Raw genomic sequence first — 230,686 nt, forward strand, 5'->3', positions numbered from 1 at the left:
AAGGAGTTTGGACCACAGGGCGGTGTGGTGAGTGCAGATAGTGACGGACAGCATCTACCGCATGATATTAAGCGTATCTTCGAAGCGCTACTCGCACAGACGACACCAGGAATTGTACTCGGCAGCCGTCGCTTCAGTGGTAAAATTCCAGCACGTAGCCGGTTTGGCAATACAGTTACAAGGGCGGTCTTTTCCCTCACAACAGGTACCCAGGTATATGATACACAGACGGGTCTACGCGGTTTTCCATACTCCATGCTGGACTGGCTGAAGCAGATTCCCGGGGATCGGTTTGAATACGAGATGAACATGCTTTTAACGGCACACAAGGAAGGGTATGAGATTACGGAGGAGTTTATTGATACGGTGTATCTGGATCACAATGAGTCCTCCCATTTCCGCCCGCTGGTTGATTCATTCCGAATCTATATGCCAATCCTGATGTTCAGCACATCATCGGTGCTCTCCGCTCTGATTGATTTTGGATTACTGTTCGTCATCCAGTATTTTACGCATAATCTGTTTCTGTCGGTTGTCGCAGCAAGGCTATGCAGCTCAATATTCAACTATACGATTAATCGAAAGTACGTATTTACCGCTGGACGAACCTCTAAGGTTCGGCAGTCATTGCCCAGATACTTCTCACTTGTCCTACTAGTGCTGTTATTAAACTACGGTTTATTGTATTTTTATAATGAAAAATTAATTATCCCGCTGCTCACAGCTAAGCTGCTGACCGAGGTATCCATCTTCCTGTTCAGCTATTGGGCACAGCGCAGATTTGTCTATTAACTCTGAAGAGAGAGTAAGCCTATGGCTTGCTCTTTTTTGGTTGAAACGGTTTCAAAAGTACCCCGAAATAGGTTACGATGGAGTGGGAAAGAAGGAGCCTTATTTTAGGTGAAATGGATGTGGGCTGATGTTGAATCGTGTGCGCAAGGACTTGCGTTATTACCTTCAGGAGCATCAGGATCGGAAAAACCGCATTTTGCATTACTTCGCGTTTTTGTCGGCGTTTGTGGCATGGATTTTTTTGTTTATTGATATCAAAGTCACGCTCCTACTCGCTGTCATCCATTACGCTTTATCCTGGATGGGGCACTTCTATTATGAAGGCAATAAACCCGCAGCTTTTCGTTATCCTCATAATTGTAAATATTCTTTAGTTGAACTTATATAAAATAAATATGGGAGGATGATTATGTATCTTCGAAGTGTGGAACTCCTGTCGGCCAAGATCGAGAATCGGAACCAATATCCTTTTGACATCCCCGCGATCCGGTCCTTGGAACGATTGGAGCTCACGAATAACGTTACTTTTTTTGTAGGTGAAAATGGTTCAGGGAAATCTACGCTGCTCGAAGGCATCGCTCATCAATGTGGATTCAATACCGCAGGGGGCGGCAGGAATAATACCTATGAGACACATGCTTCAGAATCCTCGCTCGGGAATTATCTCAGGCTGGCATGGTTACCCAAAATAACGAATGGCTTCTTCATGCGCTCTGAATCGTTCTATCAATTCGCATCACATGTCGATGAGATGCCGGCGTCGCTTCAATATTATGGCGGGCGTTCTTTACATGAACAATCACATGGGGAGTCTTTTCTCAGTCTGTTCGTCAATCGCTTCAGTTCCAAAGGCATCTATCTGCTTGACGAGCCCGAAGCCGCTTTGTCTCCAGCTAGGCAGCTCTCCTTATTGCGTATCCTTCATGATCTGTCAGGCACTTCACAATTCATTATTGCGACGCATTCACCCATTTTACTGGGGTATCCGGGGGCAGAGATTTTAAGTTTTGACGATAGCCATATTCAAGAGGTAGCCTATGAGGAGACCGATCATTATCAGATTACTCGCAGCTTTCTGGAGAACCGCGACCGGATGCTGAATGAATTATTTAAAGATTAAGTTCTCAGTTTAACAAGGGAAGTTACTCAACCATGGGCGTGAAATTTATTTATGAGGAGAGATTGGATGAAAGTAGGTTTGCTTATTGTTGATATGCAGGAGAGTATTGTGCGGAAAAAGATGGACCAGACTTCGATAGACCATGCCTGTGAGTACATTAACCATGTGGCTAATGTGCTGCGCTCGAATGATCATACGGTCGTTCACTTGCAGGATGTGGAGGGCATGGAGGGGGCAGCGTCAGATGAGTATCGCATCATTCCCGAGGTGGATGTGAATGAGAAGGATCTCACCGTTACCAAGGAAGCCTCCAATGCCTTCTGGCAAACTGACTTGGAGCAGGTGTTGAAGAGTCATGGAGTTGAATTGGTGATCATCGCCGGTTTTGCCGCAGAGGAATGTGTTCTATTCACCTACAACGGAGCGATGGAGCGAGGTTTCCGGCCGGTGATGTTGCAAAATGGAATTCTTAGCACAAATCCCGAAGCAGTGACTTCAACGTACAGAGATCGCAATGTGATCTCATATCCTGTGGTTGATTATCTGATTCAATAAGTGTTGGCTACATGCCAGTGGAGGTGATGGTTATGAACGAGCTTAACGTTGCTTTTGTCCTATTGATCTCATTGGCAGGAGTTGTTTTCGGTTTTCAGGGGTTGAAGAAAAAATCTCCAGTCATGATGTATATCAGTGTAATATTTATTTTCGTTCCTATACTTCTTTTCATGGATTGGTTGACGTTCTTACCTTTTATCGCTCCCGCAGCGCTTGCCAGTGGATATTTGGTGAAAAATAAAGACAAGACCAATAATCGGACTCTTTAGGAAGTCTTTTTTTGTCCAAATGTTCATGTCCACTGTGAAAGTAAGGTTACTCCATGGTTTAAACCAAACTTTGCCTATATCTGCTGTGGTTGAAAGAATATATTGAGAACAGGGCACAGCAAACTCGTTGTGGACATCGGTAATGTCATGTATGGACCACTAGCGACTTATTAACTAAGGGAGATGTGCAATGAAAATGAATGTACAAATTACGAGTATTTTGGCAGAACAAAAGGAATTGTTCCTCAACCTGTACAACTTGTACTTATATGATCTGTCCGAATTTTCTGGCGAGGATCTACTTGAAGAGGGGAAATATGATCCAACGAACACCTATCTATATCTGGAACGCGATGAATTACATCCGTTTTTGATTCAGTATGAAGGAAAGGTTATTGGATTCGTACTGGTCTGCTCACCTCCATATGTGCCGGAAGGTGTGGATTATACCGTGCAAGAGCTGTTCTTGGTCAAAAAATATCGCGGACAGGGGCTGGCAGCCCAAGCGGTTGACTTGGTTTTTGCTCAATTTGAGGGTGCATTCAAAGTGGAACAGCTTGCTAACAATGCGACAGCAGTTTCATTCTGGAAAAAATATTATGAGCAACATCAGATTGAATACACTGAGTCTGAATATAACATTGAGATTGACAACATCGCTGGTAGCCACCGGATTTTGTCCCAGACTTTTGTGCGTGAAAGAGAGAAATAATATTTAAATTAGAAGGTGATTAGTTTGTTCATTATCGTAGCAACCAAGGGGAGTTTGAAGTGGGTCTCAGGTGTATTTCAGGCAGAAGATGTAGCTAGACAGTACATGGATCTCATACCTGATGAGCTTAAGGCGTACCAGGAATTCATTCAAATAGAGAATATCACATATCCATTTTATATTATAGAGCGTCAGGAATCTCCATTTAGGTTTCTCGGTAAAGATGAAGTGATTGCACTTTTTGATAAAACAGATGTGTCAGAGGATGAAGATGAGGTGCACTTCAATATCTACACGATTGATTCAGATTATAGATCGAACAAACCTGGAACAGATTATATGGGAGCACTGAGGCATGATCATGTGACCAATGAATCTATAGAGATGTACCGAGAAGAAGGAACAGCGTTTCTGAGTAGACGAAGGATTTTATGAATGTGAGAATTGAGGAAACTAGTGATTCAGCATTTTAGTTTATTACCTAATTTAATAAACGAGGATACCTATGGATACGACAACGAGGTGTCCTTTTTTTGTTATATTTCAGTTCTGATGTGATAGGGAGGAGTAGAAAAAATGTATACTGTATGCACCGAAAGTTGGGCTCTAAACTCTTTAACAGACTGGGTTTTGTAGCCATATTTCATGGTCAGTATTTTATGTATACTATTGCTGATCTTTGTGATAAGTTGAGCGAGTAAGATCCAGTAATCATACTATGAGTGAGAGGACTAATATCATGAATTGTGCTAAAAAGCTTGTGACCACTCTATTGATTACAGTTATGTTGTTTTCATCGTTTAATGTAGTATTGGGTGCCGCCGAATCTTCCGCATCAGACATTGAGGGAAACTGGGCAGAAAGCCAAATTACGAAATGGATCGACAAAGGTTTTATTCATGGTTATGAAGACGGCAGCTTTAAACCGAACAATACTATAACAAGAGCAGAATTTTTCTCATTGGTTAATCGTTCATATGGATTTACTGAAACAGCATCTGTATCGTTCAAGGATGTTACTTCATCTAACTGGGCATATGCTGAGGTTTCCAAAGCTGTAAAAGCTGGATACATAAAGGGTTATAGGGACGGTACTATCGGTGCCAATAAACCCATTAGTAGACAAGAAGTTGCAGTTATTATCAGTGATCTTCTTGATCTATCGAATGAAGCTAGTACTGGAAATCACTTTACGGATTCGAATACGATAGCCTCATGGGCTAAAAATTCGGTAGATGCTATAGTGGCTAAAGGGATTTTACAGGGCTACGATAATAACTTCAATCCGAATAAACCGATCACTCGTGCTGAAGCAGTCGTTGCGCTGGATCGTTCAGTGAATGCAAGAGCAACGGATTACAGCTTAGCTGGAACATATGGCCCTGAGGCGGGGATTCAGACCATTGATGGGGATGTGCTCATTAGCACGGCTGGGGTTACATTGAAGAATATGATCATCAAAGGAAACCTATTATTTAGTGAAGGTATCCAAGAAGGAGATGTGCACCTTTCGAATGTTACGATTAAAGGTGTGACACGGGTAGAAGGTGGGGGCGTTAGTACCATCTATTTAAAAAATACCGTAGCATCTACCCTTATTGTTGATAAGAAAAAAGGACCCGTTCTCATTATTGTAGAAGGTTCAACGACAGTTGGAGAAGTAACCATTCACTCCCCTGCTACGCTACAAGAATCGGATACTACGGGGAATGGCTTCGGCAAGATTACATTATCCGAGCGGTTACCTGCGGGTTCAAAAGTAGGTTTGAAAGGAACATTTGATTCCTTAATCATTAAAGGCAGTGGGGTTCAGGTGGATATTCCTGAAGGCCGTATTAAGGACGTTATTGTAGCAGTTACAGCAACGGGGACGACTCTTAACTTAGGCACGGATGCAACGATTGTAAACCTTTTCTTAGATGCAGTCGCTAAAATTCTAGGCACGGGTACTATTGAAAAGGTGACGCTGAGTTCCGTTGCTAAAGGTGGTACGACTTTTGAAACTACAATTCGACTGTTGGATAAAGTCATAAATACAGTGACTCCAGCTACTCCAACTGCTCCTGTGACTTCACCTTCCACTGGAGGAACGGATACAATCGCTCCTACTCTGTCCAATGTAACGAGTGGTCATATTGCAGGTGGAGATCCTGTGGTAGGTAGAAGCAATGAAAGTGGATATGTGTATCTGGTTCCTTCCGCAACACCAAAAACAATCACGAGTCTAAACCAATCTGTTGCAGGGTTGTTTGGCAAGAAACAGTCGGTGACAGCAAACGTAGATGCCACAATTAATACAGTGGGATTAGCGTCAGGTACGTATGTCGTATATGCCGTTGATCTCGCGAATAATATATCGATGGCTTCGGCAGAGATCATTATTGGTACAAATCAGTTAATCGTTTCGACTCCAGTACTCTCAACCGAGAAAATGTATGATGGAACGTCCTCGGCTACAGTAATAGCAGATTCACTAACCGGAGTTGCTACTGGAGATCATGTAACCGTGAGTGCAGCAGCCACCTACAATGATGCAATAATAGGCACAGGTAAAACAATAACTGTAGTTTATACGTTGGGCGGAGCAGATGCGGCCAAGTATATTGCGCCTTCAAACTATACAACCCAGACAGGGGCCATTACAGCCGCACAGTTGACGATCGGGGAGCCGATGTTGACTCTTGATGAGATAAATGGAGATTCATCCGTAGTCGTATCTGCAGGTTCCTTAGTTGGAGTTGTTCCAGGTGAGGATGTGACCGTGAGTGCAGATGCGGTATATGATACAACTTCCCGGCCTAATTCGGCGCTTGTAACTGTGGCTTACACAATAGCTGGTACGGATAGTGGCAAATATATTGCTCCAGCTAATAATACGAACTACACTGTTTATGTACAATTCAGTGAGGATACAGGTGTTATCATAGATCTGATAACAACTTCCAAAGTGTATGATGGAAATTTTGCAACAACTGCATTAGCCGGTTCTAGGAATGGATCTTGTGCAGGAATAGGTAAACAAGGTATTTGTCCTGGGGATGACGTAACGGTAAGTGCTTCAGGAGTCTATGATAATGAAAATGTAGGAACAAATAAGAAGATAACTATATCGTATACTCTATTGGGTAGTGGTGCAGGAAATTATTTACCGCCAACCAGTATCGAAGTGAATACAGGTGTAATAACTAGAAAGCAATTGATGATCACGTCTCCGACATTAATACTCTCCAAAGTGTATGACGGAACTCTTATTGCAAATGTAACACCAGGTGCATTATCTAACATTATCCCTGGGGATGACGTACAGGTAATCGCCGTAGCCACTTACAACAATGCAGCTGTAGGAACCAATAAAGTAATAACGATTAATTACACTCTTACAGGAAATGATGCAGGAAATTATGTTGCCCCAGCAATGCAGATAGTTGGTACAGGGGAGATTACTGCTACACCGTGATGTTTATGTTTGAAGACCATTTTCATTAGTGACTTTTCTGATGAAAGTGTAGAAGCAAATAGAGTCTCCACTGTCGAATAAGACTGTGGAGGCTTTTTGATTTTTAGATTCAAAACAACTTCGCATTTACCAATACATGGGTTATGATGAATTAAGAGGATTGAACAGATATTGAAGCATGGGGAAGTGTAACGGAGGTGCGGGTATGTCGAAGCATCATTTTGTTATTGAAAACAAATCGCAAGTAAACGAATATATCTATACTTCCTACTCTTGGGACTCTAACGGCGTGATACATGGGAGTGGATTAACCACAAAGAATCATGCGACCTTGGAAGACGAATTCATTGCGTACATCTATGATTCCCTTTGCTGGTTGGATACATGGAATCCATCTACCTGTATGAGATGTAGTGGACTGAACAACTATGGAATAACCGTTATTAAAGAGCAGGATGTTTTGTTGAAGTTTCATCAACTAATTCGGGCCTGGATGGATCTATTCAGCCATGCGACTGATCCGATTGTTCTAACAGGGAGTTACTGTGTTGATGGGTAAGAACAGAAGGGCAGTTACGAGAAACTCGTGTACAACAAAGTTGAATTATTCAACGAATTACATAAGCTTGCGAACATGGCAAAGTATGCTGAGATAAATGGGAAATGCATTGTGCATTTCGGGATATGAAATTTAACTCTTTTAAGACCAATTGACTAAAGAAGGGAGTTTTTGTATTGCCTTGGCCTATGGTACATTTTGCAATTGCATCCGAATTGATATCCGAACCATTCCCTGAATTGTTATTGGGGAGCCTTGCTCCTGATTCGATCCATGTAAGAACTAATCTTCGTACAGAAAAGGCGAAAACCCACCTCATGCCAGAGGCAGGAAGATTCGCAACAGACGAAGAACTTAAAGGATTTTTTGAATCCAACAAGAAATTAGCTTATAGTGATCCCAAATTCCTGCAATATCTGTGCGGTTACATCGCCCATATCTATACGGATCGCGCGTGGACATTCGATATCTATCCTGCATATGAAGTCCATCCCAACGGAAGAAGTGTGTATACACAGGATGTCACAAAGCTGGAGTTTATGATTTTACGGAATTGGAACAGGGCCAACGATTGGTTAAATGAGCTGAATGTGGGAAGAGCATTTGATTTAGGCGGATTGCTGGAATCTGAGGTGTACCAGTATAGAGAAGAGAAACTTGAGTTTTTAGTTAACCCTGACAACGAACCTTTGGGTGATTTAAATATGTTATCCATGGAAGCTATGGAAGAGTTCATACATAAAACGGCGTTAGCGCTAAAAGAATTGTATACAAGTTGGAATGTGTATGAAGATTTACGCAGCAATGAAGGCACTGCACAAATGCGTTTGTGAGTTGCATCCCAAGATTAATGAGATTATTTTAGCTGTAAATGAAGGGAATATTGCGGCACAGCGGTTATATCTGAAAATGGGTTTCCAGTTATTCTGCTTCACAGAATTGCATAAAGGAGGATGACTATGGACATCGTTATGACACTTGAACCGCACGGATGGCTGGATATTCTTGTTCAACCCGATCATGGAGAACAGATTGAGATTCCGGTTTCTTTTTTGTCGGATGCGGTGGATGAGATAGCATGTCAATTCGTTGCATTGCACAAAGGAGCGACGGAGGTAACCATGACCATGCAGACCGAACCTGGAGAATATCGCTTCTGGATCAAGAAACGTTCGCAGATAATCGTTCAATTCATGGTGTATGAGATGAGTGATAACTTTAGCACGGAAGCCGTTACAGAGGGGCGATTGCTTATGTCTGAGGAGTTATCCTTGGTCAAGTTGACTAAGCTATTTTACAGAGAATTAAGCAAATTGAAGGAAATGGGACCGGAGGAATATCACAAACGGTGGAGTTTTGAATTTCCCCTGAATGCCTATGAGCGGATAGGCAGGGTCGTCCAGATCCGATGAAATCGAATGTGTTTGACGAGAAGGAGGGGTGACATGGTGAACATACATAAGGGAAGATACTCCGCTCAGATTGAGGGAGAATTTGTTGTTTTTATTATCGGAATGAGGATCAATCGTCTGTGGGCTATACACAAATGGTTGCCTGTCTTTAAGTCCATGGGACCGATGATTAAAGAACTGTATATGAATCCGGAGACTGGATTTCTGAGTACAGAGTATTTTATAAGTTGGCGTGGGGTGACGCTACTACAATACTGGCGCTCTTACGATGAATTGGAGAAATACGCACGAGGCGGATTACATTTGGAAGCTTGGAAAAAATTCAACCGATCCATTGGTACTGACGGAACAGTAGGGATATATCATGAAACATACAAGGCTCAGTCGGGTTCCTTCGAGACCATATACGCCAACATGCCCAAATTCGGATTAGCTAAAGCTTCTGACCATGTGCCTTCGACAGGGAAAATGGAGACATCCAGACGCAGAATGGGCGGAGAGAATGACCCGGCCGTGGAAGTACCAGAGAATCCTTAAATAGGTAAAAAGAAAGGGGCATGTTATGAAGGCTAAACTTCGACCAGAAGATATATATTCAAAGCAACTTAGCTGGCTGTGTATTGAACCAATGCTTGTTTCGGTACGGGGCAGAGATATGGCAGCCAAAACAGAGATATACCGAATGTTACACGAAGGGCAACAAGCTTTATTTCTGTTCTATTCCTATCACAATCACACGAAAAGTCTGGCAGAATTTTATTGGTTTTCGGCATATAACATCATTGAGATCAAAAGCTGGAATGGAATAAAAAATGGGATGCACTTTTTTCATTTAGATGAGATGGTTAATGTACTTGAACAGATTGAAAGTCTCATTACGGACAAAAATAAAGTGGGTGAAGAGTGGCTTGAGGTGCTGGCAACAGATCTGGATAAGGACCCAATCTTGCTTCAGAGAACAGAGGTGTTATATGACACCTATCAGACCGTGGCGCAAGCAGCTATTACACATATGAATGAGATGATCCTGCAAAATCGGGATATGTATCTGGAGATTGAGTAAGGTTAACGTAGCACCTCCTTATATTAAAAGAACTGCTCCCATGGAGTGGTTCTTTTTAGTATTTATGCAGTACCGATGCAACAAACTTGCAAAATCATGCAACAAAACGCAATACAGTGGGATTGCCGTAACTATGCTTGTAATATGAGTTGTGAGAGGAGGGGCAAACACATGAAAGTCATTTTTGAAGAGGACACGACAGTTGAAAAAAGGTTAGCCAAGGTCATAACCCATCCTGCGGAGAAGTCGAAGTGGGACCGTATTCAGAAGGCAATCTGTGAATCGGAAACTCAATTAACGGTCATCCATGCCAAGAATAATCGCAATATACAGATCCAGTTGAGCTCGGTGGTTGCCTTTGAATCAGAGGATCGGATGTGCTGTGTCCGGGTGATCTCAGGTGAGAGGTACTTGCTTCATAAACGTCTGAAATTTGTAGAAGAGGATCTGGATGACCTTCATTTTGTAAAAATAAATAATCAAACGATCATCAATACGCGGTACATCACCGCATTCTCTGCAACAGACCAAGCTCGAATTAAGGTAGACCTGAGCGATAGCTCCAGTTACTTCGTCAGCCGATTTTATATTAAAAACTTTAGGGGGAAATTATCATGATTACTCAACTTAGAAATTCTTTTTTTCAAGTATTCACTATAATGACGCTATGGATCACACTCTTGGCTACAATATTCTTTGGTGATCTGCCCATTCAGATGTCCTATTTAAGGAACATAGCGGGTATTGCTTTTATTGCAGCTTTGTTGTTTGGAATGATGTATAACATACTGTGGAACTATTTTACGTTAAAACCGGTATGGAATATCGTCATTTCTTCCACATTCAATATTGCAGGAGGTATGGCGATGATATGGTTATTCTCGGTAGACATGTTCCAATTCATCGCTCCCTGGTTCCCCGGCATGTGGTTATTATCTATCGTGCTACACGTCATCGCTTTTTATTTTTATGCTAGAATAGATAGCAGGAAAAAAGCGGAAGAGTTAAATAACATTCTCAAGTAGGTAGGGAGTACACGTATGAACGAGGAAGAACTGTTGCAGTTGTACGGATTGGAACCTGATGAGGTAAACCGGGAGGCCATCCGACAGCTGCTTCAGCAAGAGATTGAGAACCGGAAGTCAGAGGATAACGAGGTTCTGAGACTGTTGTGCATCATGTTATTCTGTATTGGAAATGTGGAGGACACCAGGCTGATCTGGCAAGCCAAACGAAAGAATCAGGATACGGGCAGTTATATTGATGTGCAATTATTATGTGGTGCAGGGTATGAGGAGACATTGTTTTACCTGGAAAATAATATGGACGGGGAACAGGCGCACAAGGAGTTACTTTACCTTAAACAGTGCGAGCCGTATGACTTTGTTGATTTCTCCAACGCGGAATGGGTCTCAAACTATAAACAATATTATGGTGTTTAATATATGAACATACGGGATGAGGTAATTCATAGGCATGGAATAAACGAGCAAACAGACATACTGGAAGGAGGGGGGCTATGCCAAGTTTGCATGACAACATCATATTAAGCTACGAAGTTGATTTAGAGAACAAAAGGATCAGGATGCGTACTCGTTCAAGTCATGATGTGCCGAAAAATATGGATGTTTTATTCTCTGGTGTTATGGCTCATATGTTTGATACACCGCTGCATGGCAGCATTATTTTGGATCTGGATGAGTGGGATATAGAGCATTTTATCCATTATAATCGAGAGTTGTTAGAATCGGGGATGGGTCAAGGGTGGCCTGTCAGTTATGATTCCTATGATGAATTGCAAATCCACCTGATCGAGGAGAAATACAAGTACATGGTGATCTCATCCTCGTATGGATTGAGTGGTTGGGTTTTGGCGAAGAACGTAGAGATTTCTATTCAAGAAACGGGGTGAACGGGATGGAGCGTGAATACACACAGCATGGTGGCAAGAAGGGCGCAGGACTAAGAACGGGCATTGTTGTTCTTGTTGTTCTGCTCGTTATTCTAGTAATGACCAATCCAAACGAAGAAGATTTTGTTGCGTGGCTCGCAAGTGAACATGACATCCATGCTTCGTATGATGTGAATGATGGCAGGACGTTTACGCAGACGATCGACGGTGAGGAAAAGAAGCTTCACTATAAAGGCGGACATATAGGGCATATAGGGATTTTTTCAACATACAGTTACCGTTTTGCGGATAATGAAGAAAAAGAGATCCAGATTGAAGCGGTCGGTATAATGAATATGTTATTTGATAGATAGGTAGATTGATTGTGGACAGTTACAAAAGTTGAGTGAAAGTTCTGCTGATAACCACGCGCTTTGCATGATGTAACTCGTGCAGAGAAGCGTGTTTTTTTGCGTATAAAGCGATAGAAACAGAGATGGTTAACTTCGTTTATTCGCAAATTCCACATTATGGGTTATGATGTACCTTGAGAGAAAATTTTACATACATAGGAAGTCTCTATTTTAAATAAAAGTCATTTAAGGTCTTTACCAGGGGAGTGTTATCCATGACTAAATGGAGGGCTGATTATGAAAAAGTTAACCGTAGTTTCATTATTATTTCTACTTCTAGTGGCCTGTCAGAACCAGGAAAACACTGAAGATGCACAACAATCATTAGATTCCTCGACTCGAAGTGTCACAGAAATAGAGGCACAACAGGATGAAGAAAAATCGACATCCCAAGAGAATGAAGACATCCCACCAGAGTATCTTGATGAAACAAACTATACCGGTGACAAATTGGAAATCGTCAAACTTATGAATGCTCGTATGCGTTATTTATACGAAGAGGATGAAAAGCGATATATGAATCTTTTTGATCCAAAATCTCCTATATCAGGTATGGGAAGATACAAAGTTCTCAAGGTTACTCCCATGAGCGACATAACTATACAGGAGCAAAGGAAGCTCTACCAGGCAGTGGTGACGGTTAACGAGTTAAAAGAGAACAATGAAGAGTCTAACAATACGATGGTGTTTTGGAAAAAGAAAGAAGATGGCGATAACGCGCAATGGGTTATTGCAGATATTGATTAATAACATAGTGTCTGACACATGGAAGATCCATATCTTCACACAAAATAAAGGGTGATGTAATGATGGATAGGCGATTAATACTCATTGAAGGGTTACCGGGTTCAGGCAAGTCGACGGTTGCCAATATGGTATCCGAAATTTTGATAGAACAAGGCAAGACGGTACAACTATTTCAAGAAGGGGACTTGGATCACCCTGCTGATTACGAAGGCGTATCTTTTTATTATGCTGGAGACTTCGAGGCTTTATTGAAAACACATGAAGAATACAGAGAGATTTTGAAAAGCAATGCGATTGTCCATGATCAAGGTTTCCTGATTCCTTATCGTAAGATGAAAGAACAGTGGGGAATAGATTTGCCCGATCACATTGTACAGGATATTTTCAGCCGAGATATTTACGAAATTCCTTTTGAGCAAAATGTTAAGCTGATCACCGAGAAGTGGCAAGATTTCGCCCAAAACGTGTTAAGCACGAATGATGACTGCATCACGATATTTGAGTGTTGTTTTATCCAGAATCCACTAACTATGGGTCTTGTAAAATGCAATCAATCCAAAGAGCAGAACGTGCAGTATGTATTGGAACTGGGGCGTATCATTCATGATCTGAATCCGCTTCTCATCTATATCGACCAGAAAGATATATCCTATACATTTGATAAGGCAGTTAGTGAAAGACCAAAAGAATGGTCAGAAGGTTTTATTGACTACTATACGAATCAGGGTCTTGGGCAAGCACAGGGTTATAAGGGTATTGAAGGTACGGTACAGGTTTTGCAGGAAAGAAAGAATTTAGAGTCCAAAATCTATGGGTTACTTCAGATGGATAAGGTCTGGCTGGATAATTCGGATTATGACCGCGAGGCTTGTAGGCGCAAACTAGAAAAGATTTTGCAGTAACCTTAATGAAATACGAATACATACCGGAGGTCAGTTTTATGACATTTTATGGAGTAGCCTTAATTGCAACAACCGCAATCTTAATTATTATAGGTGTTCGAAGCAAACGGAAAGTAATTCTTAGATGGGGCATAGCCAGTTTAATTTTATTGCTCGTACTCATCATTCCCTCATTCATCATGGGATTCATGGACGGATTTGCTGATGGATGGTCAGCGAGATGACCACTGCAGATAACAATAATGTATCGTATGAACAAAATAACAACAAATTCAACTTTCGTGTGGCAGGTATTGTGATGGATGCGGGAAGAGTTCTTTTGCATACGACTGAACAGGATGATTTCTGGAATCTGCCCGGAGGTCGGGTGAAATTAAACGAGACAACAGAAGCGGCTATTGTGCGAGAGATGATGGAGGAACTGGGTGTTCATGTAGAAGCGCAAAGGCTCGCATATGTTAGTGAAGATTTCTTTGAATATGATGGCCTGAAGTATCATGAAGTTGGCTTTTATTATCTCATCAAATTGCCGGAAGCCCATAAGCTATATAGTGAAACTGAATTCAAAGGTTTAGAAGATAACGGTAAGTTAACTTTCCAATGGTTTTCCTTGGACGAACTGGAGCGGATGGAAGTATATCCTGTGTTTTTGAAAGAGGAACTGACTAACCTTCTTGATGCAAAAGGCATCAAACACTTCATTCAGAAATAGAGGAATAGGTGCCTATGGACATTACATTTATTCGTCATGGTCATGGCGAACACTTGATGGATTATCCAAACCAATTAAATTGTCTGCATCCGGGCCTCACTGAATTGGGAGAAAGTCAAGTCATAGCGTTGCGTAAACAAGTGGTTTTTGCGCCTGAAGACGTCATTTTGGTTAGTCCAACGAAACGTACTATTGAAACAGCACAACTCCTAACCACTAACAAAAATCTTGTATTCTTCAGCCCGCTGGTTGGCCCAAGAATGTTTCCTCAGAATCCAGAGTTTGTTCCTTTCATCTGTGATCAGATCTATTCCAAGGAAGAGCTCAGTCGTCAGTATACTGACATAAGAATGCTTAATTTGGGGTTGGATTGTTGGGAAGAAAGTATTAATCAGATGGATGCAGATCGGTTCCAGATATTAGCTGAACAGCTTCTTGAGTGGTGCAGGCAACAGAGCGGCAATACGTTTATCATTTCACATGATGGTACGATATCGAACTACAGGATGTTACTCGGAGAAAAAGAGTTAACCAAAAGTGATTTTCTTGGTGAAGCAGAGCAGTACACGATCAGGAACTTTTAACGATCTAAGGAGATTCCGTCAATCTCTTTTACTACACATTAGACAAGGAATCTGCTTTATAAGCGACTATAACTGCACTTAGGGGGATTTTCAATGAAGTTATCGGATTATGAGTATCTGACTTTGGCTCTGGAAGAAGCAGAACAATCATTTACTGAAGGAACGTATCCGATTGGTGCGATAATCGTGGATGTGGATGGGATTGTCGTGAGTAAAGGCCGGAACCGAGTCTTCTCGGATTGCGACCCCACCGCACATGCTGAGGTGGATGCCATTCGTCGGGCAGGAAAACATTTGCTGGATGTAGAGAAGAAGAAATTCTCGAAGAAGAAAGACTTGACGCTTTATACTACCTGTGAACCTTGTCCCATGTGTTCGTGCACCATATTAATGTCGGGGATTAAGAAGATTGTATGGGCAGCAGATGATGAAGAATATGGCGGGCTTCGACGTTTCAAGGAAGGGCCTCATTTTATCCATATGTTTGACACATTATCCTGCGTTGCAGCACCATACCTTGATCTGGAAAATAAACAGAGAGCATTGCTCGCCAAATGGAATATTGGTAGAGGATTGCTTAATACAGAATGGGAGATTCCTAAGCAATGAAATCTATCCCGTTCTCTATACTTATAGCCAGTGTCATTTTAGGTATCTCGTTTATTATTGGCTGTATATTGCTAACGACTCAGGAGAGAAATAGTGAACTGACTCAGGTAGCAGAGCAAGAAGTACCTATTGATAAAGCATTAATGACGATTCAAGAAACTGCCGAGTATCTGAGTATGACTGAAGAACAGGTGATGAGTATTATTAAGGCTGAGCAAGGGAGTTTTACTGTGTCAGGTTTCTTTGATGGGAGAATGTTTCCGTTCATTAAGGTTCAGGATGAATTTTTTGTTAGTAGAGTGGAGTTGGATTTGTGGGTTCAGGAAGCATCTGCAAGTCACAGAAGATATATTAATGGGCAAATGCAGTAGTCCTATGGGGACGTTGCGTAATCCAAAGGAGATGAATCCACATGGAATTCTTGGGACAGAAAATTAAAATAACAACAGTCACAGAACAGGACCTCAACTTCATATGTCAACTTGAATGTGACACAAATATATGGAGCTTTGAGGAAACTGTTGAAACGGATGAGGAAAAGGTCCGTGAGAAATATCGCAGCCATTTTGCTGTCGCAGATGAGAAACCGTATGCCTATGATTTCGTTATACGCCGCTTGAATGATCCAGAAGATACCCCCATTGGTATCGTTCAGATGTGGAGTTATGTGGATTACCGAAAAAGCTGGGAGATTGGATACGGTGTACTTTCAGAATACGCAGGCAACGGATATGGGAGCGAGGCTACACGTCTTTTGTTACAATTTGCGTTTCAAGAGTTACAAGCTCATAAGGTTGTCGGCATGTGTAATTCAGAAAACGTTCGCTCAGCAGCATTGATGCAGCATGTGGGTATGACACGGGAGGCCGTCTACCAGGAAGAACTATGGTGGAACAATCAGTGGACAGACCAGTATTTTTACTCCATTTTGGATAGAGAGTTTAAGCCAGTCTAATAGGTACGGGAGGAAATAAGATGACTACGTTGGTTCTGCTAAGTGGTTTGGTTTTCGAATCTAACGATAAATTGGATCAGAGAATACTACGCTTATTTAACAGTGAACAGCCTTCCATCGGATATATCCCTTCGTGCTCCGACCCGGAGCGGAAGTATTTTGAACATACTAAACGTTATTATAATCAAATAGGAATAGATAACATTCAATATTACGATCTTGATCTGGAGTATGAGGAGAGCACATTTGGCTCTATTTTCGAATGTGATGCGATTCATCTATCCGGCGGAAATACGTTTTATTTTCTAAGTTTATTACAGAAGAGAAATGTGCTTGGTTTGCTGCGTTCCTATGTGAAGAGTGGCGGCATTCTGATTGGGGTTAGCGCAGGAAGTATTCTGACTACACCTACGATAAAGATAGCTGGGTATGGGGAAGATGCAGATGAGAACGAAGTGGGTTTGAATGATATGAAAGCACTGGAGCTTGTTGATTTTGAATTTGCACCGCACTGGGATGGTTCGGAAGAGACTCTGGATTCATTAAGAGAGTATAGCCGTGTTAATCGTACGGCTGTTTATGTGTGCCAAGATGGTGGCGGGCTTGTAATGGATGGTGAAAGCGTAGAGTTATATGGAAATGTGAGTCTCGTAGATTACAGAGAGAGTGGGTCTGGTGATGAGTAATATTACGGTCTATCATTATGATGCTTTCTCTACCGTTCCCGGTCAAGGTAACCCGGCAGGAGTGGTTTTTGATGCTGATCATTTCAGTGAGACGGAGATGCAGCAGATCGCTTATAAGGTTGGTTTTAATGAGACGGTATTTGTGTTGAACTCTGAAGTAGCTGACGTCAGACTACGTTATTTTACACCGGGGCATGAGATTAATCTGTGTGGTCATGCCACAATGGCATCACTGTATGGTTTGAAGACGCGTGGGATGTTAAGTGACAAAGAGTTGATCACAATTGAAACCAATGTAGGTACATTACCCATACGATTTGAGCGCAATGCCGACACCATTTACATGGAAATGAAACAGGATCAGCCGCAGTTTATACCATTCCAGGGGGATATCGAGAAGCTGGTAAGCGCCATCAATCTCACTCTGGATGATGTTGACCTTTCTACGCCAATCGTTTATGGAAGTACAGGAGCCTGGACGTTATTAATCCCGATTCGTGAACTGAACTCCTTTATGAAAATGAAACCGGATTCTTCCCTGTTCCCAGGAATTTTAATTGATAATCCCAAAGCTTCCCTGCATCCCTTTTGTTTCGAAACCCGTGATTCGGATGCGATGATGCATGCCAGACATTTTTCATCACCATACTCTGGTACGACGGAAGATCCTGTGACTGGAACAGCCTCCGGGGTGATGGGTGCTTATTATTTAACCTATGTGAAACCAGAGATTGATGAGGTACAGTTTGTGGTAGAGCAAGGGCATGAGATTGGAAGAGATGGAAAGGTTCAAGTGAGTGTGATTCGGGATGGTGAGGATATGGATGTCAGAATGAAGGGGACAGCTGTATTTGTGCGTGAACTAAACGTTGAATTGGACACCTGATCATATACATGAAGGAGAGAGTCTTGTTGAATGAAAAGACTGTTTTAGATAGCGTTACTTGTGTCTTGAAAGAAGAATTAACGGACGCCTCGGTGGGGATCTATCTACACGGTTCTATGGCCATGGGATGCTTTCATCCAAATCAGAGTGATATCGATATATTGGTCGTTAGCCGGGAAAAGCGATCTGCTGACACCTATCGAAGGATAGCAAAAAAGCTAATGCATATTGAAGATGAGATGCACATTACGAAAGGTTTTGAACTCAGTATTGTACTGGAATCTACGATTGTAAGTATGGCATACCCTACTCCTTTCGAATTTCATTATTCTGCCTATCACCGGGAGAAATATCGAACGGATGAGCAATATCTCTGTGGCGGATATGAAGATCCGGATCTGGTAGCACATATGGCGGTCATCTATGATCGAGGTATTGTGCTGGATGGTAAACCCATTAAGGATCTGTTCCAACCGGAAAATCGTGAACATATGATTGCCTCAATCACATCGGACGTGAGTTCAGCTATGGAAGAAATTGTGGACAACCCAGTCTACTATGTATTGAATCTGTCCCGGGTTCTCTTGTATGTGGAAGATTCAGTCATTCACTCTAAGCGAGAAGCAGGAGAATGGGCTCTCACAGAGCTTCCCGCTAAATACACGGACGTCATCTCACAATGTCTTGCAAAGTACAATGGTGAACTGGAGAATGTGAATTTGAGTGAAGCCTTACTTCTGGATTATGCGGAATATATGTTGAATCAGATCCAAGTGAAGGGAGATTAACATTTTGCAAATTTTTGATATTCGGCAGAAGCCGGACGTGCTGCAAGAAGCAGTACAGTATTTCTGGAAACAATGGGGCTCGGAATCAAGCTTCCATTTCTATCGGGATTGTATAGAGCGTTCTGTGGATACAGAGAGTGATGTACCAAGATTTTATGTGATGTTGGACGGAGACCGAATTATCGGTGGGTGCGCTTTGTTGCGAAGTGATCTGAATAGCAGGCAGGATCTTTTTCCCTGGTTTGCGTGTCTTCATGTTGATCCAGAATATCGGGGCCAGAATCTGGGTGGACAACTTCAGACCCATGCGATGAATGAGGTGAAAGCAAAAGGGTATGACAAGCTGTATTTGTGTACTGATCTGACTGATTATTATGAAAAAAATAACTGGGCCTATATCGGTAAAGGATATTTGCTTGATGATGAAGAGACAAGAATCTATGAATATAAGATTTAATGAAATCATTTCTCATTATTTCGAAAATATCGAGTATACCTTGAGAGCCGTTCCATTTGGCTTGACGAATACGACCAAAATCCTTGAAATACAAGAACAGAGGTTTATCGTTCGTATCTATAACAGACATCTCAAAACGATCGATGGTATTGAACTTGAATGTAAAGTGACAGCTTTCCTTGAAAGTACTCATTCTTCGTTTCAGATCCCAATCTTTCATAGTGCTATAGATGGCCAACACTATTTATTATTAGAAAATGGGACGCTTGCGGCTATTACTACCTTTCTAGAAGGTACTGTACCCCAATTGTCTAGCGTAGACAAATCTAAGAAGTTTGGGCAGCTGGTGGGTGAGTTTTCGACACGAATGCAAGGGTTCCCAATAGGCAAGCAAGTTTACAGGGGAATTTCATTTACTAAAGTGTACGAAATTCATCCGTTAGCTAATCGTCAATCGATTAAAGTTTTTTATGAAAATCTACCTTTTGAATTATCAGTTTCAAAGGTTATCTTTTATCAGAAAATGATCAAAGAAATTAAGAGTTCTAATCTGCAGTTAGAGATATTACCACAACAGTTGGTTCATCATGATTTGTTGATTTATAATTTGCTGGCTCAGAATGAAGAAATCACTGGTGTACTGGATTTTGATATTATTGGTATGGATGCTGCGTTTATGGAATTCACAATTAGCTTTAACCATGTGGTTCAGGAATCCCAAGGATCAATGGAAATGATTGAGTCCTTTATTCAGGGGTATGGTCGTGAACGCAAGCATTCAGTGCTTGAGTTCGGTTATCTCCCTTTACTTACAAAAATCTATTATATAGCAGTACTTCATTTTTATATTGGTCAGCATTATGCCGGAGCAACGATTGAGCACAACTTCACGTTTATGATTGAACAGTTTGAGAGAAACATGAATTGGCTGGAAAAGCATAATCTTAAGATTCAAGAGTTGCTTAATAGATACTTGGTTTGATTACACGCTTGATGTAATAATTCCTGAGCTGTCGTTATAGGAGGAATGAACCTATGATTACCGAGATTAATAAACATGATTTCCACAAAGTAAAACATCTCACGGACTCGTGTCAGAATATTGAAGTCAAGGCGGTGGCGTCTGGCTTGAATCCGGGACGGATCTATGTTGATGATGAAGAGAATATCACTGCCGCACTAATTTGGATACATGGACAATCTGGTTTTCAGTTGATTGGAGACTCTCGAAGTGCGCCCTTTCTGAATGAATTGAAAGAGTACATGCGAGAAAGGATTGAACCTGAGTTATCGAACTTACATATGCATGGTGTTGAAATTGGTGTGGTGGACGAGTCCTGGGAAGATGTTCTCCAGCATGTCTCCGGGAAAAGAGAGATCTCCAGTGATATTCAGCATGTATTCAAATTGAATCCAGATTCGATAAGTCATCAAGTACCTCTCGACATATGTGCTTCACAGGACGAGGAAGTCAGAATTCTCAGGATAGATGAAGTACTATTAGGAGAGAGAAGATATAACAATTCTCAATTCCTGAAGGATAAAATCTCTTACTTCTGGACGACAATAGATGATTTTTTACAACATGGCTTTGGCTATATTGCAGTGCATAACGATGATATCGCGAGTGTTTGCTTTTCGGCATTTATCGCAGATCAGACACATGCGGTTGATATTGAAACGCTTGAAGTCTACAGAAGAAGGAATTATGGTGCGATGGTGGCAAAAGCTTTTGTGGAAGAATGCAGTCGTGTAGGTATACATCCGTATTGGGATTGTTCACCGGACAATGCAGGCTCAATTCGTCTGGCACAAGATGTGGGGATGTCACTCGATTTTAACTATAGAGTTTACTGGTATGATCTATCCACATAGATGGGTATGAAGGAGGATGTGCTGTGAGCGAATCATTACAGGATCAGATTCACTTTCTCATTGAGATTGATAAACTCAAAACGATTGAACGAAAGACAAGAATTATGCACGGTGAGAGACTTGAAAATGATGCGGAGCATTCCTGGCATCTGGCGATGATGGCCTTGGTTTTGCAGAGTCATGCCAACAAGGATGTGGATATCCTCAAAGTCATTAAGATGCTTCTCGTTCATGATCTGGTCGAGATTGATGCCGGAGATACGTTCGCTTATGATACGGTGGGACACACAGATAAATATGATCGTGAACTCAAAGCAGCTCATCGGCTGTTTGGTATATTGCCTAAGGAACAGGCGGAAGAACTACTCTATTTATGGTTAGAGTTTGAAGCAAAGCAGACGCCTGAAGCACAATTTGCCTCATCTCTGGATCGGTTGCAGCCTCTGATCCATAATCATCAGAATGAGGGAGATACGTGGCAGAAATATAACATTACAAGTGATCAGGTATTAAACAGAAACCGTGAGATTGCGAACGGTTCCGAAACATTGTGGGAGTATGCGCAGCAGCTTATTCAGAAATCCGTAGATCAGGGAATCTTGACCAAATCATAAGGGTAGGTTTCACGTATGCACTTTGAAGATGGGGGAGAAGCATGAATGGGGTATATCATGGAGCTAAGAAAACTGGTGGGCCCGCGTCCTCTAATTATGGCGGGCTCATGTGTACTCGTGTTCAACGAGGAAGGTCACCTGTTGCTACAAAAACGTACAGATAGCTTGGATTGGGGGACACTTGGGGGATCCATGGAACCCGGGGAGTCTTTGGAGGAAACAGCTGCGCGGGAATTGTATGAAGAGGCCGGACTGAGAGCGGAATCATTCAAACTCATTAGCATTTTTTCAGGTGAGGACATGTACTATCAGTACCCACATGGTGATGAAGTTTACAACGTCATGGCTGTTTATGAAGCTTCAGGTATCAAGGGCAGCCCAACCATTTTGGATGATGAAGGGCTGGAACTCCGATATTTTGATCTGAATCAGCCGATCCCTGAGATCAATCCGTTTACGGAATATGTGTTGAAGAAGGCAGGATATATTAGAACTAACTAGTAAGAGGAGGGTATGTTATGACGCAGGACTTCTATTGTGATGAGGTGCTGAGTGGTAAAACGCAAGTCAAAGTTGTCATGGAAACAAATAACGTTATGGCTTATCACCATACCCGACCATACTACGAACACCATATCGTGGTGATTCCCAAGATTCATATTCAGTCCTTCATTTCAGAAGAGGAAGAGAATAATGATGAACTACTCTTAGAAATGATGCGTGTCATTAAAAAGATTGCTGCTGACTTGTTAGCTCAGACAGGCTCGTCGAAGATTATAACTAACTTGGGCAGTTATCAAGACTCGAAGCATCAGCATTGGCATATAGTCAGTGGTGAGCGAACTTAGGAAACTGTATACCGGATTACAAAACTTCCACCTTTCACATACGGATGTGGAAGTTTTTTCGTTTTGAACCACTAAACATACCAAACAACTCTTACATCTACCCAAAAATGAACTAAGGAAAAATATGCTAGAATAGGGAGTGAACATTTAAAAGGGTCAATTAGGAGGAATAATAATGATGGTTGGTTCTATAGTTACGATATTTGCAATGTTGATTAATGTGTTGTTATATGGACTGGGCGTGTATGCGCTGATCCTGTTTATTAAGCTAGCCCGACGTGGGATTCAGGCACTGGATATCTACCTGTATGAGAAACGGGGAGAGCGTTTTTAACGTTCACCATCTCACACTCGAACAGAATTATCATTTTTCTCTCAGTGTTTTATCTTTCCTGATCTAGTATGATTAACGCATCAATCCAGTAAAGAGAGGGTTAATGACATGGATGCTTTTTTAGAGCAAATTAACGAGTTAAACGAGCTTCAGAAAGACTTGGTTAGCCTACATCCTTTGTTTGCAGAACATTATCCAGTGGTTGTAGCCTATGAAGCTTTATTATATATCTATGATTATTCGTCCAAAACGCAGCAATATGAGTGGGTGAAGACGGTACCGGACGATTTATATATTCCAGATGAATGCCTTGCTGCGATGCCGGTGCATCATATGAACGGACGAATGTGTGCGATTGTAACGGATACAGCGTTCAAAGATCTGGAGCAGAAAGTTTATCTGTTCCACGAATATGTTCATTGTTATGTATATGAGAAATATGATGAACGGATCGTGAACCGTCTTCAGATTAAACATAAAATGGACCAACTGAAGCGTGTGACATGGGAACTGGATTATGAATTTCCGTATGAAGATGAAATCGTTGTGGAACGGATTAACTCATTGTTGTCTGCTTTGAAGAGTAAAGACCTGACACAAGTACAGACAGCTAGAAAGGCGTTGTTCACTTCATTAAATGAAGAACAAGCCGAGTACTGGAGCTGGTTAGAGTGGAACGAGGGTTACGCGCGTTATATTGAGAATCTGATTCGGGCAAAATTCGGGCAGGAGAGCAATCATTTTGGAGATACAGCTCCGTTTAATCGTCTAGTATTCTATGAATGTGGGTCGGAATACATTATTCTGCTTGTGAAGGAGCACCCGGAGTACCATACGGATCTGGAGCAGCTGTTTGACCGCATGCAAGTGGAGAGAATTCAGGGATAATCACGCATCTACGGTGAAAAAAGGTGGAACATCGAAGTCTCACTATTCCAGTGATCTGCGTTGCACCAGTAGGTTATATCGTTTCTTTTTACTAAGTATAGTAGAATACTTCCCGATAAAAGGAGATTAACTCTATGCCTTTACCTATGGTTCATCTCAATATTGCTAATCGAATTGCAGACTCGCTGCAAATGCAGGCTGATCGAGGTTCATTCTATCTGGGGAATATCGCCCCAGATTCCATACATATGCGCGAAGGTACAACTAGAGATGATAAGGAATACACCCATTTTAACCCGAAAGATGATGGAGATCACGTTGGTGAACTGAAGGATCTTTACTCATTCTATATGCAACAACTTACCGATGAAGGATGGAAGTGGTTTGTGCGAGGATACTTTATGCATGTGCTGACAGACTATTACTGGTTCCGTAGTGTGCATCCCGAATTCGTGGAACGGGTCAACAAGGTAGATCAACATACAGGCAGTAGCAGATCGAAGGATGAACTAGCGCGTTTATATTATCAGGAGACGGACCAGATCGATTTCAATCTCTATCAAGGTTCAAGGTGGAGCGAAGAGGTATGGCAGGTGCTCAACAGCTCACCGGGTTATGACATGACGGATCGTTTAACTGCTGATGAGATTGTACGCTGGCGGGACCACACGTTTTCTTTTCTTAATGGGGAAGAACCGGGAATTACTCCTGAGTTCATCACGGGTGAGAGAGTTCAGGTATTCGTGGAAGAGACCGTAGAGCGACTGATCTCTATGTTGTCTTCATGGGACCCGGAGTTACGTAACTTGATATGAATATAGATAGTTAGTGCAGTTGAGTTATTCATTATATACTGTATTTATTACTTCTCTACTCATTACTAGTTTATTTAATACTAAGTCAGGGAGGCACGCAGGTATGGTGAGATATGTAGGAGTGTTGCTCATAGTCGTCATTGCCACGTTCATTGCAGGGTGTAGCAAACCGAATGAATCGAACGCGGAAGAAGGGCTTCCTGTACTGATCACTTTAACGTGTAATCCCAACCTTGCCTTGGAACCATGCCAAGATGTTGTGTTTGATCGATCTGACGAGATTCGAATCATGATGGAGGCCATACATAAGGCAGAGCGTATGCCGGGTATTATTGATTATGGTACGCAGTACAAGATGAGCATAACAAATGCGGACAGCTCGATAACACGGTATGATTTTTCACTAGGAATGGATCCCAAGATGCAAGGCTTGTTAGTAAACGAGGAAGACACGCATACTGGATATAGCATTCCTCTTGAGGATGCGAATCAACTAAGAAGACTGATTCAGCGACGTATAGATTAAGAAGGTATATGGGACGGAGAAGAACCTGTGGATGACAAAATTACCATTGAACCTTTGACGCGATCGGATGCAGATGGAGTGTATCAGGTGTTCGAGACAACCATTCCCGCAGCATTTGATCAGGAGGGAATAGGCTCGCTTCTGGATGATATTCAGGATGAAATAACGAAGAAAAAAGCGATGATTCACAAGGCATTGCAAGCAAAGGACAACATCAAAGCAAGTGTGTTTTTCCTCGTCGCCAAAATGGGGGATGTTATTGTAGGCACAATCTCGTATGGACCGTGTGGTAAGGAGATTCGAGAATGTACAGAGGGCCGGCTGAACGGTATCGGAGAACTGGGTAGCCTGTATGTGTTGCCCGAGGTTCAAGGACAGGGGGTTGGTTCGGCGCTCATTCTTGCACTGGTTACTGAACTGCAACGGCTGGGAATTCAGCAATTCTGCCTGGATAGCGGTTACCAGATCGCACAGAAGAAGTGGCAACGCAAATTCGGTGAACCCTATGTGGTGGCGAACAACTATTGGGGAGAAGGAACAGATCATATGGTTTGGCTGTGTGAAGTACAGGATTTTATAGTAAAATGAAATGAACAAAAGAGATGACGACCTGTATTGTATAGGGGTCATCTCTTTATCTTTTTGCATCGATCGTGGACGATTGTTCGTACAGTGTACCATGTGTGTTTTTATGTACCCGAGGAAAAAAGGAGTGAACATATGTCAATACAGTGGAATACACCCGAGCAACGGCTGTCCCCTCATGCGGTAAACTTGTGGAGAATTAGCGCCATCATATGGAATGTAATAGGCTTTCTGATCCTTGCCGTACTGTTAATACTGGACTCCATCTATGGATGGAAGACGTGGATTGGTTGGATTTTGTGGGGCGTTACGGCCATATCGGTGCTCTATGCGGTGTGGGATATTTTCATCCAGCCGTCATGGTTATACAAGCATTGGTACTATGATGTGAATGAGGAGTTCCTGCAACTGAAGCGTGGGGCGCTAACCAAGGTACATCAGATCATCCCCATGGCGAAAGTGCAATCGGTTACAACAAATCAGGGACCTTTAATGCGAAAATACGGACTCTATTCCATATCGGTTGGCACGATGGGTTCATCGCATGAAATCCCGGCATTGCCAGAGGAAGTTGCACTTGCACTCCGTCATCAGATTGCGTCCTATGCGCGAATTAATGAGGTGGATGAATGATCGATATGAAGCGACATCATCCATTAACCATGCTGTGGAGCTTGTGGAAACGGGTAAAGAATTGGTTTGCCATCGTCCTTTTTTTGTTTGTTTTCCGTCAGGGCTCGGAGTCCCAATGGATATTCTATGGAAGAATCGCTTTTTATGTAGGTGTCTCCCTTAGCATCCTGTCCATGATCCTGAAGTGGTTCACCTCGCGTTATGCAGCAGACGATACAGCCTTTCATATCTATAGTGGTGTGTTTAACCGTACTCGAAGAACGATACCTTATACGAAGGTCCAGAATGTGAATCGTCATACAACGTTGTTTCATCGGTTATTCAGGGTGACGTCGATTCGATTCGAGACCGGAATTAAGGGAGAAGATGCTACCTTTCAGTTACACGTTGTTTCACTTTCCGAAGCGGAACAGCTGGAGAAGATTGTAGCAGGTCATATGGCTGAAGAAGCAGAAACAGCAGGAGCAACAGAGGAACATGATACGTTGGATGCAGTTCAGGTTATGGAAGAGGGAGAGGCGCAATCCGAACCTGTTATAACGGATGAAGTCATGTCTCTACCTGCAAAAGAAAAACAGGAACGGGTTGTTCATTATCATTCCACCCGCAAGGACATATTCAAAGCATCCTTTACCTCGCTTAGTTTTCTCGTACTGATTCCGGTCCTGGCTACGCTCTATTCCTGGGTGAAGGACTTCTTCCCTGATGAAGAAGTAACGGAAAGTTTGTTATTAACCTGGCTTGATTCCTGGTGGATTGCCGGTTTGATGATTTTAGTTTTATTGATTATATCTATTGCTCTGGGCATAGTCAGAACCTTTGTAAAGTATGGTAATTTCCAGATCACCTCGGATGCCAAACGGATCTATATCTCGAAGGGCATGATGGAGCAAACGTCATTTTCAATCTTGAAAGAGCGAGTCCAGGCCGTGAAAATTACACAGTCACCGATGAAAAGGCTGCTTGGATTAGCGGAAGTAGAACTGACCACTGCAGGTAGTCTGGGGGAATCCGAGCAGGAGGTGAACTCGCTCTATCCTTTCTTGCCTGTGAAGCAAGCCTATACCCTGATTGAGGAGATCCTGCCATCCTATCGGGTTACGCAGGAGATGGAAAAACTTCCACGAATATCACTATGGCTGCGCCTGCTCAAACCAAGCTGGGGGTGGATCATAATTACGGGTTTATTGTGGTACTTCAAACCATTGGTGTTTGGGCAGAAACATGCCTGGTGGATGATTTCCGCGATTCTGCTCGTGTGGATTGCAACATGCAGAGTGATGGACTTTTTCCATACCCGATACATTCTGCATCAGAATTTCATTCAACTTCGAACCGGGGCGCTCACTTCAACCCTCTTCATCTCCAAACGTGAGAAAGTCATCGAAGTGCAGATCACCCGTAATGTGTTACAGCGTTGGTTCGGTGTGGCTTCCATTCATACGGTAAACCGCGCCAAGCCAGTACTGCATCATCGGGCACATGACATTTCCCTGGATACGGCCAAATCATTTCAATCATGGTACATGGGTCGTACCCAAGATGTTCAGACCCGTTAATTGCAAGAGCAAGTGCAGGAAGACCACACAAGGTTATTCTGTGCTTGCTCTTTTTAATTGAAGACAGAGGAGGAAGTACATTTTGATTAGAGCTGTATTCTTTGATGTGGACGGTACGTTGCTGAGCGAAATAGATCGGAGTTTATCACCGCGTACAGCTGAGTCGATCCGGGAATTGATTCGTAAAGGCGTTCAAGTTGTACTCGTCACAGGCAGGCCCTATAATTTATGCGAAGAATTCAGAAATCTCGGAATCGATACGATCATTTCGGCTAATGGGGCATTGATCAAAGCAGGTGATGAAGTGATACATAAGTCTGTACTTTCAGCACAGATGGTTAGAGCATTCAGTGAGTTTGCCGAGTTGCATGGGCACAGTATTTCATATTTTACAGAGTCATTTGAGACGAACGGGTTGTGTACAACAGATGGTCGTGTTACTGACGCTTTAAGAGATACGCTTGGACTTATGGATTCCCCACAGAAAATCAGCACGTTGGAACAGGACGTATATTGCATTTGCTTATATGCGGATGAAGCGGAGACGGAGAAATTCCAGTCCAGATTTCCTTCCTTACGATTCGTGAGATTTCATCCGTATGTAGTGAATGTGCTGGAAGCGAGCGAAGTCAGCAAATCTATAGCCGCAGAGAAAGTTCTCGACTACCTGAAGATATCCAGAGAGGATACAATGGCCTTTGGCGATGGGGAGAATGACGTGGATCTGCTAGTGTATGCGGGAATCGGAATTGCGATGGGAAATGGCGGAGAACGGATTAAACAAAGCGCTGATTATGTCACCCTGCGGGCAAGTGAAGATGGAGTCACCCATGCATTAAAGCAATTTAAGATTTTATGAGAATGGATCGGCTAAAAAGATGAAGGATATCCAAATTGTGGATTTTCATGTAGAATGATATAGCACGTATTAAGCCCTAAAGCATAGGGTGTTGATCGAAGGGTGACTTATGAAAAAGGTTGTTATCGTAATCCTGTCTCTTGTCGTACTTGTTGGTGTATCCTCTTCCGCTTATGCTCATCCAGGCAGACTGGACAAGAACGGTGGACATAACTGTTCAGCCAAATCCAAACAAAAGGGTCTGTGCACAGGTTATCACTATCACAAAAAGAAAAAATGAGAATGAGCTGTACAAGATAAACCCGGCCATCGTTCAATGTATGGTTGGGTTTGCATGTGTACCATTGATTTAAAATGATGGAGGCGGTTACACCATGCAGATACAGGAGATATCGGTGTGGAATCATGACGATTTAGTGGCGATGCTGGTTGAAAGCTCCAGTGAGGGGTTCGGACATATCGAGCGATTAATCCATGAATATGAGACAGGAATCAATACATTCGAGCAAGAAGATGAAGCGCTTTTTGAATGCAGAATGGACGATAAGGTGGTTGGGATCTGCGGTCTGAACAGAGATCCTTATTCTGAAGTGACTGATACAGGAAGAATTCGCAGGCTTTATGTGATGAGAGAATTTCGAAGACATGGGGTTGGGCGCAGCCTGATGGATGCGGTTATTCAAAAAGCGGAAAATCATTACGCTCGACTGGTTCTGTACACGGATCAACCGGTTGCTGGATCTTTTTATCGCGACTTGGGATTTAGAGAAGTGACGAGTATGGAGAAGATAACGCATGTACTGGAATTGGGGGAGAAGGAAGATGGATCATATTAAAGCGGTTATTTTTGATTTGGACAATACAATTCTGAACAGAACAATGACCTTTGACGGCTTCACGCAGAGTTTGATTAAAACCTATTTTGGTCACCTTGAGTCAACCGAAGATATAAGCAAACGAATTATTGAACTCGACCAGGATGGTTATAAGGACAAACCCTTTCTGTTCAACGAGTTGTTGCATGAACTGCCCTGGGCAGAGCATCCGCCACATGCAGAACTGATGGAGTTCTATGGCAGAGAGTATGTGCGAAGTTCAGTTCTGATGGAACAGGCGCGAGAAGTCGTTCAGCATCTTCGGGGGAAATATCAAACCGGGTTAATTACCAATGGGCAGACCGATATTCAGTATGGGAAGATCGATCAACTCGGTATCCGGGATGATTACGACCATATTATTGTTTCAGAAGAGGCTGGAGTCAAAAAGCCCGATCCACGCATATTTCAGCTTGCGCTCGATCATTTCGGTCTAAAACCAGAGCAATGCATTTACATTGGTGATCATCCCGTGAACGATATTGAAGGAGCAGCAAGCGTAGGCATGAGCACCATCTGGATGAAGGTCAACCAGCCGTGGCAGGACAGAATTACGACTAGTCCTTTACATACGATTGAGCATCTAAGTGAGCTGAAGAAACTGCTTTAGAAGACGGTTATATAAATTGAATTCCTATAATCCCAGTTTGGAAAGCGAGGAACATATGGAAATTAGACAGATGGCTACAGCGTTTTTGAGCAATGGCTCAGAGATGCTGATGATGAAGAAGGCGGGTAGCAGATTGTTTGATTTTGAATTCTGGGGTGGCATTGGCGGACATCTGGAACAAGGGGAACTGAACGTACCCATGAGCGCCAGCTATCGGGAGATTGAAGAAGAGACCGGGTTCACGCAAGAGGATGTCGAACACTTTCGGCTTCGATATATTCTGTTGGAAGTTAACGGTGGTGAGATTTGGCAGCAGTTTGTATATTTCGGAGAGACTAGGCATCGACATTTTGTGCCCTCGGATGAAGGCGAGTTATTCTGGATACCGCTGGATGAGGTGCTGGACTTACATTCGTCTATTCTGATCAAAGCAACGCTTAGGCACTATTTACAACACCCAGGAGCAGAAGACATCTGGATTGGCAACGTTCAGAGCGGAACAGACCTAAAGAACACTCCACAGGTAATATGGAACAGAATGCAGGAAACGATATCGTTTGAGCCAAAGGGGGTAAATCGATAATGTTGAAATATAGAATGGAAAGAAAAAAATTGAGATGGATAAATTACCTGTTGATCACTGTACTGATTGCTATCATTCTTCCGAGTAGTCATGTAGAGGCAGGCAGCACGATTACAGTGAAAACGAAGGTCCAATATTACAAAGGACAGCCATACATACATCTAACAGGTGGAAATAAATCTGTGACGGATAAGCTGAACAAGACATTTAAACTCCACACAGTGAAAGCAGCTCGCCTGGACAAAGAAGAAAAGAAATCAAACAAAAAATATTTCTACATCACCATGGCCAGTGTAAAATACAATGCAAAAGAAAAGTTATCTGTGGTATATGAAGATCATGTGTACACTGGCGGAGCACATGGAATGGATGCGACAAAATCATATAACTATGATTTAAGAACGGGAAAAGAACTGAAGCTAAGCGAGTATGTCAAAGACGATACTCAGATGGAGAAGGTAGAGAAATCAATCTCCAACAGTCTATTAGCCATGTATAATGCAGGAGTTTCTATTTTTGAAGAAAATATTTATGATTTTCAGCTTGATCAAACATCTGAATTCTTTTTATATGACAAAGGTATCGTCATCCGATTCCACCCTTATGAGGTTGCACCCTACGCTAAAGGGTTTGTAGATATCAAAGTCCCGTTCAGTAAATTCAACCAATAGATTGTTTGTAATAAAAGGCATGATCCAGTTCAATGAGGTCATGTCTTTTTCTATATATACAATCATTCAAAATACTCTAAATAATTTCAATAACTTCGGCTTCTATGTTTCTACATACCGTGTAAATAGCTTAACCCATTCCAAGAAGGAGGTTTTGTTATGAAACGTATGGAAACATGTTTCAGGCTGACCGTAGCAGAGTGTAAATGCTATGGCAGCCTGAACGAGCGAACCGGTTTAATTTAGCATAGGGCAGAGGCGGTAGTTATGGGTTGGTAGAAGAAACTGATTTCATAAAACTACGCTGTAATAATTCGATCTTTCGTTTTTCTGTTCCGATGTTCTATAGCTTCCTCATAATCCCCGATTAGTGTATCAAAAATATGCTCCCACGACCGCTGCTCAGCCAGCTTTCTGCCTTCCAATCCCATCATCCGCAATTGGTCCCCGTGATTTCCCCAGAGACATATCTCCCGAATCAGTGCATCAGCCTGACCTGGCTCGAATAATACACCATTGCGGTGGTGGGATATCAGATCCTTTACACCTCCGGCATTGGCCGCCACTACAGGGAGTCCTGAAGCCATCGCTTCCAGTACCACATTGCCAAATGTCTCCGTAGAGGAAGGAAACACAAACAGATCTGCCGAAGCATACATAACAGCAAGTTCTTCGCCATGCATATAACCTGTAAAGGTGACATTGGGTGGGGATTGCAGACGCATTTTCGGGAGAGATGGGCCGTCGCCAACGATGATCCAGTGTACACGGGACTGCATTTCCTGGGGCAACTGCTGCATGGTAGTCGTGAGTGTAGCGATATCTTTTTCCGGGGCAATGCGTCCAACGTAGAGTAGAATAAGGGGAGCGGTGATGTGGTATCGTTCACGGATATCCGAGCTGCGTTTATCAGGGGAGTACAGGTTGCAATCAATCCCGCGAGACCAAAGTTTCAGACGCTGAATGCCTTGGGTTTGCAGGGTGTTTAACGTTTCCTGCGATGGAGTTAGGGTTGCATCACAGGCACGGTGGAACCACTGGATATACTTCCAGTAGAGAGGAATCATACTTTTCAACCGGTAGTATTCGAGATAACGATCGAAGTGGGTATGGTAGGAGACAACATGGGGAAGATGGTGTTTGAGGGCATACCTCAGACCAAGCAACCCCATATTAAAAGGTGTGGCGATATGCAGCAGATCGGGTTGAAAGGTTTGTAGCTGCTTGTGCGTGTCTGCTCTGTTGGGTAGAGCAATGCGGCATTCGGGATACAGAAAAAAAGGGATGTTGGCAACCGATCGGACTTGAGTCTCATGGCTTCCTTCAATGACGGAGTTCGGAGTAAACAGCAGATGTTCAATTCTTCTGCGGTTCAGATGGTTACTCAAGCGGTGGAGCGTGCCAGCAACACCATTGGTTTCCGGAAGATAGGTGTCTGTGAACAAGGCCAGGCGCATCATTACCCCTCCCAAGACTCGTGATGTCAAGATCATAACAGCGGAACATTTTCCAGAGGTCAAGTGCACGTTAACTTGACGATATTCCCTGTAAATTGTTAAAGGATATACTATACCAACTTCCATAAGTTCAACTTATATAGCGTATTCTGATATGATGTAATAACGTGTCGGCGTAGTTGAACTTGAAATTTACACGATAACGGAGAGGGCAGAAAAAAACTGAAGAAGCGGAGCGTTCGCCTTTATCACCGGATTTTACCCTTTAATAAAGGGATTGAAAAAATCTGGGGATAACAGCGATCGGAAGTTTATTCTGACTGCGTAGTGGTCCAGTGTAAAAAACACGTTCAAACTATTTAGACAGAGAGATACAGGAGGCAGAGAAAGATGAACAAGTTACAAGAAGAATTGCAGGAGTTGTTACCACTTGATCAGCTTGAAGAGATCTCAGGTGAAGAAGTGGTGGGGAGTGTTGCCATGGACCTTTATCGGGCTGAATTTTCGACGATTCGAGAAAGTGGGCCGGAACTTCCGCAAGTATTGAGAGATATCATTCTAATCATTGATCTGGATACCGAGCTGTCCATGAACGGGATGACCGGTTTCCTTGAGAATTCCAGCGGACAGTATCTGGGTGAGACGATAACAGCTATGGAGCGGATTGGCAATGATGCAGATGCCGTGATCCTGAAGAAGATAGAGCAGATGTTGTCCAAAAGCGGTGTAACGCACGGGCAATTACGAGATAATGTGAATGGCCTGTCCGAAGATGACATCACGACAAGCCTGCAAACACACGGGGAACAGATTCATGAGGTATTACAGCAGATTGAACTGGAAGCCGCGAATTTGAGCATGCAATCGGATAACGAAGAAAGCTTTGACCTGCTGTATCAATATGTGGACGAAAATAAAGAACGTTTGAAACAGGAGATGCAACACGTTTTGTCTAATTGAGTGGGAAGAGGAGGCAAAATGACAATCATGAACAAACGATTAGCGCTGGAATCCTTTTTGGTTACCTTGTTATTCATCATCGGTTTTGTAGCTTGGAATGTCGTTCAAGGCATGATCATGACCATGAATTATGTACCTGATCTTACAAACACCGCTTCTTCTGTTACCCCATTGCAATCCAAGATTGCTTTTGGAAGCCGTGTTCAATGGGATACAACATCCATGATTATGGCTGTTGTCGGATTTATTTTGCTAGCCGCCGCATATTACGGTCTTCGATCAGGAATGCAGCGTTGGACACAGCGTTCTTGATGTTTTATCCGCTTAGAGTCCAAGTTCTGTACTTACTTACGCTGCCTTTGCAGCATATCAATTGAAATTCATTTACAACTGCCCTGAGTCCATTAGACTCAGGGTTTTTACTATGGCTAATGTTTTTCCGCTTCGAAGGGGAAATTTTCTAGATCCAAGGTCAAGGAAGAATCCGTTACAATGATCTTGTAAGCGCTTATCGTTTTGGATAGAGAGAGGAGGAGAGACAGAGATCATGATTACAACCAATCAGATTTATCTCGATCAGACATTGCATAGCAAAGAGGATGTATTTGATTTTATATCTGCGGAGGCAGAGCGTTACAGCATCACTACAAACCGTGCACAACTTGCGGCTGATCTGTGGGAACGCGAACGTGTCTACTCCACCGGACTTCAGGATCACTTTGCAATTCCCCATACCCAGAGTGAAGTTGTAACACGTCCGGCAGTGATGGTCATTCGATTGCGGGAGCCCATTGATTGGGAATCTCATGACGGCAAGCCGGTAAAATATATTTTTGCCATCCTTGTGCCTAAAGGTCATGTAGACGTATCCCATCTGCAAATTATCTCTTCACTTGCCACCTTATTGCTGGAAGATTCATTCAAAGAGGCCATCGCGGAAGCGGTGCATCCGGAAGATGTATATGCGTTGCTTCATCAATATACGGAAGGACTGGTGTCATAATGAAAATCGTAGGTGTAACGTCATGTATCGCAGGTCTCGCCCATACCCCGATGGCCGCCAAAGCATTGGAGAAAGCAGCTCAGCAACTGGGATATGAGATCAAAGTGGAACAGCAGGGAGCCATGGGACAAGTCAATAAGCTGACGGAAGAAGATATTGCTGCAGCGAATTTTGTACTGATTGCAGCGGATCAAACGGTGAAGGACATGGATCGGTTTGGCGATAAAAAAATCGTACGTGTCAAAATCGGTCATGCCGTAAGTCAGGCAGAAGCGGTACTAACCAAAGCCGTCGAGGCTGTGAACGCACAAGCTTAACCCCACCTTCCACATGAGGAGAGAGTACGATGAGAAAATGGTTTGGTGAAGCAAAAACACATCTAATGACAGGTATCTCCTATCTGCTGCCGGTCATTATCGCGGGTTCCCTGGTCGTTGCCATCTGCAAAATTATCGCACTATCAATGGGTATTACTGATCTTGATCCGTACAAAGATGGAAGCGGATTCTTGCATATTTTATATCTCGTGCAAAATGTAGGATGGAGCGGCATCGGATTATTGACGATTGTCCTGTCCGGTTACATTGCCTACTCCATTGCTGACAAACCTGCGCTGGCCGCAGGTCTGATCGGCGGGGTGCTGGCACAGCAGACCAACGCTGGTTTCTTGGGCGCATTAATCTCCGGTTTTTTTGCCGGATACATCACCTTGTGGGTCAAAAACAAAGTTAAGATTACAGGTCCGGCCGCTGGCTCGGTACCGTTAATCATTTTACCGCTGATTACCGTAGGTTTAACCGGATTTCTGATGGCAGTCATTCTGGGTGGCCCGCTGGGCGCGCTGAATGAGTATCTCATTGCTTGGGTTCAAAACATGAGCCAGAGCGGAACCAATACCGTTGTGCTTGCCATTATTCTGGGGGCAATGATTGGATTCGATCTCGGCGGACCCGTCAACAAAGCGGCATGGATGGCAGGCAATGCCCTGTTCCTGTCCGGTGTCTATCTGCCGAATATTTTCATTAATATTGCCATCTGCATTCCGCCGCTTGGTTATGGTTTGGCAACATTGCTAATGAAGAAACGTTTTTCCAAAACCTATCAGGAAGCGGGAAAAGGTGCAGTGATTATGGGCGTGATCGGCATCACGGAGGGTGCAATTCCGTTCACACTGCGTAACCCTGCCAAGATGATTCTGGTCAACATGTTTGCCTGTGCAACGGGCGCTGCCTTGACTGCACTGCTGGGAGCACATATCATCATGCCACCAATTGGCGGCTTATATGGAGCTGTGTCAGTAGGTACCCCAATCGCGTACCTTGCCGGAGGCATTGTCGGCGCACTGATCGTGGCGGGTGGCACCATGTTGGTGAACTTCCGTGATGAAGAAGAGAAACAGCCTGCCAAGACTCAGGAAGCTTCAGTGAAGAAAAACGGGGAAGAAATCGAACTCGTTTTTGACTAAAAGTACATGTTCAAAAAGATCGGTTTTCAGTATCTTGAACAACCTTTAAAAAGCATCTGGAGGGATATAGAGATATGAGTGAGAGAAATCGTACCAAAGTACATGTGATTCCACATACGCACTGGGACCGGGAATGGTATTTTACGACCTCCCGTTCCAAAGTGTATCTTGTCAAACACGTCAAGGAAGTATTGGGTGCACTAGAGAATATCGATGGATTCCATTATTACCTGCTGGATGCACAAGGCTCGCTGCTGGATGATTACATCCGCTGGTGTCCCGAAGATGAGGAACGGATCCGCCAACTGGTTACAGCCAAACGACTGATGACTGGACCCTGGTATACACAGACGGATCAATTGGTGATTTCCAGTGAATCCATGGTCCGAAACCTGCATTATGGTATGAAAACAGCACAAAAGTACGGACATGCGATGAAGGTTGGTTATGTTCCGGATGCATTTGGACAATCGGCACAGATGCCGCAGATCTATCGGGAGTTTGGCATTGAACGTTTCCTGTTCTGGCGTGGTGTCTCGGATAATACGAATCCACATACCGAGTTTACGTGGGAAGGGTCGGATGGCAGTCGTGTATTTGCTGTACAGATGCCATTCGGGTATTACTACGGTGGTAACATTCCGGAAAATGAAGAAGATCTGATCCCTTATCTGGAGAAACAGATTGGTGCGCTGGAACGCAAAGCCTCCACCAAACATATCTATTTCCCCAATGGGTTTGATCAGGCGCCTGTGCGATTGAATCTGCCGGAGTTGATTGAACGCTTCAATGCACTGGATACAGAACGCGAATATGTGATGAATGAACCGGAACGTTTTCTGGCGGAGATCGAAGCGGATAGTCAGGATCTGCCTCTACTTCGGGGTGAATTAATGGAAGCCAAGCACATGCGGATTCACAAGTCCATTTTTTCCACCCGTGCAGATCTCAAGCAACAGAATAACCGAATTGAGAATCTGATTGCTAACACGCTCGAACCTGTACTTGCCATTAGCCATTCTCTCGGGCATGATTACCCGCATCGTATTGTGGAGGATATCTGGAAGCTGTTGTTTGAGAATGCGGCACATGACAGCATCGGTGGTTGTAACAGTGATACAACCAATCAGGACGTTGCGTTTCGTTACAAACAGGCCTATGATATCGCACTCAATCTGCTCGACCTGCATATGCGGATGATTGCTTCAACGATACAGCAGGAGGAGACATTTGCGTTCACCCTGTTCAACACGCTACCGTATGTGCGAGGCGGGGTTACTGAGATTGAAGCTTATATTCCGGAAGAATCCTTTGTCATTCGGGATACGAAGGGACGCGAGCTGGATTACACCATTGTAGAAAAAGCAGATCAGACCGATTATGTGCTTGGACAACACATTGACCTGAATCCAAGTCGCAAAGTGCATCTGCCAGAACGCGTATATCGCGCGAAGCTGCTGGTGGAATTGCAAGAAGTTCCGGCTATGGGCTACACCCAGATTGTTTTTGATTTCAGTCAGGGCGCTGCACCTGTTATTGAGCGGCGTAACGGAGACACAATTGAAAATGAACATTTCAGCATTGCGCTACAAGCAAACGGCACCTTGCAAATTACAGATAAGCGATCTGGTCAAGTGTATGCGGATCAAATGGTCTTCGAAGATAACGGGGATGACGGAGATTCCTACAACTATTCTCCACCCGAGCGGGATCTAATTGTTTCTTCGGCAGCCAGCCAGATGAGTGCGACTACTACCCAAACGTCCGTTTCCCAGACACTATCCCTGCGTTTCACGCTGGATGTTCCCTACGATCTGGAAGAACGCGCCGCAGGCATCACGTCGGGAGCATTGCCAATGCAGGTGCAGATATCTCTTCGCAAAGGAGAGAAGCTGATCCGCTTCCACGTTCAGGTGCAAAATGAGGTGTTCAGCCACCGTCTGCGTGTCCTTTTTGATACAGGAATTGCTTCATCCCTATCCATTGCAGATCAACCGTTTGGAGTCATTGCTCGTCCAACCTCATTGCCAGAAGTGGAAGTATGGGAGCGCGAACAATGGCAGGAGAAACCGCTCACTATTGAAGCGATGCAGAGTTATGCTGGGTTGAACAACGGTTCCCATGGTATGGCTGTGTTGACGGAAGGTGTACGTGAATACGAGATTATTGGCGAGCAAATGGATACCATTGCCCTGACCTTGTTCCGTACTTTCGGTTTCATGGGTAAGGAAAATCTCTTGTATCGTCCCGGACGGGCCTCCGGTGAGAAAATTGTGACAACACCTGACGCGCAATTGCTCGGCGAGCTCTCCTTTACCTTTGGCCTGCATATCCAGGTTTCCGGGTTCGACGAAGCGAATGTAGCTCGGACTGCACGTGAATATTTGACACCGATCAGCAGTTATCAGCAATGCGACTTTTTGAATGGACGTCTGATCTTTGCTTTCCGCGATGAGGAACGTGTTCTTGATACAGACTACAGCCTGATGTCGTTCAGCGACGATTCCAACGTGGTGTTAAGCAGTTTTAAGAAAGCAGAGCAGAGTGAGGGTTACATTGTACGTGTCTTCAATCCATATTTGGCGCAGTCTGCAAACGTGAACATACACTTTAATCAACCTGTACATGCAGAGCGTGTATCTCTTGGTGAACAACCCCTGGAGCCTCAGCAGAGGTTAACCGATGGAGAAAAGGTCGTTCGTTTGCCGGAACTCGAACATTGCAAATTAATGACGGTACTTGTATCCATATAAGCTGAACTTTAGTTTGACACAATCCTGATCAGAAGGGAGGTCGGATATCGGTATGATTTTTCCAACTAAACGGTTGAAAAAGCTGTTCCACCTCATTCATGGTGAAGGGCAGGAACAGGCTTGGACGAGCCAAGCACTTGCAGACAGACTAGAGGTTACGGTGCGTACCATTCGGGATGATCTGAAAAAGTTGGATCATATCCTTGCTGGGCATGGTGGGAGCCTGGAATCCAAGCGTGGGCGGGGTTATTCCATTCGTGTGCATGATGCGAAGCGGTATACTGAGCTGTTGGAGGAACAGAAGGATGATCGGGAAAAAGGTGCGCCAGTACCTGGATCGCCTGATGAGCGTATCCGGTATGAATTGTTCAAGCTGCTTGGTGAACCGGGTCATATCAAGATGGAAGACCTCGCTGATCAGCTGTTTATAAGCCGTGCAACAATGAACAATGATCTGAAAATCATTCGTCAGATTCTGGAGAACTACCAGCTTCAGCTTCAGATCAAGCCAGGACATGGTGTGAAAGTTGTCGGGGACGAGCACAGGTTCCGCTATTGCCTTGCCGAGTACGCCGATTCGCGAGATGAAGAACTGGGCCCCGAAGGAATGACCGTGGCACAGGAACGTTTGTTGTATCCAATCGAACCCGCGCACATCCGCGAGATCGTCATTCGCCATGTAGGCCAACAGGATGTTCGTATTGCAGATGTGGCACTGAAAGATCTGATTACGCATCTGGCTGTTATGGTATTACGTATTAAGCAGGGGCATGAACTGGAGCGATTCGAGAAAGTGGAGGCGAATGTTCAGGATCAGCAACTTGCACAGCAGATTATTCAGGATCTGGAGTTGTTATATTCCATTCACTGTCCAGTTGGAGAGCGAGATTATCTGCTGTTGCATATTGTTAGCAAAAAAATGACCACTACCGATTGGAATGGACTTCGAAGTGACCCGTTATATGTTGCTGTACAGCAGATGCTGGGTCATATCTATGATCGGTACACCTATGATCTGCGTGATGATGAACGATTGCCAAATGATCTGTATGCCCATCTGAAGCCCATGATTACTCGCCTGGAACATGGCATGAATATGCGGAATCCACTGCTGGGACATATACGTAAATATTATCCACTCGCCTATGAGATTACGATAAGTGCAGTGAAACAGCTACAGACATACGTACCTCATGAGATCAATGACAGTGAGATTGGTTACCTGGCTCTTCATATTGGTGCAGCATTGGAACGTAAATACCAGATTCCTCATCGCAAACGGAAATCCGTATTACTCGTCTGTGGGTCAGGATACGGCACAGCCCGTATTCTTGAATCGAGATTGCGTTCGTTATTTGCCGAGCTGGAGGTCTCTCGTGTGGTTTCGCTACGGGAGTATGAGGAGATGGGGAGTGTACCCGAAGATTTGGTTATTTCCACGATCCGGTTACGTGAGTCCAAAGGCAAACCGTCGGCTGTCATTGCTGCGATTCCATCGGAACGCGACATGGCAACGATCACTCATCTGGTGCGAACCAGTGATGAGCAGGAGGAAATGACGCTACTGCGTTACTTTGATCCAGCGTTGTTCATGTTTCGGTCCGATCAGCCTGACAAAATGACACTTATGGCTGAGATGAGCGGAGCACTGTTAGAGAAGGGAATCGTGACGGAGCAGTTCTGGCCCGCTGTGCAGGAACGGGAAAAGATGGCTTCAACGGCGCTTGGAAGAGGCATGGCGATTCCGCATCCCATGGAGCTGAGTTCAACTCGTACGACCGTATCGGTATGTCTGCTCGAGAAGCCGATTCCGTGGGATGAGGAGAATGAAGTACATGCTGTATTTATGTTATCTATCTGCAAAGAGGATTACGAACAGGCGATGGGGATCTATGATCTGTTTGTAGAATTGATCCGGCAGGAGGAGAAGTTGGAAAGCCTGCGCTCCTGTGGCAGCTTCGATGCCTTTGCCCAACTTGTATGTGAAACGTTGAGTCTAAAAAGTACCGAAGCGTATTAATATATAAGTTCACTAAGGATAATTCGACTGACACTCCGATGACAGAATAACCTTCCGATCGCTGTTAACCCCAGATTTTTCTGATCCCCTTTTCGAAAGGGAAAAACCGTCCTTCATCAGATTTGTCTGATAAAGGACGGTTTATTTCGTTTACACAAACTATAGATTAAATATGTTTGGAAATGATTTCTTCCAGTCCTTGAGCGACAGAATGCGCACCCCGCTCCAGATGTCTTTCATACAGATGCAGGCGGACGAAGCTCTCATCCGTTCCCATCGCTTCGGAGAATATTCCACTGAGTCCACGAGCGCGGCGGTCGATCTGTAATAGCAGCTCCAGCGAATCGCCCATCGGATAGAACAGCACTTCCAACTCATCCAGATGCCCACGGAATTTGTTTGTTGGTACAAATTCAAATTCCTGCACAAATGGCAGATTGCCACCCAGCTTTGGTGCATAGTCATTGGTCACTTCACGCAGTTTGAAACCAAGGATATCAATTGCATCGAGCACGGTGTTCATGTCTTTGCTGGGAACAACCTGCAGTCTGTCCCGGTCTGAAGGGTCTACGGCACTTGGAATATCGAGGCCCGTCTCTACCCATACCTCTGCACGATGTAGTGTAATTGGCAGATTTTCTGGCAGGTCAAATGAAAAGTCTTTCTCCAATTTGGCTCCAGGCTGTAATGTAAAACCTTCGGTGAGTAGATATTTGGCTATAACGGCTGTTTCTTTTACTTTACGATCATCGTGCTCCCGTATGTAATGGGTTTTGATTGAAAGATAGATTCGATCTACGTTCTGTTCCACATCTCCACCTTCAATGTACACAACCCCCGAGATGATTCCTCCAGGCGTGACCTCTGGTGTATGCAATTCCGTATTTACTTTGGCTGCTCCAACACCTACACTGGCTAACATTTTCTTGAAAAATGACATGCGCTCGACCTCCAGATTAGATGGTTTATTATATGGGATACATACGGCTTCGACCTTAATACGGAAGCTGGAAGAGAAGCGTTTCATATTTTAGAAAAGATATATCGTATATCCAAACAGGAGAATCGACGTACCCATGTCGAATGTTTAAATAAAGGGAATTTTTGTCAGGAGGTGAAGTCGATTGAACACAGAATTTTCAGAACAGAAATATGGTGAAACGGGTGTTAAAACCAGCTTTGAGCAGATGGCGAACGGGGAACAGAAATATAAAATGATAACAGAAGATGGCAGTTACTATTGTAGAACCGTTGCATCTTCCCACGGAGCATGGCAAAACAGTCATGTACATATCAATCTAACGGAGTTTTATGTGGTGCAAACCGGATGGATTGCGTATGCCAGTTATGGAGACGATCAGATGTTTTCGATTCGAGTGATACGTGCGGGAGAGCACATCATTGTCCAACCTGGAATCCATCATAATATATACATGTCTGCACATAGCGCGATACATACCATCAAGCATGGATTGAACACCTCCAGTGATTGGACGGCATCCCCTGAGTTGGATAGGTTAACTCAATCTTTAACAGAGAAGGAGCTACTCCAGAAGTATGATTAATTAGACGGGAGGATCAGACAGATGCGTAAAAGTACAATATTTTGGATTACGGGAGTAACGATAATTCTCTTGGTGACTCTGCTCATATACAGCTATGTTATTCCAAGTGTGAGTGCCCAGGATGTTGTGATGGCAGGCACAATCAGGCAGATTGATACGGATGTAGTTGAGGTAGAGTTAGAGATAACGCGAAAAAGAGAAGACAAGGATCAACATATGGTGTATCCCGTTGTCCCTGGATGGGAAGGGGTCACATTCACTGAAGAACAAGGTGATGCGTGGTACATGCCTTCGTCTGTTGGCAGCTCCTATCTTGATCAAGTCATTCTGGAAAAGTATCTGAAGGCGCAGGGGAAAACCATGAAATCAGCTGATAATCTGATAGGATTTGCGATACCTGATGAGATAGGGAGCTACAAGTTGCGGTTAACGCTCAGATCTTTGGATGGAACGACTCAGCCGCTTGAGAATCCCGTGGTGTATTATGTTCACAACGAGCATTTGTTAGGGAAGGATCTGAGTTGGGTTACGAGTGAGAATCTGGAGATCAATAAGGAGTAATCAGAATGATGAATGTATATGAATCGAATGAAATCACTGTACGTTTCTTGGACACAGAAGATGAACAACATCTGGTGAAGTGGCTGTCAGACCCGGAAGTTCTTCAATACTATGAAGGGCGTGATCGGCCGCATGATCTGGAACAGGTGAGAGAGCATTTTTACAATCAGAAAGATGGTGCTACTCGTTGTATCGTTGAGTATGGAGGACATCCGATTGGATACATTCAGTTCTATGAGCTTGAGGAAGAAGAACGAACGGAGTATGGTTATGGAGACACGGATGAGATCATCTATGGAACGGATCAGTTTATTGGTGAGGTAGAATACTGGAATAAAGGCATTGGTACACAGTTGATGCAATCCATGCTGGCTTATCTGATTAATGAAAAACAAGCCCGTAAAGTGGTTATGGACCCTCAATCCTGGAACTTGCGAGCGATATCCTGTTATGAGAAATGTGGTTTCCAAAAGATTAAGCTGTTGGAGAAACATGAGCAGCACGAAGGACAGATGCGAGACTGTTGGCTTATGGAATATGCCCTGTAGATCCTGCTTAAAGTTATTTAAATCATGTAAACAAGGAGGAATAATGGATGGATGAAAGATTTCCGATAGGACCATTTGTACACACGGGTGAAGTTACTTTGGCACAACGGGAGAAGTGGATTCAGGACATTGCTGAGTTGCCTGAACGCGCACGAGAAGCGGTAAAGGGACTGAGTGAAGAGCAATTAAGTCTGCCGTATCGAGAAGGTGGATGGATGCTCAAACAGGTTATTCACCACATGGCAGACAGCCATATGAACAGTATGATTCGTTTCAAGTTGGCACTGACAGAGGATACACCAACGATTCGGCCTTATTATGAAGAGCGCTGGGCTGAACTGAGTGATTCACGAGACCTGGATGTCGAATTCTCGCTTCAGATTCTGGATGCCCTCCATCGTCGTTGGGTGTTTCTGTTAAACGCGCTGACAGATGCAGATTATGCCAAACAGTTTTATCATCCCTCATCGGAAGAAACGACAAGACTGGATTACAATCTGGGCATGTATGCTTGGCATGGCAAACACCATGTTGCTCACATCACATCGCTTCGGGATAGATTGGGAATATAGCTATTAGAAATATCTTTTAAGGAGGATTCATCAATGAGTGTACATATCAGACTATTAAATGAGAACGATCCTGTAATCATATCAAAGGCGTTTCAGGAGCAGGGTTGGGGGAGATCCCCTGAGCAGTATCTTCATTACTTGGCTGAACAACAGAATGGGGAACGCGTAACCTTGGTAGCCGAGTTGAATGGAGAATTTGCCGGATACGTGAATGTATTGTGGAATTCCAGCTACCCGTCTTTCAGGGAACAAGGCATTCCCGAAATTAACGATTTTAATGTACTAATGAAGTTCCAGCGCCAAGGTATTGGTTCACGGTTGATGGACCGAGCAGAGGAAGTTATTCTGGAACGAACGGATGTAGCAGGCATTGGTGTAGGTGTGTTTTCCGATTATGGCAAAGCGCAAGTTCTATATGCCCATCGCGGGTACATACCAGACGGTCACGGTGTATACAAACATGATCATTACATTCAGCCGGGTGAAGAAACGATTATGGACGACGATGTTGTACTTTATCTTACGAAGAAGTTAAAAGCCACGCAATAATTTCATAATATATACAATATGAAAGATGTCATGTATATTAGTTGTAAATATCTGTTATGTGTGACTGGCGTAAACGTGGAGTGAACCACGAGGGAGCACATATATTATATGCCGTACGCCTGGGCAAAGTGTTTGATCTTTTGATCAAACACTTTATTTATTATTCAGGGAACGAAAGGACTGGTGGCGGCAATGAAAATGGCGTTTGTTTTATTTGATGGAATGACAAGCATGGATTTAGCTGGATTTTATGAAGCTGTGACTTGGCTAGCGATTCTGAAAGCAAAGGAAAACGTATCATGGACATTCTGCGCAGATAAGGAGGAAATTTCGGATGATCGTGGGCTGAAAATGAAATCCGATGCAGTATTACCTCATCTAGGGGATTTTGACCTAGTATTTTTTCCTGGTGGATTATCAACTAGAACGCTTCGATTTGATGAGGATTTTATGCGATGGGTCCGAACGGCAGAAAATGTCACATATAAAATATCTATTTGTACCGGGGCTTTACTGTTGGGGGCAGCAGGTTTCCTGAATGGAAAAAGGGCTACTACCAACTCATCTGCTTATGATTTATTGAATCCTTATTGTGCAGAAGTGATCTCAGCGCGTGTAGTGCGTGATGGTAATACGATAACGGGTGCGGGGGTTACGGCTTCCATTGACCTGGGACTATACTTGGTCGAAATGTTAACGTCTACGGAGATCGTCCTTCAAGTTCAACAAAAACTAGAGTATCCATATTATGAAGCTGGTAACTTAAAAGATGTCTACATGCACACTAAGGGTAGGGGATAAAAAGATGACTATTCGCCTTTTTCAAGCGATTGATCAGCCAGCAGTGCTGAAAATGATGACGGATCATGATTTTCAATTCCCTTCGTTTATACGCGATCAGTATCCTGCGCGCTGGGATTTATTTTTAAAAATGACGGATGAACGTATCAGTGCTTATTATGTCATGGTTGACGAAGCAGATGTTGTCATAGGTCATGCTGGTTATATCTTTCATCCTACTGTTAACCGATATGAAATCGTTGGCGTTGTTACATGCAAATCACACCTTCGACAGGGAGTAGCACGTGGACTAATTACAAAAATATGTATAAAAATAGCTGAATTCGGCAGTGGTGATGTCATGCTTTACACACTTGATCATGAAGAAAATGAAGCAGCGCTCGTATTTTATGAACGAATGAATTTTCAAAAAGAAGGTGTTGATATGAACTATTATACCTCGGGGTTTCATAGACTTTCACTTGTTAAAACATTATAAGGAAACTTCAAAAAACTAATTGAAGTGGAAGCATAAAAGTGTACTTCAGTTTAAGTTGCATGGACTTGCAAAGAAAGATGATCAAAAAGCTGTCCTGCATGTTATACTCTATTGGAATTTGAGGAATGATAAGCAGGATGTTAAGAGATTAGATGATCAGAGGAGTGAATGATGCATGTTTAGCAAAGTCGGCCAGATTATGTTGTATGTCAACAATCAGGATGAATCACTGGCATTTTGGACGGAAGTTGCAGGATTCCACATTGTGGATGAAGTAAACCTTGACGAGGGCATGAGATGGATTGAGATTGCGCCTACCGCAGACTCGCAGACAAGCATTATACTCCATGACAAAGAGTTCGTTGAACGGATGTCGGCGGGTGTAAATCTGGGCACACCTTCGTTAATGTTCTTCACCGAAAATCTGGATCAGTTATATGCCGACTTGGCTGGTAAACATGTAACGGTCGGAGAGATTGTCGAGATGCCAACGGGGCGTGTCTTCAACTTTGCTGATAACGAAGGGAATTACTTTGCAGTTTTGGAACGGGCGAAGTAAGTTACAACACAAAACCCCAACAAAAAAACGATCGACATTCATGTCGGTCGTTTTTTTGTTGGGAAAAAGCTTATGTTTTGGAGTAGAAAAACGCAAGAAAAATAGAGAACTATTGGGTAAAAATGTTATAATAGAGTGTGGCTGATTTAACGAAAATGCCGAGGAATGAATAGTCGAAAATGAAGGTTTGAATGGAGCATTTAAGGAGGAATGTGGTTGTGGAAAAGACGATTAAAAGTGTACAGGATCTATATGATATGCTCGATGCGGATTTCAGATCTGCCAAGCAGTTTTGGGAACCTTTCTATGAGGATCGGAACAGACCAATCCCCTTTTTCCCAAACAAACCGGATGAGAATCTGGTAGAACATGTGAACGCAGGTCTGCTGAGCGGCGGCAAGGCACTGGAACTGGGGTGTGGCCCGGGCAGAAATGCGTTGTATTTAACCCGCCAAGGATATCAGGTAGATGCTTATGATTTTTCGGAGACAGCTATTGCCTGGGCTAAGGAGAGGGCGGCAGAAGAGCAACTGGACGTGCATTTTGAATGTCGATCTGTGTTCGAATTGTCCCCAGAGCAAGAATATGATCTTGTCTACGACTCGGGTTGTCTGCACCATCTGTTGCCACATCAGCGCATTCCATACATAGAAATGATCCATAATGCACTCCGGCCTGGAGGATACTTTGGAATGACTTGTTTTGCTCCTGGTTATAGCGATATTGGTGGGCCAGAGATCGTTATGACTGATTGGCAGGTGTATCAAGAGAAGTCGATGCGAGGTGGTCTTGCATTCACGGAGGAGAAGCTTCGTTACATGCTGGAAGATGGCTTTGAGTGTGTCGAGTTCCGTGCGATGAAGGCGATGGAGCAGCATGAACCATGTTTTGGTGTACCTTTTCTGTGGGCCACGTTGTGGAGAAAGAAAAACTCGTAAGAGTAGGGTAATGATATGCTTTTAAAATTGAGGAGGAGTGGTATCGAAATGGGAACAGAAACAGGAAAAAGACACTTTATCATTACAGGCACATCCAAAGGGATCGGTTTACAACTTGCAGAGTTATTATTGGCTAAGGGGGATTACGTTTATGGTATTTCACGCGGGGGTTCGGATCTGTTGGAATCAGGCGAGGAATGGAGCGGGCGTTACCACCATGTTCAGTATGATCTTGCCGACCTGAATGGGATCGATGATTTGATTACACGCATATTGGACCAAATACCTTCTCAGGAAGCTGAATTCATTGGACTCATTAATAATGCAGCGATGCTGGAGCCTCTAAAACTTATCGATCAATGCAGTGCGGCAGAGATAAGTCAGAGTCTTAACATCAGCCTCGCAGCACCAATGATATTAAGTTCCTCTTTTATTCAACAAACAAATCATCTGTCCGCCAGACGTAAAATTGTCAATCTCTCATCGGGTTCGGGAAGTTATCCCGCGCCTTCAATGGCAGTGTACTGTACATCCAAGGCAGGGATGAACATGTTCACCCAATGCGTATCATTGGAACAAACGGGTCAACAGAACCCTGTTGAGATTATTGCTTTTGATCCGGGGATGGTCGATACGGAATTGCAGGCTGTTGCACGAGGCAAAAGTGCAGAGGAGTTCGCTCTTGCAGGTATGTTCAATCAAGTATATGAAGCAGGACAATTAAGATCGCCACGAGACGTAGCGATGCAGTTGATCGAGCGGATGGACGAAAACAGTGATGCAAGCCATGGTATACACACTGTTGAGAGCTAATAGGATATACGTATTTCGGCTTGTTATCTTTACGAAGTATGGATACCTTTTGATATAAGCCCAACTTCCCTGTACACTGGAATCAGCGATCGGAAGAACGATTCGTAACGGTAAAGGTGATCCTGCAACAACGGAGTCTAATTACCTTATTCAACCTTAGAAGATCAGAAACGTGGTGAAGTCTCTTGTTTAAAATTATGCTCATTGAAGACGACGAGTCGTTATTCAGTGAAATCAAGGAACGATTGTCCCAATGGTCGTATGACGTGTATGGTGTGCAGGATTTTGGAAAGGTATTGCAGGAGTACAGCGTAATTCAGCCGCAACTGGTCATTATAGATATTCAGTTACCCCAATATGACGGGTTCCATTGGTGCCGGATCATTCGTTCGCACTCCAATGTGCCGATTATCTTTTTGTCCTCACGGGATCATCCTGCGGATATGGTTATGTCCATGCATTTGGGGGCAGACGATTTTATCCAGAAGCCTTTTCATTTCGATGTATTGATTGCCAAGATCCAAGCGACTTTGCGGAGGGTGTATAACTATAATACAGAGCATATTGAACTTCGAACCTGGCGCGGTGCCACTATTGAGTATGTGAAAAATACACTGACCTGCGGGGATGAATCTGTCCTGTTGACCAAAAATGAGATGTTCATTCTTAAAGTGCTGGTGGAGCACAAAAATCAGATTGTTACCCGTGAGGATCTCATCCGGAGCTTGTGGGATCATGAGCATTTCGTGAGTGACAATACGCTGACGGTTAACGTTAATCGGTTACGGAAGAAACTTGAACCCATCGGCTTGGAGCGGTACATTGAAACCAAAGTAGGTCAGGGGTACATGGCAACGGAAGAGGCAGAAGCATGATCGGAAAGTACATACGAGAAAGGGCTAGTTGGTTATGGCTACTGGTAAGCATGCAACTTATTATTTTATTGGTGGCCTACCTGGACTCGTCCATTCCATTCCAATCTGTGGTGTATATCGTAGGACTGAATGTAGTGGTATGCCTTGTTTTTATCTGGGCGAGATACCTGAAAGAGACCCGTTTCTATAAAAAGTTGAGCATCTGGGATCATACCTATGATCTGGGAGAACTTGATATCGCCGAAAGTCCATATGAGCAGCTTGTACATGAGGCCGTCAGTTCCCAGACACAGCGGTATCGTAAGGAGTCGTCACATCATTTTATCGCTCTGGAACAGGAGAAGGACGAGATGTTGTCCTGGATTCATGAGGTGAAGACCCCACTGACTGCGTTGCAACTGATGATCGAGCGCTTGCCAGATGACAAGTTACAGAGCCAAATGACATATGAATGGTTACGAATTCATCAGTTGCTGGATCAGCAGCTTCATCAGAAGCGTATTCCGTTTATGCATAATGATCTGTTCATCGAAGAGACGGAACTTGAACCAGTATTGAATAGCGAGATACGAGCGTTGAAATCGTGGTGCATTTCCAAAGGCATTGGCTTTGATGTGTCTTTAATGGTATCGCGCGTGCTCACAGACAGCAAATGGTTAGGCTTCATCCTCCGGCAGTTGTTGAGTAATGCGGTGAAATATAGCGATTCATCGGACATCCTCATTGAAAGTTGGGAACAGGATGGACACATCATACTCATGATTCAGGATCACGGGCGAGGGATTGAGACTCAAGATCTGCCGCGTATATTTGATAAAGGATTTACGTCCACCCGAGGCAGAATGGATGGGGCGGCTACCGGGATGGGGCTGTATCTGGTTCGTCAGGTGGTCCAGACGCTTCATGTGAACATTCATGTAGAATCTTCTCTTGGCGAGGGCACAACCGTCACACTTACTTTTCCGCGAAAAAACGACATGGTGCATCTTGCAGGCGTGTGACAACAATGTCACATGCTTTTTGGTTTTGTTCGGTGAATCACACGATAACACTGCACATTCCGCCTATGATATAGACACGAGCATTTTGCAGAAGATCTAAGAGGAGTGAGCGGGAAATGTGGATACTGGAAGCCAAAAAAATTCATAAAGTCTATGGTAATAAATTAAATAAACAGGAAGTGCTGAAGGGAATTGATCTTGGGGTAAGCAAGGGAGAGTTTGTTGGTATTATGGGGCCTTCGGGTTCGGGTAAAACAACGCTGCTTAATGTACTTTCCTCCATTGATCGGGTGAGCCAGGGCACGATTGATATTGAGGGCAAGGAATTCACCGGAATGAAGGAGAAACAGCTGGCTGAGTTCCGCAAACATCATTTGGGCTTTATTTTTCAGGAATATAATCTGCTGGATACCCTTACGGTGAAGGAAAATGTATTATTACCGCTCTCGATTACGAGCATTCCAAAGCAGGAGGCACACCAGAAGTTTGAACAGATCGCACGTGAACTGGGAATCTACGAATTGAAAGACAAGTATCCATCTGAGATTTCAGGGGGTCAGAAGCAGCGGACTTCGGCAGCACGAGCATTTGTTCACGAGCCGAGTATCATTTTTGCGGATGAGCCGACAGGAGCGCTGGATTCCAAGTCCGCTTCGGATCTTCTCGGCAAGTTAAGTGATATGAACAGCGCACGAAAAGCGACTATTATTATGGTTACCCATGATCCGGTTGCCGCAAGTTATTGCAGCAGAGTGATCTTTATTCGAGACGGTCAGATCTACACCCAGTTGAATAAAGGAGACGAGTCACGGCAATCGTTCTTCAACGATATTATCAAAACCCAGGGCGTATTGGGTGGTGTGCAGCAATGAGCTTGAATTATATTATCTTCCGCAATCTCAGGAAAAATCTGAAGAATTATTATCTCTATGTATTTGCGCTTGTGTTCAGTGTGGCCTTGTATTTTTCCTTTGTGACGTTACAGTATGATCCTTCCATGGATGAGGTGGCTGCTTCAACAAAAGGTGCGGCGGCTATAGGCGCATCTTCGGTATTATTAATCTTTATTGTCGGCATTTTTTTGCTCTATGCCAATACGATCTTTATCAAGCGGCGTAGCAAAGAAATTGGATTATTTCAATTGATCGGACTGACAAAAGGCAGAATTTTTGGTATTTTGAGTGCGGAGAACAGTATCCTTTATTTTGGCTCCATGGCTATTGGTGTGTTAATTGGGTTTCTTGCGTCCAAGCTGGTATTGATGATATTGTTCAAAATTCTCGGTGTGGATGCGATTACGAAACTGTATTTCTCTCCGATGGCACTGATGCAAACGGTGATTGTCTTTACGATAATGTATTTGCTCATCATGCTGATGAACTACATCTTTATCAAGGGGCAGAGTATTCTCTCACTCTTTCGGGTGTCTGCCACTTCGGAGCAGCAGGTGCAGAAGATGTCTGTCGGACAGATGATTGTTGGCGTCTTGGGCATTGCTCTGATTGTGTATGGATACTTCATGTCTGCACGGCTGTTCAGCGGTGAGGCAATGGATATGCAGCAGTTGATGTATACGATGATCCTGATTCTCTTCTCGGTCATACTGGGGACATACCTGTTCTATAAGGGTTCGGTAAGTTTTATCTTTAATCTGATTCGCAAAAGTAAAAACGGATACCTATCCATTCATGAGGTGTTGTCTTTATCTTTAATCATGTTCCGCATGAAATCTAATGCATTGCTGCTTACAATTATTACAACCGTGTCAGCGCTTGCTATTGGCATGCTGTCACTCAGTTACATTTCGTATTATTCCGCAGAAACTCAGGCGAGAGAAAGCTTGCCGGAGGATTTCTCTTTTGCTCAGGTTGAGGTGAAAAATCGCTTTGTAACGGATTTGGAACACAAACAGATTCCATATGAAGAGAAGCATAGACAGCCCATTTATATTGAAATTGATGCTCATAAAGTGATGGATGAGTCCATGACGGAAAAGTACCTGTTCAGTAGTGTGTTGAGTGACAAGATGGTAGATAACATTGATCTGCAACCAGGCGAAGCGGTCTTCATGGGATACGGAAAAGCCATTCAGCAGTTGATTTCCATTCAGGAGACAGGTCCAATTGTCTTGCATGGATTGAAGCGAACGCTAGACCAACAACTGATCGGAACCACCCAAAAGGTGGTTCTTCCTGGATACTATTCTGGGGGCACGCCTGTAGCGGTAGTAGATGAAACGGTATACCAGCAGTTGCGGCAGGATCTCGATCCCGAGCTGCAAAAATCCGAGTGGGCGGATTACTATGGTGTACGTATTCTGAATGAGGGGCAGGCTGAAGAGGCATATGCCGTATATAAGGAGCTACAGTTGGAAGCACCGAGCTTCTCCCAGATTGAGTTCAGAAATAACCAACGTAATAATATGGGCTTAATTATGTTCATTGTTGGTTTCCTTGGTTTGACGTTCTTGATTACATCGGGATGTATCCTGTACTTTAAACAAATGAACGAGAGTGAAGAGGAGAAGGACAATTATACCATTCTGCGAAAACTCGGATTTACACAAGGCAATCTGTTGCGTGGAATTCAGATCAAGCAGTTGTTTAACTTTGGTATTCCGCTTATGGTGGGGCTGAGTCATAGTTACTTTGCCGTGAAATCAGGTTGGTTTTTCTTTGGTACGGAGCTGGCGACACCTACGGTCATTGTCATGATAGTCTATACATTGTTATATTCGATCTTTGGTCTGTTGTCTGTGTGGTACTATAAACGGGTGATTAAGGAAGCTTTGTAGAATTGGGATCACGAGTATGCTGATATAGCAAAATAGGTTGAGTAAAGGGCAGCTGTATTGTTTACAGACTGCCCTTTTTCTTGCAGAAATAAATATAGCTTTATGAAAAAAAGGATGATTATGGAATTGAGTCGAAATGATGATAGAGTCCATGCTTCTGATTCATGTATAACGGTGAAACGAGGAGGAGTGGAGTAGCGTGCCTGGAGTTCTATATGCCTCGAAGAAAGAGTTAAGTGAGACGATTCGACGCACCTATGAATTGTTTGAGGGTGAGTTCAATGACATCCATAACAGCGACAAAGATAAGTGGGTTGAAGGTGTGGACAAGACGCCTGCCCAGATGATCGCCTACCAGTTAGGATGGATGAACCTGGTGATGGAGTGGGAGAGAAATGAACAGTTGGGACATGAATGTCATATGCCTGCACCAGGGTATAAATGGAACCAACTGGGGCAATTAAATGAATCATTTTACGAAAAGTATTCAGGCTATACGCTGGAGGAGTTACGCTCATTGTTTCGGGAGACAGAACAACAATGGCAGAACTGGATTGCCTCGCTGAGCGAAGAGGAATTATTTGTACAAGGGATAAGACAGTGGACGGGGACTAAGCCCGGATGGGCTATGGTGAAGTGGATCCAGATTAATTCGGTAGCTCCTTTTAAATCCTTTCGGACCCGATTACGTAAATGGAAAAAAGGTCACTTAGCCAACATGGATGAGGGGAGAATAGATGTCTAATGAATCTGGCAAATAAAATCACGTTGGCTAGAATCGCGTTGATTCCATTGTTTATGATCTGTTTTCTCAATCAGCAAAGCGTGATGATTGCACTAATTATATTTGCAGTAGCGGCAGGTACGGATAAATTGGATGGATATGTGGCGAGGAAATATAACCAAATCACGAATCTGGGAAAGTTGCTTGATCCACTGGCGGATAAACTGTTGATTGCGGTAGCGCTGGTCATGATGGTTCAGGAGAATATGATCAGTTCATGGATTGCTGTAATCATTATAGGACGTGAAATTGTCATTACTGCATTGCGAATGGTAGCCACAGAACAGGGTATTGCTCTTGCAGCGGATCGATATGGTAAGATCAAAATGGTGCTTCAGGTGGCAGCGATCATTGCCATTTTGTTGAATAATGTTCCGTTTAGTTTGTTGACTGATATCAGAGTGGATGTGGCATTACTATGGGTTGCAACAGGCGTTACTCTCTTATCCGGAATGAATTACATTATCGTAAATTATAAACTGTTGAGATAAAAGGAGTAATTAGGAGATGTCTAAAGGAAATATAATCCCAAGTACCGAGCAAGATTCAGAGTATGTTCGCGAGCAACTTATCGCATTTAATGCTGCACATGTGAGTGAGGAATTAAGGCATCGGTACGAAGAACTGAATTTCAATATCAAAAATGAGACTGGCGAGATTGTTGCAGGTGTGCTTAGCACACTTTGCTGGAACTGGCTGGAGGTTGATATTCTTTGGGTGGATTCTGAACAACGGCATCGAGGATATGGTTCACAGTTGTTGCTTGAAGTTGAGCGAATTGCGCGAGAGAAATCTTGTGATTTTGTCATGTTGAACACCTTCTCCTATCAAGCACCGGAATTTTACAAGAAACATGGCTACCAATTGATCACAACGATCGAGAATGCACCGACTGGACACAGTCATTATTATTTTAAAAAGGACCTCACTTAAGACAGACAAAGCATGCGAAATAGGAAAAATCAGGAGGGTTATGATGGTTACCATTAAAGGAATCGAACTTGAAGATTTACCGGCACTAAGCCAGCTATACCATGAGTTGATGGGAATGCCTACCAATGAACAGCAGATGAAAAAGATGTTTCATTACATACAGCAGAATGGCCATTATCATGTGCTTGGGGCATTTTACAATGGCAAACTGGTTGGGTCCGTTATGGGGGTTGAGTGTATGGATCTGGTAGGGCCATGCAAACCGTTCATGGTTGTGGAGAATGTGATTGTATCGGATCAGGTACGCAGGCAGGGCATTGGGCAGAGGTTAATGCTCCAGATTGAGCGGATTGCAAAAGATATGGGTTGTGGTTACATGATTCTGGTGTCTGGCGATCAGCGTAAGGAAGCACATATATTTTATGAGAAGTTAGGTTTCAAGGATGAGAAGGTTCAGGGTTACCGAAAGCATCTTTAACAGACAGTTCAAGTGAAAATTTCTTACACAAGTGGAAGGATTACTTAAGGAACATGGCGAATAAGGCATAGTCTTAACAAAAGAAACGAATAAGAGGGAGGCACTCTCGTGTTCAAAAAATGGGCTAATGTTTTCATGATTCTGAGCCTGGTATTCGCCGTATGTTCCCCAACCTCCTATGCTGCCGCCAAAACGGTTAAGGTAACCGTTACGCTGGTGAGCGCAGAGCTTGTCGAGAATAACTCTGTCGGTAATGAGTGGGCCATCGGAGCAAGTGTGAACGGCAAAGATCTGGAAGAGGGTTCGTCAGTCACTTTAAACCTGAAATCCACGGGTACATTGAAACTGGAGGCCATCGCCGAAGAACAGGACAAAATTCCCGATTACGGGGATAAAGGCGCCAACGTCAAACTATCTTCGTTCTCCAAATCAACCAACAAGACACTTTCCGTGGTGGTGACCGAGAACAGAGGCCGATATTCTGGTAACACAGCGACTTGGGCGTTCAAGTTTAAGATTAGCAAGAAGTGAATAGGAACCAACCGTGAGAAAAAAAGGGAGCTGAGCTCTCTTTTTTTATGCGTAAATAATTGGTGATCTAAAGGAAGACGACGTTTCGAGCCACGCTGATCTTTGTTAAACTAATGAGAACAACAGTATAGAAATAAAAGATGTATTTTCAAAAAAAAGTACATAGGAGGTTAACACAATTATGCGTATCGTAGATAACATTAAAGTCTGGGGGGAGCCGCTGGAGAACGCCGTAAGTCAGGCGGTGACTTGCTCGCAATATGGAGATGTATTGGGTGTGGCTCTGATGGCCGACCATCACAAAGGTTACTCGCAACCCATCGGTGGTGTTGTCGCTTATCGGAATATGATCAGTCCGTCAGGTGTCGGATATGATATTGCCTGTGGCAACAAGGCTGTGCGCACAAATCTGATGTGGGATGAGATTCGGGATCAGATTGTAACGATCATGGATGACATCAATTCGACCATTTCTTTCGGCGTGGGTCGTAACAATCCAACACCCGTGGATCATGAGCTGTTCGACGACGCGAGCTGGAAGCTGTTTGATACCATTGAACCGGGATTACAACATAAGCTGAAGACACTTGCACGCAACCAACTCGGAACCGTAGGTAGTGGCAATCATTTCGTGGATATTTTTGTAGAAGAGGCAACGGGAAAGGTGTGGATCGCGAATCATTTTGGCAGCCGCGGGTTCGGTCATAAAGTGGCGAGTGGATTCCTTAACCTTGCGGCAGGACGTCAGTTCAGTGGCAAAGCTCCTGGCGAATCGATGGATCAACCGCCTACGTTGTTTGACCTGAACAGCGAAATGGGTGATATGTATTGGGATGGAATGATTCTGGCGGGCCGATACGCCTATGCAGGACGTGACTATGTTATTGAACAGGTGCTCGGAATTCTGGGGGCAAGTGCTGAATATGCCGTTCATAACCATCACAACTTTGCCTGGAAGGAACAACACATGGGTGAAGAGGTAGTTGTGGTCCGCAAAGGTGCAACGCCACTGGCACCCGGGCAACTCGGTTTTGTTGGAGGCAGCATGGGTGATATCTCGGTAATTGTGGAGGGGATCCACAGCGAGGAGAACACCGAGTCATTCCGCAGCACCGTACATGGGGCAGGGCGCACGATGAGTCGAACCCAGGCGGCTGGCAAAATGAATTACAAGTTGCGCACACGCATGGGCGGTGAGATTAGCGAAGCACAGATGCATGAGGCGATTCGTGCCTATGGTGTCGAACTGCGGGGAGCGGGCACAGACGAAAGTCCGTTTGTGTACAAGAAACTGCAAGACGTACTGAACGCACATGCGAATACGTTGAAGATCAACCATGTGTTGCGTCCCGTTGGTGTCGCCATGGCCGGAGGTAATGAATTCGATCCGTATAAGGATTAGTTAGAAAAGAGGGTGAACTTCATGAGGAATTGTGCGATATATAGCTCTCAGTTTGACCTGGATCAGCTGTTTGAATTGATTCAATCCATTTATCCTGAGGGTACGATTGAACGCCGGGAAGACAAGACCCATATTCAAGTGACTCAGAAAAAATGGCTCAGTAAGAAAACCAAAGGCTTTAATATCATGACCAGCCAGACACATCCTGAGGAATTTACGACAATGATTCAGGGGATGCTTGGATTTTTGAGTCAGATTGAAGGGCGCAATGCTTCGCTCCAGGAAAAGGTATTGATCAAATGTTCCACATTGAACATGGTGGTTGGTATTGAGACGGAAGAGGATATCTCGGAAGAATTCTTCGGCGAGTTATTACGGTTGGCTGATGCGCTGGATGCTGTTATCTTCTGGGGAGGTGGATCTCTGCTGAATGCACAAGGTCAGCTATTGCTGGATGTGAATGGAGAATCTGAGGTGGAGGATTACACGGTGACAGCGCACACCAGTTTCCTTGACGGTAACAGACCGCAGTCGGAGTCGGGCATTCAACGTAAAGCGCGGTCAGAGCAACTGTTGACTGAACAAGGCATTCCGTATAATGCGAACTTGCCCGTAAGGGCCGGAGACGAGCACAACACGATTCGGAGTAAAGAGGAAGTCGCGCGTCGTGCGGTTGCCCTATGTCTTGCCGCGCTTAAGGGTGAGTGTCTGGGAGCCGGCGAAAGTGCGGATGATACCGCAGCACTGGTTCAGGAAGTGATCGACAAGTATGAGGCTGAATCCTTTTTCTCACCCGCAGAGAAGAGGTTTATCGACCAGCAGGGAGCAGAGCAGCAGGAGATCATCTCCTTCTCTTGGGGATATGAAGCGTACCACGTAATGTTGTGGGCGCTTGGTTATGTGAAGGAACTAGGTGCACCAACGGAGTTAGGTAACGTAGGGAAGGATGTCGGTTATTTGCAGCAGAAGGATAGTTTTACCGACTTTCTCTCCGATGCATCTCTGCGTAACAAAAGAGAGATTCTGGATGAAGCAGATCTTATCTACCGTTATAACTGGGTGTGCGTGGATAGTCGGGTGAATGACAAAACACCTCCCGCTGGCCTGAATGGTGGAGTGGCTTATGAACGTCACCGTGCATTGAACTGGCTGATCTGTTATCTGGATCTGGCGTGGGATGATGTGCGTACAGATACGTAGAACGGGATGATGTGACGGCCTATTGTAAATAAACAAAACATAACACAACATACAACAATGCAAATACCCCTTTAGCCGCACAAATACGGTTAAAGGGGTATTTGATATTCTGCCATATTACCCACTATGTCTGCCAAACTGTTCACGAATAATGACATCAGCAAGAATCAACTTTTTCTCGACATTGCTCTCTGGATTCGCAATGCGCCATAACATCTGATCCACTGCACGCGCACCGAGTAACTCCTTGTTCACATTAACTGTGGCAAGTAATGGGATATTGTCGTATAGATTATCAAATCCCGTGACAACACACTGATCGGGTACACGAATACCCATACTCTCAAGGGCTTCTATGGTGTATAGCCCATAGAAATCATTCGCACATACAAACACTTCAGGCAGGTTATCCTCACTGATCACCGAAGTGAACGTCTGGCGGAACTCATCCAATGCCTGATTACTCAGCTCGGGAATCTGATGTATTTCCATCCCATGACCCATAAGCACAGAAGTGTATGCAATCCAGCGTTCATAGAAGCTATGAGCATCCCCGATATTGCCAACGAACTGGAATGTTTTGAAACCCTTGCGGAGCAAATAGAGCATGATCTCCCGCATGGATGCGAAGTTATCGGTGAATATGCTGTCACTGTGAAAAACAGGGTCCAGATGATCCACCATTACAACCGGAATACTAAGACGCTTGATTTCAAGCAGAATCGGGGTCGAGATAGAGCCAACGGTAATGATCCCTCGAATGGCATCCGGGTTGAGTAGGGTAAATAGCTGATCTGCTGAGGGTTCCGTTAAGGTCAGAATATTAATCCCTTTTTGGTTCAGCTTGGAAGAGATCCCGTTAAAGACGGGTCCCCAGTATACGGAGTCTTGATTTTGGTACCGAACATTGGGGAACAAAATCAAGATCGTTCCGCTTGAACGTGTGTTCTTTGGTTCCTGAAGTTCATGGCTGTTATACAGTTCACCAGACAACATGCTGTTATCTTTGAAATATCCAAGTTTGCCAGCGGCCTTGAGAATGACATCCCTCGTTTGATCGCTAACTCCCGATTTTCCAGACAAAGCTCGTGACACCGCGAATTTCGACAAACCCGTAAAATGTGCAATCTCCTGAATTGTTACCTTTGTCTTCATCATACCATCCTTACACTCGTAGTTCTGCCGTATTCCTTATTTGGAGCGATATCCAACTGATCCCGGGGCGTATCTTATAACTCCGAAAGGAGCAGATTTTGCCGAATTTTCGTTCCAGGCCAGGAACTTTTTCGCAGGCGTACCGGGGTACGTCAAGAGAAAGTGACGCAGCAGGGGGCGAAAAGGCGGTGAAAGATGCCCTTAAGTGAGATTTAAGACACGCCCTAGTATAACATGATGTATTTCTCTTAATCTAATAACGGACAGAGAATTCAAAATGTTAGTGATGCACAGTATTTTAGGATGAACGTTCAACGTGACGGTAAGCATATTTTCAGATAGTATGACGAAATTTGTCTGCTTAATTATTATTTTGTTATTTTATAAAAATAACAAAATAAACAAAGTTAGAATCATGGTTTAATATGTTTGTACTTAGAGTCCAGGATATTGAATAAGCTGTGATACAGGCATGTTACAGCTTAATCAGCATTTTATCAGAGTAATTAGAAAATGTTAACAACAAAAATGTTGACGCTTACATTTTGCTGTGTTAAATTTTGTTTGTCTAAAGCAAACAAAGAAATAACAAATGGTGGTGGTTGTTTATTTTCGATTGGTTGATGAATGGGGTTAACGATTTAGGGTGAACCATGATTGGTATACACATTCGGGGAGGTTGTTAAAATCATGATGAGAAGATGGAATGTTCTACCTCTGATGTTATTGGCCGTGATGCTTTTTGTATCCGCTTGCAGTGGTGGGGGGACAGCGCAGACGGGGACCGAAGCAGAAGGAACAACGAACTCAGGTAACAGCACCGAAGTCGCTGAGACAGAGAAAGAGGGCGGAGCGGAAGAAGCTGTGGTTAATGTTCCTGATCTGGGTGGACGTGTCATCAAGGTCGCGGCCTGGTGGGACTTGAAACCGGCGGGAGAGACGGCCTCCGATAAGGCCAGACTTGATAAAATTGCAGAGGTTGAGAAGAAATACAACGTGAAACTGGAGTTTGTTAACGTACCTTTTGAAGAATACATGAACAAATTCACAACGTCTGCACTGGCTGGCGAACCGTTCGCCGACATCGTTCAGATGGAGTACAAATCCGCACTACCCGCCATCCTCAAAGGGCAACTATTGCCCATCTCCGAATTCACTACACCTGAGAATAACATCAACCAAGAGGCTAACCTGATTGCAAAATTTCCTGCCATTGCAGGCAACGAATATGCCTTCGAATCTCCAACCAGCATTGGTCTGGGACTTCACTATAACCGTGACTTGTTCAAAAAATTATCTTTGCCTGATCCTCAAGAACTGTATAACCAAGGCAAATGGGATTGGGACAAATTCATGGAACTTGCCAAACAGGCAACCAAAGATACCAATAACGACGGCAAAACTGACGTATACGGATTTTCTGGCTGGGCGCTTGATGTCGTTCGTCATTTTACCGCAGCCAATGGTGGAACGATCGTGGATGATACCAATAGCAAAGAAGGATTGTCCGATCCGAAAACGATTGAAGCTGCCGAATTCGTCAAACGCCTGTATAACGTGGAAAATGTCGTGAAGGTCAAAACCGGCGACAAAACCAATTGGGAGGAAAGCAATACGTTCAAAGATGGAGATGTAGCTCTGTTCACCGCTGCTGAATGGCAGTTGGGCGATCTCACCTTTGCTGTTGGTGTTGTGCCGATTCCGAACGGGCCACAGGGTAGCAAAGAGGTAACGTATGCAAACAATGCAGCATCAGCGAAGTTCATTCCAAAAGGTGTGGAAGATCCAAAGATCGTCTACCAAATCTATGAAGAGACCTTCGACATCCCGCAGATTGAAGAGTATCCAGGTCAAGATTATCTGGAGAGTCGTTATACCGACGAGAAGGATATTGCGATCATTCGCGAGCACATCGCTGGAACCGGCCGCATCTTGCTGGATGATGCCTACACAGGATACCCTTTCGGGGATTATGTGAACGATATCATCAAAAACAATGCTTCCGTGACAGCAACAGCCGAGAAATACAAGGCACAGGCACAAGCTGCAATTGATAAACTCGGCAAACAATAACAACACTTATCACCAGCAAACGATTCAGGCAGGGGGGCTCGTGTCGGCAATGTTGCACGGAGCCCCTTTTCCTGAACCACCAAATCGGCATTGCTGGCATCAGCCTTGATGAGGAGGACTCGTAGGATGGCTGGAATTCTACAACGTAAGACATGGATATTGTCCACAGTATTCATCGTGGCGGCAGCCTGCATCATTCTATATGTAACTTCCGGCGCTGATGGAAAGAGTGCAAACATTCCACCTGGCAGTCTGCCTGCCATTGAAGTGGATGCAGTCTTGCAGCAGACCCGGCAGAAAAAGGGATACGAACAGTATCGATCCGGAACGGATCAGGCTACACAGCCGAATGTGGACATCACCATTGAAGCAGGAGATTACATAAAAGCCGAAGGTGAAGACGTCCGCAAACTGACTAATTATGAAGGAATGGATGGTGTATCTCTCCATACCGGAGAGACCGGACAAGTCGATTGGACGATTAATGTGCCGGAGACCGGGCTGTATAACCTGTCCGCAATCTATTTTCCCGTAGAAGGCAAGAGTTCGGCCATTGAGCGTGCATTGTACATTGATGGTGAACTTCCTTTTGCGGAAGCCGCCTATTTGCAGTTTGACCGGGTATGGGCGAATGAGAAAGATGTCGTTGAACAGGATAACCAAGGCAATGACCTTCGCCCGAGACAAGTGGAGCAACCACGCTGGCTGGAAGAAACGTTTCAGGACTCCGACGGGTACGAACAGACTCCATTCAAGTTTTATTTGGAAAAAGGGGAACACACGCTAACGCTAAAATCATCGCGTGAACCCATGGTGATTCGGTCCATTCGTCTTTTCAATGAGAAGACAGCTGTTCCTTACACAGAGACTGCAGGGGCACAACAATCGGACTCCTCTGGGCAGCCGAAGGATGTACTGATTCGCATTGAAGGAGAAGCCGCGATTGCCAAATCTTCACCTACGTTATACCCGACCAGCGAAAGGTCAAGTTCTGCTGTATCTCCTTATAGCGCTTCCCAGGTACGCATCAATACGATTGGCGGCTTTAACTGGCGTCTGCCAGGACAATGGATTGAATGGGAAGTGGATGTGCCGGAGAGTGGACTGTATCATATCGGTTTTACCGCTCAGCAGAATTTTGTCAAAGGCATCTATTCTACACGCAAACTGACCATCGATGGTGAAGTTCCGTTTGCAGAGATGGCGAAAGCACCTTTCCGTTATCAAAGTGACTATCGTATTGACGTGATGGGCGGCAAGGAAGCATACAAGTTTCACATGGAAAAAGGAAAACATGTGCTACGGCTGGAGAACAGCCTTGGGGATTTTGCACCGCTTATCCGCAATGTGGAGGACAGTCTGTACAACTTGAACTCCATGTACCGACGTATTCTGATGATTACAGGCACCAAGCCTGATGAATTCCGTGATTACCGGGTGGAAAAACAGATTCCGAACCTGCTGGAAGTATTCAGCGGAGAAAGTAAACGTCTCAAGGACGTGGCCGCACAGCTTCGTCTTCTGTCAGGACAGTCCAGCGATCAGGAAGCACTGATTAAGACGATGGCGTTGCAACTGGACGAGATGATTGACAAGCCAGATACCATTCCAAGACGGCTTGCGGCTTATAAAACCAATACAGGCGGTCTCGGCACATGGGTGCAGCAGGCACGAGAGCAGCCCCTTGAAATCGATGCACTGTACGTCACTTCGATTGACCGCGATATTCCTGGAACAGGTATGGGGCCACTTGCCAAGCTTGGTCATGAAGCGAAGATATTCTATCATTCGTTCTTCATTGATTATAACCAGATTGGTAATGTAGCTACATCTGAAGATCAGCGTACGGTAACCGTCTGGATTGGTAGCGGACGTGATCAGGCGAATACAATGAAAGCGATGATTGACAAGACCTTCACACCAGACAGTGGTATCAATGTCAATCTGAAGCTGGTGAATATGGGAACCTTGCTGCCAGCGACTTTGTCCGGTGAAGGACCAGATGTAGCGATGCAGATCGGCAATGATCTGCCGGTGAACTTTGCGATGCGGAACTCGGCTGTAGATCTGACGCAATTCAGTGATTATAGCACCGTGGAACAGGAGTTCAGGGAAAGTGCAATCGTGCCGTATGCCTATGATTCAGGCGTATATGCCCTGCCGGAAACGCAAACTTTTAACATGCTGTTTTATCGTAAAGACGTGCTCGAAGAACTCGGACTTGAAGTGCCTCAGAACTGGGAAGATGTCGAAGCTCTGCTCGCGATTCTGAGCAAAAATCATATGGAATTTGGTATGCCGATTGTGACCCAAGCGAATATGCAGGGTGTCAATATTCCGCCGAACTCTCAGTATGCTACGATGCTGCTTCAGAACGGCGGCGCCTTCTATCGTAACGATGACAAGGAGTCGGATCTGGATTCAAGGATCGGAATTGAGACGTTCAAGCAGTGGACGGAGTTCTATACCGATTACAAGTTAGAGCGGGAATATGATTTTGCCAACCGTTTCCGGACAGGACAGATGCCTATCGGACTAACGGATTACACCATGTACAACCAATTGTCCGTATTTGCACCGGAGATTCGCGGACTATGGGGATTCGTTCCTGTCCCGGGAACCGTTCAAGCAGATGGTACCTTGAATCGGGACGTACCGGGTGGAGGTAGCGCAGTCATGATGCTGGAGGGTGCCAAGGACCAGGATGCGGCGTGGGAGTTCATGAAGTGGTGGACCAGTACACCGATTCAAGCTGAATTCGGGCGGGAGATGGAAGGGCTGATGGGTGCCGCTGCCCGGTATCCAACGGCCAACATCAAGGCGCTGGATTCCCTGCCGTGGCCTGCGGAGGATTACGCCAATCTCAAGGCACAATTCGAAACGGTGAAGGGCATTCCTGAAGTACCCGGTGGTTATTTTACAGGCCGCCATCTGTTCAATGCATTTTACAAAACCGTTGTTGGCCAAGTGGAAGCCAGGGAATCCATCATGGATTATACCCAATATATTCAGGACGAGATTCGAGTCAAACGTAATGAATTTGGTCTTCCGTAAGCAGAGGGAGGGTTAATCGTGCCACAAATATCACTCCGAGACGGACAAAACAGTCCTCCTGAGAAAGCGTCAAGGATGGGCATGAAATCGTGGTGGAGCTGGAAGCTCCAGGAAATGAAGGCCAGCAAACATTCCTATGTTCTGCTTGCACCTTATATGCTCCTGTTCCTCATGTTTACCGTGATTCCGGTTGTCATCTCGATCATACTCAGCTTCACCTACTTTAACATGCTGGAATTCCCGCGTTTTATTGGCTGGCAGAACTATACTCGCCTGTTTCTGGAGGATGATGTATTCCTGATTGCAATCAAGAATACGTTGCTGTTTGCCATCATTACCGGGCCGATCAGTTATATTGCTTGTTTTGTCTTCGCGTGGATCATTAATGAGTTAACACCGAAATGGAGAGCGTTCATGACGCTGATCTTCTACGCGCCCTCCATCTCGGGCAATGTGTATTTTATCTGGCTGATGATTTTCTCGGGAGATCGTTATGGTATTGCCAATGGGCTGTTGATCAAATGGGGTTTTCTGCTGGAGCCAATCCAATGGCTGAAGACGGAAGCCTACATTATGCCTATTCTCATTCTCGTGCAGCTATGGCTGAGTCTCGGAACCGGATTTCTTGCGTTTATCGCTGGTTTGCAGACGGTGGACCGGACATTGTACGAAGCGGGAGCGGTGGATGGGATCAAAAATCGCTGGCAGGAACTATGGTACATTACCCTGCCTTCGATGCGTCCACAGTTGATGTTCGGCGCAGTCATTCAGCTGACAACCTCGTTTGCCGTGGCCGATGTGTCGATCGCGCTGGCCGGGTTCCCAAGTGTGAACTATGCGGCAGAGACTGTGGTGACCCATTTGATCGACTTTGGTACTACGCGGTTTGAGATGGGATATGCATCGGCGATTGCCACCGTGCTGTTCATGATTATGGTGGGCACCAACTTGCTGGTACAGAAACTGCTTCGAAGGGTGGGAGAATAGCTATGGCTGCAATTGCGACAGGCAAAAAACGCGTGAATCGTTCGCTATCGGGAAGCCTCTCCCTGTTTGCCCTTCTGCTCGTTTTTGGTGCCTTCATGGTGCTGCCGTTGATCTATGCGATCAACAATGCATTTAAACCATTGGATGAGATTTTTACCTTTCCACCAACGCTGTTTGTCAAAAATCCGACGTTCAGCAACTTTACAGATCTGCTGAATCTGCTGAGTGACTCGTGGGTGCCTTTCTCACGTTATATATTCAACACGGTATTTATTACAGGCATCGGTATCGTAGGCCATGTACTGCTAGCTTCCGCAGCGGCGTACCCACTTGCCAAACACAAGTTTCCGGGCAAAGTATTCATGTTCCAAGTGGTCGTACTGTCACTGATGTTCACACCTGCGGTAACGGCAATTCCAAACTATATGATCATGTCATGGCTCGGATGGATCGACACGTACTGGGCTGTTATTATTCCGGCATTTGCCTATTCACTCGGGTTGTATCTGATGAAACAGTTTATGGAGCAGATCCCGGATGCACTGCTGGAAGCAGCCAAGATTGACGGTGCCAGTGAATACCGAATCTTCTGGTCCATTGTCATGCCCAATGTGAAACCAGCCTGGATTACATTGATCATACTGCTGTTCCAGATGTTATGGGGCAGTGATGGCAATGGGTACATCTACAGCGAGCAGCTCAAGACCCTGCATTATGCAGCAGGTCAGATTATTCAGGGCGGAATATCCCGGGCAGGAGCGGGTGCTGCGGTAGCACTGATTTTGATGAGTGTGCCGATCACGCTATTTATTTTCTCTCAGAGCCGAATCATTGAGACGATGGCGAGCTCGGGCATGAAGGATTAAGGGGGAACGATATGGCACGCACAGTGAAAAGATGGCTTGTTCTCCTGGCGGCAGTATCTCTGCTGCTGGTGAATGCCGTGCCTGCGGCGGCCTCCCCGGCGCCGTATGAGAGTTATAACTACAACTACTGGAAAGAGGCTGTACCTTCACCAGATGCCTATCTGCCCGAGCGTACCATATCAGGCCGTGATCTCGGCATTAGTGAGTTTAAAGACCCTGGTGATGTGAATGTTTCACCTTCCGGGTTGATCTATATTTTGGATAGTGGCAACAGCCGAATTGTTGTATTAAACCCAGACTTTAAGCTGCTGCGCGTCATTGATGGATTCATGATGGATGGTAGCAAGGAGACCTTTAACCTTCCGGGCGGATTATTCGTGGATGAGCAAGAACGCATATACGTCGCCGATACGGGCAACGGTCGTGTGGTTGTCCTGGATGGAGAGGGGACGCTGATTCAAACCATCACGAAGCCCGAGTCGGATATCCTATCGACCCAATTCCAGTTTCAGCCCTTGAAGCTGACGGTTGACCATGTAGGCCGAGTGTACGTTGTGGCGCAAGGGGTCTACGAAGGTATCATGCAGTTTGACGAGAGTGGGAAATTTATCGGATACGTCGGTACGAACAAAGTGGAGCGGGACTACGGCGAATATATCTGGCGCATGTTATCCACCAAAGCCCAGCGTGCACAGATGGTCCTGTTTGTCCCAACGGAGTTCTCCAATGCGGATATCGACCACAAAGGATTTGTGTATGCAACGAATATTGATCCCGGCTCGAATGAACCGATTAAGCGGCTTAACCCGTCTGGTGAAGATGTACTGAAACGGTTTGGTTATTACGATGTCAAAGGCGATATCCGGTTCCGCAACAATCCGGGTCCATCCAAACTGATCGATGTGAAAGTGCTGGGCGACGGCATGTACAGTGTATTGGATGCGACACAGAACCGGGTGTTCACGTACGACGATGAAGGTCATCTGCTCTACATATACGGTGGCAAAGGAAATCAGGTGGGCACGCTCAAAACACCTGTCGCGATTGAACAATCGGGTGAGCATCACTTGGTTCTGGATCGGGGCAAGAACAACCTTGTCGTTTATGCGCCAACCCGTTTTGGTGCCCGTGTGAATGAAGCGGTGGTACTCCACTATCGGGGCGAGGACACGGAGGCCGTGAATATATGGAGAGAAGTGCTGAAGCTGAATGCCAACTATGACATCGCTTATATCGGTATCGGCAAGTCCTTATTAATGGAGAAGAAAAACGAGGAAGCGCTAGGTTACTTCGAACTTGGAATGGACCGCAAGAGTTATTCTGTCGCGTTCAAGAGGCATCGGCGGGAGATGATGAAAGAACATTTTGGTACATTCCTGACCGTTGCAATCGCGCTGATTGTCATTCTGATTCTGACCCGGGTGACGGTTAAATGGAGACGGAGGAGGCAGGTTGATCGTGAAGCAGGATTTCATTAAGTTTCCGCTGCATCTCATTTTTCACCCCATTGATGCATTCTGGGACCTCAAGTCAGATAACCGGGGACGGCTGTTTGTTGCTTTTGCAGCATTGGCGCTTACCATTGTTATGATGATTTTGCAAAAGCAGTACGCAGGATTTCTCGTTAATTACATCGATCCTCGTACGATTAACAGCATCATCGAAATCGCCACGGTTGCAGTACCTTTCTTTCTATGGTGCATGGCCAACTGGGCGGTAACAACTTTGATGGAAGGGGAAGGCAAGTTCAAGGAAATCGTTCTGGCGACAGGTTACTCGCTCATTCCGGTTATTCTGATCTATGCCCCAATGATCGTGATCAGCCGTTTTATGGTGCAGGAGGAGACTGCTTTTTATTATCTGTTCAATAGTATTGCGTTTTTCTGGTTTGTACTGCTTCTGTTCATTGGCATGATGACGGTACACCAGTACACGGTGATTAGAACAATCATTACGATGGTGCTGACGCTCATTGTGATGGGCATTATCGTATTCCTTGGCGCGCTGGTCTTCAGCATGTTGCAACAGTTGTACGAATTCGGTTATAACATTTACCGCGAGTTGATTTTTCGGACCTAAAGGAGGCGGCATCCGTGAACAAAAGGCAACGATTATATACGGTGCTGGCTGGTGGTACAGCTGTAATCATGATTGCAGCCGGGCTGCTGTATATAAACAACAGGGGAGTTCCTGCCGTAGAAGCCGCGGCTTATCTGGATACGACAACCAAAGCCATGCCCGTCACGGAAGAACCGTTACAGTTCCTTAGTGACTCCTCGCAGGGTGTGTCTGGTATGCAACTGGTCGCTGAAGATCAGAGACTCGCCCTGTATTATAACGAGGAGACCACGGAAATTGCAGTACGTGACGCGAAAAGTGGAGAGGTTTGGTACAGCAATCCGAAAGAACGGGCTGAGGATGGTCTTGCTTCCGCGTATGAAAAAGAGGTGCTGTCCTCCCAGTTGAACGTGTCTTTCCGGGATTCGATGGGCACACTGGAGAACTTTCCAAATTTCAGTTCCAGTATTAGCAACAAACAATTCACAGTGGGTCAGATCGATCAAGGGATTCGGGTTAACTATACACTTGGTGATACATCACTTGGTATTGATGCACTGCCGAAGTTGATTAGCAAGCAGCGACTGGAAGAGAAGGTTCTTTCCAAGCTGGATGCTACTGTCGCTAGATACACGTCTGCCCGATATTATCCAACCAAGAGCAATCCGGATATTTTGGAACGGCTGGATGGACAGATTTCGAAGCAGCTAGTACTGAACAAGATGCTGGGTGCTTTTGAGACGGCGGGTTATACCGCGGACGATTTGGCTTTTGACAATCAGGAGAACGGGGTTGAAGGTGGGGGCGTATCCGATAAGCCCAGCTTTGTCATTTCAGTGGAATACCGACTGGAGCAGGGAGCACTTGTTGTGACCGTGCCTCTGAGCCAGATAGAGGAAAGTGGGCAATACCGCATTCGGAATATTGATTTGCTCGCTTATTTTGGTGCTGCGGATACAAAGGGTGAGGGTTATATGCTCGTGCCTGATGGTTCCGGTAGCCTGATCCATCTGAACAACGGGAAAACCCAGGAAGAGCAGTATGTACAGCGCGTATACGGCACAGACCCAAATGATAATTCACTCAGTCGTCCTCAGGTTAGTGAATCCGCGTATATGCCTGTGTTTGGTCTGAAGAACGGGGAGAATGCCTGGTTTGCGGTGATTGAAAAAGGGGACGGGATTGCCAGTATCTCCGCAGATATTGGAGGCAGGCAGAACAGTTACAACCACGTGCATGCAACCTTCTCCCTGCGGGGTGAGGATGAACTGGAGATGTACACCTCGCAGAAAATGCAGGAGATTCAGCTGCTTAGCGAAGAGCCTTACCGTGGGGATATTCAGGTCCGTTATCATTTTCTTCATGGAGAAGATGCCAGTTACTCAGGTATGGCCAGCCTGTATCAACAGCAGTTAATAGAGCAGGATGTACTGAAGCCGCTCGCAGAACAGACGGAGTTGCCGTTCTATGTAGATGTGCTTGGTGCAGTGGACAAAAAGGCTTCGTTCCTGAGTGTGCCCTATCGGACCACCTTAGCCATGACGACGTACGAACAGGCCACCGAAATGGCGGCGAAGTTACAGCAGGCAGGTGTGAACCGCGTACAAATGCGGTATCAGGGATGGTTCGGTGGTGGCTTCAGCCATCATACGCCAACCCGGGTGAAATTGGATAGTGAAGTAGGTAGTCGTTCCGAGATACAAGCATTGTCAGCTAAGCTGGAGCAGTCGGGTGGAGCTCTATTCCCGGATGTGGCTTTCCAGCACATGTATCACGATGATTTGCGCTTTGCTCCTTCCTCGGATGCAGCTCGGTTTGTAACGAAGGAGACAGCGGAACTGTATCCATACAATCCTGCCCTTAATCGCATGGATCAGAGTAAGGACAGCTATTATTTGCTCTCAGCGGCCAAGCTTCCTTATGTGGTGAGTGAGTTTGCTGACAAATTCAATCAACTGGGCCTTGGTGGATTATCCCTTCGTGATCTCGGGCAGGTCCTGACTTCAGATTATCGGGATAGTCGGGTGATTCATCGGGAGACGGCGAAGAACATTGTGAAGGAGCAGCTGGGCAAGCTGGAACAGTCCTATCCGAACCTGATGGTATCCGCAGCAAATAGCTACGCTTGGGGAAGTGCACAACATGTTGTGAATGCACCCGCAGGGTCGAGTCGGTTCAATATTACCGATGAAGAAGTTCCTTTTTATGCGATGGTCATTCATGGATACATGAACTATGCGGCATCTCCAATGAACACGTCGGGGGATCAGGATCTCCGCAAACAGTTGCTGCGCAGCCTGGAGCTTGGGGCAGCTCCATATTTTCAATGGACCTATGAACCATCATCCAGGCTGAAGCTGACGAATTATGATTCGGCATACGCAACGGAGTACAGCTATTGGGTGGAAGAAGCCGTTACCTTGTATAAGCAGGCCAATGAAGTGCTGGGAAATCTGGCGAATGAGCAGATTCTCAAGCATGAACGCATCCAGGATGGCGTGGTCCGGATCACCTATACTGGCGGTACATCCATCCTTGTGAATTACAATGCGGATGCAGTAAACGTGGATGGAACAACGGTTGGCGGGACGGACTATGTGGTGGAGGGAGTGAGCCGATGAGAACCATTCGATTATCGCTGAAGTCACGGAGAGCGTTGCTTGGACTTGCATTTATTTCTCCGTGGCTGGTCGGCTTCATCTTCCTCTTTGCCACACCGCTCCTGCAATCGATTCGATTCAGTCTGAGTAATCTGTCCGTTGCTCCGGGCGGGTACGTTCTGGAATACGTTGGATTTAAAAACTTCAAGGATGCGCTTCTGGTTGACGCTACATTCAACCGGATTCTGGTGGATTCAGTTGGAGCGATGGTACTGAACGTGCCGATGATTTTGTTCTTCAGTTTGTTCACGGCCACACTGCTTAACCAGAAGTTCAGAGGCAGAACGATGGCACGTGCAATCTTTTTCCTGCCGGTTATTCTGGCTTCGAGTGCAGTCGCAGCAGCTGAGTCTGCGGGATTAATCAATCTGATGGGGGATGCGAGTGCGGTGGATGCATCAGCCGATGGCGGTGCTTCGTTCAACGTGGTATCCATTGTGCGGATGCTGGCGGATGTGGGATTACCGATGGCCTATGTGGATTACATTGTAGAAGCCATCATGCGGATATATGAGATTATTAGTAGCTCAGGTGTTCAGATTCTGATCTTCCTCGCCGCGCTGCAATCGGTACCGGGATCGATGTATGAGGTTGCGAAGATCGAAGGGGCGACAGCTTATGAATCATTCTGGAAAATTACATTTCCCATGGTCAGTCCGTTGATTCTGACAAATGTCATCTATACGATCATTGATTCATTTGCCGGGAGTCCAGTCACACAGGCCATCTACCAAACCGCATTCAAAACGCAGAACTTTGGCTTAAGCTCGGCGATGTCCTGGCTGTACACACTGGTGATTGGCCTTGTACTGATCGTAGTGGGCTGGGTATTGTCACGGCGGGTTCACTACAACTGACGGTTAACATTAAGGGAGGCTTCAGATTATGGCTGCATCAGGGACAGATCGCATGGTGGTAGTTCCGAAGCAGAAGTATCACATGCATCGGGTGCGAAACAAAACATCGGACCTTCTCTATTCCATATTCAGATATGCACTGGTCATCGGCATTTCATTTATTATTTTGTACCCGTTATTTCTCAAAGTGTCAGTTGCGTTTAAGGATAAACAGGATATCTACAATCCAACGATCTATATGATTCCCCAGCACTTTACATTGGATAATATCCGGCTAGCGGCGCAAGTGATGGATTACCTGCCTCTGCTGGCGAACACGTTATTGTTTGTTACCATCACAACGCTTCTGACAGCGATATCCTGTGCACTTGCCGGATATGGCTTCGCCCGGTTTTCGTTTCCGGGTAGTAATGTACTCTTCATCCTTGTGATTCTGACGATTCTGGTGCCGACAAGCACACTTATGGTGCCGATGTATCTGCATTTCCGCAGCTTTGACTTTCTGGGCATCATCCAGTTGTTCACTGGAACGAATGGCATCAATCTGCTGAATACGTATTGGCCTTCCATGATCACGGCTGCTACAGCGGGAGGGCTGAAGGCGGGGCTGTTCATCTATATTTTCCGTCAGTTCTTCAAGGGCATGCCAAAGGAAATCGAGGAGGCTGCATTGATTGACGGCGCAGGTGGATTCAAAACGTTTGCTCGAATCATGCTGCCCAATGCAATCTCGCCGCTGATTACGGTCATTTTGTTCTCGTTTGTATGGCAGTATAACGATACCTTTTATTCGGCATTATTCATGAGTGAAAGTCCACTGATCTCGCTGAAAGTGGCTTCCTTACCTGCTCAGGCGAACCAGTTGATTCCGCAGCTGATGGGCTTTGGCTCGAACTCGGGCATCAAGGCCGATCCAAACTATGTGGCGATGATTGTGGATACAGGCATTTTGCTGGCTATTGCACCCCTGATTATTTTGTATCTGTTTGTGCAACGTTATTTCGTGGAGAGTATTGAACGTTCTGGTGTAGTGGGTTAACATGTTAAATCCAATTGGAGGTGTAGAGATGACAGTGCGTGAGATCAGCAGAGTTCCGGTGAATAAAGCAGCGACTCCCAAAGCAAAAGAACTGATGGCGTTCCTGGTAGAGCGTTATCAAAAAGGGATGTTGTCAGGCCAGCAGGATTATAGCAATCTAAACTGGATTAATGAAAATACAGGCCGGAAACCAGCTGTGATTGGCTTTGATCTCATGGAATATTCGCCATCAAGAACAGAGCGCGGTGCGGTCTCCCAGGAGATTCGGGATGCGGTAGACTGGCACAAACAAGGCGGGATCGTGACGCTATGCTGGCACTGGAACGCACCGACGGATCTGATCGATGAACCGGGTAAAGAGTGGTGGCGGGGGTTCTATACGGATGCGACAACCTATAATCTTGCCTCTGCGCTAGCTGATACTGAATCGGAAGCATTTCAGTTATTGATCCGGGATATCGATGCGATTGCATTTCACTTGCAAGAGTTGAAGGATGCTGGTGTGCCTGTATTATTCCGACCACTTCATGAAGCAGAAGGTGGGTGGTTCTGGTGGGGAGCGAAAGGCCCCGAACCTGCCAAACAGTTATATCGTTTGTTGTATGATCGATTGGTTCAAGAACATCAGCTGCACAACCTTATCTGGGTCTGGAACTCGGAAAAACCGGAATGGTACCCGGGTGATGATATCGTGGATATTGTCAGTGTGGATGTGTACCCTGAAGCAGGAGACCACAGCCCGCTGGCTGCACGTTACACCAACCTGCGAGAGCTTGTACAGAACGGCAAAATCATCGCACTGGCCGAGAACGGTTCCATCCCTGACCCTAAGCAGATGAAGGAACAGGATGTGCACTGGAGTTGGTTCTGTACCTGGACAGGTGGATTCCTGAGAGACGGGACGCATAATGAACTAACGTTTTTGAAGGAATTGTACCATAGCAAAGAGGTCATTACGCTCGATCAGTTACCGAAGTGGAGTTGGCTATAAGAACCCCACTTCCAACGTGAATTGGAATCAATGAAGCGTTAGTATTCGCTGTAAGAATTCATGCGAATATTAACGCTTCATTTGTTGGTAGCGCACATATGTTAATGGAACCCAACATCCCTGAAACATGAGAAGTTGAACAATCATTTAGTTTGACGGGTGTAACATAGCTTGGATATTGGTATGTAAAGTCACGCTGGAAGTGAATAAAATATACGATTGATTAACCGTACGGATCAGAATTCTCTCGCTTGTGCCATTGACTGGACCGATCCGAAGGGCAGATGGTTCACTTCCACCGTACGTATCATCCAGGGTGACCGATGTGATATGTGCAATGGGAATTTCAATTTTGGAAAACTGCCACCGGATGACCAGTTGATCTTCTACTTTTTTCACGTTAACACCAAACATAGGATGACCTCCTGTTGTGATTCAAATTATTGAAGTAATCTCGTATGTCCAGTTTATCATATTTTGGATAAAATTACCTTATTAATAATAAAGAGTGATGGTTTCTATCAACTGATTTCGAAAGTCCAATTCTATCCTGTGCAAAGGAGGAGAATGTATGAACGACTGGAATGCCTATCATTATTTTGAACAAAGTCTTGGTCCTTTCAGAAATCTCTCCAGCCTGTCTGCGGATGAAGCAGAAACAGTTACCCAGAAGATTCGTCTTCAGGGACGGAACTTTGCAAGTCGGCGACCCGCAGATTACATGACAATTCGCAGAACACTTGAACAAAGGGCTTATGAGCAGTTTGTTGCCAAAGGTGGGAAGCCGGTACAATCATATCCCCATTATATGACGCTCGGTGCATGCGAGTGGCTGTTGTCCTGGTATTCAGAACCCGATCATGTAATCATTCCATGGGGTGACCTTCCAGTTGAAGTTGTGAGTTTTACCTACGGGGACTTGTTTCCAACAATGAGGTTTGACGATGCTAAACCTTATCGTAAGCAGATCTATACCAAGGATGAAATCATGGAAGTTATTCAGTTCTATGGTTGGCCTCAGGAATGGAACCGTAAAGGTGATAAGGGGCCGGAACGATATATTGAGGTACAAGTCTGGGACGAACGTATTATCCAACCTTCCACACGTGACTGAGCTCGTTATGAAGATTTTTGATTTTATTATCGATCGCAAGAAGTGATCATGCGGAGATATCAGTGTACGATATCGAGGGTGGGATATTTGAGTAAAACATACAGGATTAACCATGATATATATCGAATACAAATAGAGAAATTAGAGAACTTATACTCCAACACAAAGGGTGTGCCACATGACGAATCTATTCGAACATTGTTCAGGTCAAACATTATCTGCCAACCTGGGATGGCTGAACGAGCCAACAGATTGGTCCATTGAAGACGGCAAAGTAACGATAACCGTTTCACCAATCAGTGACTTTTTCATTGATCCGGGAGGTGAGCCGGTGAAAGCTTCAGCTCCATTTTTACATACGATAGTCAAGGGAGATTTCAGCATCACGACTCAAGTACAGGTGGATATGAAAGAACAGTATGACTCCGGCTGCCTGATGGTGAGGGTGGACGATACGAATTGGGCTAAAGTCTGCTTTGAGTATTTTGAGGAACAGCCGTCTATTCTTAGTGTTGTTACTCGTGGTAACTCGGATGATTGTGTATCAGCACCTGTAGACGTCAACAAGCCTTATTTACGTGTAGCCCGGGCAGGCAACAGCTTTGCTTTCCATTATTCTCAAGATGGAGAGAAGTGGAAGCTCGTTCGTTATTTCGGACTCGACTGCCCGGAAGAGATCAAAGTTGGCATTGTGGCCCAATCCCCGATTGGGCAAGGGACCACGGTTACTTTTACAGACGTACAGCTTCAACATGGAGTGACCGGAAGTGTTCGCCGGGTAAAATGACAGCGATCAGAAGGTTGTTCTGTCATTTATTTCACCCGAATTAACATTCCGAACAGACCGAGTATAGCAAAGGCCAGAAATGCCGTTGTATTGGAAAACACTTCGATCGTATAACCTGCCATAGATGATCCAAGGAATTGCCCAACACCCAGCGCGAGAAAGGCAAGGCTAATTCCGATGGACACATTTGGACTGAATAGTCTCGTCGCCCAAACGATAAATACACTGGTCAGGAAAATATACGTGCTGCCAAATATGATCGCAGAGATGAGACTGGCAGTCATTGAAGGCAGAAGGATAACCCCAAGCGAAATAGCCAATAAAAGTATGCCTATTCGGTAGGACCACCCAATCTCGAACCGTTCAATAATGCGACCAGCGCATCCACCGAGTATCCCCATAACCCCCATCACAATCCAGAACAACACGGCTTCCGAATCGGAGGCCCCTTTCTCGTCTGTGAGGAAGTTCCGGGCAAAGGTCCAGTAGATTGCAGAACTGAAACCTGTCAACAGACAAGCCATGAGCAGAGCAGACCCTGGTCTGGTAGGTTTCATACATGTCCAGAGAGACTTGGTACAAGGCAGTGTCTTGGTTGCCGGAATAACACGTCTGTTCCACAAAAGAACCACAACACCGATTACAGCAAACAGGATGTAGGTTAGACGCCAGTAATCCGTGAACAGCCAGTAGAGTGGACCTGATATTACAATTCCGAAGCTCGTCCCTGTGTTAATCCAGCTGTTGCCTCTTGCTTGTAGCTCGGGAGCAAGCTCCGCATTAACCGTGTTACCGAGGGCTGGAGAGGCCCAGCCTGTACTCAAACCGGCTAGAAATATACTAAATGTAAGAACCCATGCATTCTGAGCCAAGGCGATGCCGGTTAATCCGAGCACTGCGCTGATCCCTGCCAATTGAATGACATAATGATGTCCCTTGCGATTAATCAACAGTGGTGCAGTTAGAAGGGACAGACAGTAGGCAATATACGTTCCTGAGTTAATCGCGCCAGAGGCTACATCATTTAATTGTAAGGCTTCCGAAATTTCCGGCATAAACAATCCATAACTGAATCGCCCGAATGCATAACATACAGCGATAAGTGCAATGCCTGGAAAGATAATTTTTTTCATTAAATCCACCGCCTTTTAGATAGAACGATCATTATATTTCTTATTAAATAATAAAGTGAGTTGAAATATTAACTCACCCGGAATAGCTTTATTTGAAACTGGTCTGCGTCATATGGATCAGTTCAAGGCAGACGTCATTTACATTTTCTGTCTCAGCAAGTGCCGTGGAACCCTCCAGCAGCAGGGAGAATCGTAATAGATCTCGATCACTTGCAACAGGCGCCAATGTTTGGATTAAAGTTCGCATATGTCTTTTGTGCGCATTTACTGTCTGCACGATGATATGGTCTGCATGACCTCCGAATTCTTCTTTGGCGCGTAAAAATAAGCAACCTCTTGATTCGTGTTCCTTCAACCAGGTTGCATGTCCTTCAGCCAGATTGAGGAACATAGGTTGTGCTTTATTGTCTGCATATTGCCTGAGCTGTTCTAAATAACGCTGTTCGCGTCGCAAGAGTACCTGGACAATGAGATCATCCTTGGACTCAAAGTGATTGTATAGCGTCATAATCGCGATCCCGGCATCCGTAATAATCCGCTTCAAGCCAATGGAATGGAAGCCATGAAGGTAGAACAATTCTTCAGCCACGTTCAAAAGCATTTCCTTTTTGCTGCTCATGATCAGTGATACTCTCCCTTCAAAATAAGATAGAACGATCATTATACTTGTAGGCTATAATATATCTTTTACATTGTCAAATGTTGTGACTCCTCTTGTCTTTGGTTAGTTCAAAGCCTGGGCAGGGCGTTATATGAACAACGTCGTTGCACATTAACCGGACGTATGAGAGCACAACATGACAGGTTTTTGGGTGGTTTATCCGTTATATTAGACATCAAGGAGTGATTATTACATGAACTGGATCAACGCATTACAGGTCGCTATTCAATATATGGAAGACCACTTGCTCGAAAATATGACGATGGAGCAGATTGCAGCGCAGGCCCATATCTCTCCTTTTCATTTTCAGCGTACCTTTGCCTTATTAACAGATGTTACTGTAGGCGAATACATAAGACGAAGACGATTGACACTGGCGGCACATGAGTTGCTTCAAAGTGATCACAAAATCATTGATCTGGCATTTAAATACGGTTACGACACACCGGAATCTTTCTCCAAAGCATTTCGTAGACAACATGGGATCGCACCCAGTGAGGCTCGAAAGAATAGTAACGCTGTCCAATCGTATAATCGTCTGGTGATTCAAGTGAGTCTAAAAGGAGCAGAGCCGATGAAATATAAAATTGTTGAACATCCCGAATTTACGTTGGTCGGAGTAAAGCAAACTTTCTCATATGCAGATGGAGAACATCTGCAAGGCATCGGGAAGATGTGGCAGGAAGCGTGGACAAGCGGTACAGAGGATCGTTTGTTTGAACTGAACAACGGGGATATTCCAGGTTTACTCGGTGTCGTTGTGGATCAGAGCGAAATTCAGGAGAAACAGATGCAATACTGGATTGCTACGACTTACGATGGTAAAGTACCGGAAGGATTATCAAGCTTTACCATGCCTGCTTCCAAATGGAGTGTATTTGAGGTAGAAGGCCCGATGCCGGAGAGCATGCAGCTTCTGTGGAAACGGATTATTTCGGAATGGTTTCCATCCAACCCTTATGAGCACGCATATATGCCGGAGCTGGAAGTATACCCGGGGCCCAATCAACCGCCACAAATCTGGATACCGATTAAATAAATTTTAACCGTTTCAAACTCGATCATTGTCGCCCATAAACATTCGGATAACCGAAGCTGTTTATGGGTTATTTGGTTGTGGTTAATCAGAGTTCGAAGTTGTACAGAGGATGTTCAAGCGTTGTTCATTTTATTGCAGCCAGGTAAACATGATATATTGGAACGAAGGTTAACAGCTATAAGAGGACAATGAGGTAAACCGCAGGAGGCAGATATGTTATATGAGGACCCATTCATTCAGACGATCATCCAACACGAGCAATTAATGCATGACCTGCGGAGAGTTCGTAGTCTCCATTTGCCTCAAAGTTACATAGGTGCAGGATATATTCGTAATTATTGAATAATAAGTGATTTGCGGAATAGCGGGTACAAGAAGGAGTGTCTAGGGATTTGATAAAAAAGTTCTTACAAAAAAATGGACTGATCATTGATCTTGTCCTGTTGGCATGTTTTGTGGCATTTCTGGCCTTTTGGGGCCAAAGATTCCCAGTCATGTTTTTCGGAATGATCACGGTTGTTTTTATCGTACTAAGACGGATTGACTATCAGAAGCATGTTATTCTGAAACGGATTATTCTTACCGGATTTGGCGTTGCTGCCGTATCTTTTGTCATTATTGAAGCACTTGTATTCACACAGCTTGGTGCGAATGATCCGGAAGAAGCGGACTATGTCATTATTCTGGGTTCCGGCATCCGTGGAACGGAATTGTCATTGACCCTGAAACAAAGGTTAGATGCCAGTCTGGACTACATTCGCAGTCACCCTCAGACACCCGTCATTGTATCGGGTGGGCAGGGACCTGGGGAATCGATTCCCGAAGCGCTCGCCATGAAAAACTATCTGATTGAACAGGGGATTAACCCTGCCCAAGTGATTATGGAAGATCGCTCCACAAGTACACAGGAGAATTTGGCCTTTTCCAAAAAAATCATTCTTGAATCCGGGTTAGAGCACCCTGAGATCATGATTGTCACCAGTGACTATCATATGTTCCGTTCCAAATACATCGCTGCCAAGAACGGTTATGCAGCAGAATACGGCATATCGGCTCCGTCACCGGGTTATCTGAAACCCGTCAATATGATCCGTGAATATTTTGCTACGATCAAAACATTTATCTAATGCACATGACAGAGAAACGGAAACAGGACGAAGCGGAGATCTATGATCTATGCTTCGTCCTGTTTGCATATAAGGATGGCTATTGCTCCTTAACGATAGGTTATTTTTCTTAAGGAGCAGGTACAGTTACTGAAACCTCATCCCCAGGGAGAGCTACGATTTCAGGAGATCCAACCGTAGAAGGAACAGTGACTGTTTCTACAACTTTAGCCTCAGAAGGTTCAGTAGTAGATGGAACAGTAGTAGATGGTACAGTAGCAGACGGAACTGGCACAGCTTCGGAAACTTCATCCTCAGGTAGAGCCACGATTTCAGGAGTTTCGGAAGTAGAAGGAGCAGTTACAGCTTCGGAAATTCCGACCTTGTTGGGAGAAGTTACGATTTCAGAAGACCCATCAGTAGAAGGAACAGGCACAGTTTCAGAAGCTTCAGCCTCCACTTTAACCGTATGGTTTGATGCCCATACTGCAGTGGACGTACTTACTCCTGTAATAAGCAGGAGGGATCCCATACTTATTATCCAATGTTTCTTTTTCAGTTTCTTTACATTAAACATAATCATCAATCTCCTTTTTAATTGTTTGCCTTCACCCGATAGGGATGAACAAAATTGAGCAGGCATTTTCTTGGTTCCCGCCATCACATTTAAAATTGTCTCACCATATCGTCTTCTTTCTTCGTGGGACATCTCTTTCACCACATCTTCATCACAGGCCAACTCGCTCCAGGTATGAATGTCCCGGCGAATCATATGAATCAGAGGATTGAACCAGTGCAGGGCACTAACCCCCAAGGTCAAAGCTTTGACCCACAGATCTTTATGTTTTAGATGTACCAACTCATGATGAATTACCATGCTGATGTCCATTTTCACCGTATTTTCGGGTGGCAGATATATCGTTGGTTTAAACAAGCCAACCAGTATAGGGCTTCGTACTAGCGTGCTGTGAGCAAGCGTGATATTACGTTTGAGACCCAAAGCTTCTTTGATTAATGGTAGCTGTACAGCTGCTTCACTATGACAGAGGACTGGGGTACGTGTACGAGATAATTCATTCAAAAATCTTCGATAACAGTACACCTGCCATGCAGAAAAACCAATGACTCCAATGCCCCATACGCATAACAAGAACCAGGCTGTGGTTACAGAAATGGTTTGTTCGGGGATAAATGTTCCTGCAACTACACCCGAAGCTGCTGCATTCTCCGTGCCCGGTATAGTTGATGTCGTTTGGAATGCAATATCCAAAAGCCGCGAAAGGCCAAGAGATACCGGGAACAGATAAAACAAGAGAGCCAGTTTACCGAGTCTGTAGAGCCACTTGGTCGGAAAAACAGATATGGGTATAAGTCGTAGTGCCAAAATACAAACAGAAACGATACTTCCCGCCACGGTCAGGCTGCACAGAATCTCAAAAAAGATATTCATCATCTGCACCTACTTTTCCGAAAGCCATTTTTTCAATTCTGAAATGTCATCGTCTGAAAGCTTGTCACCGTCATACATGGCCGAAACCAAATTTTTAACTGAACCTTGGTAGAGTCCATCAAGAACATGCTGCGTTTCCTGTAGTTTGTAATCTTCGGGCTTTAGAAGAGGTTCATAATCATTGGTTCGTCCACGTCTCGTGACGGTAAGTGCGCCTTTATCCACCAACCGTGACAGAAAGGTAGACATGGTCTGCGCTTTCCACGCTTTCCCTTTCTCAGCAAATATGTCTAATAGTTCTGTCGAGGTGACCGGTGGGGCGCATGACCATATAACAACCATTAACTCCATTTCTGTTTCGGATAATTTTTGAATCTGGTTCACAGTGAACACTCCTTAACATCGTTATGCGTCCATAACGATCGTATTACTACACTACGTAGTACGTATAAACTACTACAACTCGTAGTGGATAGTCAAGTTATCCTGATAGATGATTGCCAAACCATGTTATAATATAGGTCATTAATAGAAGAACGATGTAGGAGTGAATGATTATTACAGCATATCAATTACCTGCTCTTTATGAGCAGAAGCGAGTTTCAATGCAAGCGATGGAAGAGATTGTACGCCTGTTGGCGCAGGCACCACTATTATATGATGATGGACAGGGCATCCAGGTTCAGGATTACATGGGAGGCTTGGAGGTCGAACTTGAACATGAGGTACGCCGTGCAGTGACCGAGTTGTACGAACTAGCTGTTCAGGCCTGCCGGGTCTTCGCCGATCCATTGGCGTACGAGCAACTTCAGGATGCACTTGGGTTACAGGCTGAGTTATGGCAGGAGGAAGTGCTTACTCTTGCAAAATGGATGGACTGGCTGAAGCAGATCAGTGAAGGAAAGAGAACACTGCCCGAGTACAACTTCACAGCGATGCTTGGGAACTTGCCGGACGGATTCATGATCCATGATTTTTATGATGAACTCCGATATCAACTGGAACAAAACCCTGCAAACGCATGGGCTATCGAAGAGCGGGATCGCTTGTACGCAGCTCTGGGTGCGAAATAAATCAAACCAACGGGTCACCGGCGGTGTTAATCTAATATCTGCATTTTGCATGCATAGAAACATTCCAATCTATATCTTACGAATTCTTTACCCAGTATGGGAAATGAGGGGATACCGTGAAGAAGGTTGTATTAGCTGGTGGAACGGGATTTGTCGGACAGGATTTTGCCCAAAGGTTCAGAAAGCAGGGGTATGAGGTGTTAATTATCTCGCGTCAGCCCGGTCATATTGCCTGGGAGGATCGTGCAGGAATTATAGAGGCACTGGAAGAAGCAGAAATATTGATTAACCTGGCAGGTAAATCGGTGAACTGCCGTTATACGGAGGAGAATCGCAAAGTCATTCTGGAATCCAGAACCCGTACAACGCGCATTCTCGGCGAAGCCGTCCTGGCTTGTAATCATCCTCCCGAACTATGGATTAATTCGAGTACAGCGACCATATACAGACATGCTGAAGATCGTCCCATGACTGAAAAAGAGGGCGAGATTGGCTCCGGATTCTCGGTCGACGTTGCAAAGGCATGGGAACAGGCCTTCTTTGAATTCAGTCTGCCGTCTACGCGTCAGATTGCACTGCGGATTGCGATTGTGCTGGGCGAGGGTGGCGTTATGGTGCCCATGACGAACCTCGTCCGTTTTGGACTGGGAGGATCTCAAGGCGCAGGAACACAGCAGTTCAGCTGGATTTATATCGAGGATCTCTTCCGCATGGTAATTTATCTGCAAGAGCATCCACACTTGAATGGTGTGTTCAATGCGTCCTCCCCGCATCCGGTGACGAATCGGGAGCTAATGGCGCGTCTGAGAGAACAGATGGGGGTGCGGATTGGACTACCTTCTCCTCGCTGGATGCTTGAACTGGGCGCACGCTTCATTCAGACCGAGACGGAACTGGTTCTCAAAAGCCGTTGGGTGATTCCCGAGCGAATGGAGAGGGAAGGCTTCACGTTCACATACGGTACACTAGATGCCGCTCTTGCCGAGATTTTGAATAAGAAGAAATGACACTTCATACAAAAGAAAACACAACAGGAAGGGCAGAGGCATCTGCCCTTTTGTTATATATGTTCAACTAAACATTTACACGATAACAGCGATTGGAAAGTTGTTCTGTCATCGCAGTGTCTGTGTAAATACTAATTAGCTGAACTTATAGAGGTTTTTCAAAAAGTCCGCTTTTGATTACGAAGGATGCCTATCGGCATCATCAGCATCGAATATGGAATTCAGCCGAAATGTCCGTTGCTCACGTAGTTTTCCTACGCTCCGCTACTCCATTTCTAGCTTCATCCCATCTTCTCGGTACTGAAAACCGGTCTTTTTGAATACGAACTTATATATCAGTCAGATGAACAGAAAGAGGTTGGGGAAATGCAACTTAGAAGAGTAAGGATCGCAGGGACAGGGAAGTACCTGCCTGAACAGGAAGTCACCGATGAGGAACTGGATCGCCGCTTGGACGTGCCTGCGGGCTGGGTTAGCAAAGCTACAGGCGTAGGTGTACGTCATTATGCTTCGGGTGAAGAAACCTCCTCTTTCATGGGCGCACAGGCTGCGGAAGCTGCACTGGCGGATGCAGGATTACAATTTAGTGATATCGACTGTCTGGTGTGTACCAGTGGCACGAAGGAACAACCGTTGCCAAGTACGGCGGTATTTATCCAGCAGGCCATGGGGCAGCAAGATTCGGGCGTACCTGCCTTTGATATGGATGCAACCTGCCTAAGTTTCCTGAACGGACTGGATGTGATTTCCTATATGGTAGATGCTGGACGTTACCAGCGAGTACTGCTCGTAGCCACTGAGATTGCCTCAGCCGGACTGAATTGGTCGGATAAAGAAAGTGCGGCCCTGTTCGGAGATGGAGCGGCCGCTGTTATTATTGAGCGTTCGCCTGAAGGGTCATCCTCTCAGATTGTACATGCTTCCCTTCAAACCTACAGCCGAGGTGCTCGCTTCTCGGAGATTGCAGGTGGAGGTACACGGCTGCATGCTTCGAATTATAAGGCGGATCAGCCTGAACCCTACCTTTTTCATATGGATGGACAGGCGATCTTCCGCATGGCTTCCAGACTTTTGCCTGGATTCATTGGTGATATGTTGCAGGCGACCGGGAATCGAATGGAGGATTTCCAATTGGTCATTCCCCATCAGGGAAGTGCCATGGCGATGAGACTGATCCGTAAGAAGCTTGGCATTGCTGAAGATCGGTTTATGGACATCACACGAAATCACGGTAATACGATTGCGGCATCGATCCCGATGGGTCTGCATGAAGCGATTAGACAACAGCGTATTCAGCGTGGTGATCGGGTGTTGATGATTGGCACGGCTGCCGGATTATCATTGGGAGGACTCATTTTTGACTACTAGATCTGGGGAAACCAGACATCGTACAGTTGCTTCTCTCCGTGTGCTGCTTACAGGAGGAAGGGCTCCCGCAACGCTCGATCTGGCACGCATGCTTCGTCGGGCAGGCCATCGGGTCTATGTTGCGGAGAGTGCCTTACGGCATCTGACCAGATCATCCAGTGCAGTGGAACAGTGCGCTGTGGTCCCATCGCCGCGTCATAACACACGTGCGTATCTGGCAGAACTGGAACGGTTGGCACAGGATTGGCAGATCGACCTGTTGATTCCGATGTGTGAAGAAGTCTTTTATGTTGCCCAAGGGGCAGACAGATTGCGTGCATATTGCCGTGTTCTGGTTACAACTCTGGAGCAGCTGCATGAGCTGCACCATAAATATGAATTTATCCAGCTTGCAGGGTCATTCGGTCTTTCGGTTCCAGATACACACCTGATCCACAGTCGGCAGGAATGGATGGAAGCTCAGTCTTTATTGGGAAAAATAGGGGGTTGGGTATGGAAACCGGTGTATTCCCGCTTCGCAGCCAAAGTTCGCATGCCAACACTCATGACCGATGACGCTGGGGCAGGGAGGGATAAGCAAGGAAACGTAAGCGAAAAGAAACGTCGACATTTCCGTAACGACCCTCCAGAAGAAGGGCAGTTATCCGTTGCTACACCTTGGGTTGCACAGGCCTACATTCCTGGTCAGATGTTGTGTACATACAGCATAGCGCATGAAGGGCAACTGGTTGCACATGCCACTTACGACAGTCGCTATCGTACAGGAAGCGTGGGAGCCAGTGTTTTTTTTGAACAGGTGGAACATGAAGGTGCCCTTGCGTGGGTGAGACAATTTGTTGAGGCAACGGGGTTTAGCGGACAGATTGGGTTTGATTTTATAGAAGGTCAGGATAGGCGAGTGTACGCGATTGAGTGTAATCCGAGGGCAACGAGCGGGATTCATCTGTTTCACCCCGGAGATGACTTGGTGCGTGCACTAACTGAACCGGAGACGTTGGTAAAAGAAAGAAAAATGATCACGCCCGCACGTGGCACCAAAGCCATGCTCATGCTTCCCATGCTGGGAAGCGGGTTGCAGCAGATCTTAGGCAAAAGGAAGCTCCGTGCATGGATAGCTGCGTGGCGTGGAGCCAGGGATGTGGTCTATGTAGGGCAGGATATCCAGCCTGTATTTGAACAATTCGGAGTGGTGCTAGCTGCATGGCGTCTGGCAAGATCGCAGAAGTGCTCGCTGACTGAAGCTTTGACTCATGACATAGAATGGAACGGTGAACAACAATGAATAGAGCATTGGTTACAGGAGCTACGGGATGTCTGGGCAGGCATCTCGCGATACGACTTGCTAAAGAGGGATGGGAAGTCACTGGCATGGGCCGACAGCCAAAGGTTGGTGCAGAACTTGAGTTGGCAGGAATCCGATTCCTGAATGGAGATATACGGGATGAGGCTGCAGTGAACAAAGCGTGTACGGGACAGGATGTGGTGTTTCACTGTGCAGCTCTATCCTCGCCATGGGGCCGATATCGTGACTTTTATAGCAGTAATGTAGAAGGCACACAAAACCTCATTGATGGCTGCCTGCATAATGAGGTGCAGCGATTCATACATGTCTCAACTCCGAGTATATATTTTAACTACAACCCGCGGTATAACGTACATGAGAATGATCCGTTGCCATCCAAACCAGCCAATCATTATGCAGCCACGAAGCTTCTCGCTGAGCAGGTTGTAATGGAGGGGCATGCGAAGGGACTTCCATCGATCATGATTCGACCGCGAGCCATTTTTGGTCCGTATGATCAGACGTTATTTCCCAGAATTGTCGCAGCAAACGCAAAATCAGGCGTGCCCATGATCGGTGGTGGACAGGCGTTGATCGATCTGACATGTGTGGATAATGTGGTAGATGCCTTGTTGTTGTGCCGCGATGTTGATGCCGCAGCACTCGGCAGAGCTTACAATATCTCCAATGGCGATCCGAGAGCGTTCAGTGAGTTGGTGAGCAGCCTGTTTGGCATGCTGGATATGCCCTTGCGTCGTCGAAACATTCCTTATCGGATGGCATATGGTGTGGCAGCGTTGCTGGAGCGAGTTCATGGCTATATTCCTGCGTTGGGTGAACCTGCATTGACACGGTATACAGTCGGCTCCTTATCTATTCCACAGACATTGGATATTACGGATGCACGGGAGCAATTGGGATACATCCCTCGGGTGTCCATTGAAGAGGGATTGCAACAATTTGCAGACTGGTGGAGGGCTGAATCATGCTGACAACAACTCCGGTGAAACTATATTTGGGTGCGGCGGGTTACTGTACACATCCAGAGTTTCTGACGCTGCGTGGTGGTCGATTGAGTCCAGTACATTTCCCGGCAGGATTTGCCTGCATCATTCATCCCGTACATGGACCGATCCTGTTGGATACGGGATATAGTTCCCGCTTTTTTGAGGAAACGGCTCATTTGCCTAATGCAATGTATCGTCATATTACACCAGTGGTCTATCGTGAAGAGGATAGTGCCGTTCATTTTTTGGCTCGAATTGGACTGAAAGCTTCGGATATTCGGTATATCATCCTCTCTCATTTTCACGGCGATCATATTGCGGGTGTACGAGATTTCCCAGAGGCACAATTCATCTATCTGCCAAGAGCCTATGATGCTGTGCGCTCACTTGGTCCGATTGCGGCTGTAAAAGCAGGTTTTCTTGCGGGGCTGTTGCCCGAGGATTTTATAGTCAGATCATTGCCAGTTACGTGTGAGCCTGAGCGATGGATAAGAGCGGGGGAAGCTTTCCCTTTTGATGAGGTCTACGACATCTTTGGTGATGGCAGTCTGCTTGGGGTGGATGTATCCGGTCATGCGGAAGGCATGATGGGACTCCTGTTGCGTACAGAAGAACATGACTATTTTCTCTGTGCGGACGCGGTATGGTCGAGTCGGGCTTTTCGTGAACAGCGCAGACCGAATATTCTTGCTGGAATCATTATGTCGAATCGACAGGAATACCATCGTAACTTTGACAAGCTGGTTCAGCTGCATCAGCAATTTCCCCACATTCGGATTGTGCCGAGTCATTGTCGAGATGTACTGGACGCTTGGGGTGCAGGAGGGCTGAAACGATGAGTAATACCTTTCGTATTGTGGTTCATTATGCACTCGCACGTGGGCTGCGAACATGGAAAACACGAGAACAGCTTGAGCGCTGGCAAGAGCGCCGGATTATTCGGCATGTTCATCAGATCCGTGCCCGATCTCCGTTTTACCGGAAGTGGTGGGGTGGCGTGGGCGCAACCGACTGGAGAAGCTTTCCGTTGATTGACAAATCAACCATGATGGAACATTTTGATACACTGAACACGGTGGGTATTACCAAGGACAAAGCTCTGGCTCTTGCAGGTGAAAGTGAAGAAACACGTGATTTCAAACCTTCCATTCAAGGCGTGACGGTTGGACTGTCTTCGGGCACGTCAGGGAACCGGGGGATATTTCTGGTGAGTGATCGGGAGCAGGATGCGTGGACGGGTACGGTGCTGGCCAAGTTGCTGCCTGGTGGACTGTGGAAACCTGCGAAGATTGCGTTTTTCCTGCGGGCCAACAGTAATCTGTATGAATCGGTGCAACGTGGCAAATTGCAGTTTCAGTACTTTGATCTGCTGGAACGTGTGGAGACCTTGGTTAAGCGGCTGGAAACCTACCAACCTACCGTGTGGGTGGCTCCTCCATCCATGCTGCGTCTGTTGGCGGATGCGTATGTGGCAGGATATCTGACTGCTGTACCGGATAAAATCATCTCTGTTGCCGAGGTGCTGGACCCCCTAGATCGCAAGGTGTTGGAGCAGGTCTTCGGACAGACCGTTCATCAAGTCTATCAGTGTACAGAAGGGTTCCTGGGTGCGACCTGTCGTTATGGCACACTGCATTTGAATGAAGATATCGTGCATATTGAAAAAGAGTTCATTGATCCGGCCACCCGGCGGTTTGTGCCCATTATTACGGACTTCTCCAGAACATCACAGCCGATCATCCGGTATCGGCTGAATGATATTCTGACCGAGGCGGCGCTGCCATGTGCCTGTGGTTCCCCGTTTACTGCCATTGAGCGGATTGAAGGCCGCTGTGATGACACGCTTTATTTTTCAAACATGCATACGGGTGAGGCGGTACCGGTCTTTCCGGATTTCGTTACCCGTTCGGTCATTGCGGCTTCGCCGGATATTGAACATTATCGTGTGGTACAGCAAGGGGACGGAACAATGGAAGTATCCCTTCGGCTTGGCGGGAACGCGGTGCTGGAGCAGGTCGAGACGGATGTACGGGGTGAACTTATGAAGCTGGGAGAGCGGCTTGAATGCACCTTACCTGAGATCAGATTTGTACCGTATACGTTTGAACCGGGACTTACGAAGCTGCGCAGGGTGGAGAGACGGCATAATGGAGTGGCGGATTAAGCAGCAGGGGCCGTGCGGTATAGGTAGGAACGGGAAGTAAGTAATTTACCGAGGAAAGAAGGACACACCGTGACAGTAGAGGAAAACTTAACAGAAGCCGGACAGGGACGGATTAATGCAGGTTCTGATGTAGTGAAAAAGACGAAGGAAGGAACTAACGCTCCGGTGGCCTTAATTACGGGTACATCCAGTGGTTTCGGTATGCTTACCGCGATCACCCTTGCCAAGCAGGGATACCTTGTTGTTGCTACAATGCGTGATCTGAGTCGAAGAGAAGAATTGGTGAAACTGGCTGAACAGGCGGGGTTAGCTGAACGTTTGCAATATGTGCAACTGGACGTGACCGATGCTGAATCCGTGCAGAAAGCTGTGCGGTCCGTACTTCATAATAATGGCCGAATCGACATGCTGGTGAACAATGCAGGATTTGCGGTGGGCGGGTTCATTGAGGAAGTATCGATGGAGGATTGGCGGCGCCAGATGGAAACGAATCTATTTGGATTAATCGCCGTGACACGTGCGGTCCTGCCTGTGATGCGTGAACAGAAGCAGGGGTTAATTGTTAACTTGTCCAGTGTCAGTGGTTTGTCCGGTTTTCCAGGGTATGCGCCTTATGCTGCCTCCAAATTCGCTGTGGAAGGATTCACGGAAAGTCTGCGCCATGAGATGTCTTCGTTTGGTGTTCGGGTGGTATTGGTTGAGCCAGGCTCTTATCGCACGCCAATCTGGAATAAAGGTTTGGGTGAGATTCACCAGAGCGAGGACTCTCCGTATAAGCATAAGCTGGACGCGGTTCTTCGTTATTCCAAACATGCGAGCGAGACGGCACCTGATCCACAGGAGGTAGCTGATCTGATTGGCCGAATTGCACGGATGCGTGCACCAAGACTTCGATATGCTTTGGGAAAAGGTTCGCGTGTGCTCATCATAGGTAAAGTACTGCTACCCTGGAAGTGGCTGGAGTGGATCATCGCCCGTGGATTAAAATAGAGATAAGGTACGAGTCACGATTGCGTAATTTCCGAATGGGAGGGGTTAGCCATATTTGAATTTATCGTCATTATTTTACTTCTTGCGATTGTGGGTCTGCTCTTTCATATCAATAGCAAGCTGCCAGCGCGTGACCGGGTGAAGGAAGCAATGGAACGGGATCGGAATCAGAAACATAATCAGGATGCTCCAAATTAAAACGCGGAGGTTACCAATGAAAATGGCATTCGTTTTGTTTGATGGACTGACTTTCCTTGATTTTGCAGGGTTTTATGATGTGATCAATCGGTTGAATTTCTTTGAACCTACCAAAGGAACGAAGTGGGAAACCTGTGCCATGACAGATCAGGTCACGGATGAGTCTGGTCTAACGTTGAAGGTGGATCGAGTGAAGCCTGACCTGTCGGAATATGATCTCGTGTTTATCCCCGGAGGCATGGGAACGCGCAAGCTTCGATATGACGAGGCCTTTGTAGGTTGGCTGAAACAGGCTGAGTCTGTCCCTTTGAAGGTTTCGGTGTGCACAGGCTCTCTGCTGCTGGGTGCAGCTGGTTTTTTATCCGGCAAAAAAGCAACAACACATCCCCGTGCATATAATTTGCTTGAGCCGTATGTCACCGAGGTGATTCAGAGGCGGATTGTAAAAGATGGAAATGTAATTACTGCCGGTGGAGTAGCCACGTCCATTGATCTGGGGATTTATGTTGTTGGGTTGCTTGCAGGGCAGGAAGCGGCAGCGAATGTAAAACTTCAGATCGATTATCCTTATGAGATGCAGGGAGTGGTCGAAGAATGAATGAAGGCCGAAAGCAAGAGACCTATACCTTTCGCAATATTCAGCGGGATGAAGCAGGCATTTACTGGCCTTTGCGACTGGAAGCACTGAAAACACATCCTGAAGCCTTCGGGGCTTCGTTTGAGTTGTCCATTCAGATCCCCATGAATGAAGTACAGGAACGCATACATAATGAGCCCGATGATTATATTCTGGGAGCATACACAGAAGAAGGAACTTTGGCGGGAATGATGGGTTTCAAAAGGGAACACGGCCTAAAGCTCAGGCACAAAGGCATGATCTGGGGCGTCTATGTAGCTCCGCCATATCGGGGGAGTGGGCTGGCTTCGCGTTTGCTCCGCGAGGTGCTGGATCGGGGAAGACATCTGGAGGGCATCAAGCAGATTAATCTGAGTGTAGTGACAACGAATGAATCAGCCCGACGTTTATACGAGCGATATGGATTTGAAGTCTACGGCATCGAGCGTAACGCATTGGAAGTCAACGGTCAGGGATATGATGAGGCGCATATGAATTACTTTTATACGGAGCATTCAACATTGAATGAAGATACCAGCACAGGAGGAGTCCGATGACAGATCAAGTTGAACTCGAGATCGATGGTATTTCCTTTGTTTTAAAAGAGTCTCATTCTTTCGATTGGTTACAGCCATTGGGTACGGTCTTTCGCGTATTCGATCAGCAGGATTCGGGGAATATCTCCTTCGGTATTGTGCAAAAGGATGGAAAGAGATTGTTCGTAAAGTATGCGGGAGCACATACAATTCATGCGAATCATACGGGAAGTCCCCCGGAAGCCATTCTTAATCTGAAATCATCTGTTTCCGTTTACGAAGATTTGGCGCATGACACGTTGATTCGACTAACGGATCATTTTGCAACGGATGAGGGGTATGCCTGTGTATTCGATTGGGTGGATGGGGAGTGTTTGCATTCCCACTGGTATTTTCCGCCTCCGGCCAAATATGAAGATCCGCGTTCGCCCTACTATCGGTTCAGACAGCTTCCTGTTGAGACACGCATTCGGGCAATGGAGCAGATTCTGAATTTTCATATCGAGGTGGAACGAAGAGGTTATGTGGCTGTTGATTTGTATGATGGCAGTCTGATCTATGATTTTGACAGAAACTTTATGAAAATTTGTGATATCGACTTGTATCGGAAGGGCTCTTTTACCAATACCATGGGGCGCATGTGGGGATCTTCCCGCTTTATGTCCCCTGAGGAATTTGAGTTGGGTGCACCCATAGATGCGGTTACCAATGTATTCAACATGGGGGCAATGGCGTTTGGGTTGCTTGGTGGGGAGAAAGATCGTTCCTATGACAGATGGGATGCCGGAGAAGCATTGTATCAGGTTGTGATACGTGCAGTGAGCGATGATCGGTCCGAGCGGTACGCATCGATTGCGGAACTTGGTGAGGCCTGGAAACAAGCTACGATTTAAGGTCAATGAGTGAGTGGTGGAATTTTCGCAAATGTGCAAAATCCATTCGTATACGTGTGTGAAATCCCGTATAATGGAAATTATTAAGGGGGTGCAGATGATGTGCAGATATGCCTTGTCAGGACCATATAAAGACATCTATGCATGTTTCATTTGTCGCAAATCATTTAAACAAGTTTCCAGACATGACCTGAGCCCTGAGGTGGTGGCACAACTTGAATATAAATGCCCGCAATGTGCCACATCTATGGTTAGCATGGGACACGATTTCCAGGCGCCCAAGCAAAATGATACCAAACAATGGACCAAAGTGATGATGCTGTACCGTCATGGTTATACCTATCATAATTGCGGGTGCGGGGCTGGATATCGTCCTGCAGAATTACGTCAATTATCCGAATTTCTGGAGCAACAGGAAGCTGGTAAAGGCAGTGTAGGCAAACGATTATTGCAAAGGTTAACTTCTTAGTTATGGTTCCAAAATCGAACCTGTCGTCTATGGAAATGTTGAAAATACAGGTGAGTACTTTATATACGATCAACGAGCAGCAGCGTCTTTTAAGCATCAACGAGCCGGGTGGTGGGCAGGCTCCAGCCATTTTTATCGGTATGACTTCTGCCAGTTCACTGATCTATTATCATGAGCAGTTACCGCCGGATCTAATGGATGAGTTGGGGAAGGATTGCGAGCTTCCGTTGGATATTCCGAAACTAATTCGCAAGGTGGAAACCTTTGAGCTAGTTAACCGTGTGTGGATGGGACCCGCCTATGCTTTTCCTGAGATATCTTACGAGTGGAATCAGAAGGTTCAGTTGATTGGTCAGGAGCAGCGTTATTTGCTGGCAGAGCATTTTCCTGAATTAACAGATCACTTATATGAAAAAAGCCCTGTTGCCGCTTATGTTATTGGGGATTCTGCTGTGGCAGTGTGTTGCTCCGCGAGGCTCTCCAATCATGGGGCGGAAGCTAGTTTGTATACGGCACCCGGTTATAGAGGACATGGATATGCAGCGGAGACAGTAAAGTGCTGGCAGTATTATGTCAAGGAGCGTGGGCGCATGCCAATCTACAGTACATCTTGGGATAATCTCGCTTCACAGCAAGTTGCCCGTAAACTCGGATTAATTCAGTTCGGTGTGGATTTCAGTATCACAACTGTGGATTTGAGGAAGGACTGTGATGTCTGATGATTCGCACTTTCGTACAAAAGGATCTGAAGTATGTCATTGAAGCGCATATCCGAATTTATCGAAACGAGTATAATTATGATCATAGCTTTGCTGAATTTATCACCCATGGCGCGCGTAGATTATATCAATCTGTGGGCTTTGAAGTGAAGGAAGTCCGCAAGCAGATGTTGTCAGGTCAGGAGCTTACCGAAGAACAATGGGAACTTGTTCTGTAGTTGGCCGAGGGCTTGAGCATGAAAGCCGAGTCTGTTGCGTTAACTCGTTGTTGAAAGGAGTGGTACAGTGAATCAGAGAAGACTGATTCTGGGTTTGTTATCCGTATGCACAGCATTGACGGTAGCAGCATGTTCGATTCGGACAGAAGACCAAGCATTAACAGCATCGATTGAAAGCAACCTGCAGCAGATGGTTAGCGACCCTGTCCTCCTGACCAGCAGCAATCCGAATGATTATATTGCTGGTAACCGGGAGGCTTACGACGACATCTTGAATACGGGGGAGGCAGGACTGCCTTTCCTGCTACAGCAGCTCGAATCCAGTCCGGATAATGGTCTCAAGGAATGGATCATGGCTCAGGCAAGTACTGAAATGCTCGGAGAGCTTAACCCTGTAGAGGCGTGGCATAGTGGCAAGGACTGGCTCAGACAGTATAAAATGAGCGTAGAATAATGGCTCATCTTCTCTATAGTACCTGACTTAGCGGAAGTAATGGAGGGGGCGGAATCGATTCTGAAGAAGCGATAGCGTTCGCCTTTGTCTCCGATCAGAAGAACGATCCGTAACCGGAATGGTTCCCGCAAGCCGTCAAGCACTGTAGTGTGTGATGAGCCGGAAGTACAAACCTCACCTCCAGTCAGCATGAGCAGCATTGAGAGGTTCTTGGAACCCGAAAGAATACATTATAGAGGTGAAATCCTTGAATAAGAAAATTGCTTTTTTTGATTCAGGCATCGGTGGTTTAACCGTTTTGCATAAGGCATTACAACAGTTTCCAGAAGAAAAATTTCTGTATTATGCGGATACCTTGCATGTCCCCTATGGAACGAAGTCTGCGGATGAGGTTAGAGGACATATTTTTGATTGTGTGGAAGCCATCGTTCAGGAGGATGTTCAAGCCATCGTGATTGCTTGTAATACAGCAACAAGTCTGGCTGTGAAGGATCTGCGCGCCAAGTATGATATCCCGATCATTGGCATGGAGCCTGCGGTGAAACCAGCCGTGGAGATGAATCGTGATAGTGGAAAGAGAGTGCTTGTATTTGCCACGGCCCTCACCTTGAGCCAAACCAAGTATAACGAACTGGTATCACGTGTTGATGATCACCACAGTGTGGATTCCATTGCGTTGCCGGAACTTGTGGAATGGTGTGAACAGCTGGATTTTGATCCGCGCAAAATCGCTGATTATTTCCGGTTCAAACTGGCAGATCTTGATCTTCAAGGGTATGGCACAGTGGTGCTTGGCTGCACGCATTATCCATTCTATACGTCCATTCTGCGCACGGTTCTGCCCGATCATATACAGATTATTGATGGCAGTACAGGTACAGTGAACCATCTGAAGCAGCGGCTTGGACTGGTGGCTCAACATGGAGACAGAACAGGGGAACAGGTCACTTTCCTCAGTTCATCAGGCCGACCGGAAGAGCAGGAGAAGATGTACAGTGCACTTCAATATCTTGAGATGAACTCCAAGTAAGTTACACCATAGGAGGTGATAGCTATGCAGTCCATTTATCTTATCCGTCACGCCAAGGCCACAGGGCAGGAACCCCATGCAGAGCTTACAGATGAAGGGATCAGGCAGGCTGAAAAACTTGCAGATATCTTGGCTCATCATTCCATAACGTATATTGTCTCCAGTCCATGGAAAAGGGCCGTTCAGACGGCTATGCCACTGGGCATAGCAAGGCTGCAACATATACATACGGATGAACGTCTCCAGGAGAGGGTACTTAGCTCTCTTGATCTGCCTAACTGGATGGATGTACTGAAACGTACATACGATGATGTGGATTGGATGGAAGAAGGCGGGGAATCTTCGAGAAACGCGGCTACAAGGGGGCTGGCACTACTGGAAGAGTTGTGGAGCAGACCGGAACAGCACGCGGCCGTGGTTACACATGGAAACTTGTTATCACTGCTTATTCGTGAGTATGAACCATCCTTTGGTTATGAAGAGTGGACCAAACTGTCTAACCCGGATGTGTATGTGCTGGAGAGACAACGACCGGATGCAGGGCTGTCCACCATTCGAAGAATCTGGACAGATTAAACAGCAAAAGAGTGCTCCAGCGATATTATATCAGCCAGAACACTCTTTTCGTTTATCCACGGGGCATACTACAATGCAGCAATCATGATCATAACCCATCCAGCCAAAAATGCGACTCCGCCAAGTGGGGTAACGGCTCCCAATTTGCGAACACCCGTCACACTTAAAACGTACAGGCTGCCAGAGAACAGGATAATCCCGGCGAACATCAGCCATCCGGCAAGCATGACGAGTGAAGAGGATTCAAGACGGTCTGCCAGCAGTCCGATCAGGATGATGCCCAGTCCGTGGATGAGGTGATATTGAACACCGGTTTCATAGATTTTGATCATGTCAGCGGATAGTTTGCGCTTGAGCGCGTGTGCGCCAAAAGCACCCAATGCAACAGCCAGGAACATCATAATACTGCCGAGTATAATCAGGGTTTGCAATGTGTTTTTCTCTCCTTTTAAGGGTAATTAGATATAACATCAAAGTGTACTGCACGAGTGTTGTCTACAGTTTGCGCAATTGAATCTGCCCAATGGAGTGATCGGCTTCCTTTTTCAGAATCAGTCTGGCACGTCCTTTGGTTGGCAAAATGTTTTCATGCAGGTTTTTGGCATTGATATCTTGCCAGATCTGGTTGGCCGTACGTACGGTTTCTTCTTCATCGATATTGGCGAATCGTTGATGGAAAAAGGAATCTGTGTTCTGGAACGCTGTATTGCGGAGTAGCTTGAAACGCTCAACGTACCAGTGTCGTATATGCTCTTCTTCCGCATCAATGTAGATGGAAAAATCGAAGAAATCACTAACCAGCAAAGGCGTTTCCTTTTTGATCTGAAGTACATTGATACCTTCAATAATGAGAATATCCGGTTGACAGATCTGCTTCTCTTCTCCTTGAATGACATCGTAGGCGAGGTGAGAGTAGACGGGTGCTTTCACTTCGGGTTTGCCAGATTTCACATCACCCATGAACTGAATCAGGGATTTGATATCATAACTTTCCGGAAATCCCTTGCGGTTCATGATGCCCTTCTCTTGCAGCACCGCATTGGGATATAAGAAACCATCGGTTGTAACAAGGTCAACCTTCGGGCTATTCTTACCTCTGGCGAGCAGTGCCTGTAGTAAGCGGGCCGCTGTACTTTTGCCCACGGCAACACTCCCCCCGATTCCAATGATGTAGGGAGTGGGGAGGGCTTCTTTTTTCATAAAGGAGGCCGTCAGTTGATTCAGCTCTCGTGAAACTCTTGCATATAGGTCAATAAAGTGGGTAAGAGGCAAATATATATCTTCGACTTCTTGAATCGATACCTCTTCATTCAATCCCTTTAACTGTTCTAATTCGGCTTCCGTCAGTGGAAGAGTGGTCTGATGTTCTTTAAGTTCAGCCCATTCCTTGCGGTTAAACTCGATGTAAGGAGAGTATAAATTCATGAGATCCCGCTTTCTGTATGTAATATAATTGTGGACACAACCTTTAGTGTATCAAATTTCAGGAAACTGACAACACCTTTACATTGTGCCTTTCATAATGCCTCTCGTCAAAATGGAGCGAAAAACAACTTACTAGGAAAGTTTAACCCAATTTATGTTAAAGTCAACGTATACCATGCGGAAGGGTGACAGCAAATGATCGTATATGAGAGAGAGCATGATTTTGTTTTGACTGCACAGCATGAGCATGGATTAGTAGCCGGAGAGATGGCTTCCCACTGGAAAAATGAATTACTAGCCGATGTTGCGCATCGGGATGAATTGATTCTAGCGGCCAAGGAACATGACCGTGGTTGGATTGAACTGGATTCATCTCCGTTCTGGAATGATTACAGTCAATCGCCGTATTCGTTTCGTGACTTTCCATTGCGTCCGCGTTTTGTATTCTACCATAAAGGGATTGAAGAAGTTCGTCAGAAAAACCTCTACGCCGGATTATTGTGTAGCTTGATGTACACGGAGCTATTTCAGAAAAATCTGGGGGCCAATGCTCAGGATGATGATGACATCCGAGATTATCTGCAACAAGAACACGAACGTCAGCTGGATTGGGAGAAACAGCTTGGTGGTGATGCTGAAGCACTGAAACAGAGGCTGCAAAGTGATGTGGAGATTATGCTTTTCTGTGATCAGCTCAGTCTGTTTCTCTGTATGGAGGAACCTGGAACACCTGCTGCGCGTTATGATTTTTTTGCAGAAGGACTCAGTTGTACATTTGATGCCTGTTCCAGACAACCGATTCAGGCAGAGTGGTTATCCAATGAAAAAGTAGGCCTGTCTTTTTTCCCGTTTGATGAGGACTTTACGATCGTTTTACCATATAAATCGGTACCAAAGGCAAGTATCCGCAAATTTGGTATGCAACAGGCTTATCGCCGGGCTGAATGGAAGGAACGCCGGGTGTTGATTACGGAATTGAACTGAGAACTGGAAACTCCAGGCTTGAGAAAATAGCAACATAGAATATAACAAAACAGGCGGGCTTCTGATGTACAGGTGTACAGGGCGTCCGCCTTTCGTATGCAGATATATCATCATAGACTATACTGTGAGACCGGTGAAAATACGAATGAATCAGAGTGGGAATAAAGAAGGAAAACACAGGTTATTCCCAGAAATGTTAGTGTACAGCAGAGAAGCGCATGTTAGCAGGAGGACGAATATGGATACTAGGATAGAAATATTAACGATGTGTATGGTATGGGACAAAATGAATGATCAGGTGTTGTTAATGAATCGGCCGGACCGCAAAGGATTTCCGGGATACATCGCTCCTGGGGGGAAGGTAGATTTTCCGGAGAGTATCGTGGATGGTGCCGTGCGGGAGGTTCTGGAGGAGACGGGGCTAATAGTTAATGAGATTACGTATAAAGGGCTTGATGAGTTCTGTGATCCCGAACAAGGATTGCGGTACATGGTATTTAACTATTTGGCGACTTCATTCGAGGGTCGGTTATTGCAAGATCCGCCCGAAGGCGAGCTGTTATGGGTGCCGATGAAGCGGGTTTTTGAGTTGCCTATGCAGGATTGGTTTGCTGAACGTTTCCCACGTTTTTTCCAAAAAGGCACTTTTGAGCGGAGTGTGATCTGGGAGAAGTCATCCGGACGTACGTTGCAAGAAACATTTATGGTGTATAGCGATTCCGTACTTGAACAGAGTGGGACCCGATAAGTTAAACCGTCAGAAGGAGGAAAAATCATGGGATACCAGCATGCCCTGCAAGGATACATTGCGGCGACAAATACACATCAGTTTGATGAAGTCAGTAAATGGTTATCGCCACAAGCCGTATATTGGTTTACGGGAACGTCTTGTACTACCCCTAACGAAATTCGGGCGTATTTTGAGAACGCTTGGGAGAAAGTCAAGGAAGAAGTGTATCGTGCTGAAGATGTTAAGTGGATTACGACTAGCAAAGAGCAGGCCGTTTGTATTTATACCTACCACTGGAAGGGAATTTATCAGGGAGAGCTGGCTTATGGCAAGGGTCGGGCAACGAATGTGTTTGTTTATACGCTTGATGGGGAATGGAAATTAATCCATGAGCATTTAAGCTTGGGTTAGGATAAAAAATAATGCCTCATAATGTATCATCCATATCTATATATTTATATCCAAATATTATGATATAATGAAGTTTACTATTTTTATAGGAGATGACTAGTCTGTGGGTAATAGTGTGTGATTAATAGATTGAGTAAACTAGTTTGTTGAAATGAAGAATGATATATTTGTAGATTTGCCATACATAGGCTTCTGCAAACAGAACGTAAATGAATATTGTACGATGAAAAGGTGGAGATTGGCATGAAATTGTCGTTCCGGATTTTGGACTGGGAAGAAGAGAGACCCTACGAACTTTTGTTGATGGCTGATCCTTCAAAAGCAATTGTGGATGAATACCTGAGTCGGGGTGTTTGTTTTATTGCCGAGTACGAAGGAGAGATGGTTGGGGAGTTCGTATTGTTGAAGACACGTCCAGAGACTGCGGAGATTGTTAATATTGCCGTACAGGAAGAACTGCAGGGACAAGGTGTAGGCAAACACATGATTAAGGAAGCGATGGAAGCTGCACGTAGATTGGGATGCCGAATTCTCGAGATTGGGACGGGCAACTCCAGCTTTCATCAATTGAAGTTATACCAACGTTGCGGTTTCCGCATTATCGGGGTTGATCGTGACTTCTTTGTGAGGCATTATGAGGAAGAGATTATAGAGGATGGTATCCGCTGTGTGGATATGATCCGTATGGCCATAGATCTGGATGCTGTTACAGAGGATGAAAACGAAAGGAAGAGTCCTTAAGTGAATCGGCATACACATATTGGGGTATATGGCTTGGTAGCTTGGGAGGGCCAATTCCTGTTGATTCATAAGGCTCGCGGAGCATATCAGGGGCAATGGGATTTACCAGGCGGAAGGCTGGAATTTGGCGAGCAGCCAGAGACTGCTCTTCATCGTGAGATTGAAGAGGAGACGGGCCTGGCCCATCTACAAGTGATGATTCGTTCTGCGGAGTCTACGGTACTGGAATGGGTGTATCAAGGTAAGCCGGAAGAGTTGCACCATATTGGGATGTTGTATGATGTTGTTTTGACCGCAGCCAGTCAGCCGGATCATATCAAAAAAGAACCCGATGGTGAAGATTCGTTGGGCGCGGACTGGTTTACACGGGAGCAAGTTAGAGATCTTTCCCTAACGCCGTTTGCAGAGTATATGATTAGCAAAAGTACATCTTGATGTGCATCCTCAACTTTATTGTTAACTTAAATTTGATGAATCCAAAGAAGCTGCTCGGATAATTTATGTCTGGGCCAGCTTTTTGCTGTGGGTCTCCTGAAGAAAACCCCAATTATTTGTTGAATGTGACGTCAAATGGTTAATGTTTAACTTGACGGTTTGTTTTTGCACATAATGGACCACAATTCAATTAAGGAGGTAAAATGGGAGATTGTATGCCTATTTTGTTGTAATTAAGCGTTCGTTGTTCTACCCAAATTGATCGATTTATTCGATTCATCTAATTTATGCATCAATTGAACTAAAAATAGGAAATGCTCCTGAGCGTAAAAGTTTATAGAATAGATAGTAGAACATGGACTTCACTTGAAGAAGTGGAGAAAGTGTAACCTTCGAACGGATCAGGACAGTATTCGACATCTGTGCGACGGTATATACAATCATTGTTTTACTTTGATTTTGAAAACGCAGACAAACCTTGACGGGAGCGTCGGACTAACGTTACTACCACCAACAGCACGATTATTGGACTTCATGAAAAATTTCGCTTAAAATGTTGAACGAACGCAAATTACGGCTTAGTCAATGATTTCCGTCAAAAACTTATGACTAAATCAAGACGGAGGGAACGTCGATGACGATCGTGGAAGGCAACAAGAAGCCCTGGGAAAGTTACTATGGCCCCAATATGGGATACGTACAGGAACAATATGAATTATTCACTCAAGACCCTGGTTCGGTTACACCGGCTTATCGTGAACTATTTGAACAATGGGGTGCACCGCCGATGTCTGGCAGAGATGCACGCACAACCTTGAATTCCGGCAACGCCCAATCGGCTTCCGGAAGCGTAGACATTCAACTATTACAGAAAGCGGTTACAGCGGGTAAACTGGTATGGAACATCCGCACCTATGGTCATCTTGCTGCAGATATAGATCCGCTTGGAATCAGTGAAGATACAGACACATCTTTGCTGGAACCTCAGCATTTTGAATTAAACGAAGAAGATCTGAAAGCTTTGCCTGCTTCCCTGATCTGGGAAGGTGCAGATGGGCAGACAGCAACCGGATGGGATGCAATCCAACGTTTGCGTCAGATATACACTGGACCCATGGCATACGAATTCAGTCATGTGCACGAAGTTCAAGAGCGTGAGTGGCTGAATCGTCGTGCGGAATCTCGGACATCACCGGCTCCACTTACGCCGAAAGAACGTAAGGCTTTGCTGGAACGTTTGGTTGAAGTCGAGCAATTTGAAGATTATCTTCACAAAACATTTGTTGGGCAGAAACGTTTCTCCATCGAAGGTAACGATGTGCTTGTGCCGATGCTGGATGAAGCTGTTCGCATCATGGCAGAAGCCGGATCAAGCCACATTCTGATGGGTATGGCCCACCGTGGACGGTTAAATGTACTGGCTCATGTTTTGGGCAAACCGTACAGCAAGATTTTCTCTGAATTTCATCATGCTCCGAACAAAGATTTGGTTCCATCGGAAGGTTCGACTGGGATCAACTACGGTTGGACGGGGGATGTCAAATATCATATGGGTGCCAACCGTTTTGTGAAAGACGGGGAAACTGTGCAGGCACGCCTTACTCTGGCGAATAACCCGAGCCATCTGGAATACGTTAATCCGGTTGTACAAGGGTTTGCTCGTGCGGCTCAGGATGACCGTCGTGACCCTGGATATCCGAAGCAAGACGTGACGAAGGCAGCTACCATTTTGATGCACGGTGATGCAGCATTCCCTGGAGAAGGGATCGTTGCAGAGACGCTTAACTTCAAAGCTCTGCCAGGATATCAGAATGGCGGAACCATCCATATTATCGTCAACAATCGTCTGGGTTTCACTACAGATAGCAGTGATTCCCGTTCAACGTACTACGCAAGTGACCTTGCTAAAGGGTACGAAATTCCGATTGTACACGTGAATGCGGACAATCCGGATGCTTGTATTGCAGCCATTCGTATGGCAGCCGAGTATCGCAATCGCTTCAAAAAGGATTTCCTGATCGACTTGATCGGTTATCGTCGCTACGGCCATAACGAAACCGATGATCCCGAAACAACTCAACCTATCGTTTATGACAAGGTGAAAAACCATCCAACGGTAAGCCACTTGTATCAGGATCAGTTGAAAGAGGAATCGATTATCGATGATGCATCCATTACGAGCATTCGCGATGGAGTAACGAACAAATTAAAAGAAGCTTATGACCAGATGAAGAAAAATGAAGTGCATGAATATTATCAGCGGAAAATCAGTGAGCCGGAGGCTGTTACGATTACTCCGACTGCGGTACCGCTGGAGAATCTTCGCAGCATTAATGCCGATCTGCTGAAATGGCCTGAGAACTTCAATGTGTATCCGAAGTTACAGCGAATTTTGCAACGCCGGAGCACTTCCCTGAACGAAGGGGAAAAAGTGGATTGGAGCCTTGCGGAGACACTCGCATTTGCAACCATTCTGGCAGATGGCAAGCCAATTCGGATTAGTGGACAGGATGCCGAGCGTGCTACATTCGCTCATCGGAATCTGGTGTTGCATGATTCGGAGAATGGAGCAAAGTTCTGCCCATTACATCACTTGCCACAGGCAAGAGCATCCTTTGCAATCTATAACAGTCCGTTGTCTGAAGAATCCGTTGTTGGATTCGAATACGGATATAACGTATATTCACCCGATACACTGGTCATCTGGGAAGCTCAATTCGGTGACTTTGCCAACTGTGCACAGGTTATCTTTGATCAGTTTGTATCAGCGGGTCGTGCCAAGTGGTCTCAGAAATCCAGTCTGGTCATGTTGCTTCCACATGCGAATGAGGGTCAGGGACCTGAGCATACAAGTGCTCGTCTTGAACGCTTCCTGCAGCTTTGTGCAGAAGACAACATGACGGTTGCCAACTTGTCGAGTGCTTCGCAGTACTTCCACTTGTTGCGTCGTCAAGCTTCCTTGACTGAAACGGAAGATGCTCGTCCACTTGTGATGATGTCACCAAAAAGTCTCATTCGGAATCCGCGTGTTGCTTCACCGGCAGTCGAATTCAGTGAAGGCAAGTTTGAGCTTGTGCTGGAGCAAGCCGGACTGGGTACACAGCCGGATCGCGTAGAGCGCATTATTTTGTGCAGTGGCAAGATTGCCATTGACTTGGAAGATGCTTTTGAAAAAGATAAAGCTGATTGGTCATGGCTTCACATCATTCGAGTGGAACAGCTATATCCGTTCCCGGCAGAAGAGATTAAACGCATACTCGCACGTTTCAGCAATGTAAAAGAACTGGTATGGGTACAGGAAGAAAACAAAAACATGGGTGCCTGGACATACATGGAGCCTCGTCTTCGTGAAGTTGCCCCTGAAGGCACAACCGTTAGATACGAAGGTCGCCCGGAACACGCAAGTCCTTCCAGCGGTTATCAGCTTGTGCATAGTATGGAACAGCAACAGATTATTACATCTGCGTTGAAACAAACGACGAAGAATAATATTCCACTGGGGAGGTAACAGCTGTGAGTGAAATTAAAGTACCTGCAATGGGTGAGTCAATAACTGAGGGAACTGTATCCAGATGGATGGTTAAAGAAGGGGATACCGTTAATCAGGGTGATGTACTTCTTGAACTGGAAACGGATAAAGTAAATATTGAGATCAGCGCAGAAGAAAGTGGCGTGCTGGAGAAGATCATTCGTCAGGAAGGAGAGACGGTCGAGATCGGTGAAACGATCGGTACACTCTCAGCTGGTTCTGGAGGAGGAAGCGGTGCACCCGCTTCCGAACCAGCAGCTGAAGAGAAAAAGGCCGTTACTCCTGCACCTGAAGCTCCAACACCACCACCAGCACCTGTTGCGGCAGCACCGGAGTCATCCGATAGTGCCAAGACGGCTTCACCGTCTGCCCGTAAGCTTGCACGTGAACGTGGTATCGAACTGGATCAGGTTCAGAGCAAAGATCCGATTGGACGGGTATACCAGGATGATGTGAAGAGTCATAACAATCAGGCTCAGGCTCCTGCTGCTCCACCTGCGAGTAAAGCCCCAGCAACACCAAGTGCTCCGGCAGCTGGAAGTTCTACCTATACCAAACCAGTGGAGCGTCAGCGGATGTCTCGCCGTCGTGCAACCATTGCGAAACGTCTGGTAGAGGCTCAGCAGACAGCAGCCATGTTGACTACGTTTAATGAAGTTGATATGACTGCGATCATGGATGTACGTAAACGCCGTAAGGACAAGTTCAAAGAGAAACATGAGATTAACCTGGGCTTCATGTCCTTCTTCACCAAAGCGGTTGTGGGGGCTCTGAAAAAATTCCCTACAATTAACGCAGAGATTGATGGCGAAGATGTTGTACTCAAAAAGTATTATGATATCGGCATTGCCGTATCTGCGAAGGAAGGACTGGTTGTACCGGTTGTGCGTGATGCAGATCGTCTGGGCTTTGCCGAGATCGAGAAGAGCATTGCGGACCTGGCATCCAAAGCTCGTTCCAACACGCTGGCGTTATCTGATCTGCAAGGTGGAACGTTCACCATCACCAATGGTGGAACATTTGGTTCCTTGTTGTCTACGCCAATTTTGAATACACCTCAAGTGGGTATTCTGGGGATGCATAAGATCCAGCTTCGTCCAGTGGCGATTGATGCAGAACGGATGGAGAACCGTCCAATGATGTACATCGCGTTGTCCTACGATCATCGGATTATCGACGGTAGTGAAGCTGTTCGCTTCCTCGTAACCGTGAAAGAACTGCTTGAAGACCCGGAATCCCTGTTAATTGAAGGTTAATCCATAACGTTTGATTATAGCTATTATTCATATCGCTTAACAAGAAAACCCCTGAACTGGAGCGCAGCGTGAGCTGTACATCCAATTCAGGGGTTTCTTTTGGCTCTTGGTATGTTGTCTCCGACTCTATTATATAGAGTCAGCCGTCTCAGTCAGGTTCAACGGACTAGGGGGTGTATTCGAGTCAGGGGTATTCCGCTTTAGCCAGTTCACAACGTGCTGGGCCACTTCTGTTCGGTTAATCTCATGCAGCATTTCATGGCGTCCCTCCGGATAAAGGCGATACTCAATGTTCTCCAGCCGAAGCTTCTTATACTGCGAGACCAGATTAAGAACGCCTTTGCCATGAAGTCCGACAGGGTCCTTCTCACCTGAGAACAGGTATACGGGTTTGTGTTTGGGTATGCGCTCCATATTGTGTGGAAGATGGACTTCAAGCAGCAATTTGAAGAAGTCGCGGAAAAAGCCTGCTGTACAGACTGCTCCGCACAGGGGGTCATCAATGAATCGCTGAACCTCTTGTGAGTCCCGGGACAACCAATCAAACGGTGTCGTTGCAGGGCGGAAAGAGCGATTAAATCCACCAAATACAATCGCGTTGAGCAGCATGCTGGGGTGGGTAGCCCCCTGAATGCCGCATTGTAAAAAGGCGAGTTTCTCTCCAAACCGGAGCAGACCGCGTCTGCCGTTTGTCCCGGATAAAATAAAGGCATGGTACTGCTCATGACCAGCGTACATGAGATGTTGTACCAAGAATGAGCCCATGCTATGTCCCATTAGAAACAGGGGCACCCCAGGATTCTCTTTGGCGGCTACTTCGCCCAGATTGATCATATCACTCGCCATCCAGCGGAAGGCATCGATACCAGCATTACCAAGCAACTTGGCATTCTCCACAGTTTTGCCATGACCCCGATGGTCATTGGCATAAACCGCATAGCCATTTTGGGTAAGGATGTCGGCAAATTCGGCGTATCGGGCTGCTGTCTCGCCCATGCCGTGTGCAATTTGCACTACACCTTTAACGTTGCATTCCGGATCGGGAAGCCAGCGGTACACATGAATACGGGTACCTTCACTAGCGACCAAGGCAAAGGTAGATTCCTGCATCTCGTGTAATTCCTCCTTCACAGGTTACATATAAGCTTGATTTAGGGCAGATAAGAGCGAAGAACAGTGGTATTCCCGTTCAATGTATAAGAACCCAGATTGGCTGGCAAGAGATAACATTGTCCAGCTTTCAATTCAATGCTGTCTGATTCAGCATGTGCCCACTCCAAAGTTCCTTCTCCTTCACAGACAACGAGAATCGTGAAGCTGTCAGGATTGGTGGAGAGTTCCCAATGTTTATTCACAATACCTTTTTCAACTACAAAATAAGGGCATTCCGCAAGCTTGAGCCATTCACCAGGAGTAGCGTTATTTGTTTTCATCGTTGAGGCACCTGCGCCCTCATAGGCGGTGACATTTAATGAGTCTTCAACATGCAACTCACGTGGTTTGCCATCCAGCCCTGGACGATTGTAATCGTAGATCCGATACGTCGTATCCGAGTTTTGCTGAATCTCAGCGACAACCACACCTGCACAGAGCGCATGCACTGTTCCAGCAGGGATAAAGAACGTATCACCAGCTTCTACAGGTACCTGACGAAGGGTATCCATCACCGTGCCGTTTTCCAATGCTTCTTTTAATGTTGCCCGATCAACGCCTTCGTTCAAGCCATAGATGATGTGTGCGCCCGGTTTTGCGTCGAGTACATACCACATTTCTGTTTTGCCAAGCTCGCCTGGAGGGAGTGCCTCATAATCGTCTGTTGGATGAACCTGAACGGACAGGTCATCGTTGCAGTCAAGCAGCTTAATCAGAAGGGGGAAACGGCCGCCTTTTTCAGAGACACCTTTGGTTCCAAGCCATTCGGTGCCCAGTTGTTCACGAACTTCATCCAGACCCTTGCCAGCCAGTGCTCCATTTAATACCTTGGTTGTACCGTTGGGATGATCCGCAATCATCCATCCTTCTCCGATATGTCCTTCAGGGGGCGTAAGGCCGAATTGCTCCAGCGCACGACCGCCCCACACACGTTCTTTGAACTCAGGTTGGAATTGTAATGGGTATGGCGTAGACATCAGTAATCTCTCCTCTAGTATATGAAATGGTGGATCGCTTTAATCAGTCATGGGCATGTAGTCGCCATGAGCAAACAAGTGAATACGTTTGCATATGTAGATGTAGAACACAGATCGCAGTAAGAAAAAGCCGTTAATAGCTCGCCTTGCGACTGTGTCTAGTTTATTGTATTTGGTGAACAAAGGAAATTATTTTTTCTCGATTCCCATCAGAAAAGGAGAAGTTTCTCGCTGCAATTGGCGATACATCACAACCTGTGCCTGTTCCACCGGCAGGGCAGAGGACCAGTCCAATACAGCTTCTGCTTCCTGTGCCCCTCCGTCATGACCAGGGTAGAGGACAACCGTAATGATGCCGCGAGGACGTAATAAAGCGAGTGCGGCCTCGAGTGCAGCGATTGTGCTGTCTGTCTCGGTGATGATGGAGAAATCTGCACTTTCTGAAGGCAGGTACCCCAAGTTGAACATAACTGCACCAACCGCACCAACCCATGACTCAGGCACCGCTTCTGCCATTCGATCATGGCTGAGTTGAAGCATGGAGATGGAGCCAAGCTTGGCTTCATCTTTTTGTTTTCGAATCCGGGCCTGTGCCAGCGTGAGGGCTTCACTTTGAATATCGAATCCAATGACTTGACCACGCCGGCCAACTTGTTGTGCCAAAAATAGTGTGTCTGCTCCTGTACCCACCGTTGCATCTATCGCCAGATCACCTGGCTGCAGACGGGAAGCAATCCACTGATGCGCACAGCTGAGAACCGAAAGAAAGCCCATCTATGCTCGCCTCCAATACTTACCTTGCCATGAATCCCGCTCTCGCAGCTCACGATCAATGGAGTTCAACACTTCCCATTTGTTCATGGACCACATCGGTCCAATCAACAGATCACGTGGTGCGTCGCCTGTAAGACGGTGTACGATCATTTCCGGTGGAAGCATCTCCAGTGTATCTACGATCAGCTTGATATACTCGTCCTGATCCAGAAAACGTAAAAGACCAGCTTCGTATTGCTTCACCATTGGTGTTTTGCGCATCAGATGCAGCAGGTGAATCTTGATTCCCTGTACATCCATATTGGCAACTGCCCGTCCAGTGTCCAGCATCATCTCATGTGTCTCTTGAGGCAGACCATATATGATATGTGTGCACACACGTATATTCCGTTTGCGCAGTTTCTCAACCGCTTCTTCATAACACTTCGTGTCGTGCGCGCGATTAATCAATGTTGATGTGGAATCATGGATGGTTTGAAGCCCCATCTCAACCCACAGGTAGGTGCGCTCGTTCAGTTCAGCCAAATAATCAACAACGTCATCTGGCAAACAGTCCGGGCGAGTGGCGATGGACAAACCAACAACACCGGGTTGCTCAAGAATTTCTTCAAAATATTCACGCAGCTCCTCAACCGGAGCATACGTATTCGTATAGGCTTGGAAGTAGCCAATATAATGGGCTTTAGGCCACTTGAGGTGCTGTTTATCTCGAATTGTATTGAATTGGGTGACCAGATCTTCACGTCTGCTGCCAGCAAAATCGCCTGATCCACGCGCACTGCAGAATGTGCAACCACCTTTGGCAATGGAACCGTCGCGGTTGGGACAGGTGAATCCAGCATCCAGCATCACTTTGAAAACCTTATTGTTAAATTGATCTCGCATCTCATAATTCCAGGTATGGAATCGTTTATCTCCCCACAGGAGAGGGGACTGTAATGCAGGTGCATTCATCTTCAGGGTACTCCTTTGGCTGTCGAATTACCGTAATCATACGTGAACAAAAGAAGAAGCGCTATGCGATTTCCGTCATAGACGATGGATAGCGATTATAGGTGTCTTCATGAACTTTTATCATTGTATCAAAAAACTAAAAAAAAAGGGAATCGAAACGCAAAAATAGGCCGTAAAATCAAGGTTTTCTCCTTGCTATAGTTTACACCTTATGTTATATTTAAATCAGCGTCAGACACCATCTAATGGGTATTATTCATCATAGCATTTGAATCAACGTTGACGTCATGGACCATACTATACCGTGAGGTGATATGAATGAATTCCCAAGTTAAAAACAATGAGTTGAATCATGTGTCTGTTGAATTGACGGCAGAAGAAGCACTGGCTTTAACAGGTGTTCGTTTTAATGGAAATCCGAAAGTGAAAGCGGCTGCAAGACAAAAAGTTCGCGATGCTTTCGAAAAGACATTTGATTTTTCACACCAAGATAAGGTAGACTATGAACTACTAAAGTAGTTGGACCCCAATTCCAAATAAATCGAAGAGGGAATCTTTGAGATTTGCCCAAAGTGGCAGATCCGAAGATTCCCTTTTCATTGCTCTTTACAATTTGCCAGTTCTTCGGCAAAATAAGTCTGAGACAAGTATGGGACAAACGGAGGAATAAAATGCGTTTACGTGGCAGAAAAGGGATAAGAGAAAATCTGGAGCAACAAGTTGATCTTGTTGTACTGGACCCCAAGCAACATAAAGGAAAATGGTCTGAACTGTTTGGCAATGACCATCCGATCTTCGTGGAATTTGGTATGGGTAAAGGTCAATTTATCAGCCAAATGAGTTATAAATATCCGGAATTTAATTTCATCGGTATTGATATGTATGATGAACTGGTGCGTCGTGCCAGTGAGAAAGCTCGTAATGCGTGGAGTCAGGCTGATGTGGAGACACCTCCGAACCTGAAGCTTGCGCTGGCAAATATCGAACAGATCGAAGAAGTTTTTGAACCGGAAGAACTGGAGCGCATTTATTTGAACTTCAGTGATCCTTGGCCAAAAGCAAAGCATGCACGTCGTCGGTTGACGCACCCGCGCTTCCTGAAGAAATACACGGAATTGCTTAATCCCAAAGGTCAGATTCATTTCAAAACCGATTCGGAGACGCTGTTTGATTTCTCACTCAACGCCATTGCCGACTTCGGCCTGCAAATGACCAATATTTCTTTGAATCTGCATCGTGATGGTTTGAATGAAGAACATGTGATGACGGAGTACGAGCAGAAATTCATGGGTAAAGGTATGAACATTCACCGGGTTGAAGTGATTGTGGGTGAAGAGGCCTTGCGTGAGTATCAGCAGACACGTCTGGACAAGTATAAAGTTCGTGAAGTTTCTGATGCGTCTGGCGAAGATCAGGAACAGGAATAAATCGAAATCTAACTTAAACTCATTAAAGAAGAGCGACACATGAGGTGAATGATTCATTCTCATAGGTCGCTCTTCTTTTTGCATTAACAATCCCTATGCATTACTCCATAACTCAAGTCTGGGATGATTTCAAAAGTTTTCTGAATGAAATTCTTTGCGGCGATAATCGTTTGGTGTAACACCATTGAACTTTTTGAACATGCGATAGAAGTATGAACTGTTGGTGAATCCGGTTCTCTCGGCAATGTCGGCAACGGAGTTCTCCGTCTCCACCAGCAGATGCTGGGCCTTGGCTATTCGGGTCTCGTTAATCACGTCCGTGAGCCCTTTCAGGGTGAGCTGTTTGTAGAGCCTGCTTACATAGATGGGCGACATGCCCAACTCATCTGCGATAGAAGTTAGACATAGATTGGGGTCCGCATAGTCCCGCTCAATAATGCCATTGATTTTACGAATTAACTCTTCGTGCTTCAGTGTACGTTTCTCCTCGACTTTGGAACCAAGCTCATCAAACATCCGATAGAAGTGTTCATGTACTTCACTGATGTCTTCCGCGTCTTTGACAGGCAGCATTAGACCATCCGAGACTGAATCAAGCGTGAGTTGATTATTCTTCTTGAGGGTATTTCGTACATGGTTCAGTGTCATCGTCAGATGGGATAAAGCTAGCTGGAAGACGGTAAATGGATATGCGGCTGTCTCGCCGACGATATCTGCATAGACTTGTTTTGCTTCTCGCGTCTTACCTGTCATTAGATGATCAACAAGCTGTCTTTCCTTACCTGCTGGGAATGCGTACTCCTTGGCGTGATAAGCCATGATGTCAGAGGTATAGATCAGACAGCCCGGTCCCATGAACAAACGATGCAGTGAGGCTTCGGCTGATCTGGTGTAGGATGCAATACTGTCTTCCAATGAATCTTCTTCCGTGCCGATCGTACAGGAGATGGAGCATTTCAAATGGGTCATTACAGCTGCCTGCATCATACGTAGCAGCTCTTCGATCCGGTTATGAGCAGGTTGCTCAAGTTCATGGCTTTCCGCTTTTTCATTGAAGATGAGTGTGATCAGATCACCGCCCATGTCCACAGCTTCCGCATTGTAGTGGAGATCGGCTGTCTCGGTGCAGATGTTCATCATGGCGTATTTTACAAGTTGGGTCTCATCACGATACGTTTCGCTGAATTCGGTAAAATGGTCAATACGCAGTAATACCAGTCTGGATGCACGCTGAACATCAATGGAGGAGCCGTAGAACTTCATCCGTTCTTCCAGCATACCTCCAGTTACTGTTTCGCGGCCCTGTAGGGCCCCTCGTAGAAAATCCTGCCGTAACAAATGAAGACTGCCACGTCGCTCTGCTTCCATCACACGTAAACGAACAAGCACCTTATCAATAGGGTGATATAGTTTTCGGGACACAAGGTAAGAGAGTAGCAAGCCTGCGAAGAGAAGTCCAACACAAAACAGAACGGTATGTGTGCGCATACTCCGTATATCTGAGGTAATCAGATCATAAGGTGTTATTCTCACATAACGCCAACCCAGATCATCGGGAGCGGTATAGGTGATGAGCGATTTTTCTCCGTCGACCTTCTCGGTAAAGTAAGCTGATTGCCCCGTATCCTGCATAATTGGCTTCATAAAAGCTTCGCTGGAGAGATTTTTCATCAATGCACGGTCGCCAAAGTCAGATAAAAGGTCTCCATTCTCATTCACGATAAAGGTTTTGCCGGGTTGATCCACAGCATTCATATTGGGACTGAGCCAATCATCCTTGATATTAACGATGACAGCATAGTTTAGCTTCGCGTTATCATTAATCGTGTCATAACAGAGATAGGTGTAGCTGTTAACCTCTGTTGCTTCGGTAGAGCCGACCTGATATGTACGCGGGATGGGCACAAAAGGTTTATAGTCATGGAAGCGTTGGAGGATGCTTGTAATCCCCTGATCATCGATCTCCGAGATGGACTGCTGCCCATTGCGCACGTTGGAACTGATAAAGAATTCATTGCTTTTGGAATTATATACATAGATGGATTCAATAAAGGGAAGGGACATACGGTAGTTGTCGAGCTGCTCCATCGCCGATGTGATTTCATAGATATTTGGTTTGGAATAAAGCAGTAATGAAGAGATGGTGTAGTCCTGATAGATTTGATATGACAATGATTTTGCAGTCTCGGTCATTTTCGCCACTTCACGGCTGGTTTGTGTAAGACTGTTCATATCTGTACGATACACCTGGCGAAGAGCAATCCGATTATAGTTGACGTACAAAATAGTAGAAGCCACAAGTAAGGTAGCGACGGTACTGATAATAATGCCGATCAGAATCCGTGTGAAGACCTTCTGACTGTCCTCTGAACGTTTACGCATTCTTCTTCCCCCCTCGAACCTCCTGTTTTGGGTGAACAACATAGAATTTCATATACATAAGTGAGGTTTCATATATAGATGAGCAGAAGAGCAAGAGTAACTTGAATTATATATTATGTATGCGTTTACATCAATGCGGGACAGGACATTTTGCCTGTTTTCTCTACATAAAGTTCAACTTTCGCTGGATTGTTCACTAGGTGTAGCCTATGCACGATATCAACATTTGTGAACGGATGTGTGTGGATGTCTGTTCATTTCATGGTTCGTTCATTTTGTTCATAGTTCATTTCGCAGAATCGTTCATTTTCTGAAGGGAAGCTTCAGTATCCGTGAGTGAAGAGAGCATCTACAATAAAAAGAGAGCTCCACCACGCAGCACCGCAAGAAATTCGGGAGGGATCGAGCCATGCTCAAAGAATTGAACAAAAACAAAATCATGTTTCTGATGCTGTTGCCCACGCTGATCTTTTTTCTGATTAACTCGTATTTTCCGATGGTCGGCATCTATTATGCGTTCACCCGGTATGATTTTGAAGGCGGATTATTTGGTAGTCCATTTGTCGGTCTGGAGAACTTTAAGTTCCTATGGCAATCCGGAATGTTGCTGAAGCTCACAACCAATACCGTGGGTTACAATCTCGCCTTCATTATATTAGGAAACGGTCTGGCGATCTTCTGTGCGATCATGCTTAGCGAGATCCGGGGCAGGTTATTCAAAAAAATCACGCAATCCGTCATGTTCTTGCCGTATTTCATCTCATTTGTACTATTAAGTGTAATCGCTTACAACATGTTTAACTACGAGTCGGGTTTTGTGAACACGGTGCTCAAACGTTTTGAGGCCGGCCCGGTCGACATTTATAACACACCCTGGATCTGGGTGTTCCTGATCATCATCTTTTATCTGTGGAAAAATCTTGGATACAGCATGGTCATCTATCTGGCCGCTATAACGGGTATCAGTGACGAGTATTATGAAGCTGCCCGAATCGACGGGGCGAATATATTTCAGCGGATCTGGTACATTACGGTACCCATGCTGAAGCCAACCTTTGTCATCCTGTTGTTGTTCTCACTCGGCAGCATTATGAAGGGGCAGTTTGACCTGTTCTATCAACTGATCGGTAATAATGGGGTGCTGTACAATGCTACAGATATTATTGATACGTATGTGTACCGTTCACTAAAAGTAACGTTTGATATCGGGATGGCAACGGCTGCTGGTCTGTATCAGTCCTTGTTTGGATTCATTTTGATCATGACCGTCAACTATATTATCCGCAAAGTAAATGAGGACTACGCCTTGTTCTAGAACGCCCGCAGGGCAGGAGGGAGAACGATCATGAACACGCCAATGAATACTCACACTCGTACGAATGCTCGTCTCAGAGATTCGGAATTCACTTTCATGTTTCAACTGATTTCCTACAGCTTCATCATCATTTTATCGATCATGTGTCTGCTACCGTTTCTGCTGATTCTATCCGGTTCATTCAGCAGCAACGAGTCCATTGTGAGGGATGGTTATCACCTCTTTCCAACGGACTTTTCCCTGGAAGGTTACAAAATGGTTTTTACATTCCCTACAAAGGTACTCAAGGCTTATGGGGTAACGGTCTTTACAACGGTGGTGGGGACTACGCTTGGGCTGTTCCTCATCACGATGGCCGGATTTGTGCTCCAGCGTAAGGATTTTAAATATCGGAACACGTTCTCGTTTTTTATCTACTTCACAACCCTGTTTGGTGGGGGACTTGTGCCTTGGTACATTATGTTGGCGAACTACTTCAATCTCACAGATACGTACACCGTACTGATTTTCCCGGGGTTGATGACGCCATTCCTCATTATCCTGATGAAGAACTTCATTCGCTCGGCAGTGCCGGATGAATTGATTGAGTCCGCCAAAATTGATGGAGCGAATGACTTCCGCATCTATTTCAGCATTGTGTTGAAACTGGCGATGCCTGGTATCGCCACCGTAGGTCTGTTCTTGGCACTCGGTTACTGGAATGACTGGTTTACCTCATCCCTCTTCATTAACAACCCGGATATGTACCAACTGCAATTTTATCTCTACAACACGATGAACACGATCACATTCATTGACCAGATGGCGATTGGCACAGGGATCACACTCAGTCAGGATGTGCCTACCGAATCAACCAAGATGGCAATGGCCATCGTTGTAACGGGACCGATTTTGTTCCTGTATCCGTTTGTACAACGTTATTTTGTTAAAGGACTCACCATTGGTGCAGTGAAAGGTTAGAACGTGAACGCGCTGTGGGCGTCAGGCCATTGACATCATTTCAGGTCTGAAGCATGGCGAGTCTGCGCTAACATATAAAGGTTCACCACAAAAAGGGAGGATGCGTATGCGTAACAAAACAATTCGGCACCTGTCTCTGGTACTTGCCCTGATGTTGTTCGCCGGGGTACTTGCCGCATGTAATAACGGTTCGGGGGGATCGACGCAAGGAAGCGAGCAGGGAGGAACATCCGGGAACAAAGGAGAGAAAGTCACGCTCCAATTTTACATGCTTGGGGATGCTCCGAAAGATCTACCTGTTATTGAATCCGAAATCAATAAGCTGGCGGAGGCTGATCTGAACGTCAATGTGAAATTCAACTACACCTCATGGACCGACTGGGATCAAAAATATAAATTGTTGCTGTCTTCCGGGCAGCCGATCGATCTGATCTTCACAGCGGATTGGACATTCTACCAGTCCTATGCCAAGAAGGGTGCGTTCCTGCCACTGGATGAAATGCTGCCTACAGCAGCGCCGGCGTTGAAAGCTCATGTACCTGATGACATGTGGAATGCTGTCAAAATCAATGACAAAATCTATACTGTTCCATCAACTTGGATTGAGTATGTAACCGAGGGGATTGCGTACCGTGAGGACTTGCGCGAGAAGTACAATCTTCCGAAACCGGAATCCTTGGAGACGCTCGAAGCATATCTGGAGGGCATCAAAGCCAACGAACCCAATATGATTCCGATTGCCGATAGCAATGCCAACCATACCCATGGTATTCGTCAATTGACATCCAAGCTGGTTAATACAGCAGGTCAACTTCCATATGGACTGGATATTATGTATGACTCACCATCGACCGTGACGTCCTACTGGGGATCCGCGCAACACCTGGAAGACCTGAAAACATACAAACGCTGGATGGATAAAGGCTTTTTCCCGAAAAACGTACTGAATGTAAAGGATACTTCCAACTCATTGCTGCAAAATGGAAAAGCGGCTGTTGTTCTGTCCGGGGAGAACCCGAACAAATTTAATGCAGATGTTATCAAGGTGCAGTCTACTCATCCAGATTGGAAACTGGCTTATTTCCCGTACCCGAATGCGAAAGGGTTTGCACAACCGGTTCACCCGATCCACAATGGTTTTGCGATTCCGCGTAGCAGTAAAAACCCGGAAAAAGCATTGGCATTTTATGAGAAACTGGTGACAGACAAACGATATAATTGGTTGACTGAATACGGCGTTGAAGGCAAAAACTTCGAGGTAGATAATGGATACTACAAAATGGTCGGAGATGCACAAACCAACGGCTTCCCGCGTGAAGGCATGAATGGCTGGGCTTGGCGTAATCCGGAATTCATGCTCTATGATAAAACCTTTGATGATGTCCTGACCATGTTTGAAGATCTCGACAAAATCAAGAAGCCGGATATTTATACCGGATTTGCTGAAGACTGGACACCGTACCAAGCCGAGAAGGCTGCATTGGAACAAGTGGAAAAACAATATCTGTATCCGCTTAATGTAGGTTTGGTGGCAGACGTAGAGGCTGGATTGAACACATTTATGGAGAAGGCTAAACAAGCAGGATTGGAAAAAATTCAGGCAGAATACACCAAGCAGTGGCAGGAGTACTTGAAGTCTACAGGCATACAATAGTTTGTACTTTCCTTCATAAAGAAAAGGTGCCTTCTGATTCGAAGGCACCTTTTCAATGTGGTTGCAGGCTTGTTTGAAGCCGTTGGTTAGAGGCATGATTGGACGAAGAATGCGGGAAGCGACATCCTAATGGGATAAATTCATAAACGGGCCTCTTCTGCGGATGAAGGACGAACGTCCTCCAGCAGATCAATAATACTTTGAGCGCTCTGCATTGGATGAACCTTGGCGATTTCCGCCAGATGACGTTTGCGTTTACGTACAACATCCGGGTAGTGATGCAACAGCTTGTTCATCCATTTAACCACTACGTCGGGCGAAGTTATGGGTTCTCCCAACCCTCTTGCCGTAAAATAATGGACGTTTTCTTCTTCCTGACCAGGTATAGGATTGTGGAACAACATGGGAATTCCTTTGGCCAAGCCTTCACTGCATGTCATTCCCCCAGGTTTGGTAATCAGAAGGTCGGATACTTCCATTAATTTGTCCACTTCGTTGGTGTATCCCATAATGTGAATGTTTTCTTTGCGATACATGGGGTTCTGTTCCATGCTGATCCGTGTTTTATCGTTGCGACCGAGACAAAAAATGATTTGAATATCTTCATGCCAGCGTGTCAGCAGCGGATGGACCAGCTTGTCGCTGAGCATTCCCCAACCGCCGCCCATCACCAGTACAGTAGGCATGTTCTTGAGGTTAAATCTGCTTCGGATCTCTTCTCGCCCGGGATGCTCCCAGAAATTTGGATGCACCGGAATGCCCGTGACTCGAATGTTTTCTGCAGGTACGCCTCGTAGCATTAGTTTGGACTTAACCTCATCTGAAGAAACCAGATAAAGGTCTACTTCACGGTTAATCCACGTCCCATGTGCATCATAGTCGGTGATGACTGTGCATAGGGGAACCTGTACACCCAGACGCTTCAGTCTGGATATGACAGCACTTGGAATCGGATGTGTACAGACGATCGCATCGGGACGTAACTGGCGCACAACGCTACGTGTGTGTGTATAGAACAGTTTATGCAACGCCAGTGTTGTCAGCCTGTTCAATGATTTTTTATATTGGTGTCTGTATACGTATCCGAAAAGTTTGGGTTGGTTGGTAACCGTTTTTTTGTATGCTGTTATAATCAGAGGTGCAACCTTTGGATTTAAGAAACTTCCCAGTTCAAGCACTTTTGTCTGCACGTCTGGCGAGAGCTTTCGCAAATTGCTGGACAGTGCATAGGCGGCTTGAGTATGACCCGTACCAAAGCCTTCAGATAATAGTAATACTCTTTTTTTCTCCACGCTTGCTTCACCTGTTCCTGCTAGGTTTTTCTGAGTCTAACATATCGGCTTTAAGACCAGAATGCAACTGTTGCAAGTGCGACTAAAGTACCTATTGTGGCACCCGCCAGAACATCGGAAGGATAGTGTAACCCCAGATAAATTCGAGAGAATCCGACAATAAGGGCCACAGGCAACAATATTAGCAATAAGATTGGATCAGTGGTCATAAAGGGAACTGTGACCGAAAAAATGGCAGTTGTGTGCCCTGAAGGAAACGAGTGATCCGTCAGGGGATTACGGAACGTAATTGTATCCGGTAAGGCCAGATAAGGTCGAATGCGGGGATACAATTTTTTCGCGATAGCTACAGGGATGTGGCTGACCGCAAGGGCGATACATGCCTGGAGTCCTGTTGTGCTCCATGGAGCTGGAGCAAGTAGCCAGATTAACAACGATATTGCAATAGATGAAGTTGCTCCACCCAGATGGGTGAAATAATACAGCCAAAAATTCATAAAACGATTATGAAGTCGGCCGTTGATCCACATAAAAACATTTCGATCATAATCTTGAAACTTTAAGAATAAACGGCTCATATTGGCCTCCTGCCAGTCAGGCCGCCCGTAATGGCGGCATTATTTCCGGTGATTTTCTGCATCCGGTTTCGTCCTGATTAGTATATAACCGTTTTTCATGAACTTGAGGTTATTTCAGGTATATGTTTATCATATTTTTAAATGTTGTCCTTTTCAAGGAGAACCCATGTAAAGAACGTGAAATTCATGTTAAAGAGTGGATATATACCCATCTTAACTTTTTGACTTGGGTCAGCCAAAAAAGATACAATGATTCAACATGGCTGAAATGAGGTAAAAAAATGTGAGTTCTGTTTCAAACTTTTTGAGGTCTGTTTGCGTTATTTGTTATAGAGCCTCTGACGAAGAATAACATGCTGATGAAAAAAGCAGGGACTTTAGAAATAAAAATCAAGTAAACGGCTGAAAATAAGATATAACAGGCATGAATGCGAGGTTGTGGTATCACGAAGTGTCTATTCAGCGTTTAAAGATCACATTTCTGCTTCAAAAAGTGAAATTGGGGTTTTGACAAATGACTGAAAAGGATACAGAATCGATAAAGCAGCCAACTGATAGCAACCAAGCTTTGAAACATTGCCTGATATATTCACGTAGTACACAAAAGAACAGGGTCATATTCTGCAGATCAAAAAAAAATAAATTGCAGAATCAGGAAGAGAAATGCTTGAGTAAACTGGGTTTTGAAAAAAAGGGGGTAACAGAGAACGATGTTGGACGCTATATTCGTCACGATGCAGGTCATTCTGGCACTGCTAGCCGTGTACCAATTCACGTTTTCGCTGTTCGGTCTGATTAAGAAAAAGAAAAAGAAACATTATCCGGCGACAAAATCATTCGCTGTACTCGTCGCAGCACACAATGAGGAACAAGTCATTGGTGCCTTGATGGAGAACTTGAAACAACTTGATTATCCGGAAGATCTGTACGATGTGTTTGTCATCTGTGACAACTGTACGGATGGAACGGCTCAAATTGTCAGAGAGCATGGATTAAACGCCTGTGTACGTACCAATGCCGATTTAAGAGGTAAAGGGTACGCCATCGAATGGATGCTTAAGTACCTGTGGAAATTGCCACGTCAGTATGACGCAGTTGTTATGTTTGACGCGGATAACCTGGTTGACCGTAACTTCTTGCTTGAGATGAATGATGACTTGAACAATGGTTCACGTGTTATCCAAGGATACATTGATACGAAAAATCCGGAGGATTCCTGGATTACTGCAGCTTACGGTGTTTCTTACTGGTACATCAACCGTCTGTGGCAGTTGTCTCGTCATAACTTGAATATGGCGAATTTCCTCGGAGGAACCGGAATGTGCTTTGAGACCAACCTGTTGAAGGAAATTGGTTGGGGTGCAACAAGTCTGGTTGAGGATCTGGAGTTTACGATGCGCAGTGTGCAACGTAATGTGTATCCTGTTTTCAACTATGACGCCAAAGTATTTGATGAGAAGCCATTAACATTCAAAGCTTCAGCGAGACAACGTCTGCGCTGGATGCAAGGTCACTTTACAGTTGCGCGTAGATACTTCTTCCCGCTACTATGGCAGTCCATTAAGGAAAGAAGCCTGGTGAAATTTGACCTTGCTATCTACGGAGCCAATGTCTATGTGGTGTTGCTTACGTTCCTGATGACGGCTGTGATGTGGGTAGACATGGCTATATTCAGTGGTCCGCACATTGCTAATATTTATGGATACTTCCCGTTATGGGTTGGGTTCGTGGCTATTGGTTTGAACATTCTGACGTTCCTGTTGTCCATGGCGCTGGAGAAGGTTACCTTTGCCAAAGTTTATCTATATCTGATTTTGTTCCCGATCTACCTGCTGTCTTGGTACCCGATTACGTTCTACGCTTTCTTTACACAGAACAACAAACAGTGGAGCCACACTCAACATACACGTGTTGTACGGTTGGATGAGGTGCAAAGCAAACAAGGGTAAGGAACATGCATGCGATACTTTGTTGACATCTGATATCACAAATGGGTAATTCACGAAAAAAAAGTTGTGAAAAATGTTGACAATGTATTTCATGGGTGATATGGTATTCAAGTGCCTTAAAGCGAATAGCAATGGAATCACAAGCAGAAGTCCGACTTCTCACCTGATCAACAAACATGTTGGCTGGTCAACGATCCCAATAATTTATGAAGTGTATACTCATGAAGAATTGTGTTGATTACAGGGATGTCGGTAGCTTGACCGGCATCCCTTTTATTTTTGTGTAACTGGATATTCAAAATGACCTGGAGGTGGACGATTATTAGTAAAGATCACATGATTAATGATGAGATTCGGGCGAAGGAAGTACGCCTTGTCGGAGCTGAAGGAGAACAAATTGGGATTACGCCCATTCGCGAAGCACTGCAAATGGCGATTGACCTGAATTTGGATCTGGTCAATGTGGCACCACAGGCTAAACCGCCGGTGTGTCGTATTATGGACTATGGCAAATTCCGCTATGAGCAACAAAAGAAAGATAAAGAAGCCCGTAAGAACCAGAAAATTGTTGATATTAAAGAAGTATGGTTCCGTTCCAATATCGAGGAGCACGATTATCAAACGAAGCTTCGTAATGTAGTTAAGTTTTTGAACGAAGGCGACAAAGTGAAATGTTCTGTTCGTTATCGCGGACGTGAAATTGCACATGCCGCGATTGGTCAACGGATTTTGGAGCGCGTTAAGGTAGAAGTTGCAGAACTTTGTACTGTTGAACGTCAACCGAAATTGGAAGGCCGCAGTATGATCATGATCTTGGCTCCTAAAGCCTGATAACATTGGAGGAGGAAACACAAAATGCCTAAAATGAAAACACACAGCAGTTTGAAAGGACGCTTCAAAATTACCGGTTCCGGTAAGGTCCTTCGTTACAAAGCTCACAAAAACCACTTGCTTTCCCACAAATCCAAACGTGCTAAGCGCGTTCTGAACGGTAACCCAGTTATGGCTGCCGGGGATGTTAGACGTTTGAAACAAGGCTTGGCTAACTTGAAAGGCTAATTCTAATTAGTAGATTCCGTATGGGGGATCGGCTACGGCCGTACACATACCACGGATACATTTATATTTATTTGGGAGGTTCTTTAATATGGCAAGAGTAAAAGGCGGTTTTGTAGTACGTCGTCGTCATAAAAAGGTTTTGAAACTGGCAAGAGGTTATTTCGGTTCCAAACACCGTATTTTTAAAACAGCTAACGAGCAAGTAATGAAATCCCTGGTATACGCATACCGTGACCGTCGCAACACGAAACGTAACTTCCGCAGACTGTGGATCGTTCGTATCAATGCTGCAGCACGTATGAATGGTTTGTCTTACAACAAACTGATTCATGGTTTGAAACTTGCTGGAGTAGACATGAACCGCAAAATGTTGGCTGATCTGGCCGTTAACGACATCAATGCGTTCAACTCTTTGGCTACTGTAGCTAAAGGCAAAATCAACGCTTAAATTGTATGATACAAGCCGCCGTACCTATATGGCGGCTTTTTTTACGGCTTGGAAGAAATTCGAGGATGAATCTCTGAATGAGTTAGAGCGAATAGGTTGTAGTCTGGAAGGGAACAATGAAACCAGATAACTGGTGAATAACGGTCCATGGGAATACATAAAATACGAACGGTGAAATAATACAAATAAAAACAGGTAAATCCCTCTCATCACTAAAGTTCGCGATATGTTTTTGTTATATAACATCACATCGTTGTAACGTTAGTGTGTTAAAACGATAAATTATTAAGCGTTTTCAATAAAAAAAGAACAAAAATATGTGATATTTGGTGATGAAACATCTGGATTTTAACACTGGTTGATTGTATAATCACCTCTAGTAGGCTAGTCCTAGATTTTTCTCTCCATGTCATAATGTTCGGTTTTTCGACAGATGATAGGATGCTTCAAGGGTGAGAATGCGCTTTTAATGTCGAAGAAACCATACATTCTGCATAAAAGTCATTCCTGCTATCTGTTAACCGTTCAATTGTAGGCTGGATTGGAATGAGGGATATATCATTAAGGGGGAAAAAGAGAAATGAAAAAGATGCTCAGCTTGTCTTTGGTAATGTTGCTGGCGGTATCGGTTATGCTCGCAGGTTGTGGTAGCAAACCGAAAGAAGAAACAAATGCCGGAGGAGATACAGGTGGCACACCCACTGAAACGAAATCCGATCTCAATATCGGTATGGTTACTGACGTAGGTGGAGTTAATGACAAATCCTTTAACCAATCCGCTTGGGAAGCTTTGCAAGCGACTGAAACAGAAACAGGTACTGCTGTTAAATACCTGCAAAGTAAATCCGATGAAGAGTACATTCCTAACCTGAACGAATTCGTTAAAGGTGGATATGATCTGACTTGGGGTATCGGTTTCCAATTGGCTGATGCAATCAAAACTGTAGCTGAGCAAAACCCTGATGCTAAACTCGCGATCATCGACAGTGTTGTTGATGCTCCTAACGTTAAATCCGTAACATTTGCTGAAGAAGAAGGATCTTACCTAGTTGGTGTTGTGGCTGGTCTGACAACAAAATCCAACAAAATTGGTTTTGTAGGCGGTATGCAAAGCCCACTGATCAAAAAGTTTGAAGTTGGATTCAGAGAAGGTGTTAAAGCAGTTAACCCTGACGCTAAATTCATTTCTAACTACACAGGTGCATTTGATAAACCTGACTTGGGTAAAGCAGCAGCAGCAACACTTTACAATGAAGGCGTAGATATTATCTTCCACGCTTCTGGCGCAACAGGTAACGGTGTGTTTATCGAAGCAAGTGCTCGCAAGAAACAAGGTCAAGATGTATGGGTTATCGGTGTTGACAAAGACCAATCTCTTGAGTTTGGTGATGAAATCACTTTGACTTCAATGATCAAAAAAGTTGACGAAGCTGTTAAGCGGGTAAACCAAGAAATCATCGATGGTACCTTCAAAGGCGGAGCTGAGAATCTGACTTTGAAAGACAACGGTGTAGGTGTCGCTGATACTTCCACGAAAAATGTTTCTGCTGATACACTTGCAAAAGTGGACGAGTACAAAGAAAAAATCATCAGCGGCGAAATCAAAGTTCCTACAGAGTAATTTGATCTTCGTTGCAAAAGAATAATCATTGGGGCCGGTCTTGACCGGCCTTATGATTGCAAGAACAGGAACATTTGATCAAGTCATCATAACAATTGTACAAGGTCACTGTGCACCAACGCTCCGGTAGGAGCTTTTCTTAAGATAATGGAATTTATACGTTCTTAGCGGAGCTGAACCATTCGATTATCGCAAGAAAAACTTCAGCTAAGCGTGGTCTGTCTTCTTTGAAAGTACGTCGATAGACGTTTTTTTTTACGTTTGCGGAACCACACTATATCAGTTATAAGGGTGATTACATGGGTGCAGCAACCCCCGTCGTTGAGTTAAAACAAATTACGAAGCGTTTCCCAGGCATTGTTGCCAACGACGCCATCAGCCTTCAGCTTCGTAAAGGCGAGATCCATGCGCTACTGGGCGAAAACGGCGCTGGTAAGTCAACGTTGATGAATATTGTTTTTGGTCTCTATCAGCCAGATGAAGGTTCCATTGAAGTGAATGGCAAGCCTGTCATCATCGACAGTCCTAACCGAGCGATCGATCTTGGCATCGGCATGGTGCATCAGCACTTTAAGCTTGTACAGCCGTTCACGGTAACAGAGAACATTATTTTGGGATCTGAACCAACGAAGGGTCTCAATATTAATTATAAAAAAGCAGCCGCTGAAGTTCAGCGTCTGTCTGAACAGTATGGACTGAAAGTGAATCCTCATGCCAAGATTCATGATATTTCTGTCGGAATGCAGCAGCGAGTTGAGATCGTAAAAACATTGTATCGTGGTGCAGATATTTTGATTTTTGACGAGCCTACAGCCGTATTGACTCCTCAAGAGATTAAAGAATTGATAATCATCATGAAGAAGCTTGCTGCTGAAGGAAAGTCCATTATTTTGATCACACACAAACTGAAAGAGATTATGGAAATTTCCGATACAGTAACCATTATTCGTCGGGGTAAAGTAATTGATTCGGTCAAAACTTCGGAAACGAATCCGAATGAGCTGGCAGAGAAAATGGTGGGGCGGAATGTCACATTCAAAGTGGACAAAAAACCGGCTACACCTGGAGCCAATGTGCTCGAAGTCAGTAAATTAACGGCCAAGAATAAAGAAGGTATTTCGGTTCTGAACCAACTTAACCTGAACGTACGTGCAGGAGAGATTGTCGGAATCGCAGGCGTGGATGGTAACGGGCAAAGTGAACTGATTGAAGCTCTTACCGGACTTCGTAAAGTAGAGAGCGGTTCGATTCTTTTGGAGGGCAAGGAGCTGTCCAATCATTCTCCGCGCCATATCTCGGAGTCGGGTGTAGCCCACATTCCGGAAGATCGACATAAACACGGACTTGTACTTGATTTTTCAGTGAGTGAAAATATCGTTCTGGAATCGTATTATAAAGCACCATACACCCGTAAAGGGTTCCTTAACTTCGATGCCATCAAACAGCAGGCGAAGCGGCTTGTTGAGGCTTTTGACGTGCGTACACCAAGCATTGAGACCAAAGCTCGGTCCTTGTCCGGAGGAAACCAGCAAAAGGCCATTATCGCCCGTGAGGTAGATAAAAACCCTGAACTGCTTATCGCTGCGCAACCAACGCGTGGTTTGGATGTAGGGGCTATTGAGTTCGTGCAAAAGCAACTGATTGCACAGCGCGATCAAGGGAAGGCTGTTCTACTGATTTCATTTGAGCTTGATGAGATTATCAATGTATCTGACCGAATTGCTGTTATTTATGAAGGACAGATCGTTGGTGAGGTGCTGCCGGAAGAAACCAATGACAGGGAGCTCGGCTTGATGATGGCGGGCAGCACCCAAAAGAGAGGTACTGCGCATGAATAACGTATTGAAATGGTTTACCCGAGATTCATTTATTTTGCCTGTAGTAGCTATTATTATGGGTCTTATTCTCGGTGGAGTTGTCATGCTGATTGGTGGTTACAATCCAATTGAAGCCTATGGTGCATTGTTCACCAAGGTATTTGGCGACATGTACAACTTTGGTGAAGCAGTACGGGAAATGACACCACTAATTATGACTGGACTTGCATTTGCATTTGCATCACGTGCAGGGTTGTTTAATATCGGTGGAGAAGGTCAATTTCTCGTTGGTATGACCGCTGCAACATTTGTTGGTGTTAAATTTGCAGGTTTGCCGATCTACCTCCATGCGCCACTGGCTTTGATTGCCGGTGCATTGTTTGGTGGTCTGTGGGCCGCTATTGCTGGTTATCTAAAGGCGGCACGTGGGGTCAATGAAGTTATCAGTAGTATCATGTTGAACTGGATTGGTCTGTATCTGGCCAACCTTATCGTTCGCCAATTCTTGCTGTTGAAGGGCGAGAATCGTTCCGTGGATATCAGCGAATCGGCTTCGATTAGTTTGACATGGCTCTCTGAACTGATGGGTAACTCCCGTGTACACATGGGGACGTTGATTGCCCTTGTGATGGCTGTGCTCTTTTATATCTATATGTGGAAAACAAAACAAGGTTATGAAATCCGCGCGGTAGGTTACAACCCTAATGCGGCTGAATATGCAGGTATGCATGTTAACCGGAATATCGTAAAAGCGATGTTTATCAGTGGTATGCTTGCCGGTCTTGGCGGTGCATTCCAGGTTCTTGGTGTGTTCCAATACCAAACCGTAATGTCGGGTTCACCGGGAACAGGCTTTGACGGAATTGCAGTTGCCCTGATTGGTTTGAATCATCCGTTTGGGGTGTTATTGGGGGCAGTGTTGTTTGGTACCCTCACGTACGGATCTGCAGGTATGAGTTTTGCTGCGGATGTTCCGCCTGAGATTATTCGGATTGTGATCGGTTCGATTATCTTCTTCATTGCGGCACAAGGCATCGTGCGCTGGATACTTAAACCGTTCTATTCGAAGCGTAAGAAAGAGAAGGTGTTGTAGATGGACTTGTTGACAATTGGGCAAATTATCAATACGACGCTTGTCTTTGCTACGGCATTGATTTTTGCATCACTCGGCGGAATTTTTTCTGAAAAATCAGGTGTAACCAACCTGGGACTTGAAGGTTTTATGGTATTTGGTGCCTTTGCAGCTGGAATCGGGGCGCATTATGCTCAAGAAGCTGGCATGGGTGGAACGACATCGGCCTGGATGGGGGTTTTGCTCGCGATTGTATTGGGCGTACTGGTATCTCTGATTCATGCCGTTGCGTCTATCACATTTAAGGCAGACCAGATTATCAGTGGTATCGTCATTAACTTTTTGGCAGCAGGAAGTACGTTGTACTTGGTTAAACTGTTGTTTGAAGGTTCTGGTGATTCACCGTTGGTTCAAGGCTTCAGCAAGTTTGATGTGCCATTGTTGAAAGACATTCCTTTGCTTGGAGAAGCCTTCTTTAAGAACGTATATCCAACGACATATCTGGCCATTCTGTTCGTATTCCTGACGTATTACATCATGTTCAAAACGCCATTTGGTCTGCGCCTTCGTTCTGTAGGTGAACATCCAAGTGCGGCTGACACGGTTGGTGTTAAAGTGCTTCGTTATCGCTATATTGGCGTTATGATCAGTGGTGCGCTTGCGGCTATTGGTGGAGCTGCGATTACGTTGACGACTACGGGTACATTCTCACACAATACGGTTTCCGGCCAAGGTTATATTGCCATTGCAGCTATGATCTTTGGTAAGTGGAATCCGATTGGTGCCTTTGGGGCGGCTGTCTTCTTTGGATTCTCACAAGCGATCCGAAACTATGTACAGTTGTTTGAATGGTCACAAAATATTCCCCAGGAAATTATTTTTATGTTGCCTTACCTGCTTACCATCATCGTTCTCGTTGCAGCGGTTGGACGTTCTTCGGCTCCGTCTGCACTCGGTGAAGCATATGATCCGGGTAAAAGGTAACAACCTTTTCCATATCAGCTTAGCTATTCAGAGTTCTGATAAAGGGTCCGCCTTGTGCGGGCCTTTTTTTGTTTTCTTGAACGCCCATCGACTTTTACATGCTTAACTTGGTTCTCGTGCAGATACCCATATTTTCAGGTAGGGACAAAGAAACAGGCGAATTCAGTGATGGACGAATACACTGTTTTGAACGATCCGAGGAGGAGGGGAAAGTATGAAACAACAAGTTACGCGTGATGAAGCGATGAAATTAATAGGCAAAAATATTGTTGCAATCAAAAAAGACGGCACTCGGGTTACGGGAAAGCTGTTGAAAGTATCGGGCAACAAACTGGTACTCAAGCGTTTGAATGGCAAAAAAGTAAGTACAAAAGCGATTCTGCCACTGGTATTGTTTGATCTGCTCGCTATTGCTACACTGCCTTATGCTTATGGAGGTGGTCCCGGCTTTGGTCCCGGATATGGACCTGGACCAAAACCAGGGCCTGGATATGGTCCAGGCTACGGACCGGGATATGGACCTGGAGGACCTGGTGGCGGATATGGACCTGGTCCTGGATTCGGCCCTTATGGTCCAGGTCCACGCCCGCCAGGATTTTTCTAGGACATTCTATAATGTTTTTTCCAATTCGTAGCAGCGGCTTATCATGATGTATCGAATCGCACTGTATCCATTTTTTTGATAAAACTGAAGCCCTTTGGTATTGCCCTCATCCACCATCACTTTAGATCTTCGACAACCCCGAGATACCGCAAAGCTCTCTGCTTTGAGCAACAAAGTTTGCCCGTAACGTTTGCGTTGTTCTTTCGGACTAACGGCCATCATATCGACATAGAGCAATTCCCCATGCATGAGAAAATGGATGAATGCCACAGCAGCTTTGTCTGGCTCCGGCGAGACAACAAAGGTCATGCCCCTGTTCATTCGCAGGGGTATTTCTTTGCGGATTTTATTAATTTCCTTTTCGCTCATATGGGATAAAGGAACAAGTTGAGTGTCAATCAGCTTCATGATGGCGCCATCATCTAGCTTGGATGTGCGTTGCCGAATCACCATGCGGAGCCTCCTTTCAGGACCAGTCGTGCTGCTCGTATATCCTATGCCCGAAGCAAGATAAAAGGTGACTGAATGAAGCGCTGGGATTAGGGCAACCTTATAGGCTGAAGAGGGAGGAAGGAAGGTTCTCTGAATTTTTATGCAAAACAGGTATTGACTTATCGGTTGGAGGAATCATATAATGTTCCTAACATTTAACGAGAATATTTCATCGGCTATGAAGAGGACGAAGTTTTAAGGGCTCTTTTGCTCAGAGAGTGGCTGGAATTGCTGAAACCACCACCATTATCCCTTATATACGAGCTCACCTCGGAGCTGTTTTCCTGAAAAGCACTGGATGTCACTCCTTTCGCGTATTAGGGAAAATCGTATGTCTGCGTTACAGACAACAGGTATGGGAAACGACTATGTTCGTTTGAGCTATTCGTTTTGTTGTACCTGGTAAGGTCCGTTATTGCGAAATTTCGGGCAAAGTTGGGTGGTACCACGGAAGCGATAACCTTTCGTCCCTCGCAAGCATGAACTTGTTTGCAGGGGATGGAAGGTTTTTTTTGTAACTTTAAATGTCAGAATGGTGTAAATTCCGAGAGGAGGATGACTAATGGGAGCTCAAATTCCAGAAGTACGATCGACAGATGAATTACGTGAAAAATGGATGAAGCCGGAGGTCATTAGCGGTTCCGAGATTCTGCTGAGAAGTTTGTTGCTTGAAGGTGTGGATTGCGTATTTGGTTACCCGGGTGGCGCAGTGTTGTACATTTACGATGCAATGTATGGTTTCGAGGATTTCAAACACGTCTTAACCCGTCACGAACAAGGTGCAATTCATGCAGCTGACGGATATGCACGTGCAAGCGGCAAAGTTGGTGTTTGTATCGCTACCTCCGGGCCGGGAGCAACCAATCTGGTTACTGGAATAGCCACGGCATATATGGATTCTGTGCCGCTGGTTGTCATTACGGGAAATGTTAATTCCAGCCTGATCGGCTCCGATGCTTTCCAGGAAGCGGATATTACCGGGATTACAATGCCGATCACCAAACACAGCTATCTGGTAAAAGATGTTAAGGATTTGTCGAGTATCATTCATGAGGCATTCCATATTGCCAACACCGGCCGTAAAGGTCCTGTACTGATCGACATTCCGAAAGATGTCTCAGCCAACAAAACCTTGTTTGAACCAAGTACTGAACCTGTTACATTAAGAGGGTACAATCCACGGACAGTACCAAACAAACTGCAGGTTGACCGTTTGGCTCAGGCCATTCAGGAAGCAGAACGTCCAATGATTCTGGCCGGTGGCGGTGTGGTATACTCGGGAGGACATGAAGAACTGTTCGAGTTTGTTGAGAAGACAGGCATTCCGATTACGACAACCCTTCTGGGGCTTGGTGCATTCCCAAGTGGGCATGAACTATGGACAGGGATGCCAGGAATGCACGGAACATACACATCCAACCTGGCCATCCAACAGTCGGATCTGCTGATTAATATCGGCGCACGATTCGATGATCGGGTAACAGGTAAGCTGGACGGATTCGCTCCACATGCCAAAATCGTTCATATCGATATTGATCCGGCTGAGATTGGTAAAAACATTGCAACCGATATTCCAATCGTTGGTGATGTGAAGACCGTACTTGAAATAGCCAACAAAGAAGTTGGACGTGCAGAGCGTGCAGATGCATGGAGAGACCAGATCAAACAGTGGAAACAAGAGAAGCCATACAGCTATACGGATTCAGACGAAGTGCTGAAACCGCAGTGGGTTGTTGAAATGTTGAATGATACAACCAAAGGTGAAGCGATTGTGACTACGGATGTGGGACAACATCAGATGTGGGCGGCACAATATTACAAGTTTAATCAACCACGTTCATGGGTAACTTCGGGTGGTCTCGGAACGATGGGCTTCGGATTCCCTTCTGCAATTGGTGCTCAGATGGCCAATCCGGACAGACTCGTTATCTCCATTAACGGTGACGGCGGAATGCAGATGTGTTCCCAAGAACTCGCAATCTGTGCTATTAACAATATACCGGTAAAAATTGTGATCATTAACAATCAGGTACTTGGAATGGTTCGCCAATGGCAGGAACTCATCTATGAGAACCGTTACAGCCACATTGATCTGGCAGGAAGCCCGGATTTTGTAAAACTGGCTGAAGCATATGGCGTGAAAGGATTGCGTGCAACGAATAAAGAAGAAGCAGAGCGTGCTTGGCAGGAAGCTTTGGATACACCAGGACCAGTCGTTGTAGAATTCGTAGTACGCAAGGATGAAAATGTGTATCCAATGGTTCCGCAGGGAGCAACAATTGATCAAATGCTGATGGGGGATGCTGACGAATGATTAGACATACGATTTCAATATTGGTAAACGATCAGCCAGGCGTCCTTCAGCGTGTATCAGGGTTGTTCGGTCGACGCGGATTTAACATTGAGAGTATTACCGTAGGTCAATCGGAAGAACCTGGACTCTCCCGGATGGTTATTGTCACCATTGGTGACGATAAAACGCTGGAGCAGATTGAGAAACAATTGTATAAAATCATCGATGTTATTAAAGTGGTTGATTTCAGCCTGAAACCGATGGTAGCCCGTGAACTCGCTTTGATTAAAGTGAAAGCAGAGCCTTCCGAGCGTCCTGAAATTCTGGGTGTGGTAGAAACATTCCGCGCATCCGTTGTAGATGTTGGTCCGAGCAGCCTGATTGTGCAGGTAGTTGGAGATACGGACAAAATTGATGCTATGATTGAATTGCTCAAGCCATATGGCATTCGCGAATTGTCCCGTACAGGCATAACTGCATTGGTACGCGGCAACGTATAAAGTTATAATGAATGAAGAGGGACGACGGTTAGCTAACATATACAGTTGATCTTATGTGAGTGTCAGTCCCTTAACAGTTGTAATTTAACATTTTAGTGATGTAACGCTTGAAAATATAGCTACATTCCCGCATTAATGGGCGGGTGTCTGAACGGATCGGATCAGACCAGAGATGCTTTTGACACTCCAAGCGAGGCGGTCCCTTGAGACACCCGCTCATTAATGAAGGGTTCTTTACAATACAAAGGAGGACTTATAAACATGCCAGTAACTACTTATTATGAACAGGATGCAGAGCTTAACGTATTGAAAGGAAAAACGATCGCGGTAATCGGTTATGGTAGCCAGGGCCACGCCCAAGCTCAAAACCTTCGTGATAGTGGATTGAACGTAGTAATCGGACTTCGTGAAGGTAAATCCTTCGACACTGCAAAAAATGACGGATTTGAAGTTCTGTCCCCGGCTGAAGCAACAAGCCGCGCAGATGTAGTTCAAATCTTGCTGCCAGACGAAACTCAAGCTTCTGTATACAAAAACGAAATCGAACCAAACCTGAAAGAAGGCGCTGCATTGCTCTTCTCACACGGTTTCAACGTTCATTTCGGTCAAATCGTTGCTCCAAAAAACAGCGATGTATTGCTGGTAGCTCCTAAGTCCCCTGGTCACATGGTACGTCGTACTTATGTGGAAGGTTTTGGTGTACCAGGCCTGATCGCGATTGAGCAAGATGCAACGGGTAAAGCTAAAGAAATCGGTTTGGCTTATGCTAAAGGTATCGGTTGTACACGCGCAGGGGTTATCGAAACTTCCTTCCGTGAAGAAACAGAAACAGATCTGTTCGGTGAGCAAGCTGTTCTGTGTGGTGGCGTGAGTGCATTGGTAAAAGCTGGATTCGAAACATTGACAGAAGCGGGTTACGCTCCTGAAATGGCATACTTCGAATGTCTGCACGAACTGAAGCTGATCGTTGACATGATGTATGAAGGCGGACTTTCAAGCATGCGTGATTCCATCAGTAACACAGCTGAGTACGGTGACTATGTAACTGGACCTCGCGTTGTAACTGAAGATACGAAGAAAGCAATGAAAGAAGTGCTGACGGATATCCAACAAGGTAAATTCGCACGTGACTTCATTCTGGAAAACCAATCCGGACGTGCATTCTTGACAGCAACTCGTCGCAACGAAGCTGAACACCCAATCGAAGTGGTTGGCGGACAATTGCGTGAGATGATGCACTGGATCAAGAAATAAGAATTAACTTCTAGAACATGCACTTAAAGGTATTCAAGTAAACTTAGAGCTTTAACTGGGAATAGCGGCCGTGCTTATGCGTGAGCCGCTATTGCTGGTTCAGAGAAACATATAACAACAAGTACAGGAGGTGCGAAGCGTGCGTAAAATCTATGTATTTGACACAACGCTGCGTGATGGAGAGCAATCCCCGGGAGTCAATCTGAACACTCGTGAAAAGGTGGAAATTGCCCATCAGCTCGAGCGGCTTGGCATTGACCGGATGGAAGCGGGTTTCCCGGCGGCATCTCCAGGTGATCTGGCAGCTGTCAATGCAGTAGCAAATGCGGTCAAAAATGTGACTGTAATTGGCTTGTCCCGTTCCAGAGAGCAAGACATTGATGCGGTTAAGGAAGCACTTAAAGGTGCACAGGACCCGTGCATTCACGTTTTCCTGGCAACTTCACCTATTCACCGCCAACATAAATTACGCATGGATAAAGCGCAGGTACTGGATACAGCTCGTTCCGCGATTCGTTATGCAAAGAAAACATTCTCGAAGATTGAATTCTCCCTTGAGGATGCAGGTCGTACCGAGTATGATTTCCTAGTGGAAATGGTGAATATGGCTGTTGAAGAAGGTGCAGCCGTCGTGAATATTCCGGATACGGTTGGTTACCTGAGCCCATATGAATACGGAAACATTTTCAAACACCTCAAGGAGAATGTACACGGTATTGAAAAGGTACAGCTGAGTGCCCACTGTCATAATGACTTGGGTATGGCGACGGCCAATACACTTGCAGCCATTCTCAACGGAGCCGATCAGATCGAAGGTACGATCAATGGCATTGGTGAACGTGCCGGAAACACGGCGATCGAGGAAATTGCTATGGCACTGGAGACACGTCAGGAATTTTTCCAGGCGAAAACATCGCTGCAGTTGTCTGAGATTGCACGGACCAGTCGTTTGGTTAGCCGTTTGACAGGTATGGTTGTGCCTGGAAACAAAGCCATTGTTGGGGCAAATGCCTTCGCACATGAATCTGGCATTCACCAGGATGGTATGCTGAAGGAAAAAACCACGTACGAGATCATGACCCCAGAGTCCATCGGTCTGAAGGAAAGTAAACTTGTACTGGGTAAACATTCTGGTCGTCATGCCTTCCGTGAACGGTTGATTGATCTGGGATATGAGCTGGAAGAAGAAGCATTGAATCGGGCTTTCGCCCAGTTCAAAGATCTGGCTGATAAGAAAAAAGAAGTTACTGACGAAGATCTGCTCGCTGTAATTGAAGAGAAATTGCAGGATGCACCTGAGGTGTATAAACTGGAATCCATCTTCGTAACTTACGGAGATGAATCGGTACCAACGGCCAAAGTCCGCATTGCAACGCTTGATGGGGATACGATTGAGAAGCAAGCAGAGGGTAACGGATCGGTAGATGCGATCTACAATGCGATTGACCAAGTGAGTGGGGAAGACGTAACGTTGTCTGACTACTCTATCAAATCGGTAACGCACGGTAAGGATGCATTGGGTGAAGTACATGTTGTGCTGACTCAGAATCAGGTTTCGGTACAAGGACGTGGCGTAAGCACAGATATATTGGGTGCAAGTGCACGTGCCTATGTAGACGGCCTGAATCAATTGATTGAGAAGCGCAAGACATATACGAACCGTGTAAACGTTAATCTGTAGGCTCCAATGCAAGAAGCACGCAGCCTTCATTGAACTGAACTTTAAGCTGAGACACATGTATGCTGCTAGAATGATCTATCTTTAATTTAATGGATATAGAAGATCGTTCGGCTTGCTTTGTTACGTTTAGTGAGGTACGTAAAGAGTCTGACTCTCCTGTGGAGGGCCAGACTCTTTTGCTTGTATTTGAGCATTTTGCATAACCTCTAAGCGTCTTCCAATCAGCAAGATATAGATCGAAATGATTCTGTTCGTCTATATCTTGTACCCGTGAGCGGTATAATTCGAATTATGCAAAATGCTGATTTATATAATTATGGCAGTAAAACCACAGAACCTTTTCTACGATTACCTATTGCATTGGCTTACACTATCAAGCTATTACCACGCGTATGCATTAGGGGCATGTCCACCTGGACCCGGGAAAATCTCATCCAGACGTTTGAGCACGGCTTCATCCAAAGTTACATCCAGACATTTGAGTGCTGTCTCAAACTGCTCCAGTGTACGCGGTCCGATAATCGGGGCGGTCACTGCCGGATTGGCTGCAACCCATGCCAAAGCTACCGTATCCTGTGGTTCACCGAGATCACGACATAGTGCGGCAAAGTCTTCAAGCTGAGTTTGCTGCTGCTCGATCCGTCCAGCGATGCCTCCACTGCGTGTTCCTTCCAGCTTCTGCAGAGCGTTACGTCCCAGTAATCCACCATCCAGTGGACTCCATGGAATGACGCCGAGGCCCAGCTCTTTGGCAGCGGGCAGTACTTCCAACTCAGGCAAACGACAGTTGAGACTATATTTATGTTGTTCGGAAACCAGGCCGAGGAAATGACGATTCTTGGCTTCACTTTGAGCGATTGCAATCTGCCATGCAGCAAAGTTACTCGATCCTACATAACCGATTTTACCCTGATGAACGGCATTCTCGAACGCCCCCCACAGCTCGTCCCATGATATCGCAGGGTCTACATGATGCATCTGGTATAGCTCGATATGATCGGTCTGTAAGCGGCGGAGGGAACCCTCCAGATGCCGTCTGATTTTGTAGGCGGAGAGGCCAGCTTCGTTGTTGGGGCCATCTGTATCATCATGCATGGAGCCATAGACTTTGGTGGCCAGAACTACTTTTTCACGTCTGCCCCCGCCCTGGTTGAACCAGCGTCCGATAATTTCTTCGGTAAGGCCGGAATTTTCACCCCAACCGTAGATGTTAGCGGTATCAAAAAAGTTCACGCCGGCATCTAGTGCTGCGTCCATAATGCGGAAAGCTTCTTTTTCATCTGTAGCAGGCCCGAAATTCATGGTACCGAGACAGATTCGGCTGACCTTGAGGCCTGATTTACCCAAATACGAATATTGCATATTGCTTATCCCTCCTGCGTACCTGATTTGAATTCAGCTATATTTTAACCCAGCCGGGAGGTCAGAACAACTTGGAAAGGCCAATCTCTATTGGCTTATAGGTAAAATCTATTAAAGTCATAGATTGTATATCTTGGTCAAATGACCTTGGAATATGATACAAAAGAGAGAGTTAATATGAGACGTTACTTTATGAATAATTAATGAATGAAATATAAGGAGTGGACAACCCAATGGCAGACGTGAAAAAAATTGCAGTTATTGCAGGTGACGGAATCGGCCCTGAAGTCGTAGCTGAGGCTGAGAAAGTTCTTAAACGTACGGAGGAAGTATTCGGTTATCGTTTTGAGACAGAGCATGCGTTGTTTGGCGGAATCGCGATTGATGAGAAGGGTACACCTCTTCCTGAAGAAACACTGAGCGTATGTAAAAGTGCAGACGCGGTCCTGCTTGGAGCAGTTGGCGGCCCAAAATGGGATAACAACAGCAAGGAGCTTCGCCCGGAAACAGGCCTGCTGGGTATTCGCAAAGCACTTGGATTGTTCTCCAACCTGCGTCCGGCTGTTGTATTTGATTGCTTGAAGGATGCTTCAACTCTGAAGCCTGAAGTACTGGAAGGTACAGATCTGATGGTGGTACGTGAGTTGACAGGTGGGATCTACTTCGGAGAGAAGTTCAGACGTGAAAGTGCACAGGGCGAAGAGGCTGTGGATACATGTGCATATAATGTAACAGAAGTGGAACGGATCGTTCGTCAGGCGTTCGAAATTGCGCAAGGACGTCGCAAAAAGCTGGCTTCTGTAGACAAAGCCAACGTATTGGAAACTTCCCGTCTCTGGCGTGAAGTCGTGAACCGGGTAGCACCGGATTATCCGGATGTTGAACTGGAGCATGTACTGGTAGACAACTGCGCGATGCAATTGCTGCGTCGTCCGTCCAGCTTCGATGTCATCGTAACGGAAAACATGTTTGGAGATATCTTGAGTGATGAAGCAGCGATGTTGACAGGTTCCATCGGTATGCTCGCATCTGCATCACTGGGAGAGGGCAGCTTCGGACTCTATGAGCCGGTACACGGTTCTGCACCGGATATCGCAGGTCAAGGCCTCGCTAATCCGATTGCAACCATTCTCTCTTTGGCATTGATGTTCCGTACAACCTTTGGTTATACAGAAGGTGCGGATGCCATTGAAGCAGCTGTATCAGATGTATTGAACGCAGGACACCGCACGAGTGATATTGCTGTAGACAAGAGCACAGCGATCAGCACGACCGAAATGGGCGATTTGATCGTGGCGGCTATTCAGAAACAGGCGTAATTATATTACCAACTACAGGCAGCCCTTTGTTTCCAGTTATGGAATGTACAGAGGGCTGTTCCTTTATCATTTTTGCCACGAAAAATCCTTATTTATAATGATTATAAAAAAATAATCTTTATAATCTTGACTTTGGGAAGTCCGGATGATAACATTTTACTTGTACTTGTTATCAAGGTTCAAATCATTTTAATTACAGGAAAAACGTACGCGTTTTTCTTGATGATGAGCAATCCGCAAGGATGCTTACATAATCCCAAAGGAGGAATTTTTAGTTATGGCAGAACGTTTGGTAGGTAGACCAGCACCGGATTTCGCAATGGAAACAGTATCGGGAGACGGACAAGACTTTGGTTCCGTTAAACTGTCCGATTATCGTGGCAAATGGCTTGTATTCTTCTTTTATCCTTTGGACTTCACATTTGTGTGCCCAACTGAAATTACAGCTTTGAGCGTTGCTTCCGAGCAATTCAAAGCTTTGGATACAGAAATCCTTGGCGTGAGTGTAGACTCCGTACACAGCCACAAAGCATGGATCAATACACCTGTAGACAGCAATGGTCTGGGTCAATTGAACTTCCCACTGGCTTCCGATATCACGAAGCAAGTGGCTAAAGATTACGGCGTTCTGATCGAAGAAGAAGGCGTAGCATTGCGCGGTCTGTTCATCATCGATCCAGAAGGCGAATTGAAATATCAAGTAGTTAACCACAACGATGTAGGCCGTAGTGTTGAAGAAACACTTCGCGTACTGCAAGCACTGCAATCCGGCGGATTGTGTGCAATGAACTGGAAACCAGGCGACACTAACCTGTAAGCCAGATTAACTTGAACGGTTTTTGTTCAAGCCCTCATCCCGTTAGGGATTGAGGGCTTTTTGCACCCTTTTGACGGAAGTTATCACGAAGTTAATCAAAAGTGTTTGAACAAGCAGCTAAGCGTGTTAATAATATATTAGAAGAAAGTCTTCTTTTTATCTGTTGAAAGAGGAATTGATGGCCTTTAAGGCGAATAGGGTATGGAAACCCGGTAAATATTCCGGTGCTCTGCATTTATAATCTGTACATGAATGTGATACACTGATGGAACTATTCCTTTTTGGAAGTGCTGTAAGTGTACGGGATGGCATTTTAACAAAAAAGTCCCGGCACGTAATAAGGAGGGTGAACAAAAATGAGTTACTGTTGTGGGGCAAGTATGGTTGGAACAAAGGGCACGCTGAAGCATTACCGCACCCAGGTTCATAATGTTCCCCTGCTGTTTTGCCCGGTGTGTCACCGGGTTGAGGTGCATTATAAAGTGGAAAACGAATACGAAATTCTGGCTGAATATGCGCATGGAGACGGTGCATCCGAGATCGACTTTCAAGATTATGTTACAGAAGATGAGGATGCGATTTTTGAAAACTGTGTAAACCGTGAGAGCGAGGATGCCATGGTCATTGTGCAACGCCAGATTGATATGGCTCTGGATTTGCTCAGGCTCGCGAAGGAAACCAAAGACGAGAAGTGGGAAAGCGAACTTAAACGTCGATTAGCTGTGATGAGTCAGCGCAGACTGAAAATTCAGCATAATAAGACCGGACTATAGATGATCTCGGATATATCACCAATTAAAGATATTAAAAACGAAGCTGATTTGCCTAACTGGGTGAAACGGCTTCGTTTTTGTGCTGTGTTCTGGAACTAATTCGAGGTTTTTTTTAAAATAATTTCCATTCGACACTTTCTCCGATTGACTCTCTTCTATAAACTTGTCTATGATAAAAACAGACTTGCAAAAGAGGCGGAGCAAAAAATGTTCGTGTTTGGGAATAGGAGAAGGTCAGAATGGGACAAACGTATATGATTTTCCGGATCGACTGTTGGTTACCGGGAATAGACCAGCTTGAGTTCCGGCCATGCCATCCATATTTTCGGCTCAGCCCCCCAACGAAAGGGCACCGGTAATGAAAAATAAAATCGGCCCTTCCTGTTTCTGTGATGATATGATGTCCGAATGGCAAGTTTATCATTTACGTGAAAAGGAGGAACCTGACATGATTAGTGAATTTCAGGATACAGTGCCTCAACCAACGGATGGTTTCCCGCCTGTGCATCTGGATAACAACAAGTACGAGAATGTACTGGAACATCTGGATAGCGGTATTATGTTGTTTGACAGTCACGGTGTATTGACGTTTATTAACGTTCAGATGGCAAAGTTGTTGGAACTTCCAAGAAGTCTGTTGAGCGGCTGCACCCTGATGCAAATGCTGCATCATCCGCAGATGAGCCGATTCAAGAAAAAGAAAATTTTACGTATCTATCGGGAAACTATTTTTCATCGTAAGCGCTATCATGAGTTGATTGATGAATACGGAAGGCATTGGCTGGTTACTGTGACGTACGGTGATCAGATGGATGGCGACTTCTTGTTCAGCGTCAAAGATGTATCTGATTATAAACAAATTGAACAGACCGCTTATCAAAATGACAAACTTGCGATGCTGGGGCGAATTTCAGCATCTATTGCTCATGAAATTCGTAATCCGTTGACTGCAATCCGTGGGTTCATTCAACTGCTCAGGCCCCATTTGCTGCAGCTCGGCAAAGACGAGTACGCTCGAATCATACTGACGGAGATTGATCGGGCGAATGACATCATCTACGAATTTTTGAATTCTTCCAAACCGTCAGCTCCACAGAAGACCGTGATATCCGTCGACTCTTTGCTCAAAGAGGTGGTCTTGCTGACCGAAAGCGAAGGGTTGATGAAGGGATGCGAGATCGTACTGGATGAAGGGGATGCCCCGCTGAATGTGTCCATTGATGTCAAACAGATTAAGCAGGTTATTTTGAATATGGTGAAAAACGCAATGGATGCCATTGAGGAAGTTGGCGAAGAACATACGGGTCTAATTCGAATATCTACCGCCACGGAAAACAAATTCGTGCAGATCTCCATCGCGGATAACGGTCATGGGATGGACCATAACACGCTTGTACGTCTGTTTGATCCATTCTTCACGACCAAGGAGAGCGGAACGGGGCTTGGACTTTCGGTGAGTTACCGGATCATCAAGAACCATGGAGGCACTATCTCTGTGGATAGCAAAAAGGGCGAAGGCACGCGGTTTATAATTATGTTACCCTTGGTATATTGAGAAAAGCGGGGAGTTAAGGAGTTGGCCATTTGCCAACTCCTTTGTTTTATGTTGCCAATAACGGTTATAGTTAGTAATGAATGCGAATACATAAGCTCCATAACGGAAGGATGAGATGCAGATGGAAATCCAAGGAATGGAACGAATGAATCAACAATTTATGGATCATGTGGGAAAAGTGATTGTGGGAAAAGAGCATACCATAGAGCTGGTAATGACAGCGATCATAGCGTCAGGACATGTGCTGCTGGAGGATGTACCGGGTACCGGAAAAACGATGCTTGCCAAATCGGTAGCCTCTTCATTGGACTGCACATTCCAACGGATACAGTTTACACCGGACTTGCTGCCCTCGGACTTAACAGGGATTCATTTTTTTAATCAAAAAGAAGGGGATTTTGAATTCCGACCCGGCCCCTTGTTTGCCAATCTTGTACTAGCTGATGAGATTAACCGGGCTACACCGCGTACACAATCAAGCTTGCTGGAGTGTATGGAAGAGCGCCAGATCAGTATCGACGGTTCAACGAGACAGCTGGAACGGCCATTCATCGTTATCGCCACCCAGAATCCTGTAGATAACCAGGGAACTTTTCCACTACCTGAAGCGCAGATGGATCGTTTTATGATGAAAATTCGCATGGGTTATCCAAGCAGTGAAGAGAGTGTAGAAATTTTGAGACGTACGGTAGCCAGTCGTTCTGTTGATGATCTCTCGGCAGTGATCAGTCGTGAAGAACTTTTGAAGGCGCAGGATACGTATAAAACAGTGCAAATCAACGAAGATTTGCTACGATATATCATTCAGTTAACCGAAGCGACAAGGCAACATCCAGAGCTCTCGCTTGGCGTAAGTCCACGAGGGGCTCAGGCATTACTCAAGGCAAGTCAGGCATGGGCTGCACTGCATGGCAGAGACTTTGTTTTGCCTGATGATATTAAAGTACTGGCGGAACCTGTGCTGGCCCACCGACTCGTATTCCGTAACCGGATCAGACAACAAGAGGGCTTGGCGGAGCGTATCATCCAGGAACTTCTGAATCAGACAGAAGTGCCTACGGAGAATCTCGCTACAAGCGGGCGTTAATCTTATGGCATTATTATGGCTTGTCCTTGTTGGAGGCATTGTCGTTGTTATACATGGTGTGTGGTTTGGACGACCTGCACTGCGAAAGCTCAGGTACAGCAGACAATTCAGCAAGCTGCGTTGTTACGCTGGAGATGAACTTGAGATGGTGGAGACGATATCGAATGAGAAACGAGTCTCCGTACCGTGGCTCAGACTTGAATCGATGATGCCAGTGTCGTTTGTATTTCGTTCCGGCTCAGGTATGGATATTAGTCAAGGCGAAATCTATCAGAACCATAAGAGTATTTTTACGTTAAAACCGTTTACTCGTATTACGCGCAAGCATCCTTTTACATGTACTCAGCGTGGAATTTATCCATTAAATACAGCAACGATGACAGGGGGGGATCTCTTTGGCGTGTGGCGTTCCACCAAACCGATTCCTTTGCAAATGTCTATGATTGTGTATCCCTCATTAGTGAATGCAGAGGATCTTCCTGCAATTTATCAGGTATGGCAGGGAGAAGTGGAAGTATCACGATGGATCGTTGAAGATCCTTTCTTGATCCTGGGTGTTCGGCCTTATGGTGCAGGCGACCCCATGAATCGTATTCACTGGAAAGCGAGTGCACGTACAGGTGAATTACAGGTCTACAAGCAGGGATGGACGGCTGATCCGCAATCCTGGATAGTAGTCAATATTCAGGAATCTGCAGATATGTGGAGTGTTGTTACTCGACCGGAAAAGATTGAGCGGGCACTTCGTTACGCTGCCACGGTTGCAGTGGATGCCATCGGTAGAGGGTTGCCAGCAGGTTTCGCCCATAATGGTTATCATGTGGGTGGAGGCCGCGATACACTTCGGATTGAACCGGATTATGGCACGCCCCATCTGGAACGGTTACTGGAAGCTATGGCTGAGACAGAATTGAAATGTATGGTGCCCATGGAGCAATTCCTGAATGATGAAGTACGTCTGAATGAAGAAGCACAGCAAATCCGCAGCTATCTGCTGATTACATGCTATGTATCTGCCGCTATGGAGCACGAGATTGCACGTCTGCACGAACAAGGACATCGTGTAACGATTCTCCCGGTAGAGGACGTGAAGGGTAATACGAAGGCGGTGAGTGCATGAGGAACAGACCGGTAGCAACGACCACAGGACTCATAGCAATGCTTGCCGTCTTGATGGCTGGCATATACCTTTTTCCGATATTTACGCTTGCTTCATTCTACGCAATGGAACATTTGCCATACACACTATTCATCCTGGTTGTTCTTGTAGGTTGGTTAGGACAGTTCATTCAGCATAAAATTCCAGGTTTTAGCGAGAAAAGCACACTCATTCGTGGATTAACGGCACTCGTCATAGGATTTCTCTTCGCACTCGTTGTTGGGATGAGCCTTATTCTCCCGTTGCCGGATATCATCACATTGGTACTGTGTGGAGTCATATCGGCTTATACAGGTCTGACCTTCCAGCCAGTCTTTCATTCAGTGTTGTTATGGCGCTTGCAGATTATGGGTGTAATTAGTGCAATCGTGCTTATGATTGCTTCGAACTCGTTGGAATTCATGCAGCCGATACAAACCTATACCCTATGGATCTATATTGCGGGAGTGATCAGCTTTGCCTTTTGGCTGGTTGGACGATATATGCTACAACTGGATCAGGCAATACTCAATGACGGCAAGAGAAGATTGGTATTAAGAGATTTTGCACGTGCGAATCATCAGCGGTTCATGTGGATGTTTATTGTTATCGTAGCGATTGGTGCTTTCCCAAGTCTGGCTGCCTGGCTGGGACCGCTGCGTGATCGCTTGCTCGCATGGATCAGGGGATGGTTTGGTCCGATTTCCGGCGAGGAGCCACGATTACCAATGGACAACCCCAATCAGCAGTTAAATATACCGAATGACTGGAGAGAGCCGCCATCCGAGCCCTCAGTCTTCTGGAACATCCTCGGATGGGTAGTGATGTGTGCTGTAGCAGGAGCAATCCTGTGGCTGCTTCTGAGGTTGGGTCAAAAAACGATAAACAGACTTATGGACCGATTCAAGGGGATGTTACAACCAGGTGAAAAGAAGGCAGAACCACGGACGGAGTATATCGATGTCAGTGAGACGCTTGATGCGCCAGCAAAAGTCCGAAAGAATTGGTTTCGGAAGAAAGAAGCGCCACCTGCACAGGATGCCGAACGTGTTCGGTATTACTATCGGACTTGGATTGAAAGAGCCGCTCATCGAGGCGTGGAAATACAGGGGACACACACTCCGCTGGAGGCTGCACAGACCATTATTCAGAATGGTATGAAGGTAGAAGAAGATGAGCTGTCTGCGAGACTGCCAGATACGTATAATGCCGTTCGTTATGGAGAGAAAGCTCCCGATCGTTCCGATATGGTTGAGATTGACCGAATCTGGAGATCTTATCGAAGTAAATAAGTCCGGAATCCCTTTACTTTTCTTGTCACGTTCAAGTATCATGAGAGGAATACACAAGTTGGTCAGAAAAGGAGCAGACATTAATGAAGACAAATCATTGCAAAATTGTAGATTGTACGATCCGTGATGGCGGATTGGTGAATAATTGGGACTTTAGCGTGGACTTTGTTCAACAGCTATATGCTGGATTGAATGAAGCTGGCGTTGATTATATGGAAATTGGATATAAGAACTCTCCGAAGTTGCTTAAAGGTGCCGAGGAAGCAGGACCATGGCGTTTCCTGAACGATGATTTCCTGCGTAAAGTTATTCCTCAAAAAGGCAATACCAAACTGTCTGCGCTGGTTGACGTAGGTCGTGTGGACGAAAATGATATCTTGCCTCGCAGTGAGAGCATGCTGGATCTGATCCGGGTTGCCTGCTACAGCAAAGATGTAGACAAGGCACTTGCACTGGTTCAAACATTCCATGATCGTGGATATGAAACTACACTTAATATTATGGCACTCTCCAATGTTATGGAGAATGAATTGCTGGAAGCATTTGAATTGATCAAAGAAAGCGCTGTGGATGTTGTTTACATTGTAGACTCCTACGGTAGCTTGGACCATAATGATGTGAAATATCTGGTAGAGAAGTTCAAGACTCACTTGCCTAACAAACGTCTTGGTGTTCACACACATAATAATATGCAACTTGCGTTTTCTAACACATTGGTTGCGGCAGAACTTGGCGTTGAACTGCTTGATGCTTCTGTGTATGGTATGGGACGTGCGGCAGGAAACTGTCCAACCGAATTGCTCGTAGCTCATCTGAAAGGAACAAAATACAATCTGCGTCCAGTACTTGGTGTATTGGAACAGTTGATGGTTCCACTCAGAGAAAAAGAAGAATGGGGTTACATTCTGCCTTACATGATTACAGGCGCGTTGGACGAGCATCCACGTTCAGCAATGGCGATTCGCTCATCGGAAGACAAGGATAAGGTTGTTGATTTCTATGATAAATTAACAACACCAGAAGTGAATTTTGATAAGTAATATAGTCTGAAATACAGTTGCAAAATAGGAAAACATGGACTCTAACTGGAGATCCATGTTTTTTTAGTTCTTAATGCCTTGTTTTTCTATATATTTGTGAATAAATATTCCTAGGAGTAACTATTTTTTAGTTCACGTATACAAAATTAAATGTTATTATGTACCAGATAGCATGTGTATGCATGTGAATTGAACGTTGGTTAATATGTTTTTTTGTCGAATCGTGTAGTAAGTTGTTAAGTTTGGTTAATGTAATTCAGGATAGGTGATCCCGGGAAGGAAAACACGGCATGAAGGTTAATCTGCAAGATCAGAGAAAAATAATTTGGGTCGCTGTGGGCGGCTTATTATGTTTCCTCGCAAGTCAATGGTTTCGTTCTTCTTCAAGCTCTGATCTGATCATATCGGGTTACCCGGTTTTGACACTCTTGGGTGGATTTGCTGCGGTAGCGGCTTGTATCGGCATCTATAATCAAAGCTGGTTGTTTCGGACACAGAAGCTAACGCTTCGGAGGACATTATTGACAACACTCTTTTTATTGATTGGTCTATTTGAACTGGTTCATATCGTTTCATTTGCAGAAGAGATTCCAAATGGAGCCATGATGGAATCGGAGTTCTCCTTAATGATGTCAACCATGGGATCTTTGGTATGTTCCGTAGGATTATTGCTCGTGTATACCTTAAATGAGAAAGAATTTGCATTACCACGCAAATTCTTGCTTTTAAGTGGGACATTGGGTACCTTTGTTATTTTGTACATATTGGCTATTCAGGAATGGAGCATGTTGCCGAGCATGCTTGATGGGGAAGTGCTTGGTGGTATCTTCACTCGAGTTCATCTTATGGTTGGATTGCTCTATGGCATTATTGCAGTTCTTTTGTTTGTACAATGGAAAAAAACCAAAGACGGTGATTTACCAACCATTCTATGTGGCATTCTGTGTTTCTTTTTTGGTGAATGTTATTTTGTTTCAGCAACTGGGGTGAACGATCTCAATCTGTTATTAGGATTGCTGAGTAATTGTATGGCATATTTTTTCATTCAAAAAGGGCTGTATACGTCCGTAGTGGACACACCTTTCCTGCAACAGCAGGTCGCGGAAGCCAAGATGAACTATATTGCTCATCATGATGACGTGACGGGACTTCCAAACCGTCGTCGCCTTTCACAGCAGCTGAAAAAGATGATGGATGATGCCGTGGTGCAGGAACAGCTTGTTGGTGTATTGGTCCTGAATATTAATCGGTTCAAGACCATTAATGATTCGCTTGGACAGCAAGCAGCTAACCGTGTTTTGCGTCAGGTAGGTCAACGACTGAAACAATTGTCCCTTCCAGGAGAAGAAGTCTTTGGATTGGGAAGAGATGAGTTTGCATTAACGATGACAGATTTCAGTTCAACCGATACAGCGTTGCGTCGGACAAGATCCATTTTGCAACTTTTTGAGAAGCCCGTCTTGGTTGATGGCAATGAGTATCATCTGACACTTGGAATTGGGATGGCCATTTTCCCACATGATGGGGAGTCACCACTGGAGATTATTCAGAATGCCGATACGGCTTTGCACAGTGCTAAGGAACAAGGAATGGAACTGAATCGTTTTGCCCATGCGATGCAGATGAAGGCACAGGAGCGTTTGCAGCTTGAGAATGATCTGCGCAAGGCGTTGGATCGAGGTCAGTTCTACCTGGTCTACCAGCCGCAGGTTAATCTGCAAAGTGGGCTAATCGTCGGCATGGAAGCTTTGGTGCGTTGGCAGCATCCGCAACGAGGCTCGGTATCTCCGGCGGACTTTATTCCTCTGGCAGAAGAGAGTGGGCTCATTGTGCCACTTGGCGAATGGGTGCTTCGTGAAGCGTGTGCACAGAACAAACAGTGGCAGGAAGCCGGTTATCGTAAACTGTGTGTTTCGGTGAATCTGTCGATGAGACAATTCAGGCACTCCCATTTGTTGGACAATATCAATGGCATTCTCAAAGAGACGGGACTAGAGCCTGTATGGCTTGAACTGGAGATTACAGAGAGCATGACATTTGATAAAGACCGGTCATTCGAACAGTTGCGCAAAATCAAAGAAATTGGTGTGCATATCAGTATTGATGATTTTGGAACGGGATACAGCTCGTTGCACTATCTGAAGGATCTGCCGATTGATCGGCTCAAGATTGACCGTTCATTTGTGAATGAAGTCATGGAGGACAGCAATAACGCCGCGATTGTATCTACCATCACTTCAATGGCGCATCATTTACAACTGAAAGTCACAGCTGAGGGTGTGGAGAACGAAGATCAGATGGTCTTTCTTCGCAATCAACACTGTCACGAGGCTCAGGGTTATTTCTTCAGCAAACCGATTAAAGCCGCTGAATTTGAAAAGCAGTTTTTGAGAGATGTGGATAAGCCTACAGGATAGGGAACAGCGGGGGCGCGAGGGTGCTCCTGCTTTTTTTGATGGATTCGTAATGAAAAAAATGGAAAATATGACTTGCATGCTATAGAGGATCATGGTATATTATTATTTGTAAAATCACTGTTAAATTCCTAAGGAACTTAACAATAAATCTTCAATCATGCGGGTGTAGTTCAATGGTAGAACTTTAGCCTTCCAAGCTAATAGCGTGGGTTCGATTCCCATCACCCGCTTAACGAAGTAGTACCGGAGCCCTTGCGATGCAGGGGCTTTTTCTATTACCCTAAAAGAAATTCGGTGGTAACAGTGAGCAGAAGATTGTTCTGTTTTCGGAGTGGCGAGTAAGTAAGTATTCTTTAGTTTAATGTATATACCCTTTGCTTTTTTACAATGATCTGGTACAATAACGGAGAAATTGATACTACACATGAATGAGAGGTAACCATACGTCCCATGAAGTAAAACACATGAATTGAACCCCAGTTAACTGCAGACGGTTTTATGACGCAGTCAGCCAGAGCGGCTGAGCAATGAGGGGATTCGTGTGTCCAAATTCAGCTATGGGAAAAGGTATGGAGCAAGTAAGCCATTGAGGTTTACGTGTACCCTGTATTTTGGGTTTCTTTGTTCATGCCGTGGCTTACCTTAGATCTGTCTTTGAATGCTTGATCCAACACTGAATTGCCAAACCGCCGGCTGATGCCAGCGGTTTTTTTTGTTCGGCAAAAAGGATGCAGGAAGGATGAGGCCTCATGATGACATTGGTACGCTTACATGAAGTATCAAAAGAGTGGAACGGTATTGAATTGTTTACAGGATTGAATTTGGAGATTAATGAGGGCGAACGACTCGCCATTTTGGGTCGCAACGGATGCGGCAAGACAACGTTGTTACGCATTATTTTGGGTGAGGAGCATGGTGGTGGACGGATTGAACGTCATATTCCTCAGCAGGAATGGGGGTTCATGCGCCAGCGCTCGGAGATTGAGACCGGGATGAATGTACTGGATGCGGTCCGGCGTGAGAGCGGTCAGATCTATGAAGTGAAACGGAACTTGGAAGAACTGGAACAACGTTTGAGCATGAGCACTGAAGCGGATGAAGAGCTGCTTGTAGCTTATACACAAGTGATGGAGCAATATGAACAGTTGAACGGTTATATGTGGGAGACTGAGGTAGAGAAAGTACTGACTCGCCTTGGATTATCCGCAGAGCATTGGAATAGACCCTATCATTCCTTGAGTGGTGGACAAAAAACAAAGGCTCGTTTGGCAGGGCTACTTGTCAGCAAACCCAAATTCCTGATCCTGGATGAACCGACAAATCATCTGGATGAGGGAAGCATGCGCTGGCTGGAAGAGTGGTTATCCTCATATGAAGGTACGCTGTTATTTGTATCACACGATCGTACGTTTATTGATCAGGTAGCAACAGGAGTCATTGAGTTCAGTCCAGATTCCCTGACCAAATACAAGGGAGGTTACTCCGACTACAAGATCCACAAAGAGCGTGAATTACGCGAACAGGAAACGATCTACCGCAGGCAGGAATTGGAACGTAAGGCGTTGGAAGAAACGATTCGAAATTATCAGGAATGGTTCCATAAAGCGCATAATTCGGCGACTGATGTGGAGGTGAAGATCACCCAGAGTTTCTACAAAGCCAAAGCCAACAAAAATATTTCACGTTACCATGCGAAACAAAAACAGCTGGAACGTTTGGAGCGGGAACGGGTGGATAAACCTCGTGAAGCTGCAAAGTTGAACATGGAATTACAGATGAATCCACTGGCTGCACGCCAGCTGCTTGCGCTGGAAGAGGTGAGTTTTTCATATACGGGAGACAAACCATTGCTGTGCGATCTTCGGATTGCTGTGGAACGTGGAGATCGGCTTGCTGTACGAGGTCCTAATGGAACGGGCAAGACAACACTGCTGAAGTTGATGATTGGTGAACTGGAACCTTCGCAAGGCAAGGTCACACGGCATCCACAGCTGAAAATCGGTTACTTTTCACAGGAGCTGGAAGGGCTCCCCGAGAATCAGACGCTGCTGGACAGCTTGCTTACCCTTCCATCCATGACACAAAGTGCGGCACGTACCATTCTGGGATGTTTCCTATTTTCCAGAGATGATGTATTCAAGCGCATTGGGGATTTGAGCATGGGGGAAAAGTGCAGAGTGGCATTTCTGAGACTGTATTTTGGCGGAGCGAATCTGCTGGTGCTGGACGAACCGACCAACTATCTGGACATCGATACCCAGGAAGTCATGGAAAATGTATTAAAACAGGCTTCAGGTGCTTTGGTGCTTGTATCCCATGACCGGATGCTGACGAAGTCGCTCGCGAATCGGTTATGCGATCTGGAGGCTGGTGGCACAGCAACTCTGTTTGAAGGAGGTGTGTCGGATTGGGAGCAGTCCACCAAACTTCGGGAGGTGGCGCTGGAGACCCGGGAATCCGATGACGAGCGGTTACGATTGGAGATGCGCCTATCGGAGTTGCTGTCTCCTGTGAGCACTGTTGGAAAAGACAGTCTGACACAGCCCGAGCGTTCGAATGAGCGAGCAGTCGAGGCAGCTGAGATTCGCGAAATCCAGCAGCGCCTGAAACAATTGAAAGATAAGGGTGCAAGCATAAATTAGAACATGGACGGCTTGCTATTTCGATCTATTTTGCATATAATTATGAACGATCATCGATGATTACATCGATATGGGGAAGTGTTCAAAAAGATCGGTTTTCAGTACCAAGAAAGATGGGATGAAGATAGAAATGGAGTAGCGGAGCGTAGGAAAACTACGTGAGCAACTACAATGTTTCCGAAGGAAACATACTTCGTAAGCATCTGCTTATTCGGCTGAATGCCATATTCGACGCTGATGATGCCGTTAGGCATCATTCGTAATCAAAAGCGGACTTTTTGACAACCTCTAGAGGTTTAACTTAAAAGCAAACGTGATGATGGAGATAAGTAAGCAGTGCCTCTGGACAGGGAGGAAGCGCCGTAGATTGAGAGCGTTTCTGTAGAACAAGGCTGCCGAAATTCACTCCGAAGCGGTTCCCTGAACCTGTTTGTGTGCAGACACAGAGGCAACAGTAGGGGCAAACGGTTAACGGTCGTTATTCCGTACAAAGTGAGACAGAACCAGTTGCAGGCCAGAAGGGCCACGCAGCAATGGATGTCTAACAAGGGTGGTACCACGGTCTTTTCGTCCCTTCAGGGGAGAGAAGGCCTTTTTTTGTTGCAAAAACACCACAAAAAGGGGGCAATTACACATGAAAGAACGTTTAGAGGCATTGAAGATCGAAGCGCTGGAGCAGTTGTCTGGTGTGAATGATCCGCAGACGCTCAGTGATCTGCGTGTAAAGTATTTGGGGAAAAAGGGTGCATTGACTGAAATTTTGCGTGGTATGGGTGCACTTAGTGCGGAGGAACGTCCAGTTATTGGTCAAGTAGCCAATGATGTTCGGGCTGCCATTGAGGAAGTCATCGACAGCAAGCAGGATCAGTTCCAGAAGGAAGAGACGGCGAAGCGTCTGCAATCCGAGAAAATTGATGTGACTCTGCCAGGACGTCGTGGACGTCAAGGCGGACTGCATCCACTGACCAAAGTGGTACAGGAGATCGAAGATATTTTCATCGGTATGGGATACCGCGTTGCGGAAGGTCCTGAAGTCGAAATGGATTATTACAACTTTGAAGCATTGAATCTGCCGAAGAATCACCCGGCGCGCGATATGCAGGATTCCTTCTATGTTACCGAAGACTTGTTGATGCGTACCCATACATCTCCGGTTCAAGTACGTACCATGCAGAGCATGAAGGGCGAAGTGCCTGTCAAAGTCATCTGCCCAGGTAAAGTATACCGCCGTGATGACGACGATGCGACGCACTCTTTCCAATTCAATCAGGTTGAAGGTTTGGTCATCAGCGAAAACATTCGTATGAGCGATCTGAAAGGAACCCTGTTGCAATTCGTGCGCGAAATGTTCGGTTCCCACACAGAAATTCGTCTGCGTCCAAGCTTCTTCCCGTTCACAGAGCCAAGTGCAGAAGTGGATGTAACCTGTGTACAATGTGGCGGCAGCGGCTGTCGCGTATGTAAGCAAACAGGCTGGCTTGAAATTTTGGGCGGCGGTATGGTTCACCCGAAAGTACTGGAAATGGGTGGTTATGATCCGGAGAAATACAGTGGTTTTGCATTTGGTATGGGCGTAGAGCGTATCGCGATGCTGAAGTATGGTGTCGATGATATCCGTCACTTCTACAACAGTGATCTGACCTTCCTGAAGCAATTCGGACGGCTGTAACTTTAAGACAAGAAAGATTAACCATATAGAGCAAGCGAATGAACCGGGAACACCAATTTATAGATGAAGGAAGTGAACGTCCATGAGAGTATCGACAGATTGGCTGTCTGATTATATTTCCCTTGAAGGTGTGACGCCACAGGAATTGGCGGAGAAAATCACCCGTGCGGGTGTCGAAATTGATGTAGTGGAGAACCGCAACAAGGGCGTCAATAAAGTTGTTGTAGGTTATGTGAAGAGCAAGGAGAAACACCCCGATGCAGACAAACTGAATGTATGTGTCATTGATGCTGGTCAGGAAGAAGATCTGCAGATCGTGTGTGGTGCGAAAAATGTGGATGCAGGCCAAAAAGTAGTCGTAGCCCTGGTTGGAGCAAAGCTCCCTGGTGGATTGGATATCAAAAAAGCCAAACTGCGCGGTGTTGTATCCCTTGGCATGATCTGTTCCGCCAAAGAGCTGGGCATGAACGATAAATTGTTGCCGAAAGATCAGCAGGAAGGTATTCTCGTTCTGCCGGAACAAACAGAGGTTGGCACGCCAATCAGTCAGGTTCTTGGTCTCGACGATCATGTTCTTGAACTGGACCTGACACCGAACCGTTCCGACTGTCTCAGCATGCATGGGGCAGCTTATGAAGTGGGTGCCATTCTGGGTCGTGAAGTGAAGCTGCCAAGTCCCAAAGACCAACTGGTTGAAATTGGTGATGTAGCCGCGAATCATATCTCTGTAGAGATCAAGGCACAGGAGCAATGCATTCACTATGCAGCTCGTTATGTAACTGGCATTAAGCTGGGTGCTTCCCCGCTGTGGATGCAAAACCGTCTCATGGCGGCAGGTGTTCGCCCAATCAATAACATCGTTGATATCACGAACTATGTCATGCTGGAATACGGTCAACCGCTACATGCATTCGATGCGGATAAGCTGGAAAAGGGCCATATTGAAGTGCGGATGGCCAACGAAGGCGAAACGATTGTTACGTTGGATGGCCAAGAGCGCAAGCTGGAGCCGCACATGTTGCTCATCACGGACGGCGTGAAACCTGTAGCCATCGCTGGGGTTATGGGTGGCGAGAATTCCGAGGTATCGGAAGACACGGTGAATCTGTTGCTAGAGTCCGCCAAGTTCGACGGCGGAACCGTTCGGAAAACGTCGCGCCAACTGGGGCTACGTTCCGAAGCAAGCATGCGTTTTGAGAAGGAAGTAGACCCGGGTGCGGTGATTACGGCTTTGGATCGTGCGGCTGAACTGATTCAGCGTTATGCTGAAGGTGAAGTGCACCAGGGAATCGTGGAAGCTGGAGCAGAGGCTGCGGAGAAACGTGTAATTCAATTGTCGCTGGACCGACTGAATCGTTATCTGGGAACTGATCTGTCTTTGCTTGAGGTAAAAACGATCTTCGCTCGCTTGCACTTTGCATGTGGTGATGCTGATCAAGGATTGCTGGATGTGGAAGTGCCAACACGCAGAGGGGATATTACGCTTGATGTAGACTTGTTTGAAGAGATTGCACGCCTGTACGGATACGACAACATTCCAACCACATGGATTGAAGGGCCGACGACTCCAGGGGCATATACACGCTCTCAAGCAATGCGCCGCACGATTCGTGGATTGCTCTCAGGCAGTGGCTGGCAGGAAATGATCAGTTACTCCTTTGTACACCCGGATAAAGCGACTCTGTTCCCGGCGTTGACACAAGGCAGTAAAGCCGTGAAACTCGCGATGCCTATGAGCGAGGACCGTAGTGTGCTTCGTACGAGCATTTTGCCGCAAATGCTGGATGCAGCGGTGTATAACATGAACCGTAAACAGGATTCACTGGCTGTATTTGAAGTGGGCAATGTGTTCTTCACTGAAGAAGATCAGTTGACCAAGCAACCACATGAGATTCCGGTACTGGGCTTGCTGCTCACTGGTAATCGTGCAAGCCAGCAGTGGAATGTTGGAGCGGAGAAAGTAGACTTCTTCGATCTGAAAGGTGCTCTTGAGCATCTGTTCGCCTATGTGGGGCTTGAACAACGCATTCGCTTGGTAGCAAACAGCCCTGAAGGATTCCATCCGGGACGTTCCGCATCGGTTTACCTGGAAGGTAAGGATGGCGGGGAAGGCACATTGATCGGTACATTGGGTCAATTGCATCCGGAACTGCAACAGCAGTATGATCTGAATGATGTGTACATCGCAGAGATTGCACTTGAATCGATCTACAATGAAGCAGACGCTGACATTCGTTATCGTGAACTTCCGCGTTTCCCAGCCATGGAACGTGATATTGCGGTTGTTGTGAATGAGGATATTGAAGCGGGAGATATGCTGCGCACCATTCGTGAATCGGCGGGTGAATTGTTACAAACTGTACAGGTGTTCGATGTGTTTACTGGTAGTAAACTGGGTGAAAACAAGAAAAGCGTGGCGATGGCACTGGTATACCGGAATCGTGAACGTACACTGACAGATGAGGAAGTTACTGAAGTTCATGCCCGTGTAGTGGCTCGTCTGGAAGAGCAATTCGGAGCGGAATTGCGTAAATAGGACAAAAGAAGATTTTTTGAACAAAGATTAGCAGGAATTGTTTGAAGTCACATCGAATCCTTAGCATTAGAGGATCGATGTGACTTTTTTGTGATTACAGCTTAGAATCAACATACAGACTTGAAGGAGGGCACAACTGTGACTACACCTGATCGTACACGCGTCACCGTAGAGATCTACGGGACTTCCTATAAACTGGTTGGCAGCAGTGCCGACTATATGAAACAAGTAGCTAACCTGGTGGATGAGCGTATGGGCGCAATCTCCAAGCAAAATTCCCGTCTGGATACTCCGCGTATTGCGGTACTGGCGGCTGTACATATGGCTGAACAGTCTCTTCAGACTCAGGAAATCCGTAATGAACTGAAGATGCTCACTGGAGAACGTACAGAACTGAGAAACGAATTGAATCGGTTGAACGCCATACAAAATGAACATCAACAAGAATTGGAACGGCGTGACCAGGCTCTTGCTGATTTGCAACAGCTGAAGATTGAAGCAGAGCAGGCGTTGCAAAAGTCCGAATCGGACAAAAATTCAGAGATAGCCAAGTTGAATAAGCTGCTGGAGCAAGAACGCGCTCAAGCAACGGAGCGAGTGCAGAAATTGCAGGCCCAAGCGACAGCACAACTGAAGGAAGCAGAAGCCAAGGGAACGAAACAGCTGAAGGAAATGGAAGAGAAAGCGGCTAACCAGCTTAAAAATGCACAGGCACAGGCTGCTTCCCAGCTCAAAGAAGCTCAGAACCGTTCTGTAGCCGAATTGCAGCAGGCGCAGGCCAAAGCTGCGGCGCAATATAAAGAGTTGCAGGACAAGACTGCAGCTCAATTAAAAGAAGCCGAAAGCCGTGCCGTTGCAGAACGTCAACAGATTGAAGCCAAGGCTGCGCAGCAGGTCCAGACAGCCAAGGAAGAAGCCGAGTCGGCCATTTTGTCCGAGTTGGAGCAGGCAGAGAGCAATCTGAAGAAAGCTCAGGAAGAGGCAGCGCTGCAATATAACGAACTTCAGCAACAGATGGAACTTCGTCTTCAACAGGCTGAAGAAAAAGCGCTGCAACAGACACAAGAGCTCACGGATCAGGCGAATCAGGAACGGGCTGACTTGCAGGAACAAGCGGAGCAGAAGCGCCTGACTGAGATAAATCAGTTGAATGCGGAGTTCAAGGCGTTATCCGAGCAGTTGGAACTCGAATGGATGGAGAAAGAAGCAACCCTCGAGGAACAATTGCAGCAAGCCAAGGAAGCAGCAACGTCCCAGGCAAAAGAAGCCGAAGCGGCGGCAGAGGCCTTGTTGCAAGAAGAACAGGGCAAGCTCAAGCAGCAACTTGAGGACCAACGTAAACAGGCGGAGACTCGACTATTAGATGTCGAAGAGCAATTAGAAGAAGTGATGACCCAGCTCATCAGTGCACAGGACATGGTTGCAGAGCAAGAACAGCAGCTTCAGCACGAGCGTGGTCAATTGGAATCGTTACGTCATGAGCATGGGGTCCGTAAACAGGAGCAGGAAGTTCAGACTCGCCGAATTACGGAACTGGAGCAACAACTGGAGCAGTTGAAAGAGGACCGTTCCCAGTTGCAGGAGCTACTGCGTGAAACGGAACAGGCTGCCCAGCAATCCCGTGATTCACAGGAACAATGGAAGCAGAAGTATAATGAAACTGTGGATAGAGAAACCTCTCTCACAGCACAGCTACGCAAACTTCAGGAGCAACATGCACAGCTTGAACAGGAAGTTCAGAAGCTTCGTGAGGCTGAAGTGAAGTCGGAAGAGGAACAGCGCAGGTTGCATAAGGTGCTTGAACAGGCTCATGCTGCGGTGCGTACATTGCAGCATGAGATCGGCACGCTTACGGAACGTGAGCAGTCCTGGAAGGACCTTGCTGAGCAGCGATTGGCTGAGATCGGAGACCTGGAGAATCAGATTCTTGAAGTTGCTGAACAAAATGAAACGTTGGAGTCTGGTGTGCAATCCCTTCATGATGAATTGTCCGTGGTGAAGGAAGAGTCTCGTTTCAACCATGAAGAGGCTGTGCAATACCAGAAGGATGCAGAGCTTTTGGAAGAGAAACGCAATCAGCTTGAAGTTGAGCTAAATGTTGTTCGGGAAGAGCTGAACCGACTTCAGGATAACTATAAACAAATCCGTAATGATTACAGTGATGCATTACAACGGGAAGAGAATTACAGTTCCAAGCTGGATGAATTGAGCAAGGAGAAACAAGAGATTGTGAGCTCACTTGAAGAAGCGAGACAGTCTTCGGCTAAACTTTCCGAGCGTTACTCTGAGCAAGAGAGCCGGCTAGCCCAGACTGAGGAAGAAGCGTTGGAATGGCAGATCAAATACGAAGAACTGTCAGCCAAACAGACCGAGTTGGCATCCCGTCTGGAGCAGTTGACAAGACGTGAAGAAGAACTTCGCTCAAGTGTTGAACAAGCAGAGCAGAACGACCAGGTGTGGCAACGCCGTGCAGATGAATGGGCGGCTCAGGAACAATCATGGCAGGAACGCTGGGCTACACTTGAGAATGAACTGACGGTTTGGAAGAGAGAAAGTGCTGCAAGTAGTGAGTTGCTGGAGGGACTGGAGCAAGAACGACAGCAACTGGACAAGTTACGTGCAGAAGCGACCCAAGAGAAAGAGATCATGGAAACTGAACTGCTTGAGATGGGGGAGCGTTACGAACTAGCGGCCAATCAATTACGTTTGTTACAGGTTGAACGTGAAATGGAGCAGGAGAAGGCAGAGCAGCTGAACACGGAATATCGTCAGTTGCATGATGAATATACGAAATTGCAGACGGAATATAACGAATGGATTGAATTGATTGAACAGGACCAGGCCTAGCGGAATGAATGTAGCAGAACTGGCTCGTGGGCAACGTACTCTGGTACAATTTGTTATACTAAAGAAGGAGCTCCCGTCGCTGCGGGGGCTCCTTGTCTTGAATACTATTCTTCAACGATAATTTTGGAGATCATGCTGCTGTGTCCTGAACCACAGAAGACAGAACAGGACATTTCAAACTCACCAACTTTGTCCGGGGTTATGACTTTGGAGCTATTTCTGGTATCCAGTTGAAGATTCAGCTCAGGCACAAGGATACCGTGATTTCCGTTTTCATTTTTATAAACAATGTTAACGGGAACGCCTTTTTTAAGATGGTACTCAGGTTGATCGAATTCATAGTTACTCGCCTTGATGACCAATTCTTCACTGGCTGTAACTCCAGCAGCAGCATCGGATCCATTGCTGCCAGATTCTGCGGACTGTTTTGCTCCTCCACATGCAGTGAGGACCAGAATTAACATACAGGCAGCAAGCCATGTTATGCCTTTCTTCATCATGTGCCTCCTTAAAGCGTGATATGGATAAAATTTGAATGATTGCTCCAGTCATCATACCGCAATATGTGGATGCCTGTACACGCTGCGTATGTCGTTTTCTTGAAAATTGTACATGTACGGCAGAGCGTGTGTACTGCCCGAATGAAATAAACCCCTTCCGGCACAGGGCCTTCAGAGGTTTAGGAGAATACATGGGGACGTTAGGGTGAAGTGGAGATTAACTTTTGGAGCTTCGTCCGGCATCAAAAGGGGTGGATACCGGGATGAAGAGATCGATAATCCCGATAACCAGCGCAGCGAGAATGGCACCGAGCAGGCTGACTTCAACATGATCTACAACATATTGACCAAGCCAAATCACCAGTGCGCTAACGATAAATCCGACAATACCGCGACCAAACGGGTTGACTCTTTTGCCGAAGATACCTTCAACGATCCAGCCGAGCAGGGCAATGACAAGAGCAAGCAACAGAGCGCTCCAGAAGCCACCAACGGCGAATCCGGGAACGATCCAGCTGACCACCATTAATACAATTGCAGCGATGACAAATCGCACGACATGTCCCAGGAAATTCATGGTGTTTACCTCCTTTTATTCGGATTGAACTGAGCAGGGCAACTCCAAGGGGATGGAGAGGTTGCACAATCCTGACACCTGTAGTTTGTGGTGTTATGGTTGAAGTTATGTGTGGAAGGATTCGTTAAATAGCGTAAGAAAGTTTCTTTCGTTATAATACAGATATAGTTTGGAAGGAGTTGTACACTTGGACACGAAAATTTTACACACACTGGAATATCGCAAAATTTTAAATACATTGCTCAGCTTTGCCCAGACGACCATGGGAAAAAAGAAAGCGGAGCAACTTGAACCAAGCAGTGAACTTGAAGAAGTGAAGCGATTGCTGCAGCAAACCGATGAAGCCTTCACATTTGATCGCCTGAAAGGCTCACCGTCGTTTGGAGGAATTGTAGATATTACGGCTTCCATCAAACGTGCTGAAATTGGAGGCACACTTAACCCTCACGAACTTTTGGGAATATCCAATACAACCTTTGCGGCGCGGCGATTGAAACGTCAGATTGGTACTTTGCATGAAGATGAGCCCATCGAATCATTGTTCTATATCAGTGATCAACTGTCAGAGCAAAAAACGCTTGAGGATGCCATCAAAATCTGTATTGACGATAATGCAGAGGTTGCCGATAGTGCAAGCGTAACGTTGGCGCAGATTCGTCGTGAGCTGCGAGGCGGAGAAGCGCGAATTCGCGAAAAACTGGATTCCATGATTCGATCCTCTACCGTATCCAAGATGCTTCAGGATCAGCTCATCACCATCAGAGGAGACCGTTTTGTTATCCCGGTGAAAGCTGAATATCGTTCATACTTTGGCGGGATTGTGCACGATCAATCTGGTTCGGGTGCGACATTGTTCATTGAGCCGGAATCGATTGTTGCAATGAACAACAAATTACGTGAAACCCGGATTCGGGAAGAACGCGAAATAGAAATTATTTTGCAGAAATTGACGGCACTTGTCAGTGAGCAGGGAGAGTGGCTGTTGTATGATGTCGACTTGCTGGGATCACTTGATTTTATCTTTGCCAAAGCACGTCTGGCTCGTGAACTGAAAGCAACATTGCCTCGCATGAATGACCGCGGGTTCCTGAAGCTCAAGAAAGGCCGTCATCCACTGATTCCGATTGAAAACGTGGTTCCAATTGACATAGAGTTGGGCAATGATTACACATCCATTATCGTGACAGGTCCGAATACGGGTGGTAAAACGGTAACGCTCAAAACAATTGGATTGCTGAGCCTGATGGCCATGTCCGGTTTATTTGTTCCGGCTGAGGATGGCAGTCAGTTATGTGTATTTGATGCGATCTATGCAGACATTGGGGACGAGCAGAGTATCGAGCAGAATCTGAGTACTTTCTCCAGTCATATGACCAACATCATTCGCATTCTGAAAAACATGACACCAAAAAGTTTGGTATTACTCGATGAACTTGGCGCAGGGACAGATCCGGCTGAAGGTTCCGCACTGGCGATCTCCATGCTGGAGCATATGCACCGGACGGGATGTCGCATGGTTGCAACCACTCACTACAGTGAACTGAAAGCATACGCATATGAGCGTAAAGGTGTCATTAATGCCAGCATGGAATTTGACATCAACACACTGAGTCCAACCTATCGCCTTCTGGTGGGTGTACCTGGACGAAGTAATGCATTTGCCATTGCAGAGCGACTGGGACTGCCGGGTTACATTCTCGACTACGCCCGTGGCGAAGTGAAGGAAGAGGATCAACGGATTGAGCACATGATTGCTTCTCTTGAAGAGAACCGTCTTACGGCCGAACAAGAGCGTGAGAAGGCAGAGAGCTTGCGCCAGGATATGGAGAAATTACGCAGTCGTCATCAGACCGAACTGGAGAAGCTGGAACAGCAGCGTGATCGCCGGATTGAAAAAGCAGAAGAAGATGCACGCAGCATTGTGGACAAGGCTCGCGCGGAAGCGGAGAAGATTATAGCAGATCTTCGCCTGTTGGCTATGGAAGAAGGTGCTTCCGTGAAGGAGCACAAACTCATTGCTGCCCGCAAACAGCTGGACGAGGCTGAACCGGAGAAACGCAGAAAAACGGTCAAGAAGACGGCAACAGCGCCGAAGACTCGTGCTATCGGTCCTGGTGATGAAGTGCTTGTCTACAGTTTGAATCAAAAAGGCCATGTTGTAGAGATGGCGGGTAGCAAAGACGCTATGGTACAACTGGGGATTATGAAAATGAAAGTATCCTTGGATGACTTGGAACTGCAGCAATCGGCTCCCGCAGCCAAACCAAAGCAAAAACCGGTAACAGGTATGAAACGTACACGTGATGACAATGTGAAAAGTGAATTGGATCTGCGTGGTACCAACCTGGAAGAAGCCCTGATGGAGACAGACCGGTTCATTGATGAAGCTTTCCTTGCCAACCTGGGCCAAGTTTATATTATTCACGGTAAAGGTACAGGAATTTTACGTTCCGGTATTCAGGATTACCTGCGTAAGCATAAACATATAAAAAGCTACCGGCTGGGCAATTACGGAGAAGGCGGGAACGGTGTGACCGTCGCAGAATTGGAATAGCCGGTCCATGAATCAATGATATTCTGCGACCTTATTCATGAAGGTCGCAGATGGGGAGAGGGGAACGGTGCGTGATAGAAAGCATTGACCAATTGCTGTCTCATCCCTTGGGGATGGTACTCGGTTTTTTCTCGGTAGCGATTATGGAGCTGCTCGTATTTCTGGCTTGCTTCGAACTGGTGACCAAGTATAAATGCTGGACGGAGATCAAGAAGGGCAATGTGGCCGTTGCGATGGCTACAGGAGGCAAGATCTTCGGGATCTGCAACGTATTGCGGTTCTGCATACAAGCGAAATCTTCGGTATATGAAGCCATGACGTGGTCATTCGTAGGGTTTATCCTTCTGCTCATTGCCTACTTTTTGTTCGAATTCCTGACACCCGTGTTCTCCATTGATAAGGAGATCGAATCGGATAACCGAGCTGTCGGATTGATATCCATGATTATTTCAGTCTCGCTGTCGTTTGTTATTGGCGCGAGCATTATCTAGGGGGACCGGTCATGAAGATTTTGATACGGATTTTGTTTGCGGCATCGATCGTGTTTTTTGCCATCGGTGTCATCTATGTAATGAATACATGATTATATGAAAGAGAAAGGTTGATCAATATGGAAACAACAGTATGCCCTTGGTGTCAGACGGAGATTGTATGGGATGAGGAGCTCGGTCCTGAAGAAGAGTGTCCTTATTGCCACAATGAGTTAAAAGGATACCGTACGCTCAACATTAACATCGATGATGAAGAGAACGATGAAGCTGAGGACGACATCTATGATGTAGACGATGTAACGAACGAGAAACAGACTACGGATCTTTCGGATCTGTGGGGGGATGAAGTCGAACTCAAATTGCCGGAGTTGCGAACGTTAACCAAATACGCGGATGAAGGTAATGATCTCATTCAGTATGAACAAGGTGTACAGAAGCAACTTGATCATCAGGAAGAAGTACCAGAGTGCCCGAATTGCCGGGAATTCATGATTCTCGCAGGTACACAAGCTACAACGCAGGATAACTTCACACCAGTTGCTAACGCAGCTTCAGGCGAAGGGTCACTATTGGCATCACCGTTTAAAGTATTGACCTATGTATGCTCGGGATGTTTCCAAGTTCAATACAGTCTGTCTGAGGAAGATCGTCTGCGTCTGATCAAGAACCTGAGTACGCAGGAATAAACATTTCGGCGATTCTAACCAATTTCATAGCAATCCTGAAGATTCATCATGTTTTCCTCTTGCTTGGGGCACGTTAACCCTAAGACCTACCTGTACATAGTTCACTTCAGGTGGATGAAGGAGGAGCAGATGAAGATTACTTTAGGCCGACAATCCATTCTGCTTTTGGGCGTGAATGGATTGTTTGCGTTAGCCGGAGCGCTGTCGGGAACCTTTTTGAATGTGTTTCTGTGGAAAAGCCGTCCGGATTATGCCATGTTGGGGTGGTTCACTCTCAGCCAGCAACTGGCCATTGGACTGACATTCTGGCTTGCTGGCAAATGGGTCAAGGAACACAATAAAATGAGTGCACTACGACTAGGTACTGCGCTGTCCGGTATATTTTATATGATAGTCCTCTGGGCTGGTTCCAAAGCTGTAGACTGGATATGGCCTCTGGGTATGCTACTAGGTTGTTCCTTGGGGTTATTCTGGATTGCATTTAATGTTGTGTATTTTGAAATAACGGATCGGGAAAACAGGGATTTATTCAATGGCTGGGTCGGGTTACTTGGTTCGATGACAGGAATTATAGGTCCATGGTTCTCCGGTCTGATTATTACTCGCATGACAGACAATACAGGATATCGACTCATCTTCACGGTATCACTCGTTATTTATGTCATAGCAGTAGTTTTTAGTTTTTTTCTGAAAAAAAGAAAGGTGAGCGGTACATACCGCTGGTCGGAACCTTGGATACAGCTATCCAAGCGGGATAGTCCCTGGAGGACCTTAGGCCTGGGTTTATTCGCTCAGGGTGCACGTGAAGGTGTCTTTGCCTTCCTGATTGCACTGCTTGTATATTTGGCTACCGCACAGGAGTACAAATTGGGGCAGTTCTCACTCATCACTTCAGCTGTGGCACTAGTAAGTTATTGGGCAGCCGGGAAATGGTTCAAACCACAGTATAGATCAAAAGGCATGTTCATTGGAGCCCTCATTCTGCTTGTTGTGCTTCTTCCTCTTCTCTGGAAAGTGACCTATGGAACGCTGTTAATCATGGGGATTGGGAGTGCTGTTGCGATGCCGTTATATGTATTACCGATGATATCAGCGGGATTCGACATGATGGGCACAAGTGGCGAAAATGTGGAGAAAAGGGTTGAACTTGTCGTTTTGAGAGAGTTATGCCTGATGCTTGGCAGACTATGTGGGTTGGCCATATTTATTGTGACGGTCTTAAATGCTCCGTCTCTACGCATGTTAACCTGGCTTATTATTGTCCTTGGTGCTTCTCCGCTAATTGGATGGATCTTTATGCGCAAGTTATTGAACCGAACGGAAGGACAAGAGCCCTCGGCTTAGCAGGCTTATATAAACAGGGTACAGCGGCGGGAAAAGAGAACTTTCCGTGTGCTGTACCCTGTTTGTAGTTGTATTGATTCAGTTGTTGGTTATACAGGAGATGGTTTATTTGTACGTGTGAGAGAGAACAGATCCATATCAGGGTTTTGTTTGCCAGTAATAGCATCCACAATTAAGGAAGCAGCAATCATGCTGTATACGGTCCCGTTACCTCCATATCCTTCTACAAAATATGAATGCGGATAATCGGGATGTGTACCGATCAGGGGGAGGCCATCATTCGTATTACCAAACACAGCGCCCCAGGCATAATCGACTTCAAGATCATCTAAAGGGAAATAGGAACGGACCTCTTCCAGGAGTGTATCTCCCCGGTGTTTTGAACGTATTTCACGTTGATCCTCTCGAGGTGTTTCTTCATCCAAACCGCCTGCGATGATTCTTCCGTCCGGTGTTGTTCGCATATACAAATATGGGCGAGCTGTCTCCCAAATCATGCTGTGTTCAAACCATTCACTAAGATCAGACAACGGTTTGGTAGCAATCGCGTAGGTCGTTTTCAGATAGGCTCCGCGATCCTTTTTGATGTCCTGTGTCTCGTAACCGGCAGCAAATATGACTTTCTTGGCACGGATTTTACCGTTGGCAGTGTGGCAGACTACACCATCTTCATCGTATTCACAGTGTATCATCTCCGTCTGACCATAGATTCGAGCGCCACGCTTATTGGCGGATTCAAACAAGGCATGAACAAAACGATAGGGGTTCACTTCCGCATCTCCCATGGTGTACAGTGCAGCGGGTTTGCTGAAGGGGAAATGCTGGCTTATTTTGTCGGCATCCCACAGTTCAGCTTCAAAACCATAACGCTTCAAGGTCTGATATTCTTCCTCCAATAGGGCCACATCATCTTCACTGCTCGCAAAACAAAGACTTGTTCGTGGGATAAACCAAGGGTCTGTATCCAGGCTGTCTGCAATTTGAGCAAGTTGTTTCATGGCTTCACGACAAAGCTCATAAAAACGTACGCCTTTTGCTTCACCAAAAGTGTGGATACATGAGGTTAGTGTCTTGTCATTGGTGTATTGTAAAAGACCTGTATTGGCAGAACTGCTGCCGTTGGCAATGTCTCGCTTATCAATCACAACAGTGTTAACACCCTGTTCCGTGAGTAGTTTAGATGTCAATGCGCCCCCCATGCCCCCACCAATGATGAGGCAGTCACAAGAGATGTCTTCTTGCAGAGCAGAATAATTAAATGTTGAATTGAAAGTGGAGGGCCAGAAAGGTGTGCCATAGACCAGATCCATTAGAAACATCTCCTTTATAATTTAAATTTGTATACTTTTGTGTGACCGGGTTAACAATAATTGCGCATAAACTTTATGCCGAGGAGGCCATCGAAACATGCAGAATCATACTATGCAAGCGCTGAGTCCCAAGGAATTGAACTACATTGCGGACTCTATCACCAATGAAGAACTGCTGATTAAGCAGTGTGCAGCCACAGCTTCCATCACACATAATCCACAAATTCAACAAGCTCTGAATCACTATGTTCGCTCACATGAACAACATCTGAACACGCTTGTCAATGCACTGCAGCAACATCAGTCTCTTGCACCGGCGCAAGTCAGTAATTGAAGACAACTCTAACTGTATAGGAGGAAAACGCATGTATTCTCAATCTTTATCATCTAATGGCGCTTTTATGCAGGAGCAGGATCTGCTGAAGTCGATTCTTGCAGATTTAAGACGAACCTCGCGCGAATATACGACTGCGACAACGGAAGCTTCCTGCCCCATGACACGTCGAATGTTCACAGACCTGACAAACGATACCCTAAGATTACAAGGGGAACTGTTCAATCTGATGCAGCAAAACAACATGTATTCTGTCTCGTCCAAGGCACTTCGTCAGGACGTGGACAAGCAAATTCAGTCCGCCCACCAGACCCAACAAAAGTGTCAGCAATTCATTCAGGAAAAGAATACGCAGAACAGTTCATATAGCCAAGCTCCTAATGTGTCTCAGCATCAACCGAATTACGGTAACCCTTATTACATGTAACCTTTGCAAAAGAGGTTTGAAGCACCTAATGTTACAGGACCATACCACCGCTTGCCTGAATTCAGGGCAGGCGGTCTTTTGTCTATGCATCAACGTCAAATTCATGTAATATAAGTATTAATTCATTTTCAGGAACCTGGATGACGCTGGAGGGAAAACCATGAAAGATTTGAACGATCTGCAATTAAAAGTTCTGGATCTGCTGAAGGAAGACGCGAGAAGGACTCCCGCACTGCTGTCGACGCTGCTGGGGGAGTCGGAAGACAAGATCAAGAACGCCGTGGCACAGCTAGAACAAGACCACGTCATCGTGAAATACGCAACCGTCGTGAACTGGAGCAAAATAGATGATGAAAAAGTAACGGCCCTGATTGAAGTGCAGATCACGCCGGAGCGTGGTCGTGGTTTTGAAGGGATTGCCGAACGTATTTATCTCTATCCGCAAGTAAAGTCCGTATATCTCATGTCCGGTGCATACGATCTGCTCGTTGAAGTGGAAGGTGGCAACCTGCGTGAAGTCGCTAATTTTGTGTCGGAGAAACTGTCTCCGATAGACTCTGTACTTTCAACCAAAACGAATTTTATTCTTAAAAAATATAAGCAGGACGGGATTATCTTTGAAGACCATCAGGAAGACAACCGTCTCATGATCTCGCCGTAAAGGAAGATGTGTCATGATAGTGAATGAACAGACAACCGGGAACAACAAGAAAATGACATCTTATCTGGCACCCCTCGTGCAGCAGATACCTCCATCCGGAATTCGTAAATTTTTTGATCTGGTTGGAGACAACAAGGATATTATCACTTTGGGTGTGGGTGAACCTGATTTTGTTACCCCTTGGCATATGCGTGAAGCTTGTGTATACTCGCTGGAAAGAGGTATGACCAGTTACACATCCAACGCAGGTATGCCGAAGTTGAGAGAAGCCATTAGTGAATATCTGGATACTCAGTTTGATACCAAATACGATCCCAAGGATGAGATTATTGTTACGGTGGGTGGCAGTGAAGCGATTGACCTGGCTTTGCGCGCATTAATCGTACCTGGTGACGAGATTCTCATTCCTGAACCTTCGTACGTGGCGTATTCACCAATCGCTTCAATCGGTGGCGGTATACCAGTTGGTGTTGATACCTATGCGAAAGATCAGTTCAAGTTAACGGCCGAAGCACTTGAAGCTGGTATCACACCGAAGTCGAAAGTGGTTATTCTGTGTTATCCGAGTAATCCGACTGGAGCCATCATGACGTATGAAGAGTGGCTGCCTATTGCTGAAGTGATTAAAAAGCATGATCTGATTGTGATCGCGGATGAAATTTACGCTGAATTGACGTATACGCAAAAACATGTTAGTTTTGCAGCTATCCCTGACATGAAGGAGCGGACTATTCTCGTAAGCGGATTTTCGAAGGCTTTTGCAATGACAGGTTGGCGGATCGGTTACATGTGTGGTCATCCTGAGCTTATTGCAGCCATGCTCAAAATCCATCAGTATACGGTAATGTGTGCGCCGGCCATGGGTCAGGTTGCTGCACTTGAGGCGTTGACGAATGGTTTGGGTGAGAAAGATCGGATGGTAGAATCGTATAATCAGCGTAGACGTTTAATTGTGCAGGGCTTCAGAGATATTGGACTTGATTGTCATGAACCTCAGGGAGCATTCTATGCATTCCCGAGCATTCAAAAGACGGGTATGAGTTCAGACCTGTTTGCTGAGCGATTGTTAACGGAGAATAAAGTGGCTGCTGTTCCGGGCAATGTTTTTGGCCCTCAGGGTGAAGGCTTCTTGCGTTGTTCTTATGCTACTTCTGTAACCCAATTAAATGAAGCTTTGGAACGAATCGGAAACTTTGTTTACAAACTGCAAAAAGAGGGTTAATACTAAAGTAGAATCTTTTTACAAATGTGACATTTTTATCATTGGAAAAAAATAACTTTCTTTTACAAAATAATGTGATATAATTTCAATTTGAAATAAGTTTTCATAAATTTGGAAACCATTTTTCCAAGGAGGGGTTAGCTTTGTTTTGTGTTGAATATGATTTACCGACGAATCGTGGGCACTATCTGGCAGAAGGCGATCATGGCGACCGATGGTCGGTGAAACCCGATAACGCATCTTTGCATGACATTTCCTTGGAAGATGAAATTCATATGCTTCGTCGCAAGATGGAACAGATCTTCCTCGAAGAGAAATCATTCACATCCGATATTGTAATTGAAATCAGCAGTTTGCTGGATTTAAAGATTAATGAATATATGAAGGCTAACCCGATTAAAGCAAAATAACGTTTATGCTGGATTGAAACGTTTCATTAATCGAATTAGAAAGTAAAGAAAGGGAGACCTGAGAAGGTCTTCTTTTTTTGTGTGAAAAGGCAGGGTGATCCCCCGATAAGCCAGGTTATTTTTTTGCGTGGAACAATTGTGATATATTGGACATAGGAGACTAAAGGGGGAACTGGAATGAAGAGATTTTGGGGGCTTACTGCAATCATTTCTATCGTTTTTCTGCTTGCTGGTTGTGGAGGTAAAGATGGTTTTTCCATATTCATCATTGATAACCAAGGAAATCCATCTGTAATCTCAGAGCAGTTACAGGCCAATCTGCAACAGAAACTGGGCGAGGAACCCAAGGTAGAAGTGATCACCAGTGCGATGTATGATGTTCAGAAAATTATGGTAGAATATGCGGCTGGAGGACATGATATCTTCATATTGCCTGAAACCGACATGAAACAATACGGAAGTAATGGCTCCAATGTTCCGCTGGATGATACTTTTGATCCCAAGAAGTTTGAACGGGGTGTATTTGAGGGTGGAGTATTGGTAGAGAAGGGTGAAGGAGATGGAGGTTCAGATCTCAAGCAAGAATCACATCTTTACGGCATTCCACTCGAAGATATGAAAATGTTTAAAGATGTAGAATATGCTGCGAGCAATTTGTTCGCTACCATTCCAGTGTCATCTTCTAATGTCGAAGAATCCAAAAAAGTGCTGAAGGCGCTGACAGAGTAAAGAAAATTCAGAATGGCTATGGAAGGAGGGAAGCGGATTGCTGATTACGGTCACAGGCGGCATAGGTAGTGGTAAAACCCGGTTTGCCCTCAAGTACGCAGCCGGGATTAGCCGGGAGGGTGTATATTTATCCACCGGTGATCATGATCCCGTTATTCCCGAATTGCCATCCGCTCATTATCGTGCCATTCATGCCGGGAACGGTCAGCATCTGACAGAGGTGATCACCCAGATTAATCGGGAATCCAATCTGTTTTTGGCGGATCAGCGAATTGTAATTGTAGACAGTCTGACCTCCTGGATGGCTGCCGGTTTCAGGGCAACAAAGGATCTGGATCATCAGCGTTCAGAGACACAGCTTTTGCTTGATGCATTATTGTCTTATCAGGGGAAGTTGCTTGTGATTACCAATGAAATGCATGGCACATTGCATCCTACCGAGGAAGAACGAATATTTACAGCGAGAATGGCTTCGGTTAATCGGATGCTGCAGATACATGCTGAAAAGATGTACTTGCTGGTATCTGGTCTGGCTATCGATCTTAAAAGTCAGGGCATGCGAAATGAAGATGAACGATAGTGAGATGACATAAACGGGTGATATAAAGAAGCCTCCTTAACCACGAATTGGTGGCGAGGAGGCTTTATTTATTAAGCTATTCTTTTTATTTCCGCTTTTTGCTACGTCTGATCCACCAGATGATACATCCGATGAGAATGATGGCCAGAATGACATACACTACAATGGAATAGACGTCCATAAAGTGCAAAATGCTCTCCCATGATGCGCCAAGCGCAGCACCAACGCAGACTAGAATAACATTCCAGATCAATGTACCAATGGTTGTGAAGAGAAGGAATAAACCAAATTTCATATTGGACATGCCTGCGGGAATGGAGATAAGACTACGAACGAGGGGAACCATTCGGCAGAATAATACGGTCCACATGCCATATTTGTCAAACCATGCATCGACACGGTGAATATCCTCTTTTTTGATGCGCAGAACATGTCCCCAGCGTTCCACAATTTTCTCAAGGCGTTCGACGTCAATGAGTAAACCAATACCATACAGGATCACAGCACCAAAGACAGAACCAATAGTTGCGGCGATAATAACTCCTGGAAGAGTGAGACTGGTATAGGTGGTCATAAATCCGCCAAACGGCAAGATGATTTCGGATGGAATCGGGGGAAATACGTTCTCAAGAGCAATAATGAGTGCAATGCCTATGTAGCCGTATTGTTCCATGAAATCGGTTATCCAGTTTTGCATAATCGTCTCCTTTACTTTTGGTTTCCTTTGATTTGTCGTATACTCGGCAGAGCACACCAATTCTTATATACGTGTAAAGCGATAGACGGGTTTCTGAAAAAATGGCATTCCCGTATTCATTATTATATTACCAATTGGAGGGATAACGATGGGCATATATACACGAACAGGTGACGAAGGACAGACTTCGGTCATCGGTGGACGCGTCATCAAGGATGATGACCGAGTTGAGGCTTATGGTACGATTGATGAGTTGAACTGTTTTGTAGGCCAGGCGATCAGCCTTATTGACTCGGCTCAAGGGGAATTTGAAGATCTGCGTGAACACCTGCTGGAAGTTCAGCAGGAACTGTTTGATTGCGGGTCGGATCTGGCCTTTGTGAAGATTAGTGAGACGAAATATAAGGTGAGAGATGAAATGGTCACACGTCTGGAACAATGGATCGACCAGTATGATGCAGAGAATCCAAAAGTGGAACGATTCATTATTCCAGGTGGCAGTCAGCTGTCCTCTGCTCTTCATGTGTGCCGTACTGTATGTCGTCGCGCAGAGCGTCGCACGGTAACACTTGGACAACATACAGATATTAATCCGTCTGTACGACGGTATCTAAACCGACTGTCTGATTACTTCTTCGTGGTTGCACGGACGGCCAACGCGAGACAACAGGTGGCCGATATTGAATATGTGCGGAGCAAAAAAGTCTTCCGCCGCAAAGAATGAGCCAGTATTATTCGCCGATTGTCTACACGGTGACCGAACAAGAAGATGGCTGGCTGCTGAAGACCGTGCTTCAGCGGCGGCTGCTGGTGTCGCGTAAGCTTTTGTCCAAAATTAAGCTGACGGAGCAAGGTGTCATGCTTAATGGAGAGCGCGTGTACATTAGCGTCAAGGTAGCTGCGGGTGATGTCGTTGAAGTTCGGATGGAGCAAGAGGAATCGGATGATATTTTGCCCGAGCCTATTCCATTTACCGTTCTGTATGAAGATGAGCACTTGCTTATTGTCAACAAGGATGCGGGCATCATCGTTCATCCAACACATGGACATTACACGGGGACTTTGGCAAATGGCGTTGTTCATTACTGGAAAACCAAGGGCGAGCGTTTCCGGTTCAGACCGATTCATCGACTTGATCAGGAAACGTCAGGTGTGCTCGCAATAGCCAAGAACCCTTATGTGCATCAGCATGTTTCTGAACAGATGATCGCTGGAACAGTAGACAAGAAATATATTGCACTTGTGCACGGCAGCCCTGTCCCGGAACAAGGGGCAGTAGATGGCCCGATCGATCGCGATCCTGAAGAGCCACACCGCCGAATCGTAACACCTGATGGTTACGCTGCAAGAACGTTGTACACAACCTTAACACGTTGGTCAGGGGGCAGCGCCAGTGCGATAAGCCTCAAACTGGAAAGTGGCAGAACCCATCAGATCAGGGTACATATGACGTCCATCGGCTGCCCGTTGATAGGTGATCGAATGTACAAGACACTACCTGTGCATGATATCGATGAGCAGACCATGGCTGTTCGAGAAGAACGGGATACCTGGATCGAACGCCAAGCATTACACGCTTGTGAATTGACGTTTGAACATCCCATTCTAAAGGAACGCATAACGTTCCAAGCTCCTTTTCCAGCAGATATGGCCGCGCTAGAGAAGCGTTTGAATGATGAGGCAGCTCCCAGGGAGATGCTCTAGGAGAAAGCGCCAAAGCACTTCCCTAAGAAATGACGGCTTTGCCGTAGTTTTGTGCAAAGCCCGTCCTGCTTGTCAGTCAACGCTAGTTGGCTAACTTGTGTGAGGGATGCTTTATGCACCCGAACAACATGCCGTAGGCTAATCTTTATGGTTTAATGTATTGATGCTTACCCATTTCATGTTAAATATTTCAAGAATTCAAATCTCAAAAGCTTTAAGGATACAAAAGCTGTAAGATTTTGATCCGAAAAAATATAGCCGAATGTGAGTTTTTGATCTCATTCGCAAAAGTCAGTAAAATTACATGGCGATGGTATCGATTTGGAGCGACTTTTGGATTTGCGAAGCAAACCAAGGGAAGCGAGAAGTCGATACCGGAGCATTTGGAGGAACACATACCATGAGTAACTTAAAAGTATATCAATATGCCAAATGCGGCACATGCCGCAAAGCTGTAAAATGGCTTGAAGCTCAAGGACATGAGCTGGAGTTAATCCCTATTTTTGACTCACCGCCATCCGAATCTGAACTAACAGAACTCATCCAAAAGAGTGGACTGGAAGTGAAAAAGTTCTTTAATACGAGTGGGGAAGTGTACAAAGAACAACAACTGAAGGACAAACTTCCGGGAATGTCAGCTGATGAACAGATTCGTTTATTGGCTTCCAATGGTCGTCTGATCAAACGTCCGATCGTTACGGATGGAGAAAAGGTGACGGTTGGATTCAAGGAAGAAACGTACGAGCAGGAATGGAATAACGCATAAACGCGCTGAATATCAGCCTTGAATTGTTCAAAATTCAGGGCTTTTTTGGCTGAACGATGGTTGGCGGAACTATGCTATAATGATAGAATTAGTTTCGATATTTTATATGCTAGATTTAGATAGGAGAGAACAAATTCAAGTGAATCAACGTAATGAACCTACTTTGTTGCTGGTAGACGGTATGGCGGTGTTGTTCCGTGCTTTTTATGCGACATCTGCAAGCGGATATATCAGACGTACAAAGGCAGGATTGCCTACCAACGCAGTCTACGGATTTATCCGTTATTTCTGGGATGCGGTTCAGACTTTTGGGCCAAGTCATGTCGTATGTTGTTGGGATATGGGCGGTAAGACGTTCCGCGGTGAAGAATATGCAGCCTACAAAGGCAACCGGGCCGAAGCTCCGGATGACCTGATTCCCCAATTTGCTCTGATTCGTGAAGTCATGGATAGCTTGGGTATTCCGAATATAGGTGCACAAGGATTCGAAGCCGACGATTGTATCGGGACGCTTGCGAAGTATTATACCGAAGAGACAGATATGAATGTTATGGTACTGACGGGTGACCACGACATGTTGCAACTGATCAATGACCGCACAAGTATCATTATTATGAAAAAAGGCCATGGCAACTACATGGTGTACAACCCTGAAACGCTCATGGCAGAGAAACAACTGACACCTCGTCAAGTGATTGATATGAAGGGTCTGATGGGAGATGCCAGCGACAATTATCCCGGAGTACGGGGAATTGGTGAGAAAACAGCGTTGAAGCTTGTACAGGAATACGGCTCCATTGAAGGGATTCTGAGCAACATGGATAAACTGACCCCTTCGGTGCGTAACAAGATTGAGAATGATCTGGACATGCTTCATCTGTCCCGCAAACTGGCAGAGATTCATTGTGCTGTTCCGGTTGCCTGTGCGCTGGATATCTGTGAATTGCGTCTTGATCCGGATATGGTGATGGACAAGTTTGAACAACTTGAGATGAAGAGCCTTGGCTCTTGGATGGGAGTGGCAATAGGGTGAGCAACATGAAGAACGTACGAACAGGCAAAAAGTGGTGGACAGGGGCTATGGCCCTCGTCCTGGCCTTGCCCGTAATTCTTTCGGGAGCAGTAAGTGCACCACAGACAGTGGATGCCAAAGCAGCAATTAGCACCAAAGTACAGAAAGTAAAAGCAGCAGGACGTAATTTTACCGTACAGACCGTTTCGATTCCAAAGGGAACACCGGTTACCGTGGGACTCGCGAAGAAGCAAGTTGGCCAGACGGCAACATTGCCATCGATTGTGAAAGCCTATGGTGCGCAAGCAGCCATTAACGGAGCATTTTTTGAAGCATATAACGGAGCACCAGATCCATACGGTATGTTAATAGCAAATGGTAAGGTCATACATATTGGAAGATACGGAACATCCATCGGATTTAAGGAAGACGGCTCGGCGATCATGGATTCACTTCAGGTGAGTTTGACAGGTAAAGTAACGGATACAAAAGGTAAATCACGGAGTTGGTATGCAACCTTTATTAATCGAACACCTTCAGCGAACGCAAGCATTACGATGCTGTATACGCCTGAACGAGGTGCCACAGTTGGATTCAAAGGTGGCACTGCGGTTGTCATGGAGAAAGGTATCGTGACCAAAAAAGTGCCCAATACAAATGTAGCGATTCCTAAGAATGGCTCGGTACTGGTTTTCACAGGTAATCAGAAGTCTTCTTCGGACCGTTTCACCGTTGGTTCGACCGTAGAAATGAATTATAAGTATACGAACGCAGCAGGCAAAGAGATCCCTTGGCAAGATGTAGTGACTGCTGTTGGGGCAGGACCCCGTCTGGTAAAAGACGGCAAGGTAGCTGTCAATCCGACGAGCGAAGGTTTCAAGGATGCCAAGATTCTTAATGCTTCCGGAGCCAGAAGTGGTATTGCGATCATGGCGGACGGTTCTGTTATGCTGGCTACCGTTTCCGGAGCAACAATCAAGGAGTGGGCAGCGGTGATGCAGAAGCTTGGTGCCAAACAGGCCATGAATCTGGATGGCGGTGCTTCCTCGGGTATGTATGCCGGTGGCAAAATGCTGACTTCTCCAGGCCGGCTCTTGAGTAATACACTCGTATTTGGCGGCTCCGTGCGTTAAAAGAAAGTGATTATGGGAGGTATGACGCAAATGACACTCACATCTGATCGAAAGCCAGGGAAGGGCAATACAGCTGTTCTGGCCATTAATGTAGGACTGCCGCAACCGCTCCCTGGGCAGAAGCGTGAAGTGCTGAGCGGCATTGTGAAACATCCTGTATCCGACGCGGTTTTCCTGTCATTCACTGGAATGACAGGGGACGCGCAGGCGGATCTGGTGCATCATGGCGGCCCTGACAAAGCCGTTTGTGTATACGATTACAGTCGTTATCCGGCGCTGGAACAACTGATGGATCGCAAGCTGGATTGGGGAGCTTGTGGAGAAAATCTGACGGTTGAAGGCTGTGCCGAAGAAGACGTACGGATTGGTGATGTGTACGAGTTGGGCGAAGCCACAGTGCAGGTCAGTCAGCCCAGACAACCTTGCTTCAAGCTGGGTGCGAGGTATGACTATAAGGAGCTGCCTGTTTATTTTCAGGAGACTGGATATACCGGCTTTTACTTTCGTGTACTGCAAGAAGGTGAGGTAAGGCCTTTATCGATATTTCGACGGATCAGCACCGATCCAGCCTCAATGACGGTTCTTGAAGCCAATCGAATCATGCATCAGGGGAAAGAAAATGTCGAAGGTATTCAGGCGTTGCTGGCCATTCCTGCGCTGTCAGACAGCTGGAGGCAAACGTTAATGAAACGATTGTCCAAGCTGGAGAACAAGTAGCGGGGTAATTATCGTGTCATCAAGTAAAGCAATTCGAAATCCTTTTTAAACTAACTTGGGAGTGTGACTAACATGACGATCTTAGGCGCAATTGAAGCAGGCGGAACCAAATTTGTATGTGGTATTGGCACAGAAAACGGAGAAGTTCTGGAACGCGTAAGTTTTCCAACAACAACACCGGAAGAGACCATGGCTCAAGTGATTTCATTTTTTGAAGGCAAAGGCATTGAAGCTCTGGGTGTAGGTTCATTCGGTCCGATTGATCCGATTGAAGGAAGCCCAACATATGGCTATATCACAACAACACCTAAACCACATTGGGGACAGTATAACGTGATTGGCAAGCTCAAGGAGCATTTTGATGTGCCGATGACATTTGATACGGATGTGAATGGTGCGGCACTTGGAGAAGCAACCTGGGGCGCTGCACAAGGTCTTGAGAGCTGTCTGTATATCACTGTGGGTACAGGTATTGGTGCAGGCGCTGTGGTTGGCGGTAAAATGGTCCATGGATTGTCACATCCAGAGATGGGACATATCATTGTACGCAGACATCCGGAGGATACATACGAGGGTTTCTGTCCGTATCATGGTGACTGCCTCGAAGGCCTTGCAGCAGGACCGGCCATTAACAAACGTTGGGAGCAACCGGCTTATGAACTGCCTGCAGATCATAAAGCTTGGGAGATCGAAGCACATTACCTGGCACACGCCCTGATGAACTATGTTCTGATTCTCTCTCCGCAGAAAATTGTCATGGGTGGCGGAGTAATGAAGCAGGAGCACTTGTTCTCGATGGTTCGTAGCAAACTGCAGGAGTTGCTGGCTGGATACGTTCAGCATCCGGCACTTCAATCCGACATTGACCAGTATGTTGTTTCACCAGGACTTGGTGACAATGCGGGTCTGTGTGGTTCACTGGCGCTTGCCAAGTTGGCATTGAATAAGTAGGTCATTAAGGGATTGACGAATTTTACCATTGTGGTATGATATGGGCAACAGCATAGTACGGTTAATGAGGAAGCACCTCTCTTGCATGCATTTTGCAGGAGGGGTGTTTTTTTGTGCTGCCTGTAGGTAGCATCTCTAACTCGTATAAGCTGAATATTCAAAGGGAGGGAACGAAAATGGAAGTCATTTTCATGAACAGATTGTCCAGAATGTCAGATCAGAATGCAGAGTATGCACAGTTATGGATTGGGGAAGAGGAAGATAGTTGGCAGCTGGGATGGAGTCGCTATGAGGAAGGAGAGCGTGAGGACAGCATCTGGTATGAGGGGACTTCTTGGGAGGAGCTGCTTCATATTTACCGTCATCAGCTTGCCATACAGATGAGTGAGGGATACCGACCGCAGTTGCAGGGGTTATTTCATGAGAATGATGATCTGAAGTCACGCAGTTATGGTGGACAGCGGCTCCATTGTTACAGTGAGTTATACGGCAATGAACAATTATATACGGATCTGTGCACATGGCGCAGGAAGAGAGCTGTGTCTGACCGGAAGGCACCGTATTTTATTGCAACAAATCGTCTGCTGCGTTTGATCAGTGCCTTTGTTCCGCAATCGCTGGATGAACTGATGCAACTGCCGGGCGTAGGAGAGAGCAAAGCAACTGAGTATGGTACGGAATGGATGGAGATTACAAACGGGTTGGAACGTTCAACGACATTCCCGCTGGACTGGGTATACACGGCGCTGAAGGAAGAAGAGTATGAGAGTTGGTTATACAAGCAGAGAGAGCAGAAGTACAAGCAGGAACTTGATAAGTTCACCACGCGTAAGCAGGTGCTTGAAGGCATGAAGGAAGGGTATACGTTAGAGGAGATTGTTAATCGATCCGGATTATCCCGACGCGAGTTGGTTGAGCTGTTAGAGGCACTGGATCACGAAGGTTATGACACCGATTGTCTTCTTGATGTGGAGCTGGCAGTGATGCCAGAGAACGAACAAGAGGCCGTATGGAGTGCGTATGAGGAGCTGGGAGATACGTTCCTGAAGCCAGTATTACATAAGGTGTATGGAGGAGAGAAACCCGATGGAGGAAGTCTGGAGCAGGTCTATGAAAGACTGCGCATGATTCGAATCCGCTTCCGTCGGCACGCAGAGACAGAGAAGAATGTTGGTTAATAATCAGAAATGAAAAAAGACGAGGCGTTTCTCCCGGAGGAACGCTTCGTCTTTGTTATTTCATACGAGTTCATACCCAGTCTTTCTTGCGGAAAATGAAGAACATGCTCAGGCCCAGGGTAACCATTAGGCCAATCACAACAAAATAGCTGTATTTCCAGTTAAGCTCGGGCATATTCGTAAAGTTCATACCGTATATACCGGTAATGACCGTCAGCGGCATGAAGACCGTGGTAATGGCGGTAAATACACGCATGATTTCATTCGCCCGGTTCGCAATACTGGATTGGTAGGCTTCTCGCAAGTTGCCCATCAGGTCGCGATAAGTCTCAAAGGTTTCAGATATTTTTACAGCATTCTCATAGATGTCACTGAAATACTTTTGCAGTTGATCATCGATGAGACGCAGATCTTTTTTATTCAAGGTGTTAATAACCTCTTTCTGAGGTCCAAGGACTTTTTTCAGCCACAGAATCTCACTGCGTAGCCCGATGATTTCATTCAGATGTGACTTTTTGGTGTGCATCAGAATGTCTTCCTCAAGCTTCTCGATCCGTGCTTCAATTCGGTCACCTACGGTGAAATAATTATCAACAATCAAGTCAACCAGCAAATACAGCAGACGATCCGGTGTACTGATTTCCTGTTCCCACAGGATGGGTTTCAGTGTGCGCAATTCGCTGACCTTGTGCTTGGTAACACTAATAATGAAATGTCTGCCGAGGAATAAGTTGACCGCACGTAGAAATATCTCTTCATCATCAAAACGGATGCTATTAATCACAATAAAATAATGGTTCTCATAAATTTCAATCTTCGGACGTTGTTCTTCGTCACTAAGACAGTCTTCCACAGCCAGATCATGCATCAAGAACAGCGGCTGAAGTACCGCCAAATCGTCTATGTCTGCATCAATCCAGTAAAATCCTTCCGCTGGTGGAGTCAGCGCCTGCTGAATGTCGTCCACCGGAATAAATACACCGTTGTTTACCAACCGGATTTTCATCGTTAATCTACTCCTTCTGCACCCGCCAACTTGGCGGATATTATCATTATGGGCGCAAAAAGAACAAATCAGCCGGTCGGCAGCGGAGCCTGGAGATCAGGGCTGCGTTCACTATATAATCAAACGGAAGTCACGTCCCGCTGCCGGCATGCTGATGTTAATTCTTTATGCAGTTTGTCGGAATTCGGCTGCCAGTCAGGCCTCGGGTCGCCATCCATTTAATATGTCACCTCTCACATAAGGGTTTATAACACCTTGTTTAGTATACCGCTGGTACAAGGTGCTTTCAAGCGCAAAAATGTGTCTATTTCGCGCCCTGAGGCAGTGTATGACAACGGATGATGAACGGTTCCGATCTGGGAAGCAGACATCGAACTGCAACTTGACGTGAGGGCATTAATGTAATAAAGTAGACGGTGAACCATATTTAATTACAATCTAATACAGCGAAATCTTATCAAGAGTAGGTGGAGGGACTGGCCCGATGAAACCCGGCAACCGGCGGTATACCGCACGGTGCTAATTCTTGCAGCGACTAAGTGTCAGGTGGCACTGTTGTAACTGAGAGATGAGAGAGGCGCATATCTTTTTTACATATGACCTTTCTCGAAATCCGAGGAAGGTCTTTGTTATATGCCCCGACTTCTCAGCAGTGATTTTCGCTAAGGAACTTGAGGTTGTTTGTAACGTTGGATGAAAGAGCAATTCAATGTTTTTACAAGCTCAAGGCAGTCTATAACTGTATTGATGTGAAGACATCAAGCCAAGGGTGGCTGCATCTATCTATGCACAAGGAGGAGTTAGACTTACTATGCCAATCAAAATACCCGATACTCTACCAGCAAAAGAAGTACTTGAAGGAGAGAATATCTTCGTCATGGATGAAACTTCTGCATATCAGCAGGATATTCGTCCACTCCGTATCGCTATATTAAACCTGATGCCCACAAAGGAAACGACCGAAACACAATTGCTTCGTCTGGTGGGAAACACGCCTATTCAGGTGGATGTCGTTCTTGTACATCCCAAATCCCATACGTCGAAGAATACGTCTCAAGAGTATTTGGATCTGTTCTATAAAACCTTTGATGAGATTGAGCACCGTCGTTTCGATGGAATGATCATTACGGGTGCCCCGGTGGAACAGATGGATTTCGAAGACGTGAACTATTGGAATGAAATCCAGGAGATCTTCGAATGGACCAAAACCAATGTGACTTCAACCCTCCACATATGTTGGGCTTCTCAGGCAGGTTTATACCATCATTTTGACGTACCCAAGGTTGCACTTGATGAAAAGTGTTTTGGCGTTTTCCCACATACCATCAATAAACCACATGTTCCGTTGTTGCGTGGATTCGATGAAGTATTCAACGTTCCACATTCCCGTCATACGGAAGTGAGACGCGAAGATATTGAAAAGAATGAGAATTTAGAGATTTTGGCTGAATCCGAGGAAGCGGGGATCTTCCTGGTTGCTACCAAAGACGGCAAACAGATTTTTGCCACAGGACATGCCGAGTATGACCCGTTCTCATTAAAGTGGGAGTATGACCGGGATGCAGCCAAAGGGTTGGATATCGCATTGCCTAGGCATTATTATCCGAATGACGACCCTTCCCGTGTGCCACCAGCTACTTGGCGCGCTCATGCCAACTTATTATTCTCTAACTGGCTCAATTACTATGTGTATCAAGAAACACCTTACGATATTGGCCCGCAAATCTAATCGAGATTACAGGAGGATGCAGCAATGGAAGACAACAAGTTGAAAATCGAAAGCCGCTTAGCACAAATTGGGTCCATCAATGAACCGGTAACAGGCGCCATTAACTTTCCGATCTATCAATCCACTGCGTTTCGCCACCCGAAGCTTGGACAAAGCACGGGGTTTGATTATATTCGTACGACTAATCCAACCCGTAAAGTATTGGAAGAAGCCGCCGCAGCGCTGGAGTCCGGTGATGCAGGGTTTGCCTGTAGCTCGGGAATGGCCGCGCTACAAACGATCTTCGCCATGTTTGGTCAAGGGGATCATTTGATTGTATCGCTGGATCTGTATGGTGGAACCTATCGTCTGCTGGAACGTATTCTGTCCCGTTTCGGCGTAACTGCAAGTTATGTGGACACGAATGACCTGGCAGCACTGGAGAAGGTTCGTCAACCGAATACCAAAGCTGTATTTATTGAGACACCAACCAACCCACTGATGATGATCACCGATGTGGAAGCCGTTGCTTCCTGGGCGAAAAGTTACAACCTGTTGACCATTGTTGACAACACGTTGTTGACTCCATTTTTCCAACGTCCGATTGAACTGGGTGCTGATATCATCATTCATAGCGCTACCAAATATCTGGGCGGACACAATGATGTGCTGGCCGGACTAATTATTACCAAAGGTGAGGTGTTATCTGCAGAGATGGCGTTCCTGCATAATTCCATTGGAGCAGTATTATCTCCAAGTGACTCCTACCAGTTGATGAAAGGTATGAAAACGCTGGCTCTTCGCATGGAACGTCATGAGCACAATGCACTTACTATTGCCAAATACTTGCTTGAGCACCCAGCGGTGGTTGAAGTGTATCATCCAGGACTATCCGATCATCCAGGGTATGAGATACAGAATAAACAATCCACGGGTAACACCGGTATCTTCTCTTTCAAAGTGAAGGATGCACGTTATGTTGAACCATTACTTCGTCATATCAAACTCATTGCTTTTGCCGAAAGTCTCGGCGGAGTTGAATCACTCATGACTTATCCGGCAGTACAAACGCATGCGGATATTCCGCTTGAAATTCGTGAAGCCGTAGGTGTGGATGACCGTCTGCTCCGGTTCTCTGTAGGCATTGAACATGCGGATGATCTGATTGCAGATCTCGGCAATGCTCTGACAGCTGCACAACAGGAAGTGGAAGGAGGCGTGCACTCATGAGTGAGTCCAACAACAAGCCCAATTCCGAGTTGAAATTTGATACCAAATTGCTCCATTTTGGTGATGAGATTGACAAAACGACTGGAGCCTCCAGTGTACCGATCTACCAAGCATCAACATTCCATCATTTTGATATCTTCAATCCGCCTCAACATGATTACAGTCGTTCGGGTAATCCGACACGTCAGGCTTTGGAAGATTACATCACATTGCTGGAGGGCGGCGCACGAGGCTTTGCCTATTCTTCGGGGATGGCTGCGATCTCAAGCGTGTTCATGATGTTCTCCGCAGGGGACCACATGATTGTAACGGAAGACGTATATGGAGGTACGTATCGTTTGCTTACTTCCATATTAAGCCGTATGCAGATCGAGACAACCTTTGTAGACATGACCAATATAGATGAAGTGAAAGCGGCACTCAAGCCAAACACCAAGGCAGTTTATATGGAAACACCGTCCAACCCTACACTGCGAATTACGGATATCGCTGCCGTAACTGACTGGTCGAAGGAACATGACCTGATCACGATTCTGGATAACACCTTTATGACACCTTACTATCAGCGTCCAATTGAGCTTGGTGTGGACATCGTCGTACATAGTGCTACGAAGTTTCTCGGAGGTCACAGTGATGTACTTGCAGGGTTAGCTGTTGCTCGCACGGAATCACTTGGCGTACAACTGAAACAGCTGCAAAATGGACTTGGAACTGTACTCGGGGCACAAGAATCCTGGCTTTTGATGCGCGGGATGAAAACCTTGGGGGCTCGCATGGCTCATAGTGAACGGAGCACAGCCAAACTGGCGGCATGGCTTAATGAGCGCAGTGATATTACCGCTGTCTTTTATCCTGGACTGGAGGATCATCCGGGCCGTGAGGCACATGAGCGCCAGTCCACAGGATATGGAGCTGTCGTTTCTTTTGACGTCGGTTCAGGTGATCGTGCAAAAGCAGTTCTTAACCGGGTGAAGCTACCTATTGTTGCTGTAAGCTTGGGAGCTGTGGAGAGTATTCTGTCCTACCCAGCGATGATGTCTCATGCGGCAATGCCGGCTGAGGTTCGCCGTGACCGTGGCATTACAGATGGATTGCTGCGCTTCTCCGTAGGTCTGGAAGATATCGAAGATCTGATTGTAGATTTGGAGCAAGCACTTCAGGAATCCTAACAAAAATGGATGCCCGAATACGCCGATGTGTATCACTTAAGTTCGAACTAATTCTTTTCCATATGTAAAAATTTTTACTTATTTTTAAAGCACCTGTACATAAGGTGCTTTTTTTCACATGTAACCTGTGTTACGATATGTGGAGTACAGAAATACGATGTTGCCACCAGAACTTGCTTCTCTTGAACAAGTTGGGACGGATCGTTATATAATTTCTCTTCATGAGGGAGGCTTTTTTACGATGAGTACGGTAGACCGTATCTTAGATAAAGCCCTTCGGGGCGAACGTTTGGACTTGGAAGACACGATTGAGCTATTTGAATCGAATGAAGTGGACAAAATCGGGGCAGCTGCTAATGTCATTATGAAACGCATGCACCCTGAACCATACAGAACATTTGTAATTGGGCGTAACGTCAACTACACAAACGTGTGTGATGTGTACTGCCGTTTTTGTGCTTTCTACCGCAGACCTGGTTCGGATGAAGGTTATGTGCTTCCGGACGAAGTTATTTTCCAGAAGATTCAGGAAACGGAAGATGTGAATGGTACCGAGATTTTGATGCAAGGTGGAACGAATCCAAACTTGCCTTTCAGCTATTATACAGACCTGTTGAAAGCCATCAAAGAGCGTTTCCCAAACATCACGATGCACTCTTTCTCCCCAGCGGAGATTATGAAAATGGTTGAAGTATCCGATGGCCTTACATTGGAAGAAGTTGTTCGTGCCATTCACGAAGCTGGACTGGATTCCTTGCCTGGCGGTGGCGCTGAAATTCTGGATGACCGCACACGTCGGAAAATTAGCCGCTTGAAAGGTTCATGGCGCGATTGGATGGACGTTATGCAAACTGCACACCGCATCGGTATGAACACCACGGCAACGATGGTTATCGGACTTGGTGAATCGATGGAAGAGCGTGCATTACACTTGCTCCGTGTACGTGAAGCTCAGGACGAATGTATTGCGAACAAGTATGACTCCGAAGGTTTCCTGGCGTTTATTCCTTGGACTTTCCAGCCGGATAATACAAACCTCAAGCTGGAGCGTCAGACTCCGGAAGAGTACTTGAAGACTGTAGCCATCAGCCGCCTGGTACTTGATAATATCAAGAACATTCAATCCTCTTGGGTAACGATGGGTCCTGAGATCGGTAAGAAGTCGCTTGAATTTGGCTGTAATGACTTCGGTAGCACGATGATTGAAGAGAACGTTGTATCTGCTGCTGGTGCAACATATAAAGTTAACATTGAATCCATTCTCCGTTTGATTCGGGAGTCCGGTTATATCCCGGCACAACGTAACACCCGATACGAGATTGTGCGCATGTTCGACGAAGAAAATGCCGTACATGAAGATTTCGTAATGCAGAACTAATTCTAATTAATTCAATACTACTCTTTATAAACTTTGATCGTTAGATAAGTATTTATGAAGCCAAGCCCGCTGACTACTCCGTTTGGAGAGACGGCGGGCTTTTTGATTTCTTTCTGTGGTTCGAGGTCATCAAACAGTACATGTTACGCAATTGGCGATATTTTATATTGAAATTGAACTGTTACAATGAAAGGGAACTTGTGTAGACAGACACGCTGGAAGGGGTAAAACCGATGAAGAGAAGAATACTTGGCAAGACGGAACTGGACGTACCTGTATTGAGTTTTGGAGCATCCTCACTCGGTTCTGTATTTCGTGACATTGACCGGGACGAAGGGATTCGCACTGTACATGCGGCTGTAGATGCGGGGATGAATTACATAGACGTTTCGCCTTATTACGGGCTGACAAAGGCGGAGACAGTGTTGGGTGAAGCCATCCGCAGCTTGCCGCGCAGTTCATATATGTTATCAACCAAAGCCGGAAGGTATGGGGAAAATGAGTTTGATTTTTCACGTCAGCGGATTCTGGATAGCGTGCAAGAGAGCCTGGATCGACTGCATACAGACTATATCGACATTCTGTTCCTGCATGATATTGAATTTGTGCCAGCAGAGATCATCGTAGAAGAAGCCTTTCCAACGTTGCTGCGTCTGAAAGAGCAGGGAGTTATACGACATGCGGGCATTTGTGGATTGCCCTTACCATTGTTTGAGAAGGTTCTGCCACAGATCGATGCGGATGCGATCATCTCGTATTGTCATTATTCATTGAATGATACCTCATTATTATCGTTATTGCCCCTGTTGGAAAAAAAAGAAATTGGCCTCGTCAATGCTTCGCCTCTTTCTATGGGCTTGTTGAGTACCCGAGGGGCTCCTGCCTGGCATCCGGCAGATGATCGGGTGAAAGAGCTCTGCCTAAAGGCTGCCCGCTTCTGTGCAGAACAAGGCAGTGACATTACCAAGTTGGCCGTGCAATTCTCCACGTCGAATGAACGAATTCCGACAACACTGGTGAGCAGTGCCAGCCAGCGCAATATCCTCAATAATGCAGCCTGGATAGAGGAACCGATGGATCAGAGCCTGCTGGATGAAGTGCTGCGCATTCTGGCTCCATTGCATAACGAGACATGGTCAAGCGGAAGACCTGAATATAATACGAAGCCAAGCAACACGACAGCAGAAGCATCCAAGGGGGAACTACGATGAGAGCCATTGTATGTGAAGAAATAGATCAATTAAAGCTCCAGGACCTGCCTCAACCGGAACGAGCAGAAGGAGAGGCGTTGGTTGCCATTCGGCGGATTGGGATCTGTGGAACGGATCTGCATGCGTACAAAGGCAACCAGCCATTCTTTACCTATCCTCGTGTTCTGGGCCATGAACTGGCGGCTGTTATTGAAGAAATCGGTCCGAACGAGGCTGGGTTACAGCCTGGGGATCAGGTAAGTATTATTCCGTATCTGCACTGCGGTCAATGTATTGCATGTCGCAGTGGAAAAACCAATTGTTGTGCGTCCATGCAAGTCATGGGTGTGCACGTAGACGGAGGCATGAGAGAAAAAATCAGCGTGCCTGTCTCACATCTGCTCTCAGCAGAAGGTTTGACGCTGGATGAGACGGCAATGGTAGAACCATTAAGCATTGGAGCCCATGCCGTCAGAAGAGCAGGAATTAAACCTGGTGAGCATGTGGTTGTGATTGGAGCTGGCCCCATTGGATTGGGTGTGATGGCATTCGCCAAACAGGCTGGAGCGCGTGTTATTGCCGTTGATCGTAATCTGGACAGGCTGGAGCTTAGCCGGACTTGGGCTGGAGCGGATGACCTAGTACAGGCCAATGAACATACTGTACAACAAGTGGCTGAAATTACGGGAGGCGACTATGCTACAGCTGTCTTCGATGCAACAGGTAACGTGAATTCCATGAATGAGGCCATTCAATATGTGGCGCATAGTGGTCAACTCATTTTTGTTGGACTGGTGAAAGCGGATATTACCTTTCATGACCCCGAATTTCACAAGCGGGAGATGAGTATCCTGGGCAGTCGAAACGCAACCCGTGAAGATTTTGAACAGGTCCTGTCGACCTTGCGTCAAAAGAAACTAAGTATGGATGGGTACATCACACACCGAGTGGAATTTAATGAGCTACCTACGGCAATAGACCAATGGCTTTTGCCAGATTCACATGTAGTCAAAGCCATCGTTGAACTATAATAACAATTAATTATAATAACAGAAAAAAACGCTCTCTGACCTTGGTGGACAATACTGTCCATCCATAGGGTAAGAGAGCGTTTTTTATTTTTCCGGATTCGTTACAATACCCGCATGTGGATCAATGTGACGCACAATGGACTTTAACCAGATCATCTCCAGCACATGTACCTCATAATAAAGTGCACCCGGGATTTGCCTGATCCATCCTTCCGCCATCGCGAGTTGTGTTGAGTCAGAAGTGGCTTCCAGAATTCCAGGTTCACGGCGTAGCCGTTTGCGTACAGCTTTTTCAACTTGAGAGCTTTGTGTAGTCAAAATGCATACTTTGCGTTTGGAAGAGAAGCCCCTGAACGCAATGTACACCATTTCATAAGCAATAAGATAGGCGATTACGGAATACATCGCTTGGTCCCAGCCAAAGACAACACCAGCGGCTGTCAGTATCAACAAGTTAAGCAGCATGATTATTTTTTCGATAAGCATCCGTTTTCCGCTAAATACACGTTCAGGTGGGCGGGAAGACGGATCACCGATTTCCAGCGTATCCAGTGTCCCGCCATACCGTACGACGAGCCCAATTCCGAGTCCGAGGCATAATCCGCCAAACATGGCGGCAGCCAGCGGATGCTCTACAAGTGGCGGCATGGGATGAAGCACAATGGCACCGATCGAAAAGACAACCAGACCTAGAACAGTAACCAGTACAAATTTCTTCTGCACAATCTTGTAAGACAGAAATATAAACGGCACATTGAATAAAAATAGGAACAATCCAATCCTCATTTCGGTCCAGTGGGCGAAGAGTGAGGAAATGCCTGTAATGCCTCCAATAATAATTTTATTGGGGTGTAAGAACAATTCAAGTCCCACGGAGGCCAGAATTCCGCCCGCAATAACGAGAAACAGGTTTAACCAGCGGCGGGTAGACGATATCCTGGTCTTGGCGGTGTTTGGCACCGGATTAGCCGATATCAGAGGTGCTTTCATAGGTCATCCTCCTTAGTGCGGCTTTCGAGCCATTCTCCCTGGGTTAGTCACAGAAAGATCGGCGTAAGAGCCGCGAAGTACGTTAGTATGTCTGTTCTGTACAGACATAGGTGTTATCCTTCTTTCTGCAGCACCTTTGGTTCTTCTTTCTTTTTCCGAGGATCTTTGAACTTGAATATTTTATCCAATAAACGGAATACATGTTTGGACTCTTTGGTTAATAAAGGACCCAGAATGGCCAGAATTAGGACGTACAGCGCGGCAAATGGTTGAATCATTGGCAACAGTCCCCCGGCTTTACCCATGTTGGCCAAGATGATGGAAAACTCACCCCGTGACACAATGGTTAATCCAATATTCGCCGATGCTTTGGGTGAAAGTCCTGCACTGCGCCCGGCCAGCATACCCGCCAGGAAGTTACCGAACAATGTAATAACAACTGCAATCAGAGCTAACCATACGGCATCGCCACCCAAGGACAACGGATCAATGGACAATCCAAAGCTGAAGAAGAAGATGGCTCCGAAGAAGTCACGGAACGGTAGAATCAAGTGCTCAATCCGTTTTGCGTGTTCTGTTTCAGCAAGCACCAGACCAACCAGTAATGCACCAATCGCTTCGGCAACATGAATGGTTTCAGAGAAACCAGCTACCAGGAACAAGGCTCCAAATACAACGAGAGAGAATAGTTCATTCGATCGAATTTTAAGCAATTTGTTTAGTAGCGGTGTTGCTTTGCGTCCAAGGATAATCACGATAAGCATGAATCCGAGGGCAATAAGTGCGGACATGATGACGCCTCCGATGGAGGATGAATCACTAAGCACAAGTCCGGACAAGATCGAGATATATACAGCGAGGAATACATCTTCGAACATAATAATACCCAATATCATCTCTGTTTCCGGATTGGCCGTTCGTTTCAAATCGACGAGTACCTTGGCCACAATGGCACTGGAAGAGATGGTAGTTATACCTGCGATAATAAGTGCTTCTGCAACTGGGAAACCGGACACAAAACCGAATATTAATCCCAGCGTAAAGTTAATGCCGATGTAGATCGAGCCGCCTACTGCAATGGAGCGACCCGATTTAATTAAACGACCTACCGAGAATTCAAGTCCAAGGTAGAAGAGAAGGAACAGGATACCGATCCGACCCATAAATTCAATAAAAGGCTGACTCTCAATAAAACGGAAGTCCAGATGCCAGATTTTCATGGCATGTGGCCCAACGGCCATCCCGATCAGAATATAAAATGGAACGACCGAAAATCTTAGTTTTGCCGATAAAAGGCCGGCTGCTGCAATGAGCACAAGGGCCAGACCTACTTCGAATATCAAATGATCCATCTATTTACCCCCTTCCAGTCAGGAGGAGGGATTTAAACAGTTTCTGCTGATTGCGTTCGCCAACGGCTACCACCGTGGATTCTGCACTGATAACTACCTCCGGACCTGGGCTGATATGTTTTTTGTGATTTTTCTCTACAACGGCGATAACCGTTGCCCCAGAGTTTTGACGTACGTCCAATTCACCGATGGATTTACCGATACTTCCGAAGGATGGTTCGATTTTGTACCACTCGATAATCAGGTCGTCAAACGTTACTTCAATATTTTCAAGCTGTTTTGGCTTGTAAGTTAATCCGCCAACAATAGCAGCGATCTGACGTGCTTCGTAATCGTCAAGTGTGATCATCGAGATGCTTTGATCGGGATCATCATACTCGAAGTGGTACATTTCCCGGCGACCGTCATCGTGAATAATAATGACAATTTTATCACCGCTGCTTGTTTCAATCTGAAATTTTTTGCCGATTCCCGGCAAGTCTGTTTCGCGTACATCCATGGATTGTTGCCTCCTTATAATTAGGGGCTGGCCACAGAAGACAGGCTTATTTCCCGAAAATGATTAATCTGCTGCTCAAGGGAACATCAAAAGATGCGGGTAAACAGAGCCAGAAATTCCTGACACAGCCATATGATTTGAATTTGTCGGTGTGGGTACAACAAAAATAGGTACTGTCATAAACATGGGTTTATCTAACGTGTGCTAAAAGGGTTATAAGTTATGCACAAGCGCACCGTCTTTCATTACAGAGGTGTCTTCATGCAAAAGCAACCTGTAAATACGTCGTAACGGCTAGTGAAGAGCGTTCACGTATTTTGGTGCTATAGGGGTGAGGGATACATACATGCTGGTAAACTTAATAGGTAGCAGAAATAATCTGCGTTTAAACAGACAATACCACGGTTTAAAGGACAGACCCGTTGTAGGGATTCGCAGCATCAATAACAATGCGAGGACAAGAAAGACAGGCTTATTATGCGTAACCGCAATCAGCTTGGACATAACTTGTGGATATTTGCGAATGACAGGTTTCTGCTGGGATTCGGGTATTTGCAACAGCACTTCCTTGTTGGAAGTTGCTTCTACAGACACCCCAACGGCAGATTCGGACTGCATCGGAATAGGGAAGCACAAGGCTTGGAAAACGCACAAAATGATAATGATAGTGTAGTGGAGTATTCTAGGTTGTTGTCTCATTTTGGCTTCCCTCCTTTCCCGTGAAATATACTGTTATTAAAATAATAACACATTTTTGTCTTAACTCCAAACCTCTTTATAATATACTGAGAAATCATGACACGCTTTCCATCAATCCGCTTCGTATATCCCCATCGGCCTTGCCATATACTTTGAACAGGAAGGAAAGGAGTGATTCTTGTGGAACTGTTTGCTGTATGGACCGATGTATCGGGGCAAGAGGAAGCGGATCAATTTTATCGTTGTGTCAAGGAAAAAACCAAAGGTTTACATATAAGTAAAAGAGGATTTCGGCTCACCTTCAAACATAATGATGGAAGAGCAACCTGGGTGTGCAGAGGGAATGAGAATCACGAAGACTTCCAGCAATGGCTTCCCCGGATCAGTGATCTGCTCTCCCTTGGACTCGCCGACTTCATTATGGAGACACAAGAACGGAGCATGGTGGAGGATATGATCGCCAAGGCGTGTTCTGTCATGGATGAGCATGAGGTGGAAAAGGTCAATCGAATCTGCATGCCACTTCTATTAAATGGTGATCTGGATCAGCCCGGACTTCGAGAGCGCCGTCGTACTACGTTAGCCAGTGGACTACGGCAGGACCTGGAGGATGTTCACTTTTTTCACCTTGAAGGCATTATCAACTTCCGCATACGGCCATATAAGCAGGAGCTTCAGGAATTAGTGGAGTATGCGCTGGATGAGTTCTGGATGGATCGGCAGTATGAAGAGTTTATGGGGCTGTTAAAATATTTTGTGTTTTTTCAAGAAGCCAAAGTACCTCTGGTTCATCTTGTACACAAGGGAATGCATGAATTTCAGGTCCTGGATGCTGGGCTTAATCTGTTACCCGTGCAAAAGGATGAACAGGTCGTTGTGGAAATGCCGGGTCTGGAACTGGAGATGGATATTGAAGATATGATTGTAAGTACACTCATCTCGATCTCTCCTGAGAAGGTCATGCTCCATACACGCACCCCGGATCTGCCAATCATCTCGACCATATGCCAGATCTTTGAAGACAAAGTGCAAATATGTCATCATTGCCCGGAATGCGAAGTGCTGCGCTCAGGATTGTTGACAGGTCTTGACGCAAGTGATCTCGGCAATTATAATAACTGTTGATCCATGAATTTTTCATGTGAACCATTGAACCAAAAGCGTTGACAAAGACAACAACCACACGCAAGATCGGTGCAGAGAGAGGAACCTAGGCTGAAATTTCCTCCGGATATCACGTATGGTTTACCCCTTTGTAGCTGCAATTTTGAAAGTGGAGTTAGAATATCGCCTTTATTGGGGATTATCCGCGAGTAAGGATCTGCCGGGTCATGCCCGTTATCGTCATGCCAATGAGGGCTGTATTTCCGAATATGGATGAATCAGCTGAATTAGGGTGGAACCACGAGTATATATCACTCGTCCCTTTGCCGGGACGGGTGTTTTTTGCGTTCCTTTGCAAAATGACTGGAATAGCAATAGATAATCAGTCCATAAATATCTGGACACAAAGGTTACATTAACAGGAGGAATGAGACAAATGGCAGTGAACATTAAATTACCGGATGGTTCGGTACGTGAGTACGCGGATGGAAGCAGCATTGAGGACGTAGCCGCTTCAATTAGCAGCGGATTGCGCAAAAATGCCGTAGCCGGCAAGCTGGATGGTATCGTGGTGGACTTGTCCACAACACTTCATGAGGGAGCATTGGTGGAGATCGTAACTCTGGATTCACCAGAAGGACTTGAAGTGATGCGTCATAGTACAGCTCACTTGATGGCTCAAGCAGTGAAACGTTTATATGGTAACAAAGAGGTACGACTCGGTATCGGCCCTGTCATTGAAGATGGTTTCTACTATGATATGGACCTCGAACATGCGCTCAATCCTGAAGATCTGCAAAAGATCGAGAAGGAAATGGAACGTATTGTGAATGAGAACTTGCCAATTGTACGTAAGGAAGTTAGCCGCGAGGACGCGATCAAAACGTTCGAAGAAGTGGGCGATCCTTACAAACTTGAGTTGATTCGTGATTTGCCAGCGGACAGCGTGATTACGATTTATGAGCAAGGTGAATTCTTCGACTTGTGTCGTGGCCCTCACGTACCATCAACTAGCAAAATCAAAGTGTTCAAACTGATGAATGTCGCGGGTGCTTACTGGCGTGGAGATAGCAAAAACAAAATGCTTCAACGTATCTATGGTACGGCTTTTGTGAAAAAAGCACAGCTGGACGAGCATTTGCACTTCCTCGAAGAAGCTAAAAAACGGGATCACCGTAAGTTGGGTAAAGAGCTGGAAATGTTCACATTCTCCCAACTGGTCGGTCAAGGCTTGCCAATCTGGTTGCCTAACGGTGCGAAGCTGCGCCGTACTCTGGAGCGTTATATTGTGGATCTGGAAGAAAGCCTGGGATACCAGCATGTATACACACCAGTTCTGGGTAACGTGGAATTGTACAAAACATCTGGACACTGGGAGCACTACCAGGAAGATATGTTCCCGAAAATGGTAATGGACAACGAGGAACTTGTTCTCCGTCCAATGAACTGTCCTCACCATATGATGGTGTACAAGTCCAGCATGCACAGCTACCGTGATCTGCCAATCCGTATTGCAGAGCTTGGTATGATGCACCGTTATGAAATGTCGGGGGCATTAACAGGTCTGCATCGTGTACGTGCAATGACACTGAACGACTCACACATTTTTGCACGGCCGGATCAGATCAAAGAAGAGTTCGCTCGTGTTATCGAGTTGATTCAAACAGTCTATAAGGATTTCGGTATTAACGAATACCGTTTCCGTCTGTCCTATCGTGATCCGCAGGATACCGAGAAATACTTCCAGAACGACGAGATGTGGGAGATGTCCCAACGCATGCTGCGTGAAGTTGTGGAAGAACTTGACCTTCCATTCTATGAAGCTGAAGGTGAAGCGGCGTTCTACGGTCCGAAGCTGGATGTGCAGATCAAAACAGCTCTGGGCAAAGAAGAGACATTGTCTACAGTTCAACTGGACTTCCTGTTGCCTGAGCGCTTTGAACTTGAATATGTGGGAGATGACGGACAGAAACATCGTCCAGTCGTTATTCACCGCGGTGTAATTAGTACAATGGAACGTTTCACAGCATTCTTGCTGGAGAACTTTGCAGGAGCTTTCCCATTGTGGTTGTCTCCGGTACAGGCAAAAGTGATCCCGGTATCCGGAAACTTCGACGATTATGCGCGTGAAGTGGAAGCGAAACTGAAACGTGCGGGAATCTCTGCTGAAGCCGATCTGCGGAACGAGAAGCTTGGATATAAAATCCGTGAGGCACAGCTTGAGAAAATGCCTTATATGTTTGTTGTTGGTGAGAATGAGCGTAATGCAGAAGCCGTATCCGTGCGTAAGCGTGGAGAAGGCGATCTGGGCATGAAACCGGTCGATGAAATTATCGCTCAATTGAAAGAAGAAATTGCAACACGTTTGGTATAAATGAACAAATGATCTATCAGATAACCAGTGCATAAGTTGCGCTGATCACTCTGCATAACGCCTGAATGACATGGGATTGACCTATGTTATTCAGGCGTTTTTTCGTAGTGTTTGCAGTAAAAAGTATAGATTAATTGCTTTTTGGAAAACCTTTGCAGTGAGGGGGAGGTTATACAATGAAAAAGCAATTCTCAATTCAAAAGAAACATATACAGGGTTTATTGGTTGGCTGTGTGATGTTCGCCGGGATGATGATTAACCTGAATCAGGCGGATGCCTATACATTTGAAGAGGAAAGTACAGTACTGCATGTCGAGAGTCAGAGCAGCGGCAGTGAAGGTCCGAAAATTGAAACATCGAGCAAGTCTGATCAAGAATTTCCGGAACAGGTTAGCCATCAATACAGCGACGAGGCCCAGCTGACGACCATGGTGTATATGGCTTTATTGTGGTCACCGCAACCGATGGTCATTCCAAGGCCTGAGCTTCCTGAGAAACAAGTGGCAGATCCGTCTATGCCGGTGCTTGCTCCGCGTTCAGAACAAATCCTGGGTACACAAAAGGTTACAGCAACGGGATATACGGCAGGTGTGGAGTCTACAGGAAAAGGACCCAAACATCCTCAATACGGAATTACGTATTCTGGTGTAAAAGTACGTCGTGATAAAGAAACAGTTTCCACGATTGCAGCTGATCCGAAGTTGTTCCCAATGGGTTCCATTCTGTATATTCCAGGCTATGGTTACGGAATTGTTGCAGATACGGGTTCAGCGATCAAAGGTAATAAAATCGATCTGTATTTCCCGACAACCAAGCAAGTGTACAAAGAGTGGGGCAAAAAGGATGTGGAGGTACAGGTGATCAGGCAAGGCGCTGGAAAGTGTACAGAAAAGATGCTCAGCGAGTTGGCCGATGCAATCGATGTGTACAAATCTGTACCTGATTCGTGGTTGGACAAGGCCATTTAATTTCACATGTTGAACATGAATAACTGAAGTGCTCTCTTCACATAATACTGACTGGGGACGAACCCCGCGGTGTAGCAATGCATCGTAAATATGAAGAGAGAGGTGATTCGTTGTGGCTAAAAAATCACAAGGGTACCAAACGCCAAACGAGAAGTACAATGCAGAGTTTGGAGAAGAGAATGCAGCAGCAAAAGTGAAGCAATCCGCTCAAAACAAAGTACAAGATAATTTCCAAACACCTGATGAAAAATACAATGCCGAGTTCGGTGTAGAAAACACAGGCCAAACTGGCCAAGGTCAAGGCAAAGCATCAAAATACAAAAAATAATTGAAGATTCATTAATCAAATGAAGATTCAGCACCCTGGAGCTGCAGCTCCGGGGTGTTTTACATATGCGAAGTTTTTTACATTAATCTCCTCCCATCTCAGTCTCGAGACCGAGATGAATTCCACCTGCCGCCGCTGTTCTCATTGTCTTGTCTGAGTTACACTGATTACATAATACAGACAAAGGAGACATGAGCGATGAAACGATCGACGCGTGACCGCTGGTGGGTTGGCATACCTCTTATTGCTATTGGTGCGATGATCTTGTTCAGACAATTGGGATATGACATTGATGTAGGATATATTTTCAGAACATATTGGCCGTTATTTCTAATCTGGTGGGGGGTCAAAGGAATCTCCGAGATTCGTCGCAACGGGGGTTACGCCTTTATAGGACCGGTAATTGTACTGGCAATTGGTGGTTACTTTCTTGCCCGTAACCTGGGATGGATTGATTACTCCATGGGGGAGTTCATTCGTTATCTGATCCCGGTTATGCTGATTGGCGGAGGATTGTTCGTACTGATCGGGCCACGACGTCGTGATCGGAAACATCATGACAAGATGCAGCCACCTCCAGCACCTGAGCAACCTTATAAACCGTTGGCTCCGGAGGATCTGGAGATGCCGTCATCGTTTGACGAACAGTTCGAGAAAACATTTGGCAAACCAAAACAGGAACAGAAGAACGATGCACATGGCCCTCATTTCACAGGATCAACGGATTCATCATCACAAGGGCATCAATATAAGAAGAAACATCAATCGTATAACTCTAACGATACCGGATACGGAGAACATTATGATGATGGCTACGGAAATGGTTATGGGGATTATGGCAGTGGCAATACCATTAATAAATCGGCGTTCATCGGTGATCTGTACATGGGGCAGGAAGTGTTCTCGTTGAAACCAATGAACATCTCGGCTTTTATCGGAGATACTGTAATTGATTTGACGAAGGCACAGATTCCTTATGGGGAGACGAAGATTGTCATTTCTTCATTTATAGGGGATGTGAAAGTATTTGTTCCGGAAGATATGGATCTGGGTGTGACGGTGACGACAAATTCCTTCATTGGAGATATGTCACTGTTGAACCAGAAACGCGGCGGATTCCTGAGTAGTGCCCAGGCTGAAACTGCCCATTACCATGAAGCAAGCAAAAAAGTACGGATTATTGTAAGTGTGTTTATCGGAGACGTCAAAGTGAATAAGGTGGGTTAATGCATGATTCGAACAATTCTCAAGGCCAATAAATGGGAACTGATGATGTATTTTGCGCTAACTGGTCTGATTACGCTGGGCGGATTCTATCTATTGTATGGAGAGGTGTTGATGGGGGCTGGTCGTCAGCGGGCATGGACCTATGTTGCTGTTGTTGTGCTGGCCACCGTTATCACCGGATATATCGCTGCATTACGACTCCAACGCAAGATCGACCTGCTAGATCTCAACATGTTGAAAGTATCCAAGGGTAATCTGGCGGTGCGCATGCCTGAAGCGGATGACGCTTCGTTTGGTCGTGTCTATCAGGAGTTCAATGTCATGATGGATTCGATTGAGAAAAAGATGAGACTGCTTCAGCGCCTCGGTGAGCAGGAAGTCATTGAGAAGGAGCAAGCCTCGGAGCGGGCTGTGCTTGAAGAGCGCAAACGAATGGCAAGGGACCTCCATGACACGGTTAGCCAGCAGCTGTTTGCCATGCATATGTCGGCTTCGTCCTTACCGCGACTGCTGGAGATGAATCCGGAACATGGCGGTAAAGTACTGGACCAGTTGATCCAGATGTCACATATTGCACAGCGTCAGATGCGAGGATTGATTGCCCAACTTCGACCGGTGGAGCTGGAAGGGCGTGACCTCACCGCAGCACTGGATAGCTGGTTTCCTGATTATTGCAGGCAGAATGGTCTTAAAGGTGTGAAAGAGCTGGAACTGGATGGCGGAATCTCGGATGCCATTGAGCACCAGCTGTTTCTTGTTATTCAGGAGGCGGTTGCCAATGTTGTGAAGCATGCAGAAGCGGGAGTGGTTAGTCTGTCCATACGGGAGAGTGAACATCAGATCAGCATGAGCATCAGCGATGATGGTCAGGGATTTTTACAGCAAGCGGAGCGTCCGGGTTCATACGGGTTATCTACCATGCGTGAACGGGCGGAGAAGCTTGGGGGGCAAGTTCAGATTATATCGAAACCGGGAGCGGGAACGACGGTACGGGTATTGATCCCGAAATTCCCGAACGTTCCTGAGTGAACCAGAGGGGGAGACGCAATGAGTGGTAAAGTAAACGTGATGATTGTGGATGACCATGATATGGTGCGCATGGGCTTGAAAACATATCTGATGCTGGAACCTACTTTTCATGTGATGGGAGAAGCGGGCCATGGGCAGGATGCGCTTGATCAGTTACGTAAGTTAAATGATAGTGAAATGCCGGACCTGATCCTGATGGATCTGATGATGCCTGTAATGAATGGCGCTGAAGCAACAAAAGCCATCATGACTGAATTTCCAGGGATGAAAATTGTGATGCTCACCAGTTTCCTGGAGGATGATCTGGTTGTGCAAGCGATTGAAGCGGGTGCGGTAAGTTATGTACTGAAGACAGTCTCTGCTGAAGAACTGATCTATGCTCTGCAAGGGGCATATAGAGGCATGCCTGTTATGACAGGTGATGTTTCGCAGGCGTTAACCCGGGGAATCAGACAACGTACAGCGAGAGAGAGTGAATCGGGTCTGACTGAACGGGAGAAGGAAGTGCTGCTGCTTATTGCAGAGGGAAAGACCAACAAAGACATTGGAGAAGAATTACATATCAGTATCAAAACCGTCAAAACACATGTAAGTAACCTGCTGATGAAATGTGAGATGGACGATCGTACACAGTTGGCCATCTATGCTCATCGTCAGGGATGGGTGAAAACAAAAGGGTAAAATGCTGTCGTGACGGGGAAAAGAGTCTATTCTTATGTGCTTTTATCTCCTTTTTAATTGTTTTTAAGGTACGGTTAAGGTTTAAAGTACAAAATAAGGACAGTTAAAGAATATCTCTTGGGAATAAGAGATTGGGAGGTAGAGAGGCATGGACGAACGCAACTATAGATCGAACCGTCAAGACGAGGAAAACGAAACCAAACAAACGGAGAATCGCAATTCTTCCGGAACGGACGAATCCTCCTATTATTATTCTTATGGACCTTTTCAGTCCGTGAATCAGGAAGATACAGCAAATCACATGGGAAGCACTAATCAGCGTGAAGAAGGAAATGTAGAGATTACAAAACCTGATCCGGTGAGACCCGTACCTACTTACTATAATAGTGAACCATCCGAACAAGCGAAAAGATCATCAGCAGGCGGCGGAAACGGCTCAGGTAACGGTGGAGATCAAGGGAATGGCGGCAAAGGCAACTGGAACTATAATAACCGCAAGCCACGTTCTTCCGTAAGATCACTTCTATTTTCCTTTATTGCCGGGATGCTGGTCATCACCGTTCTCATGTACACAGCTGATAGAACAAACATGTTCACACCGGAGACGGCACTTACGAACACAGACAATCAAAGTTCAGGACAGGAAGCGTCTACAAACACAGGCGGAGGCAACAATGTCACAGCGTCGTTACTGCCAACAGGCAAAGAAGATGTGTCTTCCGTAGTAACAAGTACAAGTCCGGCTGTCGTCAAAATCGAAACACTCGCGAAGCAGTCCTCACGTACAGGATTGGGTCAGGGTGGATCAAATACAAGTGATCCGCTGTACCAATACTTCTTTGGTAATGGGGGCGGAACGGAAGGCAATCAAGGCCAAAGCCAGCAACCACAAAGCGGTAATCAGCTTGTGCCTATGGGCATTGGTTCCGGGTTCATTTTTGACAAAGAAGGATATATCCTGACGAACCAACACGTTGTTCAGGGTGCAGATGTAATCCAGGTAACCCTGGAGAACAACAGCAAGCCTTATGAGGCTAAATTGCTGGGAAGCAGCTTTGATCTGGATTTGGCTGTATTGAAAATTGAGAAAAACAGTGGTGACGATGCGTTCCCTGTAGCTCCACTGGGTGATTCCAACAGTACTCAAGTCGGTGAATGGCTTGTAGCTATTGGTAATCCTGAAGGATTCGAACACACGGTTACAGCAGGTGTACTGAGTGCCAAAGAACGTACGATCAGCATTCCAGATGAAGAAACAGGAAAAACACGTGAGTACAGCCATTTGTTGCAAACAGATGCTTCGATTAATCCGGGTAACTCCGGTGGTCCGTTGCTTAACCTGAATGGGGAAGTTATCGGAATGAACGTTGCAGTAAGCGCAGATGCACAGGGAATTGGTTTTGCAATCCCGTCGAGCGTCATCTCTGAAGCCGTTAAATATCTTAAAGAGAACAAAGAAGTTCCCAAAGAGCCAGTACCCTTTATCGGTGCGTCTCTGATGGCTCTCACGCCTGAAGTTGCTAAACAAATGGGAACAGACGTTACCGAAGGTTCAGTTGTAGCCAGCACGATCTTCCAATCACCGGCTTACCAAGCAGATCTTCGTGCATATGACATCATCACAGGTGCCAATGGTACGCCGTACGCGACAAGTCAAGATCTGATTGATTTTATCAAGAAACAGGAAATCGGTAGTGAAGTTACACTGAACGTGGTGCGTGATGGTAAAAAGATGGATTTGAAAATCAAAATCGGCAACAAAAATGATTTTGATACTTCACAAACAACAGATACACAACAGCAGCAACCATAAATATCGGGCAAGGATTAACACAACGGAAGGGTTTGAAGGCCCTTCCGTTTTTTTGCCCTGATGAAGCAGGGTTACAATGGACCAGGACGGATTGGAGACGCCTACTTGAAGATGCAGATTGTGCTTCTGCCTGTTACAATGGGATAAAACGTTAGGATAAAGGAGAAAGACCACCATGCGCTCAACTATTTTGATTGTGGATGATGACGAAAAAATTGTATCCATGCTCCGCCGGGGGCTGGCTTTTGAAGGATATGAGGTACAGACGGCTTCCAATGGAGCCGAAGGCCTCAGCAAACTGATGGACAAGGAGCCGGACATCGTTGTGCTGGATGTGATGATGCCGCAGATTGACGGATTTGAGGTATGTCGCAGATTGAGAGAAGCAGGCAGCAAAGTGCCTGTGCTGATGCTTACGGCCAAGGATGAAGTACAGAGCCGGGTGACCGGACTGGACACAGGAGCCGATGACTACCTTGTAAAACCTTTTGCGCTGGAAGAATTATTGGCACGTGTCCGTGCATTGCTACGCCGCAAGTCAGATAGTGCGGGTACGCCGGACAACCGCTTAATGTATGAAGATATCATTTTGGACAATGACTCACGTGAAGTATTGCGAGATGGGCAGCGTCTGGAGCTGACTGCCAAAGAATTCGAACTGTTGAATCTGTTCATGCAAAATCCAAGACGGGTACTGTCCCGTGATCTGATTATGGATAAAATCTGGGGTTATGATTACAGCGGTGAGTCTAACGTGCTTGAAGTATACATTGCCATGCTCAGACAGAAGACTGAAGAATACGGTGGCAAACGTCTAATCCAGACCATCCGGGGAGCCGGTTATATTCTGAGAGGTGACTCCTGACATGTCCATTCGGTTAAGACTAACCGCATGGTATTCTGGTATTCTGGCCGCCGTGCTTATTTTTTGGGGCGTTGTCATCTATGCCTTTGTTTATTTTAATTCCTATCAGGAAGTCGAACAGCAATTAAAGGTGAAAAGTGCCCGGATTACGGATCAAATTGGTGTAAATCCTCTTTCGCAGTCGTTGGATCTGGACCCATTTACAGAGAGCCAGCTTCAGGAGGCACAAATTTACATTCAACTCTGGGATTATCAGAGTCGCTCAGGCATAATTTCCGGCAATATGAAAAAACTGGAGATTCAGTTTCCGGTATTAAAAGCCAATGAAATTCTTGAAAAGCGAGGCATATCCAAGATATATGTGGATGGTACACCGTTTCTGGTGAATCAGCTTCCCCTTTCTCTTCAGGGAACCAATGAAGTACGTGGGATTCTTCAGGTTGGTGCGAATGTAAGTTCACAGGAGCGCTTGCTGGAAGCGTTGCTTAATATTTTGGTTTTTGGCTGGCTGGTAGCGATGGCATTGGCTATTACCTCAGGTCTCGTCTTGGCTCGCAAGTCGATGCGTCCACTCGTGACTGTCATTGATGCCGCCAATCAGATTCAATCTGGAGATGACTTAAGTGTACGTATTCAATATGCTGGGCCGAAGGATGAGATCGGACGTCTGATTGAAACGGTGAATAATATGCTTGAACGTACAGAATTGTCATTCCGTGGTTTGGAGGAGACGAATGCTGCCCAGCGCCGCTTTGTATCCGATGCATCACATGAACTGCGTACGCCGCTGACCACCATTCGCGGGAACGTGGACTTCTTGAAGAAGCTGTGGGATCAGGAAGGAAGCGACCGACCGAATCTGGATGAGGAGACTGTCAAACAAATGTCGCTGGAAGCCATTGAAGATATGGCGGACGAGGGAAAACGTATGAGCAGGCTGATCAGCGACATGTTATCGCTGGCGAGAGCGGATACGGGTCAGAAAATTGAACTGAATCCGATCCCGCTGCAGATACTCGTACAGGAAGTAGCACGCAGAGCACAATTTCTGGATCGTCAGGCAGACTGGCTTCCAGGAGATTTTTCCACCCTGAACGGCATTTATGTGAACGGTAGCAAGGACTATCTGCAACAGATGTTGTTTATTTTCATCGAAAATGCGTTTAAATACACACCTGAAGGCTCTGTGACGCTGGATGCCGTATTATACAAGGGCCAGGTGGGACTACGCATTAGCGACACCGGTATTGGGATGGATCGGGACGAAGTGCCGTTCATCTTTGATCGTTTCTATCGGGCAGATGAATCCCGCGGGGCTACACCGGGCATAGGTCTGGGACTTTCGATTGCGAAGTGGATTATTGAGGAACACCATGGATCGGTTGAGGTTGTGACCAGACGTGGAGAAGGAACCACCTTTATTATCTGGTTGCCGGTTGTCTTTGCTCCGCCTATCGAATAAAGGTATAATAGACAGGACTGCAATTACATCGGCAACGTTGCCGAGAAAGAAAGCGGGTGGCAACCAAGTGGAAGTACTACGAATTTCGCCGCGGGGATATTGTTACGGCGTTGTGGATGCGATGGTGCTCGCGCGTCAAGCGGCACGCAATCTGGATTTACCACGACCTATTTATATATTGGGTATGATTGTGCATAACCAACATGTGACGGATTCCTTTGAAGATGAAGGTATTATTACATTGGATGGTCCGAACCGGATGGATATTTTGAGCCAAGTGGAGAGTGGCACAATTATTTTCACAGCTCATGGTGTATCTCCTGAAGTGCGCAAGTTGGCACGGGACAAAGGATTGACAACAGTGGATGCAACATGCCCTGATGTCACCAAGACACATGATCTCATTCGGGAGAAGACGGCAGAGGGTTATCAGATCATCTATATCGGCAAAAAGAATCACCCTGAACCAGAAGGTGCCGTTGGTGTTGCACCAGAACTCGTTCATCTGATCGAGAAGGAAGAAGAGATCGAAGAGCTGAACGTATCTCCAGGCAAAATCCTTATTACAAATCAGACAACGATGAGCCAGTGGGATATCAAACACATTATGAGCCGTCTGCTGGAGAAGTTTCCGGGCGCAGAGATTCATAATGAGATTTGCCTTGCAACTCAGGTTCGTCAGGAAGCTGTTGCGGAACAGGCAGGTCAATCGGACCTGGTTATCGTGGTGGGTGATCCTCGTAGCAATAACTCTAACCGTCTGGCACAAGTGTCGGAGGAGATTGCGGGTGTTACGGCCTACCGTGTATCTGATGTTTCCGAGATTCAGCAAGAATGGCTGAAAGGTGTAAATAAGGTGGCGGTTACTTCGGGTGCATCAACACCAACACCGATCACGAAAGAAGTCATCCTTTACCTGGAACAGTATGAACATGACAAGCCGGAGACGTGGGAGATCAAACGTACCGTGAACATGAGCAAACTGTTGCCTCCAGTTAGAGAAAAAACACGTACACCTTAGGAAATGTAAAAGCAAGTCTAAGTGTATGTGAATTAAAAACGAGATGTGAATGAGAAGAATCCTGTTATGCAGATCCGAATGTCGGAGCCTGTGGAGCAGGATTCTTTTTTTGTATATGGATAAGGAATGTGTACCTTGACGCAATCAGATAACTATGGTATATTCACTTTAACGGATAAAAGCTTAAAAGCGAACAAGCGTTTAAGCGCGACAGAGTTTTTATATTTAATCAGACGCACGTTAAGGAAATTATTGTGCTCTCATACAAGGAAGGATGGGAATTAATATGATCGTTATTGCAGGCAAAGCTACACCGGAGGAACAGATTCAGGATATCGTTGCAGTTATTGAAAAAGAAGGGCTTCAGGTGCATATCTCTCGCGGAGAGGATCGTACTATCATTGGTTTGATTGGTAAAGTTGAACCTAAAATGCAAGAGCATCTTCGCCAAATGAAAGGTGTCGAGAATGTCGTTAAAATCTCGAAGTCTTACAAATTGGCAAGTCGCGACTTCCATCCGGAAGATACGGTGATCTCCATCAAAGGTGTAGATATCGGCGGAAAAGAACTTGTTGTCATGGGCGGACCATGTGCGGTTGAATCCGCTGCACAGATTGATGAGATTGCAGGGCTTGTGAAAGCTGCTGGTGGGCAAGTGTTACGTGGTGGTGCATTTAAGCCTCGTACGGGTCCTTACAGCTTCCAGGGAACGGGTGTAGAAGGATTGATCATGATGGCGGAAGCAGGCAAGAAACATGATCTGCTGACCATTACAGAAGTCATGACACCTGAGTATGTGGATATTTGCGCCGAGTACGCAGATATTCTGCAAGTAGGTACACGTAACATGCAGAACTTTGACCTGCTCCGCAAATTGGGCGAGTGTGGCAAACCCGTATTGTTGAAACGTGGTTTCAGTGCGACATACGATGAATTGTTGAATGCGGCTGAATACATTCTTGCGGGTGGTAACCCAAATGTTATGCTGTGTGAACGTGGTATTCGTACGTTTGAATCCTACACACGGAATACGTTGGATCTGTCAGCGATCCCTGTTCTGCAGTCTCTGAGCCATTTGCCGGTTATTTCCGATCCGAGCCATGGTACTGGACGACGTGAACTGGTGGAACCGATGACAAAAGCTTCTGTTGCTGCAGGTGCCAATGGCCTGATCATTGAAATGCATACCGATCCGGATAACTCCATGACAGGAGATGGTGTGCAATCCTTGTTCCCTGACCAATTCGCCAACCTGTTGCAGGATCTGGAGAAACTGGCACCAATCGTGGGTAAATCATTCAGCACAGCCAAACAACCGGCAGAATTTTTCCCGGCACGTGTAGGCGTGTAATAAGAATTTCATAGTCAAGGTCTGGATCATCATCCGGGCATCTCCTCTGATCTCGTTCATTGCAACGGAATCAGATAGATGCTCGGTTTTTTGCATATTTTGCAGTTTTGAACGTATTTATTAATCAATAGTGATAAGAAACATTTATGATGTGAAGTTTTTCCCATGATTTAGGTTAAAATAGAGGGCGCTTTACCGCATTAAACCAGTTAAATGTATATAAATCTAGTTGTTATATGAATTTATGTTATTTATAAAGTGTGAGTATATCTAACATCCCTTCAAAAAATACCTTACATAAGTATTGACGATGTCATGTTTTAAAATTTATAATGACGACAGAAAAAAATTCGAATTTAGACATTTTCTTAGTGGGGTTGTTTAATGTTCGGAATATTTGGGAGGACGAATACATGTCGGTTGAAAACGTATTGAAATCAATTCAAGAGAACAACATCGAGTGGGTAGATTTTCGTTTTGTAGATTTAGCTGGTCGTGCACATCACATCTCGTTGCCAGCTTCGGCTGTTGATGCAGACACGTTCGTAAATGGAGTAGCTTTTGACGGTTCTTCTATCCAAGGTTTCCGCGGAATTGAAGAGTCCGATATGGTTATGATGCCAGACCCTGAAGCGACTTATGTCGATCCGTTCACTGCACACCCTACATTGAATGTTATGTGTGATATCTTCACTCCGGATGGCGAGCGTTATGAGCGTGACCCACGCAGCATCGCTGTTAAAGCAGAAGCTTTCCTGCAAGAAAGCGGCGTAGGTACAACAGCATTCTTCGCACCTGAATCCGAGTTCTTCATCTTCGACGATGTTCGTTATGAGAGCGGCACGAACAGCTCTTCCTACTTCGTAGATTCAGAAGAAGCTTCATGGAACACTAACCGTCAGGAAGAAGGCGGAAACTTGGGCTTCAAAGTTCGTACTAAAGGCGGATATGTTCCAGTAGCACCAGTGGATACACAACAAGATATTCGTAGCGAAATGTGTCGCCTTTTGGAAGAAGCTGGCCTGTCAATCGAGCGTCATCACCATGAAGTGGCGACAGCGGGTCAAGCCGAAATCAACTTCCGTTTTGATACACTGAAGAAAACAGCAGATAACCTGCTTGCATACAAATACATCGTGCACAACACTGCACGTCAATATGGCAAAGTAGCAACATTCATGCCAAAACCATTGTTCGGTGATAATGGTAGCGGAATGCACGTTCACCAATCCATCTTTGATGGCGATTCCCCATTGTTCTATGACAAAGCGGGATATGCTAACCTGAGTGAAATGGCTCTGCACTACATCGGAGGTATCCTGTACCATGCTCCGGCACTGATCGCTTTGACTAACCCTAGTACGAACTCGTTCAAACGTCTCGTACCTGGTTACGAAGCACCAGTAAACCTGGTTTACTCCAAAGGTAACCGTTCCGCAGCAGTTCGGATTCCGGTTGCAGCTGTGACACCGAAGGGTTGTCGTATCGAGTTCCGTACACCAGACTCCACAGCTAACCCTTACCTGGCATTCTCCGCAATGCTGATGGCGGGTCTGGACGGAATCAAACGTAAGATCAATCCAACTGAGCTTGGATATGGTCCGCTCGACAAAAACATCTATGACCTGTCTGATGCAGACAAAGAAAACATCCGCAGTGTGCCAGCTTCCCTGGAAGAAGCACTTGATGCTCTGGCAGCTGATAACGAGTTCTTGACTGAAGGCGGCGTATTCACGAAAGACTTCCTTGATAACTACATCAACCTCAAACGTGATGAAGCGAAAGCAGTAGCGATCCGCATTCATCCGCACGAGTACAGCCTCTACTTCGACTGCTAATCGGTCGGGGTCGGAACAGTTCTTCTTCCAACTTAAAGCCTCCGGGACACGCTCTCGGAGGCTTTTCCTTGAATTAAACAATGTAGTGCTTTAACTTTGCAGGGTGATAAAGGAATTTGATGACCTATATTCAACACTTCAGTGCATATTACCCTTGAAGCAGATAGAGAATACTGATATCATAGCGATAATATTTACTTTGAGTGCATTTTGCACAAATCCATAGAGCGACTTTCAATAAGTAAGATATAGATCAAAATGATTCAATTTGTCTATACGTTGGTTGGATCAGGATGCTTCTTCCTGTCCACCTCTTATACCCGTGAGCGAATCTAATCGAATTGTGCAAAATGCTGTTTGTATGTCAGAGTTACGGATGGAAAGGGCGGGGGATTTTGTGACAAAAAGAGCGTATAACTTTAATGCAGGACCTGCGGCGTTACCACTTGAGGTACTGGAGCGTGCACAGGCGGAATTTGTAGATTTTCGTAATACAGGCATGTCGATTATGGAGATGTCTCACCGTGGAGCGGTGTATGAGTCTGTACATAATGAAGCTCAGGAGCGCTTGTTGTCGCTTCTAGGCAGTCCAAAAGGATACAAGGTTCTCTTTCTGCAGGGCGGTGCAAGCACTCAGTTCGCGATGTTGCCAATGAACCTGCTCGGTGCAGGGCAGACTGCAAGTTACGTGATGACTGGTAGCTGGGCGAAGAAGGCTCTGTCTGAGGCGAAGTTGATCGGCGAGACACATGTTGCTGCATCTTCAGAAGCAGAGAAATTTATGAAATTGCCGGATGTTTCGAATCTGAGTTTGCCAGAACGTACGGCTTATGTGCATCTGACTTCGAACGAAACGATCGAAGGTACGCAATTCAAGTCGTTCCCGGATACCGGTTCAGTACCTCTGATTGCGGACATGTCGAGTGATATTTTCTGTAAACCATTTGATCTTAATCAGTTCGGCATGATCTACGCGGGTGCACAGAAGAACCTGGGTCCATCCGGAATTACGGTTGTAATTGCTCGTGAGGAACTGGTGAGCGAATCGCCTAAAACGATTCCAACCATGCTTCGTTACAGCACACATGTAGATAACAACTCCCTGTACAATACGCCGCCATCCTTCTCGGTATATATGGTGAATGAAGTATTGAAATGGATTGAAGAACAGGGCGGACTGGCTGGTATTGAGCAAAAAAATACGAAAAAAGCGGAATTGCTCTATAACACAATTGATGCTTCCGGTGATTTCTACCGTGGTTGTGTGGAACAAGAAGATCGTTCCCTCATGAATGTAACCTTCCGTCTTGCTTCTGAAGAACTGGAGAAAAAGTTCATCAAGGCTTCGGAGGAAGAAGGATTTGTAGGTCTGAAAGGACATCGCAGTGTGGGGGGTCTCCGTGCCTCCATTTATAATGCTGCTCCTTATGAGAGTGTTAAGGCACTGACAGACTTCATGAGCCACTTCCAGAAGACAAATGGATAATTAAGTATAGGTACGGTGTAATGGACCTTTGTGTCTAATCCTGTGCCTTACCAGAGCCTTCCACATTGACGTGTGGAGGGCTTTTCTTTAAGATTAGAGGGTTGTCGTCAACATGAAAATGAAAAGGAGATTGAACACATATGGCTTTACACATCGTTCTGGTTGAACCAGAAATTCCGGCGAACACAGGCAATATTTCGCGTACTTGTGCGGCAACCGGTACCCATCTGCATCTCGTACGTCCACTTGGATTTCGAACAGATGATGCTACATTGAAACGTGCAGGGCTGGATTACTGGCATGCTGTCCATATTGAATACCACGACTCATTTGCTGAGGTTCAGGAAAAATATCCGGAAGGTCGTTTCTTCTATGCAACTACGAAGGCCAAGAACCGATATAGTGATTTTAATTTTCAGGATGGAGATTTCCTCGTTTTTGGTAAAGAGACTAAAGGCCTGCCGCCTGAATTAATTGCCGCGAATCCCGATACATGCATGAAAATGCCAATGACTGGTGACGTTAGATCATTAAATCTGTCCAATTCGGCAGCAATTATTGTATATGAAGCGTTACGCCAGCTCAATTTCCCGGGGTTAGAAGGATAAAATTTGGTTATAAATGACGGCTAGAATTCGGAAAAAAAACATTTTTCAAAAAAAAGGACAAAAAATGTTTATTTCCAGCAGGATTCGACAAAATCTTGGCGAATCTATAAACATAGTACAAATGTACCTAGAAATTTAGAGTAAGATAGGAGAGGTGTGCCGTAGCTATGAAGCCAGCTGGAGTAGTTCGCAAAGTTGACCAATTAGGTAGGATCGTATTGCCTAAATCTTTGCGTAAAAGGTATCAAATGAATGAGGGAGATCCTGTAGAAATCTTAGTACAAGGGGACCATATTATCTTGGAGAGATATCGTCCAAAATGTATTTTCTGCGGATCCATCGAGGAAGTCAACGAGTTCAAAGAGCGTTACATATGCGCACAATGTTTAGATGAAATGACTCAGCTTCCACAACACGGATAAGAAATAACGTCATGGGGTCCATTGACCCCGTGGCGTTTTTTTTTTATTCTCAATTGAATGGCATAATTGCAATTTGAAAAAAAGATAAAATACGTAGACTAACGCTGGGTGTAAAGGGGTAAAACCTCATTCCACACGGCATTCAGGATGCCTTGCATATTTTCTTCCTCACTATTAATACATATGACAGCTTCCTTTGAGGGAATTATGATACACAACTGACCATAGGCACCATCGGCGCGGTAAGCGTCATGAGAACACATCCAGAACTGATACCCGTAACCTTTTCCCCAATCTCCGTCTCCAGTCGTTTCGATCTGCTGGGACGTAGCCTGTCGAATCCAATCCGCAGGTACAAGCTGTCTGCCTTCCCAAAAGCCCTCCTGCAACAGTAACTGTCCAAATCGACTCAGTTCCTCATTGCTTATCCAAAGACCTGCACAGCCAAGCGTTACGCCGAGTGGAGAGGTTTCCCACTCTACATCATGGATGCCAAGCGGATCAAATAACCGTGGAGTCAGGTAATCTTTCACGGTTTGGCCGGTAGCAGCCTGTAGCATGGCTGAGATCATAAATGTATCCCCGCTGCTATATGTAAATTGTTCTCCAGGTACCCGGTCCAGAGGCAGAGACATATAATATTTCGCCCAGTCCTTTTCGGTCAATGAAGCTCGCTCATCAGCCCAAAGAGGGGGAGAGTCATGACCCGAAGACATTCGGAGAAGATCACTTAGTTTCAATTCCTGCGGCGATGGGAGATTGCGCTGTGCAGTCGGGACATGATCATAAGAGAAATAATCACCAAGTGTCGCATCCAGATGTATCAGACCTTCTTCAAGCGCAAGACCAACGGCCATACACGTGAAGGATTTACTGATGGAATGTTGTACTCTGCGCTGATCCTTATCCCGGTCCCAATGGGCAAGCAGATGCCCTTTTTGTAATATGCGAATGGAAAAAACGTTCAATTGTTGCTCCGTAATCGTATGAATGAAACCTTTGAGTTGCTCAGACATATTAACCTCCCTAATATCAGGTGAAACCTGAGTAAAATCGGTTGGTGAAACGTTTCCGTAATTCGAATGCAAAATCAGAACCCATGTTAGTATAAACCTGGTTTGGTGTCAATTAAAGTTGTAATAGTACTTACTAAATTTTCATTTTTTCGTAATAATAGTGTCTTTGGACGCAAATTTAGACTTAAAAGAGCATTTTTTCGAGAAAAAAACGCGAAATTTGTAAAAAGGTTATTGACAGGATTTACTCATCGGGCTTATGATTTATTCGAAACGATTCGAAGAAATCGCTTCCACATTAAAAGTGTTGTAATGAACTCCATGTGAATCAACGTTGGCTATGTTTTGAAACGATTCGAGAAAATCGTTTCGATAACCCATCGTAATACAAGGGAATCTACAACAGCCTGCAATCCAACGCCAGAGAAACGAATGAGTAAAGACAGCAGGCGATGATGAGAGGGGTTACATTTATGGCACATATAACGATCGAAACTGGATCGCCAACCTTATGCATGAATACCAGCATACATGTTGTGTCCAGTGACTCCGGAGAGACTTCAGGCGGTACACTATATCTGTTGCACGGGGCAGGCGATAATGCGAGTACCTGGCAGCGGTTAACCACAATTGAGATGTATGCAGCGCAATATGGCTGTACGATCATTATGCCGGAAGCGAATCGAAGCTATTACACCGATATGGAATACGGCCTGAATTACTTCCACTACATCACTCAGGAGTTACCTGAAATATGCAAGCGTCTGCTCAATCTGAATCCTGATCCGGAGAAAACATACGTCGCCGGTTTATCCATGGGTGGATATGGTGCACTGAAATGTGGACTAACTTATCCAGAGCGATATCGCAAAGTAGTGTCTCTATCAGGCGTAACGGATATCCAGACACGGCTTCATGATCCCCATATGCCAGCGACCATGATCAAGGAAATGAAAGCGGTTTTTGGAGAACGTTTACAGGTAAAAGCCGATCAGGATATTTACGCACTGTCGGCCAAGCTGCTGGAACAGGGTGTTCCTTTACCGGATATCCTCAGTTGCTGTGGCGATAGTGACCCCTTTGTAGAGATGAATCGCGACTATGCGAAATACATGCAGGGGACTGCCTTTGATTTTCGGTATGTGGAGACGCCGGGGGCTCATGAATGGAGATTTTGGGAGCACCACCTGAGAACGATGTTTGATTTTCTGTACAACGACAAGACCATAGTAGAGTGAGGAGATGCAATGTGAAACCTGCAGCCGAAGGACCTAGCAAAAAGCTGAAGGGAAACGTGAAGGGCAATTCGCTCTGGACTGAAATCTGGAAGCACCGAATGACATACACCCTGCTTATTCCGGGGCTTGTCTGGCTAATTCTGTTTGCCTACATGCCGATGGGTGGCCTGTCTCTGGCATTCAAAGATTACAAGGCCAACCTGGGCATCTGGGGAAGTCCATGGAGCGGATTCGAGAACTTCAAATATGTTTTCCGTGATCCAACCTTTATCGACGCAGTATGGCGTACGCTGTACATCAATATTCTGAAACTGATTATTCAGTTCCCGTTCCCAATTATTCTGGCGCTGTTGCTGAATGAATTGCGGATGCGCAGAGGGAAAAAATTATTCCAAACCGTTCTTACGTTCCCGCACTTCCTGTCCTGGATCATCGTATCCGGGGTAGTCATCAATGTGCTGGCATATGACGGACTGGTAAATAGCGCGCTCGGATTACTCGGATTGCCAACGATTAACTTCCTGGGGTCCGAATCCAACTTTGTACCCATGTTGCTGTTGACTGATATTTGGAAATCAAGTGGATGGGGCGCGATTATATTCCTGGCTGCCATTTCCGGTATTGATCAGGATCAGTATGAATCAGCACAGATTGACGGGGCTTCCCGTATGCAACAGATGTTCAAAATTACTTTACCGAACATCCTTCCAACCATCACAATCATGTTTATTCTCTCGGTTGGTGGATTGATGTCTTCCGGGTTTGACCAGATCTTCAACTTGGCAAATGCCGCTACCAAAAATGTATCGGAAGTACTCGATGTATATATCTATCGGATTACGTTCCAGTCATCTACCGATTTCTCATTCTCGACAGCGGTCAGCTTGTTCCGTTCCCTGGTGAATATGGCCTTGCTGCTTCTTGCTGACAGATTTGCCAAGTGGCTTGGCGGAGACGGTTTGTTCCGATAAGAGAGGAGGAAAAATGAGATGAGCAAGAAAGCTAACAAAAAACCGAGAATTGGTACAGAAAAAATGACACTTCTCGATTACATTATTTTCGCCGTATTACTAGTGCTTGCCCTGATGATCCTGATTCCGTTCTGGAATGTCATCATGATTTCGTTTGCAACACAAAAAGAATATGCTGACAATCCATTTTTGATGTTCCCTAAAGAATGGACATTGGATTCCTACAAGGCATTGTTCGCTGACGGAACGATTCTGACGGGGTACAAAAATACAATTATATTGCTAGTCATCGGCTTGCCACTCAGCTTGTTCCTGACAACAAGCATGGCATATGGCCTTAGTCGCAACAAATTTCCGTTTAAGAAATTTCTCTTTTTCCTGGTACTGTTCACCATGATCTTTAATGGTGGTATCGTACCGCTGTACCTGATCATGAAATCACTTCATCTTACAGGTACGCTGTGGTCCGTTATCCTGGCGGGAAGCTTCAGTGCGTTTAACATGATTCTGATGATGAACTACTTCTACACCTTGCCTGAATCACTCATGGAATCGGCGAGACTGGATGGAGCCGGAGAGTGGAGAATTTTGTTCTCCGTTGTTCTTCCGCTGGCTACACCAATTATGGCTACAATCACGTTGTTCTACGGTGTAGCTTACTGGAACAGTTGGTATGATGCGATGATATTCCTTCGAAAAGCGGATCAGTTACCGCTCCAGAATGTACTCCGAAATATTATCGTGACATCTACGACGAATGCATCCAATGCATCCAGTGTGGATGCTGCTCAAGCAAGCAACTTCTCAATGGGTATGAAGATGGCGGCCGTATTTGTCACCATGGTACCAATTATGTGTTTCTTCCCAATGCTGCAAAAACACTTTGCCAAAGGGGTATTAACAGGGGCAATCAAGACCTGATATACGTATAGGATTTTGCAATAAAATTCTACTAAAAACATGGGGGTAAAACATGAAAACGAAAAAAAAATTGTCAGTAAGAGCTCTCTTTGCCATCACGCTTAGTGTAGTTATGCTGATGGTGACCGCTTGTTCCAGTCAAGGAGCTTCAGGTGGTAACGAAAAAGATGCAGAGGGAAATTACAAAGACAACCTGACCATCTCTGTAGCTAACCTGACAGAAATCAAAAACGGGAACCTGGATAATGATTTCCACAAGTTCTGGACAGACAAATTTAATTTGACATGGGACTACAACTATATCGATTGGGATTCATGGGGCGAGAAGCTTCGTCTGTGGATCAACTCTGGCGACTTGCCGGATGTAGCGGTATGGAACTACGTACATGGCGATGCCATTAACAGCATTGAACAAGGTTTGTTCTACAAATTCCCGGATGACTGGAAAGAACGCTGGCCTAACGTGGCAGCAGCTTACAATTTGACGGGTCTTGGAGACAAGTTGGAAGAATTGACAGGTGGAACATATGTCCTGCCTAGACCAATCTATTTCGAGAACAAACCAGCTGACCCACTCACGAACCAAATTGGTGTCATTGCGCTTCGTAAAGACTGGGCTGAAGCGGTTGGTTTTGAACTGAAAGATGCTTATACAACAACCGAATTGAATGAATATGCTGCGCTAGTGAAAGAAAAAGATCCAGGCAAAGTGGGTAACAAACTTGTACCTCTGTCCTACAATGCGGCAGATGCTATGACAAACATGATTATGCCAAACAGTGTGCATGCCATGACTGACTCTCCGTTCTACAAAGGTGAAGATGGCCAATTCCACTGGGGACCAGCAGATCCTGAAACGCTGACAGGACTTAAATTGATGCAAAAAGCCTATAAAGATGGACTGCTCAATCCTGAGTTCTACACATGGAAAAACAATGAAGGTCAAAACAACTTCAAAGTAACAGGTACAGCTGCTGTAACAAGTCTGGGCGGACTGGCTTCCTACAGACAAGGTCTGGATTCCGATATGAAAAAAAATCTGGGTGTAGATAGTGATGAACTGGTACACACAGCAATCGTAGTAGGCGATGACGGTAAATACCGTAACATGGAACAAGCCAACTTCTGGTCTGCATTAATCTTCAATCCAGACATTAGTGACGAGAAATTCGAACGGATCATGGATCTGATCGATTACTCCGCAACAAAAGAAGGACAGTTGCTCATCAACATGGGCTTTGAAGGAAAAGATTGGAAATATGATGAAAACAACGAACTCGTTAGCTTGTTGCCAGAAGGAACGGTATTGGAAGATAAATATCCAGCTCGTTTCGAAGGTCTGTATCTGCTTGGTGACGACTTCAGTGTTGTAAACCCTGCAATCAAAAAAGATTACCGTGATAGAGCCGTGAAATTGTTCGAAGAAAAAGCAAAACTTGGTACAGAAGGCAAATCGCTTGCACCATACGATTGGGATGTCAACCTGTACGATTCCAAAGCTAAGAGTCAGGCTTCATTCGACTACCAGAATGAATATGCCAACTTGATCCTCAAAAACGGAGATCTAGAGGCAAACTGGAAAGAATGGGTAAACAGTAAAATGTCCCTGGTTCAACCTTATCTGGATGAGCTAAACGATAAATTCTAGTAATCATTCAGTAATTAATTTTGAACCCGGTGCGCGGTCTCTCCCCGAACGCAGCCGGGTTCTTTATTTCAACAACTTATAGTGGAGGATACGATTAGATGAATAACGAGCAGTTGCTAGATCTGGTAAGACAGATGACGTTGGAGGAAAAAACAGCTCAGCTTCTTCAGTTGACTGCCAACTTCTATGAAGGAACAAATGTTGAAGGTCAGATCACAGGGCCGATGGAAGAGATGGGAATTACGGAGCAGTCCGTAGATGCCAGTGGGTCCATTCTGGGGTTGTCCGGTGCGCAGGCCATCATTGATGTACAGCAAGCTTATATGCAAAAAAGCCGTTTGGGCATTCCGCTTTTGTTCATGGCTGACGTAGTTCATGGATTCAAAACCATTTTCCCGATTCCACTGGCGATCGGTTGTTCATGGGACACAGAACTGGCTGAGAAAAGTGCTGAAATTGCAGCACGTGAATCAGCTGTATCCGGTTTGCATGTTACCTTTGCACCTATGGTGGATCTGGTTCGTGACCCGCGCTGGGGCCGTGTGATGGAAACGACAGGAGAAGATCCTTATCTGAACAGTTTGTTCGCGGCTGCGTTTGTACGTGGATATCAGGGCGACAGCTTGAAGGATGAGCCAGATCGTCTTGCAGCCTGTGTTAAACACTTTGCGGCTTATGGAGCGGCTGAGGGTGGTCGGGATTACAATACGGTGGACATGTCTGAGCGTAACCTGCGTGAGTACTATTTGCCAGCGTACAAAGCAGCGTTGGATGCGGGCGTGGAAATGGTCATGACTTCGTTCAATACGGTTGACGGTATTCCGGCAAGTGGCAATGAGAAGTTAATGCGCGGTATTTTGCGTGACGAGTGGGGTTTTGATGGTGTATTAATCTCGGATTGGGCTTCCATTCGCGAGATGATTGCGCATGGTGCTGCAGAAGATGATCGTGAAGCGGCATATCGTGCCATTCGCGCAGGAGTAGATATGGAGATGATGACACCTTGTTATGTGCATCATTTGCCTGAACTGATTGAGAGTGGTGAAGTGGATGAGAAGCTCATTGATGAAGCCGTTCTGCGAATTCTGCAGCTGAAAGAAAAGCTGGGATTGTTCGATAACCCACTTCGTGCAGCTGATCCTGAACGTGAACGTGAGATTGTATTCTCCAAAGAGCACCGTCAGGTATCGTATGAACTGGCAACGAAATCAGCTGTCCTGTTGAAGAATGATGAGAGCGTGCTTCCACTTCAACCTGACGCTAATGTTGCCCTTATTGGTCCTTTTGCACAGAGTCCTGATATTTTGGGCTGGTGGTCCTGCGAAGGAGTTAAGGAAGATGCAGTTAAGTTGGGAACAGCTCTGCAAGAACGCCTGACGGGTGGGAAAGTTCAATTTGCTCAAGGCAGTAATGTTCATACGATTACAGCTGAGCAGATTGCCGAAGCCCTGGAAGTGGCAAGCAAAGCAGACCTGATTGTCCTTGCTCTTGGTGAAGACTCCGAGATGAGTGGAGAAGGTGGCTCGCGCACGGATATTCGTCTGCCAGCAGCCCAATTGGAATTGGTTAAACAGCTCAAAGCAGCGGGAAAACCGATTGCCAGCGTTATTTTTAACGGCCGTCCATTGGATCTGCATGGTGTAATCGATGAATCGGATGCCGTTCTTGAAGCCTGGTTCCCGGGTAGTGAAGGCGGAGCCGCGATTGCAGATGTTCTGACAGGTGTAGTGAATCCATCCGCACGTCTGACGATGTCCTTCCCGCAGTCCGTAGGTCAGATTCCGGTCTATTACAACCATTTCAATACAGGTCGTCCACTGAACCCGGAGAAGACGGAAGAACGTTATGTCTCCAAATACATTGATAGCCCGAATGAACCTTTGCTTCCGTTCGGTTATGGTCTCTCATACACTTCGTTCTCTTATGGTGATCTTGAAGTGTCAAGTAATGAGATGACTACCGAAGAGTCCCTGAGCATTCAAGTACGTGTAACGAACACGGGTGAGCGCGCAGGCGTGGAGACTGTTCAGTTGTACGTTCGTGATGTAACGGGTGAAGTCGTTCGTCCTATGCGTGAGCTGAAAGGATATGTGAAACTTGCACTGGCGCCAGGCGAGAGTGGTACAGCCACGTTTACGTTAAATGAAGAACAGCTTCGTTATCACCATTCTGACTTAAGCTACCGCAGTGATCGAGGCGAGTTCCATATTCTTGTGGGTGCAAACAGTCGGGATACTCAGAAGAAATCATTCAGACTTGTTTAATCTGATGAATGGAAAGAGTAATGTGTCAGGCCTTTTGTTATGGAAGGCCTGATGAACATAACAGGGGAGCGAAGAATGTGGTCAGTATCAAGGATATCGCCAAACAGGCGGGAGTTTCCATCTCTACTGTGTCATATGCGCTGAATGGCAGCAACAAAGTGACCGATGAGACGAGTTCCAAAATTTTGGCCATTGCCAAAGAACTGAACTATGTTCCAAATGCCGCAGCAAGAACACTGAAGAAGAGGGAATCCAAAATTCTAGGTGTATTCTTGACCGATTTTAGAGGAGATGTGTATGGAGACTTGCTGAGTGGCATGAAAGCCGTATGTAATGCTCAAGGCTATGACCTGATCGTGTGCAGTGGTAAACAATCCCATCGCATGCTTCCAGAGAGGATGATTGATGGTGCAATCATTTTGGATCATACGTTTGCAAGTGAGGAACTAATGCAGTATGCCGATCGTGGGCACAAAATCGTTGTATTGGACCGTGAGATGGACCATCCCAACATTAATCAGGTTCTGCTGGATAATAAAGCCGGGGCGACACTTGCGATGGAACATCTGATTGAACAGGGACATAAGAAAATCTACGTGGTGACAGGACCGGAAGGTTCGTTTGACTCTGTGCAGCGGTTAAAGGCTGTGAGACAGGTTGCAGAACGTGAAGCCGGTGTGGAATGGATTGAGATCACGGGAGATTTTGAGAAGAGTAGTGGAGAACAAGCCGCAGATCAGATTGTGCAGGTGTATGATGGACCCGCAGCGGTATTCTGCCTCAATGATGAGATGGCTATTGGCTTGTGTGATCGTCTGGCAGACAGTGCACTTGGCGTTGGTCAAGAGATTGATGTCATCGGATTCGACAATATTGAATTGAGCAAATACGTCCAGCCGAGATTGGCGAGCATTGATTATTCCAAGCGCAAGTGGGGATCACTCGCTGCTGAACAATTGATCAAAATTATTGCTGGAGAACCCGTTGATCATGAACGAATTTATGTGACATTAGTTGAGGGTGGGTCGGTGAGTGGGCCTATTCCGTCTGATTCTGTTATATCCATGCGGAATGACCGGGCGGTTAGCTATTGATCCCGAATACAGCAAGAGACAAGGCTTAGAAGAATCGAATCATTCTTTTAAGCCTTGTCTCTTGTTATTTCGAGGATGAAGCAATAGAAAAAGCCTCTCCGGAGAGAGGCTTGGCCTTTACAAGCCTTTTGTTTTGTCATTGTTGTAGGATGAAGTGAGAATGCCTGTAATGAAGAGAGTCAATACGATTGCAATAATCCAGAATGTCAGTGAAAATGACATGCCCTTCGCACCTCCTGCACAAGCTCATTTTCTTCTATTATAACCATTATAGGTAGAAAAGAAATGCTTCACCCTATTATTTGTAAAATAAAAAGTGTGTGGGAACCGGTCTGAGGCTGCCATCTGAAGGGTTATTCACAACCCGATTATTCAGAATAAGCGAGGATGATCCACCGCCATCCAGATTATAGGCGTCAATCACCCCAAGCTTGTACAATCGCCCTTGCAACTCTTCAAGGGTAGCACCGGAACTTCCGCCCTCATTATATCCGTCAACTACAATAATCAATAACTGATCATCTTTATAATTGCCAATGACTGTACGTGGTGCTCGTTTGGGTGATACTTTCCACTTGTCGGGAATTGGGGGTTTCCGCCCATTCTGTAGCAGCACCGGAACAAACGTAGCCCCGAATTGTGGTTGCAGGCGATCCAGTGAGTTTTTGTCGAAGAACTTGCCTCCGACCAGTTTACCGGCATCGTTAAGTCCTACAAAAAACAGATCTTTGAAACTGGCCTGAAAACCGTTCACGTACTTCCCGTCCATGACGGTTGTGCTAAGTGGATAACGTTTGCCCCCACTGTCAGCAAATCCACCTGCGTTAATCCCGGCAATTGCGCCGTTACGCTTCACAGCCTGCATGGTCGTCTCAGAACGCCCAGGTTCACTGTCTAGAGCCATCTGCATGGCAGTAGGGTCTTTTAGCTTGATCTTCATGGCATAGCCCTTATAGCTGCCAGGATTCACTCTGTACATTTCAATCGTTAGCCGGTCACTGTCTACCCGTTCAAATGGTACGCCAAGCTTGGATGAAATCCGTTTGTTGTAGATCGTTTCCGGACGATCCGCCTGGGCGGAAGCCTTCTGCACAAGTGTAGACATCGTACTTGTTGTTTTATTATAGAGCTGTGTCGTTCTTTTAATAGAAGAAGAAGTCTGGACAGCAGCATCTTTTGCCCCCGCAAGCTCTTGGCTAATTGCTTGGGTCCGGGGTGTAATCGTATCCTCTGACAGTTCGGTAGGCATCAAACCTCCGGGTTCAAGTGGAGGACGAAGCAGCAGCAGGCATAATATCAATCCAACAAAAGGAGCGAGTGCAAGCATAAAAAAACGATTAACCTGTTTGACGGGTGTAATCATTTGAGCAGGTCCATCTTTTTCTGGAGTGTCTCCAGTTGTTTTTTGACTTCGCTCAGCTGGGTATACAGTTTGTTGCTGTTATCCGTTTTGTCACTTGCATTATCCTTGGTGAAAGTCAGCAATTCATTGAAGGATTGAACCTGTCCCTGCAGGTCTTCTACTTCCTTTGATATCGTTGTTAGCTGATTTTCATAGTCGGTTTTTAGCGCTGCAATCTGCTGCTGATTATGGGCTTGAAGCTGGTTAATCATCTGTTGCTGGAGATGGTTACTATAATAGTAGGTTCCAACGACTCCTAGTGCAATGAGAACAATCCACATTACCAGAAACAGTTTGATTGAAGATCCAGCCTTGCCTTTGGCGCTCCGGGTGTGATGGATGTCAGAGGACGGGGCAGATGGTTTCATATCATCACTCCTGGTCATTTATAGGTACAAAAAAATTTCCAGTCCTCATTCTATCATGCCCCTATTGATTACGCAAAAATGAAATTCTTTACTTAATAGAGTAAAAAGAGATTGCATCGGAAGGAAGTCCTAGGATACAATTTCTTATAGATGCAATAAGTAGGAACTTTGGGCAGGTTTTTCGACTTTTTTAGATAGAAATGCAGGAAATTTATACTATATTTTGACCTTTCCGGGGATGGAAAGATGGACGTCATGGTGTTTTTATAACAAAATACAGTGAAAATAGAGCTTTTTTATCGGCTTCCTCCTGTATTTTTCTGTTTTTCGACATAATCCGACCTATGCTTCTTCTATACTCGGATTGTCGCATAGACGATGAAATCATCATGACAGAATTTAAAAGTTATTTGTCCAATACATAACAGGGGGAACAACAATGAAAAAAGTATGGCAGGTGGTCATCATAGATATCCACCCCACCAGCATGCTCGGTACAAAATTGATTTTGGAAGAGCAGCAAGATCTGACGGTACGTGGTATGACTTCGACCGGAACAGAAGGGCTCGATCTGGTGAATATTCACCAGCCTGATCTGATTCTGATGGATTATCGTCTTCCGGAGGGTCAGGCAGATCAATATATTGCACAGATGAAGAATCTGTCAGCTCACAGTCACATCATTATTTTGACGGATGAAGACAATGTGAAGCTGTTTCGTCATCTGATGAGCCTTGGTGCAAGCGGCATGTTATCCAAACAGGCTTCCCCTAGCCAGCTGATTCATCTGATCTCTGGATTGCGTGAGGGCCATGTGTCCATTCCATTGTCGTGGTTAAACAGTGCGGAGTGGGCGCAACCTGTGGAGTCTCCGACAGAAGCACGTGTCATTGAATTAACAGAAACCGAAACTTTTATCATGGAAAGAATTGTTCAGGGTGTAACCTATGATAAAATAGCGAATGAGATCAACGTTAGCAGACGTTCCATTGATAATTACCTGCGTAAAATATACGTGAAGCTGGAAGTGAGCAGTAGAGCACAGGCCATTGAACGTTATGCCTTGCATGCAAGACAAGTGAAGACGGGATCCTGACGAAACAGGTCTGTTCTTCCCATGATCACAACAGTTCGGTATGCATCCGGTCATATTCGATGGTGAGCAGGAATAGGTTGTAGGGCTGCGGACTGCGAGTACAGTTTCGGAATAGGGACGAAAGGGGAACGGATCGATGAAATATTTCTTTGCTTCCCGTACCAACAGGCTTTTGTCATCACCACTGAGGGATATACGTGAGATGTCTGGCAGGGATTATTTCATTTCTCTGGCGGAAGAATTGCCTGCGGAGGAGTTGTTTCCTTTCAAATTGTTGGAAGAAGCAGCGGTGTCTGTCTTTAGTTCAGGCCCTTCCGCATTGCAATATGGAGAGCCAGCAGGCTACACACCCCTAAGAGAGTGGTTGAACAAAGACTGGAATGCACGCAAAGGCATACGAACGGTACCCGAGCAGATTCTGTTGACCACTGGTACCCAGCAGGCCATCGATCTGGTGATGCGTCTATTGCTTGAGCCAGGAGATTCTGTACTGGTTGAACATCCCACATCTCCAGGCTGTCTTGAGGTTCTGGAGATGCAAGGAGCCAAGATTGTGCCCGTAATGGGTGATCGGGACGGCATACTTCCAGACCTTTTGGAGCATCACATGCAGCAGGTTAGACCGAAGCTGCTTTTTGCTGCACCCAGTTTCTCGAATCCGACCGGTGCTTTGTGGAGTATGGAGCGGCGGGAGGCTGTCCTTGAGCTGTGTTCGCGCTATGGTGTACTGCTTGTGGAAGATGATTCTTACGGAGAGCTCCATTTTGATGGCCTTGAGCCAACGGAATTCTATCGTAAATATCCTTCACTCTTTGCACTGGATACTGCCGATCAGGGTGGACATGTTCTCTACATTGGTTCATTCAGCAAAACGGTAGCGCCCGCTCTTCGAACCGGATGGGCCGCTGGACATCCTGCGCTGATTCAGGCAATGGCCTCGGTTAAACGAATTGCAGATGGTCAGTCCAGTCCGATGAATCAGCGGCTGTTGTATCAATTGCTTGCCCATTCCCCATTTCGTTGGAGTGATCACCTATCGATGTTGAATCGGGAGTATAAGACAAGACTCAAACTGATGCTTGAACTGTTGAAGAGGCCGGGCTGGAAAGGGTGTCAGTACAACATCCCTGAGGGCGGAATGTATCTGTGGGTACAGTTGCCGGAAGGATTGGATAGTGGCGCTCTGCTTAAGGCGGCTTTGCCCAAAGGTGTATCCTTTCTTCCTGGATCACTATGCTCCACAGGTGTACAGGATCAACGTTACATCCGATTGAACTTTAGCCACCCGGGCCGGGATGAATTGCTACTTGGCATGAACCTGATCAGTGAAGCCATTTCCGAATTTACGGCTCGTAGTTAAGTCAGATCAAAATAGATTTTGTAGCAAAAATTAAAATTGGTTCATGACCAAAGTGATTACGTTATTGCATCCACTAACATTTTTATATATAATATGAATTAATGAGTTGTTGGTTTCTTTATATAAGCTACAATGGTGGCCAGTTCAGGAAAAGCACTCATATATTTTATTTAACGGGGGAAAATTCAACATGTCTAATATTTTATTTGTTAAAGCAAATGACCGTCCTGCAGATCAAGCAGTCAGCGTTAAATTGTACGATGCATTCTTGAGCGCATACAAAGAGTCCCACCCAGGTGACACAGTTACTGAGTTGGATCTCTACAATACAGAATTCCCATTCTATGGTAACACTGCTATCACAGGTACTTACAAAGCAGCTAACGGTTTTGAACTGACAGCTGACGAGCAAAAAGCAGCTTCACTTGCAGCACAATTGCAAGATCAATTCCTGGCAGCTGACAAAGTTGTATTTGCATTCCCACTGTGGAACTTCACTGTTCCAGCTCCATTGGTAAACTACATTGCTTACCTGAGCCAAGCTGGTAAAACATTCAAATACACTGCTGAAGGTCCTGTAGGACTTGCTGGCGACAAAAAAGTAGCTTTGCTTAACGCACGTGGTGGCGTTTATTCCGAAGGCCCAATGGCAGCTGCTGAAATGTCCCTGAACTTCCTGAAAACAGTTCTTGGCTTGTGGGGCATTCAAAACCCTGAAGTGGTTATCGTTGAAGGACATAACGCTTCTGCAGATCGTGCTGAAGAAATCGTTACTGCAGGTCTGAAATTGGCTTCCGAAGTAGCAGTAAAATTCTAATAACAATCTTCTATATAGAACACATCAAAACACCTGTAGTCTCCAGTGGAGATTACAGGTGTTTTTTTTGCATTCTCATTTTTCATATCACTTACTTCGAGTGATTCCATATCAGACATGGCCTGTATTTTTTAAGTAAGCTTCTGCTGCTTCAGCAATGTGTGCAAGGTCGTCCTTATTTTCACCAGATACAGAATACGTTACATCGAGTTCATTAATGGTTCGTTCAATCATATCATTATCCTCAAGCATGTGTGCATGCTCGGTTAACGCCTGTACTCCCTTAATCGTCAGAATATACTTTCCACGGGAGAGGCGTTCAAACCAGCCATAATAATTTTTTTGCAGAATTGCTGCGGCAGAACCTACGCCTGTCTGTCTGGCAAGGTTGGCCGGAGAGGCTTCTCCGTTCGTCCGTAGAGCGGATGCGACACGCAAAGCCTTCTCACGATATGCTGTGACCAGCTGTCTTCGTGTGCTGCCTCCCGTATTGTAGTCTCCGCTGCGTTCGTCGAATTCCTTGAGCAATCGTTTCCGCCGAACACCGCTTTTACGGGCAACCTGATTGGGGCCAGTGAGGGGGATCAGGGCGGAGGGCTCGCACAATACATCAATCAGGGGAGCTTTGGTTTTGTAAAATGTGACAGTCAGCAGCCCCAGACCGAGCTGTCTGCATAGTGCGGTCAGTTCGCTCCAGCGTTGGTTCACGGCTCCGCGTTTACTGCGATTGCGCTCGACGGCCAGATACACGAACGGGCTAAGTTTCAAGCGCTGCATGCCCTGCAGCAACAAGGAGAGGTTAAATGTTTTTTTCATCTCCACAATGAGTGGTTCGTCCTGGTCCGATCTGACTCCGACGAGGTCACAATGTCTGACTTCCGCCTTGACGTCGAAGCCACGTTGCTCGAAAAAAGCCTTCACAGGAGAATATAATTCGGTTTCGTATTTCACTGCCATCGTCCGTGCTCCTTTCCAGAAGTGGCCTGTCTCTGACCATGTGTTGTCCGGTTTCCTGAATTTAGAACCCTCATTATATCATATTCGTTCTTTTTTTTCTGAAGGCACAAGATGTCTGATAGAACAGGGAAAAGCCAAAATTCGAAGCGGTTGATTGAAAAAAAGAGGTCAACTTATCCGAATTGCCGCATAGGTATGTAATACACTTTTCACAACAAAACAAGACGTTTGGACAGAGGGTGGCGGGACTACACAGGACCGCAAGATTGGTATTCAAGCAGGAGCCGCAATTCTATTGATTTCTTCATACCATTCGGAATGGTTGACAATCACACTAAAGGAGCCATGGGAGGTACCAAGCATGAATATTTTTGAACGCGTTGCGGAACATCGGGCAGAGAGTGACCGTTTGACATGGAACGGAACATTTGAAGATTATATTGCACTGCTGAGAGAGGACCCGACTCCGGCAATGACGGCTCACGCCAGAGTGTATGAGATGATTGAATCGTTTGGGGTGGAAGAAGTAGGTGGGCATAAGCGGTACAAGTTTTTTGAACAGGAGATCTTTGGGCTGGACCGTTCGATTGAAAAGTTGGTTGAAGAATACTTTCACTCGGCTGCACGCCGTCTGGATGTACGGAAGCGGATCTTGCTCCTGATGGGTCCTGTAAGTGGAGGGAAATCGACGCTGGTGACGCTGCTGAAGCGGGGGCTTGAACAGTTCTCGCGGACAGAGAAAGGTGCCATATACGCCATTGATGGATGCCCGATGCATGAGGAACCGCTGCATTTGATTCCGCTGGAGCTTCGTCCTGAAGTGGAAAAGGAAATTGGAGTCCGTATTGAGGGTAACCTTTGCCCATCCTGCCAGATGAGACTCCGTACCGAATATGGTGGTGATATCAGCAAGGTACCGGTGGAACGGGTCATTGTTTCCGAAGATAATCGCGTGGGAATAGGAACGTTCAGTCCATCCGATCCGAAATCACAGGATATTGCCGATCTGACGGGGAGTATCGACTTCTCCACCATTACGGAGTTTGGTTCCGAATCCGATCCACGTGCCTATCGTTTTGATGGGGAGTTGAACAAGGCGAACCGTGGGTTAATGGAGTTCCAGGAGATGTTGAAATGTGATGAGAAATTCCTATGGAATCTCCTGTCGCTCACGCAGGAAGGAAATTTCAAAGCGGGACGTTTTGCCTTAATCAGTGCGGATGAAATGATTGTGGCGCATACGAATGAATCGGAGTATAAGTCTTTTATCTCCAACAAGAAGAATGAGGCACTGCAATCCCGGATGATTGTCATGCCGATTCCGTACAACTTGAAGGTATCCGAGGAAGAGAAAATCTATGCCAAGCTCATTCAGCAAAGTGACATGAAGCATGTTCATATTGCACCGCATGCACTGCGGACTGCAGCCATTTTTTCCATACTTACCCGCTTGAAGGAAACGAAGAAACAAGGCATGGATCTCGTTAAAAAAATGCGCATGTATGATGGTGAAGAAGTGGAAGGATACAAAGAAGCTGATCTGCGCGAGATGCAAAATGAGTATCTGGATGAAGGGATGTCCGGCATTGATCCACGGTATGTCATTAACCGGATCTCCAGTGCTTTGATTAAGCAAAATCTTCAGTGCATTAACGCGCTGGATATTCTGCGGGCGATCAAGGATGGTCTGGACCAACATGCCTCGATCACGAAGGAAGAGCGGGAGCGTTATCTGAACTTCATTGCTCTTGCACGCAAGGAGTATGATGAACTGGCCAAGAAGGAAGTGCAGAAAGCATTTGTTTACTCATTCGAGGAATCCGCAAGAACGTTATTTGAGAATTACCTCGATAACATTGAAGCATTCTGCAACTGGTCCAAGATGCGTGACCCGCTCACGGATGAAGAAATGGACCCGGATGAGCGTTTGATGCGTTCTATTGAGGAACAGATCGGGATTTCCGAGAATGCAAAGAAAGCGTTCAGAGAAGAGATTCTGATCCGAATCTCGGCATACTCCCGCAAGGAGCGCAAGTTCGAATACAGCAGCCATGACCGTTTGCGTGAAGCGATTGAGAAAAAGTTGTTCACCGATCTGAAAGATATTGTCAAGATCACAACCTCAACCAAAACACCGGATGCAACACAATTGAAACGTATGAATGAAGTCATTAAACGTTTAATTGAGGAACATGGATACACCGCAGCCAGCGCGAATGAACTGTTACGTTATGTGGGTAGTCTGCTTAATCGCTAATCGGCAACGAACCATTCCGGATCAGGCTCCTGATGCCTGTTGTGAGGCTCCTTCACAGCAGGGTCAGGGCCTTTTTAATTACATGAAGGTCATATTAGTCTAAAAAGCTGACAAATAAGGTTAATTTTAAAGAGAATTAGTTCTAATGGTATATGTATATTTAGGTATTTTAGTCTATAATCAATACATATATTTACAATTTAAAGTAATTTAGTGTTTATTAAGGAGCTGACTGAACCAGATATGAGCAGTATTTCCGCAACAAGACAGAAGCAACTTGATTACATGGGATTAACCGCAGGGGATCTAAAACTGCTTGCCGATCATCGGCCTGTTTTTAAAAAAGTCGTTAATGAAGTGGTGGATCATTTCTACAATCATGTGGGGAATTATCCTGAATTGGTAGATCTGATCGCTCGATTCTCTACCATTGATCGTCTAAAAGAAACACAGAAGATGTACTGGTTATCAATGACGGATGGAATCGTGGACGACGCATATATTGAGCAACGGATTGCGATTGGACTTGTGCATTCACGGATTGGTCTGTCTGAAGATTATTATCTGGGTACCTATATGGTCTACCTGGATATTGCAACGAGCATATTCCAACAGGTTATCCCTGATTCCTGGCATCTTGTCATTCAAGCGCTCAGCAAAATGTTTAATCTGGATTCACAGCTTGTCCTGGAAGCCTATGAGAAGAAAGAAAAAGAAAAGTTACATCAGCTTGCCGATGACCAACAACATACATTACAGGCAATTACGCAGATTACCCAAGAGCTTACAGGCATGATTAGTGAATTAAATGAAAGTGCAATGGCTATATCGAATGTTGCCAAAGAAACAGCGGCTTCTCAGGATCAGGCTCAGGTTATGCTTACCGAATTAACAGGAGAGATCCAGCAGATCGGAAAAATGGGTGAACTCATTCGCGAGATATCGGATCAGAGTCATCTTGTCGGCCTGAATGCAGCGATTGAAGCTGCTCATGCAGGAGAGTTTGGACGTGGCTTCGAAGTAGTTGCCAGTGAGGTGCGCAAGCTTGCAGCCAGTTCCCGGGATGCACAGGGTAAGATTCAGTCTAATCTGGAGAAGATCATGAAGAAACTGAGCAGTGTGCAGCAGGAGTCGGATCATACGTCTCGCGGAGCACGTAGCCAAGCTTCACGCTCGGCTGAACTCGCTGTATTTGCAACAACAATGGAGAAACTGTCTCTGGATTTGAAGAATCTGGAACAGCAGGAATAGAGCTTAAAAGCATTAGGAACCTTCCATACCGTTTCAGGCTGTTTTAAGCTATAATGGGTAGACAAACCTGCCGATGTTATAGAAAATGCAGCCGGAGACAGGGGATTCGAAAGAGGTTGAGGTGATCAGATGGCTTCTATCCATGATGTAGCCAAGGAAGCGGGAGTATCTGTTGCAACCGTTTCCAAAGTGATAAACGATTATCCTGATGTAAGTGAAAAAACACGCAAAAAAGTCAATATAGCCATCGAATTATTGAAATATCAACCCAATGTGGTCGCACGTGGACTTGTCAAACGCCGTTCATGGACGGTGGGAGTACTGTTAACAGTTCCGTTTACGAACCCTTTTGTGTCGGAGTTGCTGGAAGGGATCAAGACAGCGCTGGAGAACAGTGGATATGACCTGGTCCGGTTGTCTACTCGATTCGATGATCCGGCGTACTCGTTCATCAAACATTGCCGCAGTCGTAATGTGGATGGCGTAGTGGTATTCGGAGAAGGCAGAGAAAACGCGAGTATTCAGGAACTGGTGGATGCAGAGATTCCAACGATGTTTGTTGATACGGACATGTTGGGCAAACGTGCCGGTTACATTACTACGGATAACGCGAACGGGATCTCGATGGGTGTCAAACATCTGCATGAGCTTGGGCACCGCAAAATTGCCTATATCTCAGGGACACTTGGACCTGCTGTAGCCAATCTGCGATTGGAAGGATATCGGGAAGGGCTGCGAGAATGCGGCATCCCGTATTCTACGGTATATCTGGAGATCTGCGATTATTCCTTCGACGGGGGAAGCAAGGCTGCCCGACGATTGCTGGCACTTCAGGATCAACCAACGGGAATTGTCTGTGCATCAGACATGTCTGCCTTTGGTGCGATTCATGAAATTGAAAAGCATGGACTGAGTGTACCAGAAGATATCTCGGTTGTCGGGTTCGATAACACGTATTATGCTGAGGTATTCAAACCGGGGTTGACCACGGTGAATCAGAATATCTATTCCATTGGCATTAAGTCCATCGAATATCTGATTGCCATGATTGAGAATCCATCTTATTCTCCCCCTGTGGTGACGGAACCTTCCAATCTGGTCATCCGTCAGACGACAGCACCTTTAAAAGCTTAAAAACGTAAATAGTAAAGATGTTTACACGAAGCACAGCTAATAAGCTGTGCTTTTTGTCGTCCTTTATCTCATTTGGAAACATATGGATTAGGGAGTGGTACAAGTCCTATAGTTTAACGGGTAAACAAAGTTTACTGGCAATCGTATAATGAAAGTGCTTACAATTTTCTGTCCATTTGCATCTATCCATCCTGTATAACGATCTTGTAAAGGGCTGGCACATGGCAGAGCAAAGGTTATTCTTCACAAACAACGAACCAAGGAGGAGATCGGATGCATTTGAGAAAATGGTGGAGCTTGTGCTTGTCGGCTGTATTGATCTTCAGTTTGTTCCCAAGTGTGGGAACCGGAGGGGCACGTGCTTCGGCAGCGGACGTTAAGACTGGCGATGATGAAGTACTGTTCAAGGCTGATTTTGAAGATGGTGTGTTGGGACAATGGCGTCCACGTGCAAGTGAAAAGCTTGATATCGTAACGCAAGTAGGTCATGACAGTACACGCAGCCTGAGAACCTCTTCACGTACCGAAACGTTCCATGGACCCTTAGTTGAAGTGCTGGATCATGTACAGAAGGGTAGCACAGTTCATATTTCATTTTGGGCCATGTACGATGAAGGGCCGGACAGTCAGGTCCTTAACGGTGCACTCGAGAAAGAATACAATAAGGACGCTTCGAGTCTTGAATATGCTACCTTTGCCTCCGCTACCTTGAACAAAGGACAGTGGAAAAAAGTCGAGGCCGATGTGGTGATTCCCGAAGAAAATAGTGGCATCACCGGATTCCGCATGTATGTGGAGACACCATGGAAGACGTCAGAGGAAGTGACGCCGGCAGATACGATTTCATTTTACGTGGATGATGTTCTGATTACGGCTGCTCAGAAAATTGAAATTGAGAAGGATATTCCGAATCTGGTCGATATCGTGGGACAAAATTACGCAATGGGAGCTGCCATCAACCAGTCTGCACTAGACGCGGAAAACCAGCATTCCCAGTTGTTGACGAAACACTTTAATAGTATTACAGCGGACAATTTTATGAAAATGGATGCGATGCAGCCCAAGGAAGGAGAGTTTGTCTGGTCAGAGACAGATCGCCTGGTGAAGTTTGCCGAAGCAAATGACATGGAAATCAGAGGTCATACGCTGTTATGGCATAGTCAGGTGCCGAATTGGTTCTTTACAGATCCGAATGATGCATCGAAACCTGCCACGCGGGAACAGTTGCTTGCACGGATGAAAACCCATATTCAAACCATCGTGACCCGGTACAAAGGAAAGGTTCATACATGGGATGTCGTCAATGAAGTCATCTCAGACGGAGGCGGCTTGCGGAATGAGGCCAGTAATTCCAAGTGGAGAGATATTATTGGGGATGTAGATGGCGACGGAGATGACAGTGATTACATTGAGCTGGCTTTCCGTTATGCACGTGAGGCTGACCCCGATGCTGTACTGGTGATTAATGACTATGGAATGGAGGGCAATGGAAACAAGGTGAATGATATGGTGAAGCTTGTAGAGAAGCTGCTTGCCAAAGGAACACCGATTGATGCGGTTGGATTCCAGATGCATGTATCCATGTACGGACCGGATGTAAAGCTCATTCGTGAGGCTTTTGAGAAAGTGATCGCTCTTGGTGTAAATGTACAGGTTACAGAGCTGGACGTTTCGATCTATTCAAGTAATTCCGAGTTGGAGATGCCTGTAACAGATGAATTAATGCTGCAACAAGCCTATCGTTATCGTGAGCTATTCGACCTGTTCGACGAATTGGGAAAACGCGGCGTAATGGACAGTGTTACAGTATGGGGACTTGCGGATGATGGTACATGGCTTGACAATCATCCAGTCAAAGGACGCAAAGATGCACCATTGTTATTTGATCGTAAATTAAAAGCAAAGCCGGCATTTTGGGCACTGGTGGACCCTACGACTCTTCCGATCTATCGCAATGAATGGACAGCATTGAAGGCCAGCCCTTCTTTCCCGAATCACAAAGGACAGGAAGATATTCTTTGGGGTGCTGTGAAAGGACTCGAAATTAATCATCTGGCAGATGGTACATCTGCGGTTACGGGTGAGGCTCGTATGATGTGGGATGCCAAAAAGGTCAATTTACGAGTGGAAGTGAAGGATACCACACGTCGCAAAGGGGATCAGGTGCAGGTTTTCCTCGCGGAAGAAGTCAAGGGGACAGGCGCTGCAACTTCTGAAGCTGATCTGTCTGCCAAGAAGAAAAATCCGCCGTCTGCAAATGGTCAATATACATTTAAACGGGATGGCGGTAAAGGCAAAGATAAAAATACTTACAACGTACAG

At 45.6% G+C, this 230,686-nt stretch carries 233 protein-coding genes, 1 tRNA gene and 2 riboswitches (2 of these 236 cut by a window edge); of the genes, 202 read left to right on the forward strand and 32 right to left on the reverse strand.

Annotated elements, in window-relative coordinates; all coding sequences use genetic code 11:
* The 49 genes from MKY01_RS08275 to MKY01_RS08515 form a co-directional block, all read left to right on the forward strand.
* A protein-coding gene (locus MKY01_RS08275) for a bifunctional glycosyltransferase family 2/GtrA family protein (RefSeq protein ID WP_339286199.1) crosses the window boundary here: on the forward strand, positions 1-792 show its 3' portion. Its footprint begins 222 nt before the window's first position; the window shows 792 of its 1,014 coding nt (coding positions 223-1,014); its start codon lies beyond the left edge, outside the window; the stop codon is at positions 790-792.
* A gap of 108 nt (positions 793-900) precedes the next feature.
* Entirely contained in the window at positions 901-1,044 is a 144-nt protein-coding gene (locus MKY01_RS08280) for a hypothetical protein (protein ID WP_253509539.1), read from the forward strand.
* Positions 989-1,180, forward strand: coding sequence for an Mpo1-like protein (locus MKY01_RS08285; RefSeq protein ID WP_339287130.1), 192 nt, complete (start codon positions 989-991; stop codon positions 1,178-1,180). The genes MKY01_RS08280 and MKY01_RS08285 overlap by 56 nt, the downstream gene beginning before the upstream one ends.
* A gap of 21 nt (positions 1,181-1,201) precedes the next feature.
* A complete protein-coding gene (locus MKY01_RS08290; protein WP_036611058.1) occupies positions 1,202-1,912 on the forward strand; it encodes an AAA family ATPase in 711 nt (236 codons plus the stop codon).
* A 66-nt stretch (positions 1,913-1,978) separates the two neighbouring features.
* The gene (locus tag MKY01_RS08295) at positions 1,979-2,467 is read left to right on the forward strand and encodes an isochorismatase family cysteine hydrolase (protein ID WP_339286201.1); all 489 of its coding nucleotides are present in this window, start codon (positions 1,979-1,981) and stop codon (positions 2,465-2,467) included.
* A 32-nt stretch (positions 2,468-2,499) separates the two neighbouring features.
* A complete protein-coding gene (locus tag MKY01_RS08300; RefSeq protein ID WP_127544723.1) occupies positions 2,500-2,736 on the forward strand; it encodes a hypothetical protein in 237 nt (78 codons plus the stop codon).
* Positions 2,737-2,926: 190 nt separating this feature from the next.
* Entirely contained in the window at positions 2,927-3,448 is a 522-nt protein-coding gene (locus MKY01_RS08305) for a GNAT family N-acetyltransferase (protein WP_339286203.1), read from the forward strand.
* A gap of 24 nt (positions 3,449-3,472) precedes the next feature.
* Positions 3,473-3,883 carry a hypothetical protein gene (locus tag MKY01_RS08310; RefSeq protein WP_339286204.1) on the forward strand — a complete coding sequence of 137 codons (411 nt, stop codon included), beginning with the start codon at positions 3,473-3,475 and terminating at the stop codon, positions 3,881-3,883.
* 304 nt (positions 3,884-4,187) lie between these two features.
* Positions 4,188-6,905 carry a YDG domain-containing protein gene (locus MKY01_RS08315; RefSeq protein ID WP_339286205.1) on the forward strand — a complete coding sequence of 906 codons (2,718 nt, stop codon included), beginning with the start codon at positions 4,188-4,190 and terminating at the stop codon, positions 6,903-6,905.
* A gap of 205 nt (positions 6,906-7,110) precedes the next feature.
* Entirely contained in the window at positions 7,111-7,464 is a 354-nt protein-coding gene (locus MKY01_RS08320; protein WP_127544712.1) for a hypothetical protein, read from the forward strand.
* 176 nt (positions 7,465-7,640) lie between these two features.
* On the forward strand, positions 7,641-8,297 hold the full coding sequence (locus tag MKY01_RS08325) for a hypothetical protein (RefSeq protein WP_127544709.1): 657 nt from the start codon (positions 7,641-7,643) through the stop codon (positions 8,295-8,297).
* Between the two features lie 126 nt (positions 8,298-8,423).
* Positions 8,424-8,876 (forward strand): hypothetical protein, encoded by a 453-nt coding sequence (locus MKY01_RS08330; protein ID WP_127544706.1) that lies wholly within the window; start codon positions 8,424-8,426, stop codon positions 8,874-8,876.
* 33 nt (positions 8,877-8,909) lie between these two features.
* Complete coding sequence (locus MKY01_RS08335; protein ID WP_076252614.1) at positions 8,910-9,413, forward strand: DUF4188 domain-containing protein; 504 nt, start codon at positions 8,910-8,912, stop codon at positions 9,411-9,413.
* 25 nt (positions 9,414-9,438) lie between these two features.
* The gene (locus tag MKY01_RS08340; RefSeq protein WP_076252611.1) at positions 9,439-9,939 is read left to right on the forward strand and encodes a hypothetical protein; all 501 of its coding nucleotides are present in this window, start codon (positions 9,439-9,441) and stop codon (positions 9,937-9,939) included.
* Between the two features lie 171 nt (positions 9,940-10,110).
* Entirely contained in the window at positions 10,111-10,557 is a 447-nt protein-coding gene (locus MKY01_RS08345; RefSeq protein WP_047842163.1) for a LytTR family DNA-binding domain-containing protein, read from the forward strand.
* Positions 10,554-10,964 carry a hypothetical protein gene (locus tag MKY01_RS08350; protein ID WP_127544703.1) on the forward strand — a complete coding sequence of 137 codons (411 nt, stop codon included), beginning with the start codon at positions 10,554-10,556 and terminating at the stop codon, positions 10,962-10,964. Before MKY01_RS08345 ends, MKY01_RS08350 begins: the two co-directional genes overlap by 4 nt.
* A 15-nt stretch (positions 10,965-10,979) precedes the next feature.
* A complete protein-coding gene (locus MKY01_RS08355; protein WP_127544700.1) occupies positions 10,980-11,381 on the forward strand; it encodes a hypothetical protein in 402 nt (133 codons plus the stop codon).
* 77 nt (positions 11,382-11,458) lie between these two features.
* Positions 11,459-11,851 carry a hypothetical protein gene (locus MKY01_RS08360; RefSeq protein WP_127544697.1) on the forward strand — a complete coding sequence of 131 codons (393 nt, stop codon included), beginning with the start codon at positions 11,459-11,461 and terminating at the stop codon, positions 11,849-11,851.
* A 5-nt stretch (positions 11,852-11,856) separates the two neighbouring features.
* Positions 11,857-12,204 (forward strand): hypothetical protein, encoded by a 348-nt coding sequence (locus MKY01_RS08365; RefSeq protein ID WP_127544694.1) that lies wholly within the window; start codon positions 11,857-11,859, stop codon positions 12,202-12,204.
* A gap of 276 nt (positions 12,205-12,480) precedes the next feature.
* A complete protein-coding gene (locus MKY01_RS08370) occupies positions 12,481-12,990 on the forward strand; it encodes a hypothetical protein (protein WP_127544691.1) in 510 nt (169 codons plus the stop codon).
* A gap of 59 nt (positions 12,991-13,049) precedes the next feature.
* The gene (locus MKY01_RS08375) at positions 13,050-13,892 is read left to right on the forward strand and encodes an adenylyl-sulfate kinase (protein ID WP_339286207.1); all 843 of its coding nucleotides are present in this window, start codon (positions 13,050-13,052) and stop codon (positions 13,890-13,892) included.
* A 38-nt stretch (positions 13,893-13,930) separates the two neighbouring features.
* Positions 13,931-14,116 carry a hypothetical protein gene (locus tag MKY01_RS08380; RefSeq protein ID WP_036610391.1) on the forward strand — a complete coding sequence of 62 codons (186 nt, stop codon included), beginning with the start codon at positions 13,931-13,933 and terminating at the stop codon, positions 14,114-14,116.
* Positions 14,113-14,604: an NUDIX hydrolase gene (locus MKY01_RS08385; protein ID WP_127544688.1), complete on the forward strand. Its 492-nt coding sequence runs from the start codon at positions 14,113-14,115 to the stop codon at positions 14,602-14,604. The genes MKY01_RS08380 and MKY01_RS08385 overlap by 4 nt, the downstream gene beginning before the upstream one ends.
* A 14-nt stretch (positions 14,605-14,618) precedes the next feature.
* On the forward strand, positions 14,619-15,188 hold the full coding sequence (locus MKY01_RS08390) for a phosphoglycerate mutase family protein (protein ID WP_127544685.1): 570 nt from the start codon (positions 14,619-14,621) through the stop codon (positions 15,186-15,188).
* 93 nt (positions 15,189-15,281) lie between these two features.
* The gene (locus MKY01_RS08395) at positions 15,282-15,797 is read left to right on the forward strand and encodes a nucleoside deaminase (protein ID WP_091033118.1); all 516 of its coding nucleotides are present in this window, start codon (positions 15,282-15,284) and stop codon (positions 15,795-15,797) included.
* Positions 15,794-16,168 (forward strand): hypothetical protein, encoded by a 375-nt coding sequence (locus tag MKY01_RS08400; RefSeq protein WP_127544682.1) that lies wholly within the window; start codon positions 15,794-15,796, stop codon positions 16,166-16,168. The genes MKY01_RS08395 and MKY01_RS08400 overlap by 4 nt, the downstream gene beginning before the upstream one ends.
* 41 nt (positions 16,169-16,209) lie before the next feature.
* On the forward strand, positions 16,210-16,752 hold the full coding sequence (locus tag MKY01_RS08405; RefSeq protein ID WP_127544679.1) for a GNAT family N-acetyltransferase: 543 nt from the start codon (positions 16,210-16,212) through the stop codon (positions 16,750-16,752).
* Between the two features lie 20 nt (positions 16,753-16,772).
* On the forward strand, positions 16,773-17,438 hold the full coding sequence (locus MKY01_RS08410; RefSeq protein ID WP_127544676.1) for a Type 1 glutamine amidotransferase-like domain-containing protein: 666 nt from the start codon (positions 16,773-16,775) through the stop codon (positions 17,436-17,438).
* Positions 17,431-18,324 carry a PhzF family phenazine biosynthesis isomerase gene (locus MKY01_RS08415; protein ID WP_127544673.1) on the forward strand — a complete coding sequence of 298 codons (894 nt, stop codon included), beginning with the start codon at positions 17,431-17,433 and terminating at the stop codon, positions 18,322-18,324. The genes MKY01_RS08410 and MKY01_RS08415 overlap by 8 nt, the downstream gene beginning before the upstream one ends.
* A gap of 26 nt (positions 18,325-18,350) precedes the next feature.
* Positions 18,351-19,112, forward strand: coding sequence for an aminoglycoside adenylyltransferase domain-containing protein (locus MKY01_RS08420; protein ID WP_255319691.1), 762 nt, complete (start codon positions 18,351-18,353; stop codon positions 19,110-19,112).
* A 4-nt stretch (positions 19,113-19,116) separates the two neighbouring features.
* Positions 19,117-19,569 (forward strand): GNAT family N-acetyltransferase, encoded by a 453-nt coding sequence (locus tag MKY01_RS08425; protein ID WP_255319690.1) that lies wholly within the window; start codon positions 19,117-19,119, stop codon positions 19,567-19,569.
* Positions 19,532-20,551: a phosphotransferase gene (locus MKY01_RS08430; protein ID WP_164783127.1), complete on the forward strand. Its 1,020-nt coding sequence runs from the start codon at positions 19,532-19,534 to the stop codon at positions 20,549-20,551. Before MKY01_RS08425 ends, MKY01_RS08430 begins: the two co-directional genes overlap by 38 nt.
* Before the next feature lie 53 nt (positions 20,552-20,604).
* Complete coding sequence (locus MKY01_RS08435) at positions 20,605-21,444, forward strand: GNAT family N-acetyltransferase (RefSeq protein ID WP_127544661.1); 840 nt, start codon at positions 20,605-20,607, stop codon at positions 21,442-21,444.
* 23 nt (positions 21,445-21,467) lie between these two features.
* Entirely contained in the window at positions 21,468-22,058 is a 591-nt protein-coding gene (locus tag MKY01_RS08440; protein ID WP_127544656.1) for an HD domain-containing protein, read from the forward strand.
* A 45-nt stretch (positions 22,059-22,103) separates the two neighbouring features.
* Positions 22,104-22,559 carry an NUDIX hydrolase gene (locus MKY01_RS08445; RefSeq protein ID WP_076327121.1) on the forward strand — a complete coding sequence of 152 codons (456 nt, stop codon included), beginning with the start codon at positions 22,104-22,106 and terminating at the stop codon, positions 22,557-22,559.
* A gap of 17 nt (positions 22,560-22,576) precedes the next feature.
* The gene (locus MKY01_RS08450) at positions 22,577-22,906 is read left to right on the forward strand and encodes an HIT domain-containing protein (protein WP_127544653.1); all 330 of its coding nucleotides are present in this window, start codon (positions 22,577-22,579) and stop codon (positions 22,904-22,906) included.
* Between the two features lie 175 nt (positions 22,907-23,081).
* Positions 23,082-23,240 (forward strand): hypothetical protein, encoded by a 159-nt coding sequence (locus MKY01_RS08455; RefSeq protein WP_162158967.1) that lies wholly within the window; start codon positions 23,082-23,084, stop codon positions 23,238-23,240.
* A 108-nt stretch (positions 23,241-23,348) separates the two neighbouring features.
* Complete coding sequence (locus MKY01_RS08460; RefSeq protein ID WP_127544650.1) at positions 23,349-24,128, forward strand: hypothetical protein; 780 nt, start codon at positions 23,349-23,351, stop codon at positions 24,126-24,128.
* A gap of 134 nt (positions 24,129-24,262) precedes the next feature.
* Positions 24,263-24,943, forward strand: a complete 681-nt coding sequence (locus tag MKY01_RS08465) for a zinc dependent phospholipase C family protein (RefSeq protein WP_127544647.1) — start codon at positions 24,263-24,265, stop codon at positions 24,941-24,943.
* Positions 24,944-25,046: 103 nt separating this feature from the next.
* The gene (locus MKY01_RS08470) at positions 25,047-25,469 is read left to right on the forward strand and encodes a hypothetical protein (RefSeq protein WP_036669510.1); all 423 of its coding nucleotides are present in this window, start codon (positions 25,047-25,049) and stop codon (positions 25,467-25,469) included.
* A 27-nt stretch (positions 25,470-25,496) separates the two neighbouring features.
* Positions 25,497-26,057: a GNAT family N-acetyltransferase gene (locus MKY01_RS08475; RefSeq protein ID WP_127544644.1), complete on the forward strand. Its 561-nt coding sequence runs from the start codon at positions 25,497-25,499 to the stop codon at positions 26,055-26,057.
* Positions 26,058-26,189: 132 nt separating this feature from the next.
* Positions 26,190-26,687 carry a PH domain-containing protein gene (locus MKY01_RS08480; RefSeq protein ID WP_127544641.1) on the forward strand — a complete coding sequence of 166 codons (498 nt, stop codon included), beginning with the start codon at positions 26,190-26,192 and terminating at the stop codon, positions 26,685-26,687.
* On the forward strand, positions 26,684-28,246 hold the full coding sequence (locus MKY01_RS08485) for a PH domain-containing protein (RefSeq protein WP_315370617.1): 1,563 nt from the start codon (positions 26,684-26,686) through the stop codon (positions 28,244-28,246). Before MKY01_RS08480 ends, MKY01_RS08485 begins: the two co-directional genes overlap by 4 nt.
* 82 nt (positions 28,247-28,328) lie before the next feature.
* Positions 28,329-29,105, forward strand: coding sequence for a Cof-type HAD-IIB family hydrolase (locus MKY01_RS08490; protein ID WP_339286216.1), 777 nt, complete (start codon positions 28,329-28,331; stop codon positions 29,103-29,105).
* 109 nt (positions 29,106-29,214) lie between these two features.
* Positions 29,215-29,385, forward strand: a complete 171-nt coding sequence (locus MKY01_RS08495; RefSeq protein WP_094030640.1) for a YHYH domain-containing protein — start codon at positions 29,215-29,217, stop codon at positions 29,383-29,385.
* A 94-nt stretch (positions 29,386-29,479) separates the two neighbouring features.
* The gene (locus MKY01_RS08500; RefSeq protein WP_339286218.1) at positions 29,480-29,941 is read left to right on the forward strand and encodes a GNAT family N-acetyltransferase; all 462 of its coding nucleotides are present in this window, start codon (positions 29,480-29,482) and stop codon (positions 29,939-29,941) included.
* Positions 29,928-30,590, forward strand: coding sequence for an HAD family hydrolase (locus tag MKY01_RS08505; RefSeq protein ID WP_339286219.1), 663 nt, complete (start codon positions 29,928-29,930; stop codon positions 30,588-30,590). The genes MKY01_RS08500 and MKY01_RS08505 overlap by 14 nt, the downstream gene beginning before the upstream one ends.
* Before the next feature lie 55 nt (positions 30,591-30,645).
* Positions 30,646-31,173, forward strand: coding sequence for an NUDIX domain-containing protein (locus tag MKY01_RS08510; protein WP_339286220.1), 528 nt, complete (start codon positions 30,646-30,648; stop codon positions 31,171-31,173).
* Positions 31,173-31,844: a DUF3298 domain-containing protein gene (locus MKY01_RS08515; RefSeq protein ID WP_339286221.1), complete on the forward strand. Its 672-nt coding sequence runs from the start codon at positions 31,173-31,175 to the stop codon at positions 31,842-31,844. Before MKY01_RS08510 ends, MKY01_RS08515 begins: the two co-directional genes overlap by 1 nt.
* 299 nt (positions 31,845-32,143) lie before the next feature.
* Here MKY01_RS08515 and MKY01_RS08520 read toward each other — a convergent pair whose 3' ends face one another.
* Positions 32,144-33,304, reverse strand: coding sequence for a glycosyltransferase family 1 protein (locus tag MKY01_RS08520; RefSeq protein ID WP_339286223.1), 1,161 nt, complete (start codon positions 33,302-33,304; stop codon positions 32,144-32,146).
* A gap of 387 nt (positions 33,305-33,691) precedes the next feature.
* Here MKY01_RS08520 and MKY01_RS08525 point away from each other — a divergent pair, with 387 nt between their 5' ends.
* The 7 genes from MKY01_RS08525 (at position 33,692) to MKY01_RS08555 (ending at position 41,502) form a co-directional block, all read left to right on the forward strand.
* Positions 33,692-34,261, forward strand: coding sequence for a DUF4375 domain-containing protein (locus MKY01_RS08525; RefSeq protein ID WP_127544622.1), 570 nt, complete (start codon positions 33,692-33,694; stop codon positions 34,259-34,261).
* Between the two features lie 27 nt (positions 34,262-34,288).
* Positions 34,289-34,573 carry a hypothetical protein gene (locus tag MKY01_RS08530; RefSeq protein WP_143781374.1) on the forward strand — a complete coding sequence of 95 codons (285 nt, stop codon included), beginning with the start codon at positions 34,289-34,291 and terminating at the stop codon, positions 34,571-34,573.
* Positions 34,574-34,808: 235 nt separating this feature from the next.
* Entirely contained in the window at positions 34,809-35,264 is a 456-nt protein-coding gene (locus MKY01_RS08535) for a PTS sugar transporter subunit IIA (protein ID WP_339286226.1), read from the forward strand.
* Entirely contained in the window at positions 35,264-35,581 is a 318-nt protein-coding gene (locus MKY01_RS08540; RefSeq protein WP_036610328.1) for a fructose PTS transporter subunit IIB, read from the forward strand. Before MKY01_RS08535 ends, MKY01_RS08540 begins: the two co-directional genes overlap by 1 nt.
* 29 nt (positions 35,582-35,610) lie before the next feature.
* Positions 35,611-36,729 (forward strand): PTS fructose transporter subunit IIC, encoded by a 1,119-nt coding sequence (locus MKY01_RS08545; RefSeq protein WP_036610325.1) that lies wholly within the window; start codon positions 35,611-35,613, stop codon positions 36,727-36,729.
* Positions 36,730-36,803: 74 nt separating this feature from the next.
* On the forward strand, positions 36,804-39,482 hold the full coding sequence (gene mngB, locus MKY01_RS08550; protein ID WP_339286228.1) for a mannosylglycerate hydrolase: 2,679 nt from the start codon (positions 36,804-36,806) through the stop codon (positions 39,480-39,482).
* 52 nt (positions 39,483-39,534) lie between these two features.
* Positions 39,535-41,502 (forward strand): BglG family transcription antiterminator, encoded by a 1,968-nt coding sequence (locus MKY01_RS08555; protein WP_339286230.1) that lies wholly within the window; start codon positions 39,535-39,537, stop codon positions 41,500-41,502.
* A gap of 166 nt (positions 41,503-41,668) precedes the next feature.
* Here the strand turns inward: MKY01_RS08555 and MKY01_RS08560 are convergent, their stop codons facing one another.
* Positions 41,669-42,442: a sporulation protein gene (locus MKY01_RS08560; RefSeq protein WP_339286232.1), complete on the reverse strand. Its 774-nt coding sequence runs from the start codon at positions 42,440-42,442 to the stop codon at positions 41,669-41,671.
* Positions 42,443-42,626: 184 nt separating this feature from the next.
* Between MKY01_RS08560 and MKY01_RS08565 the strand changes: the two genes are divergently transcribed.
* The 21 genes from MKY01_RS08565 to MKY01_RS08665 all read left to right on the forward strand — a co-directional run bounded on the left by MKY01_RS08565 (position 42,627) and on the right by MKY01_RS08665 (position 58,884).
* Positions 42,627-43,067 carry a hypothetical protein gene (locus MKY01_RS08565; protein ID WP_339286234.1) on the forward strand — a complete coding sequence of 147 codons (441 nt, stop codon included), beginning with the start codon at positions 42,627-42,629 and terminating at the stop codon, positions 43,065-43,067.
* A 21-nt stretch (positions 43,068-43,088) separates the two neighbouring features.
* Positions 43,089-43,628, forward strand: coding sequence for a hypothetical protein (locus tag MKY01_RS08570; RefSeq protein WP_339188759.1), 540 nt, complete (start codon positions 43,089-43,091; stop codon positions 43,626-43,628).
* An 8-nt stretch (positions 43,629-43,636) separates the two neighbouring features.
* Positions 43,637-44,176 carry a GNAT family N-acetyltransferase gene (locus MKY01_RS08575; RefSeq protein ID WP_315370630.1) on the forward strand — a complete coding sequence of 180 codons (540 nt, stop codon included), beginning with the start codon at positions 43,637-43,639 and terminating at the stop codon, positions 44,174-44,176.
* Between the two features lie 47 nt (positions 44,177-44,223).
* Positions 44,224-44,748: a YfiT family bacillithiol transferase gene (locus MKY01_RS08580; protein ID WP_036610311.1), complete on the forward strand. Its 525-nt coding sequence runs from the start codon at positions 44,224-44,226 to the stop codon at positions 44,746-44,748.
* Positions 44,749-44,781: 33 nt separating this feature from the next.
* Positions 44,782-45,297, forward strand: coding sequence for a GNAT family N-acetyltransferase (locus tag MKY01_RS08585; RefSeq protein ID WP_036669607.1), 516 nt, complete (start codon positions 44,782-44,784; stop codon positions 45,295-45,297).
* Between the two features lie 50 nt (positions 45,298-45,347).
* Positions 45,348-45,429, forward strand: a riboswitch (ZMP/ZTP riboswitch).
* Positions 45,430-45,489: 60 nt separating this feature from the next.
* Entirely contained in the window at positions 45,490-46,098 is a 609-nt protein-coding gene (locus MKY01_RS08590) for a DJ-1/PfpI family protein (protein ID WP_339286237.1), read from the forward strand.
* 4 nt (positions 46,099-46,102) lie between these two features.
* Positions 46,103-46,576, forward strand: coding sequence for a GNAT family N-acetyltransferase (locus tag MKY01_RS08595; RefSeq protein WP_339286239.1), 474 nt, complete (start codon positions 46,103-46,105; stop codon positions 46,574-46,576).
* 175 nt (positions 46,577-46,751) lie between these two features.
* Positions 46,752-47,135 (forward strand): VOC family protein, encoded by a 384-nt coding sequence (locus tag MKY01_RS08600; RefSeq protein WP_076327101.1) that lies wholly within the window; start codon positions 46,752-46,754, stop codon positions 47,133-47,135.
* Positions 47,136-47,326: 191 nt separating this feature from the next.
* Positions 47,327-48,073 carry a class I SAM-dependent methyltransferase gene (locus tag MKY01_RS08605; RefSeq protein WP_339286243.1) on the forward strand — a complete coding sequence of 249 codons (747 nt, stop codon included), beginning with the start codon at positions 47,327-47,329 and terminating at the stop codon, positions 48,071-48,073.
* 48 nt (positions 48,074-48,121) lie between these two features.
* Positions 48,122-48,886: an SDR family NAD(P)-dependent oxidoreductase gene (locus MKY01_RS08610; RefSeq protein ID WP_339286245.1), complete on the forward strand. Its 765-nt coding sequence runs from the start codon at positions 48,122-48,124 to the stop codon at positions 48,884-48,886.
* A 185-nt stretch (positions 48,887-49,071) separates the two neighbouring features.
* Complete coding sequence (locus MKY01_RS08615; RefSeq protein WP_036610298.1) at positions 49,072-49,761, forward strand: response regulator transcription factor; 690 nt, start codon at positions 49,072-49,074, stop codon at positions 49,759-49,761.
* Positions 49,758-50,762, forward strand: a complete 1,005-nt coding sequence (locus tag MKY01_RS08620) for a sensor histidine kinase (protein ID WP_282318838.1) — start codon at positions 49,758-49,760, stop codon at positions 50,760-50,762. Before MKY01_RS08615 ends, MKY01_RS08620 begins: the two co-directional genes overlap by 4 nt.
* Positions 50,763-50,878: 116 nt before the next feature.
* Positions 50,879-51,634, forward strand: coding sequence for an ABC transporter ATP-binding protein (locus MKY01_RS08625; RefSeq protein WP_036669625.1), 756 nt, complete (start codon positions 50,879-50,881; stop codon positions 51,632-51,634).
* The gene (locus MKY01_RS08630) at positions 51,631-53,556 is read left to right on the forward strand and encodes an ABC transporter permease (RefSeq protein ID WP_339286247.1); all 1,926 of its coding nucleotides are present in this window, start codon (positions 51,631-51,633) and stop codon (positions 53,554-53,556) included. Before MKY01_RS08625 ends, MKY01_RS08630 begins: the two co-directional genes overlap by 4 nt.
* A 199-nt stretch (positions 53,557-53,755) precedes the next feature.
* Positions 53,756-54,301: a ClbS/DfsB family four-helix bundle protein gene (locus MKY01_RS08635; RefSeq protein ID WP_076252537.1), complete on the forward strand. Its 546-nt coding sequence runs from the start codon at positions 53,756-53,758 to the stop codon at positions 54,299-54,301.
* Entirely contained in the window at positions 54,301-54,831 is a 531-nt protein-coding gene (gene pgsA, locus MKY01_RS08640) for a CDP-diacylglycerol--glycerol-3-phosphate 3-phosphatidyltransferase (RefSeq protein ID WP_036610288.1), read from the forward strand. The genes MKY01_RS08635 and pgsA overlap by 1 nt, the downstream gene beginning before the upstream one ends.
* 16 nt (positions 54,832-54,847) lie before the next feature.
* Positions 54,848-55,273: a GNAT family N-acetyltransferase gene (locus tag MKY01_RS08645; protein WP_339286248.1), complete on the forward strand. Its 426-nt coding sequence runs from the start codon at positions 54,848-54,850 to the stop codon at positions 55,271-55,273.
* A 40-nt stretch (positions 55,274-55,313) separates the two neighbouring features.
* Positions 55,314-55,751 (forward strand): GNAT family N-acetyltransferase, encoded by a 438-nt coding sequence (locus MKY01_RS08650; protein ID WP_339286250.1) that lies wholly within the window; start codon positions 55,314-55,316, stop codon positions 55,749-55,751.
* 108 nt (positions 55,752-55,859) lie between these two features.
* Positions 55,860-56,282: a hypothetical protein gene (locus MKY01_RS08655; RefSeq protein ID WP_339286252.1), complete on the forward strand. Its 423-nt coding sequence runs from the start codon at positions 55,860-55,862 to the stop codon at positions 56,280-56,282.
* Positions 56,283-56,463: 181 nt separating this feature from the next.
* Positions 56,464-57,684 (forward strand): RtcB family protein, encoded by a 1,221-nt coding sequence (locus MKY01_RS08660; protein WP_339286254.1) that lies wholly within the window; start codon positions 56,464-56,466, stop codon positions 57,682-57,684.
* Positions 57,685-57,705: 21 nt separating this feature from the next.
* A complete protein-coding gene (locus MKY01_RS08665) occupies positions 57,706-58,884 on the forward strand; it encodes a DUF4272 domain-containing protein (RefSeq protein WP_282318833.1) in 1,179 nt (392 codons plus the stop codon).
* A gap of 117 nt (positions 58,885-59,001) precedes the next feature.
* Here MKY01_RS08665 and MKY01_RS08670 read toward each other — a convergent pair whose 3' ends face one another.
* Complete coding sequence (locus MKY01_RS08670) at positions 59,002-60,042, reverse strand: LacI family DNA-binding transcriptional regulator (protein WP_235193769.1); 1,041 nt, start codon at positions 60,040-60,042, stop codon at positions 59,002-59,004.
* Between the two features lie 690 nt (positions 60,043-60,732).
* Between MKY01_RS08670 and MKY01_RS08675 the strand changes: the two genes are divergently transcribed.
* The 10 genes from MKY01_RS08675 (at position 60,733) to MKY01_RS08720 (ending at position 74,624) form a co-directional block, all read left to right on the forward strand.
* The gene (locus MKY01_RS08675) at positions 60,733-62,112 is read left to right on the forward strand and encodes an extracellular solute-binding protein (protein WP_282322203.1); all 1,380 of its coding nucleotides are present in this window, start codon (positions 60,733-60,735) and stop codon (positions 62,110-62,112) included.
* 126 nt (positions 62,113-62,238) lie between these two features.
* Entirely contained in the window at positions 62,239-65,166 is a 2,928-nt protein-coding gene (locus tag MKY01_RS08680; RefSeq protein ID WP_282318832.1) for an extracellular solute-binding protein, read from the forward strand.
* Between the two features lie 75 nt (positions 65,167-65,241).
* A complete protein-coding gene (locus tag MKY01_RS08685; protein ID WP_047842211.1) occupies positions 65,242-66,153 on the forward strand; it encodes a sugar ABC transporter permease in 912 nt (303 codons plus the stop codon).
* 2 nt (positions 66,154-66,155) lie between these two features.
* Entirely contained in the window at positions 66,156-67,019 is an 864-nt protein-coding gene (locus tag MKY01_RS08690; protein WP_339286257.1) for a carbohydrate ABC transporter permease, read from the forward strand.
* A gap of 11 nt (positions 67,020-67,030) precedes the next feature.
* Positions 67,031-68,497 (forward strand): NHL repeat-containing protein, encoded by a 1,467-nt coding sequence (locus MKY01_RS08695; RefSeq protein WP_282318831.1) that lies wholly within the window; start codon positions 67,031-67,033, stop codon positions 68,495-68,497.
* On the forward strand, positions 68,478-69,098 hold the full coding sequence (locus tag MKY01_RS08700; RefSeq protein WP_076209262.1) for a YIP1 family protein: 621 nt from the start codon (positions 68,478-68,480) through the stop codon (positions 69,096-69,098). Before MKY01_RS08695 ends, MKY01_RS08700 begins: the two co-directional genes overlap by 20 nt.
* 14 nt (positions 69,099-69,112) lie before the next feature.
* On the forward strand, positions 69,113-71,698 hold the full coding sequence (locus tag MKY01_RS08705; protein WP_315373127.1) for a DUF5696 domain-containing protein: 2,586 nt from the start codon (positions 69,113-69,115) through the stop codon (positions 71,696-71,698).
* On the forward strand, positions 71,695-72,594 hold the full coding sequence (locus tag MKY01_RS08710; RefSeq protein ID WP_315373128.1) for a sugar ABC transporter permease: 900 nt from the start codon (positions 71,695-71,697) through the stop codon (positions 72,592-72,594). Before MKY01_RS08705 ends, MKY01_RS08710 begins: the two co-directional genes overlap by 4 nt.
* A gap of 28 nt (positions 72,595-72,622) precedes the next feature.
* Complete coding sequence (locus tag MKY01_RS08715; protein ID WP_339286259.1) at positions 72,623-73,633, forward strand: carbohydrate ABC transporter permease; 1,011 nt, start codon at positions 72,623-72,625, stop codon at positions 73,631-73,633.
* A 28-nt stretch (positions 73,634-73,661) separates the two neighbouring features.
* On the forward strand, positions 73,662-74,624 hold the full coding sequence (locus tag MKY01_RS08720; RefSeq protein WP_315373166.1) for a glycosyl hydrolase: 963 nt from the start codon (positions 73,662-73,664) through the stop codon (positions 74,622-74,624).
* A 147-nt stretch (positions 74,625-74,771) separates the two neighbouring features.
* Here MKY01_RS08720 and MKY01_RS08725 read toward each other — a convergent pair whose 3' ends face one another.
* Entirely contained in the window at positions 74,772-75,038 is a 267-nt protein-coding gene (locus MKY01_RS08725; RefSeq protein ID WP_315373167.1) for a hypothetical protein, read from the reverse strand.
* A gap of 157 nt (positions 75,039-75,195) precedes the next feature.
* Here MKY01_RS08725 and MKY01_RS08730 point away from each other — a divergent pair, with 157 nt between their 5' ends.
* Both MKY01_RS08730 and MKY01_RS08735 read left to right on the forward strand, forming a co-directional pair.
* Positions 75,196-75,738 carry a hypothetical protein gene (locus tag MKY01_RS08730; protein WP_127544534.1) on the forward strand — a complete coding sequence of 181 codons (543 nt, stop codon included), beginning with the start codon at positions 75,196-75,198 and terminating at the stop codon, positions 75,736-75,738.
* A 178-nt stretch (positions 75,739-75,916) separates the two neighbouring features.
* Positions 75,917-76,525 carry a DUF1349 domain-containing protein gene (locus MKY01_RS08735; RefSeq protein ID WP_127544531.1) on the forward strand — a complete coding sequence of 203 codons (609 nt, stop codon included), beginning with the start codon at positions 75,917-75,919 and terminating at the stop codon, positions 76,523-76,525.
* Positions 76,526-76,551: 26 nt separating this feature from the next.
* Here MKY01_RS08735 and MKY01_RS08740 read toward each other — a convergent pair whose 3' ends face one another.
* Both MKY01_RS08740 and MKY01_RS08745 read right to left on the reverse strand, forming a co-directional pair.
* Entirely contained in the window at positions 76,552-77,658 is a 1,107-nt protein-coding gene (locus tag MKY01_RS08740; RefSeq protein WP_339286264.1) for an MFS transporter, read from the reverse strand.
* A gap of 88 nt (positions 77,659-77,746) precedes the next feature.
* Positions 77,747-78,277: a TetR/AcrR family transcriptional regulator gene (locus tag MKY01_RS08745; protein WP_036610260.1), complete on the reverse strand. Its 531-nt coding sequence runs from the start codon at positions 78,275-78,277 to the stop codon at positions 77,747-77,749.
* A gap of 235 nt (positions 78,278-78,512) precedes the next feature.
* Between MKY01_RS08745 and MKY01_RS08750 the strand changes: the two genes are divergently transcribed.
* The 3 genes from MKY01_RS08750 to MKY01_RS08760 all read left to right on the forward strand — a co-directional run bounded on the left by MKY01_RS08750 (position 78,513) and on the right by MKY01_RS08760 (position 80,485).
* Entirely contained in the window at positions 78,513-79,358 is an 846-nt protein-coding gene (locus MKY01_RS08750; protein WP_315372684.1) for an AraC family transcriptional regulator, read from the forward strand.
* A 213-nt stretch (positions 79,359-79,571) separates the two neighbouring features.
* A complete protein-coding gene (locus MKY01_RS08755) occupies positions 79,572-79,700 on the forward strand; it encodes a hypothetical protein (RefSeq protein ID WP_339286266.1) in 129 nt (42 codons plus the stop codon).
* 50 nt (positions 79,701-79,750) lie between these two features.
* Positions 79,751-80,485, forward strand: coding sequence for a YdcF family protein (locus MKY01_RS08760; protein WP_127544525.1), 735 nt, complete (start codon positions 79,751-79,753; stop codon positions 80,483-80,485).
* A 109-nt stretch (positions 80,486-80,594) separates the two neighbouring features.
* Here MKY01_RS08760 and MKY01_RS08765 read toward each other — a convergent pair whose 3' ends face one another.
* Both MKY01_RS08765 and MKY01_RS08770 read right to left on the reverse strand, forming a co-directional pair.
* Positions 80,595-81,917, reverse strand: coding sequence for a M56 family metallopeptidase (locus tag MKY01_RS08765; protein WP_339286268.1), 1,323 nt, complete (start codon positions 81,915-81,917; stop codon positions 80,595-80,597).
* A gap of 6 nt (positions 81,918-81,923) precedes the next feature.
* Positions 81,924-82,298, reverse strand: coding sequence for a BlaI/MecI/CopY family transcriptional regulator (locus tag MKY01_RS08770; RefSeq protein WP_017689706.1), 375 nt, complete (start codon positions 82,296-82,298; stop codon positions 81,924-81,926).
* 167 nt (positions 82,299-82,465) lie between these two features.
* On the opposite strand from MKY01_RS08770, the gene MKY01_RS08775 reads away from it, so the two are divergent.
* From MKY01_RS08775 to MKY01_RS08855, 17 genes are all read left to right on the forward strand, one after another.
* Positions 82,466-82,987, forward strand: coding sequence for a hypothetical protein (locus MKY01_RS08775; RefSeq protein WP_100529546.1), 522 nt, complete (start codon positions 82,466-82,468; stop codon positions 82,985-82,987).
* A gap of 116 nt (positions 82,988-83,103) precedes the next feature.
* Entirely contained in the window at positions 83,104-83,994 is an 891-nt protein-coding gene (locus MKY01_RS08780) for a TIGR01777 family oxidoreductase (RefSeq protein WP_339286270.1), read from the forward strand.
* Positions 83,995-84,360: 366 nt separating this feature from the next.
* Positions 84,361-85,362, forward strand: a complete 1,002-nt coding sequence (locus MKY01_RS08785) for a beta-ketoacyl-ACP synthase III (protein ID WP_339286272.1) — start codon at positions 84,361-84,363, stop codon at positions 85,360-85,362.
* The gene (locus MKY01_RS08790; RefSeq protein WP_339286273.1) at positions 85,352-86,644 is read left to right on the forward strand and encodes an ATP-grasp domain-containing protein; all 1,293 of its coding nucleotides are present in this window, start codon (positions 85,352-85,354) and stop codon (positions 86,642-86,644) included. Before MKY01_RS08785 ends, MKY01_RS08790 begins: the two co-directional genes overlap by 11 nt.
* Positions 86,641-87,636 carry an NAD-dependent epimerase/dehydratase family protein gene (locus MKY01_RS08795; RefSeq protein WP_339286275.1) on the forward strand — a complete coding sequence of 332 codons (996 nt, stop codon included), beginning with the start codon at positions 86,641-86,643 and terminating at the stop codon, positions 87,634-87,636. The genes MKY01_RS08790 and MKY01_RS08795 overlap by 4 nt, the downstream gene beginning before the upstream one ends.
* Positions 87,630-88,490 (forward strand): MBL fold metallo-hydrolase, encoded by an 861-nt coding sequence (locus tag MKY01_RS08800; protein ID WP_339286277.1) that lies wholly within the window; start codon positions 87,630-87,632, stop codon positions 88,488-88,490. Before MKY01_RS08795 ends, MKY01_RS08800 begins: the two co-directional genes overlap by 7 nt.
* Positions 88,487-89,815, forward strand: coding sequence for a F390 synthetase-related protein (locus MKY01_RS08805; RefSeq protein WP_339286279.1), 1,329 nt, complete (start codon positions 88,487-88,489; stop codon positions 89,813-89,815). The genes MKY01_RS08800 and MKY01_RS08805 overlap by 4 nt, the downstream gene beginning before the upstream one ends.
* A gap of 69 nt (positions 89,816-89,884) precedes the next feature.
* Complete coding sequence (locus MKY01_RS08810) at positions 89,885-90,805, forward strand: SDR family oxidoreductase (RefSeq protein WP_339286280.1); 921 nt, start codon at positions 89,885-89,887, stop codon at positions 90,803-90,805.
* A 214-nt stretch (positions 90,806-91,019) separates the two neighbouring features.
* Positions 91,020-91,601, forward strand: coding sequence for a DJ-1/PfpI family protein (locus tag MKY01_RS08815; protein WP_339286282.1), 582 nt, complete (start codon positions 91,020-91,022; stop codon positions 91,599-91,601).
* On the forward strand, positions 91,598-92,176 hold the full coding sequence (locus tag MKY01_RS08820) for a GNAT family N-acetyltransferase (RefSeq protein ID WP_339286284.1): 579 nt from the start codon (positions 91,598-91,600) through the stop codon (positions 92,174-92,176). Before MKY01_RS08815 ends, MKY01_RS08820 begins: the two co-directional genes overlap by 4 nt.
* The gene (locus tag MKY01_RS08825; protein ID WP_339286285.1) at positions 92,173-93,048 is read left to right on the forward strand and encodes a serine/threonine-protein kinase; all 876 of its coding nucleotides are present in this window, start codon (positions 92,173-92,175) and stop codon (positions 93,046-93,048) included. The genes MKY01_RS08820 and MKY01_RS08825 overlap by 4 nt, the downstream gene beginning before the upstream one ends.
* 100 nt (positions 93,049-93,148) lie before the next feature.
* The gene (locus MKY01_RS08830) at positions 93,149-93,517 is read left to right on the forward strand and encodes a hypothetical protein (protein WP_076327072.1); all 369 of its coding nucleotides are present in this window, start codon (positions 93,149-93,151) and stop codon (positions 93,515-93,517) included.
* A 2-nt stretch (positions 93,518-93,519) separates the two neighbouring features.
* Entirely contained in the window at positions 93,520-94,236 is a 717-nt protein-coding gene (locus MKY01_RS08835) for a GNAT family N-acetyltransferase (RefSeq protein ID WP_339286287.1), read from the forward strand.
* Positions 94,236-94,454: a hypothetical protein gene (locus MKY01_RS08840; RefSeq protein ID WP_339286289.1), complete on the forward strand. Its 219-nt coding sequence runs from the start codon at positions 94,236-94,238 to the stop codon at positions 94,452-94,454. The genes MKY01_RS08835 and MKY01_RS08840 overlap by 1 nt, the downstream gene beginning before the upstream one ends.
* Before the next feature lie 67 nt (positions 94,455-94,521).
* The gene (locus tag MKY01_RS08845) at positions 94,522-94,908 is read left to right on the forward strand and encodes a hypothetical protein (protein WP_339286290.1); all 387 of its coding nucleotides are present in this window, start codon (positions 94,522-94,524) and stop codon (positions 94,906-94,908) included.
* A gap of 247 nt (positions 94,909-95,155) precedes the next feature.
* A complete protein-coding gene (murI, locus tag MKY01_RS08850) occupies positions 95,156-95,938 on the forward strand; it encodes a glutamate racemase (RefSeq protein ID WP_339286291.1) in 783 nt (260 codons plus the stop codon).
* 24 nt (positions 95,939-95,962) lie between these two features.
* Positions 95,963-96,514: a histidine phosphatase family protein gene (locus tag MKY01_RS08855; protein WP_339286293.1), complete on the forward strand. Its 552-nt coding sequence runs from the start codon at positions 95,963-95,965 to the stop codon at positions 96,512-96,514.
* 68 nt (positions 96,515-96,582) lie between these two features.
* On the opposite strand, the gene MKY01_RS08860 is transcribed toward MKY01_RS08855, so the two are convergent.
* Together MKY01_RS08860 and coaA are read right to left on the reverse strand one after the other, a co-directional pair.
* Positions 96,583-96,945: a DUF423 domain-containing protein gene (locus tag MKY01_RS08860; protein ID WP_036610220.1), complete on the reverse strand. Its 363-nt coding sequence runs from the start codon at positions 96,943-96,945 to the stop codon at positions 96,583-96,585.
* Between the two features lie 64 nt (positions 96,946-97,009).
* Positions 97,010-97,939, reverse strand: coding sequence for a type I pantothenate kinase (coaA, locus tag MKY01_RS08865; protein WP_036610217.1), 930 nt, complete (start codon positions 97,937-97,939; stop codon positions 97,010-97,012).
* Between the two features lie 195 nt (positions 97,940-98,134).
* On the opposite strand from coaA, the gene MKY01_RS08870 reads away from it, so the two are divergent.
* From MKY01_RS08870 to odhB, 7 genes are all read left to right on the forward strand, one after another.
* The gene (locus MKY01_RS08870; protein ID WP_127544482.1) at positions 98,135-98,923 is read left to right on the forward strand and encodes a DUF3891 family protein; all 789 of its coding nucleotides are present in this window, start codon (positions 98,135-98,137) and stop codon (positions 98,921-98,923) included.
* A gap of 238 nt (positions 98,924-99,161) precedes the next feature.
* A complete protein-coding gene (locus tag MKY01_RS08875; RefSeq protein WP_127544479.1) occupies positions 99,162-99,671 on the forward strand; it encodes an 8-oxo-dGTP diphosphatase in 510 nt (169 codons plus the stop codon).
* 27 nt (positions 99,672-99,698) lie between these two features.
* On the forward strand, positions 99,699-100,064 hold the full coding sequence (locus tag MKY01_RS08880; RefSeq protein ID WP_127544476.1) for a nuclear transport factor 2 family protein: 366 nt from the start codon (positions 99,699-99,701) through the stop codon (positions 100,062-100,064).
* A gap of 243 nt (positions 100,065-100,307) precedes the next feature.
* Positions 100,308-100,805 (forward strand): GNAT family N-acetyltransferase, encoded by a 498-nt coding sequence (locus MKY01_RS08885; protein WP_036610208.1) that lies wholly within the window; start codon positions 100,308-100,310, stop codon positions 100,803-100,805.
* On the forward strand, positions 100,806-101,240 hold the full coding sequence (locus tag MKY01_RS08890; protein WP_315372966.1) for an NUDIX domain-containing protein: 435 nt from the start codon (positions 100,806-100,808) through the stop codon (positions 101,238-101,240).
* 634 nt (positions 101,241-101,874) lie between these two features.
* On the forward strand, positions 101,875-104,748 hold the full coding sequence (locus MKY01_RS08895) for a 2-oxoglutarate dehydrogenase E1 component (RefSeq protein ID WP_047842236.1): 2,874 nt from the start codon (positions 101,875-101,877) through the stop codon (positions 104,746-104,748).
* A 5-nt stretch (positions 104,749-104,753) separates the two neighbouring features.
* A complete protein-coding gene (gene odhB, locus MKY01_RS08900) occupies positions 104,754-106,025 on the forward strand; it encodes a 2-oxoglutarate dehydrogenase complex dihydrolipoyllysine-residue succinyltransferase (protein WP_339286299.1) in 1,272 nt (423 codons plus the stop codon).
* 129 nt (positions 106,026-106,154) lie between these two features.
* Here odhB and MKY01_RS08905 read toward each other — a convergent pair whose 3' ends face one another.
* The 4 genes from MKY01_RS08905 to MKY01_RS08920 form a co-directional block, all read right to left on the reverse strand.
* On the reverse strand, positions 106,155-107,135 hold the full coding sequence (locus tag MKY01_RS08905; protein WP_339286301.1) for an alpha/beta fold hydrolase: 981 nt from the start codon (positions 107,133-107,135) through the stop codon (positions 106,155-106,157).
* A gap of 41 nt (positions 107,136-107,176) precedes the next feature.
* On the reverse strand, positions 107,177-108,154 hold the full coding sequence (locus MKY01_RS08910; RefSeq protein ID WP_339286303.1) for a type I phosphomannose isomerase catalytic subunit: 978 nt from the start codon (positions 108,152-108,154) through the stop codon (positions 107,177-107,179).
* Between the two features lie 189 nt (positions 108,155-108,343).
* A complete protein-coding gene (locus MKY01_RS08915; protein WP_339286305.1) occupies positions 108,344-108,928 on the reverse strand; it encodes a class I SAM-dependent methyltransferase in 585 nt (194 codons plus the stop codon).
* Positions 108,929-109,882 (reverse strand): TIGR01212 family radical SAM protein, encoded by a 954-nt coding sequence (locus MKY01_RS08920; RefSeq protein ID WP_036669734.1) that lies wholly within the window; start codon positions 109,880-109,882, stop codon positions 108,929-108,931.
* Positions 109,883-110,200: 318 nt separating this feature from the next.
* Here MKY01_RS08920 and MKY01_RS08925 point away from each other — a divergent pair, with 318 nt between their 5' ends.
* Both MKY01_RS08925 and trmB read left to right on the forward strand, forming a co-directional pair.
* Positions 110,201-110,401 carry a hypothetical protein gene (locus MKY01_RS08925; protein ID WP_036610190.1) on the forward strand — a complete coding sequence of 67 codons (201 nt, stop codon included), beginning with the start codon at positions 110,201-110,203 and terminating at the stop codon, positions 110,399-110,401.
* A gap of 152 nt (positions 110,402-110,553) precedes the next feature.
* Positions 110,554-111,309 (forward strand): tRNA (guanosine(46)-N7)-methyltransferase TrmB, encoded by a 756-nt coding sequence (gene trmB / locus MKY01_RS08930; RefSeq protein ID WP_127544470.1) that lies wholly within the window; start codon positions 110,554-110,556, stop codon positions 111,307-111,309.
* Between the two features lie 129 nt (positions 111,310-111,438).
* Here the strand turns inward: trmB and MKY01_RS08935 are convergent, their stop codons facing one another.
* Positions 111,439-113,691 (reverse strand): AraC family transcriptional regulator, encoded by a 2,253-nt coding sequence (locus tag MKY01_RS08935; protein WP_164783122.1) that lies wholly within the window; start codon positions 113,689-113,691, stop codon positions 111,439-111,441.
* A gap of 409 nt (positions 113,692-114,100) precedes the next feature.
* On the opposite strand from MKY01_RS08935, the gene MKY01_RS08940 reads away from it, so the two are divergent.
* The 3 genes from MKY01_RS08940 (at position 114,101) to MKY01_RS08950 (ending at position 117,620) form a co-directional block, all read left to right on the forward strand.
* On the forward strand, positions 114,101-115,006 hold the full coding sequence (locus MKY01_RS08940; RefSeq protein ID WP_017689672.1) for an ABC transporter permease subunit: 906 nt from the start codon (positions 114,101-114,103) through the stop codon (positions 115,004-115,006).
* Between the two features lie 30 nt (positions 115,007-115,036).
* On the forward strand, positions 115,037-115,966 hold the full coding sequence (locus MKY01_RS08945) for a carbohydrate ABC transporter permease (RefSeq protein ID WP_127544464.1): 930 nt from the start codon (positions 115,037-115,039) through the stop codon (positions 115,964-115,966).
* A gap of 106 nt (positions 115,967-116,072) precedes the next feature.
* On the forward strand, positions 116,073-117,620 hold the full coding sequence (locus MKY01_RS08950) for an extracellular solute-binding protein (RefSeq protein WP_253506963.1): 1,548 nt from the start codon (positions 116,073-116,075) through the stop codon (positions 117,618-117,620).
* Positions 117,621-117,760: 140 nt separating this feature from the next.
* Here MKY01_RS08950 and MKY01_RS08955 read toward each other — a convergent pair whose 3' ends face one another.
* Complete coding sequence (locus tag MKY01_RS08955; RefSeq protein WP_076327057.1) at positions 117,761-118,912, reverse strand: glycosyltransferase; 1,152 nt, start codon at positions 118,910-118,912, stop codon at positions 117,761-117,763.
* 50 nt (positions 118,913-118,962) lie between these two features.
* Positions 118,963-119,490: a phosphatase PAP2 family protein gene (locus tag MKY01_RS08960; RefSeq protein WP_017689668.1), complete on the reverse strand. Its 528-nt coding sequence runs from the start codon at positions 119,488-119,490 to the stop codon at positions 118,963-118,965.
* Positions 119,491-120,200: 710 nt separating this feature from the next.
* Between MKY01_RS08960 and MKY01_RS08965 the strand changes: the two genes are divergently transcribed.
* The 9 genes from MKY01_RS08965 to MKY01_RS09005 all read left to right on the forward strand — a co-directional run bounded on the left by MKY01_RS08965 (position 120,201) and on the right by MKY01_RS09005 (position 129,044).
* Positions 120,201-121,439 (forward strand): glycosyltransferase family 2 protein, encoded by a 1,239-nt coding sequence (locus tag MKY01_RS08965; protein WP_036610177.1) that lies wholly within the window; start codon positions 120,201-120,203, stop codon positions 121,437-121,439.
* A gap of 336 nt (positions 121,440-121,775) precedes the next feature.
* Positions 121,776-122,270, forward strand: a complete 495-nt coding sequence (infC, locus tag MKY01_RS08970; RefSeq protein WP_017689666.1) for a translation initiation factor IF-3 — start codon at positions 121,776-121,778, stop codon at positions 122,268-122,270.
* A gap of 24 nt (positions 122,271-122,294) precedes the next feature.
* Complete coding sequence (gene rpmI, locus MKY01_RS08975) at positions 122,295-122,498, forward strand: 50S ribosomal protein L35 (RefSeq protein WP_017689665.1); 204 nt, start codon at positions 122,295-122,297, stop codon at positions 122,496-122,498.
* 88 nt (positions 122,499-122,586) lie between these two features.
* Complete coding sequence (rplT, locus tag MKY01_RS08980) at positions 122,587-122,946, forward strand: 50S ribosomal protein L20 (protein ID WP_017689664.1); 360 nt, start codon at positions 122,587-122,589, stop codon at positions 122,944-122,946.
* A gap of 580 nt (positions 122,947-123,526) precedes the next feature.
* Positions 123,527-124,567, forward strand: coding sequence for a BMP family ABC transporter substrate-binding protein (locus MKY01_RS08985; RefSeq protein WP_127544459.1), 1,041 nt, complete (start codon positions 123,527-123,529; stop codon positions 124,565-124,567).
* A gap of 299 nt (positions 124,568-124,866) precedes the next feature.
* The gene (locus MKY01_RS08990; RefSeq protein ID WP_127544457.1) at positions 124,867-126,405 is read left to right on the forward strand and encodes an ABC transporter ATP-binding protein; all 1,539 of its coding nucleotides are present in this window, start codon (positions 124,867-124,869) and stop codon (positions 126,403-126,405) included.
* Complete coding sequence (locus MKY01_RS08995; RefSeq protein ID WP_036610168.1) at positions 126,398-127,477, forward strand: ABC transporter permease; 1,080 nt, start codon at positions 126,398-126,400, stop codon at positions 127,475-127,477. The genes MKY01_RS08990 and MKY01_RS08995 overlap by 8 nt, the downstream gene beginning before the upstream one ends.
* A complete protein-coding gene (locus MKY01_RS09000; RefSeq protein WP_253506968.1) occupies positions 127,478-128,440 on the forward strand; it encodes an ABC transporter permease in 963 nt (320 codons plus the stop codon).
* Positions 128,441-128,654: 214 nt separating this feature from the next.
* Entirely contained in the window at positions 128,655-129,044 is a 390-nt protein-coding gene (locus MKY01_RS09005) for a hypothetical protein (protein WP_222215514.1), read from the forward strand.
* Positions 129,045-129,050: 6 nt separating this feature from the next.
* Here the strand turns inward: MKY01_RS09005 and MKY01_RS09010 are convergent, their stop codons facing one another.
* The gene (locus MKY01_RS09010) at positions 129,051-129,497 is read right to left on the reverse strand and encodes a GNAT family N-acetyltransferase (protein WP_100529523.1); all 447 of its coding nucleotides are present in this window, start codon (positions 129,495-129,497) and stop codon (positions 129,051-129,053) included.
* Positions 129,498-130,098: 601 nt separating this feature from the next.
* Here MKY01_RS09010 and ilvB point away from each other — a divergent pair.
* The 4 genes from ilvB (at position 130,099) to MKY01_RS09030 (ending at position 135,264) form a co-directional block, all read left to right on the forward strand.
* Positions 130,099-131,850 (forward strand): biosynthetic-type acetolactate synthase large subunit, encoded by a 1,752-nt coding sequence (gene ilvB / locus MKY01_RS09015; protein ID WP_127544452.1) that lies wholly within the window; start codon positions 130,099-130,101, stop codon positions 131,848-131,850.
* Positions 131,847-132,329, forward strand: a complete 483-nt coding sequence (ilvN, locus tag MKY01_RS09020; RefSeq protein WP_127544450.1) for an acetolactate synthase small subunit — start codon at positions 131,847-131,849, stop codon at positions 132,327-132,329. The genes ilvB and ilvN overlap by 4 nt, the downstream gene beginning before the upstream one ends.
* 261 nt (positions 132,330-132,590) lie before the next feature.
* A complete protein-coding gene (ilvC, locus tag MKY01_RS09025) occupies positions 132,591-133,583 on the forward strand; it encodes a ketol-acid reductoisomerase (RefSeq protein ID WP_036669754.1) in 993 nt (330 codons plus the stop codon).
* 139 nt (positions 133,584-133,722) lie between these two features.
* Positions 133,723-135,264 (forward strand): 2-isopropylmalate synthase, encoded by a 1,542-nt coding sequence (locus MKY01_RS09030; RefSeq protein ID WP_036610154.1) that lies wholly within the window; start codon positions 133,723-133,725, stop codon positions 135,262-135,264.
* A gap of 381 nt (positions 135,265-135,645) precedes the next feature.
* Here the strand turns inward: MKY01_RS09030 and MKY01_RS09035 are convergent, their stop codons facing one another.
* Positions 135,646-136,626 (reverse strand): aldo/keto reductase, encoded by a 981-nt coding sequence (locus tag MKY01_RS09035; RefSeq protein WP_282318799.1) that lies wholly within the window; start codon positions 136,624-136,626, stop codon positions 135,646-135,648.
* Between the two features lie 233 nt (positions 136,627-136,859).
* Here MKY01_RS09035 and leuB point away from each other — a divergent pair, with 233 nt between their 5' ends.
* The 14 genes from leuB to MKY01_RS09105 all read left to right on the forward strand — a co-directional run bounded on the left by leuB (position 136,860) and on the right by MKY01_RS09105 (position 157,758).
* On the forward strand, positions 136,860-137,945 hold the full coding sequence (gene leuB / locus MKY01_RS09040; RefSeq protein WP_036610148.1) for a 3-isopropylmalate dehydrogenase: 1,086 nt from the start codon (positions 136,860-136,862) through the stop codon (positions 137,943-137,945).
* 277 nt (positions 137,946-138,222) lie between these two features.
* Complete coding sequence (locus MKY01_RS09045; RefSeq protein WP_036610146.1) at positions 138,223-138,762, forward strand: peroxiredoxin; 540 nt, start codon at positions 138,223-138,225, stop codon at positions 138,760-138,762.
* A gap of 356 nt (positions 138,763-139,118) precedes the next feature.
* On the forward strand, positions 139,119-139,535 hold the full coding sequence (locus MKY01_RS09050; protein WP_017689649.1) for a hypothetical protein: 417 nt from the start codon (positions 139,119-139,121) through the stop codon (positions 139,533-139,535).
* 448 nt (positions 139,536-139,983) lie between these two features.
* The gene (locus MKY01_RS09055; protein WP_036610143.1) at positions 139,984-141,090 is read left to right on the forward strand and encodes a PAS domain-containing sensor histidine kinase; all 1,107 of its coding nucleotides are present in this window, start codon (positions 139,984-139,986) and stop codon (positions 141,088-141,090) included.
* Between the two features lie 121 nt (positions 141,091-141,211).
* Positions 141,212-142,177 carry a MoxR family ATPase gene (locus MKY01_RS09060; RefSeq protein WP_127544442.1) on the forward strand — a complete coding sequence of 322 codons (966 nt, stop codon included), beginning with the start codon at positions 141,212-141,214 and terminating at the stop codon, positions 142,175-142,177.
* Positions 142,178-142,181: 4 nt separating this feature from the next.
* Positions 142,182-143,297: a DUF58 domain-containing protein gene (locus tag MKY01_RS09065; protein WP_127544439.1), complete on the forward strand. Its 1,116-nt coding sequence runs from the start codon at positions 142,182-142,184 to the stop codon at positions 143,295-143,297.
* Positions 143,294-144,607 carry a DUF4129 domain-containing protein gene (locus tag MKY01_RS09070; RefSeq protein ID WP_127544436.1) on the forward strand — a complete coding sequence of 438 codons (1,314 nt, stop codon included), beginning with the start codon at positions 143,294-143,296 and terminating at the stop codon, positions 144,605-144,607. The genes MKY01_RS09065 and MKY01_RS09070 overlap by 4 nt, the downstream gene beginning before the upstream one ends.
* Before the next feature lie 83 nt (positions 144,608-144,690).
* Positions 144,691-145,647 (forward strand): aldolase catalytic domain-containing protein, encoded by a 957-nt coding sequence (locus tag MKY01_RS09075; RefSeq protein ID WP_047842252.1) that lies wholly within the window; start codon positions 144,691-144,693, stop codon positions 145,645-145,647.
* A 290-nt stretch (positions 145,648-145,937) separates the two neighbouring features.
* Entirely contained in the window at positions 145,938-148,064 is a 2,127-nt protein-coding gene (locus tag MKY01_RS09080) for an EAL domain-containing protein (protein ID WP_076318305.1), read from the forward strand.
* A 159-nt stretch (positions 148,065-148,223) separates the two neighbouring features.
* Positions 148,224-148,294, forward strand: a tRNA-Gly gene (locus MKY01_RS09085).
* A gap of 519 nt (positions 148,295-148,813) precedes the next feature.
* The gene (gene abc-f, locus MKY01_RS09090; RefSeq protein WP_127544433.1) at positions 148,814-150,706 is read left to right on the forward strand and encodes an ABC-F type ribosomal protection protein; all 1,893 of its coding nucleotides are present in this window, start codon (positions 148,814-148,816) and stop codon (positions 150,704-150,706) included.
* A gap of 634 nt (positions 150,707-151,340) precedes the next feature.
* Entirely contained in the window at positions 151,341-152,375 is a 1,035-nt protein-coding gene (pheS, locus tag MKY01_RS09095) for a phenylalanine--tRNA ligase subunit alpha (protein WP_047842255.1), read from the forward strand.
* 82 nt (positions 152,376-152,457) lie between these two features.
* Positions 152,458-154,911 carry a phenylalanine--tRNA ligase subunit beta gene (gene pheT, locus MKY01_RS09100; RefSeq protein ID WP_127544430.1) on the forward strand — a complete coding sequence of 818 codons (2,454 nt, stop codon included), beginning with the start codon at positions 152,458-152,460 and terminating at the stop codon, positions 154,909-154,911.
* Between the two features lie 138 nt (positions 154,912-155,049).
* The gene (locus tag MKY01_RS09105; protein ID WP_076252440.1) at positions 155,050-157,758 is read left to right on the forward strand and encodes a hypothetical protein; all 2,709 of its coding nucleotides are present in this window, start codon (positions 155,050-155,052) and stop codon (positions 157,756-157,758) included.
* 104 nt (positions 157,759-157,862) lie between these two features.
* Here MKY01_RS09105 and MKY01_RS09110 read toward each other — a convergent pair whose 3' ends face one another.
* Together MKY01_RS09110 and MKY01_RS09115 are read right to left on the reverse strand one after the other, a co-directional pair.
* Positions 157,863-158,255 (reverse strand): cytochrome C oxidase subunit II, encoded by a 393-nt coding sequence (locus MKY01_RS09110; protein WP_127544428.1) that lies wholly within the window; start codon positions 158,253-158,255, stop codon positions 157,863-157,865.
* Positions 158,256-158,475: 220 nt separating this feature from the next.
* Positions 158,476-158,835: a phage holin family protein gene (locus tag MKY01_RS09115; protein ID WP_036610114.1), complete on the reverse strand. Its 360-nt coding sequence runs from the start codon at positions 158,833-158,835 to the stop codon at positions 158,476-158,478.
* A gap of 187 nt (positions 158,836-159,022) precedes the next feature.
* Here MKY01_RS09115 and MKY01_RS09120 point away from each other — a divergent pair, with 187 nt between their 5' ends.
* From MKY01_RS09120 to MKY01_RS09135, 4 genes are all read left to right on the forward strand, one after another.
* Complete coding sequence (locus MKY01_RS09120) at positions 159,023-161,389, forward strand: endonuclease MutS2 (RefSeq protein ID WP_047842259.1); 2,367 nt, start codon at positions 159,023-159,025, stop codon at positions 161,387-161,389.
* 50 nt (positions 161,390-161,439) lie between these two features.
* Positions 161,440-161,880 carry a DUF350 domain-containing protein gene (locus MKY01_RS09125; protein WP_082219034.1) on the forward strand — a complete coding sequence of 147 codons (441 nt, stop codon included), beginning with the start codon at positions 161,440-161,442 and terminating at the stop codon, positions 161,878-161,880.
* A gap of 119 nt (positions 161,881-161,999) precedes the next feature.
* Positions 162,000-162,566: a hypothetical protein gene (locus MKY01_RS09130; RefSeq protein WP_076327048.1), complete on the forward strand. Its 567-nt coding sequence runs from the start codon at positions 162,000-162,002 to the stop codon at positions 162,564-162,566.
* Between the two features lie 129 nt (positions 162,567-162,695).
* On the forward strand, positions 162,696-163,910 hold the full coding sequence (locus MKY01_RS09135; protein ID WP_036610105.1) for an MFS transporter: 1,215 nt from the start codon (positions 162,696-162,698) through the stop codon (positions 163,908-163,910).
* Between the two features lie 89 nt (positions 163,911-163,999).
* Here MKY01_RS09135 and MKY01_RS09140 read toward each other — a convergent pair whose 3' ends face one another.
* On the reverse strand, positions 164,000-165,220 hold the full coding sequence (locus MKY01_RS09140; RefSeq protein ID WP_127544422.1) for an FAD-dependent oxidoreductase: 1,221 nt from the start codon (positions 165,218-165,220) through the stop codon (positions 164,000-164,002).
* 97 nt (positions 165,221-165,317) lie between these two features.
* Between MKY01_RS09140 and MKY01_RS09145 the strand changes: the two genes are divergently transcribed.
* The 7 genes from MKY01_RS09145 (at position 165,318) to MKY01_RS09175 (ending at position 169,583) form a co-directional block, all read left to right on the forward strand.
* A complete protein-coding gene (locus MKY01_RS09145; protein ID WP_036610100.1) occupies positions 165,318-165,554 on the forward strand; it encodes a hypothetical protein in 237 nt (78 codons plus the stop codon).
* 31 nt (positions 165,555-165,585) lie between these two features.
* Positions 165,586-165,981: a spore coat protein gene (locus MKY01_RS09150; RefSeq protein WP_017689630.1), complete on the forward strand. Its 396-nt coding sequence runs from the start codon at positions 165,586-165,588 to the stop codon at positions 165,979-165,981.
* A 160-nt stretch (positions 165,982-166,141) separates the two neighbouring features.
* Positions 166,142-166,642 carry an Lrp/AsnC family transcriptional regulator gene (locus MKY01_RS09155; RefSeq protein WP_024628343.1) on the forward strand — a complete coding sequence of 167 codons (501 nt, stop codon included), beginning with the start codon at positions 166,142-166,144 and terminating at the stop codon, positions 166,640-166,642.
* 13 nt (positions 166,643-166,655) lie between these two features.
* Complete coding sequence (locus MKY01_RS09160) at positions 166,656-167,864, forward strand: aminotransferase class I/II-fold pyridoxal phosphate-dependent enzyme (RefSeq protein ID WP_047842264.1); 1,209 nt, start codon at positions 166,656-166,658, stop codon at positions 167,862-167,864.
* Between the two features lie 143 nt (positions 167,865-168,007).
* The gene (locus MKY01_RS09165; RefSeq protein WP_017689627.1) at positions 168,008-168,274 is read left to right on the forward strand and encodes an aspartyl-phosphate phosphatase Spo0E family protein; all 267 of its coding nucleotides are present in this window, start codon (positions 168,008-168,010) and stop codon (positions 168,272-168,274) included.
* A gap of 177 nt (positions 168,275-168,451) precedes the next feature.
* Positions 168,452-169,003 carry a hypothetical protein gene (locus MKY01_RS09170; RefSeq protein ID WP_076252431.1) on the forward strand — a complete coding sequence of 184 codons (552 nt, stop codon included), beginning with the start codon at positions 168,452-168,454 and terminating at the stop codon, positions 169,001-169,003.
* 37 nt (positions 169,004-169,040) lie between these two features.
* The gene (locus MKY01_RS09175) at positions 169,041-169,583 is read left to right on the forward strand and encodes a bifunctional adenosylcobinamide kinase/adenosylcobinamide-phosphate guanylyltransferase (RefSeq protein ID WP_036610092.1); all 543 of its coding nucleotides are present in this window, start codon (positions 169,041-169,043) and stop codon (positions 169,581-169,583) included.
* An 85-nt stretch (positions 169,584-169,668) separates the two neighbouring features.
* Here the strand turns inward: MKY01_RS09175 and MKY01_RS09180 are convergent, their stop codons facing one another.
* Entirely contained in the window at positions 169,669-170,280 is a 612-nt protein-coding gene (locus MKY01_RS09180) for a DedA family protein (protein ID WP_127544419.1), read from the reverse strand.
* Positions 170,281-170,428: 148 nt separating this feature from the next.
* On the opposite strand from MKY01_RS09180, the gene MKY01_RS09185 reads away from it, so the two are divergent.
* From MKY01_RS09185 to MKY01_RS09220, 8 genes are all read left to right on the forward strand, one after another.
* Positions 170,429-171,004, forward strand: coding sequence for a cob(I)yrinic acid a,c-diamide adenosyltransferase (locus MKY01_RS09185; RefSeq protein ID WP_036610088.1), 576 nt, complete (start codon positions 170,429-170,431; stop codon positions 171,002-171,004).
* Complete coding sequence (locus tag MKY01_RS09190) at positions 171,001-171,984, forward strand: RluA family pseudouridine synthase (protein ID WP_127544416.1); 984 nt, start codon at positions 171,001-171,003, stop codon at positions 171,982-171,984. The genes MKY01_RS09185 and MKY01_RS09190 overlap by 4 nt, the downstream gene beginning before the upstream one ends.
* 400 nt (positions 171,985-172,384) lie before the next feature.
* A complete protein-coding gene (locus MKY01_RS09195) occupies positions 172,385-172,750 on the forward strand; it encodes an arsenate reductase family protein (RefSeq protein ID WP_017689621.1) in 366 nt (121 codons plus the stop codon).
* Positions 172,751-172,889: 139 nt separating this feature from the next.
* A complete protein-coding gene (locus tag MKY01_RS09200) occupies positions 172,890-173,783 on the forward strand; it encodes a 5'-3' exonuclease H3TH domain-containing protein (RefSeq protein WP_017689620.1) in 894 nt (297 codons plus the stop codon).
* 5 nt (positions 173,784-173,788) lie between these two features.
* Entirely contained in the window at positions 173,789-174,895 is a 1,107-nt protein-coding gene (locus MKY01_RS09205; RefSeq protein ID WP_301291341.1) for a phosphodiester glycosidase family protein, read from the forward strand.
* 30 nt (positions 174,896-174,925) lie between these two features.
* Positions 174,926-175,612: an MOSC domain-containing protein gene (locus tag MKY01_RS09210; RefSeq protein WP_076327045.1), complete on the forward strand. Its 687-nt coding sequence runs from the start codon at positions 174,926-174,928 to the stop codon at positions 175,610-175,612.
* Between the two features lie 72 nt (positions 175,613-175,684).
* Entirely contained in the window at positions 175,685-176,563 is an 879-nt protein-coding gene (locus MKY01_RS09215; protein ID WP_127544410.1) for an ROK family protein, read from the forward strand.
* 176 nt (positions 176,564-176,739) lie between these two features.
* Entirely contained in the window at positions 176,740-177,741 is a 1,002-nt protein-coding gene (locus tag MKY01_RS09220) for an HRDC domain-containing protein (protein ID WP_047844208.1), read from the forward strand.
* 70 nt (positions 177,742-177,811) lie between these two features.
* Here the strand turns inward: MKY01_RS09220 and corA are convergent, their stop codons facing one another.
* Positions 177,812-178,747 carry a magnesium/cobalt transporter CorA gene (gene corA, locus MKY01_RS09225; protein WP_036669804.1) on the reverse strand — a complete coding sequence of 312 codons (936 nt, stop codon included), beginning with the start codon at positions 178,745-178,747 and terminating at the stop codon, positions 177,812-177,814.
* Positions 178,748-179,198: 451 nt separating this feature from the next.
* A riboswitch (SAM riboswitch) is annotated at positions 179,199-179,322 on the forward strand.
* Between the two features lie 236 nt (positions 179,323-179,558).
* Here corA and metA point away from each other — a divergent pair.
* The 6 genes from metA (at position 179,559) to MKY01_RS09255 (ending at position 186,453) form a co-directional block, all read left to right on the forward strand.
* Positions 179,559-180,476 (forward strand): homoserine O-succinyltransferase, encoded by a 918-nt coding sequence (gene metA, locus MKY01_RS09230; protein WP_036610071.1) that lies wholly within the window; start codon positions 179,559-179,561, stop codon positions 180,474-180,476.
* A gap of 24 nt (positions 180,477-180,500) precedes the next feature.
* On the forward strand, positions 180,501-181,685 hold the full coding sequence (locus tag MKY01_RS09235) for a PLP-dependent transferase (protein ID WP_100529502.1): 1,185 nt from the start codon (positions 180,501-180,503) through the stop codon (positions 181,683-181,685).
* The gene (locus MKY01_RS09240; RefSeq protein ID WP_036669808.1) at positions 181,682-182,854 is read left to right on the forward strand and encodes an aminotransferase class I/II-fold pyridoxal phosphate-dependent enzyme; all 1,173 of its coding nucleotides are present in this window, start codon (positions 181,682-181,684) and stop codon (positions 182,852-182,854) included. The genes MKY01_RS09235 and MKY01_RS09240 overlap by 4 nt, the downstream gene beginning before the upstream one ends.
* 241 nt (positions 182,855-183,095) lie before the next feature.
* Complete coding sequence (gene mqnC / locus MKY01_RS09245; protein ID WP_047844209.1) at positions 183,096-184,232, forward strand: cyclic dehypoxanthinyl futalosine synthase; 1,137 nt, start codon at positions 183,096-183,098, stop codon at positions 184,230-184,232.
* 233 nt (positions 184,233-184,465) lie between these two features.
* Positions 184,466-185,443, forward strand: coding sequence for an aldo/keto reductase (locus MKY01_RS09250; protein ID WP_127544407.1), 978 nt, complete (start codon positions 184,466-184,468; stop codon positions 185,441-185,443).
* Positions 185,440-186,453: a zinc-binding alcohol dehydrogenase family protein gene (locus MKY01_RS09255; RefSeq protein WP_127544403.1), complete on the forward strand. Its 1,014-nt coding sequence runs from the start codon at positions 185,440-185,442 to the stop codon at positions 186,451-186,453. The genes MKY01_RS09250 and MKY01_RS09255 overlap by 4 nt, the downstream gene beginning before the upstream one ends.
* Before the next feature lie 84 nt (positions 186,454-186,537).
* Here MKY01_RS09255 and MKY01_RS09260 read toward each other — a convergent pair whose 3' ends face one another.
* The 4 genes from MKY01_RS09260 to MKY01_RS09275 all read right to left on the reverse strand — a co-directional run bounded on the left by MKY01_RS09260 (position 186,538) and on the right by MKY01_RS09275 (position 189,993).
* A complete protein-coding gene (locus tag MKY01_RS09260; protein ID WP_051447155.1) occupies positions 186,538-187,443 on the reverse strand; it encodes a YitT family protein in 906 nt (301 codons plus the stop codon).
* 113 nt (positions 187,444-187,556) lie between these two features.
* Positions 187,557-188,795 carry a cation:proton antiporter gene (locus MKY01_RS09265; protein ID WP_036610060.1) on the reverse strand — a complete coding sequence of 413 codons (1,239 nt, stop codon included), beginning with the start codon at positions 188,793-188,795 and terminating at the stop codon, positions 187,557-187,559.
* A gap of 4 nt (positions 188,796-188,799) precedes the next feature.
* Positions 188,800-189,294: a cation:proton antiporter regulatory subunit gene (locus tag MKY01_RS09270; RefSeq protein WP_036610059.1), complete on the reverse strand. Its 495-nt coding sequence runs from the start codon at positions 189,292-189,294 to the stop codon at positions 188,800-188,802.
* Between the two features lie 294 nt (positions 189,295-189,588).
* Positions 189,589-189,993 (reverse strand): hypothetical protein, encoded by a 405-nt coding sequence (locus tag MKY01_RS09275; protein WP_051447154.1) that lies wholly within the window; start codon positions 189,991-189,993, stop codon positions 189,589-189,591.
* Between the two features lie 171 nt (positions 189,994-190,164).
* Between MKY01_RS09275 and MKY01_RS09280 the strand changes: the two genes are divergently transcribed.
* From MKY01_RS09280 to MKY01_RS09355, 16 genes are all read left to right on the forward strand, one after another.
* Positions 190,165-191,118 (forward strand): putative sporulation protein YtxC, encoded by a 954-nt coding sequence (locus MKY01_RS09280; protein ID WP_051447153.1) that lies wholly within the window; start codon positions 190,165-190,167, stop codon positions 191,116-191,118.
* Between the two features lie 415 nt (positions 191,119-191,533).
* Positions 191,534-193,471 (forward strand): threonine--tRNA ligase, encoded by a 1,938-nt coding sequence (gene thrS, locus MKY01_RS09285; protein WP_036610058.1) that lies wholly within the window; start codon positions 191,534-191,536, stop codon positions 193,469-193,471.
* A gap of 176 nt (positions 193,472-193,647) precedes the next feature.
* Positions 193,648-194,439, forward strand: a complete 792-nt coding sequence (locus tag MKY01_RS09290) for a 3D domain-containing protein (RefSeq protein ID WP_255319681.1) — start codon at positions 193,648-193,650, stop codon at positions 194,437-194,439.
* A 112-nt stretch (positions 194,440-194,551) separates the two neighbouring features.
* Positions 194,552-194,767, forward strand: a complete 216-nt coding sequence (locus MKY01_RS09295) for a hypothetical protein (protein WP_036610057.1) — start codon at positions 194,552-194,554, stop codon at positions 194,765-194,767.
* 198 nt (positions 194,768-194,965) lie between these two features.
* Complete coding sequence (gene liaF, locus MKY01_RS09300) at positions 194,966-195,994, forward strand: cell wall-active antibiotics response protein LiaF (RefSeq protein ID WP_036610055.1); 1,029 nt, start codon at positions 194,966-194,968, stop codon at positions 195,992-195,994.
* 3 nt (positions 195,995-195,997) lie between these two features.
* Positions 195,998-197,023: a sensor histidine kinase gene (locus MKY01_RS09305; RefSeq protein WP_036669825.1), complete on the forward strand. Its 1,026-nt coding sequence runs from the start codon at positions 195,998-196,000 to the stop codon at positions 197,021-197,023.
* Positions 197,024-197,041: 18 nt separating this feature from the next.
* Complete coding sequence (locus MKY01_RS09310; RefSeq protein WP_017689597.1) at positions 197,042-197,704, forward strand: response regulator transcription factor; 663 nt, start codon at positions 197,042-197,044, stop codon at positions 197,702-197,704.
* A 148-nt stretch (positions 197,705-197,852) separates the two neighbouring features.
* Entirely contained in the window at positions 197,853-199,517 is a 1,665-nt protein-coding gene (locus tag MKY01_RS09315; protein ID WP_036610051.1) for a trypsin-like peptidase domain-containing protein, read from the forward strand.
* Between the two features lie 175 nt (positions 199,518-199,692).
* Positions 199,693-200,382 (forward strand): response regulator transcription factor, encoded by a 690-nt coding sequence (locus MKY01_RS09320; RefSeq protein ID WP_036610048.1) that lies wholly within the window; start codon positions 199,693-199,695, stop codon positions 200,380-200,382.
* A gap of 1 nt (position 200,383) precedes the next feature.
* Complete coding sequence (locus MKY01_RS09325) at positions 200,384-201,844, forward strand: HAMP domain-containing sensor histidine kinase (RefSeq protein ID WP_127544400.1); 1,461 nt, start codon at positions 200,384-200,386, stop codon at positions 201,842-201,844.
* 67 nt (positions 201,845-201,911) lie between these two features.
* Positions 201,912-202,865, forward strand: a complete 954-nt coding sequence (locus tag MKY01_RS09330; RefSeq protein WP_127544397.1) for a 4-hydroxy-3-methylbut-2-enyl diphosphate reductase — start codon at positions 201,912-201,914, stop codon at positions 202,863-202,865.
* Between the two features lie 286 nt (positions 202,866-203,151).
* The gene (aroF, locus tag MKY01_RS09335) at positions 203,152-204,216 is read left to right on the forward strand and encodes a 3-deoxy-7-phosphoheptulonate synthase (protein ID WP_036610039.1); all 1,065 of its coding nucleotides are present in this window, start codon (positions 203,152-203,154) and stop codon (positions 204,214-204,216) included.
* Positions 204,217-204,629: 413 nt separating this feature from the next.
* Entirely contained in the window at positions 204,630-206,054 is a 1,425-nt protein-coding gene (gene glnA, locus MKY01_RS09340) for a type I glutamate--ammonia ligase (protein WP_036669830.1), read from the forward strand.
* Positions 206,055-206,451: 397 nt separating this feature from the next.
* A complete protein-coding gene (gene serC, locus MKY01_RS09345) occupies positions 206,452-207,540 on the forward strand; it encodes a 3-phosphoserine/phosphohydroxythreonine transaminase (protein WP_076252731.1) in 1,089 nt (362 codons plus the stop codon).
* Between the two features lie 140 nt (positions 207,541-207,680).
* On the forward strand, positions 207,681-208,148 hold the full coding sequence (gene trmL / locus MKY01_RS09350) for a tRNA (uridine(34)/cytosine(34)/5-carboxymethylaminomethyluridine(34)-2'-O)-methyltransferase TrmL (RefSeq protein WP_017689589.1): 468 nt from the start codon (positions 207,681-207,683) through the stop codon (positions 208,146-208,148).
* Positions 208,149-208,315: 167 nt separating this feature from the next.
* Positions 208,316-208,570, forward strand: coding sequence for an AbrB/MazE/SpoVT family DNA-binding domain-containing protein (locus MKY01_RS09355; RefSeq protein WP_036610032.1), 255 nt, complete (start codon positions 208,316-208,318; stop codon positions 208,568-208,570).
* A 98-nt stretch (positions 208,571-208,668) separates the two neighbouring features.
* Here MKY01_RS09355 and MKY01_RS09360 read toward each other — a convergent pair whose 3' ends face one another.
* Positions 208,669-209,586 (reverse strand): serine hydrolase, encoded by a 918-nt coding sequence (locus tag MKY01_RS09360; protein WP_036669832.1) that lies wholly within the window; start codon positions 209,584-209,586, stop codon positions 208,669-208,671.
* Positions 209,587-210,059: 473 nt separating this feature from the next.
* On the opposite strand from MKY01_RS09360, the gene MKY01_RS09365 reads away from it, so the two are divergent.
* The 6 genes from MKY01_RS09365 (at position 210,060) to MKY01_RS09390 (ending at position 217,722) form a co-directional block, all read left to right on the forward strand.
* Positions 210,060-210,824, forward strand: coding sequence for an alpha/beta hydrolase family protein (locus MKY01_RS09365; RefSeq protein WP_076318319.1), 765 nt, complete (start codon positions 210,060-210,062; stop codon positions 210,822-210,824).
* 11 nt (positions 210,825-210,835) lie between these two features.
* The gene (locus tag MKY01_RS09370) at positions 210,836-211,795 is read left to right on the forward strand and encodes an ABC transporter permease subunit (protein WP_017689585.1); all 960 of its coding nucleotides are present in this window, start codon (positions 210,836-210,838) and stop codon (positions 211,793-211,795) included.
* Positions 211,796-211,813: 18 nt separating this feature from the next.
* Positions 211,814-212,716, forward strand: coding sequence for a carbohydrate ABC transporter permease (locus MKY01_RS09375; RefSeq protein ID WP_036610027.1), 903 nt, complete (start codon positions 211,814-211,816; stop codon positions 212,714-212,716).
* A gap of 52 nt (positions 212,717-212,768) precedes the next feature.
* Positions 212,769-214,364, forward strand: a complete 1,596-nt coding sequence (locus MKY01_RS09380) for an ABC transporter substrate-binding protein (RefSeq protein ID WP_076252415.1) — start codon at positions 212,769-212,771, stop codon at positions 214,362-214,364.
* A gap of 98 nt (positions 214,365-214,462) precedes the next feature.
* Positions 214,463-216,628, forward strand: coding sequence for a beta-glucosidase BglX (bglX, locus tag MKY01_RS09385; protein WP_076252413.1), 2,166 nt, complete (start codon positions 214,463-214,465; stop codon positions 216,626-216,628).
* Between the two features lie 77 nt (positions 216,629-216,705).
* On the forward strand, positions 216,706-217,722 hold the full coding sequence (locus MKY01_RS09390; RefSeq protein WP_076327036.1) for a LacI family DNA-binding transcriptional regulator: 1,017 nt from the start codon (positions 216,706-216,708) through the stop codon (positions 217,720-217,722).
* A gap of 298 nt (positions 217,723-218,020) precedes the next feature.
* Here the strand turns inward: MKY01_RS09390 and MKY01_RS09395 are convergent, their stop codons facing one another.
* Together MKY01_RS09395 and MKY01_RS09400 are read right to left on the reverse strand one after the other, a co-directional pair.
* Positions 218,021-219,085, reverse strand: a complete 1,065-nt coding sequence (locus MKY01_RS09395) for a phosphodiester glycosidase family protein (protein WP_127544394.1) — start codon at positions 219,083-219,085, stop codon at positions 218,021-218,023.
* Positions 219,082-219,492, reverse strand: a complete 411-nt coding sequence (locus tag MKY01_RS09400) for a uroporphyrinogen-III C-methyltransferase (protein WP_017689578.1) — start codon at positions 219,490-219,492, stop codon at positions 219,082-219,084. Before MKY01_RS09400 ends, MKY01_RS09395 begins: the two co-directional genes overlap by 4 nt.
* A 439-nt stretch (positions 219,493-219,931) precedes the next feature.
* Here MKY01_RS09400 and MKY01_RS09405 point away from each other — a divergent pair, with 439 nt between their 5' ends.
* From MKY01_RS09405 to MKY01_RS09415, 3 genes are all read left to right on the forward strand, one after another.
* Positions 219,932-220,588 (forward strand): response regulator transcription factor, encoded by a 657-nt coding sequence (locus MKY01_RS09405; RefSeq protein WP_017689577.1) that lies wholly within the window; start codon positions 219,932-219,934, stop codon positions 220,586-220,588.
* Positions 220,589-220,724: 136 nt separating this feature from the next.
* Positions 220,725-221,948: a PLP-dependent aminotransferase family protein gene (locus MKY01_RS09410; RefSeq protein WP_036610015.1), complete on the forward strand. Its 1,224-nt coding sequence runs from the start codon at positions 220,725-220,727 to the stop codon at positions 221,946-221,948.
* A 190-nt stretch (positions 221,949-222,138) separates the two neighbouring features.
* The gene (locus MKY01_RS09415) at positions 222,139-222,765 is read left to right on the forward strand and encodes an FMN-dependent NADH-azoreductase (protein ID WP_036610012.1); all 627 of its coding nucleotides are present in this window, start codon (positions 222,139-222,141) and stop codon (positions 222,763-222,765) included.
* 111 nt (positions 222,766-222,876) lie between these two features.
* Here MKY01_RS09415 and MKY01_RS09420 read toward each other — a convergent pair whose 3' ends face one another.
* The gene (locus tag MKY01_RS09420) at positions 222,877-223,722 is read right to left on the reverse strand and encodes a DUF2161 family putative PD-(D/E)XK-type phosphodiesterase (protein ID WP_127544391.1); all 846 of its coding nucleotides are present in this window, start codon (positions 223,720-223,722) and stop codon (positions 222,877-222,879) included.
* 361 nt (positions 223,723-224,083) lie between these two features.
* Here MKY01_RS09420 and MKY01_RS09425 point away from each other — a divergent pair, with 361 nt between their 5' ends.
* The 4 genes from MKY01_RS09425 to MKY01_RS09440 form a co-directional block, all read left to right on the forward strand.
* Positions 224,084-225,979 carry a PrkA family serine protein kinase gene (locus MKY01_RS09425; protein WP_036669848.1) on the forward strand — a complete coding sequence of 632 codons (1,896 nt, stop codon included), beginning with the start codon at positions 224,084-224,086 and terminating at the stop codon, positions 225,977-225,979.
* A gap of 243 nt (positions 225,980-226,222) precedes the next feature.
* Positions 226,223-227,230, forward strand: coding sequence for a globin-coupled sensor protein (locus MKY01_RS09430; RefSeq protein WP_036669849.1), 1,008 nt, complete (start codon positions 226,223-226,225; stop codon positions 227,228-227,230).
* 129 nt (positions 227,231-227,359) lie between these two features.
* On the forward strand, positions 227,360-228,364 hold the full coding sequence (locus MKY01_RS09435) for a LacI family DNA-binding transcriptional regulator (protein WP_017689571.1): 1,005 nt from the start codon (positions 227,360-227,362) through the stop codon (positions 228,362-228,364).
* A 273-nt stretch (positions 228,365-228,637) separates the two neighbouring features.
* Positions 228,638-230,686, forward strand: the 5' portion of a protein-coding gene (locus MKY01_RS09440; RefSeq protein ID WP_127544385.1) for an endo-1,4-beta-xylanase. It continues 774 nt past the right edge of the window; only the first 2,049 of its 2,823 coding nucleotides appear in the window; the start codon lies at positions 228,638-228,640; its stop codon lies beyond the right edge, outside the window.

It is taken from the genome of Paenibacillus sp. FSL R5-0486 (genome assembly GCF_037975155.1).
Lineage (GTDB): Bacteria > Bacillota > Bacilli > Paenibacillales > Paenibacillaceae > Paenibacillus > Paenibacillus amylolyticus.

Bases quoted from the DNA above. Each gene is read 5' to 3' on its own strand.
- MKY01_RS08290 (WP_036611058.1), top strand. From the start codon at position 1,202: ATGTATCTTCGAAGTGTGGAACTCCTGTCGGCCAAGATCGAGAATCGG.
- MKY01_RS08295 (WP_339286201.1), top strand. From the start codon at position 1,979: ATGAAAGTAGGTTTGCTTATTGTTGATATGCAGGAGAGTATTGTGCGG.
- MKY01_RS08300 (WP_127544723.1), top strand. From the start codon at position 2,500: ATGAACGAGCTTAACGTTGCTTTTGTCCTATTGATCTCATTGGCAGGA.
- MKY01_RS08305 (WP_339286203.1), top strand. From the start codon at position 2,927: ATGAAAATGAATGTACAAATTACGAGTATTTTGGCAGAACAAAAGGAA.
- MKY01_RS08315 (WP_339286205.1), top strand. From the start codon at position 4,188: ATGAATTGTGCTAAAAAGCTTGTGACCACTCTATTGATTACAGTTATG.
- MKY01_RS08320 (WP_127544712.1), top strand. From the start codon at position 7,111: ATGTCGAAGCATCATTTTGTTATTGAAAACAAATCGCAAGTAAACGAA.
- MKY01_RS08330 (WP_127544706.1), top strand. From the start codon at position 8,424: ATGGACATCGTTATGACACTTGAACCGCACGGATGGCTGGATATTCTT.
- MKY01_RS08335 (WP_076252614.1), top strand. From the start codon at position 8,910: ATGGTGAACATACATAAGGGAAGATACTCCGCTCAGATTGAGGGAGAA.
- MKY01_RS08340 (WP_076252611.1), top strand. From the start codon at position 9,439: ATGAAGGCTAAACTTCGACCAGAAGATATATATTCAAAGCAACTTAGC.
- MKY01_RS08345 (WP_047842163.1), top strand. From the start codon at position 10,111: ATGAAAGTCATTTTTGAAGAGGACACGACAGTTGAAAAAAGGTTAGCC.
- MKY01_RS08350 (WP_127544703.1), top strand. From the start codon at position 10,554: ATGATTACTCAACTTAGAAATTCTTTTTTTCAAGTATTCACTATAATG.
- MKY01_RS08355 (WP_127544700.1), top strand. From the start codon at position 10,980: ATGAACGAGGAAGAACTGTTGCAGTTGTACGGATTGGAACCTGATGAG.
- MKY01_RS08360 (WP_127544697.1), top strand. From the start codon at position 11,459: ATGCCAAGTTTGCATGACAACATCATATTAAGCTACGAAGTTGATTTA.
- MKY01_RS08365 (WP_127544694.1), top strand. From the start codon at position 11,857: ATGGAGCGTGAATACACACAGCATGGTGGCAAGAAGGGCGCAGGACTA.
- MKY01_RS08370 (WP_127544691.1), top strand. From the start codon at position 12,481: ATGAAAAAGTTAACCGTAGTTTCATTATTATTTCTACTTCTAGTGGCC.
- MKY01_RS08375 (WP_339286207.1), top strand. From the start codon at position 13,050: ATGATGGATAGGCGATTAATACTCATTGAAGGGTTACCGGGTTCAGGC.
- MKY01_RS08380 (WP_036610391.1), top strand. From the start codon at position 13,931: ATGACATTTTATGGAGTAGCCTTAATTGCAACAACCGCAATCTTAATT.
- MKY01_RS08385 (WP_127544688.1), top strand. From the start codon at position 14,113: ATGACCACTGCAGATAACAATAATGTATCGTATGAACAAAATAACAAC.
- MKY01_RS08390 (WP_127544685.1), top strand. From the start codon at position 14,619: ATGGACATTACATTTATTCGTCATGGTCATGGCGAACACTTGATGGAT.
- MKY01_RS08395 (WP_091033118.1), top strand. From the start codon at position 15,282: ATGAAGTTATCGGATTATGAGTATCTGACTTTGGCTCTGGAAGAAGCA.
- MKY01_RS08400 (WP_127544682.1), top strand. From the start codon at position 15,794: ATGAAATCTATCCCGTTCTCTATACTTATAGCCAGTGTCATTTTAGGT.
- MKY01_RS08405 (WP_127544679.1), top strand. From the start codon at position 16,210: ATGGAATTCTTGGGACAGAAAATTAAAATAACAACAGTCACAGAACAG.
- MKY01_RS08410 (WP_127544676.1), top strand. From the start codon at position 16,773: ATGACTACGTTGGTTCTGCTAAGTGGTTTGGTTTTCGAATCTAACGAT.
- MKY01_RS08415 (WP_127544673.1), top strand. From the start codon at position 17,431: ATGAGTAATATTACGGTCTATCATTATGATGCTTTCTCTACCGTTCCC.
- MKY01_RS08430 (WP_164783127.1), top strand. From the start codon at position 19,532: ATGATGAAGAGACAAGAATCTATGAATATAAGATTTAATGAAATCATT.
- MKY01_RS08435 (WP_127544661.1), top strand. From the start codon at position 20,605: ATGATTACCGAGATTAATAAACATGATTTCCACAAAGTAAAACATCTC.
- MKY01_RS08445 (WP_076327121.1), top strand. From the start codon at position 22,104: ATGGGGTATATCATGGAGCTAAGAAAACTGGTGGGCCCGCGTCCTCTA.
- MKY01_RS08450 (WP_127544653.1), top strand. From the start codon at position 22,577: ATGACGCAGGACTTCTATTGTGATGAGGTGCTGAGTGGTAAAACGCAA.
- MKY01_RS08455 (WP_162158967.1), top strand. From the start codon at position 23,082: ATGATGGTTGGTTCTATAGTTACGATATTTGCAATGTTGATTAATGTG.
- MKY01_RS08460 (WP_127544650.1), top strand. From the start codon at position 23,349: ATGGATGCTTTTTTAGAGCAAATTAACGAGTTAAACGAGCTTCAGAAA.
- MKY01_RS08465 (WP_127544647.1), top strand. From the start codon at position 24,263: ATGCCTTTACCTATGGTTCATCTCAATATTGCTAATCGAATTGCAGAC.
- MKY01_RS08470 (WP_036669510.1), top strand. From the start codon at position 25,047: ATGGTGAGATATGTAGGAGTGTTGCTCATAGTCGTCATTGCCACGTTC.
- MKY01_RS08480 (WP_127544641.1), top strand. From the start codon at position 26,190: ATGTCAATACAGTGGAATACACCCGAGCAACGGCTGTCCCCTCATGCG.
- MKY01_RS08485 (WP_315370617.1), top strand. From the start codon at position 26,684: ATGATCGATATGAAGCGACATCATCCATTAACCATGCTGTGGAGCTTG.
- MKY01_RS08495 (WP_094030640.1), top strand. From the start codon at position 29,215: ATGAAAAAGGTTGTTATCGTAATCCTGTCTCTTGTCGTACTTGTTGGT.
- MKY01_RS08500 (WP_339286218.1), top strand. From the start codon at position 29,480: ATGCAGATACAGGAGATATCGGTGTGGAATCATGACGATTTAGTGGCG.
- MKY01_RS08505 (WP_339286219.1), top strand. From the start codon at position 29,928: ATGGATCATATTAAAGCGGTTATTTTTGATTTGGACAATACAATTCTG.
- MKY01_RS08510 (WP_339286220.1), top strand. From the start codon at position 30,646: ATGGAAATTAGACAGATGGCTACAGCGTTTTTGAGCAATGGCTCAGAG.
- MKY01_RS08515 (WP_339286221.1), top strand. From the start codon at position 31,173: ATGTTGAAATATAGAATGGAAAGAAAAAAATTGAGATGGATAAATTAC.
- MKY01_RS08520 (WP_339286223.1), bottom strand. From the start codon at position 33,304: ATGATGCGCCTGGCCTTGTTCACAGACACCTATCTTCCGGAAACCAAT.
- MKY01_RS08525 (WP_127544622.1), top strand. From the start codon at position 33,692: ATGAACAAGTTACAAGAAGAATTGCAGGAGTTGTTACCACTTGATCAG.
- MKY01_RS08530 (WP_143781374.1), top strand. From the start codon at position 34,289: ATGAACAAACGATTAGCGCTGGAATCCTTTTTGGTTACCTTGTTATTC.
- MKY01_RS08535 (WP_339286226.1), top strand. From the start codon at position 34,809: ATGATTACAACCAATCAGATTTATCTCGATCAGACATTGCATAGCAAA.
- MKY01_RS08540 (WP_036610328.1), top strand. From the start codon at position 35,264: ATGAAAATCGTAGGTGTAACGTCATGTATCGCAGGTCTCGCCCATACC.
- MKY01_RS08545 (WP_036610325.1), top strand. From the start codon at position 35,611: ATGAGAAAATGGTTTGGTGAAGCAAAAACACATCTAATGACAGGTATC.
- mngB (WP_339286228.1), top strand. From the start codon at position 36,804: ATGAGTGAGAGAAATCGTACCAAAGTACATGTGATTCCACATACGCAC.
- MKY01_RS08555 (WP_339286230.1), top strand. From the start codon at position 39,535: ATGATTTTTCCAACTAAACGGTTGAAAAAGCTGTTCCACCTCATTCAT.
- MKY01_RS08560 (WP_339286232.1), bottom strand. From the start codon at position 42,442: ATGTCATTTTTCAAGAAAATGTTAGCCAGTGTAGGTGTTGGAGCAGCC.
- MKY01_RS08570 (WP_339188759.1), top strand. From the start codon at position 43,089: ATGCGTAAAAGTACAATATTTTGGATTACGGGAGTAACGATAATTCTC.
- MKY01_RS08575 (WP_315370630.1), top strand. From the start codon at position 43,637: ATGAATGTATATGAATCGAATGAAATCACTGTACGTTTCTTGGACACA.
- MKY01_RS08580 (WP_036610311.1), top strand. From the start codon at position 44,224: ATGGATGAAAGATTTCCGATAGGACCATTTGTACACACGGGTGAAGTT.
- MKY01_RS08585 (WP_036669607.1), top strand. From the start codon at position 44,782: ATGAGTGTACATATCAGACTATTAAATGAGAACGATCCTGTAATCATA.
- MKY01_RS08590 (WP_339286237.1), top strand. From the start codon at position 45,490: ATGAAAATGGCGTTTGTTTTATTTGATGGAATGACAAGCATGGATTTA.
- MKY01_RS08595 (WP_339286239.1), top strand. From the start codon at position 46,103: ATGACTATTCGCCTTTTTCAAGCGATTGATCAGCCAGCAGTGCTGAAA.
- MKY01_RS08600 (WP_076327101.1), top strand. From the start codon at position 46,752: ATGTTTAGCAAAGTCGGCCAGATTATGTTGTATGTCAACAATCAGGAT.
- MKY01_RS08605 (WP_339286243.1), top strand. From the start codon at position 47,327: ATGGAGCATTTAAGGAGGAATGTGGTTGTGGAAAAGACGATTAAAAGT.
- MKY01_RS08610 (WP_339286245.1), top strand. From the start codon at position 48,122: ATGGGAACAGAAACAGGAAAAAGACACTTTATCATTACAGGCACATCC.
- MKY01_RS08620 (WP_282318838.1), top strand. From the start codon at position 49,758: ATGATCGGAAAGTACATACGAGAAAGGGCTAGTTGGTTATGGCTACTG.
- MKY01_RS08625 (WP_036669625.1), top strand. From the start codon at position 50,879: ATGTGGATACTGGAAGCCAAAAAAATTCATAAAGTCTATGGTAATAAA.
- MKY01_RS08630 (WP_339286247.1), top strand. From the start codon at position 51,631: ATGAGCTTGAATTATATTATCTTCCGCAATCTCAGGAAAAATCTGAAG.
- pgsA (WP_036610288.1), top strand. From the start codon at position 54,301: ATGAATCTGGCAAATAAAATCACGTTGGCTAGAATCGCGTTGATTCCA.
- MKY01_RS08645 (WP_339286248.1), top strand. From the start codon at position 54,848: ATGTCTAAAGGAAATATAATCCCAAGTACCGAGCAAGATTCAGAGTAT.
- MKY01_RS08650 (WP_339286250.1), top strand. From the start codon at position 55,314: ATGATGGTTACCATTAAAGGAATCGAACTTGAAGATTTACCGGCACTA.
- MKY01_RS08660 (WP_339286254.1), top strand. From the start codon at position 56,464: ATGCGTATCGTAGATAACATTAAAGTCTGGGGGGAGCCGCTGGAGAAC.
- MKY01_RS08665 (WP_282318833.1), top strand. From the start codon at position 57,706: ATGAGGAATTGTGCGATATATAGCTCTCAGTTTGACCTGGATCAGCTG.
- MKY01_RS08670 (WP_235193769.1), bottom strand. From the start codon at position 60,042: ATGATGAAGACAAAGGTAACAATTCAGGAGATTGCACATTTTACGGGT.
- MKY01_RS08675 (WP_282322203.1), top strand. From the start codon at position 60,733: ATGAGAAGATGGAATGTTCTACCTCTGATGTTATTGGCCGTGATGCTT.
- MKY01_RS08680 (WP_282318832.1), top strand. From the start codon at position 62,239: ATGGCTGGAATTCTACAACGTAAGACATGGATATTGTCCACAGTATTC.
- MKY01_RS08685 (WP_047842211.1), top strand. From the start codon at position 65,242: ATGGGCATGAAATCGTGGTGGAGCTGGAAGCTCCAGGAAATGAAGGCC.
- MKY01_RS08690 (WP_339286257.1), top strand. From the start codon at position 66,156: ATGGCTGCAATTGCGACAGGCAAAAAACGCGTGAATCGTTCGCTATCG.
- MKY01_RS08695 (WP_282318831.1), top strand. From the start codon at position 67,031: ATGGCACGCACAGTGAAAAGATGGCTTGTTCTCCTGGCGGCAGTATCT.
- MKY01_RS08710 (WP_315373128.1), top strand. From the start codon at position 71,695: ATGAGAACCATTCGATTATCGCTGAAGTCACGGAGAGCGTTGCTTGGA.
- MKY01_RS08715 (WP_339286259.1), top strand. From the start codon at position 72,623: ATGGCTGCATCAGGGACAGATCGCATGGTGGTAGTTCCGAAGCAGAAG.
- MKY01_RS08720 (WP_315373166.1), top strand. From the start codon at position 73,662: ATGACAGTGCGTGAGATCAGCAGAGTTCCGGTGAATAAAGCAGCGACT.
- MKY01_RS08725 (WP_315373167.1), bottom strand. From the start codon at position 75,038: ATGTTTGGTGTTAACGTGAAAAAAGTAGAAGATCAACTGGTCATCCGG.
- MKY01_RS08730 (WP_127544534.1), top strand. From the start codon at position 75,196: ATGAACGACTGGAATGCCTATCATTATTTTGAACAAAGTCTTGGTCCT.
- MKY01_RS08735 (WP_127544531.1), top strand. From the start codon at position 75,917: ATGACGAATCTATTCGAACATTGTTCAGGTCAAACATTATCTGCCAAC.
- MKY01_RS08740 (WP_339286264.1), bottom strand. From the start codon at position 77,658: ATGAAAAAAATTATCTTTCCAGGCATTGCACTTATCGCTGTATGTTAT.
- MKY01_RS08745 (WP_036610260.1), bottom strand. From the start codon at position 78,277: ATGAGCAGCAAAAAGGAAATGCTTTTGAACGTGGCTGAAGAATTGTTC.
- MKY01_RS08750 (WP_315372684.1), top strand. From the start codon at position 78,513: ATGAACTGGATCAACGCATTACAGGTCGCTATTCAATATATGGAAGAC.
- MKY01_RS08755 (WP_339286266.1), top strand. From the start codon at position 79,572: ATGTTATATGAGGACCCATTCATTCAGACGATCATCCAACACGAGCAA.
- MKY01_RS08765 (WP_339286268.1), bottom strand. From the start codon at position 81,917: ATGATGAATATCTTTTTTGAGATTCTGTGCAGCCTGACCGTGGCGGGA.
- MKY01_RS08775 (WP_100529546.1), top strand. From the start codon at position 82,466: ATGATTATTACAGCATATCAATTACCTGCTCTTTATGAGCAGAAGCGA.
- MKY01_RS08785 (WP_339286272.1), top strand. From the start codon at position 84,361: ATGCAACTTAGAAGAGTAAGGATCGCAGGGACAGGGAAGTACCTGCCT.
- MKY01_RS08795 (WP_339286275.1), top strand. From the start codon at position 86,641: ATGAATAGAGCATTGGTTACAGGAGCTACGGGATGTCTGGGCAGGCAT.
- MKY01_RS08800 (WP_339286277.1), top strand. From the start codon at position 87,630: ATGCTGACAACAACTCCGGTGAAACTATATTTGGGTGCGGCGGGTTAC.
- MKY01_RS08805 (WP_339286279.1), top strand. From the start codon at position 88,487: ATGAGTAATACCTTTCGTATTGTGGTTCATTATGCACTCGCACGTGGG.
- MKY01_RS08815 (WP_339286282.1), top strand. From the start codon at position 91,020: ATGAAAATGGCATTCGTTTTGTTTGATGGACTGACTTTCCTTGATTTT.
- MKY01_RS08820 (WP_339286284.1), top strand. From the start codon at position 91,598: ATGAATGAAGGCCGAAAGCAAGAGACCTATACCTTTCGCAATATTCAG.
- MKY01_RS08825 (WP_339286285.1), top strand. From the start codon at position 92,173: ATGACAGATCAAGTTGAACTCGAGATCGATGGTATTTCCTTTGTTTTA.
- MKY01_RS08830 (WP_076327072.1), top strand. From the start codon at position 93,149: ATGTGCAGATATGCCTTGTCAGGACCATATAAAGACATCTATGCATGT.
- MKY01_RS08835 (WP_339286287.1), top strand. From the start codon at position 93,520: ATGGTTCCAAAATCGAACCTGTCGTCTATGGAAATGTTGAAAATACAG.
- MKY01_RS08840 (WP_339286289.1), top strand. From the start codon at position 94,236: ATGATTCGCACTTTCGTACAAAAGGATCTGAAGTATGTCATTGAAGCG.
- MKY01_RS08855 (WP_339286293.1), top strand. From the start codon at position 95,963: ATGCAGTCCATTTATCTTATCCGTCACGCCAAGGCCACAGGGCAGGAA.
- coaA (WP_036610217.1), bottom strand. From the start codon at position 97,939: ATGAATTTATACTCTCCTTACATCGAGTTTAACCGCAAGGAATGGGCT.
- MKY01_RS08870 (WP_127544482.1), top strand. From the start codon at position 98,135: ATGATCGTATATGAGAGAGAGCATGATTTTGTTTTGACTGCACAGCAT.
- MKY01_RS08875 (WP_127544479.1), top strand. From the start codon at position 99,162: ATGGATACTAGGATAGAAATATTAACGATGTGTATGGTATGGGACAAA.
- MKY01_RS08880 (WP_127544476.1), top strand. From the start codon at position 99,699: ATGGGATACCAGCATGCCCTGCAAGGATACATTGCGGCGACAAATACA.
- MKY01_RS08885 (WP_036610208.1), top strand. From the start codon at position 100,308: ATGAAATTGTCGTTCCGGATTTTGGACTGGGAAGAAGAGAGACCCTAC.
- MKY01_RS08895 (WP_047842236.1), top strand. From the start codon at position 101,875: ATGACGATCGTGGAAGGCAACAAGAAGCCCTGGGAAAGTTACTATGGC.
- MKY01_RS08905 (WP_339286301.1), bottom strand. From the start codon at position 107,135: ATGCAGGAATCTACCTTTGCCTTGGTCGCTAGTGAAGGTACCCGTATT.
- MKY01_RS08910 (WP_339286303.1), bottom strand. From the start codon at position 108,154: ATGTCTACGCCATACCCATTACAATTCCAACCTGAGTTCAAAGAACGT.
- MKY01_RS08915 (WP_339286305.1), bottom strand. From the start codon at position 108,928: ATGGGCTTTCTTTCGGTTCTCAGCTGTGCGCATCAGTGGATTGCTTCC.
- MKY01_RS08920 (WP_036669734.1), bottom strand. From the start codon at position 109,882: ATGAATGCACCTGCATTACAGTCCCCTCTCCTGTGGGGAGATAAACGA.
- MKY01_RS08925 (WP_036610190.1), top strand. From the start codon at position 110,201: ATGAATTCCCAAGTTAAAAACAATGAGTTGAATCATGTGTCTGTTGAA.
- trmB (WP_127544470.1), top strand. From the start codon at position 110,554: ATGCGTTTACGTGGCAGAAAAGGGATAAGAGAAAATCTGGAGCAACAA.
- MKY01_RS08935 (WP_164783122.1), bottom strand. From the start codon at position 113,691: ATGCGTAAACGTTCAGAGGACAGTCAGAAGGTCTTCACACGGATTCTG.
- MKY01_RS08940 (WP_017689672.1), top strand. From the start codon at position 114,101: ATGCTCAAAGAATTGAACAAAAACAAAATCATGTTTCTGATGCTGTTG.
- MKY01_RS08945 (WP_127544464.1), top strand. From the start codon at position 115,037: ATGAACACGCCAATGAATACTCACACTCGTACGAATGCTCGTCTCAGA.
- MKY01_RS08950 (WP_253506963.1), top strand. From the start codon at position 116,073: ATGCGTAACAAAACAATTCGGCACCTGTCTCTGGTACTTGCCCTGATG.
- MKY01_RS08960 (WP_017689668.1), bottom strand. From the start codon at position 119,490: ATGAGCCGTTTATTCTTAAAGTTTCAAGATTATGATCGAAATGTTTTT.
- MKY01_RS08965 (WP_036610177.1), top strand. From the start codon at position 120,201: ATGTTGGACGCTATATTCGTCACGATGCAGGTCATTCTGGCACTGCTA.
- infC (WP_017689666.1), top strand. From the start codon at position 121,776: ATGATTAATGATGAGATTCGGGCGAAGGAAGTACGCCTTGTCGGAGCT.
- rpmI (WP_017689665.1), top strand. From the start codon at position 122,295: ATGCCTAAAATGAAAACACACAGCAGTTTGAAAGGACGCTTCAAAATT.
- rplT (WP_017689664.1), top strand. From the start codon at position 122,587: ATGGCAAGAGTAAAAGGCGGTTTTGTAGTACGTCGTCGTCATAAAAAG.
- MKY01_RS08985 (WP_127544459.1), top strand. From the start codon at position 123,527: ATGAAAAAGATGCTCAGCTTGTCTTTGGTAATGTTGCTGGCGGTATCG.
- MKY01_RS08990 (WP_127544457.1), top strand. From the start codon at position 124,867: ATGGGTGCAGCAACCCCCGTCGTTGAGTTAAAACAAATTACGAAGCGT.
- MKY01_RS08995 (WP_036610168.1), top strand. From the start codon at position 126,398: ATGAATAACGTATTGAAATGGTTTACCCGAGATTCATTTATTTTGCCT.
- MKY01_RS09000 (WP_253506968.1), top strand. From the start codon at position 127,478: ATGGACTTGTTGACAATTGGGCAAATTATCAATACGACGCTTGTCTTT.
- MKY01_RS09005 (WP_222215514.1), top strand. From the start codon at position 128,655: ATGAAACAACAAGTTACGCGTGATGAAGCGATGAAATTAATAGGCAAA.
- MKY01_RS09010 (WP_100529523.1), bottom strand. From the start codon at position 129,497: ATGGTGATTCGGCAACGCACATCCAAGCTAGATGATGGCGCCATCATG.
- ilvB (WP_127544452.1), top strand. From the start codon at position 130,099: ATGGGAGCTCAAATTCCAGAAGTACGATCGACAGATGAATTACGTGAA.
- ilvN (WP_127544450.1), top strand. From the start codon at position 131,847: ATGATTAGACATACGATTTCAATATTGGTAAACGATCAGCCAGGCGTC.
- ilvC (WP_036669754.1), top strand. From the start codon at position 132,591: ATGCCAGTAACTACTTATTATGAACAGGATGCAGAGCTTAACGTATTG.
- MKY01_RS09035 (WP_282318799.1), bottom strand. From the start codon at position 136,626: ATGCAATATTCGTATTTGGGTAAATCAGGCCTCAAGGTCAGCCGAATC.
- leuB (WP_036610148.1), top strand. From the start codon at position 136,860: ATGGCAGACGTGAAAAAAATTGCAGTTATTGCAGGTGACGGAATCGGC.
- MKY01_RS09045 (WP_036610146.1), top strand. From the start codon at position 138,223: ATGGCAGAACGTTTGGTAGGTAGACCAGCACCGGATTTCGCAATGGAA.
- MKY01_RS09050 (WP_017689649.1), top strand. From the start codon at position 139,119: ATGAGTTACTGTTGTGGGGCAAGTATGGTTGGAACAAAGGGCACGCTG.
- MKY01_RS09055 (WP_036610143.1), top strand. From the start codon at position 139,984: ATGATTAGTGAATTTCAGGATACAGTGCCTCAACCAACGGATGGTTTC.
- MKY01_RS09060 (WP_127544442.1), top strand. From the start codon at position 141,212: ATGGAAATCCAAGGAATGGAACGAATGAATCAACAATTTATGGATCAT.
- MKY01_RS09065 (WP_127544439.1), top strand. From the start codon at position 142,182: ATGGCATTATTATGGCTTGTCCTTGTTGGAGGCATTGTCGTTGTTATA.
- MKY01_RS09070 (WP_127544436.1), top strand. From the start codon at position 143,294: ATGAGGAACAGACCGGTAGCAACGACCACAGGACTCATAGCAATGCTT.
- MKY01_RS09075 (WP_047842252.1), top strand. From the start codon at position 144,691: ATGAAGACAAATCATTGCAAAATTGTAGATTGTACGATCCGTGATGGC.
- MKY01_RS09080 (WP_076318305.1), top strand. From the start codon at position 145,938: ATGAAGGTTAATCTGCAAGATCAGAGAAAAATAATTTGGGTCGCTGTG.
- abc-f (WP_127544433.1), top strand. From the start codon at position 148,814: ATGATGACATTGGTACGCTTACATGAAGTATCAAAAGAGTGGAACGGT.
- pheS (WP_047842255.1), top strand. From the start codon at position 151,341: ATGAAAGAACGTTTAGAGGCATTGAAGATCGAAGCGCTGGAGCAGTTG.
- pheT (WP_127544430.1), top strand. From the start codon at position 152,458: ATGAGAGTATCGACAGATTGGCTGTCTGATTATATTTCCCTTGAAGGT.
- MKY01_RS09110 (WP_127544428.1), bottom strand. From the start codon at position 158,255: ATGAAGAAAGGCATAACATGGCTTGCTGCCTGTATGTTAATTCTGGTC.
- MKY01_RS09115 (WP_036610114.1), bottom strand. From the start codon at position 158,835: ATGAATTTCCTGGGACATGTCGTGCGATTTGTCATCGCTGCAATTGTA.
- MKY01_RS09125 (WP_082219034.1), top strand. From the start codon at position 161,440: ATGGGGAGAGGGGAACGGTGCGTGATAGAAAGCATTGACCAATTGCTG.
- MKY01_RS09130 (WP_076327048.1), top strand. From the start codon at position 162,000: ATGGAAACAACAGTATGCCCTTGGTGTCAGACGGAGATTGTATGGGAT.
- MKY01_RS09135 (WP_036610105.1), top strand. From the start codon at position 162,696: ATGAAGATTACTTTAGGCCGACAATCCATTCTGCTTTTGGGCGTGAAT.
- MKY01_RS09140 (WP_127544422.1), bottom strand. From the start codon at position 165,220: ATGGATCTGGTCTATGGCACACCTTTCTGGCCCTCCACTTTCAATTCA.
- MKY01_RS09145 (WP_036610100.1), top strand. From the start codon at position 165,318: ATGCAGAATCATACTATGCAAGCGCTGAGTCCCAAGGAATTGAACTAC.
- MKY01_RS09150 (WP_017689630.1), top strand. From the start codon at position 165,586: ATGTATTCTCAATCTTTATCATCTAATGGCGCTTTTATGCAGGAGCAG.
- MKY01_RS09155 (WP_024628343.1), top strand. From the start codon at position 166,142: ATGAAAGATTTGAACGATCTGCAATTAAAAGTTCTGGATCTGCTGAAG.
- MKY01_RS09160 (WP_047842264.1), top strand. From the start codon at position 166,656: ATGATAGTGAATGAACAGACAACCGGGAACAACAAGAAAATGACATCT.
- MKY01_RS09170 (WP_076252431.1), top strand. From the start codon at position 168,452: ATGAAGAGATTTTGGGGGCTTACTGCAATCATTTCTATCGTTTTTCTG.
- MKY01_RS09180 (WP_127544419.1), bottom strand. From the start codon at position 170,280: ATGCAAAACTGGATAACCGATTTCATGGAACAATACGGCTACATAGGC.
- MKY01_RS09185 (WP_036610088.1), top strand. From the start codon at position 170,429: ATGGGCATATATACACGAACAGGTGACGAAGGACAGACTTCGGTCATC.
- MKY01_RS09190 (WP_127544416.1), top strand. From the start codon at position 171,001: ATGAGCCAGTATTATTCGCCGATTGTCTACACGGTGACCGAACAAGAA.
- MKY01_RS09195 (WP_017689621.1), top strand. From the start codon at position 172,385: ATGAGTAACTTAAAAGTATATCAATATGCCAAATGCGGCACATGCCGC.
- MKY01_RS09205 (WP_301291341.1), top strand. From the start codon at position 173,789: ATGAAGAACGTACGAACAGGCAAAAAGTGGTGGACAGGGGCTATGGCC.
- MKY01_RS09210 (WP_076327045.1), top strand. From the start codon at position 174,926: ATGACACTCACATCTGATCGAAAGCCAGGGAAGGGCAATACAGCTGTT.
- MKY01_RS09215 (WP_127544410.1), top strand. From the start codon at position 175,685: ATGACGATCTTAGGCGCAATTGAAGCAGGCGGAACCAAATTTGTATGT.
- MKY01_RS09220 (WP_047844208.1), top strand. From the start codon at position 176,740: ATGGAAGTCATTTTCATGAACAGATTGTCCAGAATGTCAGATCAGAAT.
- corA (WP_036669804.1), bottom strand. From the start codon at position 178,747: ATGAAAATCCGGTTGGTAAACAACGGTGTATTTATTCCGGTGGACGAC.
- metA (WP_036610071.1), top strand. From the start codon at position 179,559: ATGCCAATCAAAATACCCGATACTCTACCAGCAAAAGAAGTACTTGAA.
- MKY01_RS09235 (WP_100529502.1), top strand. From the start codon at position 180,501: ATGGAAGACAACAAGTTGAAAATCGAAAGCCGCTTAGCACAAATTGGG.
- MKY01_RS09240 (WP_036669808.1), top strand. From the start codon at position 181,682: ATGAGTGAGTCCAACAACAAGCCCAATTCCGAGTTGAAATTTGATACC.
- mqnC (WP_047844209.1), top strand. From the start codon at position 183,096: ATGAGTACGGTAGACCGTATCTTAGATAAAGCCCTTCGGGGCGAACGT.
- MKY01_RS09250 (WP_127544407.1), top strand. From the start codon at position 184,466: ATGAAGAGAAGAATACTTGGCAAGACGGAACTGGACGTACCTGTATTG.
- MKY01_RS09255 (WP_127544403.1), top strand. From the start codon at position 185,440: ATGAGAGCCATTGTATGTGAAGAAATAGATCAATTAAAGCTCCAGGAC.
- MKY01_RS09260 (WP_051447155.1), bottom strand. From the start codon at position 187,443: ATGAAAGCACCTCTGATATCGGCTAATCCGGTGCCAAACACCGCCAAG.
- MKY01_RS09265 (WP_036610060.1), bottom strand. From the start codon at position 188,795: ATGGATCATTTGATATTCGAAGTAGGTCTGGCCCTTGTGCTCATTGCA.
- MKY01_RS09270 (WP_036610059.1), bottom strand. From the start codon at position 189,294: ATGGATGTACGCGAAACAGACTTGCCGGGAATCGGCAAAAAATTTCAG.
- MKY01_RS09275 (WP_051447154.1), bottom strand. From the start codon at position 189,993: ATGAGACAACAACCTAGAATACTCCACTACACTATCATTATCATTTTG.
- thrS (WP_036610058.1), top strand. From the start codon at position 191,534: ATGGCAGTGAACATTAAATTACCGGATGGTTCGGTACGTGAGTACGCG.
- MKY01_RS09290 (WP_255319681.1), top strand. From the start codon at position 193,648: ATGAAAAAGCAATTCTCAATTCAAAAGAAACATATACAGGGTTTATTG.
- liaF (WP_036610055.1), top strand. From the start codon at position 194,966: ATGAAACGATCGACGCGTGACCGCTGGTGGGTTGGCATACCTCTTATT.
- MKY01_RS09305 (WP_036669825.1), top strand. From the start codon at position 195,998: ATGATTCGAACAATTCTCAAGGCCAATAAATGGGAACTGATGATGTAT.
- MKY01_RS09310 (WP_017689597.1), top strand. From the start codon at position 197,042: ATGAGTGGTAAAGTAAACGTGATGATTGTGGATGACCATGATATGGTG.
- MKY01_RS09315 (WP_036610051.1), top strand. From the start codon at position 197,853: ATGGACGAACGCAACTATAGATCGAACCGTCAAGACGAGGAAAACGAA.
- MKY01_RS09320 (WP_036610048.1), top strand. From the start codon at position 199,693: ATGCGCTCAACTATTTTGATTGTGGATGATGACGAAAAAATTGTATCC.
- MKY01_RS09325 (WP_127544400.1), top strand. From the start codon at position 200,384: ATGTCCATTCGGTTAAGACTAACCGCATGGTATTCTGGTATTCTGGCC.
- aroF (WP_036610039.1), top strand. From the start codon at position 203,152: ATGATCGTTATTGCAGGCAAAGCTACACCGGAGGAACAGATTCAGGAT.
- glnA (WP_036669830.1), top strand. From the start codon at position 204,630: ATGTCGGTTGAAAACGTATTGAAATCAATTCAAGAGAACAACATCGAG.
- trmL (WP_017689589.1), top strand. From the start codon at position 207,681: ATGGCTTTACACATCGTTCTGGTTGAACCAGAAATTCCGGCGAACACA.
- MKY01_RS09355 (WP_036610032.1), top strand. From the start codon at position 208,316: ATGAAGCCAGCTGGAGTAGTTCGCAAAGTTGACCAATTAGGTAGGATC.
- MKY01_RS09360 (WP_036669832.1), bottom strand. From the start codon at position 209,586: ATGTCTGAGCAACTCAAAGGTTTCATTCATACGATTACGGAGCAACAA.
- MKY01_RS09365 (WP_076318319.1), top strand. From the start codon at position 210,060: ATGGCACATATAACGATCGAAACTGGATCGCCAACCTTATGCATGAAT.
- MKY01_RS09375 (WP_036610027.1), top strand. From the start codon at position 211,814: ATGAGCAAGAAAGCTAACAAAAAACCGAGAATTGGTACAGAAAAAATG.
- MKY01_RS09380 (WP_076252415.1), top strand. From the start codon at position 212,769: ATGAAAACGAAAAAAAAATTGTCAGTAAGAGCTCTCTTTGCCATCACG.
- bglX (WP_076252413.1), top strand. From the start codon at position 214,463: ATGAATAACGAGCAGTTGCTAGATCTGGTAAGACAGATGACGTTGGAG.
- MKY01_RS09395 (WP_127544394.1), bottom strand. From the start codon at position 219,085: ATGATTACACCCGTCAAACAGGTTAATCGTTTTTTTATGCTTGCACTC.
- MKY01_RS09400 (WP_017689578.1), bottom strand. From the start codon at position 219,492: ATGAAACCATCTGCCCCGTCCTCTGACATCCATCACACCCGGAGCGCC.
- MKY01_RS09405 (WP_017689577.1), top strand. From the start codon at position 219,932: ATGAAAAAAGTATGGCAGGTGGTCATCATAGATATCCACCCCACCAGC.
- MKY01_RS09410 (WP_036610015.1), top strand. From the start codon at position 220,725: ATGAAATATTTCTTTGCTTCCCGTACCAACAGGCTTTTGTCATCACCA.
- MKY01_RS09415 (WP_036610012.1), top strand. From the start codon at position 222,139: ATGTCTAATATTTTATTTGTTAAAGCAAATGACCGTCCTGCAGATCAA.
- MKY01_RS09420 (WP_127544391.1), bottom strand. From the start codon at position 223,722: ATGGCAGTGAAATACGAAACCGAATTATATTCTCCTGTGAAGGCTTTT.
- MKY01_RS09425 (WP_036669848.1), top strand. From the start codon at position 224,084: ATGAATATTTTTGAACGCGTTGCGGAACATCGGGCAGAGAGTGACCGT.
- MKY01_RS09430 (WP_036669849.1), top strand. From the start codon at position 226,223: ATGAGCAGTATTTCCGCAACAAGACAGAAGCAACTTGATTACATGGGA.
- MKY01_RS09435 (WP_017689571.1), top strand. From the start codon at position 227,360: ATGGCTTCTATCCATGATGTAGCCAAGGAAGCGGGAGTATCTGTTGCA.